207 protein-coding genes and 1 pseudogene (1 of these 208 running past the window's edge) are annotated in these 228,057 nt (G+C 73.0%); 117 read left to right on the top strand and 91 right to left on the bottom strand.

Translation table 11 applies throughout. From position 1 onward, the window contains the following. The 3 genes from ACQP00_RS35635 to ACQP00_RS35625 all read right to left on the bottom strand — a co-directional run. Positions 1-32: the 5' end (the start) of an alpha/beta fold hydrolase gene (locus ACQP00_RS35635; RefSeq protein ID WP_433204274.1), read on the bottom strand. Its footprint begins 931 nt before the window's first position; 32 of the gene's 963 nt are visible here — the first part of the coding sequence; the start codon lies at positions 30-32; its stop codon lies off the left edge, out of view. A gap of 341 nt (positions 33-373) precedes the next feature. Then, positions 374-820 carry a hypothetical protein gene (locus ACQP00_RS35630; protein WP_433204271.1) on the bottom strand — a complete coding sequence of 149 codons (447 nt, stop codon included), beginning with the start codon at positions 818-820 and terminating at the stop codon, positions 374-376. Next, entirely contained in the window at positions 817-2,130 is a 1,314-nt protein-coding gene (locus ACQP00_RS35625) for an O-antigen ligase family protein (RefSeq protein ID WP_433204268.1), read from the bottom strand. The genes ACQP00_RS35630 and ACQP00_RS35625 overlap by 4 nt, the downstream gene beginning before the upstream one ends. A 242-nt stretch (positions 2,131-2,372) precedes the next feature. On the opposite strand from ACQP00_RS35625, the gene ACQP00_RS35620 reads away from it, so the two are divergent. Beyond that, positions 2,373-4,031: a beta-1,3-glucanase family protein gene (locus ACQP00_RS35620; RefSeq protein WP_433204265.1), complete on the top strand. Its 1,659-nt coding sequence runs from the start codon at positions 2,373-2,375 to the stop codon at positions 4,029-4,031. Here the strand turns inward: ACQP00_RS35620 and ACQP00_RS35615 are convergent. Then, entirely contained in the window at positions 4,026-5,135 is a 1,110-nt protein-coding gene (locus tag ACQP00_RS35615) for a serpin family protein (protein ID WP_433204262.1), read from the bottom strand. The genes ACQP00_RS35620 and ACQP00_RS35615 overlap by 6 nt on opposite strands. A 61-nt stretch (positions 5,136-5,196) precedes the next feature. Between ACQP00_RS35615 and ACQP00_RS35610 the strand changes: the two genes are divergently transcribed. Further along, positions 5,197-5,766 (top strand): hypothetical protein, encoded by a 570-nt coding sequence (locus ACQP00_RS35610; protein ID WP_433204259.1) that lies wholly within the window; start codon positions 5,197-5,199, stop codon positions 5,764-5,766. Here the strand turns inward: ACQP00_RS35610 and ACQP00_RS35605 are convergent. Beyond that, entirely contained in the window at positions 5,738-6,838 is a 1,101-nt protein-coding gene (locus ACQP00_RS35605) for a glycoside hydrolase family 53 protein (RefSeq protein WP_433204256.1), read from the bottom strand. The genes ACQP00_RS35610 and ACQP00_RS35605 overlap by 29 nt on opposite strands. An 89-nt stretch (positions 6,839-6,927) precedes the next feature. Next, positions 6,928-7,779: a tetratricopeptide repeat protein gene (locus tag ACQP00_RS35600; RefSeq protein WP_433204253.1), complete on the bottom strand. Its 852-nt coding sequence runs from the start codon at positions 7,777-7,779 to the stop codon at positions 6,928-6,930. A 73-nt stretch (positions 7,780-7,852) separates the two neighbouring features. On the opposite strand from ACQP00_RS35600, the gene ligA reads away from it, so the two are divergent. Together ligA and ACQP00_RS35590 are read left to right on the top strand one after the other, a co-directional pair. Continuing rightward, positions 7,853-9,907, top strand: coding sequence for an NAD-dependent DNA ligase LigA (gene ligA / locus ACQP00_RS35595; RefSeq protein WP_433204250.1), 2,055 nt, complete (start codon positions 7,853-7,855; stop codon positions 9,905-9,907). Positions 9,908-12,692: 2,785 nt separating this feature from the next. Then, on the top strand, positions 12,693-13,070 hold the full coding sequence (locus ACQP00_RS35590; protein WP_433204247.1) for a VOC family protein: 378 nt from the start codon (positions 12,693-12,695) through the stop codon (positions 13,068-13,070). Between the two features lie 43 nt (positions 13,071-13,113). On the opposite strand, the gene ACQP00_RS35585 is transcribed toward ACQP00_RS35590, so the two are convergent. Continuing rightward, positions 13,114-15,084: a DUF6541 family protein gene (locus ACQP00_RS35585; RefSeq protein ID WP_433204244.1), complete on the bottom strand. Its 1,971-nt coding sequence runs from the start codon at positions 15,082-15,084 to the stop codon at positions 13,114-13,116. Between the two features lie 184 nt (positions 15,085-15,268). Between ACQP00_RS35585 and ACQP00_RS35580 the strand changes: the two genes are divergently transcribed. The 3 genes from ACQP00_RS35580 to ACQP00_RS35570 all read left to right on the top strand — a co-directional run bounded on the left by ACQP00_RS35580 (position 15,269) and on the right by ACQP00_RS35570 (position 17,418). Then, positions 15,269-15,928, top strand: a complete 660-nt coding sequence (locus ACQP00_RS35580; protein WP_433044709.1) for a methyltransferase domain-containing protein — start codon at positions 15,269-15,271, stop codon at positions 15,926-15,928. Between the two features lie 147 nt (positions 15,929-16,075). Further along, a complete protein-coding gene (locus ACQP00_RS35575) occupies positions 16,076-16,642 on the top strand; it encodes an RNA polymerase sigma factor (RefSeq protein WP_433204241.1) in 567 nt (188 codons plus the stop codon). Next, positions 16,639-17,418 carry a hypothetical protein gene (locus ACQP00_RS35570; protein ID WP_433204238.1) on the top strand — a complete coding sequence of 260 codons (780 nt, stop codon included), beginning with the start codon at positions 16,639-16,641 and terminating at the stop codon, positions 17,416-17,418. The genes ACQP00_RS35575 and ACQP00_RS35570 overlap by 4 nt, the downstream gene beginning before the upstream one ends. Position 17,419: 1 nt before the next feature. On the opposite strand, the gene ACQP00_RS35565 is transcribed toward ACQP00_RS35570, so the two are convergent. Next, positions 17,420-18,454 carry an LLM class flavin-dependent oxidoreductase gene (locus ACQP00_RS35565; RefSeq protein ID WP_433204235.1) on the bottom strand — a complete coding sequence of 345 codons (1,035 nt, stop codon included), beginning with the start codon at positions 18,452-18,454 and terminating at the stop codon, positions 17,420-17,422. A gap of 80 nt (positions 18,455-18,534) precedes the next feature. On the opposite strand from ACQP00_RS35565, the gene ACQP00_RS35560 reads away from it, so the two are divergent. From ACQP00_RS35560 to ACQP00_RS35540, 5 genes are all read left to right on the top strand, one after another. Further along, positions 18,535-18,681: a hypothetical protein gene (locus ACQP00_RS35560; RefSeq protein ID WP_433044698.1), complete on the top strand. Its 147-nt coding sequence runs from the start codon at positions 18,535-18,537 to the stop codon at positions 18,679-18,681. Positions 18,682-18,730: 49 nt separating this feature from the next. Next, positions 18,731-19,414 carry a nucleoside deaminase gene (locus ACQP00_RS35555; RefSeq protein WP_433224106.1) on the top strand — a complete coding sequence of 228 codons (684 nt, stop codon included), beginning with the start codon at positions 18,731-18,733 and terminating at the stop codon, positions 19,412-19,414. Positions 19,415-19,499: 85 nt separating this feature from the next. After that, complete coding sequence (locus ACQP00_RS35550; RefSeq protein ID WP_433204232.1) at positions 19,500-20,162, top strand: zinc ribbon domain-containing protein; 663 nt, start codon at positions 19,500-19,502, stop codon at positions 20,160-20,162. A gap of 1 nt (position 20,163) precedes the next feature. Beyond that, on the top strand, positions 20,164-21,594 hold the full coding sequence (locus ACQP00_RS35545) for a hypothetical protein (RefSeq protein WP_433204229.1): 1,431 nt from the start codon (positions 20,164-20,166) through the stop codon (positions 21,592-21,594). 87 nt (positions 21,595-21,681) lie between these two features. Next, positions 21,682-22,536 (top strand): alpha/beta hydrolase family protein, encoded by an 855-nt coding sequence (locus tag ACQP00_RS35540; protein WP_433204226.1) that lies wholly within the window; start codon positions 21,682-21,684, stop codon positions 22,534-22,536. Positions 22,537-22,569: 33 nt separating this feature from the next. Here ACQP00_RS35540 and ACQP00_RS35535 read toward each other — a convergent pair whose 3' ends face one another. Genes ACQP00_RS35535 through ACQP00_RS35525 form a run of 3 tightly spaced genes read right to left on the bottom strand, consistent with a single transcriptional unit; the run spans position 22,570 to position 23,966 of the window. Further along, the gene (locus tag ACQP00_RS35535) at positions 22,570-22,944 is read right to left on the bottom strand and encodes a DUF4240 domain-containing protein (protein WP_433204223.1); all 375 of its coding nucleotides are present in this window, start codon (positions 22,942-22,944) and stop codon (positions 22,570-22,572) included. A gap of 11 nt (positions 22,945-22,955) precedes the next feature. Further along, positions 22,956-23,561, bottom strand: coding sequence for a hypothetical protein (locus tag ACQP00_RS35530; RefSeq protein ID WP_433204220.1), 606 nt, complete (start codon positions 23,559-23,561; stop codon positions 22,956-22,958). A 3-nt stretch (positions 23,562-23,564) separates the two neighbouring features. Next, positions 23,565-23,966 carry an HIT family protein gene (locus ACQP00_RS35525; RefSeq protein WP_433204217.1) on the bottom strand — a complete coding sequence of 134 codons (402 nt, stop codon included), beginning with the start codon at positions 23,964-23,966 and terminating at the stop codon, positions 23,565-23,567. A 45-nt stretch (positions 23,967-24,011) separates the two neighbouring features. Here ACQP00_RS35525 and ACQP00_RS35520 point away from each other — a divergent pair, with 45 nt between their 5' ends. Further along, positions 24,012-25,961, top strand: a complete 1,950-nt coding sequence (locus ACQP00_RS35520; protein ID WP_433204214.1) for a GPP34 family phosphoprotein — start codon at positions 24,012-24,014, stop codon at positions 25,959-25,961. Here ACQP00_RS35520 and ACQP00_RS35515 read toward each other — a convergent pair. Next, positions 25,954-26,403: a hypothetical protein gene (locus ACQP00_RS35515; RefSeq protein ID WP_433204211.1), complete on the bottom strand. Its 450-nt coding sequence runs from the start codon at positions 26,401-26,403 to the stop codon at positions 25,954-25,956. The genes ACQP00_RS35520 and ACQP00_RS35515 overlap by 8 nt on opposite strands. A gap of 24 nt (positions 26,404-26,427) precedes the next feature. Between ACQP00_RS35515 and ACQP00_RS35510 the strand changes: the two genes are divergently transcribed. From ACQP00_RS35510 to ACQP00_RS35500, 3 genes are read left to right on the top strand one after another with little or no spacing between them, the layout of a single operon-like run. Then, entirely contained in the window at positions 26,428-27,684 is a 1,257-nt protein-coding gene (locus ACQP00_RS35510) for an alpha-hydroxy-acid oxidizing protein (protein WP_433204208.1), read from the top strand. Continuing rightward, positions 27,681-28,217: a DUF4232 domain-containing protein gene (locus ACQP00_RS35505; protein WP_433204205.1), complete on the top strand. Its 537-nt coding sequence runs from the start codon at positions 27,681-27,683 to the stop codon at positions 28,215-28,217. The genes ACQP00_RS35510 and ACQP00_RS35505 overlap by 4 nt, the downstream gene beginning before the upstream one ends. A 17-nt stretch (positions 28,218-28,234) precedes the next feature. Beyond that, the gene (locus ACQP00_RS35500) at positions 28,235-28,570 is read left to right on the top strand and encodes a hypothetical protein (RefSeq protein ID WP_433204202.1); all 336 of its coding nucleotides are present in this window, start codon (positions 28,235-28,237) and stop codon (positions 28,568-28,570) included. A 52-nt stretch (positions 28,571-28,622) separates the two neighbouring features. Here the strand turns inward: ACQP00_RS35500 and ACQP00_RS35495 are convergent, their stop codons facing one another. Beyond that, complete coding sequence (locus ACQP00_RS35495; protein WP_433204199.1) at positions 28,623-30,527, bottom strand: RICIN domain-containing protein; 1,905 nt, start codon at positions 30,525-30,527, stop codon at positions 28,623-28,625. A gap of 15 nt (positions 30,528-30,542) precedes the next feature. Beyond that, the gene (locus tag ACQP00_RS35490) at positions 30,543-32,459 is read right to left on the bottom strand and encodes a discoidin domain-containing protein (RefSeq protein ID WP_433204196.1); all 1,917 of its coding nucleotides are present in this window, start codon (positions 32,457-32,459) and stop codon (positions 30,543-30,545) included. A gap of 117 nt (positions 32,460-32,576) precedes the next feature. Between ACQP00_RS35490 and ACQP00_RS35485 the strand changes: the two genes are divergently transcribed. From ACQP00_RS35485 to ACQP00_RS35455, 7 genes are all read left to right on the top strand, one after another. Further along, the gene (locus tag ACQP00_RS35485; RefSeq protein WP_433204193.1) at positions 32,577-32,828 is read left to right on the top strand and encodes an SCO4848 family membrane protein; all 252 of its coding nucleotides are present in this window, start codon (positions 32,577-32,579) and stop codon (positions 32,826-32,828) included. A gap of 7 nt (positions 32,829-32,835) precedes the next feature. Further along, complete coding sequence (locus tag ACQP00_RS35480) at positions 32,836-33,387, top strand: SigE family RNA polymerase sigma factor (protein ID WP_433204190.1); 552 nt, start codon at positions 32,836-32,838, stop codon at positions 33,385-33,387. Beyond that, a complete protein-coding gene (locus ACQP00_RS35475) occupies positions 33,384-34,586 on the top strand; it encodes a hypothetical protein (protein ID WP_433204187.1) in 1,203 nt (400 codons plus the stop codon). Before ACQP00_RS35480 ends, ACQP00_RS35475 begins: the two co-directional genes overlap by 4 nt. A 112-nt stretch (positions 34,587-34,698) precedes the next feature. Beyond that, positions 34,699-35,883, top strand: a complete 1,185-nt coding sequence (locus ACQP00_RS35470) for a hypothetical protein (protein WP_433204184.1) — start codon at positions 34,699-34,701, stop codon at positions 35,881-35,883. Then, on the top strand, positions 35,880-36,968 hold the full coding sequence (locus ACQP00_RS35465; RefSeq protein WP_433204181.1) for an ARPP-2 domain-containing protein: 1,089 nt from the start codon (positions 35,880-35,882) through the stop codon (positions 36,966-36,968). The genes ACQP00_RS35470 and ACQP00_RS35465 overlap by 4 nt, the downstream gene beginning before the upstream one ends. Before the next feature lie 406 nt (positions 36,969-37,374). Then, a complete protein-coding gene (locus ACQP00_RS35460; RefSeq protein ID WP_395907530.1) occupies positions 37,375-37,653 on the top strand; it encodes a GlsB/YeaQ/YmgE family stress response membrane protein in 279 nt (92 codons plus the stop codon). Between the two features lie 85 nt (positions 37,654-37,738). Beyond that, positions 37,739-38,275 carry a GNAT family N-acetyltransferase gene (locus ACQP00_RS35455; RefSeq protein WP_433204177.1) on the top strand — a complete coding sequence of 179 codons (537 nt, stop codon included), beginning with the start codon at positions 37,739-37,741 and terminating at the stop codon, positions 38,273-38,275. Here the strand turns inward: ACQP00_RS35455 and ACQP00_RS35450 are convergent. Further along, positions 38,270-39,715, bottom strand: coding sequence for a DNA polymerase ligase N-terminal domain-containing protein (locus ACQP00_RS35450; RefSeq protein ID WP_433204174.1), 1,446 nt, complete (start codon positions 39,713-39,715; stop codon positions 38,270-38,272). The genes ACQP00_RS35455 and ACQP00_RS35450 overlap by 6 nt on opposite strands. A 58-nt stretch (positions 39,716-39,773) precedes the next feature. Between ACQP00_RS35450 and ACQP00_RS35445 the strand changes: the two genes are divergently transcribed. Continuing rightward, complete coding sequence (locus tag ACQP00_RS35445) at positions 39,774-40,961, top strand: PQQ-binding-like beta-propeller repeat protein (protein ID WP_433204171.1); 1,188 nt, start codon at positions 39,774-39,776, stop codon at positions 40,959-40,961. Between the two features lie 114 nt (positions 40,962-41,075). On the opposite strand, the gene ACQP00_RS35440 is transcribed toward ACQP00_RS35445, so the two are convergent. From ACQP00_RS35440 to ACQP00_RS35430, 3 genes are all read right to left on the bottom strand, one after another. Continuing rightward, positions 41,076-41,963, bottom strand: a complete 888-nt coding sequence (locus ACQP00_RS35440; protein WP_433204168.1) for a YunG family protein — start codon at positions 41,961-41,963, stop codon at positions 41,076-41,078. Between the two features lie 145 nt (positions 41,964-42,108). Next, on the bottom strand, positions 42,109-42,411 hold the full coding sequence (locus tag ACQP00_RS35435) for a hypothetical protein (protein WP_433204165.1): 303 nt from the start codon (positions 42,409-42,411) through the stop codon (positions 42,109-42,111). Positions 42,412-42,422: 11 nt separating this feature from the next. Beyond that, on the bottom strand, positions 42,423-42,635 hold the full coding sequence (locus ACQP00_RS35430) for a PspC domain-containing protein (protein ID WP_433204162.1): 213 nt from the start codon (positions 42,633-42,635) through the stop codon (positions 42,423-42,425). A 109-nt stretch (positions 42,636-42,744) separates the two neighbouring features. Between ACQP00_RS35430 and ACQP00_RS35425 the strand changes: the two genes are divergently transcribed. Next, the gene (locus tag ACQP00_RS35425) at positions 42,745-44,631 is read left to right on the top strand and encodes a SpoIIE family protein phosphatase (RefSeq protein WP_433204159.1); all 1,887 of its coding nucleotides are present in this window, start codon (positions 42,745-42,747) and stop codon (positions 44,629-44,631) included. Further along, on the top strand, positions 44,628-45,536 hold the full coding sequence (locus tag ACQP00_RS35420) for an aminoglycoside phosphotransferase family protein (protein ID WP_433204156.1): 909 nt from the start codon (positions 44,628-44,630) through the stop codon (positions 45,534-45,536). Before ACQP00_RS35425 ends, ACQP00_RS35420 begins: the two co-directional genes overlap by 4 nt. Here the strand turns inward: ACQP00_RS35420 and ACQP00_RS35415 are convergent. Next, positions 45,526-46,371, bottom strand: a complete 846-nt coding sequence (locus ACQP00_RS35415; protein WP_433224104.1) for an NADP-dependent oxidoreductase — start codon at positions 46,369-46,371, stop codon at positions 45,526-45,528. The two genes, ACQP00_RS35420 and ACQP00_RS35415, sit on opposite strands and share 11 nt — an antisense overlap. 81 nt (positions 46,372-46,452) lie before the next feature. On the opposite strand from ACQP00_RS35415, the gene ACQP00_RS35410 reads away from it, so the two are divergent. The 6 genes from ACQP00_RS35410 (at position 46,453) to ACQP00_RS35385 (ending at position 51,249) form a co-directional block, all read left to right on the top strand. After that, a complete protein-coding gene (locus ACQP00_RS35410) occupies positions 46,453-47,313 on the top strand; it encodes an AraC family transcriptional regulator (RefSeq protein WP_433204153.1) in 861 nt (286 codons plus the stop codon). A gap of 47 nt (positions 47,314-47,360) precedes the next feature. Further along, positions 47,361-47,564, top strand: a complete 204-nt coding sequence (locus ACQP00_RS35405) for a heavy-metal-associated domain-containing protein (RefSeq protein WP_433204150.1) — start codon at positions 47,361-47,363, stop codon at positions 47,562-47,564. A gap of 3 nt (positions 47,565-47,567) precedes the next feature. After that, positions 47,568-47,708, top strand: a complete 141-nt coding sequence (locus ACQP00_RS35400) for a hypothetical protein (protein WP_433204147.1) — start codon at positions 47,568-47,570, stop codon at positions 47,706-47,708. Then, on the top strand, positions 47,695-49,836 hold the full coding sequence (locus ACQP00_RS35395; RefSeq protein WP_433204144.1) for a heavy metal translocating P-type ATPase: 2,142 nt from the start codon (positions 47,695-47,697) through the stop codon (positions 49,834-49,836). Before ACQP00_RS35400 ends, ACQP00_RS35395 begins: the two co-directional genes overlap by 14 nt. A gap of 68 nt (positions 49,837-49,904) precedes the next feature. After that, positions 49,905-50,117, top strand: a complete 213-nt coding sequence (locus ACQP00_RS35390) for a hypothetical protein (RefSeq protein ID WP_433204142.1) — start codon at positions 49,905-49,907, stop codon at positions 50,115-50,117. Positions 50,118-50,145: 28 nt separating this feature from the next. Then, positions 50,146-51,249, top strand: coding sequence for a hypothetical protein (locus ACQP00_RS35385; protein ID WP_433204139.1), 1,104 nt, complete (start codon positions 50,146-50,148; stop codon positions 51,247-51,249). Here ACQP00_RS35385 and ACQP00_RS35380 read toward each other — a convergent pair. Next, positions 51,234-52,472, bottom strand: a complete 1,239-nt coding sequence (locus tag ACQP00_RS35380) for an MFS transporter (RefSeq protein WP_433204136.1) — start codon at positions 52,470-52,472, stop codon at positions 51,234-51,236. The genes ACQP00_RS35385 and ACQP00_RS35380 overlap by 16 nt on opposite strands. A gap of 44 nt (positions 52,473-52,516) precedes the next feature. Between ACQP00_RS35380 and ACQP00_RS35375 the strand changes: the two genes are divergently transcribed. Continuing rightward, entirely contained in the window at positions 52,517-53,605 is a 1,089-nt protein-coding gene (locus tag ACQP00_RS35375; protein ID WP_433204134.1) for an ROK family protein, read from the top strand. A 17-nt stretch (positions 53,606-53,622) separates the two neighbouring features. On the opposite strand, the gene ACQP00_RS35370 is transcribed toward ACQP00_RS35375, so the two are convergent. Beyond that, positions 53,623-53,946 carry an STAS domain-containing protein gene (locus ACQP00_RS35370; protein ID WP_433044600.1) on the bottom strand — a complete coding sequence of 108 codons (324 nt, stop codon included), beginning with the start codon at positions 53,944-53,946 and terminating at the stop codon, positions 53,623-53,625. 93 nt (positions 53,947-54,039) lie between these two features. Beyond that, entirely contained in the window at positions 54,040-54,495 is a 456-nt protein-coding gene (locus ACQP00_RS35365) for an ATP-binding protein (RefSeq protein ID WP_433204131.1), read from the bottom strand. A 327-nt stretch (positions 54,496-54,822) separates the two neighbouring features. Between ACQP00_RS35365 and ACQP00_RS35360 the strand changes: the two genes are divergently transcribed. Further along, positions 54,823-55,365: a DUF6939 family protein gene (locus tag ACQP00_RS35360; RefSeq protein ID WP_433204128.1), complete on the top strand. Its 543-nt coding sequence runs from the start codon at positions 54,823-54,825 to the stop codon at positions 55,363-55,365. Between the two features lie 956 nt (positions 55,366-56,321). Here ACQP00_RS35360 and ACQP00_RS35355 read toward each other — a convergent pair. Continuing rightward, on the bottom strand, positions 56,322-56,735 hold the full coding sequence (locus ACQP00_RS35355) for a hypothetical protein (RefSeq protein WP_433204126.1): 414 nt from the start codon (positions 56,733-56,735) through the stop codon (positions 56,322-56,324). A gap of 26 nt (positions 56,736-56,761) precedes the next feature. Here ACQP00_RS35355 and ACQP00_RS35350 point away from each other — a divergent pair, with 26 nt between their 5' ends. The 3 genes from ACQP00_RS35350 to ACQP00_RS35340 all read left to right on the top strand — a co-directional run bounded on the left by ACQP00_RS35350 (position 56,762) and on the right by ACQP00_RS35340 (position 59,347). Continuing rightward, positions 56,762-57,298 carry a YciI family protein gene (locus ACQP00_RS35350; RefSeq protein WP_433224102.1) on the top strand — a complete coding sequence of 179 codons (537 nt, stop codon included), beginning with the start codon at positions 56,762-56,764 and terminating at the stop codon, positions 57,296-57,298. Between the two features lie 183 nt (positions 57,299-57,481). Continuing rightward, positions 57,482-58,375, top strand: coding sequence for an SDR family oxidoreductase (locus ACQP00_RS35345; protein ID WP_433204123.1), 894 nt, complete (start codon positions 57,482-57,484; stop codon positions 58,373-58,375). Positions 58,376-58,378: 3 nt separating this feature from the next. After that, positions 58,379-59,347, top strand: coding sequence for a helix-turn-helix transcriptional regulator (locus ACQP00_RS35340; RefSeq protein ID WP_433204121.1), 969 nt, complete (start codon positions 58,379-58,381; stop codon positions 59,345-59,347). Here the strand turns inward: ACQP00_RS35340 and ACQP00_RS35335 are convergent. Both ACQP00_RS35335 and ACQP00_RS35330 read right to left on the bottom strand, forming a co-directional pair. Continuing rightward, the gene (locus ACQP00_RS35335) at positions 59,236-59,670 is read right to left on the bottom strand and encodes a hypothetical protein (RefSeq protein WP_433204118.1); all 435 of its coding nucleotides are present in this window, start codon (positions 59,668-59,670) and stop codon (positions 59,236-59,238) included. The two genes, ACQP00_RS35340 and ACQP00_RS35335, sit on opposite strands and share 112 nt — an antisense overlap. Before the next feature lie 52 nt (positions 59,671-59,722). Continuing rightward, positions 59,723-60,226, bottom strand: coding sequence for an FBP domain-containing protein (locus tag ACQP00_RS35330; protein WP_433204115.1), 504 nt, complete (start codon positions 60,224-60,226; stop codon positions 59,723-59,725). Positions 60,227-60,364: 138 nt separating this feature from the next. Here ACQP00_RS35330 and ACQP00_RS35325 point away from each other — a divergent pair, with 138 nt between their 5' ends. Then, positions 60,365-61,039 (top strand): hypothetical protein, encoded by a 675-nt coding sequence (locus ACQP00_RS35325; RefSeq protein ID WP_433204112.1) that lies wholly within the window; start codon positions 60,365-60,367, stop codon positions 61,037-61,039. Between the two features lie 41 nt (positions 61,040-61,080). On the opposite strand, the gene ACQP00_RS35320 is transcribed toward ACQP00_RS35325, so the two are convergent. After that, positions 61,081-62,976, bottom strand: a complete 1,896-nt coding sequence (locus ACQP00_RS35320; RefSeq protein WP_433204109.1) for a lytic polysaccharide monooxygenase — start codon at positions 62,974-62,976, stop codon at positions 61,081-61,083. Between the two features lie 227 nt (positions 62,977-63,203). On the opposite strand from ACQP00_RS35320, the gene ACQP00_RS35315 reads away from it, so the two are divergent. From ACQP00_RS35315 to ACQP00_RS35295, 5 genes are all read left to right on the top strand, one after another. After that, positions 63,204-64,382 carry an FAD-dependent monooxygenase gene (locus ACQP00_RS35315; protein WP_433204106.1) on the top strand — a complete coding sequence of 393 codons (1,179 nt, stop codon included), beginning with the start codon at positions 63,204-63,206 and terminating at the stop codon, positions 64,380-64,382. Positions 64,383-64,465: 83 nt separating this feature from the next. Continuing rightward, positions 64,466-65,236, top strand: coding sequence for a hypothetical protein (locus ACQP00_RS35310; protein WP_433204103.1), 771 nt, complete (start codon positions 64,466-64,468; stop codon positions 65,234-65,236). A gap of 1 nt (position 65,237) precedes the next feature. Further along, on the top strand, positions 65,238-66,158 hold the full coding sequence (locus ACQP00_RS35305) for a serine hydrolase domain-containing protein (RefSeq protein ID WP_433204100.1): 921 nt from the start codon (positions 65,238-65,240) through the stop codon (positions 66,156-66,158). 53 nt (positions 66,159-66,211) lie between these two features. Next, positions 66,212-66,892 (top strand): DUF998 domain-containing protein, encoded by a 681-nt coding sequence (locus ACQP00_RS35300; RefSeq protein ID WP_433204097.1) that lies wholly within the window; start codon positions 66,212-66,214, stop codon positions 66,890-66,892. Further along, positions 66,889-67,446, top strand: coding sequence for a hypothetical protein (locus ACQP00_RS35295; RefSeq protein WP_433204094.1), 558 nt, complete (start codon positions 66,889-66,891; stop codon positions 67,444-67,446). The genes ACQP00_RS35300 and ACQP00_RS35295 overlap by 4 nt, the downstream gene beginning before the upstream one ends. Here ACQP00_RS35295 and ACQP00_RS35290 read toward each other — a convergent pair. Both ACQP00_RS35290 and ACQP00_RS35285 read right to left on the bottom strand, forming a co-directional pair. Then, complete coding sequence (locus ACQP00_RS35290) at positions 67,436-67,960, bottom strand: N-acetyltransferase family protein (protein WP_433224100.1); 525 nt, start codon at positions 67,958-67,960, stop codon at positions 67,436-67,438. The genes ACQP00_RS35295 and ACQP00_RS35290 overlap by 11 nt on opposite strands. Continuing rightward, positions 67,960-68,520: a helix-turn-helix domain-containing protein gene (locus ACQP00_RS35285; RefSeq protein ID WP_433204091.1), complete on the bottom strand. Its 561-nt coding sequence runs from the start codon at positions 68,518-68,520 to the stop codon at positions 67,960-67,962. Before ACQP00_RS35285 ends, ACQP00_RS35290 begins: the two co-directional genes overlap by 1 nt. A gap of 56 nt (positions 68,521-68,576) precedes the next feature. On the opposite strand from ACQP00_RS35285, the gene ACQP00_RS35280 reads away from it, so the two are divergent. Next, positions 68,577-69,311, top strand: coding sequence for a dienelactone hydrolase family protein (locus ACQP00_RS35280; protein WP_433204088.1), 735 nt, complete (start codon positions 68,577-68,579; stop codon positions 69,309-69,311). Here ACQP00_RS35280 and ACQP00_RS35275 read toward each other — a convergent pair. Beyond that, positions 69,305-70,480 carry a sensor domain-containing phosphodiesterase gene (locus ACQP00_RS35275; protein WP_433204085.1) on the bottom strand — a complete coding sequence of 392 codons (1,176 nt, stop codon included), beginning with the start codon at positions 70,478-70,480 and terminating at the stop codon, positions 69,305-69,307. The two genes, ACQP00_RS35280 and ACQP00_RS35275, sit on opposite strands and share 7 nt — an antisense overlap. 136 nt (positions 70,481-70,616) lie before the next feature. On the opposite strand from ACQP00_RS35275, the gene ACQP00_RS35270 reads away from it, so the two are divergent. The 3 genes from ACQP00_RS35270 to ACQP00_RS35260 are packed head-to-tail and all read left to right on the top strand — an operon-like array spanning position 70,617 to position 72,960. Further along, complete coding sequence (locus tag ACQP00_RS35270) at positions 70,617-70,910, top strand: hypothetical protein (RefSeq protein WP_433204082.1); 294 nt, start codon at positions 70,617-70,619, stop codon at positions 70,908-70,910. Positions 70,911-70,912: 2 nt separating this feature from the next. Then, a complete protein-coding gene (locus ACQP00_RS35265) occupies positions 70,913-71,227 on the top strand; it encodes a hypothetical protein (protein ID WP_433204079.1) in 315 nt (104 codons plus the stop codon). Between the two features lie 59 nt (positions 71,228-71,286). Continuing rightward, positions 71,287-72,960, top strand: coding sequence for an AMP-binding protein (locus tag ACQP00_RS35260; protein WP_433204076.1), 1,674 nt, complete (start codon positions 71,287-71,289; stop codon positions 72,958-72,960). Here ACQP00_RS35260 and ACQP00_RS35255 read toward each other — a convergent pair. Then, complete coding sequence (locus ACQP00_RS35255; RefSeq protein ID WP_433204073.1) at positions 72,950-73,528, bottom strand: LysE family translocator; 579 nt, start codon at positions 73,526-73,528, stop codon at positions 72,950-72,952. The two genes, ACQP00_RS35260 and ACQP00_RS35255, sit on opposite strands and share 11 nt — an antisense overlap. 81 nt (positions 73,529-73,609) lie before the next feature. Here ACQP00_RS35255 and ACQP00_RS35250 point away from each other — a divergent pair, with 81 nt between their 5' ends. After that, positions 73,610-74,062 (top strand): Lrp/AsnC family transcriptional regulator, encoded by a 453-nt coding sequence (locus ACQP00_RS35250; RefSeq protein ID WP_433204070.1) that lies wholly within the window; start codon positions 73,610-73,612, stop codon positions 74,060-74,062. Then, the gene (locus ACQP00_RS35245; protein WP_433204067.1) at positions 74,059-74,835 is read left to right on the top strand and encodes an SAM-dependent methyltransferase; all 777 of its coding nucleotides are present in this window, start codon (positions 74,059-74,061) and stop codon (positions 74,833-74,835) included. Before ACQP00_RS35250 ends, ACQP00_RS35245 begins: the two co-directional genes overlap by 4 nt. Here the strand turns inward: ACQP00_RS35245 and ACQP00_RS35240 are convergent. Further along, entirely contained in the window at positions 74,832-75,407 is a 576-nt protein-coding gene (locus ACQP00_RS35240; RefSeq protein WP_433204064.1) for a GNAT family N-acetyltransferase, read from the bottom strand. The genes ACQP00_RS35245 and ACQP00_RS35240 overlap by 4 nt on opposite strands. Before the next feature lie 59 nt (positions 75,408-75,466). Here ACQP00_RS35240 and ACQP00_RS35235 point away from each other — a divergent pair, with 59 nt between their 5' ends. After that, on the top strand, positions 75,467-77,581 hold the full coding sequence (locus tag ACQP00_RS35235) for a methyl-accepting chemotaxis protein (RefSeq protein WP_433204061.1): 2,115 nt from the start codon (positions 75,467-75,469) through the stop codon (positions 77,579-77,581). On the opposite strand, the gene ACQP00_RS35230 is transcribed toward ACQP00_RS35235, so the two are convergent. Beyond that, positions 77,529-78,068, bottom strand: a complete 540-nt coding sequence (locus ACQP00_RS35230) for an AAA family ATPase (protein ID WP_433204058.1) — start codon at positions 78,066-78,068, stop codon at positions 77,529-77,531. The two genes, ACQP00_RS35235 and ACQP00_RS35230, sit on opposite strands and share 53 nt — an antisense overlap. Positions 78,069-78,101: 33 nt before the next feature. On the opposite strand from ACQP00_RS35230, the gene ACQP00_RS35225 reads away from it, so the two are divergent. Beyond that, a complete protein-coding gene (locus ACQP00_RS35225) occupies positions 78,102-78,962 on the top strand; it encodes a ketopantoate reductase family protein (protein ID WP_433204055.1) in 861 nt (286 codons plus the stop codon). A 65-nt stretch (positions 78,963-79,027) separates the two neighbouring features. Here the strand turns inward: ACQP00_RS35225 and ACQP00_RS35220 are convergent, their stop codons facing one another. Then, on the bottom strand, positions 79,028-80,047 hold the full coding sequence (locus tag ACQP00_RS35220; RefSeq protein WP_433204052.1) for a hypothetical protein: 1,020 nt from the start codon (positions 80,045-80,047) through the stop codon (positions 79,028-79,030). Between the two features lie 363 nt (positions 80,048-80,410). Continuing rightward, on the bottom strand, positions 80,411-81,676 hold the full coding sequence (locus ACQP00_RS35215; RefSeq protein ID WP_433204049.1) for an MFS transporter: 1,266 nt from the start codon (positions 81,674-81,676) through the stop codon (positions 80,411-80,413). 83 nt (positions 81,677-81,759) lie between these two features. On the opposite strand from ACQP00_RS35215, the gene ACQP00_RS35210 reads away from it, so the two are divergent. After that, a complete protein-coding gene (locus ACQP00_RS35210; protein WP_433204046.1) occupies positions 81,760-82,746 on the top strand; it encodes an ArsR/SmtB family transcription factor in 987 nt (328 codons plus the stop codon). On the opposite strand, the gene ACQP00_RS35205 is transcribed toward ACQP00_RS35210, so the two are convergent. Further along, positions 82,723-83,310: a TetR family transcriptional regulator gene (locus ACQP00_RS35205; RefSeq protein ID WP_433204043.1), complete on the bottom strand. Its 588-nt coding sequence runs from the start codon at positions 83,308-83,310 to the stop codon at positions 82,723-82,725. The two genes, ACQP00_RS35210 and ACQP00_RS35205, sit on opposite strands and share 24 nt — an antisense overlap. 63 nt (positions 83,311-83,373) lie before the next feature. Between ACQP00_RS35205 and ACQP00_RS35200 the strand changes: the two genes are divergently transcribed. Next, a complete protein-coding gene (locus ACQP00_RS35200) occupies positions 83,374-84,594 on the top strand; it encodes an MFS transporter (protein ID WP_433204040.1) in 1,221 nt (406 codons plus the stop codon). Between the two features lie 34 nt (positions 84,595-84,628). Here ACQP00_RS35200 and ACQP00_RS35195 read toward each other — a convergent pair whose 3' ends face one another. Further along, complete coding sequence (locus ACQP00_RS35195) at positions 84,629-85,612, bottom strand: magnesium transporter CorA family protein (protein ID WP_433204037.1); 984 nt, start codon at positions 85,610-85,612, stop codon at positions 84,629-84,631. A gap of 26 nt (positions 85,613-85,638) precedes the next feature. Next, positions 85,639-87,504, bottom strand: a complete 1,866-nt coding sequence (gene asnB, locus ACQP00_RS35190) for an asparagine synthase (glutamine-hydrolyzing) (RefSeq protein ID WP_433204034.1) — start codon at positions 87,502-87,504, stop codon at positions 85,639-85,641. A gap of 105 nt (positions 87,505-87,609) precedes the next feature. Here asnB and ACQP00_RS35185 point away from each other — a divergent pair, with 105 nt between their 5' ends. Both ACQP00_RS35185 and ACQP00_RS35180 read left to right on the top strand, forming a co-directional pair. Beyond that, positions 87,610-88,308: a response regulator transcription factor gene (locus ACQP00_RS35185; RefSeq protein ID WP_433204031.1), complete on the top strand. Its 699-nt coding sequence runs from the start codon at positions 87,610-87,612 to the stop codon at positions 88,306-88,308. Between the two features lie 164 nt (positions 88,309-88,472). Next, the gene (locus ACQP00_RS35180; RefSeq protein ID WP_433204028.1) at positions 88,473-90,110 is read left to right on the top strand and encodes a sensor histidine kinase; all 1,638 of its coding nucleotides are present in this window, start codon (positions 88,473-88,475) and stop codon (positions 90,108-90,110) included. Here ACQP00_RS35180 and ACQP00_RS35175 read toward each other — a convergent pair. The 3 genes from ACQP00_RS35175 to ACQP00_RS35165 form a co-directional block, all read right to left on the bottom strand. Next, positions 90,093-92,000 carry a potassium transporter Kup gene (locus ACQP00_RS35175; RefSeq protein ID WP_433204025.1) on the bottom strand — a complete coding sequence of 636 codons (1,908 nt, stop codon included), beginning with the start codon at positions 91,998-92,000 and terminating at the stop codon, positions 90,093-90,095. The genes ACQP00_RS35180 and ACQP00_RS35175 overlap by 18 nt on opposite strands. A 63-nt stretch (positions 92,001-92,063) precedes the next feature. Further along, positions 92,064-95,579 (bottom strand): LuxR C-terminal-related transcriptional regulator, encoded by a 3,516-nt coding sequence (locus ACQP00_RS35170; protein ID WP_433204022.1) that lies wholly within the window; start codon positions 95,577-95,579, stop codon positions 92,064-92,066. A gap of 48 nt (positions 95,580-95,627) precedes the next feature. Beyond that, a complete protein-coding gene (locus ACQP00_RS35165) occupies positions 95,628-95,888 on the bottom strand; it encodes an STAS domain-containing protein (RefSeq protein ID WP_433204019.1) in 261 nt (86 codons plus the stop codon). 157 nt (positions 95,889-96,045) lie between these two features. On the opposite strand from ACQP00_RS35165, the gene ACQP00_RS35160 reads away from it, so the two are divergent. Genes ACQP00_RS35160 through ACQP00_RS35150 form a run of 3 tightly spaced genes read left to right on the top strand, consistent with a single transcriptional unit; the run spans position 96,046 to position 98,623 of the window. Beyond that, on the top strand, positions 96,046-96,717 hold the full coding sequence (locus ACQP00_RS35160; protein ID WP_433204016.1) for a response regulator transcription factor: 672 nt from the start codon (positions 96,046-96,048) through the stop codon (positions 96,715-96,717). Then, entirely contained in the window at positions 96,714-98,075 is a 1,362-nt protein-coding gene (locus ACQP00_RS35155; protein WP_433204013.1) for an ATP-binding protein, read from the top strand. The genes ACQP00_RS35160 and ACQP00_RS35155 overlap by 4 nt, the downstream gene beginning before the upstream one ends. 11 nt (positions 98,076-98,086) lie before the next feature. Beyond that, the gene (locus ACQP00_RS35150; RefSeq protein ID WP_433204010.1) at positions 98,087-98,623 is read left to right on the top strand and encodes a GerMN domain-containing protein; all 537 of its coding nucleotides are present in this window, start codon (positions 98,087-98,089) and stop codon (positions 98,621-98,623) included. On the opposite strand, the gene ACQP00_RS35145 is transcribed toward ACQP00_RS35150, so the two are convergent. Next, a complete protein-coding gene (locus tag ACQP00_RS35145) occupies positions 98,610-99,041 on the bottom strand; it encodes a response regulator (protein ID WP_433204007.1) in 432 nt (143 codons plus the stop codon). The genes ACQP00_RS35150 and ACQP00_RS35145 overlap by 14 nt on opposite strands. A gap of 127 nt (positions 99,042-99,168) precedes the next feature. Here ACQP00_RS35145 and ACQP00_RS35140 point away from each other — a divergent pair, with 127 nt between their 5' ends. Beyond that, positions 99,169-99,699 (top strand): MarR family winged helix-turn-helix transcriptional regulator, encoded by a 531-nt coding sequence (locus tag ACQP00_RS35140; protein WP_433204004.1) that lies wholly within the window; start codon positions 99,169-99,171, stop codon positions 99,697-99,699. Here ACQP00_RS35140 and ACQP00_RS35135 read toward each other — a convergent pair. Then, positions 99,677-101,008, bottom strand: coding sequence for a benzoate/H(+) symporter BenE family transporter (locus ACQP00_RS35135; protein WP_433204001.1), 1,332 nt, complete (start codon positions 101,006-101,008; stop codon positions 99,677-99,679). The two genes, ACQP00_RS35140 and ACQP00_RS35135, sit on opposite strands and share 23 nt — an antisense overlap. 51 nt (positions 101,009-101,059) lie before the next feature. On the opposite strand from ACQP00_RS35135, the gene ACQP00_RS35130 reads away from it, so the two are divergent. After that, a complete protein-coding gene (locus ACQP00_RS35130; RefSeq protein ID WP_433203998.1) occupies positions 101,060-101,617 on the top strand; it encodes a helix-turn-helix domain-containing protein in 558 nt (185 codons plus the stop codon). Between the two features lie 181 nt (positions 101,618-101,798). Here ACQP00_RS35130 and ACQP00_RS35125 read toward each other — a convergent pair whose 3' ends face one another. Beyond that, a complete protein-coding gene (locus ACQP00_RS35125) occupies positions 101,799-102,311 on the bottom strand; it encodes an NUDIX domain-containing protein (protein WP_433203995.1) in 513 nt (170 codons plus the stop codon). A 40-nt stretch (positions 102,312-102,351) separates the two neighbouring features. Here ACQP00_RS35125 and ACQP00_RS35120 point away from each other — a divergent pair, with 40 nt between their 5' ends. From ACQP00_RS35120 to ACQP00_RS35085, 8 genes are all read left to right on the top strand, one after another. Next, complete coding sequence (locus ACQP00_RS35120; RefSeq protein WP_433203992.1) at positions 102,352-103,269, top strand: hypothetical protein; 918 nt, start codon at positions 102,352-102,354, stop codon at positions 103,267-103,269. A 341-nt stretch (positions 103,270-103,610) separates the two neighbouring features. Then, positions 103,611-104,030 carry a chemotaxis protein CheW gene (locus tag ACQP00_RS35115; protein WP_433203989.1) on the top strand — a complete coding sequence of 140 codons (420 nt, stop codon included), beginning with the start codon at positions 103,611-103,613 and terminating at the stop codon, positions 104,028-104,030. A gap of 55 nt (positions 104,031-104,085) precedes the next feature. Beyond that, positions 104,086-105,411 carry a CheR family methyltransferase gene (locus ACQP00_RS35110; protein ID WP_433203986.1) on the top strand — a complete coding sequence of 442 codons (1,326 nt, stop codon included), beginning with the start codon at positions 104,086-104,088 and terminating at the stop codon, positions 105,409-105,411. Further along, positions 105,408-105,995: a chemotaxis protein CheW gene (locus ACQP00_RS35105; protein ID WP_433203983.1), complete on the top strand. Its 588-nt coding sequence runs from the start codon at positions 105,408-105,410 to the stop codon at positions 105,993-105,995. The genes ACQP00_RS35110 and ACQP00_RS35105 overlap by 4 nt, the downstream gene beginning before the upstream one ends. Before the next feature lie 8 nt (positions 105,996-106,003). Further along, positions 106,004-107,479 carry a methyl-accepting chemotaxis protein gene (locus ACQP00_RS35100; RefSeq protein ID WP_433203980.1) on the top strand — a complete coding sequence of 492 codons (1,476 nt, stop codon included), beginning with the start codon at positions 106,004-106,006 and terminating at the stop codon, positions 107,477-107,479. Next, on the top strand, positions 107,476-109,497 hold the full coding sequence (locus tag ACQP00_RS35095) for a hybrid sensor histidine kinase/response regulator (protein ID WP_433203977.1): 2,022 nt from the start codon (positions 107,476-107,478) through the stop codon (positions 109,495-109,497). The genes ACQP00_RS35100 and ACQP00_RS35095 overlap by 4 nt, the downstream gene beginning before the upstream one ends. After that, positions 109,494-110,555, top strand: a complete 1,062-nt coding sequence (locus tag ACQP00_RS35090) for a chemotaxis protein CheB (protein WP_433203974.1) — start codon at positions 109,494-109,496, stop codon at positions 110,553-110,555. Before ACQP00_RS35095 ends, ACQP00_RS35090 begins: the two co-directional genes overlap by 4 nt. Continuing rightward, on the top strand, positions 110,537-112,453 hold the full coding sequence (locus ACQP00_RS35085; protein ID WP_433203971.1) for a response regulator: 1,917 nt from the start codon (positions 110,537-110,539) through the stop codon (positions 112,451-112,453). The genes ACQP00_RS35090 and ACQP00_RS35085 overlap by 19 nt, the downstream gene beginning before the upstream one ends. A 7-nt stretch (positions 112,454-112,460) precedes the next feature. Here the strand turns inward: ACQP00_RS35085 and ACQP00_RS35080 are convergent, their stop codons facing one another. From ACQP00_RS35080 to ACQP00_RS35060, 5 genes are all read right to left on the bottom strand, one after another. Then, positions 112,461-113,042 (bottom strand): suppressor of fused domain protein, encoded by a 582-nt coding sequence (locus ACQP00_RS35080; protein ID WP_433203968.1) that lies wholly within the window; start codon positions 113,040-113,042, stop codon positions 112,461-112,463. Between the two features lie 62 nt (positions 113,043-113,104). Next, positions 113,105-113,422 (bottom strand): hypothetical protein, encoded by a 318-nt coding sequence (locus ACQP00_RS35075; RefSeq protein ID WP_433203965.1) that lies wholly within the window; start codon positions 113,420-113,422, stop codon positions 113,105-113,107. A 60-nt stretch (positions 113,423-113,482) separates the two neighbouring features. Then, positions 113,483-113,839: a cyclic-phosphate processing receiver domain-containing protein gene (locus ACQP00_RS35070; protein WP_433203962.1), complete on the bottom strand. Its 357-nt coding sequence runs from the start codon at positions 113,837-113,839 to the stop codon at positions 113,483-113,485. Then, positions 113,836-114,291 (bottom strand): DUF2569 family protein, encoded by a 456-nt coding sequence (locus ACQP00_RS35065; protein ID WP_433203959.1) that lies wholly within the window; start codon positions 114,289-114,291, stop codon positions 113,836-113,838. The genes ACQP00_RS35070 and ACQP00_RS35065 overlap by 4 nt, the downstream gene beginning before the upstream one ends. Positions 114,292-114,392: 101 nt before the next feature. Continuing rightward, a complete protein-coding gene (locus ACQP00_RS35060) occupies positions 114,393-116,927 on the bottom strand; it encodes an AAA family ATPase (protein WP_433203956.1) in 2,535 nt (844 codons plus the stop codon). A gap of 79 nt (positions 116,928-117,006) precedes the next feature. Here ACQP00_RS35060 and ACQP00_RS35055 point away from each other — a divergent pair, with 79 nt between their 5' ends. Beyond that, a complete protein-coding gene (locus tag ACQP00_RS35055) occupies positions 117,007-118,368 on the top strand; it encodes an MFS transporter (RefSeq protein ID WP_433203953.1) in 1,362 nt (453 codons plus the stop codon). A 27-nt stretch (positions 118,369-118,395) separates the two neighbouring features. On the opposite strand, the gene ACQP00_RS35050 is transcribed toward ACQP00_RS35055, so the two are convergent. The 3 genes from ACQP00_RS35050 to ACQP00_RS35040 are packed head-to-tail and all read right to left on the bottom strand — an operon-like array spanning position 118,396 to position 119,844. After that, positions 118,396-118,584 (bottom strand): antitoxin, encoded by a 189-nt coding sequence (locus ACQP00_RS35050; RefSeq protein WP_433203950.1) that lies wholly within the window; start codon positions 118,582-118,584, stop codon positions 118,396-118,398. Further along, complete coding sequence (locus ACQP00_RS35045) at positions 118,581-119,210, bottom strand: pyridoxamine 5'-phosphate oxidase family protein (protein ID WP_433203947.1); 630 nt, start codon at positions 119,208-119,210, stop codon at positions 118,581-118,583. The genes ACQP00_RS35050 and ACQP00_RS35045 overlap by 4 nt, the downstream gene beginning before the upstream one ends. 25 nt (positions 119,211-119,235) lie before the next feature. Next, positions 119,236-119,844, bottom strand: coding sequence for a TetR/AcrR family transcriptional regulator (locus tag ACQP00_RS35040; RefSeq protein ID WP_433203944.1), 609 nt, complete (start codon positions 119,842-119,844; stop codon positions 119,236-119,238). Positions 119,845-119,920: 76 nt separating this feature from the next. Here ACQP00_RS35040 and ACQP00_RS35035 point away from each other — a divergent pair, with 76 nt between their 5' ends. Further along, positions 119,921-121,021, top strand: a complete 1,101-nt coding sequence (locus tag ACQP00_RS35035; protein ID WP_433203941.1) for an FAD-dependent oxidoreductase — start codon at positions 119,921-119,923, stop codon at positions 121,019-121,021. A 6-nt stretch (positions 121,022-121,027) separates the two neighbouring features. Here the strand turns inward: ACQP00_RS35035 and ACQP00_RS35030 are convergent, their stop codons facing one another. Beyond that, complete coding sequence (locus ACQP00_RS35030; RefSeq protein WP_433203938.1) at positions 121,028-122,851, bottom strand: hypothetical protein; 1,824 nt, start codon at positions 122,849-122,851, stop codon at positions 121,028-121,030. Between the two features lie 121 nt (positions 122,852-122,972). Here ACQP00_RS35030 and ACQP00_RS35025 point away from each other — a divergent pair, with 121 nt between their 5' ends. Next, positions 122,973-127,499 (top strand): NB-ARC domain-containing protein, encoded by a 4,527-nt coding sequence (locus ACQP00_RS35025; protein ID WP_433203935.1) that lies wholly within the window; start codon positions 122,973-122,975, stop codon positions 127,497-127,499. A gap of 63 nt (positions 127,500-127,562) precedes the next feature. Here the strand turns inward: ACQP00_RS35025 and ACQP00_RS35020 are convergent, their stop codons facing one another. Then, the gene (locus ACQP00_RS35020; protein WP_433203932.1) at positions 127,563-128,462 is read right to left on the bottom strand and encodes an aminoglycoside phosphotransferase family protein; all 900 of its coding nucleotides are present in this window, start codon (positions 128,460-128,462) and stop codon (positions 127,563-127,565) included. Positions 128,463-128,539: 77 nt separating this feature from the next. Between ACQP00_RS35020 and ACQP00_RS35015 the strand changes: the two genes are divergently transcribed. The 5 genes from ACQP00_RS35015 to ACQP00_RS34995 all read left to right on the top strand — a co-directional run bounded on the left by ACQP00_RS35015 (position 128,540) and on the right by ACQP00_RS34995 (position 132,909). Then, positions 128,540-129,247 carry a DUF1775 domain-containing protein gene (locus ACQP00_RS35015; RefSeq protein ID WP_433203929.1) on the top strand — a complete coding sequence of 236 codons (708 nt, stop codon included), beginning with the start codon at positions 128,540-128,542 and terminating at the stop codon, positions 129,245-129,247. Positions 129,248-129,316: 69 nt separating this feature from the next. Beyond that, the gene (locus tag ACQP00_RS35010; RefSeq protein ID WP_433203926.1) at positions 129,317-130,210 is read left to right on the top strand and encodes an ABC transporter ATP-binding protein; all 894 of its coding nucleotides are present in this window, start codon (positions 129,317-129,319) and stop codon (positions 130,208-130,210) included. A gap of 58 nt (positions 130,211-130,268) precedes the next feature. Further along, a complete protein-coding gene (locus tag ACQP00_RS35005) occupies positions 130,269-130,991 on the top strand; it encodes an ABC transporter permease (protein ID WP_433044411.1) in 723 nt (240 codons plus the stop codon). A 30-nt stretch (positions 130,992-131,021) separates the two neighbouring features. Continuing rightward, a complete protein-coding gene (locus ACQP00_RS35000; protein WP_433203923.1) occupies positions 131,022-132,161 on the top strand; it encodes a sensor histidine kinase in 1,140 nt (379 codons plus the stop codon). Between the two features lie 88 nt (positions 132,162-132,249). Beyond that, a complete protein-coding gene (locus ACQP00_RS34995; RefSeq protein WP_433203920.1) occupies positions 132,250-132,909 on the top strand; it encodes a GntR family transcriptional regulator in 660 nt (219 codons plus the stop codon). 43 nt (positions 132,910-132,952) lie between these two features. On the opposite strand, the gene ACQP00_RS34990 is transcribed toward ACQP00_RS34995, so the two are convergent. Next, positions 132,953-133,423 carry a hypothetical protein gene (locus ACQP00_RS34990; RefSeq protein WP_433203917.1) on the bottom strand — a complete coding sequence of 157 codons (471 nt, stop codon included), beginning with the start codon at positions 133,421-133,423 and terminating at the stop codon, positions 132,953-132,955. Positions 133,424-133,599: 176 nt separating this feature from the next. Between ACQP00_RS34990 and ACQP00_RS34985 the strand changes: the two genes are divergently transcribed. Both ACQP00_RS34985 and ACQP00_RS34980 read left to right on the top strand, forming a co-directional pair. After that, on the top strand, positions 133,600-134,109 hold the full coding sequence (locus ACQP00_RS34985; RefSeq protein ID WP_433203914.1) for a hypothetical protein: 510 nt from the start codon (positions 133,600-133,602) through the stop codon (positions 134,107-134,109). A gap of 380 nt (positions 134,110-134,489) precedes the next feature. After that, on the top strand, positions 134,490-136,493 hold the full coding sequence (locus ACQP00_RS34980) for a TOPRIM nucleotidyl transferase/hydrolase domain-containing protein (RefSeq protein WP_433203911.1): 2,004 nt from the start codon (positions 134,490-134,492) through the stop codon (positions 136,491-136,493). A 295-nt stretch (positions 136,494-136,788) separates the two neighbouring features. Here ACQP00_RS34980 and ACQP00_RS34975 read toward each other — a convergent pair whose 3' ends face one another. Then, the gene (locus ACQP00_RS34975) at positions 136,789-138,150 is read right to left on the bottom strand and encodes a tetratricopeptide repeat protein (protein WP_433203908.1); all 1,362 of its coding nucleotides are present in this window, start codon (positions 138,148-138,150) and stop codon (positions 136,789-136,791) included. Positions 138,151-138,354: 204 nt separating this feature from the next. Here ACQP00_RS34975 and ACQP00_RS34970 point away from each other — a divergent pair, with 204 nt between their 5' ends. From ACQP00_RS34970 to ACQP00_RS34960, 3 genes are all read left to right on the top strand, one after another. Continuing rightward, positions 138,355-138,768, top strand: coding sequence for a pyridoxamine 5'-phosphate oxidase family protein (locus tag ACQP00_RS34970; RefSeq protein WP_433203905.1), 414 nt, complete (start codon positions 138,355-138,357; stop codon positions 138,766-138,768). A 136-nt stretch (positions 138,769-138,904) separates the two neighbouring features. Beyond that, positions 138,905-139,408, top strand: coding sequence for a SigE family RNA polymerase sigma factor (locus ACQP00_RS34965; protein WP_433203902.1), 504 nt, complete (start codon positions 138,905-138,907; stop codon positions 139,406-139,408). Beyond that, the gene (locus ACQP00_RS34960) at positions 139,408-140,517 is read left to right on the top strand and encodes a hypothetical protein (RefSeq protein WP_433203899.1); all 1,110 of its coding nucleotides are present in this window, start codon (positions 139,408-139,410) and stop codon (positions 140,515-140,517) included. Before ACQP00_RS34965 ends, ACQP00_RS34960 begins: the two co-directional genes overlap by 1 nt. Before the next feature lie 6 nt (positions 140,518-140,523). Here the strand turns inward: ACQP00_RS34960 and ACQP00_RS34955 are convergent, their stop codons facing one another. After that, positions 140,524-141,726: an FAD-dependent monooxygenase gene (locus tag ACQP00_RS34955; RefSeq protein WP_433203896.1), complete on the bottom strand. Its 1,203-nt coding sequence runs from the start codon at positions 141,724-141,726 to the stop codon at positions 140,524-140,526. Between the two features lie 39 nt (positions 141,727-141,765). Continuing rightward, a complete protein-coding gene (locus ACQP00_RS34950; protein ID WP_433203893.1) occupies positions 141,766-142,677 on the bottom strand; it encodes a polysaccharide deacetylase family protein in 912 nt (303 codons plus the stop codon). Positions 142,678-142,798: 121 nt separating this feature from the next. On the opposite strand from ACQP00_RS34950, the gene ACQP00_RS34945 reads away from it, so the two are divergent. From ACQP00_RS34945 to ACQP00_RS34925, 5 genes are all read left to right on the top strand, one after another. Then, complete coding sequence (locus ACQP00_RS34945) at positions 142,799-143,227, top strand: helix-turn-helix transcriptional regulator (RefSeq protein WP_433203890.1); 429 nt, start codon at positions 142,799-142,801, stop codon at positions 143,225-143,227. A 10-nt stretch (positions 143,228-143,237) separates the two neighbouring features. Next, on the top strand, positions 143,238-143,648 hold the full coding sequence (locus ACQP00_RS34940; RefSeq protein ID WP_433203887.1) for a VOC family protein: 411 nt from the start codon (positions 143,238-143,240) through the stop codon (positions 143,646-143,648). A gap of 10 nt (positions 143,649-143,658) precedes the next feature. Further along, complete coding sequence (locus ACQP00_RS34935; protein WP_433203884.1) at positions 143,659-144,315, top strand: hypothetical protein; 657 nt, start codon at positions 143,659-143,661, stop codon at positions 144,313-144,315. A 73-nt stretch (positions 144,316-144,388) separates the two neighbouring features. Further along, on the top strand, positions 144,389-144,910 hold the full coding sequence (locus tag ACQP00_RS34930; RefSeq protein WP_433203881.1) for a GNAT family N-acetyltransferase: 522 nt from the start codon (positions 144,389-144,391) through the stop codon (positions 144,908-144,910). Positions 144,911-144,950: 40 nt separating this feature from the next. Beyond that, a complete protein-coding gene (locus ACQP00_RS34925; protein WP_433203878.1) occupies positions 144,951-145,595 on the top strand; it encodes a DUF998 domain-containing protein in 645 nt (214 codons plus the stop codon). Here the strand turns inward: ACQP00_RS34925 and ACQP00_RS34920 are convergent. Continuing rightward, complete coding sequence (locus ACQP00_RS34920) at positions 145,540-146,085, bottom strand: ArsR/SmtB family transcription factor (protein WP_433203875.1); 546 nt, start codon at positions 146,083-146,085, stop codon at positions 145,540-145,542. The two genes, ACQP00_RS34925 and ACQP00_RS34920, sit on opposite strands and share 56 nt — an antisense overlap. Before the next feature lie 24 nt (positions 146,086-146,109). Here ACQP00_RS34920 and ACQP00_RS34915 point away from each other — a divergent pair, with 24 nt between their 5' ends. Then, the gene (locus ACQP00_RS34915) at positions 146,110-147,291 is read left to right on the top strand and encodes an MFS transporter (protein ID WP_433203872.1); all 1,182 of its coding nucleotides are present in this window, start codon (positions 146,110-146,112) and stop codon (positions 147,289-147,291) included. Here the strand turns inward: ACQP00_RS34915 and ACQP00_RS34910 are convergent. Genes ACQP00_RS34910 through ACQP00_RS34900 form a run of 3 tightly spaced genes read right to left on the bottom strand, consistent with a single transcriptional unit; the run spans position 147,257 to position 148,756 of the window. Beyond that, positions 147,257-147,754, bottom strand: coding sequence for a metallophosphoesterase family protein (locus ACQP00_RS34910; protein ID WP_433203869.1), 498 nt, complete (start codon positions 147,752-147,754; stop codon positions 147,257-147,259). The two genes, ACQP00_RS34915 and ACQP00_RS34910, sit on opposite strands and share 35 nt — an antisense overlap. Positions 147,755-147,763: 9 nt before the next feature. After that, on the bottom strand, positions 147,764-148,318 hold the full coding sequence (locus ACQP00_RS34905) for a TetR/AcrR family transcriptional regulator (RefSeq protein ID WP_433203866.1): 555 nt from the start codon (positions 148,316-148,318) through the stop codon (positions 147,764-147,766). Positions 148,319-148,327: 9 nt separating this feature from the next. Further along, a complete protein-coding gene (locus ACQP00_RS34900; RefSeq protein WP_433203863.1) occupies positions 148,328-148,756 on the bottom strand; it encodes a hypothetical protein in 429 nt (142 codons plus the stop codon). Between the two features lie 81 nt (positions 148,757-148,837). Between ACQP00_RS34900 and fdh the strand changes: the two genes are divergently transcribed. From fdh to nrfD, 3 genes are read left to right on the top strand one after another with little or no spacing between them, the layout of a single operon-like run. Continuing rightward, a complete protein-coding gene (gene fdh, locus ACQP00_RS34895; RefSeq protein ID WP_433203860.1) occupies positions 148,838-152,041 on the top strand; it encodes a formate dehydrogenase in 3,204 nt (1,067 codons plus the stop codon). Positions 152,042-152,052: 11 nt separating this feature from the next. Beyond that, positions 152,053-152,805 carry a 4Fe-4S dicluster domain-containing protein gene (locus tag ACQP00_RS34890; protein WP_433224098.1) on the top strand — a complete coding sequence of 251 codons (753 nt, stop codon included), beginning with the start codon at positions 152,053-152,055 and terminating at the stop codon, positions 152,803-152,805. Continuing rightward, positions 152,802-153,800, top strand: a complete 999-nt coding sequence (gene nrfD / locus ACQP00_RS34885) for an NrfD/PsrC family molybdoenzyme membrane anchor subunit (RefSeq protein ID WP_433203857.1) — start codon at positions 152,802-152,804, stop codon at positions 153,798-153,800. Before ACQP00_RS34890 ends, nrfD begins: the two co-directional genes overlap by 4 nt. Here the strand turns inward: nrfD and selD are convergent. After that, positions 153,743-154,753: a selenide, water dikinase SelD gene (selD, locus tag ACQP00_RS34880; protein WP_433203854.1), complete on the bottom strand. Its 1,011-nt coding sequence runs from the start codon at positions 154,751-154,753 to the stop codon at positions 153,743-153,745. The two genes, nrfD and selD, sit on opposite strands and share 58 nt — an antisense overlap. 116 nt (positions 154,754-154,869) lie before the next feature. Between selD and ACQP00_RS34875 the strand changes: the two genes are divergently transcribed. From ACQP00_RS34875 to ACQP00_RS34850, 6 genes are all read left to right on the top strand, one after another. Next, positions 154,870-155,526 carry a GntR family transcriptional regulator gene (locus ACQP00_RS34875; RefSeq protein WP_433203851.1) on the top strand — a complete coding sequence of 219 codons (657 nt, stop codon included), beginning with the start codon at positions 154,870-154,872 and terminating at the stop codon, positions 155,524-155,526. Next, complete coding sequence (locus tag ACQP00_RS34870) at positions 155,523-156,281, top strand: DUF1932 domain-containing protein (protein WP_433203848.1); 759 nt, start codon at positions 155,523-155,525, stop codon at positions 156,279-156,281. Before ACQP00_RS34875 ends, ACQP00_RS34870 begins: the two co-directional genes overlap by 4 nt. Positions 156,282-156,379: 98 nt before the next feature. Then, positions 156,380-157,330: an ABC transporter substrate-binding protein gene (locus tag ACQP00_RS34865; protein ID WP_433203845.1), complete on the top strand. Its 951-nt coding sequence runs from the start codon at positions 156,380-156,382 to the stop codon at positions 157,328-157,330. Further along, on the top strand, positions 157,327-158,103 hold the full coding sequence (locus ACQP00_RS34860) for an ABC transporter permease (RefSeq protein ID WP_433203842.1): 777 nt from the start codon (positions 157,327-157,329) through the stop codon (positions 158,101-158,103). Before ACQP00_RS34865 ends, ACQP00_RS34860 begins: the two co-directional genes overlap by 4 nt. Then, positions 158,100-158,861, top strand: coding sequence for an ABC transporter permease (locus ACQP00_RS34855; RefSeq protein ID WP_433203839.1), 762 nt, complete (start codon positions 158,100-158,102; stop codon positions 158,859-158,861). Before ACQP00_RS34860 ends, ACQP00_RS34855 begins: the two co-directional genes overlap by 4 nt. Then, positions 158,848-159,660: an ABC transporter ATP-binding protein gene (locus ACQP00_RS34850; protein WP_433203836.1), complete on the top strand. Its 813-nt coding sequence runs from the start codon at positions 158,848-158,850 to the stop codon at positions 159,658-159,660. The genes ACQP00_RS34855 and ACQP00_RS34850 overlap by 14 nt, the downstream gene beginning before the upstream one ends. Here ACQP00_RS34850 and ACQP00_RS34845 read toward each other — a convergent pair. Continuing rightward, the gene (locus tag ACQP00_RS34845; protein WP_433203833.1) at positions 159,616-160,143 is read right to left on the bottom strand and encodes a helix-turn-helix domain-containing protein; all 528 of its coding nucleotides are present in this window, start codon (positions 160,141-160,143) and stop codon (positions 159,616-159,618) included. The two genes, ACQP00_RS34850 and ACQP00_RS34845, sit on opposite strands and share 45 nt — an antisense overlap. 36 nt (positions 160,144-160,179) lie before the next feature. On the opposite strand from ACQP00_RS34845, the gene ACQP00_RS34840 reads away from it, so the two are divergent. Further along, positions 160,180-161,076 carry an alpha/beta fold hydrolase gene (locus ACQP00_RS34840; RefSeq protein WP_433203830.1) on the top strand — a complete coding sequence of 299 codons (897 nt, stop codon included), beginning with the start codon at positions 160,180-160,182 and terminating at the stop codon, positions 161,074-161,076. 26 nt (positions 161,077-161,102) lie between these two features. Next, entirely contained in the window at positions 161,103-161,666 is a 564-nt protein-coding gene (locus ACQP00_RS34835; RefSeq protein WP_433203827.1) for a CGNR zinc finger domain-containing protein, read from the top strand. 1 nt (position 161,667) lies between these two features. Here the strand turns inward: ACQP00_RS34835 and ACQP00_RS34830 are convergent, their stop codons facing one another. The 3 genes from ACQP00_RS34830 to ACQP00_RS34820 are packed head-to-tail and all read right to left on the bottom strand — an operon-like array spanning position 161,668 to position 164,750. Beyond that, positions 161,668-162,867 carry a sugar efflux transporter gene (locus ACQP00_RS34830; RefSeq protein ID WP_433203824.1) on the bottom strand — a complete coding sequence of 400 codons (1,200 nt, stop codon included), beginning with the start codon at positions 162,865-162,867 and terminating at the stop codon, positions 161,668-161,670. Between the two features lie 9 nt (positions 162,868-162,876). Next, positions 162,877-163,851: a DNA polymerase domain-containing protein gene (locus tag ACQP00_RS34825; RefSeq protein WP_433203821.1), complete on the bottom strand. Its 975-nt coding sequence runs from the start codon at positions 163,849-163,851 to the stop codon at positions 162,877-162,879. Between the two features lie 2 nt (positions 163,852-163,853). Continuing rightward, complete coding sequence (locus ACQP00_RS34820; RefSeq protein WP_433203818.1) at positions 163,854-164,750, bottom strand: NAD(P)/FAD-dependent oxidoreductase; 897 nt, start codon at positions 164,748-164,750, stop codon at positions 163,854-163,856. A 66-nt stretch (positions 164,751-164,816) separates the two neighbouring features. On the opposite strand from ACQP00_RS34820, the gene ACQP00_RS34815 reads away from it, so the two are divergent. After that, positions 164,817-165,377, top strand: a complete 561-nt coding sequence (locus ACQP00_RS34815) for a helix-turn-helix domain-containing protein (protein WP_433203815.1) — start codon at positions 164,817-164,819, stop codon at positions 165,375-165,377. 65 nt (positions 165,378-165,442) lie between these two features. Beyond that, positions 165,443-167,392, top strand: coding sequence for a glycosyltransferase family 39 protein (locus tag ACQP00_RS34810; protein ID WP_433203812.1), 1,950 nt, complete (start codon positions 165,443-165,445; stop codon positions 167,390-167,392). Between the two features lie 488 nt (positions 167,393-167,880). On the opposite strand, the gene ACQP00_RS34805 is transcribed toward ACQP00_RS34810, so the two are convergent. From ACQP00_RS34805 to ACQP00_RS34795, 3 genes are read right to left on the bottom strand one after another with little or no spacing between them, the layout of a single operon-like run. Next, positions 167,881-171,462: a DUF4132 domain-containing protein gene (locus ACQP00_RS34805; protein ID WP_433203809.1), complete on the bottom strand. Its 3,582-nt coding sequence runs from the start codon at positions 171,460-171,462 to the stop codon at positions 167,881-167,883. Between the two features lie 44 nt (positions 171,463-171,506). Next, positions 171,507-173,027 (bottom strand): MDR family MFS transporter, encoded by a 1,521-nt coding sequence (locus ACQP00_RS34800; RefSeq protein WP_433203806.1) that lies wholly within the window; start codon positions 173,025-173,027, stop codon positions 171,507-171,509. Between the two features lie 44 nt (positions 173,028-173,071). After that, positions 173,072-173,791, bottom strand: a complete 720-nt coding sequence (locus tag ACQP00_RS34795; RefSeq protein ID WP_433203803.1) for an aldo/keto reductase — start codon at positions 173,789-173,791, stop codon at positions 173,072-173,074. Between the two features lie 978 nt (positions 173,792-174,769). On the opposite strand from ACQP00_RS34795, the gene ACQP00_RS34790 reads away from it, so the two are divergent. Beyond that, positions 174,770-175,642 (top strand): LysR substrate-binding domain-containing protein, encoded by an 873-nt coding sequence (locus ACQP00_RS34790; RefSeq protein ID WP_433203800.1) that lies wholly within the window; start codon positions 174,770-174,772, stop codon positions 175,640-175,642. Positions 175,643-175,996: 354 nt separating this feature from the next. On the opposite strand, the gene ACQP00_RS34785 is transcribed toward ACQP00_RS34790, so the two are convergent. Further along, positions 175,997-176,713 (bottom strand): SDR family oxidoreductase, encoded by a 717-nt coding sequence (locus ACQP00_RS34785; RefSeq protein WP_433203797.1) that lies wholly within the window; start codon positions 176,711-176,713, stop codon positions 175,997-175,999. Positions 176,714-176,791: 78 nt separating this feature from the next. On the opposite strand from ACQP00_RS34785, the gene ACQP00_RS34780 reads away from it, so the two are divergent. Continuing rightward, positions 176,792-177,625 carry a LysR family transcriptional regulator gene (locus tag ACQP00_RS34780; protein WP_433203794.1) on the top strand — a complete coding sequence of 278 codons (834 nt, stop codon included), beginning with the start codon at positions 176,792-176,794 and terminating at the stop codon, positions 177,623-177,625. A 184-nt stretch (positions 177,626-177,809) separates the two neighbouring features. Then, positions 177,810-178,589, top strand: a complete 780-nt coding sequence (gene erm / locus ACQP00_RS34775; protein ID WP_433203791.1) for an ErmE/ErmH/ErmO/ErmR family 23S rRNA (adenine(2058)-N(6))-methyltransferase — start codon at positions 177,810-177,812, stop codon at positions 178,587-178,589. Here erm and ACQP00_RS34770 read toward each other — a convergent pair. Both ACQP00_RS34770 and ACQP00_RS34765 read right to left on the bottom strand, forming a co-directional pair. Beyond that, positions 178,575-179,381 (bottom strand): annotated as a pseudogene (locus tag ACQP00_RS34770) (dolichyl-phosphate beta-glucosyltransferase); the annotation flags it as partial. The gene erm and the pseudogene ACQP00_RS34770 overlap by 15 nt on opposite strands. 239 nt (positions 179,382-179,620) lie before the next feature. After that, complete coding sequence (locus ACQP00_RS34765; protein ID WP_433203788.1) at positions 179,621-180,805, bottom strand: GAF domain-containing sensor histidine kinase; 1,185 nt, start codon at positions 180,803-180,805, stop codon at positions 179,621-179,623. A gap of 150 nt (positions 180,806-180,955) precedes the next feature. On the opposite strand from ACQP00_RS34765, the gene ACQP00_RS34760 reads away from it, so the two are divergent. The 6 genes from ACQP00_RS34760 (at position 180,956) to ACQP00_RS34735 (ending at position 189,145) form a co-directional block, all read left to right on the top strand. Beyond that, a complete protein-coding gene (locus ACQP00_RS34760; RefSeq protein WP_433203785.1) occupies positions 180,956-181,567 on the top strand; it encodes a TetR/AcrR family transcriptional regulator in 612 nt (203 codons plus the stop codon). 5 nt (positions 181,568-181,572) lie between these two features. Further along, on the top strand, positions 181,573-183,309 hold the full coding sequence (locus tag ACQP00_RS34755; RefSeq protein ID WP_433203782.1) for an ABC transporter ATP-binding protein: 1,737 nt from the start codon (positions 181,573-181,575) through the stop codon (positions 183,307-183,309). 56 nt (positions 183,310-183,365) lie between these two features. Continuing rightward, a complete protein-coding gene (locus ACQP00_RS34750; protein WP_433203779.1) occupies positions 183,366-185,291 on the top strand; it encodes an ABC transporter ATP-binding protein in 1,926 nt (641 codons plus the stop codon). Between the two features lie 87 nt (positions 185,292-185,378). After that, positions 185,379-187,013, top strand: a complete 1,635-nt coding sequence (locus ACQP00_RS34745; RefSeq protein ID WP_433203776.1) for a hypothetical protein — start codon at positions 185,379-185,381, stop codon at positions 187,011-187,013. Between the two features lie 149 nt (positions 187,014-187,162). Beyond that, the gene (locus ACQP00_RS34740) at positions 187,163-188,329 is read left to right on the top strand and encodes a lytic polysaccharide monooxygenase (RefSeq protein WP_433203773.1); all 1,167 of its coding nucleotides are present in this window, start codon (positions 187,163-187,165) and stop codon (positions 188,327-188,329) included. Between the two features lie 69 nt (positions 188,330-188,398). Beyond that, positions 188,399-189,145 carry a hypothetical protein gene (locus ACQP00_RS34735; protein ID WP_433203770.1) on the top strand — a complete coding sequence of 249 codons (747 nt, stop codon included), beginning with the start codon at positions 188,399-188,401 and terminating at the stop codon, positions 189,143-189,145. On the opposite strand, the gene ACQP00_RS34730 is transcribed toward ACQP00_RS34735, so the two are convergent. The 10 genes from ACQP00_RS34730 to ACQP00_RS34685 form a co-directional block, all read right to left on the bottom strand. Further along, the gene (locus tag ACQP00_RS34730; protein ID WP_433203767.1) at positions 189,142-189,720 is read right to left on the bottom strand and encodes a hypothetical protein; all 579 of its coding nucleotides are present in this window, start codon (positions 189,718-189,720) and stop codon (positions 189,142-189,144) included. The two genes, ACQP00_RS34735 and ACQP00_RS34730, sit on opposite strands and share 4 nt — an antisense overlap. A 484-nt stretch (positions 189,721-190,204) precedes the next feature. Continuing rightward, positions 190,205-191,839, bottom strand: a complete 1,635-nt coding sequence (pgi, locus tag ACQP00_RS34725) for a glucose-6-phosphate isomerase (protein WP_433203764.1) — start codon at positions 191,837-191,839, stop codon at positions 190,205-190,207. Positions 191,840-191,857: 18 nt separating this feature from the next. Continuing rightward, a complete protein-coding gene (locus tag ACQP00_RS34720; protein WP_433203761.1) occupies positions 191,858-192,775 on the bottom strand; it encodes a sulfite exporter TauE/SafE family protein in 918 nt (305 codons plus the stop codon). Positions 192,776-193,070: 295 nt separating this feature from the next. Further along, positions 193,071-195,560: a DNA gyrase/topoisomerase IV subunit A gene (locus ACQP00_RS34715; RefSeq protein ID WP_433203758.1), complete on the bottom strand. Its 2,490-nt coding sequence runs from the start codon at positions 195,558-195,560 to the stop codon at positions 193,071-193,073. A gap of 236 nt (positions 195,561-195,796) precedes the next feature. Then, positions 195,797-197,854, bottom strand: coding sequence for a DNA gyrase/topoisomerase IV subunit B (locus ACQP00_RS34710; protein WP_433203755.1), 2,058 nt, complete (start codon positions 197,852-197,854; stop codon positions 195,797-195,799). Between the two features lie 223 nt (positions 197,855-198,077). Beyond that, positions 198,078-198,752 carry a hypothetical protein gene (locus ACQP00_RS34705; protein ID WP_433203753.1) on the bottom strand — a complete coding sequence of 225 codons (675 nt, stop codon included), beginning with the start codon at positions 198,750-198,752 and terminating at the stop codon, positions 198,078-198,080. An 81-nt stretch (positions 198,753-198,833) separates the two neighbouring features. Next, positions 198,834-199,466: a hypothetical protein gene (locus ACQP00_RS34700; RefSeq protein WP_433203750.1), complete on the bottom strand. Its 633-nt coding sequence runs from the start codon at positions 199,464-199,466 to the stop codon at positions 198,834-198,836. 39 nt (positions 199,467-199,505) lie between these two features. Further along, a complete protein-coding gene (locus ACQP00_RS34695) occupies positions 199,506-200,645 on the bottom strand; it encodes a barstar family protein (protein ID WP_433203747.1) in 1,140 nt (379 codons plus the stop codon). 6 nt (positions 200,646-200,651) lie between these two features. Next, the gene (locus ACQP00_RS34690) at positions 200,652-202,634 is read right to left on the bottom strand and encodes an amino acid transporter (RefSeq protein WP_433203744.1); all 1,983 of its coding nucleotides are present in this window, start codon (positions 202,632-202,634) and stop codon (positions 200,652-200,654) included. A 31-nt stretch (positions 202,635-202,665) separates the two neighbouring features. Next, on the bottom strand, positions 202,666-203,787 hold the full coding sequence (locus tag ACQP00_RS34685; protein ID WP_433203741.1) for a magnesium and cobalt transport protein CorA: 1,122 nt from the start codon (positions 203,785-203,787) through the stop codon (positions 202,666-202,668). A gap of 110 nt (positions 203,788-203,897) precedes the next feature. Between ACQP00_RS34685 and ACQP00_RS34680 the strand changes: the two genes are divergently transcribed. Further along, on the top strand, positions 203,898-204,851 hold the full coding sequence (locus tag ACQP00_RS34680) for an ATP-binding cassette domain-containing protein (protein WP_433203738.1): 954 nt from the start codon (positions 203,898-203,900) through the stop codon (positions 204,849-204,851). Then, the gene (locus tag ACQP00_RS34675) at positions 204,848-205,663 is read left to right on the top strand and encodes an ABC transporter permease (protein ID WP_433203734.1); all 816 of its coding nucleotides are present in this window, start codon (positions 204,848-204,850) and stop codon (positions 205,661-205,663) included. The genes ACQP00_RS34680 and ACQP00_RS34675 overlap by 4 nt, the downstream gene beginning before the upstream one ends. Here ACQP00_RS34675 and ACQP00_RS34670 read toward each other — a convergent pair. The 7 genes from ACQP00_RS34670 to ACQP00_RS34640 form a co-directional block, all read right to left on the bottom strand. Further along, positions 205,645-208,731, bottom strand: a complete 3,087-nt coding sequence (locus ACQP00_RS34670; protein ID WP_433203731.1) for a BTAD domain-containing putative transcriptional regulator — start codon at positions 208,729-208,731, stop codon at positions 205,645-205,647. The two genes, ACQP00_RS34675 and ACQP00_RS34670, sit on opposite strands and share 19 nt — an antisense overlap. A gap of 36 nt (positions 208,732-208,767) precedes the next feature. Further along, a complete protein-coding gene (locus ACQP00_RS34665; RefSeq protein ID WP_433203729.1) occupies positions 208,768-209,157 on the bottom strand; it encodes a hypothetical protein in 390 nt (129 codons plus the stop codon). Between the two features lie 32 nt (positions 209,158-209,189). Continuing rightward, positions 209,190-210,164, bottom strand: coding sequence for a hypothetical protein (locus ACQP00_RS34660; RefSeq protein ID WP_433203727.1), 975 nt, complete (start codon positions 210,162-210,164; stop codon positions 209,190-209,192). Further along, positions 210,157-211,935, bottom strand: a complete 1,779-nt coding sequence (locus ACQP00_RS34655) for an MFS transporter (RefSeq protein ID WP_433203724.1) — start codon at positions 211,933-211,935, stop codon at positions 210,157-210,159. The genes ACQP00_RS34660 and ACQP00_RS34655 overlap by 8 nt, the downstream gene beginning before the upstream one ends. 81 nt (positions 211,936-212,016) lie before the next feature. Beyond that, positions 212,017-212,868 (bottom strand): alkaline phosphatase family protein, encoded by an 852-nt coding sequence (locus ACQP00_RS34650; RefSeq protein ID WP_433203721.1) that lies wholly within the window; start codon positions 212,866-212,868, stop codon positions 212,017-212,019. Between the two features lie 217 nt (positions 212,869-213,085). Further along, positions 213,086-214,939 carry an Hsp70 family protein gene (locus ACQP00_RS34645; protein ID WP_433203718.1) on the bottom strand — a complete coding sequence of 618 codons (1,854 nt, stop codon included), beginning with the start codon at positions 214,937-214,939 and terminating at the stop codon, positions 213,086-213,088. Positions 214,940-214,999: 60 nt separating this feature from the next. Then, entirely contained in the window at positions 215,000-215,998 is a 999-nt protein-coding gene (locus ACQP00_RS34640; protein WP_433203715.1) for a threonine aldolase family protein, read from the bottom strand. A 56-nt stretch (positions 215,999-216,054) separates the two neighbouring features. Between ACQP00_RS34640 and ACQP00_RS34635 the strand changes: the two genes are divergently transcribed. From ACQP00_RS34635 to ACQP00_RS34620, 4 genes are all read left to right on the top strand, one after another. Then, complete coding sequence (locus tag ACQP00_RS34635) at positions 216,055-217,308, top strand: DUF2314 domain-containing protein (RefSeq protein WP_433203712.1); 1,254 nt, start codon at positions 216,055-216,057, stop codon at positions 217,306-217,308. Positions 217,309-217,360: 52 nt separating this feature from the next. Beyond that, on the top strand, positions 217,361-219,412 hold the full coding sequence (locus tag ACQP00_RS34630; RefSeq protein WP_433203709.1) for a methyl-accepting chemotaxis protein: 2,052 nt from the start codon (positions 217,361-217,363) through the stop codon (positions 219,410-219,412). 95 nt (positions 219,413-219,507) lie between these two features. Continuing rightward, positions 219,508-220,551, top strand: coding sequence for a pectinesterase family protein (locus ACQP00_RS34625; RefSeq protein WP_433203706.1), 1,044 nt, complete (start codon positions 219,508-219,510; stop codon positions 220,549-220,551). A 41-nt stretch (positions 220,552-220,592) separates the two neighbouring features. Then, positions 220,593-221,480 carry an NAD(P)H-binding protein gene (locus ACQP00_RS34620; RefSeq protein ID WP_433203703.1) on the top strand — a complete coding sequence of 296 codons (888 nt, stop codon included), beginning with the start codon at positions 220,593-220,595 and terminating at the stop codon, positions 221,478-221,480. Here the strand turns inward: ACQP00_RS34620 and ACQP00_RS34615 are convergent. Together ACQP00_RS34615 and ACQP00_RS34610 are read right to left on the bottom strand one after the other, a co-directional pair. Next, positions 221,477-221,839, bottom strand: coding sequence for a VOC family protein (locus ACQP00_RS34615; protein ID WP_433203700.1), 363 nt, complete (start codon positions 221,837-221,839; stop codon positions 221,477-221,479). The genes ACQP00_RS34620 and ACQP00_RS34615 overlap by 4 nt on opposite strands. A 92-nt stretch (positions 221,840-221,931) precedes the next feature. After that, entirely contained in the window at positions 221,932-225,552 is a 3,621-nt protein-coding gene (locus ACQP00_RS34610) for a SpoIIE family protein phosphatase (protein WP_433203697.1), read from the bottom strand. A gap of 59 nt (positions 225,553-225,611) precedes the next feature. On the opposite strand from ACQP00_RS34610, the gene ACQP00_RS34605 reads away from it, so the two are divergent. Beyond that, positions 225,612-227,231, top strand: coding sequence for an AMP-binding protein (locus ACQP00_RS34605; protein WP_433203694.1), 1,620 nt, complete (start codon positions 225,612-225,614; stop codon positions 227,229-227,231). Between the two features lie 111 nt (positions 227,232-227,342). Further along, the gene (locus ACQP00_RS34600) at positions 227,343-228,008 is read left to right on the top strand and encodes a GntR family transcriptional regulator (protein ID WP_433203691.1); all 666 of its coding nucleotides are present in this window, start codon (positions 227,343-227,345) and stop codon (positions 228,006-228,008) included. Positions 228,009-228,057: the final 49 nt, after the last annotated feature.

The following is a 228,057-nucleotide window of genomic DNA, read 5'->3' as shown; positions in this document are numbered from 1 at the left end:
CCGTTGACGCGGACGAAAGTCGGTTCATGCATGCCGGCATCGTGCCGACGAAACAGGTCATCCCCTGACCGGATTGCCGTGCAAATCTTGCCGGCGTGCTTGCCGACCGGCTGACGGCCGTCCTCCTGCTGCTGCACCGGCTCGACATCGGCGGCACCACGGCCGACGGCCGCATCGAGGTCGTGATCCGCGGTGCTGCGCGTGTGCCATGCGTGGTCCGCGCGTGGTGTGGCGTGCTGCTCGCGTGCTGTGCGTGCTGCGCGCCTGGTGTGGCGTGCTCAGGGGCGTTGTCTGGGTGGTGGGGCTCGGTGGGGTGGGGGCCGGGTGGTCCGGTATGCCGGGAGCGCTCGGCATACCGGACCCTCGGCGTCGGTCAGCTCTCGACGTTGACGATGACTCGGCCGGTGGACAGCTGGATGTAGTCGAAGCCGTAGATGTTGGCGTTGCCGACGGCGTAGGCGTCGCCCTTCTTGAAGGGGGCGCCGCCGCCGCTGACGGTCACCGGGACCTTGACCTTCTGCGTGGCGCCGGTGCAGGAGGTGCGCGGGGCGTAGCCGGTGCCGGTGGTGGTCTTGTTGCCGACGGTCTGGGTGACGGAGACGTTCAGGTCGTAGTAGTCGCCGCTCGGGCAGGTGATGTTCAGCGTCACGACGGTCGCGGCGCCGTTGGCCTTCAGTTTGGCCTGCTTGACGATTTTCAGGGCGGCGGTGCCGTTGGACTCGGACTGCAGGTTGACGGCGGCGCCGGCCGGGACGGCGAAGGCGAGCACCGCGCCGAGGGCGAGCGCGCCGGCGCCGAGGTGGGACTTGCTGAGCTTCACTGTGGTTCCTCCCCGTTGATGGAAACTGCTGGTTCTTCGCTGCGGGGCTGGGCGGCCAGGCCGGTGAGCGCACCGACGAGCAGCGGTACGACCGCCAGCTCCCACAGGAAGTCAAAGGCGCTGTGCACGGCGAGCGCGGCGATGGCGGCCACCGCACCGGCCCACAGCGGATTGCCGACATCGCCACGCCGCATCAGCACGACGAGCGCGGCGATCAGGACGAGCAGACCCAGCAGGCCGACGGCGCCGAGGTCGACGAGCCACTGCAGGTACTCGTTGTGCACCCAGCGGCTCACCACCAGGTCGCCCTTGTAGTCGAACCAGAGGTAGCGCGCCTGGCCCGGGCCGCTGCCGAGCAGCGGGTGCTCGCGGGCCGTCTCCAGGGCCGAGCGCAGCGCGCCCGAGCGGCCCTGGGAGTCGAGGGTGAACCGGCGGTCCAGCACCTTGTCCAATGTGGACCGGTCGACGAGGAGGGCGCCGACGAGGGCCAGTCCCAGGGCGAACCAGGGGTGCAGGAGCGCGATCACGGCGCCCGCGGCGAGGCCGGCCAGGGCGATGAGGGGTTGCGGTGCGGCGGTTGCCGGGAACGAGGGCACCAGCGCGGCGGTGGCCACGGCGGCGCCCAGGGCGGCCGGGATCAGGTGGCGCAGGGCTTTGCGGCGGGGGCCGAAGAGCAGGAACACGGCGGTGCCGAGGGCGAAGGCGAGCGCCCCGGCGCGGCTGAGGGTGGCGCCGAGGCCGGAGATCGTGAGGTACAAGAGCAGGCTCTGGATCTTGGAAGGCCGGGCCGTGCACAGGGCGAGGGCCAGGAGCGCGCACGCCGCCAGGACGGCGGCGGCCGCGTTGGCGTAGGTGAGCGTCGATGCGCCGCGCCACAGGGTGGACTCGACGAGGACCGACCAGCGCTCGATGCGCCACGCCACGCCGGCCCAGGCGGTGATCGCGACCAGCGCGCCCAGGCCGGTGAGCCCGGCGGCCAGGTCCGTCGCGCGTGCCCCGCGGCCCACGACGACCCCGGCGATCAGGGTCAGCAGGGCGAGGCAGATGCCGGCCGCGTCGGCCAGGCCGCCCGCGGTCGCGGCCCGCAGAAGGGCCCACGCGGCGACGGCTCCCGCGATCAACCACAGTGGACGCAGCTCGAACCGTTGCCAGGCCAGGGCGAGCGCGATCAACGCGAGCGCGGTGACCAGGATGCGGCCCGGAAGGTAGAACCCGCCCTGGGCCACGACGCCGGCGGTGATGGCGGCCAGGACGGCCAGGGTTGGCGGCGCCCAACTGGGCCGAACCCGTTGCAGGACAAGCGAATCCATCAGAACCACCCTCCCCGTCAGAGTGTCTGTCGGGACCGACTATAGCGATCGGAGGCGATGCGTAGTGGTGGGCTTTCCGACAGAACCTTTCGCGCTCGCGAGGCGTTGCGGGCCGGGTGCATTGATTGACAACAATCTTTAAAGATGGCTAGGGTGAGAGCGCTCTCTACGCTCATCCCCGCCCTCGGAACCCGAGCTGAGAGAGCGCTCTCAAGCCTGCTTTCGGAACGGAGGACACCGCCATGTTCCTGCGACGAAGAATCCTCGGGCTGCTCGGCGCCGTCGCCCTGGCCGCCACCGGCGCGGCCGTCGCCGCCGCCCCGGCCGCCCACGCGATCGGCCCCGGCCTGCTGCCCGTCACCGTCTCCAACACCACCGGCCGCGGCGACGCCGTGTACCTGTACGTCATCGGCGTCCAGCTCAGCAGCGGCCGGCTCGGCTACGTCAACGCGGCCGGCACGTTCACCGCGTGGAGCGGCGGGCAGATCCCGCCCTCGCCCGCGCCGGACGTCTCGATCGGCGGGCCCGGCAACGGCGGCTCGACCACGCTGCGGTTCCCGCGCGGCTTCTCCGGGCGGGTGTACTTCTCGCTGGGGGAGAAGCTCAAGTTCTTCCTCACCCCGGACGGGCTCGTGCAGCCGGCTCCGTGGGCGGCTGGGGACGCGAACCAGAACATCCTGTTCGACTGGAGCGAGTTCACGTACAACGACGCCGGCCTCTGGATCAACAGCTCGCAGGTCGACATGTTCGCGGTGCCGCACGCCGTCACCGTCACGGGCGCCAGCGGCGCCACCCAGCGCACCGGCGACCTGGTCAACGACGGCCGCAACGCCGTCATCAACCAGCTCAAGGCCCAGTCCGGCTGGGCGAACAGCGTCTACACCCGCTCGGACGGCACGGTCCTGCGCGTCCTCGCCCCGGGCAAGGCGATCGGCGCCGGGCAGCTGCCCGCGAACGTGCTCGACTCGTACATCACGAGCGCCTGGAACGCGTACGCGAGCAAAACGCTGACCGTGGTGCCGTTCGCCGACCAGCCGAACACGAAGTACTTCGGCCGCACCTCGGGCAGCACGATGACGTTCACGAACGGCTCGGGCGCCGTGGTCGCCTCGTTCAACAGGCCCAGCAGCGCCGACGTGTTCGGCTGCGCCGGCAACCTGCCCGCCCCGAACGACCAGGTCGTCGGGCCGATCTCACGGACGCTGTGCGCGGCCCTGAACCGGGGCACCCTCGGCACCGTCGACACCCAGCCCGACCTCAACGCGGGCGGCTTCTACAAGAACAGCCCGACCAACCAGTACGCGCGGATCATCCACGCCAACATGGCCGACGGGCGCGCCTACGCGTTCCCGTTCGACGACGTCGGGCACTTCGAGTCGCTGGTGACCGACAACGACCCGCGCTCGGCGTCGATCATCCTCAGCCCGTTCGGGGCCGGCGGTGGCGGCACCGGCGGCGGTCCGATCTCGTCCACCACGTGGTACAGCACGGTGAACAAGACCAGCAGCAAGTGCGTCGACGCGCGCTCGTCGGGCACCGCGAACGGGACCGCGATCCAGCAGTACACGTGCAACAGCAGTTTCGCACAGCAGTACCAGTTCGCGCCGACCAGCAACGGTTACGTCCGGATCAACAACCGCAACAACGCGGCCCAGGTCCTCGACGTGAACGGGGTGTCGACGGCCGACGGCGCGGTGGTGCACCTGTGGGCGTACGGCGGCGGCCTCAACCAGCAGTGGCTGCCGGTCTCCGAGGGCGGCGGCTACTACCACTTCGTGAGCCGCAACAGCGGGAAGTGCCTGGACGTGCCCTCGGCGTCCACGGCCGACAGCGTGCAGCTGCAGCAGTGGACGTGCAACGGCTCGGGCGCCCAGTCCTTCCGGCTGACCGCCCAGTCATAGCTCCGGCTCGGCGAGTTCGGGTTCCTCGACCCAGCCCGCGACCAGCACCAGGCCGGTCGCTCGGTGCACGGCGAGGAACCCGAACGGCCGGTCGAAGTTCACGCTGACAAGCCGTTTCTTGTACTGGTACTGCGGCCGGAACGCGCCCGCCAGCACCATCGACATCCCGGTGACCGCGGCCGCCTTGAAGCCCGTCGCGCTGAACTCGGCCACCGCGTCCTGGCGGGCCTGGTCGACGGCGAGCGGCACCGGGCTGACGCCGGAGAAGTGGCCCTCGTCGCGGTCGGTGGCCGCGGCGAGCCCGAACACCGCGGCGTCCTTGAGCAGGTCATGCCGGCCCTCGACGCGGAACCGCACCGTGTCCACCAGCAGTTCCGGCTCGTCGTCGGCGGCCTCGATCTCCCGCACGCTGATCCCGGGGCCCTCGGTCGACGCGCGGGCCGGGGCGCTGATCGCCGCCGGCAGCACCTCGCTCGCCGGGCGGCCGGGCTCGCCCAGCGCCAGCACCACGTCGACGTCGTCGGCGCCGGTCACCGTGAGCAGCGTGACCGGGCCGCCCTCGGTGCCGGCGACCCGCAGCTCCTGCAGGCCGCGGGTCCGGCGCGAGAGCCCGTTGAGGTCCCGGCCGGCCCACGGTCCGGACTGCGGGCATCTGGGGATGCCCGTGAAGGGCGAAGACCATGTCGTTTGTACGGCCAGTGCGCTCGCCAGCACCATCAGCGTGTCCTCGCCGACCTGGATCGGCATGGCCGGAATCGCCCCGGCGGTCTGCTCGTCGGCCCAGGCGTCGAGCACCGGCTGGTCGGTCCCCGGGTCGCCGGTCAGCGGCCCGCGCCGCGCGGCCGGGACGGCGGCCACGAACGCGTCGGTGAGCGGCACGTCGGTGCGCGACCACACGGCGGTGGCCATCCGGGTGGTCGGCGAGTCCGGCAGGTCGAGCGGCTCCGGGGCGACCGCGAGCAGGTCGTCGCGCACCTGCCCGTCGGCGAACGGGGCGAGGAGGGCCAGCAGGACGTACACGCCGGGGCCGGACAGCACGGTGTTTCCCGTGTCCACTGTGGACGTCCAGCGGGCCGTGAGGGCGTTCGCATTCGCGGTCGTCATGCCCGCAGCCTACCCACGGTATGAACGGACATTTCCCCGCGATTCCCCATATGCTGGACGAATGGCAGTTGATGTGCGTCCCGCGTACGAGGCGATGCTCGCGGCCCAGGTCGCGCCGCGGCTGCGGGCGCTGGGCTTCGCGGACGATTACCGGCGCCGGGAGGCCGACGGCGGGGCGATCGCGATCGACTTCGTCGGCGAGGGCGCCACGTTCCCGGGCCAGGTGGCGTTCGCGATCGAGGTGCGGGCCGCGACCGGGCGCTGGGTCGCGTACGCGCGCGAGACCGGGGCCGACGAGCTTGCCCAGGTCTGGGGGCGGGTGGCGCCGCCCGCGGGGTACGGCTTCCATCTGGGCAGCGACGACTGGAACCTGCGCACGGCGGCGGACGCGCCCGGCTACGGCGCCGAGGTGAGCCGGCTGCTGTCCGACGTCGTCGTGCCGGGCCTGGAGCGGCACCTCGCGCTCAACGCGGCCCTGGAGCGCGCGGTCGCCGAGGGGCAGGCGGTGGCGGCCTTCGAGCCGCCGCCCGCGCTGCCCGGGATCATCAACCGGATGTCGTACCTCGGGCCGGACGACCCGTACGTGAGCTGGTTGCGCGGTGCTACGGCTTCCAGGACACGTTCGGATTGAGGTGCCCGGTCCAGTCGAACAGGGTCATGTTGTCCCACTGGTTGCCCGTACCGTTGATGTTCGCCGGGTCCCAGCCGTTGCCGGGAATGGCGTACCAGGTCGGCTCCCAGTAGAAGACCCCGACGGCGCCGGCCGAGCGGGCGGTGTTCTGCACGGCGGTGAACTCGGCGCCCTGGCCCTGCCACGTCGCCGGATAGCCGGAGCACGGGGCCGAGCCGCCGATCGCGTTGGGTTCGGAGTCCGCGTCGGCCGCCGTGAACGGGTACGCCGTCTCGGCCAGCACGACCGGCTTGCCGTACCGGGTGCGCACGTCGTTGATGACGGCGGACAGGTTCGCGAGCGTGCCGTGCCACATGCAGTAGTACGACAGGCCGGTGATGTCCCAGGCGACGCCCTTGGCCCGGATACCGTCGTAGAACCAGCGGGCGTGCGCGTCGCTGTCGGCGTCGGCGGTGTGGATGATGACGCTGGTGCCGCTGTTGCAGGCCTTGGTCGCGGTGTAGCCGGACTTGAGCAGCAGGCTCAGGTTGGTGAAGTCGTTGTTGACGACCTTTCCGTCGTTCCACAGCATGCCGACGTTGATCTCGTTGCCGATCTGCACGCTGTCGGGCGTGGTGCCCTGGGCCTTGAGCGCGTTGCACACCGACAGGGTGTAGTTGTAGACGTCGGTCTGCAGCTGGCCGATGCCGTGCGACGCCCACGCGGCCGGCTTGTACTGCTTGCCCGGGTCGGCCCAGGTGTCGGAGTAGTGGAAGTCGATCATCAGCTGGAGGCCCTTGGCCTTGGCCGCGCGGGCCTGGACGAGGACCTTGGCGAGGTTGTTGTACCCGCTCGCCGGGTTGTTCCAGACGCGCAGGCGGACGTAGTTGACGCCGGCGCCCTTGAGGATGTCGAGGGGGTCGGCGGGGGTGCCGGAGGCGTTGTAGTACCGCGCGCCGAGGTCCAGGCTGCGCTGCAGCGAGGACACGTCGGCCCCGCGCATGCTGATCGTGGCCGCGCCCGCGGGGGAGGCGTTGGTGAGCGCGACGGCGGCGCCGAGCGCGACGGCGGCCAGGTAGGCGGTTCTTCGCACTGGAACGCTCCTCTGGTCCGGAGGGTGTGAGCGCTCACAGTCTCCGAGCGGGATCGTAGTGCGTCAATGTTTTCACGGCCGTTGCAGGATTACGGGCGTTGCAGGCCGAGCTGGGCGAGCCACTCGTCAACCGGGTGGCCCATGTCCTCGGCCCGGTCCAGCCACTCGGCCGCCAGGCGCTCGTCGCGGGGCACGTCGCCGCCCATGAGGTACATGACGCCGAGCGTCGCCGCCGCCCGCGCGTTGCCCGCCTGGGCCGAGCGCTCGTAGTACGACAGGGCGAGCGCGGGGTCCAACGGGGCGCCGTTGCCGGTCGCGTGCGCGGCGCCCATGTTGTACAGCGCCCGGGGCTGGCCGAGCTCCGCCGCCGCGCGCAGCCAGCGGGCCGCCTCCCCGTCGTCGCGCTCCACGCCGGTGCCGGTGGAGAACAGCACGTACAACTCGAAGGCCGCATCGGCGTCACCCTGCCCGGCCGCGCGCAGGTGGTGCTCGATCGCGCCGCCCGGGTTGCCGAGCCACTGCTGCAGCAGCCCGTACTGGTAGCCGGACGCCGGGTCCTGCCGGGCGTGCGGGCGCAGCAGGGCGCGGGCCGCCTCCTGGGCCGGCACCGACGCCTCCCGGCAGCACTGGGCGAACAGCAGCGCGCCGTCGCGGTCGCCCAGCGCGGCGGCCTCGGCGAAGCTGCGCAGCGCCCGGCCGCGGGGGTGGTCGGCGGGGTCGTCGAAGGGCAGCTGCGGGGACCACGGCGCCGGGGGGAGGCGGTCGCCGTCGGTACCCAGATAGGCCAGGCCCAGCTCGCGCCAGGCGCGGGCGCTGCCGGCCCGGCCGGCCGTGCTCAGGCCGGCGACCAGGGTGTCGGTGGCGGAGAGGGGGAGCAGGCCGATCATCAGGTCGCCGCGGTTGATGCGCTGGGCCAGCTCGACGTAGTCATCCTCGGTCACGTTCCGATTTTGTCGTACGCGGTTGGATCTCGCCGCGCGGTTTTTTGTCGTACCCCTTTACTAGGCTGCTGGCATGGTCGATGAGCGCTTCGAGTCCCCCGCCGAGTACCACGCCGCGATCGAGCGGATCAGGGACGCCGCGGCCGCGTACTACAGCGGGCCCGACCTCGCCATGGACGACGCGGACTACGACGTGCTCATGCGGCGGGTCGCGGCCACCGAGGCGGCCCACCCGGAGTGGAAGCCCGAGGACTCCCCGACCGAGGTCGTCGCGGCCGGCGCGGGCGTGGTCGGCGACGTCGTGCACAGCGAGCCGATGCTCAGCCTCGACAACGTCTTCGACGAGGAGACGCTGCGCCGGTGGGCGGCCCGCCTCGACAAGCTGCTCGGCCGCCCGGCGGCCGGCTACACCGTGGAGCCGAAGATCGACGGGCTGGCCATCGCCGCCCGCTACGAGTCGGGCCGGCTCGTGCAGGTGGCCACCCGCGGCGACGGCCGGGCCGGCGAGGACGTCACCGGCCAGGCCCGGCGGGCGGCCGGCCTGCCCGAGAAGCTCACCGACCCGGTGACGATCGAGGTGCGCGGCGAGGTCTTCATGACGGAGGCCGACTTCGAGATCGCCAACGGCATGCGCACCGCGACCGGCGAGCCGCCGTTCGCCCACCCGCGCAGCGCCGCTGCGGGCACGCTGCGGGCGCAGGACCGCACGTACGACGCCCCGATGTCCTTCCTCGCCTACGGCGTGCGCGGGCTGGGCGACGGCCCGCACTCGGCCGCGATGGCGGAGCTCAACCGGCTCGGCGTCGCCTCCACCGCCGGGATGCCGGTGTGCGCGACGATCGAGGAGATCCTGGCCGCGGTGCGGGAGCTCAACGAGCACCGGGCCACCCTCGGCTACGGCATCGACGGCGCCGTCATCAAGGCCGACCAGCCCGCCGACCGCGACCAGGCCGGTTCGTCGAGCCGGGCACCGCGGTGGGGGATCGCGTACAAGTTCCCGCCGGACACCCGGACCACCCGGCTGAAGGCGATCGAGGTGCAGATCGGGCGTACCGGCGTCATCACCCCGGTGGCCGTCCTCGAACCGGTCCAGATCAGCGGCGTCATCGTCACCTCGGCCACCCTGCACAACTTCGACGACCTGGTCCGCCGCAACGTCCGCCCCGGCGACACCGTCTTCGTCCGCCGCGCCGGCGACGTCATCCCCGAGATCACCGGAGCCAAGCTCGACGAGCGCCCGGCCGACGCCCAGCCCTTCGAGCCCCCGGTCACCTGCCCCCGCTGCGGCGGCGAGATCGACCGCACCCAGAAGCGCTGGCGCTGCACCACCGGCCGGGCCTGCGGCGCGCGCGAGGCCCTGTCCTACTACGCCAGCCGCGACTGCATGGACATCGAGGGCCTCGGCGGCAAAATCATCGACATGCTCATCGCCGCCGGCCGCGTCACGGATCCCGCCGATCTCTACGACCTGGACGCCCCGACGCTCATGACCTTCGACCGGATGGGCGAGGTCTCGGCGGCCAAGCTCGTCAACGCCATCCAGGCCTCGAAGGCGCAGCCCCTGGGCCGCGTACTGACCGGCCTCGGCGTACGGATGACCGGCCGCTCGATGTCCCGCCGGCTGGCCGCGCACTTCGGTTCGATGGAGGCCTTGCTGGCCGCCACCCCGCTGGATCTTCAGGCGGTCGAGGCGGTCGGGCCGGAGCGGGCGGTGACCATCGCGGCGGAGCTGGCCGAGCTGCGCCCGGTGATCGACCGCCTGACCGCGCGCGGGGTCAACATGGCCGAGCCCGACTTCCGCCCGCGTGCCGCTTCCGACGATTCTTCCCCGTCCGGGTCCGGGTCCGCGTCCGGTTCTGCGGACGGGGTGCGGTTGCCGCTGCAGAAGGAGGACGGGTCGCCGATGACCGTGGTGGTGACCGGTTCGGTGCCGGGTCTCACGCGCAACGAGGGCAACGAGGCGGTGGAGCGACTGGGCGGTCGGTCATCGGGCTCGGTGTCGAAGAAGACCGACCTCGTCGTGGTGGGAGAGGGCGCCGGTTCGAAGGCGGCCAAGGCGGAGGAGCTGGGCATCGAGATCATGCCGGCCGAGACGTTCGCCGAACTGCTGTCCACGCTTGGCGCGTGACCTTCCGCGCCCTCCCGGCGGTTAGCTTCGGCACGCGTGGGGCGGTTGGCCTTCCGCGCGCGTGGGCGCCTGACCTTCCGCGCGCTTCCGGCGGTTGGCTTCGGCGTGCGTGGGCGGTTGGCCTTCCGCGCGCTTTGGGCGGTTGACCTTCCGCGCGCGTGGGCGCCTTGGCCTTCAGCGCGCGTGGGGCGCCTGACCGTCCACGCGGTTGCGGCGGGTCGGCCGGGTGTGCGCGTTAGCAGCGAACTGCTGTGCGTCTGGGCGGCGTTCGCGCTCGGGACGGCCGCGCTCGGGGTGGCCGCGCTTGGTGGCCGCGCGCTTGCGGCGGTCGTCCTTCGGCGCGCGTGCGGCGCCTGACGTTCCGCGCGCGTGGGGCGGGCCGTTGGCCTTCCACGCGCGTGGGGCGCCTGACTATCCGCGGTGGTTGCGGCGGGCCGGCTGGGTGTGCGCGTCAGGGGCTGGCTGCTGTGCGTCTGGGCGGCGTTCCGCGCTCGGGGCGGCCGCGCGCTCGGGGCGGCCGCGCGGTTGGTGGCCGCGCGGTTGGTGGCCGCGCGCTTGCGGCGGTTGTCCTTCGGCGCGCATGGGGCGCCTGACTTCCGCGCGCATTGGGCCGTCTGACCTTCCGCGCGCGTGGGGCTGGCGGTTGGCCTTTCGCGCGTGGGGGGGCGTCTGACTTTCCGCGCGGTTGCGGCGGGCTGGCTGGGTGTGCACGTGGGGGGTTGACTGCTGTACGTCTGGGGGGAGTTCGGCGCTCGTCGCGGGCGCGCGCTTGTGGCGGTTGGCCATCGGCGTGCGTGCGGCGCCTGACCTTCGCGCGTGGGGCGCCTGACGTTCCGCGCGCCGCGCGTGGGGCGCCTGACTTTCCGCGCGTGGGCGGGCGGTTGGCCTTCCGCGCACGTGGGGCGCTTGACTTTCCGCGCGGTTGCGGCGCCCGACCTTCCGCGCGGTGGTTGCGGCGGGCCGGCTAGGTGTGCGCGTTAGGGGTTGACTTCTGTGCGTCTGGGCGGCGTTCGGCGCTCGGGGCGGCCGCGCGCTTGCGGCGGTTGGCCTTCGCCGTGTGTAGGGCGCCTAACCTTCCGTGCGGCGCGCGTGGAGCGCCTGACCTCCGCGCGGCGTGCGGGGCCGCCTGACCTTCCGCGCGTGGGGCGGGCGGTTGGCCTTTCGCGCGCGTGGGGCGCCTGACTTTCCGCGCGGTTGCGGCGCCTGACCATCGCGCGCTTCCGGCGGGCTGGCTGGGTATGCGCGTGGGGGGTTGACTGCTGTGCGTCTGGGCGGCGCTCGGGGCGGCCGCGCGCTTGTGGCGGTTGGCCATCGGCGCGCGTGCGGCGCCTGACCTTCGCGCATGGGGCGCCTGGCTTTCCGCGCGCCGCGCGTGGGGCGCCTGACTTTCCGCGCGGCGTGCGTGGGGCGCCTGACTTTCCGCGCGTGGGGCGGGCGGTTGGTTTTTCGCGCGCGTGGGCGTCTGACTTTTCCGCGCGGTTGCGGCGCCTGACCTTCCGCGCGGTGGTTGCGGCGGGCTGGTTGGGTGTGTGCGTTAGGGGCTGACTGCTGTGCGTCCGGGTGGCGTTCCGCGCTCGGGGCGGCCGCGCGCTTGGTGGCCGTGCGTGTGCGGCGCCCGACCTTCGGCGCGCGTGGGGCGCCTGACTTCCGCGCGCATTGGGCCACCTGACCTTCGGCGCGCATGGGGCGGGCGGTTGCCTTCCGCGCGCGTGGGGGCGTCTGACTTTCCGCGCGTGGGGTGGGCGGTCGGCCTTCCGCGCGCGTGGGGCGCCTGACTCTCCGCGTGCCGCGCGTGGGGCGCCTGACCTACCGCGCGCCGCGTGTGCGGCGCCCTGACTTTCCGCGCGGCGTGCGTGGGGCGCCTGACTTTCCGCGCGCGGGGTGGGCGGTTGGCCTTTCGCGCGCTTGGGCGTCTGACTTTCCGCGCGGTTGCGGCGCCTGACCTTCGCGCGCTTCCGGCGGGCTGGTTGGGTGTGCGCGTTGGGGCTGACCGCTGTGCGTCTGGGTGGCGTTCGGTGCTCGGGGTGGCCGCGCGCTTGCGGCGGTTGGCCTTCGGCGCGCGTGGGGAGCCCGATCTTCCGCGCGGCGTGCGTGGGGCGCCTGACTTTCCGCGCGGCGTGCATGGGGCGCCTGACCTTCCGCGCGTGGGGCGGGCGGTTGGCCTTTCGCGCGCGTGGGCGTCTGACTTTCCGCGCGGTTGCGGCGCCTGACCTTCGCGCGCTTCCGGCGGGCTGGCTGGGTGTGCGCGTTGGGGCTGAGTGCTGTGCGTCTGGGCGGCGTCCGCGCGCTCGGGGTGGCCGCGCGCTTGGTGGCCGGGCGTTTCCGGCGGCTGACCTTCTGCGTGCCTCGGGCGGCTGGGTGTGCGCGTCGGGGCTGACTGCTGTGCGTCGGGGTAGCTGCTGCGTGCTCGGGTCGGCTGCGTGCTCGGGGTGGCTGCGTGCTCGGGGTGGCTGCGTGCTCGGGGTGGCCGCGTTCGGGGTGGGCCCCGCGCTTCGGGTGGGCCGCGCGCCGCGGGCTGGGCCGCGCGTCTCGGGGTGGGCCGCGCGTCTCGGGGTGGGCCGCGCGCTTCGGATGGCTGCGTGTTCGGGGTGGCTGTGCGCTTCGGGTGGCCGCGTGTTCGGGGTGGCCGCGCGCTTCGGGTGGGCCCCGCGCTTCGGGCGGCCGCGAGTTCGGAGTGCCTGTGCGTTCGGGGTGGTCGCGCGTTTAGGTCGTTGAGCTGCGGCGTTGGCGGGCGGGGGAAATCTCTCTACACTGTAGAAGGTTTTCTCGCCTTGGGAGGTCAGCAGTGCGGGTCAGTGCGTCGGCGGTGTCGTTGAACGTGCGGGACGTGGCCGCGTCCAGTGGGTTTTTGCAGGAGCAGTTCGGGTTTCGGGAGGAGATGGCGGCCGACGGGTTCGCGTCGCTCACCCGGGACGATGTGGGGCTGAACGTCATCTTCCTGCGGTGCGGGCTTCCCACGCTCCCCGTGGAGCAGCGGGACGTGCACGCCGCGGGGATGATTCTCGCGTTCGTGGTTGACGACCTCGAGGGGGAGCTGGCGCGGCTGGAGCGGGCCGGGGTGGCGATCACCATGCCGCTCACGACCGAGGAGTGGGGGGAGCGGGCCTTTCAGGTGCGCGATCCCAACGGTGTGATCGTTCAGCTGGTCGACTGGAACGGCTGAAAGGGGGAGCGCCCGTGCGGGGTGGCACGGGCGCTCCGGGCCGTCAGTGGGTGATTTTCCAGATCCAGACGTCGGCGACGTGCTTGCCGGGGCCGAAGAGCTGGTCGGCGGTCTGGCGCACGGCCTCGCTGTTCGCGTGCTGGTCGGGCAGGACCAGGGCGTCGGCCTGCCAGTACGCGAGGTCGGTCTTGGCCTGGGCGACCTGGTCGGGTGTGACCTGCGGGACGGTGCCGTCGCCGGCCACGGTGTTGATCAGTTCCATGGTGGGGCGGACCTTGGCGTTGAACACCGCGGACTTTTCCGGGTCGTCCTCGTTCGGGATGAGGAAGTAGCCGCCGGCGACGCGGAAGTCCAGGTCGTTCTCGGTGCTCCAGCGCATCGCGTCGAGACCCTCCCACCAGCCCAGCGGCAGGGCTACCACCACGCCGTTCTCGGGGATCTCCGCGCGCCAGGTTCCGGTGGCGAAGAACGCCGGGATGGCCGAGCGCGGGGAGGCCGGCTGCGGGGTCGGGACCAGCGGGACCAGGGCGACGATCAGCGCCACGGCCCACAGCCAGCGGGAGGCGGGCGTCGTCTCCTCGGCCTCCGGGCGGCGGATGTCCGTCTTGACGTCCACCGCGCCTTCGGACGAATCCGGCGACGCGGACTCCTCGGCGAGCAGGACTCCGGCCGGGGCCGGTTCGCGGCCGCCGATGGCGCCGCCGGGGGTGTCGGCCGTTTCGGTGGAATCGTCTGGCGTGTCGGTGGGGTGGGGGCTGCCGACGGTACCGGCGGATCCGTCCGATTCGGTGGACTTCGCCGGGTCGAGGGCCTTCGCGCCCATGACGTAGCGGTCGACGAGCAGGGCCAGCAGGACGCCGATGAGCGGGGCCAGCACCAGGCCCAGCCGGGTCGGCACCACGGAGTCGAACAGTGGCAGCTCGTGGACCCACTTCCACGGGCCGTGCCAGCTGGTCTCGCGGCCCTTGTACTTGATCGTGGTGCCGAGGGAGAGCACCGCGAACAGGGCCGCGGTGATGATCAGGGCGCGGGCCGCGCGGTGCCGCCAAAGGGCCACGGTCGCGGCCAGCATCAGGCCGATCAAGGGCCAGCCGAAGAACGTGTTCTCCTCCGTCGGGCCGCCCATTTTGTCGATCGTCGACAGATCGTCGGGCGCGAAAATCGAGCGGCGGCTGAACTCCTTGAACGACGCGAGATCGCTGCTGAAACCGTGCACGAAATCGGGCAGTCCGTGGTACGCCTGCGGGCCGAAGAACTGGTGGTACAGCGGCACGGCGAGCAGGGCCCCGGCCGCCACCCCGCCGACGAGGAGGGCGGGCAGGGCGGAGCGCACGGCCGGCAGGTACTCCCGCGGGCGCAGGTACGCGACCAGGAACACGAACAGCGCCACGGCCGTGAGGAACAGGATCTCCTCGTTGATGAAGCACTGGTACAGCACCACGGCGCCCAGGATCAGCCCGCGCCGCAGGACCGGGCCGGGCTCGCGCAGCCGCAGGACGTTCCAGACGATGAACGGGATCAGGAACTGTCCGGCGATGTTCGGGTGGGCCGTGCTCTGCGAGATCATCGACGGGGCGAAACCACAGAACAGCGCACCGACGTACGCGGCGACCCGGGATGTGACAACATGCCGGGAAAGAATGAAATACCACGCGGCCGCGGTGCCGGCGAGGGCGATGGTGTCCATGAGCACCAACGTGACGCCCGCACCGAACAGTAACGTGATCGGCGCCAACGGTAATGCGAGTCCGAGAACGGATGTGTTCGCCATGAGATTGACGCCGGCCGGCGCATTGAGTTGATCGGTGAAGAACGGGTTGTCACCGTGCGTGAAGAGGCGTGCCGCATGCGTCAGCACCCACTCGAAGAAGATCTGATCCTGACCGTTGTCGGCGAACATCCGGCCTTGTGGATCGGCCCACAGGTGCTGGAGCACCAGCACGGCGCACGCGACATAAGTGAGCAGCGCCAGCGCCGCGGCCCGGACCTCGCGGGTCTTCTCCCCGAATTTCACGGTGACACCATAGTTGCCGCTCGAAGTGCGCCGCAGGGGCTGGCGGGGGACTATCAACGCCGATACACTACGCCAGTTCTGCCAGACATGATCAGTATTCACGTAGGGGTGCAGAGTGCCGAATCCGGACGCGGCAATCCTCGGAGACCAGGCCATCCAGTCGGAGGTGCTCGAGGGTCTGGCGATGGCGAAGAACCATCGCAAGTGGTTCGTGGCGTTCGCGACGCCTTACCTCGGCGACCACCCGATCGAGGTGTCCGCCGGTCTCGGTGACTACGCCGCGGAATGGCTCGAGCACACCGAGAAGATGACGCTGACCGAGGCGGAGCACAGCCGCATCGTGGCGCTCAAGGAACGGTTCTCCGACCACGCGGGCGTCTCCGTGCGCGAGCTGCTGCTGCCGAGCGACGTGAGCGCGGACCACAGCGCCGCGATCTCGTACAACGTGCTCGAGCACATCGACGACGACATCGGCGGCCTGCGCACCATGCGCTCGCTGGTCCGCCCGGGCGGCTACGTCATCAACGTGGTGCCGGCCTTCCCGTTCGCGATGGGCCCGGCGGACATCGCCACCGGCCACGTGCGCCGCTACACGAAGAAGACGATGCGGGCGGCCATGGACGCCGCCAACCTCGAGGTCGTGAAGCTGCACTACGCGAACTCGCTGGGCCTCATCGGGTACTACGTGTCGACCTGCCTGCTCAAGCAGATGCCCGGCCCCGGCCCGATGGTCAAGTTCTACGACACCACCGTCGCGCCGCTGACCCGGTTCATGGAGCGCGGCTTCCGGCCGCCCTTCGGCCAGTCGGTCATCGCGATCGGGCGGCGGCCGCTCAACGGCTGATCGCTTTCGCGCTCGCGTCGCCCCAGGGATTCTTGCCCTGGGGCGATTTGCGTTTCCGCCGGCATTCGTGCGCCATTTCGGACATTTCCGAAATGCGACGGAAAGGCGGGCACGCAACGCGGGGAGGGGTGCCGGCCATGAACAGATGTGACCACCGAGTTGCAGCCCTCCGACCGTGAGCTCTGGGCGTCGTGCCGGGACGGCGACGGCGACGCCTTCGGGCGGCTGTTCGACCGGCATGCCCGCGCCGTGTACAACCACGCGTTCCGCCTGACCGGCTCCTGGGCCGCCGCCGAGGACGTCACCCAGGCCACGTTCCTGGTCGCCTGGCGCCGCCGCGGCGAGGTCGAGCCGGCCGGCGGGGCGGTCCTGCCCTGGCTGCTCGTCGTGGCCGGCAACACCGCCCGCGGCGAGGGCCGGGCCCTGCGCCGCCGGCTCGCCCTGCTGCACCGGGTGCCGCCCCCGCCCGACGTGGCCGACCCGGCCGACGAGGTGGCGGCCAGGCTCGACGACGAACACCGGATGCGCGCCATCCTGCGCCAGATCCGCCGCCTGCCCCGGGCCGAACGCGAGGCGGTCGCGCTCTGCCTGTGGTCCGGCCTGTCCTATGTGGACGCCGCCGCGGCCGTCGGGGTCGCCCCGGCGACGATGCGCTCCCGGGTGAGCCGCGCCCGGGCCCGGCTCGGCACCCTGCTGCAGGAGGAGGACGCATGAACCTGCCCACCGAACGCGACCTGCCCGCCGCGACCGCCACCCGCATGCGCGCCGACCTCGTGGCCGCGACCCGCCCTTCCCTCCCGGCACCGTACCGGTTGCGCTGGGCCCTGGCCGTGGCCGCCGCGGTCGTGCTCGTGCTGGTGCTCCCCGCGTTCATCTGGGGCGGCCGCGGACACGGTCCCGCGGTCATCGCGATGGGCCCGGACGAGCCGTTGCCGCAGTTGCGGAAGGCGACCGCGGCGTGCCTGGACTGGAACCGGAACCACTACCAGCCGCTGCCGGTGGACCCGCCCGACCTGGCCGTCGCCGGTTCCGACGGGCAGGTGGGGTTCCTGTTGTACATCAACCACACCGGCTACCTCGCCTGCACCATCGACCACATCGACGACCCCGGCCGGGGCGGCGGCTTCGACACCGAGGGCTGGATCGACCCGACGACCGTGCCGGGCCCGGTCCAGACCCTGCTGGGCAGCGCCTCCGAGGACTTCGGCGGCACGGTGGCCCTGGCCGGCCGGGTCTCGGACCGCGTCGTCAAGCTCGTCCTGGAGCACGGCGACGGCCACGCGACGACGGCCCGCATCGAGCACGGCGCCTTCGGCCTGATCGCCGACGGCGTCCGCGGCAACGCCGAACTGGTCGCCTACGACGCCGCCGGCGCCGAGATCTACCGCGCCCCCCGGCTCGCACCGCGCCCGGACCGCAAGGAGGAGTGCCGCCCGGTCCCGCCGGCCCCGTCGTGCGCGAAACCGGAGCCGTGGGCCGGGAGGAACTGAGCTACGCGGTGGCCGGCCGCCAGCCGAGGGCCGGGCCCAGGTGCGTGGCGATGTCGGTCAGGATCTGCACGTAGTCCTCGTGCTCGAAGGCGAACGGCAGCGCGAACGCCACCTCGTCGATCTCGCGGAAGGCGGCGTGCGCGCACAGCCGCTCGGCGATCTGCTCGGCCGGCCCCACCAGGTCCGGCGCGAACATCATCCGCGCCGGGCCCTGCGGGGTGGCGGTGCGCGGCGTGCGCTGCTCGGCGTACGCCGCGTACTTCTCCCGCTGCGCCGCCGTCGCGCTGTCGGTGGGGATGACGACGAGGCCCTGGGACACGCGGGCCCGCGCGCCGTCGGGGTGGGCGGCGCGGAATGCCCGCACGTGGGACAGCTGAATGGCCGCGAAGTCCGGCGCCGCGTCGTGCGGGTCCTCGGCCTTCACCACGCTGCTGGTGAGCAGGTTCATCCCGTGCGCGCCGGCCCACTGCGACGAGCGCAGACTGCCGCCGCCGTACCACATCCGGCCCCGCAGCCCCGGCGAGTGCGGCTCGACGCGGTCCGAGAAGACCTCGAAGCCCTCCACGCCCGAGAAGTCGCTGGCGGGCTCCCCGCCGACGAAGGACAGCAGCCGCTCCACCCGCGCGTACGTGAAGTCCTCGGCGTCGGCCGTGTCCGGGTACAGGGCGCCGCGGACGTGCTCCCACTGCATCGGCGGCCCGACGCTCAGGCCCGGGTTGAGCCGCCCGCCGGACAGCAGGTCGACGGTGCCCAGGTCCTCGGCCAGGCGCAGCGGGTTCTCCCACCCCAGCGGCGTGACCGCGGTCCCCAGCTCGATCCGCGACGTCCGCTGCGAGGCGGCGGCGATCACGGTGAGGGGCGAGCTGATCCCGTACTGCAGATGGCGATGCCGCAGCCACGCACTGTCGAACCCGAGCCGCTCCCCGAGCGCGATCACCTCCAGGGTCGACTCGTGCCCGGCCGCCGGCTCCGCGGGATCGAACAGGCCAATGGTGAGAAAGCCCAGCTTGCGCAGGGGCACTCCGGCTTCGGGCATCGCGCGCTCCTCGAGTGTTTCATGTGGACGGTGCCGGGGGTATGGATCGACCAGTCCGAACCCGCACCCCGGAGGCTGTCATGTCGGCACAGGCCGTGCTCTACCTCATCGCCATCATCCTGCTCGTGGTGGCCGCGCTGCCCGTCCCGGTGCGTGGCGTGAATCTCGCGTGTCTCGCCGCCGCGTGCGCGCTGCTCGCCTTCGCCTGGCCCACGATCACGGCCTAGCGACCGCCGGCGGGGGTAGGCTCCGGACCGTGCTGCCAAGCGTCGGTGCCTGCCCCACGCCGGACGAGCTGATGGACGCGGCGCTGGCCGTCGCGGCCGAGGGGCTAGGCCCTGTCCTGCCGATCTTGCCGGCCTGCACCGGGCCCAGATTCCGGCTGCGCACACATCGCGGAAGGCCGGTTACAACCCCGGTAACCGACCTCCCGCGCTGCGCACGCAGCCGAAATCTGGACTCCGTCTCGGCTCGACAAGATCGGCAGGACAGGGCCTAGCCGCGGGCGAGCTGCCGATCGGGGCGGTCGTCGAGGCGGGCGGGGTCGTGCTCGGGCGGGCGTACACCAGCGAGCGGGCCCTCGGGCGGCGGATCGTCCACGGTGACCTGCTCGCGCTGACGCAGGCCGACGAGGCGCTGGGGTCGCGGCGCGGCACGGCGCCGATCCGCATGGCCGTGACGCTGGAGCCGTGCCTGATGTGTCTCGGGGCGGCCATGGTGCTGGGTGTGGCGGAGGTCTACTACGCCCACGAGTCGCCCCCCGACGGCGGGGCGGGCGTGGCGGCGGCCTGGCGGACGCATCCCGAAGCGCCGTGGTTCGCGGCGCCGGTGATGACCGCCGGAGTGCGCCGCGACGAGGCCGTCGCGCTGTTCGAGACCTATGTGCGGCAGGCGCCGCCGGGTGGGATGCGCGACTGGGCGCGGGCGCTCATCGGGCGCCGATCAGGCGATGTCATATGACCGACTTGCCGATCATGCCGATGGCGGGCGACAGGTACAAAAAAGGTGGAAGACTGGTTGCTCTCGAACAAGGGGTTTGTCGCCGATGGCTGGCATGGTGCCGTTCACCAACAACTACTCGGACCACTCGACCCGCGAGGGGTACCAGTTCGAGTTCAACTGCATGCGCTGCGGCAACGGCTACAGCTCGTCCTTCCAGCACTCGGTGACCGGGTTCGGCGGGAAGCTGCTGCGCATGGGCGGCGACCTGCTCGGCGGGGAGGTCGGCAACAAGGCCTCGCAGATCGGCTGGGACGCGCAGTGGATGCGCGACGGGCTGCGCGGGTCGACGCGGGACAAGGCCCTGGCCAAGGCGGCCGAGGAGATGCAGGTCTACTTCACCCAGTGTCACCGCTGCGGGCAGTGGGTCTGCCAGCAGGTGTGCTGGAACCACGAGCGCGGGCTGTGCACGAGCTGCGCGCCGCGGCTGGACCAGGAGATCGCCGGCATGCAGGCCGCGGCCCAGGTCAACCAGCTGCACGAGCACATCAACCAGGTGGACTGGACGCGCGACGTCAACTACCGGGACCAGGCCGTCGGGCGCTGCCCCTCGTGCATGAACGAGACCGGCGGCGGCAAGTTCTGCCAGCACTGCGGGACCCCGCTCGCGGCCGCGCCGCAGCAGCAGAAGCGGTTCTGCGGCAACTGCGGCACGCCGACCCAGCCCGGCGCGATGTTCTGCGCCGAGTGCGGCACGTCGACGGCCTGACGTGCGCTACCGCCTGATCGCCGACGGCGGGGCGCTGCTCGACGAGGGCGACGGGTCGGCCGAGATGGCCGGCGGCGCGCTGGTCGTGACGCCCGAGCGGGGTGCCGTCCTGCGGGTGGCGCCCGGGGACGTCGTCGAGGTGCAGGAGCCGCAGCCGTACGTCGTGCAGCTCCTGCTCGCCGACGGCGCCCGTCTGGAACTGAGCCGGCTCGGGGTGATGCGCACCCAGCTGCTCGCGGAACTGTCGGAGGCGCGGGTCGCCGACACCGAGCAGGTGCTGCTGCTCGACGGGGTCGGCACGGCCGAGGCGTTCCCCGGCTGGGTCGACGGCACCCCGGCCGAGCTGCGGCTGTACGACGACGCGCTGGTCATCGTGCCCGCGGCGGGACTGGCCGAGAAGCTGCCGTACCCGTTCATCCAGGCGGTGACGACGGACAGCACGGGGTACACCATCGGGCTGAGCGTGCCGGGAAGACCGCCGATCGCCGTGGGCCGGCTCGCCCGCCGCACGAGCGAGTTCCTGGACCTGCTGCGGGCCCGCACGGCCGCCGCGGCCGGGCGCACCAGTCACTTCCTCGCCGCGCTGCTGCCCGGGCTGGGCCCGGTCGCGCTGCGCTCGGTCGCCGCGCTGCTGCGGGACGGGCTCGCCGCGCCGCGCGACGCCCTGGAGGCGGTCGAGCCCGGCGTGTTCCCCGCCCTGCTGGAGGCGGCGTGCCGGCCGGAGCGGGTCGCGGGTGCCCGCAAGCTGCTCGGGCTGGGGCAGGTGTGGCTCGGGTTCAAACAGACCTCGTCGGTACAGCGGGCAGGCTCCGGCGCCGGCCCGTGGCGCGACCCGGCCCGGCCGCCGGTGCTCGACCACGACGCGCACGCCGGATCGTTCGCGCCGGGGCTGCCCGGCATGTTCGCCGCCGGGATGGTGTCCGGGTTCGGTGGCCCGTTCGAAGGCCCGTTCGACACGTACGGCCCCGGCCTCGCCTTCGGCCTGCTCGGCCTGGGCGCGATGGGCGGCGGCGGCTACGAGAACGGCCCGCACCTGCCCCGCCAGGTCTTCCCGCACCAGCCCGTGACGCCCGCGCACACCGACTACGCGGCGCTGACCGACCCGGCCGACCCCGACGACCCGGCCGTGCTCGCGTTCCTGCTGTGCCTGACCCCGTCCGGGCGGCTGGTGTACGAGGTGCTCAACGCCCCCGACCACGCCACCTACGTGTTCACCTGCCGCGACACCGACCAGGCGGCCCAGCTCAACCGGGCCCTGGACCTGCTCGGCTTCCGCGTCGAGGGGATCTCGGCCGACGCCGACTCGGCCGCCTCGCAGTACCGCAAGGCGGCCCAGCGCCTCCCCGCCCTGCGGGTGCTGCGCGAGCGCTTCCAGGGCCGGGCGATCCACACCGAGGGCTGGGAAGCTCAGCTGGCCGGCCTCGTCGACTGAGACTGGCGATTTCACGGATCCGGAGCCGGTCCCGACCCGGACACACTGACGCGCATCGAAGTATCCCTCGTCGATCGGGAGACACCGGTGCGAAACACCCCCGCCATTCGGCTCGTCCTGCGGGTCGGGCTCATCCTCACCCTCATGGGTTCCGGCATCGCGGCCGTCGCGACCCCGGCGCTCGCCGACGAGGTCGGTCAGGCCCCGACCTCGTCGAACATCACCGGCAACGGCAGCTTCGCCACCACCTCGGCCAGCATCTCCAGCCTGGTCACCGGGTTCGGCGGCGGACGGGTCTACTACCCGACCGCCACCGGCCGCTACCCGGTGATCGCCGTCTCGCCCGGGTTCACCGCCACCTGGTCGAGCCTGTCCTGGATCGGGCCGCGCCTGGCCTCCTGGGGCTTCGTGGTGGTCGGCATCGAGACCAACACGCTGTACGACCAACCGGCCAGTCGCGGCAACCAGCTGCTCGCCGCGCTCAACTGGGCGGTGAACTCGTCGCCGACCGCGGTCCGGGGCAAGGTCGACGGCAGCCGCCGCGGCGTCGCCGGGCACTCCATGGGCGGCGGCGGCACCCTCGAGGCCCTCGCGGCCGACACGTCCGGGCTGGTCAAGGCGGGTGTGCCGCTGGCGCCGTGGAACTCGGACAAGACCTGGAACAACGTGAGCGAGCCGGTGCTCATCGTGGGCGGCCAGTCCGACACCATCGCCCCGGTGTCCAGCCACTCGATCCCGTTCTACAACACCCTGGGCGGCCCGAAGACGTACGTCGAGCTGACCGGGCAGAGCCACTTCTTCCCGCAGACCACGAACGCGACCGCCTCGCGCGCGCTGGTCTCCTGGTTCAAGCGGTGGGTCAGCCAGGACTCCCGGTTCACCCCGTTCACCTGCGGGTTCTCCGGGATCGCGGTGTCGGACTTCCGCAGCAACGCCTGCTGAGGTCCTGAGCCGTTCCGAACCGGCCGGTCCGATCTAGCCGGCGGCCCAATGGACGTTCCCGCGCTCGTGCACCTCGCCGATGCGCGGGAACATCCGTCCCAGCCGCGGCAGCCGGCGGGCCACCTCACGGGGGTCGTCGAAGTCCCACGGCCGGCCGGCGGGATCCTCGAACGACCGCCCGTCGACGTCGTGCTGCGGCCACTCGGAGGGGGCCCAGTCGTGGGTCTCGCGGCCGGCCAGGCGCCGGATCGCGGGCACGTCGGCGAGGGAGTCCGGGTCGGCCAGGACCCGCTCGAGGGTGTCCCGGTCGAGGGTGACGGCGAGCCAGCTCCGGAACGCGCGGAAGCCGTCGCCCGAGCAGCGCCCGTCCATGATCTGGTAGGCCGCGCCCCAGAGGTCGAACGTCACGGGCGGGGAGCCTAGGGCCGCCGGGTGTCCGGCACATCGACGGTGGTGGTGATCCGGGCCAACGACGGGTGGCGGGGCGTCGACCCGAACCCGAACCGGACCGGCGGGTCGACGTCGGTGAGCGGCCCGAGGTCGCGCCCCTCCCACGCGGCGGAGGCGGCGGTGATCGGATGCAGGTCCCGCACGCCGTACCATTCGCGGCGCCCCCGGCCCGCGCTGCCGTGCGTGCGCACGCCCGGCATCACCAGCCGCGCCGGCAGGTCCACCAGCCGCACCCAGTTCGGGTGTCGCGCGATTTTCGCCGGTACCGCACGCAGCAGCCACCCCAGCCCGCCCCGCCGGCCGACGTCGAAGCGCAGCGTCAGCGGCCCGGCCGCGACCGCCCACGACGCGCCGACGTCGACCGGCGTGATGCGGACCTCGTCGAACCCGTACGTCGCGTCGATGAACTCGGCCAGCTCCGGCGTCGGCGCGAGCAGCACCCGATGGCCGTCCGGCCGCTCCACCATGACGTCGCTGACCGGGCCGAACGGCGAGCGGGGCCAGTGCCCGAGCACGAGCCGCGTCCCGCTCGCGGTGCCGACCCCGGCGATCCAGCCGTCGAACGTGAGCCGCACGCGCTACAGGGCCTTGAGGGCCGTGCGGATCCGGTCCGCGGCCTCGTCCAGCGCCGCCGGGTCCGGGTGCTGGTCGACCCGGCCGAAGTCGAAGTCCTCCATGCCCCACGTCGGAAAGACGTGGAAGTGCAGATGTGGTACCTCGAAGCCGGCCACCACCAGGCCCACGCGGGGCGCGTCCCAGGCCAGCTGCACCGCCCGCCCGATCGTGTGGGCGACCGCCGTGCACTTGGCGAACAGGGCCGGGTCCGCCGCCGTCCACTGGTCGACCTCCTGCCGCGGCACCACGAGCGTGTGCCCGGGCCGCAGCGGCGCGATGCTCAGGAACGCGGCCACGTCGTCGTCCTGCCACACGAACCGCGCGGGAAGCTCCCCGGCGAGAATCTTCGTAAAGACGCTGCTCATGTCTTCGTACCCTACTTGGTGGCGCGGCGGTGTCACCCTGTGCGCGTGAACGGGGGAGTGCTGGTCCAACTGCGGGCGGCGCTGGCGGTGGCCATGCTCGCCGGCTTCTACGTGCTCGGCGCCGCGCTCGCGGTCGCGGTCGGGTGGCTCGCGGTCTGGCTGCTGCTGATCGCCCCCGGCTCGGCCGACGCCCAGGCGGGCGCCTTCGCCCTCGGCGCCCTCGCGGTCGCGCTGCTGGTGCCCGGGGCGGCGGCGCTGCTGAGCTCCGGCGAGCCGCCGCCGCGCGACGGGGTGGCGGTCGACGAGACCCAGGCGCCGGGGCTGTGGGCGCAGACGCGGGAGCTGGCGAAGCTGGCCGGCACCCGCCCGCCGGACGAGATCCGCCTCGTCGCGGCGGTCAACGCGGGCGTCTGGCAGGACACCGGCGCGCTGGGCCTGCGCACCGGCCGGCGGGTCCTGCTCGTCGGCGCGCCGCTGCTGCAGGTCTGGCCGGTCTCCCGGGTGCGCGCGGTGCTGGCCCACGAACTGGCCCACTACTCGCGCCGGCACACCGGCCTGGCCGCCATCACGTACCGCGGCATGCAGGCCATGACCCGCACGATCGCCGAGGCGGGCCCGGCCGGGTTCGTGCTCGAGCTGTACGTCCTGCCGTATGCCGCCGTCTCCCTCGCCGTGCGCCGCCGCACCGAGCTGGAGGCCGACGACCTGGCGGCCCGGGTCGCGGGCCCCGACGCGCTGGCGGCGGCGCTGCGGGATCTCGGCCCGCTGAGCGCGACGTGGGAGCTGCTCATCGCGAGCTATGCGGGGTGGGCCCGCACGGAGGGGTACGAGCCGGAGGACGTGCTGCTGCGCTTCGCCCGCGACCCGCACTACGCCGCGGCGCGCCCGGCTCAGCCCGGTCCCTTCGACACGCACCCGCCCCTGGACGTCCGGCTGGCGCGGCTTGCGGGAGGCCCGTCCGGTACACCCGGGGAAGAGCGACCGGCCGTCGAACTGCTCGCCGACCCGGGGCTGCTGACCGCGGCCCTGCGCACCGCGGACTTCGACGACCTGGTGGCGGCGGCCGCCCGCGCCGAGGCGAAGCTGGACGTGGCGCGGCTCAAGCGGGCCGGCGGCCTGGACCGGGCGGTGCACGTGCTCGAGGAGGGCGGGCCGGAGTCGGCGACGGCGATCGACTTCGTGGTGGCGGCCCTGGTGGCGGCCGGCCGGGCCGAGTACGTGCACGCCTGGTCCCGCCCGCTGCGGCTCGAACCCGAGGGCGTGGCGCGGACCGTGCGGGCGGCGGCCGAGGACCCGGGCAAGGTGCCGGCGCTCGTCGCGCTGCTCGTCGAGTTCGGGCTCGTCGAGCGGCGCGGCACGCCGCTGCCGATGGGGCCGCTGTCCGGGCCCGGGCGCCTCGCCGACGACCTGTTCGACGTGAGCTTCGCCCCGCGCGACCGGCGGCGCCGCACCGACCTGCGGGTGTTCCCGGCCGCGCTGGCCGCCGCGACCCTGATGGACCTGCGCCGGGCCGGGTGCGTCGACGCCTCCGGGCCCGTGCTGCGGGTGGTGGGGGAGGGCATCGGCGACCCGTTCCTCGACGCGGTGCTCGACCGCCTCGCCGCCGGGCCGCCCCGGCGCGTCGACCAGTGGCTGGCCGCGCTCGGCGCCGACGTCGTCGAGACCGTCGCCACCCGGCGGCGGCTCGTCGGGCGCTACGGGCAGCGGTCCGAGTACCACTCCGCCAACGACGCCGTCCGCCCCGAGTTCGACGCCGAGACGCGCGGGCGGGTCCTGGCCGCCCTCGACCGGGGCCCGGCGCCCGACCGGGACCTCGACCTCGGCGTGCTGCTGTGGGCGACCGAGACGGCCGGGGCGGTGCTCGGGCGGCAGGCGGTGCAGGCCCGCTTCCTCCTCGGCCGGATCGCCGCCGAGGACCCGATCGCCCGCGCCGTGCGCACGGTGTCCGGCCATGGCGTGCGCGTGCCGGTGACCACCGACCCGCAGGTCAGCTGAGTTCGGTGGCCAGGACCCGGCGCAGCGCGGTGACGACCTCGCGGTCCGGGAACCGGGTGCGGGCGGTCGCCTCCGCGCGGCGCAGGGCGGGGCCGAGCGCGGCGGCGGGTGCGGCCCGGACCACGGCGATCAGCCAGGCCTCCAGCAGCGTCGGGTCGTCCGGCAGCGCCAGGTCGGGGCCGGTCGGCGCGGGCGGCGGCGGGGCGCCGGCCGGCAGGGGAGCGCCCGCCGAGCGGTAGTGCCCCGGCGGCACGCCGACCCGGTACGGATGCACGCAGGTGGGCGTGCCGGTCGCGGCGTGCACCCGGTGGCCGGGGACGGGGGAGTACGGGATGCCGGGGTCCGGCCGCTCCGCCACGTCGAAGGCGCCCAGCGGCAGCGACTGGCCCGGGCACGCCACGCAGGTCGCGTCCCGCAGCTCGTCCTGGGTCGGCAGGGCCACCCGCCGAAGGGTACCGTGCCGTCCGTGAACATCGGCCGTGCCCGGCAGGGCGTCGTCTACCGGCAGGGTGCGCTCGGGCGCCGGCCGTCCGTGCCCACCGACGCCGCCGAGCTGGAGCGGCGGGCGCGGCGGGCGATGTCCGCGCGGGCCTGGGCGTACGTGGCCGGGGGAGCCGGCGAGGGCGCCACGATGGCGGCGAACCGGGCGGCGTTCGCGCGGCGGCGGGTCGTACCGCGGATGCTGACCGGCATCACCGAGCGTGACCTGCGCACCGAGGTGGCCGGCACGCCGCTGGCGGCGCCGCTGCTGCTCGCGCCGGTCGGGGCCGGGGCGCTCATCCGCCGCGACAGCGACGTGCTCATCGCCCGGGGCGCGGCGGCCGCGGGTGTGCCGTACGTGTTCTCGAACCAGGGCTGCAGCCCCATGGAGCGCACGGCGAAGGCGATGGGCGACACGCCGTTCTGGTATCAGCTGTACTGGTCCACGGACGAGCGGCTGGTCGACTCGCTGATCGGGCGGGCCGAGGACTGCGGGGCCCGCGCCCTCGTGGTCACCCTGGACACGACGATGCTCGGGTGGCGGCCGCAGGACCTCAACCTCGGCTCGCTGCCGTTCGCGCGGGGGCAGGGCATCGCGCAGTACACGTCGGATCCGCGGTTCATGGAGATCGTGCGGGAGCGCGCGGCGCAACCGGCGGCCAAGCCCCAGGTCACCCTCGGCGCGCTGCGCACGCTGGTGTCGATCGCGCGCGAGCACCCGGGCGGCTTCTTCGCCAACCTCACCGCGCGGGAGCCCCGGGCGGCCGTCGAGACGTTCCTGGACATCTATTCGAACCCGGGCCTGAGCTGGGCCCACCTGGAGACCCTGCGCGGCCGGACGCGGCTGCCGATCCTGCTCAAGGGCATCCTGCACCCCGACGACGCCCGCCGGGCCCTCGACGCCGGCGTGGACGGCATCGTGGTGTCCAACCACGGTGGCCGCCAGGTCGACCGGTCGGTGGCCGCGCTCGACGCGCTCGTGACGATCCGGGCCGCCGTCGGCCCCGAGCCGGCCCTGCTCCTCGACAGCGGGATCCGCACGGGCGCCGACGTGCTGGTCGCCCTGGCCCTCGGCGCCGATGCCTGCCTGCTGGGAAGGCCGCACTTGTACGGCCTGGCGCTGGACGGCGCGGACGGCGTACGCCAGGTGATCGAGAACGTGATCGCGGAGCTCGACCTGACGATGGGCCTGGCCGGCGTGGCCTCCCTGGCCGATCTGACGCCGGCGGTGCTGGAGTCATGAGGATTCGGGGACTGGCGCTGCTCACGGTGGTGCTGCTGGCCGGCTGCGCCCAGCCCGGCACCGAGCCGCAGAACACCCTGCCGACGCCGGTGGCTTCGCCCTCGGTGAAGAGCGAGGAGGAGCCGGTCGGGTGCCCGGCGGGCGGGCTCAAGATCGAGGCCGACCGGGGCGACGCGGCCATGGGCTACCGCGAGATGAGCCTGCACGTCACGAACTGCGGCGACACGGCGGTGACGGTCAGCGGCCAGCCGGAGGTCATCGTGCTGGACAAGGACAAGGACGTCCAGGACATCAAGATCGTCCCGGGCGTGCACCACAACCAGTCGGCCCACCCCGTCGCGCTCGCCCCCGGCCAGAGCACGGTCGCGGTGCTCGCCTGGCGCAACACCTACGACGACATCAGCAAGCCCCCGGTCAGCGGCGCCTACCTGTACGTCGCCCCGGCCCCGGGCGCCACCCGCCAACTGGTCAAGCCGCCCGTACCACTGGATCTCGGCTCTACGGCCCGTCTCGAAGTGAGCGTGTGGCTATAGAGTGACGCATTGTGCGGATGTCGTACACACGCTACGAGTTCATCGATGACGTGATGACGCTGACGCTGGCCGAGGGGCCCGGCGAGACCGGCACGGTGCTGCGGTTCAAGCGCGGCACGTGGGAGGCGGAGCCGCACGAGGTCTCCAGCGGCGTCGGCGAACGCGTCGAGTCGGCGGTGCGCCGGTGGCGGATGACGGGCGAGCGGCTGGAGATCGAGCTGCACGACGTACCGGCGGCGCAGTTGGGTCTCGGCCCGCATCTCGAGCTCACCGTCGACGCCGCCCCGCCCCGCGTGTCCCGGGTCCACCGCGCGCTGGCCGACATCCTCCTCGACGTGCCCGAGCGGCGCTGAGACGGGGAAGGGCCCGGCGCGCATCGTGCGCCGGGCCCCTCGGCAGGTGTGGCTACGACTGGGCGACGAGGCGGAACGTCTGGGCCGGGCCGCCCGTGCACGACCACTGCTGCATTTGCGCCCCGTCCGCCGTGGAGACGTCCTTCACGTCGAGGCACTTGCCGCTGTTGCGGGCGATGAAACGGTACGTCCCGTTCCCGTTTGAGACCGCCTGCCACTGCTGGTTCGTGGCGCCGCCGTAGGCCCACAGGTGGACCTGGGCGCCGTCACCCGTGGCGCCGGTGCCGCCGTTCACGTCCCACGACAGGCCGGTCGCGTAGCGGTTCACGACGTTGTAGTAGCCGCCGCCGACCGAGCGGAACTGCCACTGCTGGTTGGTCGCGGCCGGGTTGCTGCACGTCCACTGCTGCAGCGCCGTGCCGTTGGCGGTGCCCCAGCCGGCGTCGTCCAGGCACTTGTTCGAGTTGCTGTTGATCACCTGGTACCACGCCGTGGTGCTCGGCTGGGAACCGCCGCCGCCGCCCGTGGTGGGCGGGTTCGAGGTCGGGGTCACCGTGCCGCCGGGCCAGGTGAAGGTGGCCATCGCGCCGGCCGGGAGGTTGTAGCCGAACGAGGAGCCGCCGAAGGAGACCTGGAAGTTCTGGGCGCCGCCGGAGTTGATCGCCACGAGCACGATCGAGCCGTCGGGGTTGCGGAAGGCGACGTTCTCGATGCCGCCCTCGCCCTGGTTGGTCGAGTCGATGCGCACCGCGCCCGGCTTGACGAACTTCGAGAGGTGGCCGAGCACGTAGTACTCCGCGTTGTACGTGATGGTCCCGCCGTTCACGGTCACCACGCCCATGCAGTTGGTGCAGGAGCCGATGACCGGGCCGTGGTTCTGGTCGAGGGCCATGTTCCACGTCGTCACGGTCTTGGCCCAGTTGCGGGTCGCGCCGACGGCGAGGTTGCGGCCCTGCCACAGCAGCGAGTCGGCGAACGTGTTGCCCGACTCGGTGCCGGAGCACTCGGTGAAGAAGATGTCCTTGTTCGGGTACGCGTTGTGCACCGTCGTCTGCCCGCTGGGCGTGCCGCCGTAGCAGTGCCAGGCCGTACCGGCGACGTTGTTGCCGGCGCTGGCGAGGACCTGCTGCGGGAACGAGGTGTTGTCCCAGTTGTGGTCCCAGGCGAGGATCTTGGTGCCGGTCCCGGCCGCCGACAGCTTCGGCGCGAGGGAGTTGATGATCCGGGCCTGCTGGTCGGGCTGCATGAACATGCCGGGGTAGCCCGGCGGGGAGAACTGCGGCTCGTTCTGGATGGACAGATACTGCACCGGTACCCCGGCCGCCTGGTACGCCTGGATCGACTTCACGAGGTAGTCGCCGAACGCGCCCTCGTAGTTCGTCGACAGCGAGCCGCCGATCAGGTTGCCGTTGGTCTTCATCCAGGCCGGCGCGCTCCACGGCACGCCCATCACCTGGACCTGCGAGTTGATCGACTTGGCCTGGGTGAGCAGCGGCAGGATGTACGCCTGGTCGTGCGAGACGGAGAACCGGGACAGGCTCGGGTCGGCCGAGCCGTCGTCGTAGGTGTAGAAGTTCCGCGCGAAGTCCGACGCGCCGAACGGCTGCCGCAGCCAGTTCAGGCCGATCCCGGAGGACGGGCTGAACAGGTTGTTCATGACGGTGTTGCGGGCCGGGGAGTTGTAGATGAGGTACGCGCTGGCGTCGGTCAGCGAGGCGCCGAAGCCCACCATCGACTGGTACGTGGTGTTCGGGTTCACGCTGATGACGGCGCCGCTGCCGGCGGTACCGAAGGGAACGGCACTTTTCTGGGTGAGGAGGTTGGCGCGGTCCGGGGTCGTCAGCCAGACGTTCGCCGAGGTGGCGGCGAGCGCTTCGGCGGGCCGGGCGACCAGGTAGGCCACGCCGGCGGCGAGCACGGTGGCAGCCGTGCTCATCGCCAGCAGTCGGAGGCGCATGGCGGTGCTCCTTCGCTAGTTGTAGAAACGGATGTCGGCCAGGCTCCACCAGTTGCCGGCCGTCGCGGTCGAGGTGATCCGCACGTACCGGGCCCGGGTGGTGCGAACGTCCACATTGGTCAGCTGGCCGGAGCCGGCGCCCTGGGCGAGGGTCGTCCAGTGGGTGCCGTCCGTGCTCGCGCTCAGCTGCCAGCCGCGGGCGTAGTCGCCGACGCTCGCGCCGCTGTCGATCGCGACCCGGCGGAACGTGCGCGCCGTGCCGAGGTCGACCTGGAGGTACTGCCCCGGCTCCTGCCCCGCCCCGCTGGACCAGCGGGTGCTGCCGTCCTCGTCGACGGCCAGGGACGCATCCGGGCTCGCCGGCGACGACGACGCCGTCGCGCCCGCGATGGACAGCAGCTTGCGCCCGTCGTCGAGCACCTTGCTCTTCGGCCAGGTGAACGTGGCGAGCGAGCCGCCGGGCAGGGTGTAGTCGAACGACCTGCCGCCGACGGCGACGGTGAACGTGCGGGGCGCGTCGTTCTCGTTGTGCGCCACCAGCACCGTGGAGCCGTCCGGGTTGCGGAAGGCCACGTCGGTGACCTCGCCGTTCCAGGCCGGGTTGCCGAAGCTGGTGCTGGCGATGCGGACCGCGCCGGGCTTCACGAACTTGGACAGGTGCCCGATCGTGTAGTACTCGGCGTCGGTGGTCCAGGAACCGTCCGGCTGCACCGTGATGAGGCCGGTGCAGGTGCCGCAGCCGCCGAGGTGCGGGCCGCCGGTCGAGTCCAGGGCCAGGTTCCAGGTGACGGCCGACTTGGCCCAGTTGCGGGTCACGCCGACCGTGATGGTGCGGGCGTGCCACTTGAGGGTGTCGGTGAAGTACTGCGCCGGGGTGTCGGCGGCGCCGTGCGAGCCCGAGCACTCGGTGAACCAGATGTCCTTGTCCGGGTACGCGTTGTGCAGCGCCGTCATCGCGCTCGGGTCGCCGTAGTAGCAGTGGTACGCCGTGCCCGCGACCCAGCGGGCGGCCGGGTTCTGCAGCAGCTTGTACGGGTAGTCGGCCTCCGGGTCCTGCCCGGGCGGGGTGTTGGCGATGTCGTTGGGGTGGGTGGCCCAGTTGTGGTCGTACCCCATGATCTTCGTGCGCGGGCTGACCAGGCGCAGCAGCGGCCCGAGAATCTCGATCACCTTGCCGGCCTGGGTGGTGTTCAGGCCCATCACCGGTCCGCCGCCCGCGTCGCGGTTCTGCGGCTCGTTCTGCACGGTGATGTAGTCGACGGGCACGCCGGCGGCCGTGTAGGCGAGGACGAAGCGGGTCAGGTAGAACGCGTACGCCGCGTACACCTTCGGATCGTCCTTGAGCTCGCCGCTCGCGAGCGAGTCACTCGTCTTCATCCAGGCCGGCGGGCTCCACGGCGTCGCCATGACCTTCAGCTGCGGGTTGAGCTTCTTCGCCTCGCGCAGCAGGGGCAGGATCTGGGCCTGGTCGTGCGCGATGCTGAAGCGGGTGAGCAGATAGTCCGTCTGCCCCGGCGGCATGTCGTCGTACGTGTAGTGCTCGGGCTGGGCGGTGAAGTCCGACGCGCCGATGGGCTGGCGCAGGAAGCTCACGCCGACGCCGGAGGCCGGATCGAACAGCGCCTTCATGGCCTCGGCCCGTTTGGCCGGGGAGAGCCGGTAGAGCACGGCGGCGGACGAGTCGGTGATCGACGCGCCGAAGCCGTCCATGCTCTGGTACGTGCGGCTCGGGTCGACGGTGATCGTCGGCTGCGTGCTGGCGTTGCTCGTGAACGGGACGGCGGCCCGCTCGTGCATGAGCTCGGCCCGGTCGATCGTGGTGACCCACACCCGGGCCGAGGGGGCGGCGCTCGCCTGGGCGGCGGTGGCCCCGGTGAGCCCGGCGGCGACCGAGGCGGTGGCCGCGACCAGAGCTAAAACCCTTCGCTGCATGGCATCTCCGCAATGTAACGAATGAAACAAGAATGTAACGATGATGCGTCACAGCACAGCATCGGCCCGCACTGATGTCAAGGCGTCCGAGCCTGGGCGCAGGGGCATACTTTCGGGGTGGTTCTCTCGCGGCGCTGGTCGGTTTTTCTCGTGCTCGTCGGCATCTGGAGCTGGGTCATCTGGCCCCGGTTCGTGGTCGCCATCTGGAAGGACGACCGGGCCTTCGACGCCGCCGGCCACCCCACCGCGTTCCTCTGGGTGCACGCGGCGCTGATCGTCGTCTCGCTCACCGTCGGTACGGCCGTCGGCGTGCTCGGCGTCCGCGGCTGGCGTGCCGCCCGCGGAACCTTTCGTGGCCCTGCGCAGTAGAAGAGGCATGCGAAGAGCCATCGAGGCGCCCGAGCACGTCGACCGTGACACCCGTGACACCCAGTTCCAGGCGTTCATGGGCGGCGCGACGCAGCGGCTGTACCGCGTCGCGTACCTGCTCAGCGGGGACGCCGGGGAGGCCGAGGAGCTGACCCAGCACACGCTCGTGCGCACGTACACCGCGTGGGACCGGCTGGACGGCGGGGACCCGTACGCGTACGCGCGCAGGATCCTGGTCAACCTGCACAGCGACTGGTGGCGGCGCCGGCGCAAGCGGGAACGGCCGGTGTCCGAGGTGCCCGAACGCAGCGCGCCCGGGTCCGACCCGGCCGACGCCGTGCTCGACCGGGCCAGCCTGGCCCGCGCGATCCAGCACCTGTCCCGGCGGGAGCGGGCCGTCATCGTGTGCCGCTTCTACCTCGACCTGACCGAGCAGCAGACCGCGGCGGAGCTCGGCGTCGCCCTCGGCACGGTCAAGAGCGCCTGCTCAAGGGCGCTGCGCAAACTGCGCGTCGACCCCGATCTCAGCCCGCTCGCACACCACCAGGAGGCGCAGTGATGTACTCGACCGACGAGCTGCGCCAGGCGCTCGCCGAGGCGGCCGGGGAGCGGACCACCCGGCTCGGCTTCGCCGACGTGAAGCGGGCCGCGAACCGCCGCCGGCCCCGGACCGTCGTCGCCGGCATCGCCATCGCCACGGTTCCGATCCTCGCCACCGGCGGCGCGATCGCCCTGGCTCCCGGCGCGCCCGACCTGGCCCCGACGCCCGACGCGAACCGCTCCGCCCCCGCGCGGAGCGCCTTCGACTCCCCACCGGCCGGCGACGGCCGGGTCCAGCAGGACCCGCCGGACCCCTCGTTCCCGGTGCCGGCCAACGTCCAGCTCATCCACACCGGCGAGCACTTCGGTCCGCACGAGGAGCTCGTCATGTGGCTGCAGGACGAGGCGAACGGCGTGCAGGGCGGCCTGTTCGACGCGGCGACCGGCCGGCTGCGCACCCTCGGGTACGCGGGCCTGCCCCGCACCAACGAGTTCGGCTGGTCCGTGCAGGAGCTCGACGACCGCGAGGGCGGCATCCTCGACTTCGGCGCGTTCGGCGCCACCGGCGTCAAGGTCAAGGTCACGGCGCAGGGCCGGACCGTCGAGGCGAAGACCGCGGCGGTCCCCGGCAAGCCGGGCGTGAGCGTGTTCTGGGTGCGCCGCACCGGCGTCCTGGCCGCCCCGACGAGCGCGCTGACCGCCGCGCCGAACGACGCCGTGTTCACCGCGTACGCCGCCGGCGGGGCCGTGCTCGGCACCACCAAGGAGATCCAGCGCACCGACGACCGGATCAACTTCGAGGACCAGTCCAAGGTCGCCGGCGACCGGATGCGCACCGGCATCACGTTCCCCGACGGCGGCGAGCTGGTCTTCTACTTCGACGCCAACGCCACCACCGGCCTGCTGCAGGCCGGCAAGCTCGACGCGGCCGGCAAGGTGACGTTCCTCAGGACGCTCACCAACGTGGCCCGCCCGCCGGTCGTCGGCGGCTTCTACCGCGCCGTCTTCGACGTCGCCGAGGTCCATGTGCGGGCGGCCATCTACGTCGGTACCGCGAGCAAGGTCCAGCTGGGCGCCGAGGGCGCGACCGACCGCGGCTCGGCCGCCTGGAGCGCGCACCCGGAGCTGCGGGTGCTGTGGTGCCGGACGGACAACCAGGTCAACGCCGTCGCCTACGACGACGCCGGCAACGTGGTGGCCGCGACCGACTTCCGCTGACGCCCGGTTAACCAGGGGCGGGGGCTTGCCGGCCGGCGGTACATTGGGCCGGCCGGTCGCGGGACTGTCCGCGCGACTTCCGGAACCCGCCTCTGAAGCGATGCTGGGGCTCTTGCGGACGGCGCAGGCGGTACCGTTGCCGCAGCGGAAGCGGGAAGGGGCACTCGTCGCGGCCCGGCTCGCCCGGATGCCCCCGCAGCGGGTCTACCGCCTGATCGCCGCCCTGCGCGCGGAGGGCATCAACAACCGGCGGACCCGCGCCATCGTGCGGGACTGGGTCGCGGCCCGGCCCGACGTCGCGTTCGACGCGGTGAAGTACCGCCGCGGCCTCACCACCGCCGCCGGCCACGCCCACCTGCGCCTGCCCGCCGAGGTCGGCACCGCGCTGTTCGACTGGCGCCGCCCGGCCCGCTACGAGACCCCGATCCTGGAGAGCTGGCGCAGCGCCCACTACGACGGCCGGGCACTGTTCGACCTGCCGTACACGGTGGCCGAGGGCCTCGCCTCGACCCGCCGCCGCGACCTCGGCCGCGCCGCCTTCCTGAGCGCGATCGCCCCGCGCCTCACCGAGCTGGAGCGGCTGCGGCTGCAGCGCGCGGGCGCCGCGGCCGACGGCGTGGGCGGGATGGACCTGCGCACGGTGCCGCTGACCCGGCTGGCCCTGTACGCGCTGGCACTGCCGCGCCCCGAACGGGCCCGGCGCCGCGAGGAGCTCACCGACGCCCTGCGCGCGGCCGCCCGCCGGGCCGCCGGACGCCGGGCCGGCACCTGGGGTGACGTGGTCGGGGTGCTCGACGACAGCTACTCGGCGTCGGGCTCGGCGGTGAAGCGGCGCCGGCCCCTCGCCGTGGCGCTCGCTTCGCATTATCTGCTGGAGGCACTGGCGTCGCGGTACCGGACGATCTGGCTCAACCACGAGGGCGACCCGCTGCTCGTGCACCCGGCGGGGGCCACGCCGCTGGGGGAACGCCTCCTCGACGGGCTCGCCCTGCGCCCCGGCCGCCTCGTGATCGTCTCCGACGGCTGGGACAACGCGCCGCCCGGCCAGGCCGCCGAGGTGCTGCGCGTCTGGCGGCAGCGGCTCGACCCCGGCGCGCGGACGTCGATCGTGCACCTCAACCCGGTGTACGACGCCTTCGAGGTGCGCCGCCTCTCGCCGTTCGTGCCCACGGTCGGCGTGCGCGACGCCGAGGACGCGGTCGTGCTCGTCGAGCTGGCCCGCTTCGCCACCGGGACGGCCACGTTCGCGTCCCTCGCCCTGTTCCTTCAGGATCGCGTCGAGAGGTTCCTGCGATGATCCCGGGTCTGCGGACCGGACCCGCCCAGACGTGGGGCGCGGTCCGGCTCGTGCCGCTGCTGCGCGACGAGCCGATCACCGACCTGCGCCTGCACGCCCGCCTGACCGGCCCCGACCTGTCCATTGTGGACCTCGGCCGCCGCGCGCACTACATCGCCTACGTCCCGCACGCGTTCGTGGCCACGTGGAGCACGGACGGAACCCCGGCCGCCGCGTACGGCACCCAGCTGCTCGACCCGCGCGAGCCCGGCCTCCCGCGCGTCGCCGGCCTGCGCTTCCGCCGCCGCCTGGCCCGCCGCGAGGACCGCACCCGGCTGCGCTTCCTGCCGCTGCACCTGGCCCTGGAGGGCTACCTGGCCCTGCAGTTCGGCGGCCCGCCGATCGCCTGGCAGGAGTGGACCCACGCGGCGGTGACCCGCGGCCTGTCCCCGCGCGTCGAGGAGGCCTACCGCGGCGAGGCGGTCCGCGGCCTTGACGACGCCCTGCGCGTGTTCGAGGTCCACCCGGGCCAGTGCGGGGTCGCGGTCTACCTCGCCGACGCCCTCGCCTCGGTCTTCGTCGTCCCGCACCCGGACGACTACCTGGCCCTGCACCCGACGCTCCTGCACGACTTCTACGGCGAGCTGCTGTACCACTACACCCTGCTCTACCCGGCGGTGGCCGGCTTCGACCAGCCCCTGAACGCCGCCGCCGTGCACACGGTCGACGACCTGCGGGCCGAACTGACCCGGGTCCGCGGCGAGTGGGCGGCGTTCCACAACGAGGTCATGTTCACGGTGCACGCTTCGACGACCCTGCCGGTGTACCGCCTGGGCCGCTTCACCCTGGCCCGTTTCCTGCCGCCGTTCGACCCCGCGACCGACAACCACATCGGCGAACTGATCACGACCCCGGACGGGACGGTGGCGTACCTGAAGACGTACCGCCTCTCGGCCGCCCAGGCCAGGCGGGGACATCTGCTGTCCCGGCTCTCCGAACACGACTGGTCCCTGGACGCGACGGCGGCCTCGCTGGGAACGGACCGGGCGGGGCTGGTACTGCGGCTGGAGCGTGCCGGGTTCGGCTACCTCCTGCGCCGCTCCTAGTTCTCGCGCGCTTTTGGTGCGGGTGTTGATCACGATAAGTCGGGCGCTGGCGCGCCGCGACTTATCGGATTTTTCGCCTGACAGGGTATAAGTCGGAACCAACGTTGACGTTGATCTTGGTGGGTCTGCTGGCAGGAGGTGGGCATGACGCCGACCGCGGGCCGTGGATGCGGCCGGCGCCATACCGCCCTGTCGTGCCGTCCCCCGCGGCCACCGGGGGAGGTCACCTGGCTGCCGGTGAGCTTGTGCGATCGCATGCTTCGCTTCCGGTACCACCAGTCTCATCAGACCGCCCCCGGCGCGCCGCCCTTTTCCGGTGAACCCACCCGATCGATGTCGTGTTTGGTCCTTCCGCCGGTGGGGCATCAATAGATCGACCGGAAATCGAGCTTTTCGAGGAGGAGCAGTGACTGTCACCGGAATCATCACGGCGCTCATCGTCGGTCTGATCGTCGGTGCGCTGGGTCGGCTGGTGGTTCCCGGCCGGCAGGGCATGTCGATCCTGGTCACGATGGTCGTCGGCGTCATTGCGGCGCTGCTGGGCACCGTGCTGGCGAACGCCATCGGCATCTCCACCGACACCCCGGGTGTCGACTGGGGCGAACTGCTGGTCCAGGTCCTGCTCGCGGCGGTCGGCGTGGCCCTCGTGGCCGGCCTGAGTGGCCGCGGCCGCCGGGCCCTGTAAGGCACACCGCGACAACACAACCTCAACGTTCCCCGGTCCGAAAAGGGCCGGGGATCGTTGTGTTTTCCGCGTACAGTTCGCGCACATGGCCGATGTTCCGCCCGCCGTGGTGCCGATCGATCTCGGGGACCTGGTGCTGCGCGCACCCGTCGACGCCGATGCGCCCGCGATCGCCGCCGCCTTCGCCGATCCGGCGCTGCGGCAGTGGAGCCCACCGGTACAAGATGATGCTCTGACCTGGATCCGCGACCGCGCGGACTGGTCGGCGAGCGCCCGGGTCGGCTGGGTCGTCGCCGCCGCCGACGGTGGCCCGGTGCTCGGCTCGGTCTCGATCCGCGTCGACGCCGCGCTCGACCACGGCATGATCGGCTACTGGACCGTGCCTCAGGCGCGCGGCCGCGGGATCGCCCGGCGGTCGGTGCGGGCCGCGGCCCAATTCGGCTTCGACGTGGTCGGCCTGCACCGGATCGAGCTGTGCCACGCGGTCGGCAATCCCGGTTCGTGCCGGGTCGCCGAGGCCGCCGGGTTTGCGCTCGAGGGCGTCATGCGGGAGGCGTACACGTACGGCGACGGGCGCCGGCACGACGAGCACCTGCACGCCCGGCTCCGGACGGATTCATAGCAGCGGCGGCAGTTGCTGGCTTGTGTGCAGTACACCCGCGAAAAGGTCGCCCTTCGCGGCCAGGCGCGGGCCGATGGTCCGGATGGTGAACCCGTCCGGGCGCAGCTTCGGGTCGTCGAGCTCGTCCCAGTCGATCGGCGCCGAGACCGGGGCGCCCGGTGCCGGTCTCGGGCTGTAGGGGGCGACGAGCGTCTTGTTGACCGCGTTCTGCGTGAAGTCGAGCCGGGCCCGGCCGCCGCGCTCCGCCTTCTCCCAGGCCCAGCTGACCAGCTCGGGCACCACCGCGCCGATCGAGCGGGACAGCCCCTCGACCCACGCCCGCGTCTCGGCGAAGCCCGGCCCGCGATCGACGGGCACCCAGATCTGGATCCCGCGCCGCCCGCTGACCTTGGCCCGGGCGGCGACGCCGAGGTGCTCGAAGGCCGTACGGTGCAGCCGCGCCAGCACCAGCAGGTCCTCCCAGCTGGTGCCGTCCCCCGGGTCGAGGTCGACGAGCGCGTAGCTCGGAAGGTCCGGCCGGTTTACTGTGGACGTCCACGGGTGCCACTCGAGCCCGCCGTAGTTGGCCGCCCACACCAGGGCCGCGGGCTCGTCGGCGACCAGATACTCGGTCCCCGATTCGGGCTCCCGCCAGCGCGGCAGCCACTCCGGCGCGTGCGACGGCAGCGCCTTCTGCCAGAACCCCTTCGTGTCCGCGCCGTTCGGGAACCGGTGCAGGTTCAGGGCGCGCCCGGCCAGATAGGGTGTCACGATCGGCGCGATTTCGAAGGTGTACCGCAAGAGCTCGCGCTTCGTCACCGCCGGTTCGCCGCCGAACAGCTCCTTGCTGAGGTTGGTGACGCGCAGCCGCCGGCCGTACACCTCCCAGGTCCCGTTCTCCCCGAGCTCCCCGAGCGCGTCGAGGGTATGTTTCCCGCGCGGGACGGCGGCGCGCTCCGCGGGCAGGTCGGAGTGCCACTCCCACTCGGGGTCGGCCTTGACCTCGTCGCTGGTCCGTCCACTGAGGACCGACAGCGGGTGCTCGGCCGCGTCCCAGCCGTCGGTGGCGTGCTCGTCGCGCTTCTTGAGCAGCAGCCACTCGTCCCCGCGGGTGCGCACGATGACGAACTTGCCGCGCAACTTCTGCCCGTGCAGCTCGATGTGCAGCTCGCCCTTGTCGATGGCCTTTCGGGGATCCGCGTCCTTGTAGGGCACCCAGGCGCCGGTGTCCCACACGATCACGTCGCCGCCGCCGTACGTGCCGGCGGGGATGACGCCCTCGAACGCGACGTACTCCATCGGGTGGTCGTCGACGTGGAACGCGGCCCGGCGCACCTTGGGGTCGAGGGTGGGCCCCTTGGGCACGGCCCAGCTGACGAGCGCCCCGTCCACCTCGACCCGGAAGTCGTAATGCAGGCGCCGGGCGCGATGCAGTTGCACCACGAACCGCAATTCGGACACGCCTCCAGTATCGCGCGCGGATAATCCGTACAAACGGGACTTATGGGGGTTTTGGTCCATGCGGTTTCATCATCTTCGCCTGATCGCGCTGCCGGTGCTCGCTGGTCTGCTGGTGGCTTCGTCCCCGGCCGGCGCGGCTCCGAGTGGGCCGGCCGCGCCGCCGCCGGCCGCCGCTGACTGGCCGGACGTGCAGGGCGGCCCGGCCCACGCGGGCTACCAGCCGCGTGCGGGCCTGACCGGGGCGCCGGCTTCGGTGGAGTGGTCGCTGGGCCTGCAGCCGAGCCGGGCTCCGATCGTGGTGGACGGCGCCCTGTACGTCCCGGAGACGACCACCATGCGGAGGCTGACCCCGACCGGCGAGCGGCTGCCGTTCACCGCGGGCCCGTCGTGGTGGATCGGCCAGCCGGTGAGCGACGGCCGGGCGTTGTACGCGGTGACCTTCGCCGAATTCGGCAAGGGCGTCCTGCGCTCGTTCGCACCGTCGGGCGCGGAACGCTGGTCGGTCGCGCTGCCGGGCGCCAGCTCGGGCGACAACACCGGAACGGCCGGCGGCCTGGTGGTGACGACGAGCGGTGCGCAGTGCAGGTACACGTGCGCGGTGTCGACGATCGGCGCCTACGACACGGCCACTGGTCATCAGGTGTGGCGGCACGACATCGAGGGGGAGGCGGGGTTCGAACGCCCGACGCTGACCGCCGACCGCGTTCTCTGGCCTTCGCTGACGACCACAACTACGCGGGCCTCGGGTTGGCGTCTCACCGCGTTGGACGCGCACACTGGCGCCGAGGCCTGGCATGCCTCCGGCGCGGGCACGCTGCAGGGTGCCGCGGCTGATGACAGCACCGTGTACACGGCCGGCCACCAGCTCTGTGCTCGCGCCCTGAACGACGGCGAGGTCCGCTGGTGCCGCGGCGACCGTGGCTATGACACCGTCGCGGTCGCCCCTGGCAGCGTGTACGCCACGAGCGGCGGCCACCTCCTTGCCCTCGACCCCGCTGACGGCCGTCCGCGTTGGAACGTCGCGATCGGCAGCGACCCGGTCCATCCGCCCGCCGTCGCCGGCGGGATGGTTCTGCTGCACCACAACGCGGGCGACCAGAGTGCGCTGCTGGTCGTCGCGGCCAAGGACGGGCACCGCCTGAGCGAGACGAAGCTCGGGACCGGCCTCCCGGGCATGCTCACCGTCGCCGGCGGTCGGGTGTTCGCCGTGCATGACTACTCCGGCCTGGTCGCCCTACACCCGTGACCGCGTCTCCTGTCAATCGGATCCAGCCCGGACGCACGCCCCGGTCCTCAGCGACGGCGCCGGCCGGACGTACGCCCCGGTAGTTAGTGACGGCGCCGGGGGTGCGACACGACGTCAGGCTGAGGTTGGGCGGCGGGTCGAGGTCTCCGCGCGTACCGGGCTGGCTCGACTGCTTTTGATCAGCGCCTGCAGGCACACCGCGGCCGTCGGCGACAGGTCGGCCGCCGCCAGGTCGTCGGCCAGGATGCCTGCGTCGCCGAGGTCGTGCCGGCCCGCCAGCACGGTCAGCTCGACGTGCGGGGCGCGGCCGGTCACGTCGGGGAGGGTGCCGTGCCAGTGGTGGTGGAGGCGATCGGTGTACTCGATCCCCGCCTCCTCCGCCAAAGCCCGCCGCGCGGCCTCCTCCGCCAGGCCGCGGCGTGCGAAGGCGTTGCCCGGGTCGGTCGATGCGATGCGCGCGGCGGGCAGCGACCACTGGCCCGGTTCGAAGGACGCTGCGATGCGCGCGACCGGCAGCGACCACTGTCCGGGTTCGAAGGCGGCCGTGGGGGAGCGGCGCCGCAGCAGCACCGCGCCCGCCGGGTCGACCAGCAGCGCGAGGGCGAGCCGTAAGGGTTCCCCGGACGGGTCGGCCGCGGGCATCCGCCCCATGCCGGTGAGCACCCGGTGCCGCAGGATCGCGTGCTGGCCCCGGCAGCGTTTCGGCGGGCCCTCCGGCGGGACGACGACCTCGCCCGGGGTCACGACTTCGCCGGGGCGGAACTGGTCGCGGGTCAGGTCGAGCTCGCTGCCGTCGGGCAGGCGGTTCCAGTAGTGGTAGCCGGCCGGCCGGCCGTCCGCGGTGACCCGGCCCAGGAGCAGGTCGCCGCCGAGGACCTCGCGGACCACCAGCGCGGTCACGCCGCACTGGCCGCGGGAGGGGTTGCCGGGGTGCCAGTCGGCGAGATCGGACGGGTCACATGTCTCGGGACCCCAGGAGCGCAACAGGAGGGGGAGCAACATGGCCGCATCATGCCCGAGGGGTACGACAAAAAAGCATCGCCGCAGCTCAAACCGCCTGACCCCGCGCAGAATACGACAAAATCCCCCGTCGGGGTATAAATCCGATATGTCGCGGCGCGCCAGCGCCCGACATATCGCCCAAAACTCACCCAGCAGCGTGCCACTGCCGGAACAGCGCCAGCTTCGCGTCAGCGCGAGCGGCCACAGCCGGACCCAGGGCGTTCGTCTCGGTGAAGAACGCCAGCGCCCCCATCACGTCCCCGCACTCCTCGACGAGCCGCGCCCGCAGGTCGGTGCCGTCGTAGTACTCCGTGCGGCCCGAGGTGCCGACGAGCTTCGCGAGGACCTGCACCAGCTCGCCCGCCTCCTCGGCGAGTTTGGCCAGGCCCGGCCAGGTCGTGGAGCCGATCTCGTACGGGCCGGCCGGGCCGAAGCGCTGCTCATCCACAAGGGACGACCCTAGATCTCCGAGGGCATCAGGATCCACAGGATCGGGTACACGATCAGCTGGCTGCCGGGAATGATCAGCAGCGCCAGGACGAACAGCAGGCGCGCCATCCACGGGTCCAGGCCGAAGCGCCGGCCGAGGCCCGCGCACACGCCGCCGAGGATCCGGCCGTGTGCCGGGCGGACCAGGCCCTGCCGGCGCATCGAGCCGTACACGCTGTCCATGGTCGTCTCCATTCAACGATTGGTGTACCTCCAGCATCGGCGTCGCCGCACCCCAGCCGCATCAGGGACCGCCCTGGCCCAGCCCTGAGACCGTGACAGGATGGGGGTCATGGACGCCGACCCGCTCCGCTCCGCCGTCGAGCAGGCGCCCTTCATCCTGCTCGTGGCCGAGGGGCCCGAGCTGCGCATCGTCGACGTCAGCCGGGTCACGCGGATGCTGCTCGGGGACCGCGACGTCGCCGGGCGGCCGCTGCGGGAGGCGCTCAGCGACCTGACCGGGCAGGGCTGGGTCGACCTGTACGAACAGGTGTACCGCACCGGCACCCCCGCCACCGGCCAGCAGTGGCGGGCCCACATCACGCTGCCCGGCGGGGCCGTCCGCGAGGTGTTCGCCGACTTCAGCATCACGCCCTGGCTCGCCGCGGACGGCTCCAGGCGCGGGGTCATCGGCGGCGGCACCGACGTGACCGGCATCGTCGAGGCGCGGCTGGAGGCCGAGCGGCACGCGGAGGACCTGCAGGAGCAGTACCGGCAGGCCCGGGACGTCGTCGACGCGCTCCAGCAGGCGCTGCTGCCGCGGGGCCTGCCGCTGCTGCCCGACGCCCGGGTCGCGGCCAGCTACCTGCTCGCCGGCGCCGGGGCCGCGGCCGGCGGGGACTGGTTCGACGCGGTACCCCGCCCCGACGGCACCCTCGCGCTCGTCGTCGGCGACGTCGTCGGCCACGGGGTCACCGCGTCCGGGGTCATGGGCCAGCTGCGGGCCGTCCTGCAGGACCGGCTCGACGAGGGCGCGGGCGCGGCCGAGGCGCTCGCGGCGGCCGACCGGTTCGCCCGCCGGGTGCCCGCCGCCCGCGCCGCGACCGTGTGCGTCGCGGTGCTGCACACCGGGAACGGCACCGTCGAGTACTGCACCGCCGGCCACCCACCCCCGCTCCTCGTCACCGCGGCGGGGGAGCCGCGCTACCTCGACCCCTCGGGCGCGGCCCCACTGGGCACCGGCGGCGGCTTCCCGGTCGCGCGGGTCCGGCTCGACGAGGGCGACGTCCTGCTGTTGTACAGCGACGGCATCATCGAACGCCCCGGCCGCACGGTCGCCGCCGCCGCCGAGGAGCTCGCCCGGGTCGCGGCCGACGCCGTCGCCGGACGGGCCCTGCACGCGCCCGACATGAGCCCGGCCGAGCGCGCCTCCACGCAGACCGTCGAGCTGCTGGTGCGCGGCAGCGGGTACCGCGACGACATCACCCTCCTCGCCGCCCAGCGCACGGCGCCGATCGCCCCGATGCACACCACGATCCCGGCCGACCTGACCAGGCTCGGCGCCCTGCGCAAGACGTTCGGCGCCTGGCTGGAGGCGGTCGCGGCCACCGGCGAGGACGCGTTCGCGCTGCAGCACGCGGTCGGCGAGCTGGTCACCAACGCCGTCGAGCACTCGCCGAAGGACGGCACGGTGCGGATCGTCGCCCGCCTCACGCCGACCGGCACCGCCGAGGTCACCGTCACGGGCGAAGGCGCCTGGCGCGAGCCGCGGCGGGTCTCCGAGCGCGGCCGCGGGCTGGCCCTGTCCACGCAGCTGGTCGACGAGCTGGATCTTGTCAAATCCGCCGCCGGTACCGTCGCCACGCTCCGCCACCGCGTCTCCCGCCCGGCCGCGCTGCTGGGGGCGTCGGTCCCCGGTCCGGCCACGCGCTTCGCGGACGACGCCCCGGACATGTCCATTGTGGACAACGACGGCGACGGCGGGCTCGCGGTGGCGGGCCCGATCGACGCGACCACCGCCGACCGGCTGCGGCACGAGCTGCTGTACCGCTCCCGCGGCGGCACCGTCCCGCTCACCGTCGACCTGTCCGGGGTGACCCACCTGGCCAGCGCCGGGGTCGCCACCCTGCACGCGATCGCGGCCCGGCACCGCGCCAACGACACCGCCCTGACCCTCCTGGCCCCGCCCGGCAGCCCGGCCCGTCACGTGCTGGCCCTCGTGGCCCTGCCGTACGCATGATCACGAAGACGCTGCGCCGCAACGTGACCGGCGCCTGGGGCGAGGCCGGCGCCCGCTGGCTCGACGCGCTGCCGGCCACGATCGAGACGGTGGCGGAGGACTGGGGCCTCACCGTCGGCGAACCGTTCGACCTGACGTTCCACTACGTCGCGCCGGCCGTCACCGCCGTCGGCGACCCCGTCGTGCTCAAGCTCGGCGTCCCGGAGGCGGACTCGATCACCGAGGAGTCGCGGGCGCTGGCGGCGTTCGGCGGGCGTGGCGCGGTACACCTGCTGCGGTTGGAACCGGAGCGCGGCGCCATGCTGATCGAGCGCGCCGACCCCGGGGTGCGGGCCCGGGACCTGCCGGAGGCCGAGGCGCTCGCGGCCGTCGTGTCCGTCATGCGCGAGCTGCACGTGCCGGGCGACGCGCTGCCCGACGTCGTGGCCCAGGCGCGCGCGTTCGACGCGCACCTCGAGCGGTTCCCCGGCGACGACCCGCTGCCGCGCGCGTTCGTCGCCACCGCCGCCGGGCTGATGCGCGAGCTGTCCGCGTCGGCCCCGGCCCGTGTGCTCCTGCACGGCGACCTGCACCACGACAACGTGCTGTCGGCCCGGCGCTCCCCGTGGCTGGCGATCGACCCGCACGGCGTCAGCGGCGACCCCGGGTACGAGATCGGCTCCTGGCTCTTCAACCCGGAGCCCGACGTCCGCGACCCGGCGCTGCTGGCCCTGGTGCCCGCCCGCCTGGAGCGGTTCGCCGCCGCGCTGGACCAGCCCCTCGACCGCCTGGCCGCGTGGGGCTTCGTCAAGGCCGTCATGTCCGACGTGTGGACCGCCGAGAACTGGAACCCGGGCGACACCTGGAGCCCGGCGAGCCGCGCCCTGGACGTGGCGACGCTGCTGCACCGCCGCTTCAGATTCTGAGCACCGTCTTGCCGCGCAGCCGGCCCGCCTCGGCCTCCCGGTGCACGTCCGGCAGCTCGGCGAGGGGCCGCACGGCCGCGATGTCGAGCCGCACCGCGCCGGCGTCGACCAGCCGCACCAGCGCCGCCAGGTCCGCCGGGTCGTTGCGTACCACGAAATGCACGCCCGGCGCCGGCAGCCGGTCGGTCACCGACACGAGCGCCCCGCCGGGCCGCACGAGCGCGAGCATCCCGTCGCCGCCGCCCGGCACCAGGTGCAGCACCACATCGAAGCGCCCGGACGGCGGCCCGAGCGTGTAGTCGTGCACCGCGTCCGCCCCGTGCGCCCGCACCGCCTCGGCACTGCGCGGGCTGGCGGTCGCCGTGACGTGCGCGCCGGCGTGTTTCGCCAGTTGTACCGCGAAGCCGCCGATCCCCCCGCCGCCCCCGTTCACGAGCACCGTCTGCCCGGCCGCGACCCGGCCGTGCTCGAACACCGCCTGCCACGCCGTCACCCCGGCGACCGGCAGGGCCGCCGCGTGCGCGAGCGGCACCGTGGCCGGGGCCGGCACCAGCAGCGCCGGGTCGGCCACCGCGAATCCGGCCGCCGCGCCCCCGTCGACCCGCCCCACCACCCGCGCGCCGGTGCCCTCCACGGTCCCGGCCAGGTCCCAGCCGAGCGTGTACGGCAGCGCCGGCTCGACCACCCCGCGCAGCCGGCCGTTGCGCAGCCCGACCTCCGACGGGTTGAACGACGTCCCGGCGACCCTGACGAGGACCTCCCCGCCGGTCGGCACCGGCGCCGGGATGTCGTCGAGCCGCAGGACGGAGGCGTCCCCATAGCCGTGCATCCGCATCGCCTTCACGCAGGCCAACCTACGGCCGGCCCGGTCCGCCGCCCATGCGTGCGCGTCCCCGGGGCATACGATCGCGTCTCGATGGACGTGCTGAGCGATGCCGTGACGGCGCTGCGCACCGGGCGGCCGGTCGCCACCACGATGGCGTGGCGGGCGCCGTGGGGGCAGCGCTTCGCCACCGTGCCGGGGGCGGTCGGCATCCAGGTCGTGGTGCGCGGCGACTGCTGGCTGCTGCCCGAGGACGGCCCGCCGCTCCACCTGGACACCGGCGACGTGGTGCTGCTGACCGACGGCCGCGGCCACGCCCTCGCCGACGACCCCGCGACCCCGCTGCGCCCCTGCGCGAACGCAGTGGAGCGCGAACCCCAGGACGACGGGCCCGTGCGGGTTCTGTGCGCCGCGTACGAGCTGAACGGCCTGCGCACCCACCCGCTCCTGCGCGCCGTGCCCGACCGCGTCCACCTGGCCGGCGGCCCCACGCTGCGCACGGTCATCGAGCTGCTGGACGCCGAGCTCGCGACGGAGCACAGCCCGGCCGGGATCGGCGTCACCGCGCTGCTCGACCTGCTGTTCCTGCACACCCTGCGGGCCTGGTCGGAGCGGGACGGCGAGCCCGGCGCCCTCGCCGACCCGGCCGTGCGCGCCGCGCTGGACGCCATCCACGCCGACCCCGGGCACCCGTGGACCGTCGCCGCCCTGGCCGCGCGGGGCGGGCTGTCGCGGGCGCCGTTCGCGAAGCGGTTCGCCGCGCTGACCGGGCGACCGCCGCTGTCGTACCTCACGTGGTGGCGCCTCACGCTCGCCGCCCGCCTGCTGCGCGAGTCGGACGCGCCCCTGCGCGCGGTGGCCCGGCGCGTCGGCTACGGCTCCGAGTTCGCGTTCGCGGCCGCGTTCAAGCGGCACTTCGGCACCGCGCCCGGTTTCTTCCGCCGGGGGACGTGACCCATCTCGCTTGTCGGGTATACCCCCTGGGGGTTTACGATGAGGGCATGGAGACGATCTACAGCGTGACCGGGATGACCTGTCAGCACTGCGTGAACGCGGTGACGGAGGAGCTGCGGGGCCTCGACGGCGTCTCCGGGGTGCGGGTCGACCTGCCCACCGGCAGCGTCACCGTCACCAGTGTCCGCCCGCTCGACCCCGCCGCGGTGCGTGCCGCCGTCGACGAGGCCGGCTACGCGGTGGCGGCCTGAGGCATGCGCCGGCTCGCCGCGTACGCCGCCGTGCTGGTCGCCGTCTTCGCGCTCGCCTTCGGTGCCGGCCGCCTCGTCCGGCCGGACGCGCCGCCACCGCCGCCGGTCCAGCACGAGATGGGCTCCCACGATGCAGCGGATTGAGCTGAACATCGGCGGGATGACCTGCGCGTCCTGCGCCATGCGGGTCGAGCGGAAGCTGAACCGGATGGACGGCGTCACCGCGTCGGTGAACTACGCGACCGAGACCGCCAGCGTCCAGTACGCGGACCCCGTCACACGAGCCGACCTCGTCGCCACCGTCGAGCGGACCGGCTACACCGCCGCCGCGGTGGAAAGGCCGCCCAACGACGGCACCCGGCTGCTGGTCACCGCCGCCCTGAGCGTGCCCGTCATCCTCCTGGCCATGGTCCCGGCCTGGCAGTTCACCAACTGGCAGTGGGTCTCCCTGGCCCTCGCCACGCCCGTCGTGGCCTACGGCGGCCGGCCGTTCCACCGGGCCGCGTTCGTCAACCTCCGGCACGCCGCCGCCACCATGGACACCCTGATCTCGGTCGGCACCCTGGCCGCGTTCGGCTGGTCCGTCTGGGCCCTGTTCCTCGGTACCGCCGGCGAGCCCGGCATGACGCACCCGTTCACGTTCGCCATCGAGCGCACCGACGGCAGCGGCGACATCTACCTCGAGGCCGCCGCCGGCGTGACCCTGTTCCTGCTGGCCGGACGGTACTTCGAGGCCCGCGCCAAGCGCCGGGCCGGCTCCGCGCTGCGCATGGTCCTGGAGCTCGGGGCCAAGGACGTCACGGTGCTGCGCGACGGCCGCGAAAACCGGATAAAAATACAAGACCTCCATGTCGGGGACCGGTTCGTGGTCCGGCCCGGCGAGAAGATCGCCACCGACGGCGTCGTCGAGGAGGGCAGCTCCGCCGTCGACGCGAGCCTGCTCACCGGCGAGTCCGTCCCCGTCGAGGTCGGACCGGGCGCCACGGTGACCGGCGCGACCGTCAACGCCGGCGGGCGCCTGGTCGTGCGGGCCACCCGGGTCGGCGCCGACACCCAGCTGGCCCGGATGGCCGACCTGGTCCGGCAGGCGCAGAGCGGCAAGGCGGCCGTGCAGCGCCTCGCCGACCGGATCTCCGCCGTGTTCGTCCCGGTCGTCATCGCGCTGGCGGTGGCCACGCTGGGCTTCCGGCTCGGCTCCGGCGGCGGCACCACGGCCGCGTTCACCGCCGCCGTCGCCGTGCTCATCATCGCCTGCCCGTGCGCCCTGGGCCTGGCCACGCCGACCGCCCTGCTCGTCGGCACCGGCCGCGGCGCCCAGCTCGGCGTGCTCATCAAGGGCCCCGAGATCCTGGAGCAGACCCGGCGGGTCGACACGATCGTGCTGGACAAGACCGGCACCGTCACCACCGGCCGCCTCGCGCTGACCGCCGTCGTCCCGGCCGAGGGCGAGGACGCGGACGAGGTGCTGCGGCTGGCCGGCGCCGTGGAGCACGCCTCGGAGCACCCGGTCGCGCAGGCGGTCGCCCGGGCCGCTTTCCATGCTTCGGGTGTACTGCCCGAGCTCACCGACTTCCGCAACGTCCCCGGCCTGGGGGTGCAGGGCACGGTCGCGGGCCGGACGGTGCTCGTCGGGCGCGCCGGCCTGCTGCGCGCCCACGGCATCGACACGGACGCCGAGGGCATTCTCGTCGCGTGGGACGGCGCGGTGCGCGGTTCGCTGCGGGTCGAGGACTCGGTGAAACCGTCCAGCGCACAGGCGGTACACCTGCTGCGTGGTCTTGGTCTGCGACCCGTCCTGTTGACCGGGGACGCGCCCGGGGTGGCCCGGGCGGTGGCCGCCGAGGTGGGCATCGACGACGTCATCGCCGGCGTGCTGCCCGAGGGCAAGGTCGCAGCGGTGCGCGAGCTGCAGGCGCGGGGCCGGGTGGTGGCGATGGTCGGCGACGGCGTGAACGACGCGGCCGCGCTGGCCCAGGCCGACCTCGGGCTGGCCATGGGCACCGGCACCGACGCCGCGATCGAGGCCGCGGACCTCACCCTGGTCCGGCCCGACCTGCTCGCCGCCGTCGACGCCATCCGGCTCGCCCGCTCGACGCTCGGGACCATCCGCGGGAACCTGTTCTGGGCGTTCGCGTACAACGTGGTCGGGCTGCCGGTAGCCGCGGCCGGGCTGCTCAACCCGATGCTGGCCGGGGCCGCGATGGCGCTGTCCTCGGTGTTCGTGGTGGCCAACAGCCTGCGGCTGCGCGCGTTCCGCTCCGTCGCGCCCTGATCGAATTACACGCCTGTAGTTGTTGATCTCGTCTTTGCGCAGGTCAGGGCGCGAAGTAGCCTCGCTGGGTGAAGGTCATCGGCGCGATGCAGACGCCCGGCGGCGACTGGCGCGTCGAGGTGGTGCGGCATCCGAGCGGGTCGCGGTGGTACCGCCTGATTCATCACGACAACGCCGTCGACTTTTTGACGATCGGCCGGGTCTCGCAGCTGTTGGCGCAGGCCGGGGTCGACATGGCCGAGCTCGTGGAGGTGGACACCCCGTCCGCGCGCGCCAGCTGATGTTGGTCCCAGGCGCTATTTTGTGGTGGTGTCCGATCCTCAGCATCCGAGCTTCCTGACGCGACTGCGCGCCGGGCTGGCCGGGGAGCGGGACACCGTCTACCTCGAGGCGCTGCGCACGGCCGGCCGGGCCGCCTACGACGAGATCCTCGCCGCCGACCAGCTCCGCGAGCAGCTGCCCAACCTGTGGAGCGCGCCCCCGGCGGCCGCGAGCTACCTGCTCGCCTCCTGGAACGCGTTCGTGCTGCAGACCCTCGGCGAGACTTTCCTCGACGCCGACTACGCCGCCCGGCCAGGTACCGCCGGCTACGTGCCCGCCGTCACCTACGACCAGGCCGCGGCCTGGCTGCACGCGGTGGGGGACTGGGTGTCGCGGGCGCGGCAGGCGCGGGCCAACCCGGAGTACGACATCGCCATGCACACCGTGCTCCCGGCGCCGCTGCCGGCCTGGGCCGAGGTGTTCACCTGCCCGCCCGAGCACCTCACCGCGCTGCAGGCGGCCGTGGCGCCGGTGCGCGAGCACGTCGAGGTGGCGCTGCACGCGCTGACCCGCACGGGCGTGCCGCCGCAGTTCGAGTCGGCGGTGAACCGGCTGCACCAGGACGCCGCCGCGGCCGCGGCCGCCGTGGACTACGCGGCCGGGCTGCGCACCGGGCGGCACCACGCCGGGCTGCACGAGCTCATCGAGCAGAACCTCAAGCGGGCCCTGGAGCTGTGGTTCCGGGTCGGGCAGCTGGCCGCGATGCCGTCGCTGCTGGGCGGCCCGCGCTTCGACGTGTGGTGCATGACCGACCGGGCCACCCTGAACCGCTGGAAGCAGGACCCGCACGCCCGGCACGCCCTGGTCGAGATGTGGCGCACCGACCCCAACCCGGCCGCGACCCTGGCCATCCAGGCCCAGATCGACACCTGCCTGCAGACCGGCGAGGTCTGGTACCACGTGCCGAAGCAGGGCGACACCTGCTACTTCGAGCCGCCGTACTCGCCGCTGTACGAGGTGCGCCGGCCCGTGCGCATCTACGGCATCGCGATGCGGCCGGGCACCCAGTTCGCGGTCCGCGGCGGCGCCCACCGCGGCCTGGTCCTGGGCCCGTTCCGGCCCACCGGCCGGGTCCGCTACCGGACCGTCTGAAGCTGCCGCCCGGCCGTCTCGCGGCCGCGCTTGCGGGCCTCCAGGCCGAAGCTCGCCGCCGCCAGGACCAGGCCGAGCGCGCCCAGGCCGACGCCGACCCAGCTCGGCGCGGTGTACCCCCAGCCGGCCGCGATCACCGCCCCGCCCAGCGCCGCGCCCAGGCTGTTGGCGATGTTCATCGCCGACTGGTTCACCGCCGCGCCCATGAGCTGGGCCTGCGGCGCCACCCCGATCAGCCGGGCCTGCATCGCCGGGCCGAGGAACAGGCCGGTGGCGCCGATGATGAACGCCCCGGCGAACAGCGTGTACCGGTTGTGGGCCAGCACCGCGAACAGCGCCATGGCCACGATGAACACCACGAAGCCGCTGAGCACGCTGCGGCGCAGGTTGCGGTCGGAGGCCCAGCCGCCCAGCGCGTTGCCGACGGTCATGCCCGCGCCGACCGCGACCAGCACCCACGGCACCGCGCTCGCGCCCAGCCCGGCCACGTGCGTGGTCACCGGCGCGATGTAGCTGTCGATGGCGAAGAACCCGCCGAAGCCCACCGCGCCGGTCAGCGCGACCAGCCACACCTGCGGGCTGCGGAACGCGCGCAGCTCGGCCCGCGGCGAGCCGGTCGGGTCGGCGGGCTGGTGCGGCACGGTGAGCGCGACGAACGCGAGGGTGAGGGCGAACATGGCGGCGATCACGAGGTACGCGACGCGCCAGCCCGCCGCCTGCCCGAGCCGCGTGATGAGCGGGACGCCGATCACGTTGGCCGCGGTGAGCCCGCCGAGGACCGCGGCGAAGCCCTTGGCGTGGCTGCCGGGGCCGAGGATGGCCGCCGCGACCAGCCCGGCCGCGCCGAAATAGGCCCCGTGCGGGAGGGCGGCCACGAACCGCGCCACCAGGACGAGCCAGAAGCCAGGAGCGAGGGCGGATGCGACGGTACCGAATGTGAAGAGCGCCAGCAGCGCCACGACCAGCGTCTTGCGGGGCAGCCGGGCGGTCAGCGCGGCGATCGTGGGCGCCCCGACGACGACGCCCAGCGCGTACGCGGTGATCATCCAGCCGCCGTGCGCGACGGCCTTCGACGACGACTGCGCCCACAGGCCGGGCAGCAGGTCGCGGGAGATGTCGGGCAGCAGGCCCATGGCCACGAACTCGGTCAGGCCGATGCCGAAGCCGCCCAGCGACAGGGCGAGCAGCGCGGTCCAGCGGCGTACCGGGGTCAGGTCATGCACGGGGGACAGTTTAGCAACGCTGTTGCGTTATAGACTGTGTGGCCATGGACACGCCCGGCGCCGGCCTCGGTTACTTGCGCGGGTACAACGACGCGCTCGTCGTCGGCCTCGCCCGCACGACGCCCGACTTCGACCGGGCCGCGATCGCCGCCGCCACCGGCCTCACCCCGCAGGCGGTGTCGAAGGTGCTCGCCCGGCTGGCCGGCGCGGGGCTGATCGAGCCGGCCGGGGTACGCCGCCGGGGCGTGGGCAAACCGGCCACCATCTACCGGATCGTGGCCGCGAGCCGGTACGCGATCGGCGTGCACGTCGCCCGCACCGGCGTGCGGCTCGTCCTCACCGACCTGCTGGGCACCGTCCTGGCCGGCGCACTTGCTCCGCTGCCCGCGGACTTCACGCCCGACGACCTGCTCGCCGCGATCGCCGCCGCGCGCGCCGAACTGCTGCGGCAGGAGCCGGTGGACCCGGCGCGGATTCTCGGCCTGGGGCTCGGCATGGTGGGGCCGCTCGACCACGCCAACGGGATCGTGCGGGACGCGCACCGGCTCCGCCACTGGCACGACGTCCCGCTGCGGGCGCTGGCGGCCGATCGGCTGGGTCTGGCGGTACACCTGGACAAGGACGTCACCGCGGGTGTGACCGCCGAGGCGTGGCGACGCGGGGCCGGCTTCCGCGACGGGGTGCTCATCATGGTCGAGTCCGGCATCGGGGCCGGGCTGTGGCTGGGCGGCGCCGCATACCGGGGCGCGCACACCAACGCCGGCGAGTTCGGGCACACCGTGGTGCAGTTCGACGGCCCGCCGTGCGTGTGCGGGCGGCACGGGTGCCTGGAGGTCCTGCACGACACGGCCGTGGCCGCCGGGGACGTGCCGCGGGCGGCCCGGCTGCTCGGCGTCGGGGTGGTGAACCTGCTGCAGACCACCGATGTGGACCACGTCGTGCTCGCCGGCGCCGATCTGCTGCGGCACCGGGAGGTCTACGTCGACGCGGTTTCGGCGGCGGTACGGCGTGATGTCCCGCGCGCCGACTGGCTCACGGTGTCGGTGTCCGTGTCGGCGCTGGGCCCCGACGTGATCGCGGCCGGGGCGGCGATGCAGGTGCTGAACGCCGCCTACGGCCCGCCTTTGCTGTGACGCTGCTTCGGTGGTGTTTACGCTGCGGCGGTCAGCGAGCTGTGGATGGTGAACACCCGGTCGAGGCCGGTGATCTGGAAGATGCGCAGCAGCCGAGCGTGCGGGATCACCAGCTCGACGACGCCGCCGGCTTCGGCGAGCCGCTTGTGCACGCTGATCAGCACCCCGAGCGTCGTCGAGTCGAGAAACCCGACGTCACTGAGGTCGACGATGAGCGTGCTCGCCCCGTCGTCCACGATCTTGTGCAGGTAGGCCCGCAGCTCCGGGGCGGTGGCGACGTCCAGCTCGCCGCTCGCCGTGACCACGGCGCGCGACCCCTCCACTGTCGAGGTGACCTGCATCGGCGTCCCGCCCCTTCGTATATGTGTGTTCGATTCGTGCACAGGATGTGCATTCGGCCGTTCGTTCGGGCAAGCATACGTCCGAACGGCCGATTACTCTCGTCCAGCCGGGTCCCACGCAAGGTGTTTACTGAATCGCACCAGCGTCCCCGTGTCCTCGACCGAGACCACGTCGAGCTTCTCCACCACAGCGGCCAGAACGTGCAGGCCACGCCCGCCTTCCTGGAGCCGCCCGACCTCCTCGGCGGTCGGCGCCGTCTCCACCGCGGGCACCCGCGCCGGGTTGAATCCGCCCCCGTCGTCGGTGACCTCGATCACGCACTCACCGCCCTCGACGGTGACGTCGATGTGATAGTCACTGGCGAGATTCGCGTGCGAAACAACGTTCCCGCACGCCTCGGTCAGGGCGAGCCGGATATCGTCGCGGCACTCCTGGGTAACGCCGGCCCCGGCGAGAGCCCCGTCCAGCGTCCGCCGGGCCTCCCGCACCAGGGCGGCATCCCGCGGAAGTTCGAGCGAGAACTGCAGGCGCATATCGTGCTGCGACACATCTCCTCCTTCGTTCGCGTCCACCGGCGTACCCACCACACGCACCCCGAAAACCGCGCCGCCCCACCGTCCGTCGCGGCTGCCTTCCCACCGCCCGTCTCGCCCCTCGTTCCCGCGCCGTCCTAGCGCCCGTTTCGGCCTCGTTCTCGCGGTGTCCCAGCGCTCGTTCCGGCGCTTGTTCTCGCGGTGTCCCAGCGCCTGTTTCGGCCCTCCTTCTCGCGGCGTCCCAGCGCTCGATCCCGCGGTGTTCTGATGTCCGTTCCCCGGCGCCGTCGGGTGACCGTCGCACGGCGGGAAAATGTCGTACCTGTGGGGCAGGATCGGGGGATGGAGATTCGGGTCGTGCACCACGGAAGCCGGACGGCGGCGGCCGCGTCGGCCACCGTCGTGGACGTCACCTCACGCGGCCCACACCCCTGGGTGCGTTTCAGCCCGTTCTATCCCCACGGCGGCATCCCGGTCCCATTGACCCCAGGCGTGACGGCCACCTCGGTCGAGGCGATCTGGCAGGCCCTGAAGGTCTTCGCCACCGCCGACGTGGACCGAACCCTCCTCCAGGCAACCCGCATGACCGGCCTGAAACGCACCGTGACCCGCTACGGCCAGGTCCGCGGCCACCGAGCCGGCCTGAACTCCCCCGACCTCCTGGACTACGAAACCGCCCGGCGCCGCATCTACCTCCCGGCGTACCGGCACGTTTTGGACCACAACCTGACCCCAGAACTCGCCCAACTCCGCCGCCTCGCCGCCGCCGGCCCCCTGGCACTGCTGGACTACACCACGAACGGCGACATTTCCAACTTGTCGAAGCCGCTGTCCCACGCCGCCCTGATCCGCCTACACCTCCTGAACGAGTGGCCCACCGGGTGACCGCCTAACGACCCGCCGCCCGGGGTGACAACACACTGCCCCCGCAGCCCGCAGCCCGCAGCCCGCAGCCCGCAGCCCGCAGCCCGCAGCGCACCGCACCGCACCGCACCGCACCGCACCGAGCGCACAACAGGCCGACGTCGGTCAGCGGCGCCATCAGCGGTCGCGCACGGCGTCGACTGTTGATGTGCGTCGGTCAGCGGTGGCGGGCGGCGTCGACTGGCGGTCCGCGTCGGCGAGCGGTGGCGTGCGGCGTCGGCCGGCGGTCCGCGTCGGCCGGCGGTGGCGTGCGGCGAGCGGGCGGCGTCGGCCGGCGGTGGCGTGCGGCGAGCGGGCGGCGTCGGCTGGCGGTGCGCGTCGGTCAGCCGTGGCGTGCGGCTGGCGGTCCGCGTCGGCCGGCGATGGCGTGCGACGGCCGGGCGGCGGTGGCGGCTGGCGGTCGCGTGCGGCGAGCGGGTGGCGTCGGTTGGCGATGCGCGTCGGCGGGCGGCGAGCGTGCGGTGTGGGCCGGCGGTCCGCGTCGGCGGGCGGTGGCCGCTGGCTTTCCGCGTCGGTCAGCGCTGGATGCGGGCGGCGGCTAGCGTTCCGCGTCGGCTGGCGGTGCGCGTCGGCCGACGGTCACGTGCGGCGGGCGGTGTCGCTGGCGGTGCGCGTCGGCTGACGGTCGCGTGCGGCGGGCGGTGTCGGCTGGCGGTGCGCGTCAGTCAGTGGTCGCGTGCGGTGAGCGGCGTCGGCTTGCAGCGGCGGGTGGGGCTCTGCGGAGGCGAGTGGCAGTGGCGGATCGCGAGCGGGGTGCGCGGCGGAGGTGTTCGAGCGGGTGGAGGTCGTGGGCTTCTGTCGGGTGGTCTCGGCAGGGTCTGAGCTCGAGGCCGGCGTTCGAGGTGTGCGGCCCGTGATTTCATGCCCCGCATTCTGCCCCTGGGGTACGACAGTTTTCCGGGGTTGCAGTGTGGGGGTCAGTTGCCGTCGTTGGTGCGGGTGCCGGTGCCGTGGGGGCAGCGGCCGGAGTTGATGATGGTGCCGGTTGTGGCGTCCAGGATGATGAAGGTGTCGTTCTGGACGATGTTCAGGCGGCCGCCTGGGATTGGGGTGCCGGTGCAGTAGCTGGGCAACGGTACTGGTCGGCCTTGGCTGGCGGGGGTTGGCGGGGTGGCGCGAGGGAGCGCTACGGCCAGGGACAGGGTCAGCATGACCAGGATGCGGGCGGTGGCCGTCCGGCGGCCCATCATGGGGCGGGCCCGGTGTGCCGCTGAAGGAGCCGGGGGGTGCTGCGGCGGCAGGGAGGGATCGTCCAGGTCGATGAAGAGTTCCGCGCGGATTGGCTCGACGGCGTGGGGGTCGAGGGGGCGGTCGGCGGGGCCTTCGGTCATCAACGTTCAGCTTAGCCTTGGTGGCGATGTTCTACTTTGTGTACTGCACCGATCGGCCCGGCTCCGGCCCGCTGCGGGAGCGGCTTGTCGAGGAGCACTGGGCGTATATGGACCGGTTTGCCGCTGAGCTGTATGCCCGCGGGCCGACCTTGAGCCCTGACGGGGAGACGGCGACCGGGAGCCTGCACGTCGTTGATCTGCCGTCGGACGCGGCGGCGGAGAGTTTTGCGTTGCTTGAGCCTAATTGGCTGGCCGGGGTGTACGAGTCGGTGGTCGTGTACCGGTTCGAGGATCTGCTCGGGCGGTCGATGTGGGACTTCACCGGACCAGAGGGGGCGCGGTTCCTGGTTGTGGCGCCGGAAAAGCCGGGGACGCCGGGGACTCGTGACGTTCCGATGGCTGAGCAAGACCTGATCGTGCTCGGGCGGCTGCGGTCGCTCGGCGACGGCGCGGTCGTGGGGATCGGGGCCTGCGTGCAAGCCGTCGATGCCGCCGCCGTCGCTGAGATGTTCAGTGGGGGAGTCGTGCGGCCCTGGCGGTTCGGTGGGAGACCAGCGAACTAGCAAACAGAAGACCAGCGAACTCGCAAGCAGAAGAGCAGCGAACTCGCAAACAGAAGAGCAGCGAACTCGCAAACAGAAGAGCAGCGAATTCGCAAGCAGAAGAGCAGCGAACTCGCAAACAGAAGAGCAGCGAGCTAGAAAAGCCGACATGGGTTGTCAGGGTTTGCTGGGACGGTGGCAACCATGACACTCAACGGGAAAGTCGCGCTCGTCGCTGGGGCCACCCGCGGTGCCGGGCGGCAGATTGCGGTGCAGCTGGGAGTGCTCGGCGCCACGGTGTACTGCACCGGCCGCACCACCCGCGCGCAGCAGTCGGAGTACCAGCGGCCCGAAACCATCGAGGAGACGGCCGAGCTCGTCGACGCGGCCGGTGGGCACGGCATCGCGATCCAGGCCGATCACCTGCAGCCGGAGCAGGTCCGGAGCGTGGCCGAGCGGATCGACCGGGAGCACGGGCGGCTCGATGTGCTCGTCAACGATATCTGGGGCGCCGAGGGGATGTTCCCGTGGGACAAGGCGCTCTGGGAGGACGATCTCGACCGCGGGCTGCGGCTGTTGCGGCTGGCGGTCGAGACGCACATCGTCACCAGTCACGCGGTGCTGCCGCTGCTGATCCGGCGACCCGGGGGGCTGGTCGTCGAGATGACGGACGGGACCGAGGAGTACAACCACAGGCGGTACCGTGTCGCCTTCTTCTATGATCTTGCGAAGGCTTCGGTGCACCGGATGGCGTTCGCGCTCTCCGAGGAGCTCAAGCCGCACGGCGGGACGGCGGTTTCCGTGACGCCCGGGTTCCTGCGCTCCGAGCTGATGCTGGAGCACTTCGGCGTGACCGAGGCGACGTGGCGGGACGGGATCGACAAGGATCGGCATTTCGCGGTGTCGGAGTCGCCGGTGTACGTCGGGCGTGGGGTGGCCGCGCTCGCCGCCGATCCGGGCAAGGCGCGGTTCAACGGCGGGTCCTTCTCGAGTGCGGATCTCGCGAAGGAGTACGGGGTCACCGACCTCGACGGGACCTCGCCCGACTTCTGGCGGTACGAGGCGGACGGGTTCACGCGGCCCGAGGACTACCGTTAGCCGGTGCGGGTCTCCCGGCTCATCTCCATCGTCCTGCTGCTGCAGTCCGGCGGGTCGCGCACGGCCGCCGAGCTCGCGGCGCAGCTCGAGGTCTCCGAGCGCACGATCTACCGCGACGTCCTGGCCCTGTCGGCGGCGGGGGTGCCCGTCTACGCCGAGCAGGGCCGGGCCGGCGGGTACCGGCTCCTCGACGGGTACCGCACGCGCCTCAACGGCCTGAGTCCCGCCGAGGCCGAGGCGCTGTTCCTGTCGGGGCTGCCCGGCCCGGCCCGCGACATGGGGCTCGGCGAGGCCCTGGCGACCGCGCAGCTCAAGGTGGCCGCGGCGCTGCCCGGGCCGCTGCGGGAGGCGTCCGCGCGGGCCCGGCAGCGCTTCCACCTCGACGCGCCGGGCTGGTTCCGCGACGCCGAGCCGCCGCCGGGCCTGGCCGAGCTGGCCCGGGCGGTGTGGGAGGACCGGATCGTCACGCTCATCTATGGCGGCCGCAAGGGCGACGTGCGGCGCAGCGTCGAGCCGGTCGGGCTGGTGTTGAAGAACGCCGTCTGGTACCTCGTGGGCCGCGCCGAATCCGGCCCGCGCACCTATCGCGTCGACCGGATTCGCGACTGCGACGTCGGCGAGGAGCGCTTCGAGCGCGACGAGGCGTTCGACCTGGCCGAGTTCTGGGCGCGGCGGGCCGCGGAGTTCGAGCGGGCCATGCTGCGCGAGACGGTGACCGTGCGGCTGAGCCCGCACGGCGTGCGGATGCTGCGCTTCGCCGTCGAGGCGGTCGCGTGCCGGGCCGCGCTCGGCGACGCCGGCCCGCCCGGCGCGGACGGCTGGGTCACCGTCGCGCTGCCGGTCGAGTCGGTCCCCGTCGCCTACACCCAGCTGCTGGCCCTCGGCCCCGATGCCGAGGTCGTCGCGCCGGTCGAGCTCCGCGCGCTGCTGGCCGACGCGGCCGAGCGGACGGCGGCGCTGTACCGGCGCTGATGCGACGCGGCCGTGACCAGCAGCGCCCAGCCGTAGCCGCCGGCCGCGAGGGCCCCGGCGCTGACGGTCCCGTGCAGCAGGAGCGCGCTCGTGCCGTACACCGTGATGAGTCCGGCCGCCGCCCACACCGCCGGCAGCGGCACCGCCACCGCGGTCGGCCGGATCAGTGTGAGCAGCAGCGCCCAGGCCGCGAGGGCGGCGCCGAGCACGACGGCCGTGCCGTACCAGGGCAGCCGGAATCCGGCCACGACGAAGGGCACGAGCGCCAGGCAGCCCGCGTACGCGTACCAGCGCACGATTGTCGATGCTTCCCCGATCGCCATAGGTCTCAGGGTCCGCCTGCCCGATGTGACCAGGCTGAGGAAACCTGTGGATCTACTCAGCGGCGTCGTCGATGCGCTGCAGGAACGCGCTCAGCTTGCCGTTGAGCCGGTCGACCTGCTCCTCGACGGTGAGCGTCTCGTCGAGGCGGCCACCGGTGCTGGGCTTGCGCAGCCCGCGCACGTACAGCGAGCACCCCAGGTCCGTGCACAGGTACACGCCCACGGAGTCGCCGTTGCGCCCCGCCTTGCCGGTGCGCCGCCCGGTCATCAGCGACACGCCGTTGCCCGGGTGCACGGTGAGGCAGAGCGAGCACATGCCGCGCGCGAGGTACCGCCGCTGCTGCTGCGCCACCCGCAGCGACACGGCGACGAGCCGGCCGCCGTGCTCGGCGGCGAGGTACGAGCGGTCGAGGGTGCCGGGGTCGCGCCAGCCGAGGAAGTCGAGGTTGTCCCACGGCCGCTCGGCCAGGTCGCGCGGCACGTAGGCGCGCTGGGCCTCGCCCTTGGAGCAGTTGACGAAGGCGGCGCGCAGGTCGGGTTCGGTCACTGGTTGCACGCCGTCGACCGTACGTCTCCCTAAACCCCTTAGGCAAAGCAATTCGCAATCCGATAGATCCGCCGTCGGGGTATAAGTCCGATATGTCGGGCTAGCGAAGCGCCCGACATATCGTGGCCACGCCCGCATAATGGCCCGGTGCCGGCAGCGCCATTGATCACCGCAGCGGCCCGCGACGCCCTGCAGCCGTTGGGGTTGCGGCAGCGGGGCCGGTCCCGGCTCTGGTTCGACGATCGAGGCTGGTGGCTGATCCTGGTCGAGTTCCAGCCGTCCAGCTGGAATCAGGGCACGTACCTGAACGTCGGCGCGATGTGGTTGTGGCCCCCGAGAAACGTCTGGACCTTCGACGAGGGCGGCCGGCTCCGGTGGCAACCCGACGGTGCGTACTTCGCCGCCACCGAGCCGGGGCGGACCGGCGCCACGGAATTTCTGGCGTTCGACGGTGATGAGCAGTTCGCCCAGGACCTGCGGCTCGTGGCCGACGTCGCGCGGCGGCGCACCTTGGAACTGCGCGAACAGCTGCGGGATCTTCCCGCGGTCGTCGATCACCTGACACGCGGATCGGCCGTCTCCGGGGCCGATCCTCGCTGGCGGGCCTTGCACCGAGGGGTGGCGGCCGGGCTCAACGGCGACGAGGCAATGGCCGGCCACCACTTCAGCCAGGTCGCGGCCGGCGACCTGGACCCGCCCTACGTCATCGCGTTGGCGCGGCAGGCCGCCGAGTTGCGCGCTCTGGCCGGTGACCCGCCCGCGTTCCGGGCGAGGATCGAACAGGACGTCGAGGCGACCCGCCGGAACCTGAAGTTCCGCTGAGCGCCCGGCCCGCAAGGCAAGCGAGCCGGGCGCTCATTCGATCAGCAGCCGACGCGCGAAGCGCCCAGGGCCACGTCGTCGTACCAGAGCGTGTCCGCCCCGTCGCCGTAGGCCTCCCAGCCCAGGCGGAGGTCGGTCACCTGCGGCCGCCAGGAGCGGGCCAGCCACTGCTGGTCGATGTCCGCGGTCGGTGTGCCGTCCGCGGTCAGGCCGGGCACGGCCGCCCCGTTGAGCCACGTGGTGAGCAGCCCGCGGCCGTCGACCATGAACTCCACGCAGTTCCAGGAGTTCGTCGGCAGCGGCTTGCTCTGCGCCACGCCGTTGGGGCTCTGGGCCGGCAGCGTGGCGTCGTCGGACTCGCGGTTCCACTGCAGGGCACCGTTCTGGCCGCCCATGCGCAGGTCCTTGCCGCCGTCCGCGGTGTCCTTCAGCGCCGCGAACGCGACGTGCTGGCTGGGCAGGGCAGTGGTGTGGCGGACGTAGAACCGGCCGTACCAGACCGAGCCGAGGCCGCTGAGGTCCTTCGTCGGCTTGACCAGGACGTGGTTGCAGTAGCCGGCCTGGCCGTTGATGCGCACCGACTTGCCGCCGCTGTGGGCGACCGAGGTGTCGACCGTGGCGGTTCCGGAGCCCTGGCAATTGGCGAACGACGTGGTCCAGTCGCCGGACACGGCGCTGCCGGTCTGGTTCTCGAACCCGTCGCAGAACGCCGCGCCCGCGCAGCTCGTCGTGCCGCCCGGGCTGGTGCTGGCGCTCGGGGTGGGGCCCATCGAGCGGGACGGGGACGTCGACACGGTCGGCGACGTCTGCGGGCTGCCGCCGTTGGCGGCGCAGGACAGCGTGGGCGCGGTGCCCGCGTTGCCGTTGCCGAGGAGCCCAAAGCTGGTGCTCCCGCCCGCCGGCACGGTCCCGTTCCAGGCGACGTTCGCGGCGGTGACCGCGGTGCCGGACTGGGTGACGGTGGCGTTCCAGCCCTGGGCGACGGTCTGCCCGCCGGTGTAGTTCCAGCCGACCTTCCACGAGGAGGTCGGGGCGGAGCCGGTGTTGGTGACCTTCACGTCGGCCTGGAAACCGCCCTGCCAAGAACCCGTCACGGTGTACGTCGCCGTGCACCCGCCGCTACCGCTGTTCCCGCCCGAGGTGGGCGAGGACGTCGGGCTGGACGGACTGGACGGCGGGCGCGAGGTCGGGCCGTTCGAAGTCGGGCCGCCCGTGGAGCCGCCGGTGCCGTCGCCGACGCCGGTGACCTGGCCGTTGCCGCCGTCGAAGGTCACGTCCGAGCAGCCGTAGAAGGTCTCCTGGCTGTCCGAGCGGGCCCACACCGAGTAGATGATGTGCCGGCCGGACTTCGCCGTCGGCAGCCGGCCCGACCAGTAGTAGTGTCCGTCGGCGGTGCCCGGCGAGCCGACCTGCGGCGGGTTGGTGACCTGCAGGAACGGCGTGGATTCCAGGGACGACCAGGTGATCGGCTGGCTCGGGTCGAAGCCGTCCTTGGTGACGTACAGCGAGAACGTGCCCGGGTGGGCCGCCCAGTTGCTGTAGTCGAACTCCATCGTGGCGCCCGCGGTCAGGTGGGTCAGCGGCCAGTCGGTGCGGACCAGGTCGAAGCCCGAGAAGTCGTACACCTTGGCGTCGGCGCTGCACATCTTGTTGTCCGGGATGAAGCCGGAGGTGCGGCCCGCCCCGTCGGAACGCAGCATGGCGAACCAGTTGTACAGCGCGTTCGGGCCCATCTGGGCGACCGCCGCGGCACAGGCCGGATTCTTCGGCTGGATCGCGCCGGTCGTGCTGAGGCCGTCCTTCCAGCACAGGTACTGGCGGCTGCCCGGCTGCATCATCGCGCCGTGCGCGGACGCCGGGGTCGCGATCGCCACGACCGCGCCGGTTCCGGCCAGGGCCGCGGCGAACCACAGCGCGAACCTTCGTCGTCGGTTCATGCCCACCTTCCAATTCATCGAGGGCAGTCCATTGAGTCGGATTGAAGGCGGCTGACCAGCGGATTGACAATTTCGAAACAGGTTTCGCACGCGGGGGCTGGCAAAAGGGGTGAAAGATTCATCACCAGGCGCTGGAAACCTGCATGTGCGGATGGATAGGCTTCCGTCGCCCGATGGGCCATTTGTCCCTGTCCCATTGTCGATATCTCGTACACGTGGAGTACTCGATGAGCTCGTCACCGCTGCGCGTCGCCATCGTCGGATCGGGCATCGGCGGGCTCGCCGCCGCGATCGCCCTGCGGCACAAGGGCTTCGAGGTGGAGGTGTACGACCAGGCGAGCGAGCTCAGCGCGATCGGCGCCGGCATCGCGCTCGGCGGCAACGGCATGCGGGTCCTCGACGGCCTCGGCATCGGCCGGGCCACCCGGGACGTGGCCAGCAACCTGCAGCGCATCCAGTTCCACCACTGGCAGTCCGGCGAGATCTTCTACGAGCACCCGATGGGCGACTGGTACGACGAGCGCATGGGCGGCCCGTTCCTGGGCATCCACCGCGCCGACATGCACCAGGTGCTGCTCGACGCCTTCGACGGCACCCCGCAGCTCGGCCGGCGCGCCGCCGCCGTCTACGAGTCCCCGGACGGCGTCGAGATCGAGTTCGCCGACGGCAGCAAGGTCGAGGCCGACATCGTGGTGGGCGCCGACGGCCTGCGCTCCGCGGTGCGCCACCACGTGGCCGGGCCCGACGAGGCCGTGTTCTCGGCCATGAGCTGCTTCCGCGGCCTGGTCCCGGCGCAGAAGGTGCCGACCTCGGAGTCGATGGGCCTGACCTTCATGCTCGGCCCGGGCCGGCACCTGGTCATCTACCCGGTCCGCGGCGGCGAGCTGATCAACTTCGTGGCGTACGTGCCGGACCCCGAGTGGACCCTCGAGTCCTGGTCGTCCAAGAGCGAGCCGGCCGAGGCCCTCGCCGCGTTCGACGGCTGGAACGACACCGTCGTGTCGATGCTGTCCAACGTCGAGGAGGTCGGCCGCTGGGCCCTCTACGACCGCGAGCCGCTGCGCAAGTGGAGCACCGACCGGGTCACGCTGCTCGGCGACGCCGCCCACCCGATGCTCCCGCACGCCGGGCAGGGCAGCAACCAGGCCATCGAGGACGCGGCCGCGCTCGCCACCTACCTGTCGGCCGACGGGCTCTCGGTGGCCGAGGGGCTGCAGAAGTACGAGCACCTGCGCAAGGCCCGCACTCGCAAGATCCAGATGGGCTCGCGCGGCAACGCGGCCTGCTTCCAGCTGCCCGACGGCCCGCCGGCCGACGAGCGCAACGCCCGCCTGCAGTCGCTGCCGGACAACGTAGCCTGGATCCACGGCTACGACATCTACGCGGACCTGCGGGAGACGCTGTAAATCCGGACCTGCCCGACTGCCCGCCGGGGCTCGACCCCGGCACTATCCCCGCCCGGCTGCACCGCTGGGCGGGGTCCGGGCCCATGCGGGACCTGGTCACCGCGTTCGGCGGTGACCTCCCGCGGGACGCGGCCACCGGCGAACTGCTGGCCTGGCTGGACGACTTCTCCGACACGCACTGGAACTTCCGCGGCCGCCTCGGCGGCGCCGAGCGGGACCGCATCCGCGTCGACCTCCCGCCCCGCCTGGCCGCCGCCGCACTCGAGGCCGCGCGGGGACTGGGCCTGACCGGCAGCATCGAGCCCCCGCACGACGAGTACGCGCACCTGCTCATCCTCGGCGGCCTCGCCCGCGCCTGCCTGCAGCGCACCGAGCACGCCGCCCGGCTGGCCGCCGCCCGGCGCATCGGCGCGGTCGCCGCCCTCGGCAGCCGGCGCCCCCTGGGACCCGAGGAGCGGGCAGTGGTCGACGCGGACACGGAGGCCGACGCGCTGGCGGTGGGCGTCAAGGCCGCGTTCGGCGCCGACGTGCCCGTGCTCGTCGCGCCGCCGCGGGACCCGGGCGCGCCCCGGGCCAACACCGCCGACACCTACGAGCACTGGGCGGCGCAGGCCTGCCCGCGCGCCGACGAGCGCATCCTGATCGTCACCACGCCGATCTACGTGCCGTTCCAGCACTGTGACGCGATCCGGATCCTCGGCCTGCGGTACCGCTGCGGCATCGACACCGTCGGCTTCGACCCGGCCCGCGCGAGCACCCCGCAGCCGCCCGGGGCCCACGGCGCCGACCGCTACCTGCAGGAGATCCGCTCCGCCATCCGGGCCGCCCGCGCCCTGCACACCGCGGCCGCCTGACGTGTGGCTCGACGACCTGGCCGCGCGCGCCCCGGTGCCGGCCGTGGCGATCGCCGTCTTCGACCGGACCACCGTGCGCGCCTCGACCGTGCACGGCACCGCCGACCTCACCACCGGTCGCCCGGCCGGCCGGGACTGCTGGTGGGACCTGGCCAGCCTCACCAAGGTCCTCGTCACGCTCCCCGCCGTGCTCGCCCTCGGGCTGCCCCGGGACCGGCCGATCGGCGAGCTGTGGCCGCGGGCCGCCGGTCGCGCCGCCGGGACCGCGACCCTCGACGACCTCCTCGCGCACCGGTCGGGGCTGCCGGCCACCGCCCGCTTCCACGAGACCCTGCGCGGCCCGGCGATCGTCGACGCCGCCCTGGACACCGCGCGCGGCGAGCCGGGGCCGGTCTACAGCGACCTCGGGTACATCATCCTCGGCGCCCTCGTCGAGGACCTCACGCGACGCCCGCTCGACGGCGGCGGCCTGCGCCTCGGCGGCCCGGTGGCGCCGGCGGTCGCCACCGAGGACTGCCCGTGGCGCGGCCGGCTCATCAGCGGCGAGGTCCACGACGAGAACGCGTCCGCCCTGGGCGGCTACGGCGGCCACGCGGGCGCGTTCGGCACCCTCGACCTCGTCACCGCCGCCGCGCAGCGCGCCATGGGACCCACCCCGCCGTGCCTGGCCGAGAACGCGGCGGGGGAACGCTTCGCGGCCGGCTGGTGGCTGCACCCCGCGCGCGGCATCGGCGGGCGGGTGGCGGGCACCGACGGCTACGGCGCCTCCGGGTTCGTCGGCAACCGCCTCTGGTTCGAACCATCCCGTGGGTACGGCCTGCTGGTCCTCAGCAACCGCGTGCACCCCCGCCGCGGCGACCGCGCCCCGTTCTCGGCCTGGTGCGACGAACTTTCCGCGGCCGTGGCGGTCGAAAACGCCTGACCCACCTCGACGCGTTGGCAGCACCACACCAACGCCTCGAAGGAGTCCCCGACATGTCCCGCTACTCGCTCGCCGCCGGTGCCGTCGCCGCGCCGCTGTTCGCCGTCGTCGCCCTCGCCCAGGCCGCCACCCGGGCCGGCTACGACCTCACCCGGCACCCGGTCAGCCTGCTCAGCAACGGCGACCTCGGCTGGGTGCAGATCACCGCGTTCCTGCTCACCGGCCTGCTGTCGATCGCCGCCGCCCCCGGCACCCGGGCCGCCCTGCGCGGCGGGCGGGGGGAGCGCTGGGCCCCGCGGCTGCTCGTGCTGATCGGGGCCGGGATGCTGGTCGCCGCCGTGTTCCGGCTGGACCCGGCCGACGGCTTTCCCGTGGGTACCCCCCTTGGCACCCCGGCCACGTTCAGCTGGCACGCGATCGTGCACAACCTCGGCGGCAGCCTGTCCTTCTTCTCGATGATGGCGCTGTGCCTGGTGCTGGCCCGCCGCTTCGCCGCCGACGGGCAGCGCGCCTGGGCGTGGACCGGCCGGGCCTGTGCGGTCGCGTTCCTCGTGCTGCTCGGGTGGGCGTTCACCGGCGGCCGGGACGGCGCCCTGACCCTGTTCGTCGGCGTCCTGCTGGCCTGGGGCTGGCTCGCCGCCACCTCGGGGGTGCTGCTCCGGCGGACCTCCGGGTCGCGTCCGGGTTCTGCCCGGATGTCCGCAACCGGCAAGGCGACGACGCTCGTGGCATGACCTCCTCCTCGCTGGTGCGCACCGGCGCCGTCATGGCGCCGGTGCTGTTGTTCGGCTACGGCGCGCTGCGCCTCATCGACGGGCTCGACGGGCGCCACGACAAGGGCGCCTGGATGTGGAACGCCGGGCACGTCATGTTCTTCGCGGCGATGGCCCTGCTCGGCGCGCTCGCCGTCGGCGTGCGGCGGATGCTGCCGTTCCGCGACTTCCGCAACCGGCTCATCGGCAACCTCGCCGTGATCGGCACCCTGACCGGCATGGTCGCGTTCCTGTGGGTCATCGTCGGCGACCTGTTCCCGTCGTTCGCCGACGCCGCGCCCCTGCCGGTACCGCTGCAGATCGTCGGGCAGGCCGCGCTCGTGATCGGGCTCGTCACCCTGCTGACCCAGCTCGTACGGGCCGGGCGGAACCCGGCCTGGAGCCCGATCGCGGCGCTGTTCGCGTTCCTGATGATCCCGGTGAACCTCGACCTCATCCCGGTCGCCGCGGTCCTGCTCTTCGTGGCCCTGCTGCCGCTGACGGGCCTGCGCCGCCGGACCCCCGTCAGCGCGTGAGTTCCTTGTAGAAGAAGCTGCAGTCCTCCAGCGCTCCGGCCGGGTCGGTGGCGTAGCGGGGCACGATGCCGTAGCGGGTCCAGCCCGCCGTCGCGTACAGCCGCTCGGCCGGGCTGCCGGTCGCGGTGTCGAGCAGCAGCAGGGTCGCCCCCGCCTCGGCGGCGGCCCGCTCGGCGGCGGTCAGCAGCGCCCGGCCCAGGCCGCGGCCGCGGGCACCGCTGTGCACCATGAGCTTGAGCACCTCGGCCCGGTGCCGTCCGTTCGGCTTGGATTCGACGGAGACACTGACCGTACCGACGACGGCTTCTTGAACAAACGCGACCCAGACCTGCAGGGTGCCGTCGCGCACCGCCGCCTCCCGGGTGCGCCACCAGGCGGCGGCGTCGTCGGGCCCGAACGGGTCCCGGAAGCCGACCGAGGCGCCGTGCGCGACGACGTCGGCCAGGACCGCGGCCAGGGCACCGATACGGTCCGGGAACTCCTCCGGGGTCAGCCGGGCGAACCTCGTCGCCATCACGGCAGCACGATCAGCAGGACGTAGCGGACCGGTCCGGGGCCGGGGTTGACGAAGCGGGACGGGCCCCACAGCCGGTACCGCAGGCAGTCCCCGGCCCCGACCGCGTGCGCGGTGCCGCCGACGGTGAGCTCGAGCGCGCCGTCGAGGACCCACAGGTGGTGCTCGAGGCCGGCGACCGGCGGCTGCTCGTAGCCGATGTCGGCGCCCGGCTCCAGGACCGCCTCGACCACCTCGCCGCGCAGGCCCGGATGCGGCGGGGAGACCGAGCGGCGGGTGAAGCCGGTGGCCCGGTCCCGCCACACCGGCTGCTGCCCGGCCCGCACCAGCTGCGGCGGCTCCGGCTCGACCTGGGCGAGGAGCCGGGACATCGGGATCCCGTACGCCGCGCACAGCCGTCCCAGCAGCGCCGCCGTCGGGCTGATCTCGCCGCGCTCCAGGCGCGACAGCGTCGAGCGGCTCACCTCGGCCCTGGTCGCCAGGTCGTCGAGGGACCAGCCGTGCTCGGCCCGCAGCCCGGCGAGGCGCTCGGCGAGCCGCGCCTCCAGATCATCTCCCACATCCGGGACGCTATCCCAGATCTGGGAACAACGGAAGGCGTGGGAGGATCACAGCCGTGACCGAGGTTTCCGTCCCGAGCCGGCACGGGACGATGCCGGCGTACCTCGCCGTGCCGTCTGCGTCGTCCGGGCCCGGCCCGCACCCCGGCGTGGTCGTCATCCACGACGCGATGGGGATGGGCAACGACACCCGGGAGCAGGCCGACTGGCTGGCCGGCGAGGGGTACCTGGCCCTCGCCCCGGATCTGTTCTTCTGGGGCCGGACGACGACCTGCCTGCGCACCGTCTTCGCCGACCTCCGGCGCCGGTCCGGGCCGACGTTCGACGACATCGAGGCGAGCCGGGCGCTCCTCGAAGCCGACGAGCGCTGTACGGGACGGATCGGCGTGATCGGGTTCTGCATGGGCGGCGGGTTCGCGCTGCTGCTCGCCCCCGGCCACGGCTTCTCCGCCGTCAGCGCCAACTACGGCACCGTGCCGAAGGACGCCGCCGACGTGCTACGCGGCGCCTGCCCGGTCGTCGCCAGCTTCGGCAGGCGGGACCTGACGCTGCGCGGGGCCGCGGACCGCCTCGACGCGGCGCTGACCGTGTGCGGGGTGCCGCACGACGTCAAGGAGTACCCGGACGCCGGGCACGGCTTCCTCAACGACCACGTCACCGCCGGCGACCCGATCCCGCTCATGGTCCGCTTCAGCAAGCCGATCCTGCGCTACGGCCCGCACGCCCCGTCGGCCGCCGACGCCCGCCGCCGGATCACGGACTTCTTCGCCGAGCACCTCGGCGCTCAGTAGCGCTCGCGCAGCTCCGTCGGGTCGACGGCGTGGCCGAAGTGCCAGCCCTGCCCGTAGGTGACGCCGAGCCCGGACAGCACCGCGGCGTCCTCGGCCGTCTCCACGCCCTCGGCGACCACCGCCGCGCCGGTACCGGCGGCCAGGCCCGTCAGCGAGCGCACCAGCACCTGCAGCACCGGGTCGCCGGCCACCCCGGTCACGATGCTGCGGTCCAGCTTGATGACGTCGGGCTGGGTGAGCACGATGTGCCGCAGCGAGGAGAAGCCGGCCCCGACGTCGTCCACCGCGAGGCGCATGCCCCCGGCCCGCAGCGGCGCCAGCGCGCCCTTGAGCAGGTCGTAGTCCTCGACCTGCTGGTGCTCCGACAGTTCCAGCACGATCCGGTCCAGCGGCAGCCGGGCCAGGGTGTCCAGGCACTCGTGGGTCAGCAGGGTGCTCGGCGAGACGTTCATCGCGACGTACCCGCCGACGCCCCGCAGATGCTCGGCCGCCCGCCGCAGCGCCAGGATCTCCAGCTCGTCGCCGGAGCCGACCTCGTGGGCCTCGGCGAAGCACACGTCGGGGGCCCGCTCCCAGGCGCGCGGGAACCGGCTCAGCGCCTCCGCCCCGATCCGCCGGCCGGTGCCGAGCTCGACGATCGGCTGCAGCAGCACGGCGGGGCCGCCCGCGGCGACCACGGGGTCGATCCGGCCCTCGATCTCGGCGTGCCGGGTGTGCCGCCGGAACTCCGGTTCGACGATGACGGCGGCCGCCTGGGACAGCACCTCCATCAGGGCCCGGTCCCGCCGCGTGAGGTCCTTGTCCCGGCCGAACCCGGCGGCGCAGAACGTGCCGTAGGTGGTGCCGTCGCTGAGGATCACCGGGACCGACACGTAGCTGCGGATGCGCGGCCAGCGGGCGGCGGGCAGGCGCATCGCCTCCGGGTACTTCGTGACGTCCGGGATCACGGCCGGCAGCCGGCCCTCGGCGATCGCCTTGCAGAACGACTCGTGCCACGGCTCGGTCTTGCCGTCGCGGAACAGCAGCGGCACGGCGGACTCCACCACCTCCAGGTGCTGGACGTCGCCGTCGACGCGGCTCAGGAACGCCAGGCTCAGCCCCAGGGCCGAGCGCGCGGTCCGCAGCAGGGCCGCCACCTGCTCGTCCGCTTCGCTCCGTCGTTTCGCCACGCCCGGACATCGGCCCGGTCGCGACCGACTCAAGCAAACCGGGCCGACGTCACGCCGCTCAGGTGACGGCGGATCATGCGGGCCGCGGCGACCGTTGCCCGGTAACTGCCGACCGCAAGCACGCGAGGAGACTCCTGTGACCAGTGCGACCAGCGAACGCCAGGACTCGATGATGGACCAGCAGCAGATGGGGATGGGGATCGACCACCCGCTGCTGCTCGCCGCCATCATGTCCCGCCGCGAGGAGAGCGACAGCATCCTCGACCACCCGATCATGCTCGCGGCACTCGCCCGCCGCCGCGGCGGCGGCCGCCGGATGGGCATCGAGCACCCGCTGATGATGGCGATGCTCATGCGCCGCCGCGAGGACGAGGGCGAGAGCATGATGGACAACCCGCTGCTGCTCGCCGCCCTGCTCTCGCGGCGCTAGGCATGCCGCAGCACGACGACAACGGCAACCAGCCGGTCGACGCCCTCATCGACGACCTGATCCTCGACATCCTCAACGAGGCGAACCGCGGCCAGCCGCAGTCCGCGCCGGCCATGCCGCAGCTGCCGCGGATGGCCAAGGGCACGCCGCTGCTGGAGCGGGTCCTGATGGCCGAAGCGGTCGCCGGGGCCCTCGCCGAGGCCCTCGCCCCGGCGCTGGCCTCCGCCCTCGCCCCGCGCATCCTGCACCTCATGGAGGGAGAGGAACCCGAACCCGCCAAGCGGACCTCGGCCCGGTCCGCGAAATCCGCCAAGTAGCGCATCCGGCCTCCCGGCGGCCGACCCCGCCGGGAGGTGGCGGACGTAGGCTGGCGCCTATGTCGTACGCGTTGTTCAAAGAGGCCCGGGACCTGCTGCTCGCCACGCGGGAGGACTACGCCGCGGCCGTCGAGCGGTTCCGCTGGCCGGCGCTCGGCGAGTTCAACTGGGCCCTCGACTGGTTCGACACGGTCGCCGCCGGCAACGACGCGCCCGCCCTGTGGATCGTCGAGGAGGACGGGCGGGAACAGCGTTTCTCGTACGCCGAGATGTCCGCCCGCTCCAACCGCCTGGCCAACTGGCTGCGGGCCCAGGGTGTGGCCCGCGGCGACCGGCTCGTGCTCATGCTCGGCAACCAGGTCGAACTGTGGGACACCATCCTGGCCGCGATGAAGCTCGGCGCCATCATCATCCCGGCGACGCCGCTGCTCGGCCCGGCCGACGCCCGCGACCGGGTGCTGCGCGGCGGCGCCCGGCACGTGATCGCCGGCGCGGCCGCCGCGGGCAAGTTCGACGGCGTCGACCCGGCCGTGACCCGCATCGCCGTCGGCGGCGAGGTCGCCGGCTGGCTGCCCTACACGCTGGCCGACGACGCCACGTTCACCCCGGACGCGCCGACGAACGCGAGCGACACCCTGCTGCTGTACTTCACCTCCGGCACCACCGCCCGCCCGAAGCTGGTCGAGCACACCCACGCCTCGTACCCGGCCGGGCACCTGTCCACGATGTACTGGATCGGCCTCGAGCCCGGCGACGTGCACCTCAACATCTCCTCGCCCGGCTGGGCCAAGCACGCCTGGAGCAACGTCTTCGCCCCCTGGAACGCCCAGGCCTGCGTGTTCATCTACAACTACACCCGCTTCGACGCGCCCGCCCTCATGCGCGAGATGCAACGCTGCGGCGTGACGAGCTTCTGCGCCCCGCCGACCGTCTGGCGGATGCTCATCCAGTCCGATCTGTCCGCCCTGCCGACCCCGCCCCGGCTGGTCGTCGGGGCCGGCGAGCCGCTCAACCCGGAGGTCATCGAGCAGGTCCAGAAGGCCTGGGGGGTGACCATCCGCGACGGCTTCGGCCAGACCGAGACGACGGTCCAGATCGCCAACCCGCCCGGCCAGCCGGTCAAACCGGGCTCGATGGGCCGCCCGGTCCCCGGCTACTCGATCGCCCTGATCGACCCCACCACCGGCGAGCCGGGGCAGGAGGGCGAGATCTGCCTCGACCTCGCCGCCCGCCCGCTGGGCCTGATGACCGGCTACCACGGCGACCCCGACCGCACCGCCGAGGCGATGGCCGGCGGCTACTACCACACCGGCGACATCGGCTCCCGCGACGCCGACGGCTACATCACCTACGTGGGCCGCGCCGACGACGTCTTCAAGGCCTCCGACTACCGCATCTCCCCGTTCGAGCTCGAAAGCGTCCTGATCGAGCACGACGCGGTCGTCGAGGCCGCGGTGGTACCGTCGCCCGACCCGGTCCGCCTCGCCGTGCCTAAGGCTTACGTCGTCCTCGCCGCCGGCTGGGAACCCACCGAGGAGACGGCGCGCGCCATCTTCGCCCACTGCCGCGAGCACCTGTCGCCGTTCCAGCGCATCCGGCGCCTGGAGTTCGCCGACCTCCCGAAGACCATCTCCGGCAAGATCCGGCGGGTGGAGCTGCGCGGCCTGGAACGCGACAAGCACCCCGACCCGGCCGCCCACCCCGACGGCGAGTTCTGGGACGTCAGCCGCTGAGGCGGTCCACGAGCAGCGCCACGCCGAGCGCCGCCATCGCCAGGCCCGCGCCGCGGGTGACCCAGGTGGCGGCGCCCAGCAGGCGGGTCGCGACGGTGCCCAGGATCAGGTAGAAGGCGACGCAGCTGAGCACGAACACCAGGCCCAGGGCGGCCAGTTGCAGCCAGACCGGCCACGCGTAGGCGCGGTCGCTGAACTGGGGGAGCAGGGCCACGAACAGCAGCAGGCCCTTCGGGTTCAGGCCGCTGACGGCGACCCCAGATGCGAACAAGCGCCTTGTCTCGACCGGCTCCATCCCGTGCGGGCTTTTCAGCAGCGTGCGCACGCCCAGCCAGATCAGATACGCGCCGCCGATCACGGTCAGGGCGGTCATCGCCACGGCCGAGCGGGAGACCAGGACGCCGACGCCCGCCGCGACCAGGGCCGTCAGGGCCGAGTAGCCGACCGCCAGGCCCGCGACCGCTGGGACGACCCGGGGCGCGCCCAGCACGAAGGCCCAGTCCGGGCCGGGTACGGCGATCAGCGCCAGGGACAACAGCCAGAAGGCGAGCAGCGCGGTGGCGGGCATGGGCGCAACATATCGCCGTACACGTGGAAGGTGTTGCCAAGTTCTTCCTCGCGAAGCGCGCTGCGTGGAAGGATTTTGCGCGTGGACGCCATTGATCGGAAGATGCTTGCGCTGCTGCAGGAAGAGGGGCGGCTGACCGTCACCGAGCTCGCCGGGCGGGTGGGGCTCAGCGTGTCGCCCTGTCACCGGCGGCTGCGGGACCTGGAGGAGAAGGGCGTCATCACGGGGTACCGTGCACTCGTCGACGCGGACGCCCTCGGGCTGAAGTTCCAGGCGCTCGTGTTCGTGACCATGCGGCAGGAGGACCGCGAGACGCTGCTCGGCTTCGAGGCGGCCGTCGCGCGGATCCCCAACGTCGTGCAGGCGCAGCGGCTCTTCGGCGACCCCGACTACCTGCTGCGGATCGTGACCGCGGACCTCGCGGCGTACCAGCAGTTGGAGGACGATGTGCTCGCGGTCCTGCCGGGCATCCAGCGGCTCAACTCCACCCTGGTCATGAAACAGGTCGTCGCCGATCGGCCGCTGCCGGCATGAGCCCGTTCGAGCGGCCGCACCCGGCGCGGGTCTACGACTACCTGCTCGGCGGGCGCGAGCACTTCCCCGTCGACCGGGCCGCCGCCGAGGCCGGGCTGCTCGCCAACCCCAGCAGCCGCGTCCCGCCCCGGGAGAACCGCGGGTTTCTGCGCCGGGTCGTGCAGCACCTCGCGGCCGAGCACGGGGTGCGGCAGTTCCTCGACATCGGCACCGGCATCCCGACCTCGCCCAACGTGCACGAGGTGGCCCAGCAGATCGCCCCCGACGCGCGGACCGTGTACGTCGACAACGACCCGATCGTGCTCGCCCACGCGGGCGCGCTCCTGCGCGGGCACACCGCGTACGTCGACGCCGACCTTCGCGACGTCGACCGGCTCCTGGCCGCGCCGGGGCTGCGGGACACCATCGACCTCGGCCGGCCGGTGGCCCTCATGCTCGTCGCGATCCTGCACTTCGTGGAGGACGAGGACAAGCCGTACGACATCGTGCGCCGCCTCGTCGACGCGCTGCCCGCCGGCAGCTTCCTAGCCCTGTCCCACCTGACCGGTGACTTCGACGCGGCCGCGTGGGAGCGGGTCGCCGCCGTCTACGCCCGCGACGGGGTGGCGATGCGGGTCCGGTCGCGCGCCGAGATCGCCGGCTTCTTCGACGGGCTCGAACTGCTCGAACCGGGGCTGACCGTGGTGAGCCGCTGGCGCCCCGACGCCGAGGTCGACCGCCGCGCCACCGACGCCCAGGTATCCGTCTACGGCGGCGTGGCCCGCGTCCGCTAGAGCAGATCGCCCGGAATCAAGCTGTAGACCGCCATGTCCGCCCTGGTGCCGCGGCGGGTTGGGGTGAGATTGCGCAGTACACCTTCGAATTGGAATCCGGCGGTTTCGGCGGTGCGCAGGGACGCCGTGTTGGCCGTGTCCGCCTGCAGGTGCACGCGTTCCAGGCCGCACTCGGCGAGTGCCCAGCGGGCCACCACGCCCGCTCCCTCCGCCGCATAGCCGCGGCCCCGGCCCCACGGCGCCGTCCAGTAGTGGATCTCGGCGGTGCGGGCCTCCCAGTCGGCCCCGAACAGCAGCACGTGCCCGACCAGGCGGGTGTCGCCGCGCGGTACCAACGCGAAACCGACGCCCTTGCCGTCCAGCCGCTGCTGCTCGACCCCGCTCGTGCACCACGCCGCCGCGGTGGGCAGGTCGGCCCCGGCGTAGGGGTAGCCGATCGGCGCGCCGTCGATGAACGCGGCGTCCTGCCAGGCGGCGTGCACGTCGGGCGCGTCGGCGGCCACGAACGGGCGCACCAGGAGCCGGTCGGTGGTCAGGACGGTGCTGGGGAAGATCTCGTCGGGCCGGAGCATGCCCGAAACATAGCTCCTGTCCGGCTCAGGTCGCCCGCGCCGGTGCCGATCGGCCCGGTATGCAACTGCGTCATCGGCTGCTCGCCCTCGGCGTCGGGGGCACGGCGGTCACCGCGCTCGTGCTCTTCGGCGTCGGGGCGGTGGAGAGCGGCCGGTTCGGCGCCGACGCGCGCGACAGCGTGTCGGCCCTGACGCGCACCGACCTCGACCACGTCTCCGAGGGCGTCACCCGGCTCGCCTCGGCCGTCGGCGAGGGCGTGCAGGACAGCGTCGACCACGCCCAGCAGGCCGCGATCGCCGAGCTCGGGCGGCTCGGCGGGATGCGCCTCGCCCCGCAGACCGTGGCCTGGCCGGCGACGAACCAACTGACCCAGGCCACCAGTACCGTCGTGCTGCCCCGCGTCACCGTCGGCGGCACGTGGCTGGGGCAGAACCGCGACCTGAACACGCCCACGCCGGTCGTCGACGACATCCGGGGCGTGGTCGGCGGGACCGTCACCCTGTTCCAGCGCATGGACGCGGCCGGCGACCTGCTGCGGGTCGCCACGAACGTGCCGAACAAGGCGGGGCAGCGGGCCATCGGGACGTACATCCCGGCCGTGACCGCCGACGGCACCCCGAACGCCGTCGCCGCCGCGATCCGGGACGGCAAGCCCTACCGCGGCGTCGCGCTCGTCGTGGACACCTGGTACGTCACCGGCTACGACCCGGTCAAGGACACCGCCGGCGCGGTGATCGGCGCGATCTACTACGGCGTGCCGCAGGCCGAGGCGATCGACAGCCTGACCCGGACCATCGCCGCGACCAAGGTCGGCACCAACGGCAGCGTCGCGGTGTACTCCACCAACGCCGCCGACCGCGGCCGGGTCATCGCCTCCAGCATCCCCGCCGAGGTGAACCAGGCGCGGCTGGACGCCAAGGACGCGGCCGGCGTCGCGTACGTCGACCAGATCACCACCGAGGCCCCGAAGCTCGCCGCCGGCGCCACCTGGCACGCCTCCTACCGGCTGCCCGGGGCGACCGGCGCGGCCGCGGCCGAGAACGACGTGACCGTCACGTACTACGCGGCGTACAAGTGGGCGATCGTCACCCGCTCCTACGACCCCGACGCGGCCGCCCTGACCACCCCGCTGGACCGGGGCCGGCGCGGCATGCTGGTCACCTTCGCCGTGGCCGCGCTGCTGCTCGCGCTCGTCGTCGGGGCGATCGCCTGGTTCTGGGCGCGCCGGGTGGCCGGGCAGCTGACCGGCATCACCGGCGCCCTGGACCGGGTCGCGGAACGGGACCTGACCACCACCGTGCCGGCCGGGGACGGCGACGAGGTCGGCCGGATGGGCCGGGCCCTCAACACGGCGGTGTCGCAGCTGCGGGGGTTGCTCGCGGACATCAGCGGTACCGCCGCCGAGGTCTCCTCCTCGGCCGCCCAGGTCGCCGCGGTGGGCGACGAGCTGGGCGGGGCCGCGGCCGGTGCGGCCCGGCAGGCGGGGTCGGTCGCCGGCTCGGCCCGCGACGTGACCGGCAACGTGCAGACCGTCGCCACCGGCTCCGCCGAGATGGCCGCGTCGATCGGCGCCATCTCCCGCAACGCCGGCGAGGCGGCCCGGGTCGCCCAGGACAGCGTCGGCCTCGCCCGGGAGGCCACGGCGGTGATGGGCCGGCTCGGCGAGTCCAGCACCCAGATCGTCGACGTCGTCAAGGTCATCTCCGGGATCGCCGAGCAGACGAACCTGCTCGCCCTGAACGCCACCATCGAGGCGGCCCGGGCCGGCAAGTCCGGCAAGGGCTTCGCGGTCGTCGCCGGCGAGGTGAAGGAACTCGCCCAGCAGACCGCCCGCGCGACCGACGACGTCACCTCCCGGGTGGCCGCGATCCGCGCCGACACCGACGGCGCGGTCGCCGCCATCAACGCGATCACGGAGGCGATCGGCCGGGTGAGCGAGTTCCAGCGGGCCATCGCCGCGGCCGTGCAGGAGCAGACCGCGACGACGGACGCCATGCAGCGCAACGTCCGGCACGCCGCCGAGGCCAGCGGCGCGATCGTGGCCGACATCGACGGGGTGAGCAGCAGCGTGGCGACCGCGCAACACGCGGTGGAGACCTCCCGTTCTGCGGCCGCGCGGCTCAACGCGAGCGCCGCCGCCCTGTCGTCGCTGGTCGGCCGATTCCGGCTATGACCTGCGCGACCCTCGCCTCGAGCGGAGCGGGCGGGATGTCGACGAGCTCGTAGCCGAGCCGCTGGTAGACGTCGGCGTGGATGCGCTCGAACCGCCTCGCATCCTCCAGGCCGATGCGGCGGGCCCGGGTGGGGACGATGCAGTCCATCAGGCGGACGAAGAAGACCCTTCGCTGGTACCGGCTGTGGCGCACGGTGTTTTCGAGTTCCGGCGCCGGTTGGTGGCCCAGGTACTCGGCGAGCGCGAGGGTGCAGATCGGCGTGCGGTCGAGGACCTGGATCGCCTCGCGCCGCGCGTGCTCGCGGTCGATCTGCAGCTGCAGGATCGTGCGCAGGAAGCGCGGGGTGTCCTGCTCGATGCCGGGCACCGTGCCGATCACATGGGTGGCGGCCTCGTCGACGACGGCGTAGCCGCGGAGCTTGAGCGCCTCGGCGATGGTGGTCTTGCCGGCACCCGGTGCTCCGGTGAGCACGAATCTGCGGATCATGTGCTGGCTCCTTTTGCGGGTAGCTTCTTGGGCATGGCGAAGGTGGCGATCGTCGGCCCGGGCGGGGTCGGGGGATTGGTCGGCGCACTGCTGGCGCGGGCCGGTCACGAGGTGGTGTTCGTGGCCCGGCCGGAGACGGCGGCGCTGCTGAACGCGCGCGGCATCGAGGTGCACAGCGTGCGGTACGGGGAGTTCACCGTGCCGGCCAGGGCGGTCACGCTCCTGGAAGCGCCGGTCGACCTGTGCGTGATCGCGACGAAGGCGACGACGCTGCAGGACGCGCTGGACCGCGTGCCGGCGGGCGGTGCCTCGCTCATTCTGCCACTGCTCAACGGCGTGGACCACATGGAGGTGCTGCGCACGCGGTACCCGTCGGCGCGGGTGGTCGGCGGCTCGATCCGGGTGGAGAGCACCCGTACCGCTCCCGGCCGGATCTCCCACACCTCCGATTTCTGCCTGGTCCAACTGGCGGGCGACGGGGCTTCGTCGATCGCGGACTGGCTCTCGGGCGCGGGGCTGGATGTCACGGTGCGTGACGGGGTTGCGGAACTGCTGTGGGATAAGCTATCGCTGCTCGCTCCGCTGGCATTGATCACCACGGTTGCCCGGGCGAGCGTGGGCACGGCGCGCGAGATGCGCCGCGACGACCTGGTCGACATCGTGGCCGAGGTGACCGCGGTGGCCAGGGCGAACGGCTGCCAGGTCGACGCCGAGACGATGCTCGGTGTGATCGACCAGATTCCGGCGCCGATGAAGTCCTCGATGCTGCGCGACGCCGAGGCCGGCCGCCCCTTGGAGCTGGACGCCATCGGGGGTGCGGTGCTGCGGGCGGGGGCGTCGCTGGGGATCCCGACGCCGGCGACGGCGCGGGTGGTGGCGGAGCTCCGCTCCTAGTAGCTCGACTTTTTTTGGCACACTACGCTGGGTGATCGGGGCGAAGATCGGTTAGGTGGGCACTGTTAGGGTTGAGAAAACGGAACGCCCAACCGACCTGGCCCACCTGCGTAGTGGTGAGCGACCGCGTGAAACGCCTCCTTCTTCTTCCGCTGCGGCGTCGTGACCAGGCTGAATCCGCTCATGTCGAGGTCGAACCGCGGATCGGCGTCGTGCGTCAACAGCGGCTCGTCAAACTGCGTGACGAACGCCCCGGCGACGCGCATGCGCTCGAAGATCGCGAGGTCCTCGGCGACGCGGCGGGCTTGGAGCGCCTCGTCGCGCAGGGGGCCTTTGCTTGCCTGAGGTCGGGTGGCTTTGCCGGCTTGCGGGTGGGTGGTTTCGCTGGATTGCGGGTGGGTGGGTTCGCCGGTTTGCAGGCGGGCGGCTTTCCCGGTTTGCAGGCGGGGCCGGATGAACGGGACCCGGCGCGCGGATAGGGCAACGGTCGGCCAGCTGATCAGGCCGGTGGTGAGCAGGTCCGGATCGAGCTCGGCGCCCCGGTACGCCCGCATCCCGAACTCGGTGATCACCAGCGGCTTGCCGTGCCGGAGGTGACGCTCGAGAATGCGCTCGTAGTGCGGCTCGGAGGTGACGTACCGGTAGTGATCGACCCCGACGAAGTCGAACAGCCCCCAGTCGACCCGCTCGAACGGCAGCGACGCGTAGCTGATCGGCCCGCCGAACTCCCGCCGCGCCACCGCCGCCGCGTCGGCCAGAAACTTCGCGAGCGGCTCGACGTGCCGGCCGGCGCGGATCGCGGCGGCGGGGTTCTTGGTGCGGGCGGCGAAGGTCCGGCCGGGGAGGATGCCGCGCAGGAAGAACGAGGCCTCGGTGGCGACGCTGAGCACGACCCGTTCGCGGCGGCCGGCCATCGGCGCCGCGGCCGCACTCGCACTCGCACCGACGCCGGCCGCGGTGCGGATGGTTTCGGCGTGGCGGGCGGCTTCGGCCAGGTAGGCGAGGGTTCGCTCCGGGGTGTGGTTCCACAGCTCGGGTGACAGCCACACGTCGAGGCCCAGGTCGAGGGCGTCCTCGGCGGCCATGGTGAGGCGGTCCAGGTCGCGGCCGCAGAGCTTGACCGTGTTGGCGTGCAGGTCGTCGCGGATCGTGATCAGGTCCTGGCGGGTTTCGGCGCGGTCGAAGTGGGGGCGCCAGGCGAAGCCCAGGTGGCGGCCGGTGTCGTAGAGGACGCCTTGGATTTGCATGAGGGCAATCGTGCGCCTTTGCGTTGCTTGTCGCCAGGATGCTGTGCCGGCGTGCGGGCTACTTGCGTCAACTTAGGTCAGGGACTTGCGTCAACCTAGGTCGAGAATCGGTGGGCTGAGTCGTGGTTGGTGACGCAAGTGTTGACCGTCGTTGCTGAGAGCCGGGATTCGGGTGGCCGGGCGCGGTCGGCTTGCGGTGACCTAGGTCGTGGTTGGTGACGCAAGTTCGGCGGATGAGGAGGGAGAAGGAGAAGAGGGAGAGGAGGGGGTGCGCGGCGGGGAGAGTGCAGGTGAAAGCGGCGCGACTGGGTCCGGGCGGCGGAAGGCTCTCGCCAGGAGCAGGGACACCGTGATGGACGCGGCCGCCATCAGTGTCATCGCTCGGCCCGGCGGCATCAGCTGGGCCACGGCGCCCGCGACGGTGGCGCCCACGGCCTGCATGGTGAACATGCCCGAGCTGTGCAGGCCCAACGAGTGGCCGCGCAAACCAGGTGGCGTCAGGTCTACCAGGCGGTCCTGGAGCAGAAGGCTTCCGCAGTACCCTACCGAGGCTACCGTCACCAGCAGTACCGCTGTCCACAGTGGAAGCGTCACCGCGAACGCCAGGTAAGGCAGGGCCAGCAGCAGCTGGACCGGTGTGGTGAAGCGGCGGCGCAGGCGGGGCGGTAACCAGCGGCCCGCGAAGGCGTCGCCGGCCAGCATGCCCAGGGCGGCCGCTACGAACAGGGCGCCCGCCGCGCGTGGGGAGTACGGGACGAACAGCGCCTCGCAGCCCACGATCAGGCCGTTCGGGACCCAGAGTCCAATGTAGACAGCGCGGCGCGGGCGGGAGGAGAGCAGTTCGCGGTTGCCCTGCCAGGTTGCGCGGATCGAGGCGCGGCCCGTGGACCTCGGCGGGCGGGGGGAGAGGCCGAACCTGGCGATCGCGGCGGAGGCGACGTTGAGCAGGGCGCCCACGAGCAGTACCGACGACGGGGAGAACGTGGCCAGGAGCAGGCCGCCGCCCGCGAAGCCCGCGATCTGCATGGCGCCCACGGACATGTTGAGCAGGGAGCGGCCCAGCAGGTAGCCGTCCGCCGGGACGATCTCCGACAGCAGGCCGAAGCGGACGCCGCCGCCGATCGAGGCTGACAGGCCCTGGGCCAGCACGACCGCCAGGACGGCGCCGATCGGCAGGTCCGGCACGGCCAGCAGGGCGGTGGTCAGGGCGGCGAAGGCGGCCAGGCCGGTCAGGGCGGTCCGCGGTGGCAGGCGGTCCGCCGCCGACAGCAGCGTGGCCGCGCCGATGACCTGGGCGAACGAGGCGCCGAACATGCTCAGCGCGGACAGCAGCGGGGAGCCGGTCCGGCCGTACACGAGGGTCGCCAGCGCGATCCCGCTCACCGTCTGGGCCGCGACCTGGGCCGACACGGTGGCGAACAGGGCGGTGAACTCCCGGGCGGCGAACAACTCGCGGTACGTGCGCATGATCCGCAGTCTGCTGGCCCCCGCCACCAGTCGCGTAGAGTTTCGGACAGGAACGAAACAAAAGACAGGCGAACCAAGCAATCATGGGGTACTGGTGGATCGACGCCGACGTCCTGGCCAGCAGCCGGTTCGTCGTGTCACCCCTGGCCGAGACCGTCGGCTGCCTGGCCGCGATCAACGGCCAGCACCGCGTCTCCCCGGCCCAGCGCGACTGGCTCACCGAGGCGCTCCCCGCGTTCCGGCGGCGGTGGGGCGAAGACCCGTTCGCGCTGCCGTTCCTGCGCGACGCGATCCGGCCCGGCTGGCTCGCCGACTTCCTGGTCAAGCCGCCGCCGTCCGACGCGCCCACGTTCGCCGAGGAGCTGGCGCGGGTCGCCGACACGAGCGATGAGCGGGCCCGGCTCGACCTCGCGGAGCAGCTGGGCCGGCCGCTCGCGCCGGTGCTCAAGGGCGACGGGCTGGTCGAGCGGGCCGTCGAGCTGGTGGACTGGGTGTGGCGGCATACGGTACGACCGGCGTGGCCCCGCATCCGGCGCGTCTTCGAGGCCGACATCGTGGCCCGCACCGACCGGCTGTCGACCGGCGGCTGGGCGGCGGTGCTCGACGGCATGCGGCCCGGGATGCGCTGGCTCGGCGACGGGCGGCTGCAGATCAACACCTATGACTACCCGCCGAAGGACGTCACCGGCAGCCGGCTGCTGTTCGTGCCGACCACGGCCGCGCGCGGCTGGGTGGGCTGGGAGGAGCCCGGCAGCGTGCACGCGGTCGTCTATCCGTGCACGGGGTGGATGGCTCAAGATCCCGCTCTGGTACCCCCAGAGGCCCTCGCCCGCCTCATCGGTCCCGCCCGCGCCCGCATCCTGACGCTCCTGGCCGCACCGAAGAGCACCACCCAGCTCGTCGCCCTGACCGGGCAGACCCTCGGCTCGGCCGGCGGGCACCTGCGGGTCCTGCGCGACGCCGGGCTGGCCGCGCGCCGCCGGTCCGGCCGGTCGGTGCTCTACTACCGGACCGCGCTGGGCGACGCGCTGTGCGCGAACGGGCACTCAGCCGAGGTACCGGACGAGTAGGTTCTTGAGCTCGTCCAGCACGAACTGGTCGCCGCCGGGGTCCGTGCGGAACGCCTGGTTCAGCATGAACTCGGTCAGCCGCACCGCCAGCAGGAGCCGTCCCCGCAGCAGGCCGTCGTCGGGGAGGCCGTAGTGGGTGGTCAGCACGCCGTACAACCGGGAAGCTAATTGCTCGTCGTTCTCCGCGCTGGCGCCGGGCGTCATGCGCAGGGCCTGGGCGCCGAGGGAGACCTGGCGGTAGCCGGGTTCGGCGCGGAAGAACTCCGCGAACGCCTCGGTGATCCGCCCGGCGAACCCGGCAAGCGTCGGCGGCGGCGCGGCGACCTGCGCGTCCATCAGCTCCAGCACCTTGGCCAGCCACGACTCGGACAGCGCGTAGAAGATCGCGTCCTTGTCCGGGAAGAACCGGTACAGCGACCCGACCGACACCCCCGCCCGCTCCGCGATCGTCCGCGTGCCGATCTCGTCGAACGGCACCTCCTGCAGCAGGGCGGCGGCCGCGGCCAGCACCCGCTCCCGCTTCTCGCGGCTGCGCTGCTGCTGGGGCTCGGTCCGCATCTGCATGGCGGGACCGATTGTCGCACGACCCCTTGACTCGATCTCGAAAGCTGAACCAGACTCTGGTTCATGTTCAGGCTACTGTGGCTCGCGGCGGTCACCTCGGCCCTCGGCAACGGCATGCGCTGGGTGGCGTTGCCGCTGCTGGCCGCCGGGCAGACCGGCGACCCTTGGACCGTCTCGCTCGTCACCGCGGCCGAGCAGCTGCCGTGGCTGCTGTTCGGGCTGTTCGCAGGGGTCCTCGCCGACCGCCTCGACCGCCGCCGGCTGGCGATCGCCGGCGACCTGGGCCGGGCCGCCGTCATGGTCCTGTTCACCGCCGCCGTGGCGTGCGGGTTCGCCCCGATCGCCGTCATCGCGGCCCTCGGCTTCGTGCTGACCTGCGGCGACACGGTCGCGAGCGCGGCCCTGGCCGGATTGCTGCCCGCGGTGGTACCCGCAGATCAGCGCGCCACCGCCAACGGGCGCCTCGCCGCCGGGGTGCAGGTCACCGACACCCTCATCGGCTCGACGGCGGGCGCCGCGCTGTTCGGGGCGGCGGCCATTGCACCGTTCGCCGTCGACGCGGCCACGTTCCTCGCCTCGGCCGCCTGCCTGGCACTCCTGCGTCTCCCGGCGAATGCAAGCCCGGCGGCTGCAAGCCCGGTGGAGGCCCGCCCGGCCGCCGCCCGCGTCCGGCGGGATCTGACCGAGGGGGTGCGGCTCATGTGGGCCGAACCGGCGGTGCGCGGGCTGTGCTTGTTGCAGGCGGTCATCAGCATCGCGTACGCCGGGATCCTCGCCGTCCTCGTCCTGTTCGCCACCCGCGGGCTCGGCCTCGGACCGGCCGGGTTCGGGCTGCTCGTCGCCGTGTTCGCGGTCGGTGGCGTGGCCGGTGGCGTCGGCGCGGGGCGGCTCGCGGCCCGGTTCGGGCTGCGCCGGTGCCTGCTCGTCGCCGTCGCGGTCACCGCGCTGTGCGTCGCCGCGCTCGGGCTGGCCGGCGGGGTGGTCGTCGCGCTGGCCGCCGCCGCGCTGCTCGGGGCCGGGTCCACGGTCGCCGACGCGATCGGGGCGACCATGCGGCAGCGGCTCGTGCCCGACGCGTACCTCGGCCGCGTCACCAACGCGTTCCGCATCGTCGGGCTCGGAGCGGCACCGGCCGGGGCGCTCGGGGCCGGGGCCCTGGCTCACGCCTACGGCCTGCGCACGCCGTTCCTGGCCGGCGCCGTGCTCGTTCTGGCCGGGCTGGCCGCCTGCGCGCCGCAGCTGCGCGACACCGAAACCCGCGAGATCAACGTGGGCGAGCGGTGAGCCGGCGAGGTCAGCGCGGACGAGATCGGCGGGGTCACCACCAGCCCTGGCGTTTGGCCCAGCCCAGCAGGGTCGCCGACATGACGGCCATCAGCAGCAGGACCGCGATCAGGTGCGACGTCTGCGTGTGGTCGCTGACGATCAGGTTCATGCCGTAGACCGAGGAGAGCGCCGTGATCGGCAGCGTGATCGCCGCGATCACCGCCAGCCGCTCCGCCGCGATCGTCATTTTGGTGTCGGTGCGGGCCTTGTAGTACTCGATGACGCCCTGCAGGTATTCCCGCTCGCCGTCGGCGACGCTGCGGACGCGGCCGAACTGGTCGACGACGTCGGTGATGAGGTGCTGGGCGTCGGGGGCGATCCCGCGGGGCAGGGTCGACATGCGGCCGTAGATGGCGCCGGACAGCGTGGCCATCGTGCGGACCGCCAGCAGGCCGTGCCGGGCCTGGAACAGCTCCTCCAGGAACTGCTCCGGGTTGCCCAGGTGGCCCGCCGTCACCCGCTGCTCGAGGCGCCACACCTCGGCCGTCACGTCCTCGACCATGGTCTCCTGCAGGCGGCTGATGGCCGAGACGACCGCGTAGGACAGCTCGAACGCGGAGGCGGGGGAGAAGCGGCCCGCCTCGATGCGGCGCAGCACGTCGCGGGTCTGGCGCAGCGGCACGTCCGGCGGGACCGCGGGGTTGACCGGGCCGTGGACCGTCACGAGGTACCGCGCTCCGATGAACTGGTCGAGCTCGACGTAGTGGACGTGGCCGCGGGCGCCGAAGTGCGGGGCGTGGATGATGACGAAGACGTGGTCGGCGTACGGGTGGATCTTCGGGACCCGGTTGCGCACGGCCGCGTCGCGCAGGGCGAGCGGATGGAAGCCGAACGCCTCCTTGAGCACCGCGGCGGCGGCCGGGTCGCAGGTGGCGATGTCGACCCAGACGATGCCGTCCTCGCGGGCCAGCAGCGCCGGCAGCTCGTCCTCGGTGTGCGTGGTGACCCCGCCGGGCAGGATCAACCGGACCTCCATGCGGCGAAGCATGCCAGCCCGCCTGGTCACCCGCCAGTGGCCGCGAGTGAACTTCGGGTCGCGGGCGCGGCCTGCTGGCGGTACCAGAGACAGAACATCAGCACCGTCCAGACCTTGCGCGAATGGTCGGGCCCGCCCCGGCGGTGCGCGGCCAGCAGGCGCTGCACGTGCCCGATGTCGATGAGGTGGTCGACGTCGGCCGTGGCCAGCACGTCGCCCGCCCACTCGCCGATCCGCCCGCGCAGCCACACCCGGGTCGGGGTCGGGAAGCCGAGCTTGCGCCGGGTCACCACCGCCGCCGGGAGCAGGCCGCGCACCGCCTCGCGCAGCGCCGCCTTCGTCGCGTCCGGGCTCAGCTTCAGCTCCGGGCCGAGGGTCGCCGCGACCTGCCAGACCGCCCGGTCCAGGAACGGCACGCGCAGTTCGAGGGAGTGCGCCATCGACATCCGGTCGGCCTTGGTCAGGATGTCGCCGGGCAGCCAGGTGTGCAGGTCGACGTACTGCATCGCGCTGACGTCGTCGAGCCCGGCCGCCGCGCGGTACAGCGGGTCCGTCACCGCCGTGTGCGGCTCGGCCGGCCCGCGCAGCAGCAGCGCCTTCTCCGCTGGGCCGAAGATACGGGCGTTGCCGTAGTACCGTTCGCCGATCGGGGTCGTCGCCCGCTCCAGGAAGCTCTTGCCGCGCACCCCCTCCGGCAGCACCCCGGCGACCGCGCGCAGCCCGCGGCGCACCGGGTCGGGCAGGCCCGCGACCCGGGCCAGGGCGTGCGGCTCGCGATAGATCTCGTAGCCGCCGAACAGCTCGTCGGCCCCCTCGCCGGACAGCACCACGGTGACGTCGCGGGCGGCGGCGCGGCACAGGAAGTACAACGGGACGATCGCGGGATCGGCGACCGGATCGTCGAGGTGCCACACGATGCGGGGCAGCGCCTCGATCACGTCGTCGTCGCGGACGAGCGTGGCGGTGAGCGGTACGTCGAGGGCGGCGGCGGTCTCGGCGGCGTGTTCGATCTCGCTGTACCGCGGGTCGTCGAACCCCGCCGTGTACGCGCGCAACCGCGGGTGGCGTTCCCGGGCGAGCGCGACGACGGCGCTGGAGTCCACGCCGCTGGACAGGAACGCCCCGACCGGCACCTCGGCCTGCAGGTGCGCGTGCACGCTGTCGCGCAGCGCGTCCCGGATGGCCGCGGCGGCCTCGGCGGCGGGGCGCGGGGCGGGGCGCAGGGCCGGCTCGAAGTACCGGCGGATCACCGGCGCCTCGCCCGCCCGGCACGTCAGCGTGTGGCCCGCCGGGAGCCGGTGGATGGCCGGGTGCAGGGTCGCGGGCTCCGGGACGTACTGCAGCGTCAGGTAGTGCGACAGCGCCGCCGTGCCGATCCGGGCCGCCCCGCCGGCGAAGGGCAGCAGCGCCTTCTTCTCGCTGGCCAGGTACAGCCCCTCGGGTGCGCGCAGCCAGTAGAGGGGCTTGATGCCGAACGGGTCGCGCAGGGCGTGCAGGGTGGAGGTGGCGGCGTCGTACAGTACCGCCGCGAACATCCCCCGCAGCCGATGGACCGCCTCCGGGCCCCAGTAGTGGAAGGCCGCCGCCAGGACCTCCGCCTCCCCCTCGGTGGCGAAGACCGCGCCGTGCCCGGCGATGAGCGCGGCCCGCAGCTGCCGGAAGTTGTAGAGCTCGCCGTTGAACACGACCGTCCAGCGTCCCTGGTACCGCAAGGGCTGATGGCTGTGCGCCCGGTCGACGATGGCCAGGCGGGTGAAGCCGAACCACGCACCGCCCACGTGCAGCATCGCCGTCTCGTCCGGGCCGCGGTGCCGGAGGCGGTCGAGCGCGGCGGCGAGGTCGGCCGGGTCGGCGGTACCGTCGCCGCTCAGAAAGACCAGAAGACCACACATGCCGGTGGACGCTAGGAACGCGGCTGTTGGGAACCGATGAAGAACCGGTTGCCGGATCGAAACCCGAATGCGATTTCGCAGGTTCCTCACATTTGCCGGGTCACAATGGCCGGGATGAGCGCACGAATCCTGGTCGCCGACGACGACCCGAAACAGGCCGAACTGATCCGGCTGTACCTCGAGCGCGACGGGCACAGCGTGCTCACCGTCCACAACGGCCGGGCGGCGCTGGAGCAGTGCCGCTCCCGCAAGCCGGACCTGCTCGTCCTCGACGTGATGATGCCGCAGGTCGACGGCCTCGACGTGTGCCGCATCCTGCGAGCCGAGTCCGGCGTGGCGATCCTGCTCGTCACCGCCCGCTCCACCGAGGACGACCTGCTGCTCGGCCTGGACCTCGGCGCCGACGACTACATGACCAAGCCGGTCAGCCCGCGCGAGCTCGCCGCCCGGGTCCGCGCCCTGCTGCGCCGGGCCGGCATCGGCAGCCCCGGCCACCAGCGCGTGCTCACCGTCGGTGACCTCGTCGTCGACGCCGGTCGCTTCGAGGTCCGGGTGGCCGGCGAGACCGTGGTGCTCACCGCCAAGGAGTTCGGCATCCTGGAGCTGCTCGCGGGCGACCCGGGCCGCGTCTTCACCCGCGGCGAGATCATCAACCGGGTGTTCGGCTTCGAGCGCGACGTGTCCGAGCGCACCGTGGACGCGCACGTCGTCAACCTGCGCCGCAAGCTCGAGGCCGAGCCGATTTCGCCACGGTACGTCCAGACGGTCTACGGCCGCGGCTACCGCCTCGCCGAGCAGGCATGAGCTTCCGGCTGCGGGTCTTTCTGCTGACGCTCGTCGTCGCCGGGGCGGCGGCGTGAGCTTCCGGCTGCGGGTTTTTCTGCTGACGCTGGTCGTTGCCGGGGCGGCGGCGTGAGCTTCCGGCTGCGGGTTTTTCTGCTGACGCTGGTCGTTGCCGGGGCGGCGGCATGAGCTTCCGGCTGCGGGTCTTTCTGCTGACGCTCGTCGTCGCCGTGGTGGCGACCGGGGCTACGGCGTGGCTCAGCCTGCGGCTCACGGCCCAGGAGATCGCGCACACGCAGCAGGAGGCGACCCGGCACGTCGCCGACATCGCCGAGACCGTCCGCTCCTACGCCCGCCGGCACGGCACCTGGGCCGGCGTCTCCGACCGGGTGGCCCTGCTCGCCGCCGACAACAAGCAGCGCATCCGCCTGGTCAACCTGTACGGCCAGGTCACCGTCGACACCGACACCCTCGCCAACCGCGCCGCCCGCCCGGTCGTCAGCCCGCCCACCCTCATCAACCCGCGCCCCGCCCTGGCCCTGGACGCGGCGACGGCCGAGCGCGCCGGCGGCAAGATCGACGTGGTGGTGCTGGACGAGCTGACGCGGTACCGCCGGACCGTCGTCTACTCCGGCTGCCTCACCGAGAACGGCCGCGAACCGCCGCCGGTCAGCCCCGACGCCTACGGGGTGCCGTTCCCCGCCCTGAACACCGAACAGGACCCGGACTGCGCGCGCCGGGCCGACGACACCCAGCAGTACGCGGGCGACGCCGACCTCGCCGCCGTCACCGGCTGCCGCGCCGCGTCCAACCACGTCTCCTGCCTCATCCAGGCCTTCGGCGACCGCGTCGACACGTTCGCCCCCGAGCCGCTGCAGCTCTTCCTCGGCGCCGTCGACGACGACCCGGTGACCCTGCTCGGCCGCCCCCTGGCCGCGTCGATCGGGGCGGTGCTGGTGCTGGCGGTGATCGGTACCGCCCTCGTGGCCCGGCACATGGCCCGCCCGCTGCGCTCCCTGACCGCCGCCTCCCGCCGCCTGGCCGCCGGCCACCTGGACACCCGGGTGCGCACCACGGGCCGCGATGAGGTGGGGGAGCTGTCCCGCTCGTTCAACCGGATGGCCGCCGCGCTGGAGGGTTCGGAGACCGCCCAGCGCCGCCTCCTCGCCGGCGTGGCCCACGAACTGCGCACGCCGATGTCCAACGTCCTGGGCTACCTCGAAGCCCTGCAGGACGGTGTGGTACCCCCGTCGCGGGAGCTGTTCGGCTCGCTGCACGAGGAGGTCCTGCTGCAGCGGCGCATCCTCGACGACCTGCAGGACCTGACCCTGGCCGAGTCGGGCCACCTGGCGTACCGGCGCACGGACTTCGACCTGGCCGACCTGGTCGAGGCGGGCCGGGTCGCACACCTGGCCGTGGCCGAGGCGGGCGGCGTCCGGCTGACCGCCGAGGCGACCGGCCCGCTGCCGGTGCACGGCGACCAGGACCGCCTGCGCCAGGTGCTCGGCAACCTGGTCACCAACGCGCTGCGCTACACGGACCCGGGCGGGGCGGTGCTGCTGCGCGCCTTCCCCGCGGGCGACCGCGCGATCCTCGAGGTGCGGGACACGGGGTGCGGGATCGCGGCGGAGGACCTGCCGTTCGTGTTCCAGCGCTTCTGGCGCGCCGATCCGGCCCGCGACCGAGAGACGGGCGGGAGCGGGCTGGGGCTGACCATCGCCCGCCAGATCGTCCTGGACCACGCCGGCACCGTCGACGTGACCAGCACCCCGGGCCGCGGCTCCACGTTCCGCGTGACGTTCCCGCTACACGTCGATGTGTGAGCCCATGATGACGGTGCGGTCGCGGGGGAGGCCGAAGTGTTCGGCGGCGTCGGCGGTGATGTACGAGGTGGCGATGAACAGCCGTTTGCGCCAGCCGGCCATGCTCGGGTTGTCGCCGCGGCGCAGCTCGATCTTCGACAGGAAGTAGGAGGCCTGGCCCAGTTCCAGTTCGCCCTCGGTGCGGGCCGGGTCGAGCAGGCGCAGGGCGGCCGGGAGGTTCTGCGGGTCCATGTAGCCGAAGCGGACGGTCACGTGGACGATGCCGTCGTCGGCGTACCCGAGTTCGTCGACGGAGATGCGCTCCTCGTCGGGGACGCGGGGTACCGGCTGGGTCTCGATGGACAGGATGAGCACGTGCACGTGGCGGACGTGGTTGTGCTCGACGTTGGCCCGCATCGCCAGGGGCGTCGTCTCCTTGCCGCGGTTGAGGAACACCGACGTGCCGGGGACCATCCGGGTCAGGCTGGGGTCGGTGCGCAGCCGGTCGACGAACTCGCGCAGCGAGCCCTCCTCGCGCTTGCGCTGGGCGGTGACGATCGCCCGGCCCTTCTGCCAGGTGGTCATGACCGTGAACGCGGTCAGGGCGATGAGCAGCGGGAGCCAGGCGCCGTGGATGAGCTTGGTGAGGTTCGCCGCCACGAAGAGCAGGTCGAAGGCGAGCAGGAGGCCGCCGCCGCAGTACAGGAGCCAGACCGGGGTCTTCGGCCAGATCCGGTGGGCGACGTAGAAGAACATCAGGGTCGCGATCGTGATGGTGCCCGTGACCGCCATGCCGTAGGCGTAGGCCAGCGCGGCCGAGCCGCGGAACGCGAACACCAGGGTGAGCACCGAGACCATGAGCAGCCAGTTGATCCAGGGCACGTAGATCTGCCCGATCTGCTCGGCCGAGGTGTGCGCGACCCGCAGCCGCGGCAGGTAGCCGAGCTGGGCGGCCTGGGACGCGACCGAATAGGCGCCGGTGATGACGGCCTGGGCGGCGATCACCGTGGCCGCGGTGGCCAGCAGTACCAGCGGCAGGCGCAGCCAGGACGGCACGAGCAGGAAGAACGGGCCGGCGACGTTGGCCGGGTCGTCGAGGACCAGCGCGGCCTGGCCGAGGTAGCTCAGCGTGCAGGCGGGCAGGACCAGCCACAGCCAGCCGAACGCGATGGCCCGGCGGCCGAAGTGGCCCATGTCGGCGTACAGCGCCTCGGCCCCCGTCACCGACAGCACGATCGCGGCCAGGGAGAAGAACGCGATGCCGAAGTGGCCGGCCAGGAACTCCACCGCATAGGTGGGCGAGAGGGCCTTGAGGATCGCCGCGTGCCGGGTGATGCCGGCGATGCCGAACCCGCCGATGGTCACGAACCAGAGGATCATGATCGGCCCGAAGATCCGCCCGACCGCCGCCGTGCCGCGCCGCTGCACGAGGAACAGCACGATGATGATGACCGCGGTGATCGGGACGACGAACTCGCCCAGCGACGGCTGGACGAGCTTGAGGCCCTCGACCGCGCTCAGCACGGAGATGGCCGGGGTGATCATGCTGTCGCCGAAGAACAGCGAGGCCCCGAAGATGCCCAGCGCGGCCAGGAACATCGCGGTCTTGCGGCCCTCCCGGCCGGCCCGGCGGCGCAGCAGCGTGATGAGGGCCATGATGCCGCCCTCGCCGTCGTTGTCGGCCCGCATCGCGAGCAGGATGTACGTGACGGTCACGATGATCATCACGGACCAGAAGATCGTGGAGACCACGCCGTAGACGTTGGCGTCGCTGACCGGCACCGGATGCGGGTCGTCGGGGTTGAACACGGTCTGCAGCGTGTAGATCGGGCTCGTGCCGATGTCGCCGAAGACGACCCCGAGCGCACCGACGACCAGCCCCGCGCTGAGTCCCTGCTGACGTCCGCTCACGCCGTGGAAACCCCCTCGCGACCCAGTATGGGCGACAAGGGGGCATCCCGGGCGCGTTTCGTCTCAGATGATCACGCGGGCCAGTTCGGTGCGGGACCGTACGCCGAGCCGGACGAAGATGTTGCGCAGGTGGTGATCGACGGTCCGCGGGCTGACGAACAGCGCCGCGGCGATCTCCCGGTTGGTCTTGCCGCCCGCGACGAGCCGGGCGATCCGGGCCTGCTGCGCCGTGAGCGCCTGATCGTTCGCGGTGCCGTCCGGCTCGACATGATCCCCGGCCGCCCGCAGCTCGGCCGCCGCGCGCCGCACCCACGGCCCGGCGTCGTACTGCTCGAACGTGGCCAGCGCACTGCGCAGATGCTCCCGCGCCGCGGCCGGCCGGCGCCGCCGTCGCAGCTCCTCCCCGTAGAGCAGCTCGGTCCGCGCCCCCGGGAACGCGGAATCCCCGGCCAGGTGCAGCCGCAGCGCCTCCCGGAAGTGCGAGTCGGCCTCGTCGTCCCCGGCCGCGAGCAGCCCGTGACACCGCCGCGACAGCGCCAGCCAGGTCGGGTTCCCGGTGCTGCCGGCCCACACATCATAGGCCGCGAGCACCTGCCGAGCGGCCCCGTGATCGCCGTCGCCGGACCGCACGACCGCCTCCACCAGAGTCGGAATAGCCGGCACTTGTACTCCCAGATGTCCCCGCCCCACCGCCGTGCGCATGACCCCCCACAGCCGCCCGGCCGCGTCCCCGTGCCGCTGTTCGGCCACATCGACCAGCCCGGCCGCCCACACACACATCGCGCGGGCCTGACTGTCGACGTCCCCACCGGCCCGGGCCCGGCACCGCCGAACCCACTGCCGGCAGCCCGCGGCATCACCGAGCATCCCGGCAATGACGGCGAGCAGCCCACAACACTTGTCGGCCACGGCATCCTGCCCGGTAGCCCCGGCAAGCCGAACCCCCTCACCAGCCGTCGCGGCGGCCAGATCGAGATCCCCGAGCGCGAGCGCGGCAGTGGCGGCAACTTCGTGCGCGAGCGGCTCGGTGGCCCGATCCCCGACCCCGCGCGCGAGCCGGGCCGCCCGGACCGCGAGCCGATGCGCATCCTCGTCCCGCCCGGCCACAATCCCGGCCCAGGCCGCACGCACCAACGCGGTCGAATCGGCCGAGTCATCCTGGGTGGCGAGCGCGATGACCCGCCGCAGAGGCCCAGCCGCGCGGGCGGGTTCCCCGGCATACCCGGCCGCCATCGCCGCGAAGTGCTCGAACAGCATCTCCTCGTCCCCGCCCCCACCCGGCGTGACGTTCGGCCCCGCGATGTCAGCGGGCGCTTCGGTCGCCCGCTGCGCGTCGATGCCGCCGCCAGCCGCCTCGTCAGCGTGCGTGGCGGCGCGGCCCGGCGGGTTGGAGGTCGTGTAGGCGTCGCTGGCGGGCGGCGTGTTGCGGCGGGGTGTGCTGGCGGTGTGGGTAGACGCGTTGGTCTGCTGCGTCGTGTCGGTGGCGTCGCTGGCGTGTTCGTCGGTGTGCGTGGCGGCGCCCAGGGCCAAGGCGCGTTCGGCCACTTCGGCGTAGCGGTCGTGGCGGCCCGACGCTCCAAGTGCCTCGCCGGCCAGCCACAGGGCGCGCAGGGCCCTTCGGACGGGGAGTCGGGTTGCCGCCGTCAGCAGGGTTTGGACTGCGTCGCCGGGGGCGCCGGTTCGGAGCTCCATTTCGCCCAGGAGGAGCTCGCGTTCGGCGTGCAGTGCTGGAGGGACCGCCGGCGAGAAGACGGTCCGCAGCAGGAGCCTTGCCCGGTACGGCTCCCCACCTCGCCAGGCCAGGCTGGCCGCTCCCAGTGTCCACGCTGCCGCTCGCGTGGGGTTGCTGGTGAGTGAGGCTGCCCGTTCCAGCGCTGTCACTGTCTCCGGTCCACCATAATGCGAGCCCGGTGTCATCCAGGTGTCATCCACGCCCCGATCGAGAGCCACCATGCCTCGATCAGGAGCCACCAAGCCCTGATCAAGAGTCGGAGTGCCTTGCGCGATCGGTTCGGCCGCGGCAGGTAGTTCGGGAGGTTCGGTGGCGTGTGCGGTGAGCGTGTCGCCTGGGGCCAGGGCCGTCGCCGCGAGCTGCGCCGCCGGCGCGTCGTCAGGGCTCGTGGCCGTCGCCGCCAGCTCTGCCGCCAAGGCGTCGTCTGGCCCGGTGGCCGTCGCCGCGCGGTGTAAGGCGGCCGTGCGGCGGTCGGGGACCAGCGTTGCCAGGCGGTGGTGGGCGGCGTGACGGTCTGCCAAGCCGGCCTCGGCGTACACGGTCTCGGCGAACAGCGGTGGCACGAAACGCACCCGGCCGCCCTCGACGCAGACCAGCTCCGCGCGCTCCGCCGGGGCTAGGTCGGCCGCCGGGTGGCCCGCGGCGAGTAGTAGCGCCGCCGGGCACGTGGTTCCGTTGGCCGTTTCTCGGGCGGCTGCGGCGGCCAGGACGAGCACGCGCCGTGTGTCGGGTGGCATGGTGCGCAGCAGCACGCGGTACTCCCGTCGCAGGGCGCTGTCCCGGGGCGGGGTCGACGGTGGCGCCGCCTCGCCCCGGCGCTGTTCTACCGTGAGGGCCGATGCCAGCTCGGCCAGGGCGCGGGGGTTGCCGGCCGCGCGGGTCGCGAGGACGCCGGCCACGTCGCCGGCTAGGCCGGGGGCTAGGTCGCACAGGACGTACCGGCTGTCGCGTGGGTCCAGGGGCAGCAGTTGCCGGCGGGGCAGGCCGGACAGGGTGGTCTCGGCGGCGGTGCAGCCGGGGGTGTCCCGCAGGGCGAACACCACCGATACCCGCGTGCCCGCGGCCCGGCGGGCGGCCATGGCCAGGGCGTCCAGCGAGGCCTGGTCGAGGGCGTGGGCGTCGTCGACCAGCGCGATCACTGGGCCCGAGTGGGCCAGATCCCGGAGCACGCCCAGCACGGCCAGGCCGGCAGCCAGGCGGTCCGAGCGATCCGAGCGATCCGAGCGATCCGAGCGGTCGTGGCGGTCGTGGCGATGCGGTGGGTACGCCAGGCCAGCGGCCAAGGGGTCGGAGCGGTCGGAATGGTCGGGCTGGTCGGGCTGGTCGGGCTGGTCGGGCTGGTCGGAGTGGCGCGGCGGGTACGCCTGGTCGGCGGCCAGCGGGTTGTGGCGGTCGGAGCGGTCGGAGCGGCGCAACGGGTTCGCCACGCCGGCGGCCAGGTACGCGAGGCCGGCGCCCAGGAGGTCGTGGCGGTTGGAACGGTCGGAGTGGTCGTGACGGTCGGAGTGGTCGGAGTGGTCGGAGCGGCGCAACGGGTACGCCACGCCGGCGAAAGGTGAGTCGTGGCGGTCGGGGCCGTGTGGCGGGCACGGCACCCCGGCGAACAACCGGTGCACCCCGGCCAGCGGCAGTGCCGATTCCGCGAGGCAGCCCGTGACGCCCAGTACCAGAGCGTCGTCCGGCACCAAGGGCGACACCAGCGCCGACACCAGCGCGGTGCGGCCGATGCCCGGTGGGCCGGTCAGAACCAGGGCGCCGCCAGGGCCGGAGGCCAGTGCGTGCAGCGCGGCCAGGTCGTCGTCGCGGCCCCGGAGGCGAACTTTCTGCACGGTCGATGCAACAACCATGCCGCTCAGTGTTACGCGCGAGTAACGCCCAGCGGAAGGGTGGGTGCGTTATTGCACGTGGAGGACCTTCTCCACGCGGGCCAGGCGGAGGGTCCGGGTGACCCTGGGGCCGGGGGCGCGCAGAGTGAGGCGGCCACCGGCGGCGAACATCCGGCGGTGTACGTCCAGCAGCATCCCGATCGCCGCCGCGTCCACGAACGGGCATTCGCGCAGGTCGATCACGAGATCGGTGGGGTTCAGGTCGGCGGCTTCGTGCAGGAGTGCGGCGACTCTCGGTACCGATGCCGCGTCCAGTTCTTCTTCGATCACGATTTCGATGGTCGGAGCAGTCACCATTTCAGCGTTCGTTTTCGATGTGGCGAAACCTTCCCCGCTGCGTGACGGTTGTGTGACTTCGGTGGAACGGGCCCTCACCAGGGCGGGATCAATTGGTCGGAAGGGCCGGTCGGGCGGCATGATGCCTGGTATGGCAGGCGTGCTGGTGATCGAGGACGACGACCGGATCCGGCTGGCGCTGGCGCTGGCGCTGGAGGACGAGGGGTACAGCGTCCGCGGTGCGGCAAGCGCGGAGGAGGGACTGGTCGCGCAGCGGGAGGACCCCGCCGACACCGTGCTGGTCGACCTGATGCTGCCGGGCGTCGACGGGTTCGAGTGCATCCGGCAGCTGCGCCGGGGCGACGACGTGCCCATCGTGGTGATCAGTGCGCGCGACGACACCCACGACATCGTGGCCGCGCTCGAGGCGGGAGCGGACGACTACCTGGTCAAGCCGGTGGCGGTGAAGGAGCTGTCGGCCCGGCTGCGGGCGCTGCGCCGGCGCGGGCGCACCGTGCACGCGATGTCCAGCATGGTCTTCGGCGACATGGAGATCCTCCCGGAGGCGGGCGAGGTGCGCATCGGCGGCGAGGCGGTGGCGGTCACCCGCACCGAGTTCCGCCTGCTGTGCGAGCTGGCCGAGCACGCGGGGCAGGTGCTGAGCCGCCAGCAGCTGCTGCAGCGCGTGTGGGAGTACGAGATCGGCGACGAGCGGCTGGTCGACGTGCACGTCGGGCGGCTGCGGCAGAAGATCGAAGAGGATTCCAAGCAGCCGCGGTACCTCGTGACGGTCCGCGGTATGGGCTACAAGTTGCAGCGATGAGGCGGATCAGGGGAAGGCTGGGGCTGCGCACCCGGGTGGCGGCCGGGTTCGCCGCCGGGGCGCTGACCCTGTCGGCGTCGATGGCCCTGGTGTCCTACGAGGTGACCCGGGGCGAGCTGATCAGCGGGCGGGAGCGGCAGGCGGTACGGTCTGCGACGTTCGACGCGCGGGTCGTGGCGGCCGGGCTGAACACCGAGCACCCCGACTTCTCCGGCATGCTGCGCAGCCTCGACACCGGCGGCAACCGGCGGGTGCTCGTGTTCCATCTGGGCCACTGGTACGCGCGTACCGCCGACAACGGCGCGTCGGCCGCGATCCCGCAGAGCCTGCAGCGCCTCGTCGCCGACCACGGCCAGGGTATCCAGCGGGTCCGGGTGGACGGGGCCCCGGTCGTGATCGTGGGCATCCTGCTGACGCCGGCGACAGCGGTGTACGAGATCGATTATCTGCGCGAGCTCGATCAGACGCTGCGCACCATCGGATGGGTCCTGATCCTGGTCGCGTCGGCGGTCGCGGCGGCGGGGGCGGTCCTGGGCTGGTACGCCACCCGCTACGTCCTGCGCCCCCTGCGCTCGGTCGCGGCCGCCGCCCAGGGCATCAGCGCCGGCGACCTCGACGCCCGCCTGGACCCGGCCACCGACCCGGACCTCGAACCGCTCTCGACGTCGTTCAACGGGATGGTCGACCAGCTGTCCCGGCGCATCGAGAAGGACCGCCGCTTCGCCGCCGACGTCAGCCACGAGCTGCGCTCCCCGCTGCAGACCCTGGCCGCCTCGGCGAGCGTGCTGGAGCGGCGCCGGGACTCCCTCGACGAGCGCACCGCGATGGCGGCCGGGCTGGTCGTGGCCGAGCTGGCGCGGTTCCAGCAGCTCGTCGACGACCTGCTCGAACTGTCCCGCGGCGACCTGCCGGCCCAGATCGGCCCGGTCGACGTCGGCGAGCTGGCCCGCCGCGCGGTGCAGGGCCGCGGCCTCGACCCGGCGATCATTCAAGGCGGCGGCCAGGAGCTGCGCTGGACCGTCGACCGGCGCCGCCTGGAGCAGGTGCTGGTCAACCTGCTCGACAACGCGGTCACGCACGGCGGCGGCCCGGTCGCGCTGCGGCTGGCGACCGACGGGGCCGACGGGATCATCGAGGTCGACGACGACGGCCCGGGCGTGAACCCCGCCGACCGCGCGACGATCTTCGACCGGTTCGTGCGGGGGCGCTCGGCCGGCGCCCGCGGCAACGACACCGGCACGGGGCTGGGCCTGTCCCTCGTCGCGCAGCACGTCACCGCGCACGGCGGCCGGGTGCACGTGCTGGACCGGCCGGGAGGCGGCGCGCGGTTCCGGATCGAGCTTCCGGGGGTACGGTGAAAAGGCCCGGCTTGTGGCTCTTGCCCATCGTGCTGGCCGCCGGTGGCTGCGGGGTGCCCACCGACCGGGACCCGCGCCCGATCGAGCCGTCGGTGACGATCGGCTCCTATGAGGGCCCGATGGCCAACCCCTCGCCGGGCGCGTTCGTCGAGCGGCTGTACCTGGTGCGCGACAACCAGCTCGTCCCGGTCGACCGGCGGGTCTCCGCCCTGCCCTCGCCCCAGCGGCATGTCGAGGACCTGGTCACCGGCCCGACCCCGCAGGAGCGCGCGGCGGACCTGGACAGCGCGCTCGCCGGCACGTCGTACATCACCGGCGTGCAGCTGCGCAACGGCACCGCGGTCGTCGGGCTGGCGGTGGACAACCCGATCCGCAACGACGAGACCCTCGCGTACGGCCAGATCGTGTGCACCCTCGCCGCCCGCGCCGACATCGTCGGGGTGCGCTTCGCCAAGGACGGCCGCACGATCGAGGTGCCGCGCGGCGACGGGGCGCTGACCAGCGACCTGCTCACCGACGCCGACTACCAGAGCCTCATCGCGCCCTGACGTCCCGGTCCACCACGATGCTGAACCGGTCGATGCTCCGGATCAGCTCGGCCAGCTGCGCGAAGTCGACGGGCTTGCGGAAATAGAACTCCGCCGGTACTCCGAAGTCGCGCAGCATCCGCTCCTCCAGCGGCGAACTCGTCAGCACCGCGACCGTCATCCCCGCCAGGTCCGGATTGCCGTGCACCCGGTCGAGCACCACCCGGCCGTCGACCCCGGGCAGGTTCAGGTCGAGCAGCAGGATGTCCGGCCGCGGGGCGCCCGCGTGCGCGCCGCGCCGCTCCAGATACGCGAGCGCCTCGAGCCCGTCGCCGAGCACGGTGAGCGGATTGCGCAGCCGGTGCTCGCGAAACTCGTCGATGGTGTACGCCACGTCGCCGGGATCGTCCTCGACGAGCAGGATGTGCGCGAGGTCCATGAACTCCTCTTTATTGCAATAGTGCAATAATCGCGACCACCATAGTCCACGTTCGCTTCCCGGATCCAGCCCGCGCGCCGTGTATGACCGGTCCCCACCAGCGCGCCGCTCATGCAACGATTGCGCCGTGACAACGACCGACCCGATCGTCGAGGCGCTGCTCTCGGTGAGCCGCGCCATGGTCGCGCTCGCCGCCCGCAACCTCGCGACGCTCGGGGCGGATGTGACGCTGCCGCAGTACCGCACGCTGGTCCTGCTCGCCGGCGCCGGCCCGCAGCGCAGCGCCGTGCTGGCCCGCGAGCTGGGCGTGGCCCCGTCGACGCTGACCCGCATGTGCGACCGGCTCGTGCGCAAGTCGCTCGTGCACCGCTTCCACCGGCACAACGACCGCCGCTCGATCTGGCTCGGCCTCACCCCGGCCGGCCGCGACCTGGTCGGCGTGGTCATGGAGGCGCGCCGGCGCGAACTGGAGACGATCGTGCACGCCGCGGGCCTCTCGGCGGACGCGCACGACCTGGCGGTGCTGCACGACTTCGTCCGGGCCTCGGGCGAGCTGCCGGACCGCGAGTGGTGGACCAGGTGGGAGGTCTCGGCCGACCCGGTCGACGGCGCCCAGGCCATGCGCGGCGACCGGATCAGCCCCGGCGCCCTGGCCTGATCCCGCCGTCGCGTCCGGCCGGCTCCGGTTCTTGCTCCGGTCGCGGTTCTTGCTTCGTCTCCGGCTCGGTCTCCGGCTCGGTCTCCGGCTCGGTCTCCGGCTCGGGTTTCGGCTCCGCGGCAGAGGCGGGTGCGGGGGCTGGGGCGGGCGGTGCCGGCGTGCGGCGGTGCAGCAGCAGGTACGTCAGCCCGCCCGCGACCAGGCCCCAGAATGCCGAGCCGATCCCGAGGATGGTCGCGCCGGAGGCGGTGACCACGAACGTGACGACCGCCGCCTCGCGCCCCTCCGCCTCGGTCACGGCGGAGGCGAGCGACGACCCGAGCGCCGGCAGCAGCGCCAGCCCGGCCACCGCCACGACCAGGATCGGCGGCGACAGCAGGACGAGCGCCATGGCGAGCGCGGCGCCGAGGCCGAGCGCGAGCTGCCCGCTGCCCAGGGCCACCGTCGCGATCCAGCGCCGGCGCGGGTCCGGGTGGGTGTCGGGCCCGGCGGTGAGGGCGGCGGTGATCGCGGCCAGGTTGACCGCGTGCCCGCCGAACGGTGCGGCGAGCGCACTGGCGACCCCGGTGGCGACGAGGATCGGGCGGAGCGGCGGCGTGTACCCGTACGTGGCCATCACCGCCATCCCGGGCACGTTCTGCGCGGCCATGGTGACCAGGAACAACGGGATCGCGATGCTCACGACGACGGACAGGTTCAGGGTGGGCACGGTCAGCACCGGATCGGGCCGCAGCCCGGCGCCGGCGAGCGAGCCGCCCGCCCCGTGCACCGCGATCGCCGCCACGGCCGCGACGAGCGCGCCCGGCACCGCCCACTGCCGCGCGAAGCGGAACAGCACCGCCCACGTGAGCACGACCGGGGTGGCGAGCAGGGGGAGATCGACCATCGCGCGTACCGGCGCGGTGCACAGGCTGAGAATGACGCCGGCGAGCATGGCCCCCGCGATCGGCCGCGGAATGGCGGCGATGGCCCGGCCGAGCCACGGCAGCAGCCCCGCGAGGACCATGAGCGCCGCACTGACCAGGAACGCCCCGACCGCCGCCGGCCAGCCCCCGGGCACCGTGCCGGTCGCCGCGAGCAGCGCCGCGCCGGGCGTCGACCAGGCGATCGAGATCGGCATCTTGTACCGCACGCCGAGCGCGATCGCCGTGACGCCGATCGCCACGCAGACCGCGAGCAGCCCCGACGCGGCCTGAGCCGGACTCGCCCCGACGGCCCGGAGCCCGGCCAGCACGACGGTGAACGAACTGGCGTAGCCGACGAGCGCACTCACCAGCCCGGCCAGCACCGCCGGCAGCGCCTGCCGCATGGTCGCCCCCTCGACTGGATCGTTCCGTAAACGGAACGCAACAATAGCCACATGAGCGTGCGCGGGACAAGCCGGGCCTCGGGGGACGGGGCGGTGGGGGAGCGGCTGCGGCTGATGCGCGAGGCGCGGGGGCTCTCGCTGTCGGCGCTCGCGCGGGCGGCCGGGATCGGCAAGGCGACCCTGTCGGGGCTGGAGCACGGGACGCGCAACCCGACCCTGGAGACGTTGTACGCGGTGGCGGGGGCTCTGGGGGTACCGTTGACGGCTCTGGTCCTGAAACCCGGCGACCCCCCGGCGCTGGCGGCGGACGTGCGCGGGGCGGCCGTGACCGCGACGCTGCTGGAGGTCTTCGAGGAGCCGGGCGCCACGTTCGAGCTGTTCTGGATGCGCGTGCGGCCGGGGGTGATCCAGCATTCACCGGCCCACGCGAGGGGCGTCAGCGAGCACATCACGGTGTACGGCGGGCTCCTCCGCGCTGGCCCCGAAGACGCTCCCCTCTCGGCGGGGGCGGGCGAGCACGTGACGTTCCGGGCCGACGTCCCGCATCTCTACGAGGCGACCGGCCCGGACGAGGTGGTGGCGAACCTGCTGATCCGCTCGCCCCGCTGACGTCTTCTGCTTTCGCGCGCCGTCCGTGTGGTGCGCCGTTTGTGTCGTGCGCCCGTTTGTGCCGCGCGCCGTTTGTGTCGTGCGCCGTTTGTGCCGCGCGCCGTTTGTGTCGTGCGGCGTTTGTGTCGTGCGGCGTTTGTGTCGTGCGGCGTTTGTGTCGTGCGGTCGGGTGGGTGCGGGGTCAGGCGGCAGGCAGCGTCCAGGGGCCGGGCCCGTCGGGGTCGGTGAGCGCGGCGAGCACCGAGCGCAGCTCCGGCGGCTCGAACCGGTCCGGCCGCCGCAGCCCGGCGGCGAGCGCGTCGAGGGCGGCCGGGTCGTGCCACGCGTGGCCGTGCAGGTTGTCCTGCTCGTCCGGCATCAGGCCGGTGCGCACCAGCTCCGGGCGCTCCTCGGCGAAGCGTGCCAGGAAGAACTGCTCCGGCCCGACGATGCGCCGGCCGTTCCACGTCATGTCCCGCTCGACCTGCACGAACCGGTCGGCCACCACCGCGTCGCCGGACAGTCCGGTCTCCTCGCCGAGCTCCCGCCGCGCCGTCTGCAGCGGCGTCTCACCCGGGTCGATGCCCCCGCCGGGCGGCTCCCACACCGAGGAGCCGTCGAAGGGATCCTTCCAATGCAGCAACAGTACCCGTTGTGCCCCATCCAGACACACAATGCGCACCGCAGGCCGGCGGCGAGGCTCTTCGCTATCCACGCAGAGGACTCTATCGTTCGATCGCGTAGGCTTCCGGCAAGTGACACTGCTGCTGAAACTGTCGCTCGCGCCGCTGCTGGTCGTCGCCTCCTCGCTGGCCGGAAGGCGGTGGGGCGCCCAGGTTTCCGGCGTACTCGTCGCCCTGCCCATCGTCGCCGGCCCGATCCTGCTCATCACCTGCCTCGACCACGGCCCCACCTTCGGCACCCGCGCGGCCGGGGCATCACTGCTCGGGCTGATCTCGCTCGCCCTGTTCGTCGCCGTCTTCGGCCGCGCGGCCCAGCGGCTGCGCTGGCCGGCCGCCCTCGCGCTGGCCTGGGCGGCATGCCTGGCCGCGGACGTGGTGCTGGCCCGCCTCACCGTCCCGCCACTGCTGGCCGCACCACTTGTGCTCGCCTCGGCCTGGCTCGCCGCTCGCGCGCTGCCCCTGCCCGAGCCAGCTGAATTCGAACCGGTTGAGTCCGAGCCCGCCGAGTTCGAGCCTGCGCTGGTGAACGAGGCCCCGACAGCATCGATGGCAGCTGCGATGGAGGGGACGTCCCCCGAGTCCGCGGTGGCACGTGGACCGGTGGCCGAGTCAGGCGGTGCGGTGGTGCGGCAACCGCCGTGGTGGGATCTGCCGGCGCGGGCCGTCGCGACCGCCGTGCTTGTGCTGACCGTGACCGGGGCGGCGGAGGCGATCGGGCCGGCCGCGACCGGGGTGCTGGCGCCGTTCCCGATCGCGACGAGTGTTGTGGCCGCGTTCGCGCTCGCCCGGGACGGTGCCGGCGGGGCGGTGCGGATGCTGCGCGGCGTGCCCGGTGGACTCGTGGGGTTCACGGTGTTCTGCCTCGCGGTGGCGCTCTTGGTCGAGCGCGCCGGGACCTACGCGGCGTTCGGGCTGGCGCTCGTCATCACGCTCGCGGTGCAGGCGGCGGCACTGGTGTTCGCGGCGAGGCGGCGCCCGGCAACCGCGTGACGCTGTGACGCTGTGACGCCGGCTGTCGCGGCGAGAAGACACCCGGCGACCGCATGACGCTGTGACGCCGGCTTTCGCGGTGAGAAGGCGCCCGGCGATCGGGGACGCTGCGGCGCTGGTGGTCGCGGCGAGGCGGCGACCAGTGAGGCGGCGCGTGGCGTCCGGCGACCGTGTGACGCTGTGGCGCCTGTGGCGGTGGTCTTCGCGGTGAGCAAGGCGTGCGGCGGCCGGGTGACTGTGTTGGCAGGCATGGGGTGGGCCGGGTTGCCGCAAACCGAGCATTTGCCGCGTTTGCCGTCATATTCTGTGGCCAGCGCGGGTGATCAAGGGCGGGTGATCGGATGCAGGATCAGCTCATCTTCGGCGTGGGAAGGCTGTTGTGCGCGGTGCCGCTCGAGGCGGTGCTGGAGACGGTGCGGCCGTTGCCGGTGCAGCCGGTGGCCGGGAGCGGTGGGGGGCTGCTCGGGGTCGCCGTGATCCGTGGGGCCGCGGTGCCCGTTGTCGACACCGCCGCGCTCGTCGGGGATCCGGGGGCTGAGCCCAGCCGGTTCGTGACCGTGGACACGCCCGGGGGTACCGTCGCGCTCGCCACCGGACCGGTGTTGGGGGTTCGGTCGATTCATCGGTCCGCGGCGCAGCCGTCGCCCGTGGCCGGGTCGCTGGTCGAGGCGGTCGGGGTGCTCGTCGGGCAGCCGCTGCTGTTTCTGAGTCCGGAGACGGCGCTGTTGCATGCCGGGGCGGTGCAGCATGCCGCCGCGTGAGACGGGTGGCCGGCGGGAGCCGGGGGCGCACCGGGACGGCGGCGGGTTAGGGCCGGTGCTGCGGCTTCGGCAGCTGCTCGGGGAGCGGCTCGGGATGGCGTTCGACGAGAAGAAGGACGGGCTGCTCGGGGAGATCCTGCAGCAGCGGGCCACCCAGCACGGGCTCACCGATCGCGGGTACCTCGATCGGCTCACCACGGCCTGGAGTGCGGAGCTGGCCGCGCTGGCCGAGGCGTTGACGGTCAACGAGACGTACTTCTTCCGCAACGTCGAGCAGTTCCGGGCCCTCGCCGACGTGGCGCTGCCGGCTCGGATGCGGGCCAACCAGGAGCGGCGGCGGCTCGACATGCTGTCCGTCGGGTGCTCGACCGGCGAGGAGGCCTACAGCCTGGCCGTCGTCGCGGCCGGGCGGGTGCCCGAGGCCTGGGCGACCTCGATCGTCGGGCTGGACGTGAACCGGGGGGCGCTGCGCAAGGCGATGGCGGGGCGGTACTCGCTGTGGTCGCTGCGGGAGACGCCCGAAACGGTGCGGCAGAAGTGGTTCCGGCCGGCCGGGGACGGGGTCGAGATCGATGCGCGGCTGCGGGGGCGGGTGCGGTTCGTGGAGCACAACGTGGCGCGGGACGATGCGGTGCTGTTCGCGCCCGGGCAGTACGACATCGTGTTCTGCCGCAATCTGCTCATGTATCTGACGCCCGACACGGCGCACACCGTGGTGGAGCGGATCACCAGAAGCCTGGCGCCGGGCGGGTTCCTGTTCCTCGGGCACACCGACTCGCTCGGGTTGCGGCCGCCGGGGCTCGCCGTGCACCACTCGCACGGGACGTTCTACTACGAGCGGGAGGAGCGGGCCCGGTCCGCGCCCGAGCCCGCGCCGGCGGTCCGTGCGCGGCCGCGTGAACAGGCCATGGCGCTGCTGGGTCAGGAGCGCTTCGGCGACGCGCTGGAGGTGCTCGACGCCGTCACCGGGGCCGAGGCGGACCGGCCGGAGACGTGGCTGATGCGCGGGTGCCTGCTCGCGGCGCTCGGGGACACCGGGCGGGCGGCGGACCTGTGCCGGCGGATGCTGGAGCGCGACGCGCTGTTCGCCGACGCGCACCAGCTGCTCGGCGACTGTCACGAGGGCGACGAGCGGCACGAGGAGGCGCAGCGCGAGCATCGCCTCGCCGCGCAGCTCGACCCGGGGTTCGCGATCCCGCGGCTGCGGCTGGGGTTGCTCGCCCGGCGCTTCGGGGACCGGCGCACGGCGGAGCAGGAGCTGGATCAGGCGGTACACCTGCTGCGGTCGGAAACCGAGGAACGCATCGCGCTGTTCGGCGGCGGCTTCGGGCGCGGGGCGCTGATCGCGCTGTGCCGGGCCGAGCTGGCGGCCGTGTCGTGACCGCGCCGGCGACCACGGCCCCTGAGCGCAAAGGCCGGGGGCGCCTGGAGACGCGGCTCGCCGAGCTGCGGGACGAGTTCGACAAGTCGTTCGCCGACCCGCCCCGCAGCGCCGTCGCCGGGCACGACGACCTCCTCGCGATCCGGGCCGGTGGCGTCCGGTACGCCCTGCGCCTCACCCAGGCCGCCGGTCTCTTCCCCGACCGGCCGGTGACCCGGCTCCCCGGCCCGCTCGGCGCGCTGCTCGGGGTGGCCGGCTTCCGCGGCGCCATCGTGCCGGTGTACGACCTGGCGGCGGTGCTCGGTGCCGCCGCGATGAGCGCCGGGGAGGAGGACGGCGCGCGGTGGCTGGTGCTCGCGGCCGGCCAGCCCGCCGTCGCGCTCGCGTTCGCCGGGCTCGACGGGCACCTGCGCGTCCCCAGCGACGCGCTCATCGAGGAGGCCGACGGCCACGGGCCGCACGGGTGCCTGCGCGGGATCGTCCCGCTGCCGGACGGCGCCCGGCCCATCGTCGACGTGCCGTCGGTGCGCGCCGCGGTGCGGGCGTCGGTGGAGGCCGTGACGGGATTCGGGGCAGAACGATAGGGCGGGACATGGCACGAGAGTGGACGTACGGGCAGCGGCTCGGGCTGGGATTCGCCGTCACCGCGGCACTGACGCTGATCACCGGCGCGGTGACGGTGTGGGCGCTCAGCACCGTGGCGTCGGCCAAGGACGAGGTCATCGACGTCGGCGTCAAGGGGCTCGCGGCCGCGCAGGAGCTGCGGGTCGCCGTGGAGGCCAAGAGCAGCGCCGGGCGGGCGTACCTGCTGACCGGCGACTCGCAGTACGCCCAGCAGATCACCGCCAGCCGCGCCCAGTTCTCGGCCGCGGCCGGGCGGGTCCGCGACGTGCTCACCACCGCCGAGGAGCGCGACCTGCTCGACCAGGCGGTGGCCGGCGAGCAGCGCCACCAGGAGGTGCTGCAGGACGTCATCGGCCGCCGCGACCAGCCCGGGGAGAACCTGGAGCAGATCTCGGCCGCGTTCGAGACCACGGTGGTACCGCAGCGCGACAACCTCGACCGCCAGATCACCGCGCTCACCACCCTGCTCGACCGCGACCTGCGCACGGCCCAGGACGCCGCCTCGAACCGGGCCACCGTCTCGATCAGCGTGGTGATCGCGCTCGCCGGGCTCTCCGTGGCGTTCGGCGTCGTCTCCGGCCTGCTGCTGGCCCGCGCCCTCAAGCGCCACGTGGCCGGCACCGTCGGGCACATCCGCAGCTCCTCGGCCCAGCTGGAGGCCTCGGCCGGGCAGCAGGCGACCGGGGCCCGGGAGCAGGCGACCGCGATGAGCGAGATCACCACGACGATCGAGGAGCTGCTCATCACCTCGCGGCAGATCTCCGAGGGGGCGCAGCGGGTGGCGAAGATCGCCGAGGACACCGCGACCGCGGCCGGGTCCGGCGACTCCACGATCGAGGAGGCGCGCGCGTCGATCGCCGCCATCCGCCGCCAGGTCGACCTGATCGTGCAGCACATGCTGGAGCTCGGGCAGCGCTCGCAGCAGATCGGCGGGGTCGTCGACCTGGTGTCGGAGCTGGCCGAGCAGACGAACATCCTGGCCATCAACGCGACCATCGAGGCGTCGGGGGCGGGGGAGTGGGGCCGCCGGTTCGCCGTGGTGGCGGACGAGATCCGCAAGCTGGCCGACCGTACCGCCGGATCCGCCAAGGAGATCCGCGCGCTCATCGACGACGTGCGCGGCGCGGTCAACACCACGGTGATGGCGACCGAGACCGGGGCCAAGGCGGTCGACGCCGGGGCCCGCCAGTTCGACGCCGTGACGGCCTCGTTCCAGCAGATCGCCGACCTGGTGGCGACCACCACCGAGTCGGCCCGGGAGATCGAGCTGTCGACGAAGCAGCAGACGACCGCGGTGGAGCAGGTCAACGTGGCGGTCACCGACACCGCGCGGGTGACGCAGGAGAGCGAGTCGAGCGCGGTGCAGACACGGCAGACCGCCGAGCACCTGACCGGCCTGTCGACCACGCTGCTGCGCCTGGTGTCGGCGGACAGCGGCACATGACCGACGAGAAGGATCCGCTGCGGTACTTCCGGATCGAGGCCCGCGAGCTCGTCGACCACCTGGGCCAGGGGGTGCTGGACCTGCAGGGCGGGGCCGGGACGGAGCCGGTGGCGCGGCTGCTGCGGCACGCGCACACGCTCAAGGGCGCGGCCCGGGTGGTGCGGCAGTCCGGCCTCGCCGACCTGGCCCACGCCCTCGAAGAACTGCTCATGCCGTATCGCGAAGCGGAGCCGCCCGCCGCTATCACGGGCGATCTGCTGCGCATCACGGACGCCATGGACGCGCAGGTCGTCGCGCTCGACAAACCCGCCATATCTGAAAAAACCGACATATCCGAAAAATCGGAAGTCGTGGAGCGTGAGGCCACCGCCGACGTCGACGATCTCCTCGAGGCCGTCGACGAGGCCCACGCCCGCTTCGCCCCGCTGCGCACCCACACCGAGTCCCTCGACAAGGCCAGACGAGCCGCCGAGACCCTCGCCGAGCAGCTGCGCGGCGAGCGCGCCGCCCCCGCCGCGAGCGCCCTGTCGGCCGAGCTGACCACCCTCGGCCGCCGCCTCACCGAGACCGTCGAACAGGTCGCCCGCGAGCTCGACGACATCCGCGGCCGGGCCGAGCGGCTGCGGCTGGTCCCGGCGGCCACGGTGCTCTCGACGCTGCACCGGGCCGTGTACGACGTGGCCAGTACCGAGGGAAAGCAGGTGCAGTTCGACAGCCAGGGCGGCGACCTGCGCCTCGACCCGCACGTGCTGGCCCAGGCCGGCAACGCGCTGCTGCACGTCGTGCGCAACGCGGTCAGCCACGGCGTGGAGCCCGAGGCCGAGCGGGTCGCGGCCGGCAAGGCGGCCCAGGGCCGGGTCAGCGTCGACGTGCGCCGCCGGGGCCGGTTCGCCGCGTTCCGCTGCCGCGACGACGGGCGGGGGTTCGATCTCGACGCGGTACGCCGCCAGGCCGAACGCCGCGGGCTCGTCCCGGCCGGCGCCGAGGCCGACGTGCGGGAGCTGATGCGGCTGCTCATGCAGGGCGGCATCTCCACGTCCGAGCGGGTCACTGGCGTCTCCGGGCGGGGCATCGGGCTCGACGCGGTGCGCGACGTCGCCGAGCGGCTCGGCGGGGACGTGTCGGTGAGCACCGAGCCCGGCCGCGGTACCACCGTCGAGCTCGTCGTCCCGCTCGCCCTCGTCTCGCTCTCCGGCCTCGTCGTGCAGGCCGGCGGGGTGCTCGCCGCGCTGCCCCTGGACGCCGTGCGCACCTGCGTGCTGCTGCCCGCCGTCGAGAACGCGGCCGCGGCGATGGCGGGCGCCCTCGCCCACGACGGCAAGGTGCTCACCTTCCTGCCCCTTTCGCGGGTACTGCCGGCAGACGCCCCGAACGGCAACCCCAACGGCGGCGCGGTCGCGGTCGTGCTCGCGGCCGGCGACGAGGTCTTCGCGGTCGGCGCCGACCGGCTGCTGGGCACCAGCACGCTCGTCGTGCGGCCGCTGCCCGAGCTGGCCCCGGCCGCGCCCGTCGTCGGCGGCGTCTCCATCGACGCGGAGGGCAACCCGCGGATCGTCCTGGACCCGGCGGGGCTGGCCGCGGCGGCCGCCACGGCGGGTGGTGCGCACGTGCCCGTCGAGCCCGAGGAAGCCGCGAAGAGCGAGCTTCCCCCGATCCTGGTCGTCGACGACTCGCTCACCACCCGGATGCTGGAGCGGTCGATCCTGGAGTCCGCCGGGTACCGCGTCGAGCTCGCCGCCTCCGCCGAGGAGGGCCTGGAGCGGGCCCGACAGCGGCCCTACGCGCTGTTCCTGGTCGACATCGACATGCCGGGCCTGGACGGGTTCGCGTTCGTCGAGCTGACCCGGGCCGACCCGCAGACCGCCGCCACCCCCGCCATCCTCGTCAGCTCGCGCGCCTCGGCCGAGGACCGCCGCCGCGGTGCCGACGCCGGCGCCGCCGCCTACATGGTCAAGAGCGCGTTCGACCAGGAGGAGCTGCTCGCGCGCATCCGTGAGCTGGCGGGAGCCCCGGCATGATCAGAGTGCTCATCGTCGAGGATTCGGCGACGGTACGGGGCTGCCTGCGCGAGGCCCTCACGCCCGCCGAGGGATTCGAGATCGTGGGCGAGGCGACCGACGGCGGGCAGGCGGTCGAACTGTGCCGGCGGCTGCGGCCCGACGTCATCACGATGGACGTCATGCTCCCGGTGATGACCGGCCTGGTCGCCACCGAGCAGATCATGGCCGTCGCGCCCACGCCGATCCTGGTCGTCTGCTCGGCCGACCGCCGCGAGCTGTTCACCACCTACGACGCGCTCGCCGCGGGCGCGGTGGACGTGCTGGAGAAGCCGCGCGGCGACGCGGGCGACGCGAGCTGGGGCCGCCGGCTGCGCACCGCGGTCAAGGTGGTCTCCCGCATCCGCGTGGTCACCAAACGGCGCCCCGGCCCGACGCCCCCGCCGGTCCGCGCCGCCCGGCCCGCCGCGGCCGCCACCACCCGGGCCATCGCCATCGGCGCCTCGACCGGCGGCCCGGGCGCGATCGTGCGGCTGCTGCGGGCGCTGCCGGCCGGGTTCGCGATCCCCGTCCTGTACGTGCAGCACCTCTCGGCCAACGAGTCCTTCGCGCAGGCGTACACCGGCTGGCTGGCCGAGCAGACCGGGCACGTCGTGGGGTACGCCCGCGGCGGGGAGGCGCTCGGCGCGCTCGGCGGGCGGGTCACGATGGCCCCGCCGGACCTGCACCTGCTCGTGAAGGACGGGCACCTGCACCTGAGCTCGGCCCCGCCCCGGCACTCGTGCCGCCCGTCGGTCGACACGCTCTTCGAGTCGCTCGCCGCCGGCCTGGGCGGGTCGGCGGCCGGGTGCCTGCTCACCGGGATGGGCCGCGACGGCGCCGGCGGGCTGCTCGCGCTGCGCCGGGCCGGGGCGCTGACGTTCGCGCAGGACGCGGCCAGCAGCGTGGTGTACGGCATGCCGAAGGAGGCGGTCGCGCTCGGCGCCGCGGCCGAGAGCCTCCCGCCGGAGCAGATCGGCGCGCGGCTGGCCGCGCTGGCCTCCTTCGAAAGGGGGCCCGCGTGGCGAACAACGTCCTGATCGTCGACGACAGCCTCACCGTGCGGATGGACCTGCACGAGGCGTTCGAGGACGGCGGCTTCCGCACCGTGCTGTGCGCCGGGTGCGGCGAGGCCGACGCGGCGATCGCACACGAGCGGTTCGACGTGGCCGTGCTCGACGTCCGGCTGCCCGACGGCGACGGCGTGGACCTCCTGCGACGGCTGCGCGCCGACCCCCGCCACGGCGACGCGGTCGTGCTGCTGCTGTCGACCGAGGCCGAGGTGCACGAGCGGCTGCGCGGCCTGCGCACCGGCGCCGACGACTACGTGGGCAAGCCGTACGACGCCGCGGTGGTCGTGGCCCGCGCCCGCGACCTGCTCCGCTCGGGCCCGGAGGCGCAGGGCCGCAGCCTGGTCCTCGTCATCGACGACAGCCGCACGTTCCGCGAGGTCCTGCGCCAGCGGCTCGACGACGCCGGCTACGACGTCGCGGTCGCGGTCAGCGGCGAGGAGGGCCTGCGGGTCGCCGGGGTCCGCCCGCCCGACGCGATCATCGTCGACGGCGTCCTGCCCGGCATCGACGGCGCCACCGTCATCCGCCGCGTCCGCCTCGACGCCGCCCTGCGCAACGTGCCCTGCCTGCTGCTGACCGCCTCCGACGACTACAGCACCGAACTGCAGATCCTGGAGGCGGGCGCGGACGGGTTCGTGCGCAAACAGGAGGATCTCGCGGTCGTCATCGCCAAGCTCGCGGCGGTACTGCGAAAAAGCGCCGCCGCCCTCCCGCTCCCCGACGCCGGCGCCGCCCGCCCGCCGCGCGTCCTGCTCGTCGACGCGGACTCCGCCTACCTGGAGACGATGACCGGCCTGCTGCACGAGGACGGCTTCGAGGCGGTGCTGGCCCGCTGCGCCGACGACGCCCTGGCCATGCTCGCCGTGCAGCCGGCCGACTGTACCGTCATCGACCTGCACCTGCCCGGCATCGACGGCCGCGACCTGTGCGACCGCATCCGCGCCGTGCCCGGCCTGCGCGACATGCCGGTCATCATCGCCGGCGAGGACGACGTGCTGCTGGAATGCCTGGCCGCCGGCGCCGACGACTATGTCCACCGCGCGGACGGCCTGGGCACGCTGTGCGCCCACATCCGCGCCCACCTGCGCCGCCAGAACCTCCACGAGCAGAACCGCCGCATCCGCGACGAACTCGTCCGCCGCGAGATGGAGGCCGCGGAGGAACGCGCGGCGCGCCGCTTCGCCGAGGCTAGGGCTGAACTCGTCGAGGAGCTGGAATGGCGCAACCGCGAACTCGAGGCGTTCAGCGGGTCGGTCTCGCACGATCTGCGGTCGCCGCTGCAGACGATCCTGAGCTACAGCGAGCTGCTGGCCGAGGACGCCCCGCCGGAAACGGCCGAACACCTGACCCGCATCCACGGCGCCGCGACCCGGATGAACGCGCTCATCGAGTCGCTGCTGCAACTGGCACGGGCGAACCGGGGGCAGATCGAGCGGCGTACCGTGGATCTGTCGGCGCTGGCCGAGGACGTCATCGACGAGCTGCGGCTGCGCGACCCCGACCGCAAGGTGCGCGTGACCATCACCGCCGGGATGACCGCCGCCTGCGACGGCGATCTGGTGCGGGCGGTGTACACGAACCTCGTCGGCAACGCCTGGAAGTTCACCTCCCGTACGCTCGACCCGGCCATCGACATCGGCCACGACGACGGCGCCTTTTTCGTGCGCGACAACGGGGCGGGGTTTCCTGCGGAGCGGGCGGAGGAGCTGTTCCGGCCGTTCGGGCGGTTGCACGACGCCTCCGAGTACCCGGGCACGGGTATCGGCCTGACCACGGTCCAACGCATCGTCGACCGCCACGGCGGCCGGGTCTGGGCCACCAGCGAACCCGGCCGGGGCGCGACCTTCTCCTTCACCTTGAACTGAGCGTCGGCTACCGCTGGCGTCCGGCGAAGACGTCGGTCCGGTCCAGGAGCCACTGCGCGAACTCGACGGGCGGGAGCGTCCGGCCGTGTTCCCGTTCCGCGTCGGTGATCGGGACGACGTTGATGATGCGGACGGGGCCCTCGCCGGTGTCGACGTAGTCCAGGCCGTCGGCGGAGAGCGGCCCCGCGAGGAACACCGCCCGGCAGCCGGGGAACGCCGGGAAGTCCTCGCCGAGGCCGATCATGTGGCCCCAGTTGAGCTGCGTGCCGGTCGCGAACGGGTGTACCGCCAGGTTGGCCAGCCGCACCGCGATGGCGCCCTCGTCGGCGCGCGTGAGCTGCCCGCGGCGGCGGAGCTGGAGTTCGGCGCGGCCGCCGTCGCCGGGGCCCGGGGCGGACGGCATCGCGGCGGCCGCCATGCCGATGGTCCTGAAGGTGGTCAGGTCGGTGGCCGGGGTGGGCCGGTAGACGAGCACGTCGAGCCGCTGGAGCGGGCCGTGTTCGTCGGAGAAGACCATGCCGTCGTGCTCCTCGCCGTGGAGGTGGCGGTAGGCGTTGAAGACGTCGCGCAGGACGGGAGGGGCGGCCACGACGGCAGACTCTACGTCACAGCGGCCGTCCACCGCGGAGGGAAGCTCCACGAGGGCGCCGTTCAGAGGGTGTCGTCGACCGCGAGACCGAGGAACCAGCCCGAGCTGAAGCCCAGGATCACGACGATCGCGAAGGCGGTCGCGATGTTCGACCAGAGCTTCGCGCGCTCCGGCCGGCGCTGGAACAAGGTGTACGCCGCGGTCGCCGTCGCCAAGCCCGCGGCCGTGTACGTCGCCACGACCAGCGCGAGCACCCAGCCGGTGCGCGACACCACCACGCGGCCCGACGTGTCCACCGCATGGATCTGGAACAGTGCGGAGCCGCACACGAGCACAGCGACCAGCGCGCGCATGCGGTGCACCAGCAGCGGGTTGTCCACGCGTCGACCGTACCGACAGACGTCAATCCGCGATGACCGCCGCCGGCCGGCGCCGCACGGTCACGTGTCCAGGTAGGCCACAGCCGACGATCCCGTCGCGACGCGGACGTGGTAGCCCCAGCGCAGCAGGGCCTGCACCATGGTCGCGGCGCCGGCCGGGTTGGCGGAGTGGACGTGGATGATGCCGATGTCGAACGGAGTTTCCTCGAAGGCGGCGCGTTCGAGGAGTTCGACGACCGGCCAGATGGTGTCGTCCCCGCCGAGGTCGTGGTCGAGCCACAGCTCGTCGATGCGGCGGTCGCGGTAGCGGTGCAGCAGCGCGACGCCGGCCGTGCTCGTTCGGGCCACGTCGGCCTCGCGGCCGTCGACGAACGAGCGCAGGTCGTCGATCAGCACGACGTGATGGTGACCGGTCATGAAGAACTGGACGCTGCCGTTGTACGAGCAGGTTGCCGGGTCGGGTCAGGGGTGAAGGTCTGGCGCACCCGGCGGGACGTGAGGACGTAGCCGATGCCGACCAGGCTCGGCACGCTGTCGACCACCGTGCCCAGGGTGGACTTCATGCCGAGGAAGTGCCAGCACACGAGGAACACGATCGCCAGGGCGTTGACGATGTGGTTGTTGACGACGGCCGATCTGCGGCGGCGGAACATCAGGACGTACAGCACGACCGTGTACAGCACCAGCACCAGATTGCTCGCCACGTAGAAGACGAGCGACGGGAGCGGCACGAACGAGTCCAGCCCCGCCAGTGACGGGCGGGCGCTGATGATGACGGCGGCGACGGTCAGCATCAGGTCATGCGCCGCCTGCACGCCCAGGGCGATCACGTACAGCAGCAGCCATCCTCGAATCCCCGTCGATGCCATGGGCCCGACGCTAGGGAGCCGGCCGCCACGGTTCCATGGTGCTGGCCCCCCGATCCACGGTCCGGCCAGCCCTACGCCGCACCCGAGACCGCCCGCGAAGGTCAGAGGGGCAGGGCGGCCAGGTCGGTGCGGGCCGTGACGCCGAGTTTCGGGTAGGCCTTGTACAAGTGGTATGCGACGGTCTTGGGGCTCAGGAACAACTGTGCCGCGATGTCGCGGTTCGACAGGCCCTGCGCGGCCAGGCGGGCGATCTGCAACTCCTGCGGGGTCAGCCGGGCCGCTGCCGGCTCCGGTGCCGACGGTGAGGACGGCAGGCCGGTGGCCGCCAGCTCGGTGCGCGCCCGCGCCGACCACGGGTGCGCGGCCAGCCGGTCGAACGTCTCCAGGGCCTGTTGCAGGGCCCGGCGGGCGTCGGACTTGCGGCGGGCGCGACGGAGCCACTCGCCGTACAAGAGCGACGTTCTGGCTCTTTCGAACGGGCGGGCCGGCAACTTCAACGACAGCACGAACTCGTGCTCGTCGCCGGTGAGCAGGGCGCGGCAGCGGTGCAGGAGGGCCTGCGCCCACGGCTGGCCGGTGCGGTCGGCGAAGACCGTCAGCCGGGTCAGTGCGCCGTCCACAGTGGACGATGAACCGGCGCGGACCGCCGCTTCGATCAGGTCGGGGATTGCGCGGTGGGCCACGACGTGGTGCGCGTAGGGGTCGGACTGCAAGGGCGACAGGCGGGGCATCGCCGCCTCGGGGCGGCCCTGGCCCAGGTCCAGCAGGGCGAGTGCCCACTGGGCCCAGGCGAAACCGGCCGGTGGGCAACCGGGCGCGGCGGCCGCGAGCGCGTCGGCCACCGCGGCCCGGGCCGCAGGTTCGTCGCCGGAGAGCGCGGCCAGCACCGCGGCGACCGCGGACAGCTGGCTGATCCACAGCGGCTGCCCGCCGTCACGGGCCAGCGCCAGACCCTCGGCCGTGCTGACCGCCGCGTCCCGGTGCCGCCCCGCGAACAGCTCGGCCTCGGCCTGGAAGAACAGCAGGGTCGGCAGCAGGCCGGCCAGCCCCTCGCCGCGGCACCGGCCGACCAGCGCGGCGGCCAGCTCGTGGGCGGCGGCGTCCTGGCCGGCGACGAACCCGAACCCGCACAACTCGACAAGATCCCGCGCCGGTACCGCCGGGTCGAGGACCGTGCGCCGGTCCGCGATCCCGGCCAGGGGACCGGGGCGGCCCCGGGCGGCGGAGACGAGCCATTCGGAGACCGGGTCGGCGCCGAGGGCGTCCAGGCAGGTGCCGAGGGTGGGCTCGCCGAGGTACCACGCCGGGTGCAGCGCCCGCCGGTAGGCGCCGCCGTAGGCGATGAGGTCGTAGGCGGTGCGGAAGTCGCCCTGCCAGAACCAGGCCTGCCCCTCGATCCAGCCGACCCGGGCCAGGAACGCCGGGTCGGTGTCGAGCCCGCCCGCCCGCTCCGCCAGGCGCACGGCGGTCTGCGGCGCACCGGCGAAGAGCCCGTTCTCGGCGGCGAGCAGCAGCCGCCGCGCCTGCGCGCCCGGGGAGTCGCTGAGCTCGGCCGCGCGCTCCAGGGCGGCCGCGGCGGCCCCGTAGCCACCCCGGGCCCGCGCCCCGTCGGCGGTCGCCTCCAGCGCCGCGGCCACGTCCTCGTCGGGGCCGGTGGCGGCCGCGGCCAGGTGCCAGGCCCGCCGGTCCCCGTCGAGCGCGGCGGCCAGCGCGCGGTGCACGGCGACCCGTTCGGCGAGGCTGGCCCCGTGGTAGGCGGCCGCCCGGACGAGGGGATGCCGGAACCGCACGGACCCGTCGGCGACCTCGACGAGCCGCGCCTCCTCGGCCGGGCGCAGGTCCTCGGCCGTGGCCACCCGCAGCACCACGGCCAGGTCCCCGGAGTCCGAGGCGGCGACGGCGAGCAGGGCGGCCCGCGCCGGCGGCGGCAGGGCGGCGACCTGGTCGTGGAACGCCGCCCGCAACCGCTCGGACACCGCACCGGCGCCGTCGCCCGGGGTGCGGGGCAGTTCGAGCAGCGCGAGGGGATTGCCCTCCGCCTCGGAAAGGAGCCGCTCTCGTACCGCCTGATCGAGCCCCTCCCCGAGCAGCAGTTCGGCGTCGGCGCGGGCCAGCCCGTCGAGATCGAGGACCGGCACGCCGGGCACCGCGCCGGGCGGCCGGGTGGCCAGGACGAGCGCCACCTCCTCCGCGCCGAGGCGGCGGGCGGCGAAGCGGAGCGCGTCGGCGGAGACGGAGTCGAGCCACTGGGCGTCGTCGACCAGGCACAGCACCGGCCCGGCCTCGGCCAGCAGCGACAGCACCGCGAACCCCACGAGCAGCCGGTCGGCCTCAGCGGCCGGCCCGAGCCCGAACGCCCCGGCGAGGGCGTCCCGCTGCGGATCGGGGAGCAGGTCGAGGCGGTTCAGGACGGGGCGCAGCAGCTGGCTCAACCCGGCGAACGGCAGGTCGGCCTCGAACTCGGCCCCGGAGGCGCGCAGCACCGGAATCGGCGACGCGGCCGCCAGCCAGTCCAGCAGGGCGGTCTTGCCGATGCCGGGGCCGCCGCGCAGCACCAGGGCGCCGCCGGTCCCGTCGCGGGCCGCCTCGGCGAGGGCGCGCAGCCGCTCCTGCTCGCGGGACCGGCCGATCAGCACGGTTCCGACCCTACCGCCGGTACGGCATACCTAAGCGATGCCGATTCCGGCGAGCGTGCCAATCCCTAGCGTTCCCGGCATGACGATCACCGCGACGCCGGCGCAGGCCGTCGGCACGCCCCGGGCCGTGCTGCCGGCCCTGCTCACCGTGACGTTCCTGACGGCCCTCGACTTCTTCATCGTCAACGTGGCGATGCCCGCGATCCAGGTCGACCTGCGGGCCGGGCCGGCCGCGCTGCAGTGGGTGGTGGCCGGGTTCGGGCTGGCGCTGGCGGCCGGGCTGATCACCGGCGGGCGGCTCGGCGACCTGTACGGGCGGCGCCGCGTCCTGGCCATCGGCCTGGCGGTCTTCACGGCCGCGTCCGGGCTGTGCGGGCTGGCACCGAACGCGGGGGCGCTGATCGCCGGGCGGGTGCTGCAGGGCGTGGGCGCGGCGCTGCTCATGCCGCAGACCCTGGCCATCCTGCGCACCGCCGTGGCGCCGGCCGAGCAGCCGCGGGCGTTCTCGCGGTACGCGCTCACGCTCGGGCTGGGGGCCGTGCTCGGGCAGGTGGTCGGCGGGGTGCTGATCCGGGCCGACCTGTTCGGGCTGGACTGGCGGGCCTGCTTCCTGATCAACCTGCCGGTCGGGGCGGTGGCCCTGTGGCTGCTGCGGCGGGTGCCGGAGTCGCGGGGGACCGGCGCGCGGCTCGACCTGCCCGGGGCCGCGCTCGTCACGGCGGCGCTGGTCGCGCTGGTGCTGCCGCTCATCCAGGGGCGCGCGCAGGGCTGGCCGGCCTGGACGTGGGTGAGCCTCGCGCTCGCCGCCGTGCTGTTCGCCGGGTTCATCCTGCTGCAGCGGTACCGCCCGGAGCCCCTCGTCCACCCCGCCCTGTTCAAGGTCCGCGCGTTCGCCGCGGGGCTGGTCGCCGTGCAGGCGTTCTGGATGGGGCAGGCGTCGTTCTTTCTCGTGCTCGCGCTGTACCTGCAGTCGGGGCGCGGGCTGTCGGCGCTGCAGAGCGGCGCGGTGTTCACCGCCGTCGGCGCCGGGTACCTGCTGACCTCCCGCCGGGCCCACCGGGTCGCGGCGCGGCTCGGGCGGGCGACCGTGGCGGTGGGCGGGCTGGTCATGGCGGCCGGGCTCGGGGCGCTGGCGCTCACCGCCGACCGCCCGCTGCCCTGGGTGCTGCCCGGCCTGGCGCTGGAGGGGCTGGGGATGGGGCTCGCCCTCGGGCCGCTGACGACCCTGGCCCTGTCGGCGGTACCGGCGAACCACACGGGATCGGCGTCCGGCGTGCTCGCCACCGTGAACCAGACCGGCAACGCGCTCGGCGTCGCGCTCATCGGGATCGTGTTCTACCAGGCCGCCACGATCGCCGAGGGGTTCCGGGCGAGCGTGGCGGCGCTGGTGGTGCTGGAGCTGGCCCTGGTGTTGCTGGCCCGGCTGCTGCCGCGGGCCTGAACCCGGCGGGGGGATCAGGCCGGGGGATCAGGCCGGCCGGGTGCTGTCGCCCTCGCCGGTGTGCTCCTGGGCGAAGTCGACGCCCTTGTCGATGTGGTCGCTGTACTTGTTGCCGGTCTTGTCGTCGACCACGTCGCCGATCTTGTCCAGCGCCTGGTCGACCTTCTCGTCGTGCTGGTCCGCGAGGTCCTTGACCTTGTCGAAGAAGCTGTTCATCGGCCCACGGTACCCAACTGGGCGGCCGCCGCGCCGAAGAAGTCACCCCCCTTGCGCCGCACGTCGTCGGTGCCCCACGCGCGGTCCTCGGCGGTGACCTTGCGCAGCCGCGGGATGTGCTTGGCGCAGTGGATGTACGCCTCCTCCACGAACACGTTCACCCAGCGCTCCGGGCGCCGGCCGGGCACCTGGTCGTACGGCAGCTGCGGGTGGTCGCGGCGCATCTCGGCGTCGCCGGCGACCGTGGCGTGGCCGTTGACGTGCAGGCCGATCACGTCGCGGAAGAAGTCCACGAACAGCAGCCCCACGTTCGGGTTCTCGACGAGGTTGCCGACGCTGGCCATGACGCCGTTGCCGCGGTACTCCGGCCAGGCCAGCCGCCCCGGCGCCAGCACCGACACGAAGCCCGGCGGCCCGGCCCGGAACGTGTTGTCGCAGTGGCCGAGCGCGTCGGCGGTGGCCACGAACATCATCTCCTGCCGCCCGACGAACTCGATCATCTGCTCGTTGAGCGCGGGCAGGACCTGCTGGCGGTAGAAGCGCTCGGCCCGCTCCACCGTCCCCGCCCGCTCCTGCATGAGCCGCTCGCCCGCCGATCCCGCGTGTACTGCCTGATCGCCTCCCATCAGGGCAGAGTCACACATTCGTGGGCTAAACATGTCGCACATCGTGTGCGATCCATGGACGCAGCGCTACCTTTGTGGCACGTTCGACGGCCCGCTGGATGGCCTGCGGATCGCGCTCGTCCTGGTTCAGCAGCGCGTGCAGTGCGCCGGTGACCGCCCCGACGAACGCGCCGACGAGCGCGGCCGCCGCCACCACGTCCAGCTCGTCCGGGAAGGCCCCGGCGAGCTGGCGGGCGATCTCCTGCTGGACGTCCATCTGGATCTGCAGCGCCCGGCCGCGCACCGCCGGCACCTCGGCGATGAACCGCATCCGCAGCGCGGCCAGCCGCCCGGTCAGGTCGTCGCCGTCCTCGCCCACGATCGACAGGGCCCGCAGCAGCACCTCGGCCGGCGTGTCGGCCGGCCCGCGCGCGGCGATCGCGTCCCGCGCGGCCCGCACCCGCTCGTCGGTCTCGGGGAAGAGCAGATCCTCCTTGGTCGCGAAGTACCCGAAGAAGGTCCGCGTCCCGATCTCCGCGGCGGCGGCGATGTCGGCGACCGTCGTCTGCTCGTAGCCGTCGCGCTCGAACAGGTCGGTGGCCGCGGCGACCAGCGCCCGCCGGGTCCGCGCACGCTTCAGCTCCCGCAACGACATGCCGGCGAGCATATCGCATCGAATGTTAGTTGGCACTCATTGCAAACTTGCACTCAGTGCGGATATCGTTCGGGGCATGACGCCTTCGGTTCTCGTCTCCGGCGCCGGCGTGGCCGGCACCACCGCCGCCTACTGGCTCGCCCGGCACGGCTTCCGGGTCACCGTCGTGGAGCGCTCGGCCGGCCAGCGCTCCAGCGGCAACCCCGTCGACGTGCGCGGCCCCGCCCTGCCCGTCGCCCGCGCGATGGGAGTGCTCCCGGCCCTGCGCGAGCGCGCGACCCATGCGGACGGGATGCGGGTGGTGGACGGCACCGGCCGTACCATCGCGGCCCTGCCCATGCAGACCGAGGACGGCGCCCTGGAGATCCCGCGCGCCGACCTCGCCGCCACCCTGTTCGAGGCGGCCGCCACGGCCGCGGACTTCCGCTTCGACGACTCGATCACGGCGCTGCACGCCGACCCGTCCGGCGTCGACGTCACCTTCGACCGCGGCGCGCCCGCGCGCTTCGACCTCGTGGTCGGCGCCGACGGGCTGCACTCGGCGGTGCGCCGGCTCGCCTTCCCGGACGCCCGGGTCGAGCACCTCGGCGTGTGGGTCGCCACCATGCCCCTCGGCGAGCCGGCCGACGACCCGCGGCACGTCCTGCTCTACAACGAGCCCGGCCGCGTCGTGTCGATCCACCCCTCACGCGGGGAGGCCCTCGTCGCGTTCATCTTCCGCGGCCCCGACCGCCCCGGCCTCGACCACCGCGACACCTCCCTGCACCGCCGGCTCGTCGCCGCGGCCTACGCGGGCGCCGGCTGGCGGGTGCCGGCGCTGCTGGAAAAGCTGCCCACCGCCGACGTGTACTTCGACAGCGTCAGCCGCGTCCACCTGCCCGCCTGGACCCGGGGCCGGACCACCCTGGTCGGCGACGCCGCGTCCTGCGTCTCGCTGTTCGGCGACGGCTCCAGCCTCGCGATGGCCGGTGCTCGCTCGCTGGCCGCGGCCCTCGCGGGCGCGGGCGGGGACCTCGCCCTCGGGCTGCGCCGCTACGAGGCCGAGCACCGCGTGCGCACCGACGCGAAGGTGCGCGGGGCGGGGCGGGCGGCGGCACTGGTGGTACCGAAGACGCGCCTCGGTCTTGCCGCCCGCAACGCCGGCGCCCGGGTGATGACCCTCGTGTCATCACACTGAGGCGGGTCAGCCCTGACGCTCCCGCTGGGCGTCGAGGTGCGGGGTCTGCTCCGGGACCATCGGGGTGGTGTCGCCGAGCAGGGCGTGGCGCACCGCGAGGGCGCGCAGCAGGTGCGCGATCTCGGTCTCCGGCACGCCCGCGCGGATGCAGGCGCGGCGCAGCGGGTCGTCGAGGGTGTACCGGCCCGGGAGGACGGGTTCGAGGCGCCGTCCGGCCAGGTTCAGGACGCCTGCCAGGACGTTCTCGCGGCGTACCGGGGCCGGGGTCTCGCCCGCGCCCGGCAGCGCCGAGTGCCACTGCCGCAGCCGGCGGGCCAGCACCGCGCCCGCCACGGCCAGCCCGGCCAGCACCGCGAGCGTGGCCGCGGCCGGCGTCACGTGATCGGCGCCGAGCCGCCCCAGCGCGAGCACGACCAGCGCGGCCGCGATCGCCCCGGCGGCCGCGCCCGGCAGCGCCACCAGGGTGATCGGCGCCTCGGTGGCCGGCGGCCGGACCCGCTCCAGGCCGGCCAGCAGCGGCGCGGTGTGCGGCGGCCAGGTCCACGGGCGGGTGAGGACGTCGTCGAGTAGCCGGCCGTACGCCGTGCCCCGGGTCGTCCGGAACGCGAGCCACCGCCCGGCCAGGGTCGTCGTGTCGTGGTCCCGCCCGGCCAGCAGCGCCGTGGCCACGCCCCGGTCGAGCTGGGCCCGGTGCACCAGCGCGGTCGGCCACGCCGGGTCGTCGGCGCAGCGGGCCAGGATCGCGTGCAGCACCGGCGGCTCGTCCGCGGCCCGGGCCACGGCCTCCAAGTCGAGGGGGTCGCCGGTCGCCTCGGCCGCGGCCACCGCCGCCTCGGCGTCCCGGCGGGCCAGCAGGGTCAGCGGGGCCGAGCCGGGGCCGCCGGTGGCCGCCATCCGGCGCAGCACGTCGTCGGCGGCCGGGATCGGCCGCTCCGGGTCCTCGGAGTGCCCGCCCGCGTCGAGCAGCGGCAGGAGGGTCAGCAGCCGGGACAGCCAGCGGGCGTCCCGGGCGGCCGGGGCCGTGCCGGCGAGGGCCTCGATCTCGATCCGGGCGGCCCGGCGCACGCCGTCGTCGTCGCACGCCCCCGCCGCGAGGGCGGCCCGGAACAGCAGCCGCCGGTCGGGCAGCGCCGACAGGTCGTCGATGATCCGCCAGCGCTGCTCCTCGGTGGCCGTCCGGGCCGCGTCGACGGCCTCGCTGAGCAGTCCCGCGGGCCACGGGCGCTGGCTCTTCAGCCGGTCGGCCAGGGTGTCCCAGCCGCCCTTGCCGGCGGCGGTGGGGTCGGGGGCGGCGGGGAGTACCACCGCGGGAATGTGGAATCCGGGCACGGGCTCGGCGTGCGAGAGGGTGATGACGGTCGAGGCGGGCGCCGCGCGCTCCAGCGGGCCGGGCAGCCCGGCCACGGCCGCCCGGACGGCACCGCCCGCGTCGTCGAGCCCGTCGAGCAGCACCAGGTAGCCGTGCTCGGTCGCCGCGTGCTCGGTGATCGCCGCCAGCACCACGTCGGACGTGACCGGCCCCTCGGCCGCGAGCTTGGCCAGGTCGACGTGGACCGGCCACTGAGCGGCGGCCGGATCGGCGGCGGCCCGGCGCCACGCGGCCCGCAGCAGCCACGGCAGCGGCCGCGGCCCGGCCGGCCCGGGCGCGGTGAGCAGCCACAGCCGCTCCCCCCGGCGGTCCAGCAGCCCGGCCGGGTCGACCCGCTCGCCGGCCGTGCCGAGCAGCGCGGGCGCCTCGGCCCGGTCGCCGGACCCGGCCTCGAGGTGGTGGTTGGCGTGCCGGCGCAGCGCGCGTTGCGCCGCGTGCCGCTGCATCCGGTTCGCGGGCATCGACGTCGAGGCTCCCGACGGTAAGGGACGGTGACCTTCACCATCGTGCGGTCGTCGATCACTGCGCGTAGCCGAACCCACGCGACGTCCATCGAAAGGGGTACACGTTACTGTGGCGTTCGTGGCCGACCGGGTCGACGTGCTGATCGTCGTGGCGCTGCCCGAGGAGTTCGCGGCCGCCCAGGAGGCGCTGGCCGGCGCCGGGCCGTTGTCGGTGCGACTGGTCCGGGCCACCGGCCCCGGCGGCCGTGAGCTGGCGCCGCTGCTGGCCACCCTGACCGAGACGCTGCGGCCGGCCGTCGTGGCCATGTGCGGGGTGTGCGCGGGCAACCCGGCGAACACCGCGCTCGGGGACGTGGTCGTCGCCGAGCCGGTGTACCAGTGGGACGAGGGCCGGCTGGCCGCCGGCGGTTTCGAGGGTGACCACCGGCAGTTCCGGCTGGACACCGCGTGGGTCCGGGCCGCGCAGGACTTCGACCCGTCCGGGCTGCCCTGCCACGGCCCGGCGGACGCCGCGGCGGCCCGGCACTGGCTGCTGGACCGACTGCTGCTCGGCGAGGACCCGCGCACGCATCCGGCCCGGGCGCGGTACTTCACACCCGGCACCTGGCCGTCCGCCCTGGCCGCGCTGGAGACCGAGGGCCTGATCGACCGCGCCCCCGACGGCGCCGCACGGCTGACCCCGGCCGGGGAAGCCCTCGCCCGGCGGCGCGGCTACGACGACGTGGACGGGCCGCAGCGCCTGCCGTTCGCGGTCCACGTGGCGCCGATGGCCTCCGGCAACGCGGTGCCGGCGGACGGCTCGATCTGGGCCCGGCTGCAGCGCCTGGGCATGGGCGGGATCACCGCCGCGGAGACCGGAGCCGCCACGGTCGGCACCGTCGCGCACCAGGGGCGGGTCCCGCGCTGGCTGGTCGTCAAGGGCGTGGCGGACCACGGGGACGCCACCGCCGACGACGACCGGTACCGCGCGTTCGCCGCCCGGGCCTCCGCGCAGGTGCTGGTCGCGCTGCTGCACCGGCTCGTGCCCGCCCTGCGTACCGAGGCGGCCGGCGGGCGCCGGCCGGTGTTCTCCATCCCGCCGCCCGAGCCGGGCGACATCGCCCGCGCCGGGATCGCCCGGGACCTGCTCGCCCGGCTCACCTCGGCCGACGCGAGCCTGGTGGCGATGACCACCGCCCTGGCCGGGGCGGGCGGGTTCGGCAAGACCACGATGGCCCGGATGCTCGTGCACGATCCGCGGGTCCGGGATCGGTTCCCGGACGGGATCGTCTGGGTGACCGTCGGCGAGGACCTGGCGGGCCCGGCGCTCGCCGACGCCATCGACAACGCCTGCGCGGCGATCACCGGCGTCAAGCCGCCCTTCACCGACCCGACGGCGGCCGGCGCCGCGCTGGGTGACGCCCTGGGCGCCGGGCGGTTCCTGCTCGTCGTCGACGACGTCTGGTCGCCCGAGCAGCTCCGGCCGCTGCTCAGCGGCGGCCCGAACACCGTCCGGCTGGTCACCACCCGCCGGCGCAGTGTGCTGCCGTCCGGCGCGGCGACGGTCGACGTCGACGCGATGACCGCGATGGAGGCCCGCGGGCTGCTGACCGCGGGCCTGGGGGAGGTACCCGAATCCGCCCAGGCCGACCTGCTCGGCCTGACCGGCCGCTGGCCCGTGCTGCTCGGCCTGGTCAACGGCGCGGCCCGGGTCGACGTCCGGGACGGGGCCGAGCCGTCCGCGGCGCTGCTCGGCATCCGCGACAGCCTCCGCGACGGCGGCCTCACCGCCCTCGACCCGCGCAGCCCGCACAGCCGGGCCGGCGCGGTCGCGGCGACCGTCGGGGTCAGCCTGGACCGGCTCCAGCCGCAGGAGCGCCGCCGCTTCCACGAGCTCGCCATCTTCCCGGAGGACGTCGAGGTGCCGGTGCCGGTGGTCACCCGCTACTGGGCCCACACCGCCGGCCTGACCGGCGCCGGGACCGAGGCCCTGCTGCGCACCCTCGCCGACCTGTCGCTGCTGACCTCGTCCCGGCGCGACGGCGCGCACCGCATCCGGCTGCACGACGTCCTCCGCTCCTACCTGCGCGACGCGGTCGCCGGGCGGCTGCCGCAGCTGCACGGCCGGTTCCTCGACGCCCACCGCGACCTGCTGCCCGGCGGCGAGTGGTGGCAGGCGCCGTCTGGCGAGGCGTACCTGTGGACCTGGCTCGCCGTCCACCTGGCCGACGCGGGACGGCAGGACGAGCTGCGCCGGACCGTGCTGCATCCCCGGTGGCTGACCGCCAAGTTGGATCACCCGGGCGCCGCCGCCGTCGCGGCCGACCTCGTCCTGTGCCGGAGCAACACCGCCGCCCACCTGGAGGGCGTCATCCGGCAGAACGCCCACCTGCTCGGCCGACTGGACCCGCCCGGCGCGGCCGCGGCGACGCTGGCGTCGCGCATCCGGCCCGGCCACCCGGCCTCGGCGATCGCCGGTGACCTCGTCGCCGCCTTCGACACGCCGCAGCTGGTCGCGACCGCCCCGCCGCCCGACCTGCCGCAGCCGGCCCTGATCCGAGTGCTCACCAGCGACGGCCGGCGGCCCGGCCCGCTCGCGGTGACCCCGGACGGTGCGCTGCTCATCTCGGGATCGGGTGACGGCCGCGTCGACCTGTGGGACGGCGACACCGGTGCCGCGGTGCGGACCTGGCGGCACGGCGGCACCGTCATCGCCCTGGAGGTGGCGGCCGACGGCTCCTGGGTGGCCGCCGCCGGGCGGGGCGTGCGGGTCTGGGACCTGGCGATGAAGGTCGAGCGGCACGTGCTCGCCGGCCCGGCGACCGGTACCGACGTCACCTGCCTGGCCTCCACCCCGGACGGCGGGCTGCTCATTGGCGGCGACACCGACGGGGACGTGTGGGTCTGGGACACCGCCTCGGGCGACCTGCGGTTCCGCCTCGCCGGACACCGGGCGGCCGTCATGGTGCTCGCCGTCTCGCCGGACGGCCGGCACCTCGCCTCGGCGGGCGGCTCCCCGCTGCCCGAGCGGGACACCGCCGTCCGGCTGTGGGACCTGCGCACCGGCGACCTGGAGCGGGTGCTGCCCGAGCACCCGGGACCCGTCCGGGCGCTGCGCTTCGCGCCCGACGGCACCTGGCTCGCCGCGGCCGGGATGAGCGACGTCATCCGGCTGTGGGACGCCCGCTCCGGCGACCTGCGCGGCGAGATCTCCAGCGGCGCCAAGACGGTCGACGCCCTGATCGGCGGGGCCGGCTGGCTGGCCGCGTCGGGCGGCTCCCTGATGGACGACGCATCCGGCTTCGTCGCGGTCTGGGATTTCGGCGCGACCGGGCCGCGGCAACGGTGGCGCCGAGACGGCCTGGCCGAGCAGCACGCCCTCGCCCTCGCACCCGGCGGCGAGCTGCTGCTGTCCGGCGGCGGGACGCTGCTCGGCCAGGGCGCCGACAACTTCGTCCGGGTCTGGTACGCCGAGTCGGGCGAGCTCTACGCGACGCTCGTCGGGCACGGCAACGGGGTGAGCGGCATCGTCACCCCCGGCCACCGCCGCTGGACGGCCACCACCTCGAACGACGGGACCGTCCGCGTCTGGCGGTACGAGTCCGCCGGCGCCCCCACGGCGGACTCGGCCGTGGCGCTGCTCGCCGGCGACCCGGGCGGCCGGTGGCTGGCCACCGCCGGCGCCCCCGCGGTGGACTCGGCCGTGGCGCTGCTCGCCGGCGACCCGGGCGGCCGGTGGCTGGCCACCGCCGGCGAGGAGCGGCTGCACGTCCGGGACACCCGCACCGGCGCCGTCGAGCGGGTGCTCGACGGCGGCGACCGCAGGATCGAGACGATGGCCGTCGCGCCGGACGGCTCGTGGCTCGCGACCGGCGGGCAGGACCGGCTGGTCAGGATCTGGGACACGGCGAGCTGGGAGCCGGTCCGCGAACTTGGGCGGCACGCGTTCTGGGTGACCTCCCTGGCCCCGGGCCCGCACGGCGCGCTGCTGGCGTGCGACGGCGCCGTACGGCGCTGGGACGTTCCCTCCGGCGCGGAGGTGGGCGAGCCCGAGTTCGCCGGCCTCGAGGAGCCGTTGAAGGTCGTCGCGGTGGCACACGACGGCTCCTGGTTCGCCGCTGGCGGCGGGGAGGCGGGCACCCGGGCCGAGAACCCGGTCGTCATCGGTGTCCGGGCCACCGGCGCCCGGCACGTCCTGCCCGCCCACCGCCGGGACATCGCGGCGCTCGCCGTGGCGCCGGACGGCTCCTGGCTCGCCTCGACCGGCGACGACCGGGTGCTGGTCTGGGAGCCGCTCGACGGACGGCTGCGGCACGAGCTCGGCGCCGGCGGCGCGCCGCAGCGGCTGCTCGCCGCCGGTCCGGACGGGCGCTGGCTGGCCGCCGCGGGGCAGGACGGCCGGGTCCGGGTCTGGGATCCCGGAACCGGCGACCTGCGCCACGTCCTGCCCGGGCACACCGGTGCGGTCCGGGCGCTCGCCGCCGTGGACGCGCGCCGGCTCGCCACCGCCGGCGACGACCGCAGCATCCGCGTCTGGGACGTGACCACCGGCGCCGCCGTGGGCGCGATCCGGGTCGACGGCGGGCTGACCGCGCTGGCCGCGCACGGCCGGCTGATCCGGGCCGGCGGCGCCCGCGGCTGCTACTGCCTGCGGATCACCGGCTGATCACGCGCTGCTTGCGGACCACCGGCCGATCACGCGCTGCTTGCGGACCACCGGCTGATCACGTCACGCGAAGTCGGCCGCGATGCGGTTCGCGGCAGCCAGCATGTCGGTCGCGACCGGTTCGAGGCCGATCTCGGTCAGCAGCAGCCCCGTCGAGACCCGCTCCGCGTTGCCCCACTCCCAGATCGCCCGCTCGTCCCGCCCCGTCCGCGCGGCCAGCCAGCGGGACCGGGCCCGCGGGTCGGGCGCCGCCAGCAGGTCCTCGGGGTCCTCGCGCATGAGCACGCCCAGGTCGTACTCCGCGTCGGCGAGCAGCCCGTCCGGGTCGACCAGCCGGAACCCGCCGTCCGGCGCGCGCAGCGCGTTCCACTGGTGGACGTCGCCGTGCACCAGCACCGCCCGCTCGTCGTCGTGGGCCGCGCCCCGCCGCGCGCAGCAGTTCAGGGCGTGCGCCACGGTCCGCTCCGGGCACGGCCGGCCGGTGCGCTCCCAGGCCGCGGCGATGAAGCCGGCGAGCCATGCCGCCTTCCACCGCCCGGTCGGCAGCCCCGCGTCCGGAGCGGGCCGCCAGATGCGCGCGGCCAGATCCGTCAAAAGCTCCAAACGCCCCGTCAACGGTACGTCCAGTGCCGACAACGACACCCCCAGCCGCTCCAGCAGCAGAGCCGAGCGCGACGCGTCCTCCCGCAGCAGCCGCGCGCACCCGTCGCCGTCCGCCAGCCGCAGCACCGTCGCCTCGTGCCGCGCGTGGTCGCCGGGGCGGGGCACGAGCACCTTGAGCACCGCCTCGGTGCCGTCGGCGAGGTCGGCCGCCACGACGAGCGCCTCCGTGCCGTCCTCGTACACCGGCCCGAGCGTCAGCCCCCAGTCCCGCTCCAGGCCCGCCAGCAGGTCGGGCAGGGACGCCAGCCAGTCGTGCGCGCCGGCCGCGAGGGCCTTGCGCCGGACCACGTCGGAGATCATGCGGGCAAGGATAGGAACTACATTGGTCCGCGCGCCGCCTATCACTTTCGATGCCGTCTGGGGAAGGATCCGGTCTCGTGCAGATTCGTCGTCTCGTGGGCACGCTCACGGCCACCGTCGCCGTGAGCGCCGCCGTGCTCGCCCTCACCGCCGCCCCGGCGTCCGCCCACGTCGCCGTCAAGGCCGACAAGGCACAGGCCGGCGCCACCGACGTGACCATCACGTTCAGCGCCGAGGCCGAGAGCTCCAAGGCCGGCATCGCCTCGGTCAAGGTCGCCCTCCCGGCCGGCATCGCGCCCGCCGACGTCAGCCTCGCCTCCGGCCCGTCCGGATGGGCCCTGGCCGCCGACGCCGACGGCTTCACGGTCAGCGGCCCGGCCCTGGCGGCCAAGAAGGACGCCGAATACGCGGTGAAGGTGGCCAAGCTCCCGGCCGACGCCACCGAGCTGGCGTTCAAGACGCTGGTCACCTACACCGACGGCAAGGTCGACCGGTGGATCGACGCGGCCGGCACCGACAACCCGGCCCCGGTGCTCAAGCTCGCCGCGGCCGCGCCCGGCGCCCAGGCCCCCACCTCGGCGGTCTCGTCCGTCGCCCCGACGTCGGAGGCGGCCACCCCGACCACGGCGGCCGCCGCGCCGATCACCACCGCCGCCGACGCCGCCAACGACGAGGCCGACAGCTCCGCCACCCCGTGGATCGTGCTCGCCGTCGTCGTGGTCGTCGGCCTGCTCGCGGTGCTGTTCTTCCGGTGGCGCCGGGGGAGGAACCAGGGCGGCGCATGACATCCGTCATGGGGTCGCGCGTGACGCGATGCAGCCGCACCGGGGTCGATCCCCGGCCATGCTGAGGGCATGACGAACGAAGCAGTCCAGCTGGCCGGCCTGACCAAGCGGTTCGGGCCGGTCACCGCCGTCGACGGCCTGGATCTGACGATCCGCCGCGGCGAGGTCGTCGCGCTGCTCGGCCCGAACGGGGCCGGCAAGTCCACCACCATCGACATGCTGCTCGGGCTGGCCCGCCCGGACGCCGGCCACGTCAGCCTCTACGGCGAGCCGCCGGCCAAGGCGATCGCCCGCGGGTCCGTCGGCGCGCTCATGCAGTCCGGCGGGCTGCTGCCCGACCTGACCGCCGGCGAGACCGTACGCCTCGCCGCCGCCCTGCAGCGCAACCCCCGCGACGTCGGCGAGGTCATCGAGCGGGCCGGCGTCGCCGAGTTCGCCGGGCAGCGCGTCGGCGGGCTCTCCGGCGGCCAGCAGCAGCGCATCCGCTTCGCGATGGCCCTCGTCAGCAACCCCGACCTGCTGGTCCTGGACGAGCCCACGACCGGCATGGACGTGGAGACCCGCCGCGCGTTCTGGGCCTCGATGCGCGAGGAGACCGCGCAGGGCCGCACGGTGCTGTTCGCCACCCACTACCTCGAAGAGGCCGACGACTACGCCGACCGGATCGTGCTGCTGCGCGCCGGGCGTGTCATCGCCGACGGTACCGCCGCGCAGATCAAAACCGCGGTGTCCGGGCGCACCATCCGCGCCACCATCCCCGGCGCCGACCTGGCCGGCCTGGCCGGGCTGCCCGGCGTCGAACGGGTCGAGACCCGCGGCGACTCGGTGCTGCTGCACTGCGACGACTCCGACGCCGCCCTGCGCGCCCTGCTCACCGCCACCGCCGCGCACGACATCGAGGTCACCAGCCGCAACCTCGAGGACGCCTTCATCGCTTTGACCGTCGCCGGGAGCACGGCGTGATCCCCATGAGCCGCAACCTCGCGCACACCTTCGTCGCCCTGACCGCCAGGAGCTCGCTGTGAATCTGACCTATCTCCGCCTCGAAGCCGTCCGCCTGGTGCGCAACAAGCGCGCCGTCGTCTTCTCCACCCTGCTGCCGGCCCTGCTCGTGGTCATCATCGGCGGCGTGTCGGTCGGCAACGACCCCGACGCCAAGAAGTACGTCATGGTCAGCATGGCCCTGTTCGGCGCCATGACCGCGGCCATGTTCAGCGGCGGCACCATCGCCGTCGAGCGCGGCCTCGGCTGGAACCGGACCCTGCGGCTGACCCCGCTCTCGCCCGGCGCGTACGTGCTCAACAAGGTCCTCCTGTCGCTGCTCATGGGCATCCCGCCGGTGATCGTGACGTTCGCGATCGGCGCGCTGGGCCTGCACGTGCGGCTCACCGCGGCCGAGTGGGTGCTGTGCTTCGCCGGGGCCTGGCTGTCGTCGCTGCCGTTCGCCGCGCTCGGGGTCGTCGTCGGGTACCTCGCCAAGCCCGACAGCGTCCAGCAGGTCTCCGCCCTGCTCAACCTGGTGCTGGCGGCCTTCGGCGGCCTGTGGGTGCCGGTGACCCTGATGCCGCACGCCCTGCAGGTTATCGCCAAGTTCACGCCGTCGTACTGGACCGGGCAGGTCGCCCGCAGCCCGCTCGACGGCGGCCACATCGACACCCAGGCCATCGTGGTGCTGCTGGGCTGGACCGTCGTGCTGGGCGTGATCGCCCTGCGCCGGTTCCGCGTGGACACCGCCAGGGCCTGACACAGCGTAGGAGCGGCTACCGTGTTCGCCATGCCGAAAGCGCAGCCCGACCTTCGCCCGGGGCCAGGAGCCGGAAGGTTCTTCTGGCTCTGGGCGGCGGTCTGGCTGTTCTACATGGCCGGCCCGATCATCGACGCCTGGCACCGCCCCGAGATCTGGGAACGGCTCCTCGGGATGGCCGCCGCGCTGGGCTTCTGCGCCATCTACCTCAGCGGGTTCATCGTCGTCCGCCGGCACTACCGGTCCACCGGGGCGGAACCCTCCCGGACCGCGTCCGCCGTGCGCCTCGGCGGCCTGGTGGCCACCGCCGCCGTGCTGACCCTGGTCGTCGGCGAGTCCGGGCTCACCACCCTCGTGTACATCGGCGTCACCGCGGTCTTCACGTATCCCCCACGGGCCGCGTGGAGCATCGTGTTCGCCTCGGCCCTGACCGCCGGCTTCCTGCCCCGGATCGTGCCCGGCTGGGACGGCACCATCGACCTGCTCTTCGCGGTCATGGTCGCCGCCCTCGCCGTGTGGGGCGTGACCCGCGTCGTGCAGCGCAACGCCCAGCTCGCCGAGGCCCGCGGCGAGATCACGAGGCTGGCCATCGCGGCCGAGCGCAACCGGTTCGCCCGCGACATGCACGACCTGCTCGGCCACTCCCTCACCGTGGTCTCGGTCAAGAGCGAGCTGGCGGCCCGGCTCGTGCAGCTCGCCCCCGAGCGCGCCGAGGCCGAGCTGGCCGACATCCAGCGCCTGGTCCGCGAGGCCTTGGCGGACGTGCGGGCGGCCGTCGCCGGGTACCGCGAGATGTCCCTGGCCACCGAGCTCGCCTCGGCCCGCAGCGCCCTGGACGCGGCCGGCATCGAGGCCGACGTCCCGGTCACCGGCGAGGCGGTCGACCCCGAACGCCAGGAACTGTTCGCCTGGGTCGTCCGCGAGGGCGTCACCAACGTGGTGCGCCACAGCGAGGCCAAACACTGCTGGATCCGCCTGGACCGCGGCACGGTGGAGATCAGCGACGACGGCCGCGGCCCGCAATCCGCACCCGAGGAGCCGCCCACCTCGGAGGGCACCGCCGGCCACGGCCTGGGCGGCCTGCGCGAGCGCCTCGACGCCGCCGGCTGCGCCCTGACCATCGGCCGCCGCGACGGCGGCGGCTTCCTCCTGCGCGCCTCCTCGGTGTGACGCACTTCCTCGGTGTGACGCGCGCCGATCCGGTCCATGACGTGCTGCGCGCCTCGCCGGTCTAGCGCGAGACGATAGGGTCCATGACGTGGCCACGCGCGGAGAGGACCGAGCCGGATCGGCGCACGCCCGCGACGCCCTGCGCGAGGCGATCCTCGCCGGTCAGTACCTGCCGGGCGAGCGCCTGGTCGAGGCCCAGCTGAGCGACCGCCTGGGTGCGAGCCGCTTCAACGTGCGCATCGCCCTGCAGGACCTGGCCGCCGAGGGCCTGGTCGAGATCCAGCGCAACCGCGGCGCCCACGTCCGCAAGGTCTCCCTGGACGAGGCCATCGAGATCACCGAGGTCCGCATGGTCCTCGAAGGCCTGGTAGCCGCCCGCGCCGCGGAGCGCGTGACCCCGGACCAGGCAAGCGAACTGGACGAGATCGGCCTGCTCATGCGCCGAGCGGTGACGGCCGGCGAGCACCGGCGGTACAGCGACCTGAACCACCGCCTGCACGCCCTGATCCGCACCATCGCCGCCCACCACACCGCGGACGGCATCATCGAAACGCTGCGCGGCCAGCTGGTCCGGCACCAGTTCATGCTCTCCCTGCTGCCGGGCCGCCCGCAGACGTCACTACCCCAGCACGAGGCAGTGATCGCCGCGATCCGCGCCCACGACGCCAAGGCCGCCGAGTCCGCCATGCGCGAACACATCGCCTCGGTGATCGAGGCCCTGCGCTCGATCGACACCCTCGGCGCTTAGCCCTCTCGTCGCGCAGCTCACCGCCAGGGCCGGTGCGGTCGGCTCAGCACTGCCAGAACTGGAAGTAGTCACGGAAGCCGTCGCCGGTGAAGACCAGCGCCCGGCCGTCGGACAGGATGTTGACCCAGCCGCCCGCCCACCGCGACCCGTTCGTGTGCGACCTGGTCGACCACACCGGGACGCCCTGCGGCGTGTAGACGGCGAAGAACCCGTTCGGCGACATCCAGGCCCGGGAGCCGGGATGCGCCGTGGTGTGCGAGGCGGCGCACGCGTACTGGCCGGGTCGGGCGAAGTCGCGGTACAGCACCAGATTCCCGTCCCGCTGCATGAACAACCGGTACCGCCCCGCCACCAGATACTGCCCCGGCGTGAGCGTCTCCCCGGGCAGCAGCGACGCGGTCCCGTGCCCGGCCTGCGCGGCGCCCGGCTCGAGCGGAACCGCCACGGCCACCCCGAGCAGCGCGAACACGGCCAGGCGCAGCGCCCGAGCACCCCAACGGTTCATCAGCTTCATAGATCGATAATAGTCGACACTGCCGCCATCATGATCGAGGCACCAGGCACACACCATTAGCGGCATGAGAGGAAACCTGATCATGTGTTGGTCGGCGGCCCGAGTCGCCCAAATAGAAGCGGCGAGTTGCACATTTGCAAGGTGATGTCACGATGGGCACCCAAGGAGGTGCTCCAGTGACGACCGCGCTCGCGGTACTCGGGGTTCTTGTCGCCGCAGGCTCACTGCTCTTTTCGGGATGGCAGGCGCGCATCCTGTCGCGCCAAACTGCGGTGCAGAACGGAACCGCTGGCGCGGCAACGATGCAACAACTCTTCAGCTGGTTGCATGAAGTCCAAGGCCGCCTCCTCGATGAGCCGCGGCTTCTGCCGTTCTTCCAGGTAGGAGAGGTCGTCCCGCAGGATCTCAGCCCTCAAGAGAACGTTCGGCTCCGGACCTTTGCCTCGATGTACTCCGATGTGCTCACCATCGGCCTCTTCTTTCACAAGTCTGTTCCGCAGACTGATTCAATCAAAGAGTGGCACGCCTTCTGTATTCGTATGCTCAAACACTCCGAGCCGATCAGGATCGAGGTTGCGGCCAAGCCGTTCGGATACCCCGATCTTTGGCCACTCCTGCGCGATCACTTCCCTGAGGCACTTCAGCCGACCCTGCAGCAGCCCCAACCCGCTCGATCGAATGAATGAACTTCGCTGAGTACTTGGCGGCGTCCGGCTGCACAGGGTCCTCGCCGCTTTGGGCCCGGGCGGCGCATGACGCGTGGCCGTCACGAGCTCGGGGGTTGGCCGGCCTGGCGCGCTGCGGGTGGATCGTCTCCTGCTGGGCCAGCATCGCCAAGAACCCGGCGATCTTCTGAGTGCGCGTCCCGGCCCGCTTGACGGCGTACGTGCGTAAACCAAGATCAGTACTCCGGCCTGTCGATGTTCACTCCACCTCGCTGCTGCGCCCGTGCCGCCAAGCGGCCGTGCCGGGTAGACGGGATGCACGCGACCGCTCGGCATGCGGCTTCGGGTGCTGACGCATCGGCTGGTTTGCTGGACGCATGCGTTTGTCCTCGGTTGCCGCAGTGGAGCTGCTGTCCTTCGCAAATCTTGATCTTGAGTTGCGGGAAGGGTTGTCGGTCATCGTCGGACCGAACGGCAGTGGCAAGACGAACCTCGGACGCGTGGTGCGGATGACGGTAGAGGCCGTACGCGCCGCGGCCAACGGCGACTTCGCCACATTCGACCAGGATTGGTCGCTCGCTGGGCGGTACGGCAGCCCGCGGTTCGAGGCACGGCTGGGACTGGTGCTGGATCACGATGACGAGGGCGCCGTCATCGAGGACTGGGCGCATGCGGCGGTTCTATCGGCGTTTCAGGTCCAGAACACGCAAATGCTGGACGAGCTCGACGCGTTGGTGCCTGCTCACCTGCATGCCCGGGAGATACTGACCCGCGGACAGCTGATTGTCCGGCGCGACGAACGGCATAGCGATCCGTGGTTCGTGTACTGGCAGACCACCGACCCGGTCGCGTGTATCGATCTGCGGCACAACACGTTCGCTGCCGGCCCGGTCGACGAACACCCTGCACGGGCATCATCACGGTCGAGGCCGCAGGACGTCCTCGGTACGCCGGACGGCCCGCTACCGGACGTCAACCAGCACACCCTGCCGCACTGGACCGATTCATATTCGCGGGCGCTGACGTCGTTCACGCTCGCCGATCTGATGCGAGCCCCTGCTCCGGTCGACCTCATCGCGCGCCGTACCGGACGCGATCCCGAGCTTCCGTCGCTGCGCCGTCTGGTAGCGCGATTCTCCCGGCTCCGAGGCTTCGCTGCCGACACACTCACGTTTGCCCATGTCCTGGACGAACTGCTGTTGGCCATCCTGGTTACGGACAACCGGCGGCTACCCGTCAGGACTCTGATTGAACCAGCCGAACTCAACACTCGACCGCAGTTGGCGGATGGCAGCGGTCTGGCCGTCGAACTGTCGCAGCGCAAGAACGGCGACGCCGCGGGCCGGATGCGGTTCCGGGCCTCGCAGGAGTTGTTCGAGGAGGTCACGGGGCGACGGCTCGAGGTGTGGCAGCAGGCTGGTGCGACCGAGGCAGAGGGACTGCGTGTCACCCCGGTCGTCGTTGACACCCCTGCCGGCCGGCACGTGGACGTCGCCCTCCAGTTCGCCGGCGCGGGCGTCGAGGAGAGCGCGTGGCTGGCGACGCTGCTGACCAGCGATAAGGACACGCTGATCCTGGACGAACCGGCTACCAATGTCAGTGCAGTTGCGCAGCGTCGCCTGCTCGCGGCCGTGCAGACTAGTCGCTCTGACCGGCAGACAATCGTGATCACCCACAGTGCTGATCTCGTGCCGGTCCACGAAGCGGCCGACCTGGCCGTTGTCACCAGGCTCACTCGTCATGCTGATACGACGGCGGTCCACCGGCCGCAGCTCGACCAACGCGACTACGAAGACCTCAAAGAGCTGCTCCGGCAATCGCAGCTACGGGCGCTGCTGTTTGCGGCGGGCGTCGTGCTGGTGGAAGGCCCGACCGAAGTCGACGCCTTCGAGACGTGGCTGTCCCGCATCAGCGCCCCGGACCTGCCTACCCCCGAAGGCTCATACGTGGTGTTCGTCAACGTGGGCGGCGACGAACGGTTCGCCAAGTACGCGAGGCTCATGGAGACCATGGGCATTCCGTACGCGATCGTCGCTGACGGCCCGGCGTTTGCGCCCGGCAAGGCACTATCGAAGTTGCCCCGGCCGGCGCCAGCCGCCGACGACCCGGACAACGAGCTTTTCGGCGACGCCGTACGACGGTGGCAACCGTACCGGGTCCGGACACTTGCCACGGAATACGGCATCGGCGAACGCAAAGGACTTGGCGAGATCGAGGCTTTCTTCGAGTCAGTCGACCCCGCAGGCTGGGCCACCCTCGCCCGGGAACCCGGGCGTAAGGACAAAGCGCTCCTCGGGTTCCGTTTCGCCAGTCGCACGCCCGTACCCGAGGCGGTTGTTGACCTGTGGCGACTCCTGCGCCAGGATCTCGGCCTGACGCACCCGACCAGCCAACCGACTGGATAGGTACAACTATCAGACGCTTCAGGACCGGGCGCATTCAGCGCAAGCGAGCGCCGCTCCTCCGGATCGAAAGGCCGAAGCGCCAGCCCCGGCAGCGCCCAACTCGCGGCAGATCCGGTGACCACAGTCGAACTCGCCGGTCGTCCCGTGCATGGCTGCACATCACGTTTCGCGAGTTCGGCGGGCCGGATGGCCACGGTGACGTGTCGTCGGCGGGGGCAGATTGTGGGAGGTGGGTTTCGCTGGCCGGCGGTGCGTCCGACGTTCCGGAGGTGGGCGCCACCGATGACGGCAGTCGCTAGAGCGGCGGACCGTCGGCCGCGTCGCTGGGTTGAGGCGGTCCCCAGGGCGACGGCTCGTCGCGTTGCATGACGGTGATGGCGTCGGTGACCCGGCCGAGGTCCAGCAGGTAGGTCGACAGGTCATACGTGTGGGTGTGCTCGTCGTGGGTGAGCAGTTCGACGGCCTCCTCGGTGCGTCCCGCGCCGGCCAGCAACCCGGCGAGCGTCAACACCCCGTACCAGGTGTCGCCTTCCGGGTGCGCCCGTGCGAGCTCGATCGCTTCCTCGTGCCGGTCGAGCTCCGCGAGCAGCGGCAGCCGCATCCCGAAGAACTCCCAGCCCTCCTCGCCGCGGTCGGCCTTGAGCTCGTCGAGGAAGGTCAGGCCGTCGGCGGCGCGTCCCTGCTCGGCAAACTCGGTGCACAGCCACTGGGTGAGGCAGTCGTCGTGTCCGGTGCCGCTCACGATCAGCGGTCGTAGCACCTCGACCGCCTCGTCGATACGACCGTGCCGCATCAGCAGCTCCGCCAGCGGCGCCGCCCGGCAGATCCATGGCACGACGGCGTCGTCGAGGCGCCGGTAGACCTCGATCCCGCCGGCAACGTCGCCGCGCTGCTCCAGCAGCTCCGCGAGACGCTTGGCGGCGTGGCCGTGGGAGTCCGCCGCCGCATAGGCCCGCAGTTCCTCGACCCGGTCGTGCCGGGCGAGGAGGTCGGCGAGCTGGTCGCCGCCGTTGACCGAGGTGCCGTGGCGGGTGTGCAGCAGCGCGATCGCCTCGTCGACGCGGCCCTGCCGCTCCCGGATGCCGGCGAGCAGGCCGATGGCGTTGAACGGCCTGACCTCCCTCGACTGGCACGCCGGATCTTCGCAGACACGCACGGCGACGTCGATGCGGGCCTGCAGCAGCGCGACGGCGTCCGCGTCGCGGCCGCACGCCTCCGCCACATCGACCAGGGCGGCCGCGATCGACCAGTTCTCGACGTGCGGGCGGAGCAGCTCGAACGCCTCCGCGGCGCGCCCGTGGCGGGCCAGCAGCCGGCCGAGGAACTCCAGCGCGGACCGGTCACCAGCCGCCACATGGGGACGCACCAGCGCGATCGCCTCCTCGCCCTGCCCCCACCGCTCCAGCAGCCGCGCCAGCGCCTCTGCCGCCTTCCACCAGCCCGTGGCGACGAACGGCGCGAGCACCGCACGGGCCCGCTGCGGCGTGGCGTCCTCGGCGACCGCCAGGGCACAGAACCACTCGCCGCGGGCGGCCTGCCGCTCCACCTCGTCGGCGTGGCCGAGCTCGAGCAGCCGGGTGACCGCATACGGCGGGATACAGCCGGTCAGCATCCGGGTGCGGTAGTCGAGATCCTCCGCGTCCAGGGTGTCGAACACGCCAGGCAATGTATCCGCCGGGTACGACAATTCTCCGCGATCCACCGCGCCAGCAGCATCCACAACCGCGAGGCGATCGCCGACCGAGCCGTTCGCCGAGCCGCGCAGCAGCCGCGCCGAACAGGACTCCGCGCTCACTCGAATCGTGACCGCGTAGCGCCCGGGGGTCTGGATCCTGTCGGTGGTGGGTAGGAGCCTTGGTTCATGTCGCTTTCGATTCCAGAGCGCGAGGAGTTTCTCGCCCAGCCGCATGTTGCCGCCCTGTCTGTGAGCGCGGGCCCGGGCCGTGGGCCGTTGGTCGTCCCGATCTGGTACCACTACGTCCCGGGCGGTCCGCTCTGGGTCTCGACCCATCGGGATTCGCGTAAGGGAAAGCTGATTGCCGAGGCCGGTCGGTTCTCACTGATGGTCGATCGGGTGGCGCCCACGACGCGCTATGTCTCGGTCGAGGGGCGAGCCAGCGTGATCGGGCCTTCGAGCGATGATGATCTCCGTGTGATTGCTGGCCGGTATCTCGTGCCGGAGAAGGTCGAGCCGTACGTGAGGTTCGCGCGGGGCGAGTACCGGATCGAGCTTGAGCCGGAGCACTGGCTCTCCTCGGATCTCGGCGAGCCGTGATCGACCGGTAGCGGCAGGCGCACGCCGGCAGCGCCGGCACGGCCGCGTAGGGCGGGAGGGGTTCGGCGCGCAGCGGATGGGGGTGTTCTCGCATCTATCCAGGTGAGACCGAGACCGCTGCCCCCGGGGAGGCTGCATGGAGTTCGAGGAGTTCGCGCAAGCGCGGTTGCCGGCGCTCCTGCGGTACGCCGCGCTGTTGAGCGGGGATCGCGAGCTGGCCCGGGACCTGGTGCAGGAGGTCCTCACCAGGGCGCTCGTGCGGTGGCGGCGCATCGGTGCGGTGGCTGAGCCGTACGCGTACGTGCGGACCATGGTGACCAATGAGTTCCTGTCCATGCGCCGCCGGCGGGTGCTGCCGACGATCGCGTTGAGCGGTACGACGACCGTCGCGCAGGCGGATCGGACGGGGGAGCTCGGCGAGCGTGAGGATCTGTGGCACCGGCTCGCGCAGTTGCCGCGGCAGCAGCGGGCGGTGCTCGTGCTGCGCTACTACGAGGACCTGACCGACCAGGAGATCGCCGACGTGCTGGCGTGCCGGCCGGCCACGGTCCGGGCGTACGCCGCCCGCGCCCTGGCCACGCTGCGGATTTCGCTGGCCGCCGAGGAGTCGATGTCGACCCGCAACCTAGGAGCGAGATGATGAGCGACATCCAGCAGCTGCGACGCACGCTCGTCGAGCACGAGGATCTGGCGCCGTACGGGGCCGGCCTGATCGAGGCGGCGCAGGCCGGGGCGGCCCGGGTCCGGCGGCGCCGGCGGGTCGGGTACACCGCCGCGGTGGCGCTGGCGACCGCGGCCGTGCTCGGCGGGGCGCCCACCCTGATCGGCGGCCCGAGTGCGCCCGTCGGCGCGAGCGCGGCGCCGCACTACCGCGACGCGATGCAGGCCACGCTCGGGATCGCCGACGGGTCGGGGTACAAGGCGTTCTTCCACGGCGTGGTGGGCAGCACGCAGTACGCCGTGGCCCGGCCGGTGGCGGACCCGAACCAGTTCGGGGGCACCGTGCTGGTGCACGACCCGGGTACCTACGACGGCCGCCGGCTGCTGGCCGGTGCGCGCGTCACGGTGCACGGCCATCCGGCCTACTTCGTTGCCGACCTGGGCCTGGCGACCGGGGCATCGGATGCGGGCCCGCCGGTTTCGTGGCCCAAGACCACGCCGCAGCCGGTACCGGCGGTCGGCTGGCAGGACGCGTCCGGGGTATGGGTCGTCGTGTATGCCGATGGCCCGCTGTCCGATCCCCGGTCCACGCTGCTGCGGGTCGCCGCCGCCGTGACGCTCGGCCCGCCGGCGGACGTGCGGGTGCCCTTCCAGCTCGGCTACGTGCCGGCCGGACTGCGGCCGACGCTGGCCGAACTCGATCACTATGACACCCAGGCGGCCCTCGTCGGCCTCGGTGGCCGGCCGAGCTGGGACAGTCTCTGGCCGCCGTCGGGAGTCAACACCAAGTTCCCGGTCGGCATCCAGGTCCTGCCCCGCAGCGACTACGTGGATTACCCCGAGGCAGGCCGGCCACCCACCACGCAGATCGCCGGCCACGACGTCTGGTACTACACCGACCCGCGGACGGCGGGCCGGGTCTTCCTGGCGCAGGGCAGCAACATGGTCGTCCACTTCGGCCAGTGCTACATGTCGATCTTCGTGGCGGACCGGGCCCAGGTTCCGTACCCGGAGCTGACCAGGATGGTGACGGACATGCGGTTCGCGGACTGCCACGATCCGGCCACGTGGCTGCCGCCGGTCGGATAGGGCGGCCTACGCGTACTCGGGCAGCTCCACGCCGTTGATCGCGCGCACGAGCAGTTCGCCGAACCAGTCGCCGGTGAAGTCGGGGAGTGGTTCGGCGTCCGGGTGCGGGACGTCGCGGGTGCGGGCGTTGAGCCGGCCGATCTCCTGGTTCGCCTCGACGTACGAGCGCATCAGCTGCTCGTAGCGCGCGAACCCGGCGTCGGGGTCCCAGCCGGCGGCGGCGAGTTCGCCGGCCAGCAGGTAGGCGCCGACCAGGGCCAGCCCGGTGCCCTGCCCGGACAGCGGGGACGAGCTGAACGCCGCGTCGCCGAGCAGGGCCACGCGGCCGTGCGACCAGCGGTCCATGACGACCTGGGCGACCTGGTCCAGGTAGAAGTCCGGGGTGTCGTCCAGGTGCGCGAGGAGCTGCGGGGTCAGCCAGCCCAGGCCGGCCATGCGCTCGCGCAGCAGCGCCTTCTGGGCGGGGATGTCGCGGTAGTCGACGGTGAAGTCGGGGGAGGGGAAGGAGAACATCGCCATCGCGCGGGTGGCGTCCTGGATCGGGCGCAGCAGGGCGGAGCGGCCGGACGCCTGGTCCTGGTGCTCCAGCAGCCAGCGGTCCAGGCCGAAGTCGTTCGGCACGCTGTAGAAGGCCAGCACGTGCCCGAGGTGGCGGACGAAGCGCTCGTGCGGGCCGAAGACCGTCGCGCGCAGGGCCGAGTGCAGGCCGTCGGCGCCGATCACCAGGTCGAAGCGGCGGCGGTCGCCGGCCGCGAAGGTGACGTCGACGCCCTCCGCGTCCTGGGTGAGCTCGGCGATCCGGTCGCCGAAGCGGTACTCGACGCTGTCGCGGGTGTCGTCGTACAGCACCCGGGACAGGTCGCCGCGCAGGATCTCGATGTCCGCGATGTAGCCGTCGCCGCCGTCGTCCTCGGCGCTGAAGGTCGCCAGGACCTGGCCGGCCGCGTCCACGGTGTGCGCGCCGGCGGTGTCGGTGCAGGCCGCGCGTACCGATGCGGCAAGACCCATGCGGTCGATGACGTCCTTGGCCACGCCGCGCGCGTCCACCGCCTGGCCGCCGGGGCGCAACTCGGGGGCCCGCTCCAGCACGGTGACCCGGGCTCCGCGCCGGTGCAGCCAGTGGGCCAGCGCGGGGCCCGCGATGCTCGCCCCGACCACCAACACCCGTGGATCGCCCACCCGCGTCCCCCGCCCGCTCAGCTCGTCCATCGGCGTCACGATAGCGCAGGTGAGGCGCCCGGCCCGCGGTTAGACCGGCAGGCGCTCCAGGGCGTAGTAGCGCTTCATCCAGGGGATGAGCTGGCGGTACGCCACGATCGTGTCCGGCTGGGCGTTGTCGTGGGACAGGATGATCGAGCCCTGGCGGACGTGGGACTTGATCTGGGAGATGACGCGCTGGATGTGGGCCTGGTCGTTGGCGTCGGGCTTGTGGTTCCAGTCCTGCGGGTCGACGTCCCAGTAGATCGAGGACATGCCCAGCGACTTGGCCTTGGCGACCAGGTCCGGGGTGAAGTTGCCGCCCGGGGCGCGGAAGTACTTGATCGGGGCGTCGGCGCCGACCGCGGCGTGGATCGCCTCGTTGGTCTTGCGCAGGTCCCAGTCGATGTACGACGGGTCGCGCTTGGCCAGGTCGATCAGGTGCTGCCAGGAGTGGTTGCACAGGGTGTGGCCGTCGGCGTAGATCTGGCGCACGAGTTCCGGATGGTCGCGGACCCGGAAGCCGACCATGCAGAACGTGGCCTTGACCCCGTTCTCGCGCAGCACCTGCAGGATCGCGGGCGTGTTGACCGGGTCGGGGCCGTCGTCGAAGGTCAGCGCGACCGTGGTGCCGCCGGTCCGCGACGCCGAGCTGGCCGGGCCGTGGCCGGTGCCGGGCGGGCGGATCGCATAGCCGCCCTCGGCGGTCTTCGCGGGCGACTTGCTCGGCGTGGGCCTGGCCTTCGTCGGGCTGGGCGTGGGGGAGGCGGGCTCGGTCGGTACCACGGGAGGCTCGACGGACAGCGTCGGCTCGACGCTGCTGTGGCCGCCCGCCGCCGCACCGGGCTGGGCGCTGTTGCCGGTCTTGTGCGGGCCGCACGCGACGGTGCCGACCAGCACTCCCAGCAGCACCACCGCGGCCGCGGCCGGGAAGACGTATCGAGATCTCTGGTTGCCGAGCACCCGGCCACGCTAGCGGAGAAGCGGCGGCGCGCGCATCCCCCGGCTCCTCCCGAAAACGGCCGATCCGGGGTCCCCCCGCAGGTCACCCCGGCTGTCGGGCGTGTCGCGTACTGTGACGGGCGTGACCGTGCCGGCGGACCTGCTGCCCCACCTGCGCCGCGCGCGGGATCACCTCGACCGGCACTACCCGGAGCCGCTGGACCTCGACGGCGTGGCGGCCGTCGCGGGCGTGTCGAAGTACCACTTCATCAGGTGTTTCGAGGGCGCCTACGGCGAGACGCCGATGCGGTATCTGACCCGCCGGCGCATCGAGCGGGCCCAGGACCTGCTGCGCTCCGCGAACCTGACGGTCACCGAGGTGTGCATGGCGGTCGGGTTCACCAGCCTGGGCTCGTTCTCCGCCAAGTTCACGAGACTGGTCGGGGAGAGCCCGGCCGTGTACCGCGGCCGCTGGGCCGTCGCCGGCGCGCCGCACGTGCCCGGCTGCTGGCTGTTCATGGCCGGCGTCGTCCGCAATTTTCGAGAAGGCGCCCCCGGTGACGGCCGGTAACGTCGCCGGCATGATTACGAACGTTTCCCTCGTCACCGTGTACGTGCTCGACCAGGACAAGGCCCGCGACTTCTACGTCGGCGTGCTCGGCTTCGAGGCCAGCATGGACGTCACCATGGGTGAGTTCCGCTGGGTCACCGTCAAGCACCCCGACCACCCCGAGCCGGAGATCACGCTCATGGTCCCGGGCCCGCCGCTGGACGACGAGGCGGCCGCGTTCGTGCGCCGCCAGCTGGAGAAGGGCGGCATGGGCGGGCTCGGCCTGCGGGTCGACGACTGCCGCAAGACCGCCGCCGAGTTCAAGGCCAAGGGCGTCGAGTTCGTGCAGGAACCCGAGGACCGCCCGTACGGCGTCGAGGCCGTCTTCCGCGACAACAGCGGCAACTGGCTGGTGATGGTCGAGCCGAAGATGTACGGCTAGGGTTTGGCCCATGGGGCGTCGGCAGGAGTACGCGGCGGCGCTGCGTGCCCTCGACGACTGGGCCCCCTACCTGCGCGAACACGGCGGGCTGCCCGGGCCGCGGGCCAACCTGGAGCTCGCCCAGGCGGTCGCGGACGTGGCCGGCCCGCAGCGGGCGGCGGCGCTGATCGGCAGCGGCGAGGAGTACCTGGCGCTGTGCGGGGTCGTCGCCCTCACCGACCCCGTGCTCCTGCGCGGGCACGCGACGGACCCGCGCTGGCGGGTGCGGGAGGGCGTGGCCATGGCCCTGCAGCGGCGGGCCGACACCGACCTGCCGTGGCTGCTCGACCTCGCCGACGACTGGGCCGGCGACCCGCACCCGCTCGTGCAGCGGGCGGCGGTCGCCGGCCTGTGCGAGCCCCGGCTGCTCAAGACCCCGGCGGCCGCGGCCCGGGCGGTCGCGGTCTGCGCGGCGGTGACGGCGTCCCTCGCCGCCCGGCCCGCGGCGGAGCGCCGCCGCGAGGACGTGCGGACGCTGCGCAAGGCCCTCGGCTACACGTGGAGCGTGGCGGTCGCGGCGGACAGACCGCATGGCCTCCAGGTGTTCGAGCGCCTCGCGGCATCGACCGACCCGGACGTGGCTTGGATCGTGCGCGAGAACCGCGGCAAGGCGAGGATGCAGCGATGAGGGTTGTGCACACCGCCGACCCGGACGTGGCCTGGATCGTGCGCGAGAACCGCGGCAAGGCGAGGATGCAGCGATGAGGGTTGTGCACACCGCTGACCTGGGCGCGGGGGAGCGGGCGCAGCTGCGGGCGATGCTCGACACCGCGTTCGCGGGCCGGTTCGACGACCACGACTGGTCGCACGCGCTCGGCGGGCTGCACGTGCTGGCCGAGGCGGGCGGCCGGATCGTCGCCCACGCCGCGGTCGTGCAGCGCTCGCTGCTCGCCGACGGGCTGCCGCTGCGGGCCGGGTACCTCGAGGCGGTCGCCGTCCACCCCGATCACCAGCGCCTCGGCTACGCCGCCGCCGTGCTCGACGAGTCCGAACGCATCATACGAGCCGGGTACGACATCGGTGCCCTCTCGGCCGCCGAGGGCGCCGCCGGGTTGTACGTGCGGCGGGGGTGGCGGCGCTGGAGCGGTACAACCGGGGTGGTCGGCTTGAAGGGTTTTGTCGCGACCCCGGACGATGACGGCAGCACCTATGTCCTGCCCGTCGCCGCCCTGCCGCCGGGCGGGGTCCTGGCGTGCGACTATCGCGCCGGAGATTTCTGGTAGGGCGATGTCGGATCCGGGGCCGGCCGTTCGAGGCATGGGTATGACGACGATTTCCGCTGACATCCGCGCCAACCGCGTGACCCGCTCGCTGCTCGGCTACGGGGTGCTCGCCGGCCCGTTCTACGTGGTGGTGAGCCTCGCCCAGGCGCTGACCCGGGACGGCTTCGAGCTGACCCGGCACTCGTGGAGCCTGCTGAGCAACGGCTCGCTCGGCTGGATCCAGATCGCGAACTTCATCCTGAGCGGCCTCATGGTGCTGGCCGCGGCCGCCGGCCTGGGCCGGGCGGTGCCGGCGAGCCCGTGGACGGCCCGGCTGGTCGGCGTGTTCGGGGCGTCGATGATCGCGGCCGGCCTGCTGCGCGCCGACCCGGCCCTGGGCTTCCCGGCCGGCACCCCGGACGGGATCGGCACCGTCAGCTGGCACGGGATCGGGCACCTCGTGGCGGGCGCGATCGGCTTCCTGTGCGTGGCCGCGGCGGCCTGGGTGCTGGCCCGGCACCAGTCGCCGGGCCTCGCCCGCTACTCGCGCGTCTCCGGCACGGTCTTCCTGCTGGCGTTCGTCGGGATCGCCACCGGCAGCGGCGCGCCCGGCTTCACCATCGGCTTCATCGCGGGCGTGCTCGTCATCTTCACGTGGCTCGCGGTGGTGTCCCTTCGCCTGTACCGCTCGCTGCCCTGCCGCTAGCGCCGGTCCGGAACGCGTGGACCGTCACCGCGACGGGAACGGTTCCCGGGGTGTGCGCCGGCCGGGCCGCGGCGTGCAGCGCGTCCCCGAGCGACTGGATCCCCTCCCGGTACCGCTCCCAGGCCTCCGGCGCCACCCACAACTCGCCGTCCGTCGTGACCCCGGGGTGCTCCGGGTCGCGGCGGGCGGCCCGTTCCCGCAGCCCGTGGGCGAGGGTCCCGGCCAGGAACGCGGTGCCGTCGCGCTGGTCGGAGAGCGGGGAGCCCTGCACGGTGCGGTACCGCCGCTCGTGCCCGCCCCGCAGGGTCCGCTCCTCGGCCAGCTCGACCAGCCCGGCCGCGGCGAGCTTGCGCAGGTGCTGGCTGGCGAGGGCGTGCGAGACCGCCAGCTCCCGGGCCAGCTCGGCGGCGGACATCGGCCCGGGCCACATCAGGTTGAGCATCCGCAGCCGCAGCGGGTGGGCGAGCGCGCGCAGGACATCGTCGGACATACCCCCAAGTATATGCTTGGGGGTATGCTGACGACCGCGCGGGTGCTGTCCGATCGCAACGCCCGGCTGTATCTGGGCGGCGTCTTCGTCTCGGGCTTCGGCGACTCGGCGATGGCCCTGGCCGCCGGCGTGTGGGTGAAGACCCGGACCGGCTCCGACGCCCTGGCCGGCATCGTGAACGTGGGGATGTGGCTGGCCCTGCTGCTCGGCCCGTGGCTCGGCGGGGTGGCCGACCGGGTCGACCGCCGCCGCCTGCTCGTGCTGGTCAACCTGGCCCTGGGCGCGGTCCTGGCCACGGTGTCCACGGGCCACGTCTGGCTGCTGTTCGCGGCCCTGACCCTGGTCGGCGTGGGCGGGGTGCTGATCGACGCGGCCGAGGCGGCGCTGCTGCCCTCGGTGGTGCCGGTCGAGCTGCGCGGCGATTTCAACGGCCTCGTCCGTACCGTCATCGAGGGCATGAAGCTCATCGCGCCCGCCGCCGGCGCGGGCCTGTTCACCTGGCTGGGCGGGCCGGCGGTGGCCTGGCTGAACGCGCTGACCTTCGCGGCGGCGGGCGCGGCCTTCCTGCTGCTGCGGGTGCCGCCCGCGCCGGCCGCGCCGGCCGCGCCGCCCGCGCCGGCCGCGCCGGCCGCGCCGGCCGGGGCGGTTGCCGTGCAGGAGCCCGTCCCGGTGCTGCGCGACCGCACCCTGCGCGCCCTGATCCTGGCCGCGGCGGCGGCGATGGTGGCGTCGAGCTGGTCGAGCAGCGCGACGTACGCGCTGCTGGACGCCCTGCACCGGCCGCCCGCGTGCGCCGGGGTGCTGACGCCCGCCCAGGGCCTCGGCTCGGTGGTGTGCGGCCTGCTCGCGGGCCCGCTGATGCGGCGCCTCGGCGAGGGCGGCTTCGCCTCGCTCGGCCTGGCCCTGGTCGCGGCCGGCGCACTGGCCCGGGCCACGCCGTGGACGGGGCTGGTGCTGGCCGGCTGCGTGCTGATGGGGCTGGGGCTGCCGGCCCCGCTGGTCGCGGCGATCACGGCGGTGCAGCGGATCGTCCCGCAGGAGCGCCTGGGCCGGGCCGCCGCGACCGCGAACTCGCTGATGTTCGTCCCGGCCGGCCCGGCGCTGCTCGTCGGCGGGCTCGCGGTGGCGGTCCTGGACTACCGCGTGCAGACGGTGGCCGCCGCCGCCCTCGCTATCGGCGCAGCCGGTGCACTTGCACGTCGCTGACCGCGCCGGCGTCCAGGGTCGCCGTCATGTAGGTGCAGAACGGCTCGCGCCGCCGGTCCGTCGGCGAGCCGGGGTTGAGCAGCCGCAGCCCGCCCGGGGCGACGGTGTCCCACGGGATGTGGGAGTGGCCGAAGACGAGGAGGTCGCGGCCGGAGTACCGGGCGGCGCAGCGGTCCTCGCGCCCCTTGGCCGCGCCGGTCTCGTGGACCACGGCGAGGCGCACGCCGGCCAGCTCGGCCTCGGCCACCTCCGGCAGGCGGGCGCGCAGGTCGGGGCCGTCGTTGTTGCCGTACACGCCGATCAGCCGCGCCGCCCGCTCCTCCAGCGCGTCGAGCAGCGCCACGTCGACCCAGTCCCCGGCGTGGATCACCACGTCGGCGGCGTCGACCGCGGCCCACAGCGGCGGCGGCAGGGTCCGGGCGCGCAGGGGCACGTGGGTGTCGGCGATCAGCAGCACCTGCATGACCCGATGCTACGAGGAGAACCCGCGGACCAGCGCGCTCAGGCCGGCCTCGAACCAGGCGTCGTAGTACGGGCCGGTCGCGGGGTCCGGGGGCTCCCCGCCGACCTGGGCGAGCGCGTGGCCCAGGGTGAACACCGCGACCGACTGCACGATCGTCACGGCCCGCTCGTCGTCGATGCCGTCCGCGGCGAACGCCGTCAGCAGCGGGGCGATCAGGGCCCGGCCGCGCTCGGCGTCGACCGGGTGGGTGGCCAGCAGGGCGACCGCGCGGGGGTGGCGCAGGAGCATCGCGCGGTAGCCCTCGGCGAAGCCGCGCAGCATCCCCGGCCAGTCCGGCGCGGGCGCGACGTCGACGGTCAGGGCGAGGGCGTCCACCACCCCGGCGAGGACGGCGTCGCGGCTGTCGAAGTGGCGGTACAGCGACATCGCCGTCACCCCCAGCGCCGCCCCCAGCCGCCGCATGGTCAGCGCGTCGAGGCCCTCGGCGTCGATCACCGACACCGCGGCGGCCAGGATGTCCTCGGGATGCAGCTGGCGGGGCCGGCCGGGACGGCGAGCAGTCACCCACCAACCCTAGAGAAACGCCGCGAGGGCCGTGGTAGCGGCCATGGCCAGGGTCAGGACGCCGACGACAATGTGCTGCACGTCGATGACGACGGCGTGCCCATCCGTCGGGAGGATCTTCAGGGTGCGGGCGTACTCCCGCCGGTACTGCTCGGCCTGGCCCGCGCTGGCCCGCCCGAAGTACGGCAGCCACCACGCCCGCACATGGCCCAGGACGCACAGCCCGCACAGCACCAGCGCCACCGCCAGCGACCACGGCCGGTGCAGGGCCACCCCGGCCGCGATGGCCAGCGGGAAGGGGTAGTTCACGCAGGCGGCCAGGACCCGGTCCCGCAGGTTGCCGGGCCGCAGGTCGTTGAGCGGGTACATCGGCACCCACTCGGTCAGGACGAGCCAGAGCAGCCAGGCCAGGGGCACGGCGACAGCGATCGGCGTCATGGTCCACCTCCGGTATACGTTGTAAACATACGGCGTACACAAACTATGCGTCATGCCGGGGGAGGTGCGCAAGGGGCGGGGATGTGGCATAGAGTCGGGGGCGTGGAATGGCTGCGGCGATGGCCGGTCTACCGGCAGCTCACCGGGCCCGATCCGACGGGCCGCGCCGAGGCCGTGCGCTCCGCCAAGACCGAGGCGATCACCGCCCGCACCACCCAGGCCGACTCGGTGGCGAAGTCCGTCTGCCCCTACTGCGCCGTCGGCTGCGGCCAGCAGGTGTTCGTCAAGGACGGCAAGGTCATCCAGATCGAGGGCGACCCCGACAGCCCCATCTCGCGCGGGCGGCTGTGCCCGAAGGGTTCGGCCAGCAAGAGCCTGGTGACCAGCCCGCTGCGGGCGACCAAGGTGAAGTACCGGCGGCCCTACGGCACGCAGTGGGAGGAGCTCGACCTCGCCACGGCGCTGGAGATGATCGCCGACCGGGTGGTGGCCGCGCGCGAGGAGACCTGGCAGGACGCCGACGAGCAGGGCCGTCCGCTCAACCGCACGCTCGGCATCGCCAGCCTCGGCGGGGCGACGCTGGACAACGAAGAGAACTACCTGATCAAGAAGCTGTTCACCGCGGTCGGGGCGCTGCAGATCGAGAACCAGGCCCGCATTTGACACTCCGCCACCGTCCCCGGTCTGGGGACCAGTTTCGGTCGCGGCGGTGCCACGGGCTTCCAGCAGGACCTGGCCAACGCTGACTGCATCGTGATCCAGGGCTCGAACATGGCCGAGGCCCACCCGGTCGGCTTCCAGTGGGTGATGGAGGCCAAGGCCCGCGGGGCGAAGGTCATCCACATCGACCCCCGGTTCACGCGCACCAGCGCCGTCGCCGACCGCTTCGTGCCGATCCGCGCCGGGTCGGACATCGCGCTGCTCGGGGGCGTGGTCAACCACATCCTCAGCAACGAGCTGGACTTCCGGGAATACGTCGTGGCGTACACGAACGCCGCCACGATCATCGGCGAGGACTTCCGCGACACCGAGGACCTCGAGGGGCTGTTCTCCGGCTTCGACGCGGACAAGCAGGCCTACGACCCCGCGTCCTGGCAGTACGAGGGCCACCAGGAGAGCCCGGAGCACGGGCAGGACACCCGGGAGACCGCGGGCGGGATGCAGCACGAGTCGCACGGGCCGCCGATCCCGGCGCACACCCGGCGCGACGAGACGCTGCAGCACCCGCGCTGCGTCTACCAGATCCTGAAGCGGCACTTCGCGCGGTACACCCCGGAGGTCGTGCGGGACGTGTGCGGGATCGCGCCCGAGGACTTCGCGGCCATCTGCGAGGCGTGGACGCAGAACTCCGGCCGCGAGCGCACGACCGCGCTGGTGTACTCGGTGGGCTGGACGCAGCACTCGGTGGGGGTGCAGTACATCCGCACCGGCGCGATCATCCAGCTCCTGCTGGGCAACATGGGCCGGCCCGGCGGCGGCATCATGGCCCTGCGCGGGCACGCCAGCATCCAGGGCTCGACCGACATCCCGACCCTGTTCAACCTGCTGCCGGGATACCTGCCGATGCCGACCGCCGGCAAGCACGACACGTTCGACGAGTGGGTCGACGCGATCCGCCACCCCGGGCAGAAGGGCTTCTGGGGCAACGCGCGCGCGTTCGCGGTGAGCCTGCTCAAGGCGTACTTCGGCGACGCGGCGACGGCGGAGAACGACTACGGCTACGGCTACCTGCCCCGGATGACCGGCGACCACGGCACGTACCAGCAGGTCCTGAACATGCTCGACGGGAAGATCAAGGGGTACTTCCTGCTCGGCCAGAACCCCGCCGTCGGCTCCGCGCACGGCCGCGCCCAGCGCCTCGGCATGGCCCAGCTGGACTGGCTCGTGGTCCGCGACCTGTACGAGATCGAGAGCGCCACGTTCTGGCGGGACGCCCCCGAGATCGAGACCGGCGAGATCGTCACCGAGGAGTGCAAGACCGAGGTGTTCCTGCTGCCCGCCGCCTCCCACGTGGAGAAGGAGGGCACGTTCACCCAGACCCAGCGGCTGCTGCAGTGGCGGCACAAGGCCGTCGACCCGCCGGGCGACTGCCGCTCCGAGCTGTGGTTCTTCTACCACCTCGGGCGGCTGATCAAGGCCCGGCTGGCCGGGTCCACCCTGGAGCGCGACCGGGCCGTGCGCGACCTGGCCTGGGACTATCCCACGCACGGTCCGCACGACGAGCCCTCGGCCGAGTCGGTCCTGCGGGAGATCAACGGCTACGACACGTCCACCGGCGACGTGGTGTCCGGCTTCATGGACCTCAAGGACGACGGGTCCACCGCGTGCGGGTGCTGGATCTACTCCGGCGTCTTCGCGGGCGGCGTGAACGGGGCGGCGCGGCGTACCCCCGCCTCGAAGGACGACCCGATCGGCCTGGAGTGGGGCTGGGCCTGGCCGATGAACCGCCGGATGCTCTACAACCGCGCCTCCGCCGACCCGCAGGGACGCCCCTGGAGCGCGCGCAAGGCCTACATCTCCTGGGACGAGTCCAGGGGCGAGTGGACCGGCCCGGACGTGCCCGACTTCGAGAAGACCAAGCCGCCGTCGTACCGTCCTGAGCCCGGCACCGCCGGCCCGGCCGGGATCGCCGGGGACGACCCGTTCGTCATGCAGGGCGACGGCAAGGGCTGGCTCTTCGTGCCGAGCGGCCTCGTCGACGGGCCGCTGCCCACGCACTACGAGCCGGGCGAGTCGCCGGTGGAGAACCCGCTGTACAAGCAGCAGGCCAACCCGACCCGCAAGCGCTACCAGCGCTCCGAGAACCCGATGAACCCGGTGCGCAGCGAGGTCTTCCCGTTCGTGTTCACCACCAGCCGGCTCACCGAGCACCACACCGCCGGCGGGATGAGCCGCACCCTGGACTACCTCGCCGAGCTGCAGCCCGCGATGTTCGTCGAGGTGTCGCCGGCCCTGGCCGCCGAGCGCGGCCTGGAGCACATGGGCTGGGCGCACGTCATCACCAGCCGCTCCGCGGTCGAGGCCCGGGTGATGGTGACCCCGCGGCTGCGGCCGCTGCGCATCGACGGGCGGCCGGTGCACCAGGTGTGGCTGCCGTACCACTGGGGCGGTTCCGGTCTGACCACCGGCGACTCCGCCAACGACCTGATCGGGATCGTGCTGGACCCGAACGTGCTGATCCAGGAGAGCAAGGTCGGCACCTGCGACGTGCGGCCCGGCCGCCGCCCGCGCGGGGCCGCGCTGCGCGCCCTGGTCGAGGACTACAACCGGAGGGCGGGCCTGTGACCGTCGAGCGCATGGGCTTCTTCACCGACACCAGCGTCTGCATCGGCTGCAAGGCGTGCGAGGTGGCGTGCAAGGAGTGGAACGCGGTACCCGCCGACGGCCTCGACCTGCTCGGCCAGTCCTTCGACAACACCGGCCAGCTGGACGCGAACTCGTGGCGGCACGTGGCCTTCATCGAGCAGCCGGCCCCTGATGATTCCGGCGACATGCGCTGGCTGATGATGTCGGACGTGTGCAAGCACTGCACGCACGCCGCCTGCCTGGACGTCTGCCCGACCGGCGCGCTCATGCACACCGAGTTCGAGACGGTCATCGTGCAGTCCGACATCTGCAACGGCTGCGGGTACTGCGTGTCGGCCTGCCCGTACGGCGTGATCGACCGCCGCGAGGGTGACGGCCGCGCCTGGAAGTGCACCCTGTGCTACGACCGCATCGGCGACGGCCTGATGCCGGCCTGCGCGACCGCCTGCCCCACCCAGTCCATCCAGTACGGCCCCCTCGACGAGCTCCGCGAGCGCGCCGAGGCCCGGCTCGAGGCCCTCGACAAGCCGGAGGCCCGGCTCTACGGCCACGACCCGGCCGACGGCGTGGGCGGCCAGGGCGCGTTCTTCCTGCTGCTGGACGAGCCCGAGGTGTACGGCCTGCCGCCCGCCCCCGTCGCCACCACGCGTAACCTCCCAGGCATGTGGAAGCGAGCGGGTTTCGCCGCGCTGACCATGGCGGCGGCGGTCGTCGCCGTGTCGTTCCTGGGCCGCCGCCCGTGACCTCCCCGCGCGACCGTGACCGGCGGCCGAAGCGTGAGCACGGCGGCGAGGACGTCCAGGTTCCGAAGGCCGACTTCCGCTCGTACTACGGCCGGCAGATCGTCAAGACCCCCGTCTGGCGCCACGACGTCCCCGCGTACCTGTTCACGGGTGGCCTGGCCGCCGGCAGTTCGCTGCTCGCCGCCGGCGCCGACCTGACCGGCCGCCCGAAGACCCGCCGGGCGGCCCGCCTGGCCGCGCTGGGGGCCCTCGGCGTGAGCACCTACTTCCTGATCAACGACCTGGGCCGCCCCGAGCGCTTCCACCACATGCTGCGGGTGGCCAAGCCGACCTCGCCGATGTCGATGGGCACCTGGATCCTCAGCGCCATCGGCGGCGCCGCCGGCCTGGCCGCCGTCACGGAGGCCCGCCCGCGCGGAATAATCGGCGCCGCCGGACGGGCGGCCGGTCTTGGCGCGGCGGCCCTCGCCCCGGCGCTGGCCACGTACACGGCCGTGCTGATCGCCGACACCGCCGCCCCGTCCTGGCACGCCGCCCGCGACGACCTGCCGTTCGCCTTCGCCGGCAGCGCCCTGGCCTCCGGCGCCGCCGTCGGCCTCATCGCCGCCCCACCGTCCGAGGGCGGACCGGCCCGCGCCCTGGCCGTCGGCGGCGTCGCCCTGGAACTGGCCGCAACCCACCGCATCGAGCACGGCCTGGGCCTGCTCAGCGAGCCGTACCGCACGGGCAAGGCGGGCCGCCTCCTGCGCGCCGCCCGCCGGCTCAACCTCGCGGGCGCGGCCGGTGCCCTGCTGGGCCGCCGCAGCCGCGTCCTGTCCGCCCTGTCCGGTGCAGCCCTGCTGGCCGGTTCGCTGGCCACCCGGTTCGGCATCTTCGAGGCCGGCGTGGCGTCCACCCGCGACCCGAAGTACGTCGTCGAACCGCAGAAGGCCGCCGGTCAGCGCACGCGGAGCGTCGGACCGGCCGCGGGAACCAGCTCGCCGACGACCGGGTAGCCCGGGATCTCCCCGGCCACCAGCAGCCCGCCCGACGTCTGCGCGTCCGCGAGCAGCAGCAGCTCGTCCTCGGCAACGGAATCCGCGTCGAGGTACGGGCGGACCCAGTCGAGGTTGCGCCGCGTACCGCCGCTCACGAACCCGTCGGCCAGGGCCTTGCGGGCGCCGTCGAGGTACGGCACCGCACCCGAGTCGATCACCGCCGTCACACCCGAAGCGCGGGCCAGCTTGTGCAGGTGGCCCAGCAGCCCGAACCCGGTCACGTCGGTGGCGCAGGTCGCGCCCGCCGCGAGCGCCGCCTCCGACGCGTCCCGGTTCAGCGTGGTCATCGCGGCCACCGCGTGCGGGAACGGCTCGCCCGTGGCCTTGTGCCGGCTGTTCAGCACGCCGATCCCCAACGGCTTGGTCAGCGTCAGCGGCACGCCCGCGCGGCCGGCGTCGTTGCGCAGCAGGCGCGCGGGGTCGGCGAGGCCGGTGACCGCCATCCCGTACTTCGGCTCCGGATCGTCCACCGAGTGCCCGCCCGCGACGTGGCAGGCGGCCTCCCGGGCCACGTCGAGCCCGCCGCGCAGCACCTCGGCCGCGAGCTCCATCGGCAGCAGGTCGCGCGGCCAGGCCAGGAGGTTGACGGCGACGACGGGGCGCCCGCCCATCGCGTACACGTCGGACAGCGCGTTCGCGGCGGCGATGCGGCCCCAGTCGTAGGCGTCGTCGACCACCGGCGTGAAGAAGTCGGCGGTGGCCACGATCGCCGTGCCGTTCGCGATCGTCACGACCGCCGCGTCGTCGCCGTCGTCGAGGCCGACCAGCAGCTCGCCGGGGCCCTGCGGGGCGCCGCCGCCCATGAGGCCGGCGACCACCGCCTCCAGCTCGCCGGGCGGGATCTTGCACGCACAGCCGCCCCCGTGGGCATAGCCGGTGAGCCGCGTCGTCGTCTGCGTCACGCCCACCACTCTATGCCCAACCGCAGGCGGGAATTGTCAACGATCCGTGGCCTTTCCCAACAGCGATTCCGCCATGGTACGGCACATTGTTGACAATCCCCGCCCGCCGTTGCGACACTTCCGCCGTGCCCGAGCAGCCCCCGCCGCCCCCTGCGGCGCTCGCCCGCGAGGCGTTGCGGGCGGCGATCCTGCGCGGCGAGTACCTGCCCGGCGAGCGCCTCGTCGAGGCCCAGCTGAGCGAGCGGTTCGCGGCCAGCCGGTTCACCGTCCGCGCCGCCCTGCAGGAGCTCGCCGGCGACGGCCTGGTCGAGATGCGCCGCAACAAGGGCGCCCACGTGCGCAAGGTCTCCATCGAGGAGGCGATCGAGATCAGCGAGGTCCGGATGGTCCTCGAGGGCCTGGTCGCCGCCCGCGCCGCCGTCCGGGTCAGCGACGGGCAGGCCAGCGAGCTCGACGAGGTGGCGCTGCTGATGCGCCGGGCGGTCGGGGCGGGGGAGTTCCACCGGTACAGCGACCTGAACCACCGCCTGCACGCGCTCATCCGCGACATCGCCGGGCACCGCACCGCCGACGGCATCATCGAGACGCTGCGCGGGCAGCTGGTCCGCCACCAGTTCATGCTGTCGCTGCACCCGGGCCGGCCCGCCGTGTCGCTGCCCCAGCACGAGCGGATCGTCGAGGCCATCCGCCGCCGCGATCCCGAGGCGGCCGAGTCCGCGATGCGCGAGCACATCGCGTCCGTGATCGACCACCTGCGAACCCTGGACAAGGTGCTGACATGACGGTGATCGCGGTGCTCGGACTGGGCGAGGCCGGCGGACGGTTCGCGACCGATCTCGTCGCGGCCGGGGCGACGGTGCGCGGGTACGACCCGCGGGTCGCCGCGCCACACGGGGTACACCCGGCGGAACACGCGGCCGAAGCCTGCACCGGCGCCGAGCTCGTGCTCAGCGTCAACAGCGCCGCCGACGCCCTCGACGCCCTGGCCCAGGGGCTGCCGGGCTGCGCGCCGGGGACGGTCTGGGCCGAGCTCAACACCGCCGCCCCGGCGCTCAAGCAGCGGGTCCAGGCGATCGCGGGGGACCGGGCCGTCGTCGCCGACGTGGCCATCATGGCGCCGGTGCCGCCGCGCGGCCTGGCCACCCCGATGTCCGCCAGCGGCCCGGGCGCGGCGCGGTTCGCGGCCCTGCTCGGCCCGCTCGGCACGCCGGTCGAGGTGCTCGCCGGCCCGGTCGGGCTGGCCGCCACCCGCAAGCTGCTGCGCTCGGTGTTCTACAAGGGCCTGGCGGCCGCCGTCATCGAGGCCCTCACCGCGGCCGAGGCGGCCGGCCTGCACGACTGGCTGGCCGGGAACATCGCCGAGGAACTCACCCGGGCCGACGCCGCGACCCTCGACCGGCTCGTCACCGGCTCGCGCACCCACGCCGTGCGCCGCGGCCACGAGATGCAGGCCGCCGCCGACCTCCTCGACGGGCTCGGCGTCCCGGCCCGCATCGCCCGAGCCGGCCGCGACTGGCTCAAGGACCTCGAACCCTGACGGTTCCCGCTGGCCGGAAGCTTTCCCGGCCATCCATCGAGGATCCGGCCGACGAGATTACCGTTCCGCCCAGGTTCGCCTCCGAAAGGCGGAAGTCCATGCGGAGCAAGGTTCTCGTCCCCGTCCTCGCCGCGCTCGCCGTCCTGACCGCCTGCGGCTCGGACGCCACCCCCGCCACGAGTCAGCCCGGGACCCCCGACAAGGTCAAGGTCGGCGTCATCCCGATCGTCGACGTCGCCCCGATCTACCTCGGCAAGGCCCAGGGCTTCTTCAGCAAGCGCAACATCGACCTCACCATGGAGCAGGCCCAGGGCGGCGCCGCGATCGTGCCCGGCGTCATCTCCGGGCAGTACCAGTTCGGCTTCAGCAACATCGTCTCGCTGCTCGTCGCCGGCCAGCAGAAGGTCCCGATCAAGGTCGTCGCCAACGGGGTCAACTCCACCGGCGACCCGGCCAAGGACTTCGGCCAGCTCCTCGTCAAGGACCCGGCCATCAAAACGGCCAAGGACCTCGAAGGCAAGACGGTCGCCACGAACACCGTGAAGAACATCGTCGACACCTCCGTCAAGGAGATCGTGCGCAAGGCGGGCGGCGACCCGGCGAAGGTGAACTTCGTCGAGCTCGCGTTCCCCGACATGGGCGCGGCCCTGGACGCCGGGCGGGTGCAGGCGATGTTCGTCGTCGAGCCGTTCCTCGCCCCGGCCCTGGCCAAGGGCGGCCGCTCGCTCGGCGGCTACGCGGACGTCGACCCGAAGCTGTGCGTCGCCGCGTACTTCACCTCGACCCAGCTCACCGCCCAGAACCCGGACCTCGTCAAGCGGTTCACCGAGGCCATGCAGGAGTCGCTCGCCTACGCCGACGCGCACGCGGACGCGGTGCGGCAGACCGTCCCGACGTACACCCAGATCAAGGCCGACGCGGCGGGCGCCATGACGCTGCCGAAGTGGGCCGCCACCGTCGACACGGCGTCGGTGGGCAAGATGAACCAGCTGCTCGTCACCAACGGCGTGCTGAGCGCCCCGGTCGACACGACGAAGCTGCTGCCGTGATCAAGGGCGCGCTGGGTGCGGCGGGTCTCGCGGGATTCGCCGTCCTCCTGGAGGTGCTGCCGCGGCTCGGACTGCTGCCGCGGCAGCACTTCCCGCCGTTCAGCGCCATGTGTACCGCCCTCGCCCAGCAGGCCGCCCGCCGCTCCTTCTGGACCGCGGTCGCCGGCACCCTCGAGATCTGGTTCCTGGGGCTGGCCATCGCCGTGGTGGCCGGGATCGCGCTCGGCATCGTCATCGGCTCGGTCCCGGTCCTGCGCGCCGCGACCGCCTCCACCATCGAGTTCCTGCGGCCGATCCCGTCGGTGGCGCTGCTGCCCCTGGCGGTCGTGCTGTTCAGCGCCCCGCTGCGCTCGATCCTGCTGCTCGTGGTCTACGCGAGCTTCTGGCAGGTGCTCATCCAGGTCCTGCACGGCGTGGCCGACGTCGACCCGGTGGCCCGCGAGACCGCCGACTCGTACCGGCTGAACCGCTGGCAGCGGTCGAGGCACCTGGTGTGGCCGACCGCGCTGCCGTACGCGCTGACCGGCATCCGGCTGGCCACGGCCGTCGCGCTGGTCCTCACCGTCACCGGCGAGCTGTTCATCGGCGGCACCGACGGGCTCGGCGAGCAGCTGTCCCTGGCCCGCAACAGCGGCGACGACGGGGTGGCGGTCATGTACGCGCTCGTCATCGTGGCCGGGCTGCTCGGCGTGGCGGCGAACCTGATCACCCGGCGCGCGGAGCGGGCGGTGCTGGCGTGGCATCCGTCGGTACGCCGGGAGGTCGCCCTGTGAGGCGGCTCCTGCTCGCCGTGGCGCTGCCGGTGGTGCTGCTGGCCGCCTGGTGGTTCGCGAGCGCGGGCAGCACCGACTTCTACCAGCCGCCCCTGGAGACGATCGTGCGCGCGTTCCCGGACACGTGGACGCCGCACCGCCTGCGCGCCGACGTGCTGCCGAGCGTGCTGCGCCTGGTCGCCGGCTACGGCCTCGCGGTCGTCCTCGGCGTCGCGCTCGGGCTGGCGATCGGCGGCAGCCGGACCATGCGCGCGGTGTGCGAGCCGGTGCTGGAGTTCCTGCGGGCGGTACCGCCGCCGATGCTCGTGCCCGTGCTCATCCTGCTGGCCGGGTTCACCGACCGCACCAAGATCCTGGTGATCGTCTTCGGCGCGATCTGGCCGGTGCTGCTCAACACCGTCGAGGGCGTGCGCGGCGCCGACGAGGTGCTCGCCGACACCTGCCGCACCTACCGCATCCGGGGCGGGCTGCGGCTGCGCGCGTTCGTGCTGCGCGCGGCCAGCCCGCAGATCGTCGTCGGGGCCCGCCAGGCGCTGTCGATCGCGATCATCATGATGGTCATCGGCGAGCTGCTCGGCACCACGAACGGGCTCGGGTACGTCATCATCGACTTCCAGCGGACGTACCAGATCCCGCAGATGTGGAGCGGCGTGTTCGTCCTCGGCCTGCTCGGGGTGGCCCTGTCGGCGCTGTTCGCCCTGGCCGAGCGGCGCATCCTGCACTGGTACCACGGGAGGAACGCCGTTGCTCGACGTTGAGGCCCTCGCCAAGACCTACGACGGGCACGGCCGGCGGGTCGAGGCCCTGGCCGACATCACGCTGCACGTCGGCGCGGGCGAGTTCGTGTGCGTCGTCGGCCCGTCCGGCTGCGGCAAGACGACCCTGCTGCGCTGCCTCGGCGGCCTGCTGGCGCCCACGTCCGGCGCGGTCCGGGTCGGCGGCGCCGCGGTCACCGGCCCGCCCGACGGCCTGGCCATCGTCTTCCAGGAGTACGGCCGCAGCCTCATGCCGTGGCTGCGCGTCGCCGACAACGTCGAGCTGCCGTTGAAGGCCAAGCGGCTGCCGAAGGCCGAGCGGCGCCGGCTCGTCGCCGAGGCCCTGGCCGCGGTCGGCCTGGCCGATGCCGGGCGCGCGTACCCGTGGCAGCTCTCCGGCGGCATGCAGCAGCGGGTGGCGATCGCCCGGGCCATCGCGTTCCAGCCGCGGGTGCTGCTCATGGACGAGCCGTTCGCCGCCGTCGACGCCCAGACCCGCGCCGACCTCGAGGACCTGGTCCGCTCGGTCTGGCGGGCGACCGGCGTGACGCTGCTGTTCGTCACCCACGACATCGACGAGTCGGTCTACCTGGGCCAGCGGGTGGTGATCCTCTCGGCGTCGCCGACCCGGGTCCTGGAGGACCTCCCGGTGGGCCTGCCGGCGGAGCGCGACCAGCTCACCACCCGCGCCGACCCGCGCTTCGTGGAGCTGCGCACGCACATCTACGGGCGGATCCGGTCAATCGCGCAGGGGAAATCAATCGCGCAGGGGAAACAGGATCGGGCTCAGCAGGTACTGTGACCGCCCCGGACCGGGCCCGTTCGCAATCTGCGGCACGATCCCGGCCCGCATGCCCTCGATCAGCGCCGCCCGCTCGTCGTCGGTGAGCCAGACCGCGTGCTGGCGGTAGCCGACCTGGTCGCGCGCCGGGTCGGCGGCCGGATCGTCGAGATACGCCTGGTACTCGGCCAGCAGCGCCGCCATCGACGCCGCGAACGCCCGCCGGTGCTCGTCCACGGTCGCCGTGGCCGCGCGCTCGGCGGTGACCGCCGCGCGGGCCGGCTGCAGGCGGTAGTGCCGCTCGACGAAGCCGCGCACCCGCTGCTGCCCCGACTCCTCCAGGATGCCGGCGTCGGCGAGCAGGGCCACGTGGCGGTACACGGTGGCCTTGGAGGCGTCGGCGATCCGCTCGCACAACTGCTGCGTGGTCAGGCTGCGCCCGCCCGAGAGCGCGTGCACGATCCGCAGCCGCACCGGGTGGAGCAGGAGCTCGACGGGGTCCATTGGCTAATGTTCGCACACCTGATAATGTTCGCATCCATGAGAACAATGCCACGGGGAGCGCTCGTCGAGGCGGGCGGGCGGAAGATCGCGGTGTACCGGGCCGGGACGGGCGCGCCGCCGGTCGTGCTGCTGCCGGGCGCGGGGCTGGTCGGGCTCGAGTACGACAACCTGCTCCAGGCGTTCGGCGAGCTGACCACGGCGATCGCCTACGACCGGGCCGGCACCGGCTGGAGCGACGACATCGCGCTGCCCCGCACTGCCGCCGCCGTGGCCGGCGAGCTGCGCGAGGTGCTGCGGGCCGCCGACGTCGCCGGGCCCTACGTGCTCGCCGGGCACTCGATGGGTGCGGTGTACGCCCGCCGGTTCGCCCAGCTGTTCCCGTCCGACGTGGCCGGGCTGCTGTTCCTCGACCCCGGCCACGAGGACATCCTGCGCTTCATGCCGCCCGAGGTGGTCGCGCTCAACGAGCGGATGAAGCCCACCTGGGACGCGCTGCCGGAGCTGACCCCCGAGCAGATCCAGGCTTCCCGCACCGCCCTGCGGCAGTTGTACGCCCAGTGGCCCGACGACGTCCGCGACCCCCTCGTCGAGCACCGCCTGACGCACTGGCGCACCGGCCTGGCCGAGGGGCGCAACCTGGAGGACGAGGTCTACGCCGAGCTGGCCGCCGGCGGGCCGCTGCCGGACGTGCCGCTGATCGTGCTGACGGCGGCCGACGAGAACCCGTTCTGGGTCCAGCACATGCCGCCGGAGCTGCTCGAACGGGCCCATGCCGGGGTGCGTGACCTGCACGCGGCAATCGCGGCCTCGGTCCCCCGCGGTGAGCGGCGCTTCGTGCCGGGGGCCTCGCATCAGTACCTCCACGTGCAGCAGCCCGGGCCGGTCCTCGCCGCGCTGCGCGACATGCTGGAGGCGGTGCGGGGTACCGGTTAAACCGGTGTTCGGGTTAGGGTGTCCGGATGGCAGAACCCTTCCGCCTGGGTACCGGCCGCCTCTGTCTCGACTTCACCCGCACGCTGCGCCATCGCGGCACCGGGCACGCCGTCGAGGAGCTGCCCGACGGGCCGTCGCTGGCCGCGTGGGTCGGCCTGTGCGGACCCGTCCGGCCGGCGCCGGGCAGCGTCGTCCCCGCCCCGATCGTGCGTGACGCCCAGCAGCTGCGCGAGGCCGTGTTCGCGCTCATCGCCGCCGCGCGCACCCCGGGCGGCGCGGCGGCCGCGGGCGAGGAACCGCGCGAGCGGGTCAACCAGGCCGCGTCGCGCTCGGTGCCGGTCCCGGCCCTGCAGGAGGGGGGCGAGCTGCGGTGGTACGCCAACGACGCCGTCACCGGCACCCTCGCCCTCATCGCCCGCGACGCCCTCGACCTGGTCACGTCGCCGGCGGTGGAGCGCATCCGGGAGTGCGCCGACCCGGCGTGCAACACGCTGTTCCTGGACCTGTCGCGGCCCGGGAGCCGGCGCTGGTGCTCGATGGAGAGCTGCGGCAACCGGGCCAAGAAGCAGCGCCGCCGGGTCGCCGTCTGAGTTACGGCGCGGGCGTGGCCGGATGGCGGCGTGAGGTCGCGACCAGCATGACGAAGCCGAGGCCGCACAGCACCGCCGCGGAGATGTAGGCGTAGCGGTAGCCGAGGTCGGCCGAGACCCCGAGCAGCGGCCCGGCCAGCAGCGCGGCGACCGGGAACGCGTTGCCCGCCAGGGTGGCCGCACGGCCGGGCTCGCCGGGCAGGAGCTCCTGGACGTACGAGATGCCAAGCCCTTGCACGGCGGCGATGAAGGACGCGTTGAGGATCTGCAGCGCCGCGATCTGCCAGCTGTGGGTGACCATCGCGACGAGCGCGTAGTACACGACGCCGACCCCGGCCCCGAGGATGATCAGGCGGCGCAGGGGATAGCGGGTCGACAGCGCGCCGAAGCCGAGCATCAGCGGGATCTCCAGCGCCGCGCACAGCCCCAGGATCAGGCCCGCGTCGCGCACCTCGGCGTGCAGGACATGGCTCAGGTACAGCGACATCGCCTGCACGTTGAGCACGCCCGCGGCCTGCATGACGGCGAACGCGGCCACCGTCGCCCAGACGATCAGGCCGGCCCGGCGCGCCGGGGGCCGCTCGGCGTGGGCGGGCGGCGAGACCTCACCGAGGCGCAGGTACACGACGGCGGCCGCGATCAGGTACATGGCCGCCGCGGTGAGGTACAACACCCGGAACCCGCCGGCCTGCAGCAGCAGCGCGGCCACCGGCGGCCCGGCCACCCACGCGACCGAGAACACCATGCGCAGCGTGCTGATCGCCATCGCCGCGCGGGTCGAGCCGCGCTGGGAGAGCACCTCGCGGGCGTACGCGAACGACTGCGGGAACAGCGCGCCGCTCAGGGCCGTGAGCGTCATGGTGAGGGCGAGCAGCAGCCAGTACTCCCGGACGAACGCGGTCGCCGTCGCACCCGCGAACCCGGCCAGGGCGGCGGTGAGCAGCAGCCGGCGGCGGATCGGGCGCCGGTCGGAGAGCCGGCCCAGCAGCGACGACGACACCATCGAGGCGACCGGCCCGGCGACCAGGAACGCGCTGACCATGACCGGCCGGGCGTGCACCTCGGTGGTCAGGAACAGCGCCAGGAACGGCCCGACGACCGCCACCGACATGCCGACGAAGAAGAAGATGACGCCGAGCGGAATCAGCGCGCGCTGGGTGCCGCTGCTGGCCGGTGCCTCGGTACTAACGCCTGAAACCACGTTCGCACCTTACTCGATCTCCGGTTCGACCTCCGCCTTGCGCTTGGCCCGGGCCCGCCGCTTGCCCTCGTGCATGGCCTGGACGCGGGCCACCGGGATGGTGTGGCCCTCGGCGATCAGGTCCTCCGGGATCGCCTGCGGCGGCGGCATCTGCGCGGCCCACGGGTCGGCGTCGCCGAGCAGCCCCGGCGCCGTGTGGACGGTGAAGTCGCGCGGGCTGACCCCGTCGAGGTCGTCCCAGCCCAGCGGGAACGAGACCGGGCAGCCGGGGCGCAGGCGCGGGCTGTACGCGCACACGACCGTCGTCGCCCCGCCCACCCGGGTCGCGTCGAGGAACACCTTGCCGTGCCGGTCCTCGCGGATGAACGCGGTCGTGGCCAGCACCGGGTCGAGCTGTTCGGCGCGGGCGGCGATGGCCCGGGTCGCGGCGGCCACGTCCTCCATCGGCGCCGGCCGGATCGGCACGAAGATGTGCAGCCCCTTCGCGCCGCTGGTCTTCACCGCCCCGGCCAGCCCGGCCGCGTCGAGCGTCGCCCGGATCAGCATCGCGGCCCGCACGACCAGCCCGAAGTCGCCGCCCTCGGGCGGGTCGAGGTCGAGCACCAGGTGCGTCATGTGCGCGCCGCCGGCCGCGGTCACGAGCGTCGGGTGGTATTCCACGGCCCGCTGGTTGGCGAACCACAGCAGCGTGCGGCGGTCCTCGCACAGCGCGTAGGCCACGTCCCGCTTCGACGTCTCGGCCCACATGTGCACCGTCTTCACCCAGTCCGGCGTGTACTTGGGCACGTTCTTCTGCATGAACGACTCCTGCCCGCGCATGATCCGCACGACGGACAGGGGGCGATCGTGCAGTACCGGAAGGATGCGCTCCCGCACGGCGTCGAGGTAGTCGACGAGGTCGCGCTTGGTCGCCCCGGCCCCCTCGAAGATCGGCTGGTCGAGGTTGGTCAGCGCGACCCCGTCGCGTTCCTCGGCGGTGCTCACCGTCACACCGTAGCGGCTCCGGCGTCCAGCAGCAGGTCCATGTTGAGCGCGGCCCCGGCCTTCATCCCGCTCGCGGCCGCCCCGATGACCTGGCCCATGGGGTCGGCGAGGTTCCCGGCCACCCACACCCCCGGCACCGCGGTCTTGCCCATCGGGTCGGCCGCGATGTAGGTCGCCACCGGCAGCCCCTGCATCTCGAAGACGCTCGTCTCCAGGCCCAGATCTTGTACCGCCTCCATCCGGGCCGCGAGGGTCGTCTGCACCACCAGGGCGTTCCTGGGGACGAATTCGCCGGTCCGCAGGTGCACGCCGTGTTCCTCGACCCTCGCGACCAGCCCCTCGACGACCTTGACCTTCGCGGGCACGCCGGGGACGTCCTGCCCGTTGGTGAACAGGACCAGGTCGTCGGTCCACTGCGTCCACAGCAGCGCCGGGTGCGCGGCGAGCGGGCTGGTGGCGATGATGCCGACGGGCTGGTCCTGGACTTCCCAGCCGTGGCAGTACGGGCAGTGCAGCACCCAGTGCCCCCAGCCCTCCGCCAGCCCCGGGATGTCGGGCAGCGCGTCGACGACCCCGGTGGTCACCAGCAGCCGGCGCGCCCGGTAGCGCTCGTTCGCCGTTTCGACCTGGAAGTCGTCGCCGTCGCGGTACGCCCGGAAGACCTCCCCGTCGGCGAACTCCGCGCCGTACCCGCCGGCCTCCGCCCGCCCGATCCGCACCAGCTCGCGGGGCGCCACGTTCTCCCGCCCCAGGTAGTTGTGCACCCCCTCGGCGGGCGCGTTGCGGGGCTGCCCGCCGTCGATGACCAGGACCTTCCGCCGGGCCCGGGCCAGGGTCAGCGCCCCGCTCAGCCCGGCCGCGCCGCCGCCGATGACAATCACGTCGTACCGCTCACTCATGCCCCCGACGATGCCCCGCCGGTACCGTTCTGGCAAAGACCTTTGCTGAAATGGCAAACTGGGAGCATGGACGACCACGTCGGCCCGCGCCTGCGCCACCTCCGCGAGCAGCGCGGCGTCACCCTGACCGCGCTCTCCGCCGACACCGGCATCTCCGTGAGCACCCTGTCCCGCCTGGAGTCCGGCGGCCGCCGCCCGACCCTGGAGCTGCTGCTGCCCCTGGCCCGCGCGCACGGCGTGACCCTGGACTACCTGGCCGGCGCCGAACCCACGGCCGACCCGCGCGTGCACGCCAAGCCCCTGATCCGCCACGGCGTGACGCACATCCCGCTCACCCAGCGCCCGGGTGCCCCGATGGCCTTCAAGCTCATCTTCCCGCCGCGTACCCCGACCGAGCCCGCCCCCGAGCCGCAGACGCACGAGGGGTACGAGTGGCTGTACGTCCTCTCCGGCCGCCTGCGCTTCATCCTCGGCGAACACGACATGATGCTGCAGACCGGCGAGGCGGTCGAGTTCGACACCCGGGTCCCGCACTGGTTCGGCAACCCGACCGACTACGCCGTGGAGGTCCTGAGCCTCTTCGGCCCCCAGGGCGAACGCGTCCACGTCCGGGCTCGCTCCCGGTAGCGCTCACAGCTCGTTCGCAGCGTGCTTTGCAGGTCGCGACAGCCCAGGCCCGCAGAGTCGCCACCATGACCACCACGACGCTGCCCAGACCGCCCCGGACCGAGCCCGCGCCACCGGCCAGACCCGTGTCCGCCGGCCCCCGCCCGGTGTGGCAGCGCCCGGCCCTGGCCGCGCTGCTGGCGCTCACCGCGTTGCTGTACCTCTGGCGCCTCGGCGACTCCGGCTACGCCAACAGCTTCTACGCCGCCGCCGTCCAGGCCGGCACCCAGAGCTGGAAGGCCCTGCTGTTCGGCTCCCTGGACGCCGGCAACGTCATCACCGTCGACAAGCCCCCCGCCGCCCTATGGATCATGGGCCTGTCCGGCCGCATCTTCGGCTTCAACAGCTGGAGCCTCCTCGCCCCCCAGGCCCTGGAGGGCGTGGCCGCGGTGGCCCTGCTGTACGCCACGGTCAAACGCCACTTCGGCGCCGCCGCGGGCCTCCTGGCCGGAGCCGCCCTGGCCGTGACCCCGGTGGCCGTGCTCATGTTCCGCTTCGACAACCCGGACGCCCTGCTGGTGCTGCTCCTGGTGGCGGGCGCCTACTGCACCACCCGAGCCGTGGAGAAGGCCGCTCCCGGTTGGCTGGCCCTGGCCGCGACGGCGCTGGGCTTCGCGTTCCTGACCAAAATGCTGCAGGGCCTGCTGGTACTCCCCGGCTTCGCCCTGGCCTACCTCGTCGCCGCCCCGACCACGCTGTCGCGCCGCCTGCTCCACCTCCTGACCGCCGGCGCCATGCTGGTCGTGTCGGCGGGCTGGTTCGTCGCGTTGGTAGCCCTGTGGCCGGCGTCGTCCCGCCCGTACATCGGCGGCTCCACGAACAACAGCCTCCTGGAACTGGCCCTGGGCTACAACGGCCTGGGCCGCATCCTGGGCGGCAACGGCAACCGCGGCGGCGGTGGTGGTGGCGGTGGCTTTGGCGGTGGCGGGAATGTCGGGTTCGGCGGCTCGATGGGGCTCACCCGGCTGTTCGGCGACAGCATGGGGACCGAGATCAGCTGGCTTCTTCCGGCCGCGCTGATCGCTCTGGTGGCCGGCCTCTGGTTCACTCGCCGAGCGCCCCGGACGGACCTCACCCGGGCAGCCTTGATCGTCTGGGGCGGCTGGCTTCTGGTCACCGGGATCGTCTTCAGCTACATGTCCGGCACCATCCACCCGTACTACACGGTTGCTCTGGCTCCGTCGATCGCTGCCCTGGTGGCCATCGCGTCGCGCGAGCTGTGGCGCGCCCGTTCAGCCCTGGCGACGCGTCTGGTGCTGGCCGCGATGGTCTTCGCCACCGCGGCGTGGGACTTCGTCCTGCTGTCCCGCGACACGTCCTGGACCCCGTGGCTGCGCTGGACGGTTCTGGTGGTCGGCGGCGCGGCGGCCGTGGCGATCGCTACCCTGGCCGGCCATCGCGCTGAGTCCACCGCCACCACGACCTCGCGCGGTGGCCTGTCATTCGCCCGCCGCGCGACAGTGGTGGTAGTACTGGCGGCCGTCCTGGCCGGTTTCGGCGGCACCACAGCCTGGGGCTTGGCCACCGCGAACCAGCCCCACTCCGGCTCCATCCCCACGTCCGGCCCAACGTCCTCAGGCATGGGCGGCTTCGGCGGTGCCATGGGCGGCGGCAACGGCGGCGGAGGCATGGGCGTTTCAAGCAGCAGCATCGAGCTCACCACCCTCCTGAAGTCCACAACGACCAAGTGGGCAGCGGCAACGACCGGCGACCAGACGGCGGCCGAACTGGAACTCGCCACCGGCAAGTCCGTCATCGCCATCGGCGGCTGGGACGGCAGCGACCCCGCCCCCACCCTGGCCCAGTTCCAGGACATGGTCGCCAAGGGCCAGGTCGCCTACTACGTAGCAGGCGGCCGAGGCGGCGGCATGGGCGGCGGCATGGGCGGCGGCAACAGCGAGATCGCCACCTGGGTCGCCGCGAACTACACCGCCCAGACCGTCGGCAGCACCACGGTGTACAAGCTCACTTCCTGACCATCGCCCCGCGGCCCGTGCTCACCGCGGAGCATGTCGAACCGGCAACCAACCGCACATCCCTTCCCACGGCGCGCGCCCGGCCTGCACCACCAGCCCGGGCGCGCGCCGCCGCTCCCCACGCACACCGCCAAGCCCAGCCACACCAACTCCGGGCGCGCCACCGTGTCCGGGCACGGTGCCGAGTCCCGCGCTCCCCACGGGCGGAGCCAAGCTCAGCCGCACCAAAGTCCGGGCGCGCCACCGTGTCCGAGGCACGGTGCCGAGTCCCGCAACACGGCCCGCAGCAACATCCCGGGCGATCCGAGCTGTGCCCCGCGTTGACGTCGGCGATGCGCTGCTCCGCCTCCTCGCACGCCGCGCGCGCTTCCGTTCTCCGCGCGCTTCCGTTCTCCGTGCGCTTCCGTTCTCCGCGCGATGCCGCCGTTCTCCGCGCGATGCCGCCGTTCTCCGTGCGATGGCGCCGTTCTCCGTGCGATGGCGCCGTTCTACATGCAGGACTCTAAGTCCAACAAAACCTCCGAGGCCGAGGCGGCATCGAGCGCGGAGAACGGCACCGTGCGCCGCTCGGTCCATTCGCTGTCGCCGGCGGGCAGAATCCACACGTCGTGCAGGCGCTGCTCAGGGTGGTCGCTGGGCACGCCAAGGGTGATGCCCGGGTCGAGCTCGACGATCAGCCGCCGCCCGTCCGGCAGATCCCGTTCCATCCGGCCCTGATATCCGCCGTCGATGCCCGAGCGCCGCCAGCCTCGCCGTTCGAGCCCGAGCAACTTCACCGTCATCGCCCGCCGATCATCGAACCGCTCGAGGCGGACCGCGGCGGCCTCGTCAGGTTCCAGCCGAAGCACCTTGCGCTGCAACTGCTTGAACGGCTGCAGGATCCCGTAGTCGCCGAACATTTCCGCCCAGGCAGCAACGTCCAGCTCGACCGGGTGCGCCACGCCCACCACAGCGTCGTCCGGCAGCTCGAACGGCTCGTCCGCCCCATCCGCCAGCGTGCGGTCCTCAGCGATCCGGAACGCGGTGCCCGGCGCCTTGTCAGCGTTGTCGGTCTGGCTGTGGTCGTCGGCTGTCCGGTCCGCGGTGCCCGGCGTCTTGCCGGCGTTGTCGGGCAAGCCGTGGCCTCCCGGGTGGCGGTCCGCGAGATTGGGATCGCTGGAGGAAGCGTTCGAGGGCGGCGTCGGTCCTGGTCGCTCGTCGGTGATCCAGACCAGGCGGCGGGCCAGTTGCCACAGGAGTGGGTGCTGCAGGAAGACCAGGCGGAACTCGGCCGCGCTCCAGCGGCGGCCGGTGGCCATGGCCCATTCGAGGCGGCGTACCTGCTCCGTCGCGACCTTCCGCACGCCCTTCTTCGTCGCCGTGAAGCGGGCCTGGGCCTCGGCTGCGAGGTCGGCGTCGTCGCGGGCGGCCGGGGGCGGGAGGTCCTTGCGCCGGACGCCGTCCTCGTCGGCGACGTACGGCCGGAGCTGCTCGTCGAACCCGCCCACGAACCGCCGCGGGCCGTAGTCCAGGACCATCGTCGCGTCGGGGGCCAGATGGAAGTCGGGCACCAGCCGGTCGGCGAGCGCGTCGGCGGTGAGGCCCAGGTGCTCGGCGATCTCGGTCAGGTTGGCCTCGGCGCGGGACCGGACCGCCTTGGCCTTGAACTTGGACGCGATGTCGTGCAACTGGCGCAGGGCCGCCTCGGTGCCCATGTGCATGAGGGTGTCCAGGCCGATCGCGGCCCGCCGGTGCGCCCCCTCGTACGGCCACCGCTTCACCGCCTCCGCCAGGTCCTCGGCGGTCCGGTCGTCGCCCAGGAACGCCTGCGCGTCCATGGCCCAACTGTCCGGCGGCGGGGCGTCGGCCCCCTCCCAGCGGCACAGCAACTCCCAGCCGAACCGGGCCAGATCGTGCGGCTCGCACGCCTCCCGCACGAGGGCAATCCCCGCGTACGGGTCGCCCGGCTTCGACAACATCAGCATCGTCACCAGGTGCCCGGCCGCATCGACCGGCAGGGTTCCGGCGCCGCCGCGCAGCCGGACCGGGGGCAGCGAGGGCGGGTCGACCCACTCCGGCACCACCGGGATCCGGGCCGGGAGCGCCAGCAGCGGGTCGGCGTCGAGCAGGTCGCCGACCGCCGTTTCCGCCGTCGGACCGTATCCGGCCGCGGCCGCGAGCACCGTCTCCCGATGCCCGGCCCCGGCGAGGGTGACGAGCGCGGCCCCGGCCTGCCGGCGCGGCACGCCCGACTTTCCCAGCGCGACCGGGATCAGCGCCCGCGCCGCCTCCGCCGGATGGGCCCGCAGCCAGGCGAGGGCGATGCGCCGGGCCGCCTTGAGCCGGGCCAGCCAGTCCGCCATCATCAGCGCGATCTCGGGGCTGGTGAACGGCATCAGCGCCGCGCCGTCCGCCGGATACATCCGGGTGACGGTCATGACCAGCGGGTACGCGTCGACCCCGAACCGCGCCGCCGCCCGATCCAGCCAGGGGGCGTTGTAGCGCCCGCCGTTCGGCCGGTACGCGCCCAGCAGCGGCCGGGCCAGCTCCTCGTCCGCGGACAGGAAGAACCACTCGGCCTCCCAGTCGCGGACCCGCCCCTCACCGGTCCGCAGCCGCCGGGCGGTGTCCTCGTCGTCGCGGTACCGGTTGGGACCCGCCAGCCCGGCGACGATCCGTTCCCGTTCCCCGGGCGGCCATGCGGCGGCGGGCTCGTCGGGGCAGTGCAGGTCGAGCACGACCGGCCTGGCGGCCTTGCGACGCCGAAGCCACGGCGGGTCCACGAGCACCGCCGGCAACCCGCCGACCGGCACCCCTCCGACCGGCACCCCTCCGACCGGCACCCCTCCGACCGGCACCCGTCCGACGCCGCCGCTGTGAGCGAGGCCTGCGCCCGAGTCCGCCGCGGTCCCCGCCGACGTGTCCGCGTCCGCGCCTGTCCCCGTCATGGCATGCGTCCTAGCGCCTGCTCCGGCAACGGAGCCCACGCGCTTGCCGCCCGCGGAACTGGCCCGTTTGCTGGCTGCGGAGCTCGCGCGTTTGGCGGAGGCGGGGCTCGCGACTTTGACAGGAGCGGAACCCGCGCCGGCACCCGACCCCGCGCCGGCACCCGACCCTGCGCCGGCACCCGACCCTGCGCCGGCAACGGAGCCCGCACCAGAAGGGGAGCCGGAGCCGCCGGCCGGGCGCAGCCCGGGCGGCGCCAGCTCCGGATGCTTGGCCGCATGCCGCCGCAGCAGGTCCGCGACCTTCGGCTTGGCCGCCGAGGCCCGCAGCAGCCGCATCGCCCGAACCGGGAACCGGTCGGCCGCCGCCATGATCGCCGCCGCGACGCCACGCTGGGAGGCCTCGTCGACGAGGGTCTGGAACGCCCGATCGGTCGGGATGAAAGGCAGCACCGCGGCCATGTCCCGCACGTACTCCTCGACGCCCGCCATCGTGTACGCCACCGAGCGTCCGGTCCAGTGCTGCGCGTACACGTCCAGGACGCCGTCGCCGAGGCCCTCCGCGAGGGTGTGCAGCGTCTCCGGCTCCGCCATCAGCTCCTGGGCCTGGGTGGGGGCAAGCTTCGCCAGCACCGTCCGGGCCTGGTCCACAGTGGACACCGAGGACATCAGGAGCGGCGCGAGCGGGTGTTTGGCCGGCACCTTGTCGATGTCCTGCGCGACCCAGTCCGCCCCGGCCGGCGCCAGGAACGACACCGCGAGGCGGTGCTCGAGGGAGGCTTCGCGCTCGTGGCGCAGCGTCTGCACGGCCTCGGCGTACGCGTCGTCCGGGGCGATCGCCAGCGCCTCCCGCACCCGGGCGAGCAGGCGGCGCACCGCCGGGCCGGTGGGGTGTTGCGCGGCGAGGGTGAGGCAGGCGCGGAGGGCGAAGATCAGACCGTACCGGAGAAGAAAATGCTCGGCGAGGGACCGTCCGTCGACGTGTCGGGCGGGCGGCCATGCCCCGGCCGCGTCCTGCGGTGCGGCGACCGTGGGCTCGTGTGGCAGGGGGTCCTTGAGCGGTTCGCCGGCGACCGGTGAGCCGCCGCGACGGGGATGGATGCTGTGCCGCCACGACGCCGGGGCGGCGAAGAGGTCCTCGTTCACGGCCGTCACCCTAGCGACGACCTACGACATTTTTCGGCCGCACATCACGGGAGCTGCTCAATCTTCCGCGGGATGAGCATGATCGCGGCGAGCGCGCACACGCCGACGACCGCGAGGCCGACAAAGACGTTGTGGGTGGCCGCGTACAGGCTGGCGCGCACGTACTCGGCGACCTGTGCGGGCACGTCGCCGCCGCCGGGTTTGAGCACGATGCTCGTCGCGTCGGCGCCGGCTCCGAGGGAAGGCTTGACGTCCGGCGGAGCGGCCGCGAAGTGCCGGTCGAGGGTGGTGTTCGCGATCGCGCCGAACACCGCACCGCCGATCGCGCTGCCGATGGAGCGCGAGAACATGTTGGTGCCGGTCACCACGCCGCGGCGGTCCCAGCCCACGACGGACTGCACGGCGACCAGCGCTGGCGCCGAGGACAGACCGAGACCGACACCGATGACGAAGCAGGCGATCGACGTCATGGCGACCGTGGTGCGTTCGGAGAGTAGCGCGCACATGACGGTACCGACAATGATGATCGCGCCCCCGATCAGCGCGGTGTTGCGGAAGCCGATGCGCAGGTAGATGCGGCCGGAGAAGGTCGCCGCGATCGGCCAGCCGAGGGTCATCGCCGCGACCACGAACCCGGCGACCAGGGCACTTGTGCCGAGCACGCCCTGCGAGAAGTTCGGCACGTACGAGCTCAGGCCGATCACCATCGCACCGACGGTCAGCGCGGCGAGGTTGCCGCCGACGAGAGTACGGTGGCGGAAGACCCACAGCGGCAGCACGGGCTCCTCCGCGCGCCGCTCGACGAACACGAACGCGGTCACCATCGCCGCACCCAGCACGAAGATGACGATGCTCGGCGCGCTCACCCAGGCCCAGGTGATGCCGCCCTCGAGCGTGCCCAGGATCAGCAGCGTGCAGCCGCCGATGAGCAGCGCCGCGCCGAGGTAGTCGATGCGGTGCTGGCGACGCTCGACGTTCTCCTTCAAATGCCGCGCGAACATCCAGATCGCCCACAGGCCCAGCGGGAGGTTGACGAAGAAGATCCAGCGCCACGAGAGGAAGTCCGCGAACACGCCGCCGAGCGTGGGGCCGATGACGCTGGCCACGCCCCATACGCCGGCGACGTACCCTTGCACGCGCGCGCGTTCCTCGACCGAGTACAGGTCGCCGATGATCGTCATGCTGATCGGCTGGATCGCGCCCGCGCCGATGCCCTGCACCGCCCGGAAGATGATCAACGTCAGCATGCTCCACGCGAAGCCGCACAGCACCGAGCCGACCAGAAACACCGCGATGCCGAAGAACATGACGGGCTTGCGGCCGAGGACGTCGGCGAGCTTGCCGTACAGCGGCGTGGTGACGGCGGCGGTCAGCAGGTAGATCGAGAACAGCCACGGAAAGTGCGCGAAGCCGCCGAGGTCACGCACGACCGACGGTACCGCGGTGGCGATGATCGTGCTGTCCAGCGCGACCAGCCCGGTCGTCAGCATGACCGAGCCGAGCACCGGCCCGCGCTCCGAGCGCAGCCCCACGCCGGCGCGCTTGGTGAAAGTGGCCTCTTGCATTGCCACACCTTACGACGGCGCAGGTGACGTACGACTGTGGGATATCAGACCGTGGTCCGATGTGCGGCGAGCGCGGACATGTTTTCCTCTAGGTGCCGCATCGACGACGTACCCGGGATCGGCAGCATCACCGGCGACCGGCGCAGCAGCCAGGCGAGCGCTGCGACCTTGTCCGCCGTGGGTGCCACCGGGCGCCACGGGACGAAGGCGATGCCGCGGCGTTCGCAGTAGTTCAGCACGTCCTCGGAGGCTCGGTCTTCCATGTTGTACCTGTTCTGCACGCTCGCGATCTCGACGATCTCTTCCGCTTCACGCAATTGGGCGACGGTGACCTCCGACAGCCCGACCCGCTGGACCTTGCCCTCGTCCTTGAGCCGCCGCAGCGCCCCGACCTGGTCCGCGAGCGGGACGGTCTTGTCGATCCGATGCAACTGGTACAGGTCGATGCTCTCCACCCGCAGCCGGCGCAACGACAGTTCGGCCTGCTGCCGGAGGTATTCCGGCCGCCCTAGGTCGAACCATTCGCCGCCAACGCAGATCCGCCCGCCTTTGGTCGCGACGATGACGCCCTCGGGATACGGGTAGAGCGCGTCGGCGAGCAGCTCCTCGTTGCGCCCCATGTCGTAGGCGTCGGCGGTGTCGAAGAACTGCACCCCCAGGTCAACGGCGCGCCGCGCGATGGCGACGGCCTCGTCGTGCGCCAGGTGCGCGGGCGGCCCGGTGAGTCGCATGGCCCCGAAACCGATCCGGTTCACGTCAAGCATGGTCAAGAGGTTCCTTTCCGCTTTGGTACTGCCCACGCTCCCGCACGCAACCATGAAGCACAATCGACACCTTGTGAGACCAACCGCGTAGCATCACTACGCAATGACGCTCGGCGCCCCTCGACTCCCCGGCCCGTCCTCGACCGCGCCGGCACCTACGACCGCCGCGCTCCGGCCGCGACCCTGCCCGCTCTCGTCCCACACGCGCGCCTGGGCTTGGGACGTGCGCGCCCAGGTCTGGTCGGGTCGGTTCGAGGGCGGTGGTGATGGTGAGGGTGCCGTCCGCAGGTGCCGACGCGGCGGACCGGGTCAGCACGCGCCCCGTTCCGCCTGTGCGTGGCCGTTCGTGGTTGCGCGCGTGTTCGGGGTCTGGGTTGTGCGCGGCCGGTTTTAGTTGCGCGTGTTCGGGTCTGGGTTGCGTGCGCCGGGTTCTGCCTGTGCGCGCCAGGTTCTGCCTGCGGGCCGCCGGTTGTGGTTGCGCGTGCTCGGGTCTGCCTATGCGCGTCCGTGTCTGGGTTGCGCGCCCGGGTCTGCTTGTGCGCGTCGGGGTCTGGGTTGCGTCGGCCTTGGTTTGCGTTGTCTGGGCTCGTGCCGATCGTGTCTGCGGTCCGAGCGCCCGTGGCGTTGGTCGAGTGCGTATCGACCGTGTCCGCGAGAGGTGCGTCCGCGAGAGGTGTTCCCGCGTGGCTCGGGCAGATCGCGGCTCGGGCAGGTCACGGCTCGGGCAGGTCACGGCTCGGGCAGGTCACGGCTCGGGCAGGTCACGGCTCGCGCCGGTCGCGCCTCGGAGCGTCGCGGCGGTCGCGGGTGGCGGGCCGGGCCGTCGAGGTCGGCGTGGTGTCGTTGGCATCCGCGGTGCGGCGGGTTGGCGGGGTCGGGAGTCGTGGTGATTGACGGGCGGGCGAAGGTGAAGGACGTCGGGGACCGGGGGTGGGCGCTGTGGGGCTGAACTTAGAGCGGTTGCGGGTGTTGCATGCGGTGGCGAGTACTGGGTCGGTGGTCGGGGCGGCGGCCGTCCTGCACGTGACGACGTCGGCGGTGTCGCAGCAGCTGGCGCGGCTTGAGCGGGAGACGGGGCAGGAGCTGTCCGAGCGGCAGGGGCGCGGGCTGCGGCTCACGCCGGCTGGGGTGTTGCTTGCCGGGCATGCGGCCGAGTTGCTTGCGCACGCCGAACGGGTGGAGGCGGCCCTCGCTGAGCATCGGGGTGTTGTTGCCGGGCCGCTGCGGGTGGCGGCGTTTGCGACCGCGGCTCGGGGGTTGCTGCCGCAGGTGCTGCGGGATCTGCGTGCGCGGCATGCGGGGCTCGTTGTGGGGCTGGCTGAGCTCGAACCGCATGAGGCGCTGCCCCTGCTGCGGCGGGGGGAGTTGGACGTGGTGGTCGTGCAGGACTGGGTGGCCGATCCGCTGGCGGTGGGGGAGGGGCTTGGGCGGCGGGAGTTGCTGGAGGATCGGTTCGATGTCGCGGTACCCGTCGGGCATTGGGCGGCCGGCCGCTCCTCGGTCGAGGTCGGGGAGCTGGGCGGGGAGGAGTGGATCAGCTGGAGTCGCGGGCAGATCTGTCATGACTGGTTGCTGGGGACCTTCCGCGGCCTTGGCGTGGAGCCCCGGGTTGCGCACACCGCTTCCGAGCACTCGACGCAGTTCGCGCTTGTGGGGGCTGGGCTGGGGATTGCGGTCGTACCGCGGCTCGGACGGGAGGCGGTGCCGGACGGCGTGCGGATGGTCGCGATCACCCCGGTCGCGGTCCGGCGGGTCTTTGCGGTCTGGCGGCTGACCACCTCGCCCCGTCCGGCGATCGGGGCCGCGCTGACCGCGTTGGATCAGGCCGCCGCCGAACTTGGGGCGAGGTAGATCAGGACCCGCTGACCGCTCCGGATCAACTCCGTCGAACCGGGCTTTAGATCCTAGTTTCCTAGGACACAGAACGCCGCGAGACGGAGGACGCCGCGAGACGGAGGACGCCGCGAGACGGAGGACGCCGCGAGACGGAGGACGCCGCGAGACGGAGGACGCCGCGAGACGGAGGACGCCGCGAGACGGAGAACGCCGCGAGACGGAGAACGCCGCGAGACGGAGGACGCCGCGAGACGGAGAACGCCGCGAGACGGAGAACGCCGCGAGACGGAGAACGCCGCGAGACGGAGAACGCCGCGAGACGCAGAACGCCGGTGTCCTCAAGCGGTCGGCATGAGGACACCAGCTGCGTCAGGCGAGCAGCGCGCCGCCGTCGACCGGGATGATGGTGCCGGTGGCGAAGGGCTGGGTCATGCAGTAGACGAACGCGCGGGCCACGTCGTTGACCTCGCCGACTCGGCGCAGGGGTACGGTGGCCGCGTTCTGCTCGTAGAAGGCCTCCGGCGCCGACCACATCGGGCTTCGAATCACCCCGGGCTTCACCGCGTTCACGCGTAGGCGCGGTGCCAGCTCCACGGCGAGGGCGCGGGTCAGGGCGTCCATCGCGCCGCACAGGCTGGCGCCGAGGGTCCAGCCTGGCGCGGGGCGGTCGGTGGCGGTACCGGTGGTCAGTGTGACCGAGCCTCCGTCGCGCAGGTGGGGAGCGGCGGCGCGGACGGTGGCCAGGGCGCCGAAGTACCGCAGGGCGAAGAAGCTGGCGGCGGTGGCGCGGTCCAGGTCGGGGAGCGGCACGAGGGTGAGGGGTTCGCCCGCCGTGTAGGCGAGGTGGTCGATCGTGCCGATCGTGTCGATGACGGCGCCGATCGTGGGTTCGTCGGTCAGGTCGGCGGCGTGGCCGGTGGCCGTGGTGGGCAGGGTCGTCAGGGCCTTGTCGACGGTTTCCCGGCGGCTGCCGACGATGACGACCTCGGCGCCGAGGGAGGCGGCCGTCTGGGCGGTGGCCAGGCCGATGCCGGAGGTGCCGCCGAGGATGGCGACCCGGCGGCCGGTGAGGGCGAGTGGTTCCATGCGGTCAACGGTTGCGCACCGAGGGGGCGGCCGGCCAAGACCTAAAGCGGACCCCGTGATACCGGTACGATCTGACGGGTGGATCTGGACCTGCGAAAGCTGCGGTACTTCGTGGCGGTCGCGGAGCAGTTGCACTTCGGGCGGGCGGCGCAGGCGTTGCACGTGGCGCAGCCGATGCTGTCGCGGCAGATCCGGGTGTTCGAGCGGGAGCTGCACGCGCAGTTGTTCGTGCGGGATCGGCACGGGGTGGCGCTCACGCCGGCCGGGGTCGAGCTGCTGGAGAGCGGGCGGCCGCTGCTCGCCGAGGCGGCGAGGGTGCAGCGGCGGGTGCGGGCCGACGCGTTCGCGGTCGCGTTCATGCCGGGGCTGGTGGTGACCGGGGCGGTGCGGGCGCTGGAACGGAACCATCCGGGGCTTGTGGTCGAGGTGGTGCGCACGTACTGGGACGAGCAGACCGCGGTCCTGCGTGACGGCCGGGCCGACGTCAGCTATGTGCGGCTTCCCGTTGAAGAAGGGCCGAACGTCCTGGCCTTGGGTAAGGAGCCGCGCGTGGTTGCGCTGCCGGCCGGGCATCCGTTGGCCGGCAAGGAGTCCGTGCGGCTGGTCGACCTGGACGGGGAGACGTTGCTGCAGCCGGTGGGGGCGGTGCCGGAGTGGCGGTACGCGACGGCGGCGGGAGCGCCGGCCCGCAGTGTCGAGGAGAAGCTGGAGCTGGTGGCCCGCGAGCATGGGATCGTCGTGCTGCCGCGGTCGGTGTCGGCGTACTACCGGCGGCCCGACGTCGCCGTGGTGCTCGTCGAGGATCTGCCGCCGGGGGAGATCGGGCTCGCCTGGGAGCGTGAGCATCGGCTGCTGGGGGAGTTCGTGGCGGCGGCGAAAGCATTCGCGCCGTGTGATACGTTGCTGGCATGACCACCACGACGCATGCCCTGCTCGCGTCGGCCGTGATGCCGGCCGCGCGCCTGCGCCTCCGGCGTCGTGCCCTGGTCTGCCAGGCCTGACGTCGTTCTTCCGCACGTAGAGGCCAAATCTTCCTGAGCAGTTCCGGGGCCCTTCCGCGTCCGCATTCGTTGCGAGCGAACAGGGAACCTGGTCAATGTCGCGTGTTCGTGCTGCCCATCCGCGTGCCCGGCGGGTGTACGGGCAGAATTTTCTGGCTGATCCGGTCGCGGTGCGGCGGGTCGCCGAGGCTACCAGCATCAACAGATCTGATCTCGTGGTTGAGGTCGGGGCGGGGCGGGGGCGGCTCACCGAGGAGTTGCTGCGGCGGGCCGGTCATGTGATTGCGTACGAGGTCGATCCGGACATGGCCCGCGCGTTGCCGCGCCGCGCCGGGCTGACCGTGCGCACCGCCGACTTCCTGGGTGCGCAGCCGCCGGGGGAGGCGTTCGCGGTGGTGGGCAACATCCCGTACGCGCTGACGTCGGCGGTCGTCGGCTGGTGCCTCGCGGCGCCGCGGCTGACGTCGGCGACGTTGTTGACGCAGCTGGAGTATGCGCGCAAGCGGACCGGGGACTACGGGCGCTGGTCGCGGCTGACGATCGAGACGTGGCCGGAGTTCGACTGGCACCTCGCCGGGCGGGTGCCGCGGGCCGCGTTCCGTCCGGTGCCGCGGGTCGACGGGGGGATTCTGCGCCTCACCCGGCGGCCGGAGAGCTTGATCCAGTCGAGTCAGCTCATGCGGTACAAGATGATGGTCCGTCTGGGTTTCTCCGGTGTCGGCGGCTCACTGCTGGCGTCGCTGGTGACCCGGCACCCGCCGGCCCGGGTGACCGCGGCGTTCCGGGCGCTGCGCCTCGATCCCCGCACACCCGTCGGGCTGGTGTGGCCGGAGCAGTGGCTGACCTTGCACCGCTTGCTAAACGCCAAGCGGTGACAGGGCAAGGTCGGGCGCCAGCGCACCGCGGCCCAGGCGGGCGCGCAGCTCGGCGATCGGCACCGTCCCGTCGCGCAGCGTGCGGCGCATCCGGGCGACCCCGCGCAGGTCGTCCAGGGCGGTCCGGACGATGTCGACGCGGCTGTCGGGGTCGTCCACCCAGTCGACCGGCACCTCGTGGATGCGCAGGCCGGCGCGTTCGGCGATGACGAGCAGTTCGGTGTCGAAGAACCAGGTGGTGTCGCGCACCTGCGGCAGCACCAGCTGGGCCACGTCGCGGCGGATGGCCTTGAAGCCGCACTGCGCGTCGGAGAAGCGGACGCCGAGCGACGTGCGCAGGATCCGGTTGTACGAGCGGGAGATGAACTCCCGTTTCGGCCCGCGCACGACCCGGGAGCCGCGGGCGAGCCGGGAGCCCATGGCGACGTCGGAGTGGTTGGAGATGAGCGGGGCGACGAGCGGCAGCAGCCCGCCGAGGTCGGTGGACAGGTCGACGTCCATGTAGGCGAGCACCTGCGCGTCGGAGCGCTGCCACACCGTGGACAGGGCGCGCCCGCGGCCCTTCTGGTCGAGGTGGTGGACGGTCACGTGCTCGAAGCGGCCCGCGAGCGCCGTGGCGACGGCGAGTGTGTCGTCGGTGGAGGCGTTGTCGGCGACCGTGATCCGGAAGGTGTACGGCACGTAGGCGCCCAGAAACGCATGCAGCGTCTGGATGCAGCGTTCCAGGGTGTGCTGCTCGTTGTACACGGGGATGACGATGTCGAGGACGGGGGCGTTCGCGGTGATCTCCATGCCTCCAAGCGTCGGGGCGGATCTTGTGAGCGGGTCGCGGAGAAGCTGGAAGCGGGCTGGCAACCCGGGTGCTGGCTAGGCCCTGTCCTGCCGATCTTGCCGGCCTGCACCGGGCCCAGATTCCGGCTGCGCACACATCGCGAAAGGCCGGTTACAACCCCGGTAACCGACCTCCCGCGCTGCGCACGCAGCCGAAATCTGGACTCCGTCTCGGCTCGACAAGCTCGGCAGGACAGGGCCTAGGGCAGCGTGAGCCGCGCGGTGGTGCCGGCGCCGGCGGAGGACAGCGTGATCCGCCCGCCGTGGGCCGCGGCGATCTCCTGGGCGATGTGCAGGCCGAGGCCGACGCCGGGGACGGCCTGGCGGCGGGCGTGGCGGCCGCGGAAGAAGCGCTGGAAGACGTACGGCAGCTCGTCCGGCGGGATCCCGGCGCCGGTGTCGCTGACCTCGATGGCGGGGGCGGGGGCGTAGAGGGCGCGGACGGTGACCTTGCCGCCGGCCGGGGTGAACAGGATCGCGTTGCGCACGAGCTGCTGCACGGCCTGGGTCAGCCGGGCGATGTCGGCGGAGACGACGGAGGCCTCGGTCGGCGTTTCGACGACGACCTCGACGCCGCGCGGCTCGGCCAGGGCGGTGCAGGCCTGCACGGCGGCGGACAGGACCATGTGCAGCTCGACGGGGCTGCGGTGCAGCAGGAGCGGCGCGTCGGCGGGGCGGGTGCCGGTGAGCAGGTGGTCGACCATGCCGACGAGGCGCTGCCCGTTGCGGTAGATGGGTTCGACGAGGCGGCCGTAGCCCTGCAGGCGTTCGTCCTCGGCGAGCAGTTCGAGGTACCCCTGGATGGCGGTGACCGGGGTGCGCAGCTCGTGCGAGATGGTGGCGACGAGGTCCTCCTCGCGCTGCGTGGCGCGGGCCAGTTCGTCGCCGAGCTCGGCGAGCATGAGGCGGCTGCGCATGAGCGAGAGGTGGCCGGTGGCCTGCCGGGAGAGGGTTTCGAGGGCCTCCTGCTGGCGGGGGCCGAGGTCGCCGGGCCGGTCGTCCTTGACGCAGAAGGCGCCGAGGACGTGGCCGTCGTCGTCGATGAGGGGGGCGCCGGCGTAGAAGCGGATGTGGGGTTCGCCGGTGACGTTGGGGTAGTCGCGGAACTGGGCGTCGGCGCGGGCGTCGGTGACGACGAGGGTGCGGCGGGTGGGGATGGTCTCGGCGCAGAAGGAGATGGCGCGCGGGGTCTCGTCCTGGACGACGCCGGTCTTGCCGGCGAAGAACTGCCGTTCGCGGTCGACGAGGGTCACGGTCGACATGGTGGTGTCGAAGACCGACGAGCCGAGCTGGGTGAGCTCGTCCAGCGCCCTGGGCCGGGGCGCGTCGAGCGCGCCGTAGCTGTACAGGGCCGACAGCCGGGCTTCCTCGTCGACGTCGCGCATGGCGTCCTTCTCTCCGGTGGATGGTCCGATCCGCTCATCGTTGCTGTACCCGGGAGTCGCCGCTGATCACGCTGCGTTGCCACGTGGTTGCAACTACGCCGTTGGTGAAAACCGGTGGACGAGTGAGTGCTCGCTCATTACAGTGGCCCCGTGAATGCTGAGACCCGGCGCCGCCGGGTGCCCGCCATGGCTCCCGATGAGCGCCGCGCGGCGCTCATCGCCGCCACGTTGCCGCTGCTGCTGACCCATGGCGCCGCGGTCACCACCCGGCAGATCGCGGAGGCGGCGGGCGTCGCCGAGGGCACCATCTTCGGCGTCTTCCCGGACAAGGCGTCGCTGCTGGCCGCGACCATGAAGCAGGCGTTCGACCCGGGGCCGGTGCTGCGGGCCCTGTCGGCGATCGACCCGCAGGCGACCCTGCGTGAGCGGCTCACCGACGCCGCGGCGATTCTGATCCGCCGGATCGAGAGCTCGATCCCGCTGATGATGCTCGCCCGCACCATGCCGTTCCCGTCCGACGAGTCGCCGATGGCGGCGATGCTGGAGGGCCGGGCCCGGCTCACCGAGGCGGTCGCGCGGATCGTCGAACCGGACCGCCACCTGCTGCGCCGCAGCCCGGAGACGACCGCCGGGCTGCTGTTCGCGCTGGTCGGGATCTCGACGCGGGGCCTGCTGCCGCACGACGAGTTCTCGCCCGAGGAGATCGTGGCCGTCCTGCTGGACGGTCTGCACAAGCCCCCATCCGACTCTGGAGAAGCCTGAGAGACATGCTGATCCGTCTGCTGCGAACGTACCTCGGCCGCTACCGCGGGCCGATCACCCTGGTGGTGCTGCTGCAGCTGGTGCAGACGCTCGCCACCCTCTACCTGCCGACCCTCAACGCCGACATCATCGACCGCGGCGTCATCACCGGCGACACCGGCTACATCCTGCGCATCGGCGGGTTCATGCTCGGCGTGTCGCTGGTGCAGATCGTGTGCTCGGCCGCGGCGGTGTTCTTCGGGGCCCGCACCGCGATGGCGCTCGGCCGGGACGTGCGGGCCGGGCTGTTCGCGAAGGTCCAGACCCTGTCGGCCCGCGAGGTCGGCGAGCTCGGCGCGCCGTCGCTGATCACCCGCACCACCAACGACATCCAGCAGGTCCAGATGCTGGTCCTGCTGACCTTCACGCTCATGGTGTCGGCGCCGATCATGTGCGTCGGCGGCATCATCCTGGCCCTGAAGCAGGACGTGCCGCTGTCCGGGCTGCTGCTCGTCGTCGTGCCGATCCTGGTCATCATCATCGCGCTGATCGTGGTGCGGATGCGGCCGCTGTTCCGGCTCATGCAGGTGCGCATCGATCTGGTCAACCGGGTCATCCGCGAGCAGATCACCGGCATCCGGGTGATCCGCGCGTTCGTGCGCGACGAGCGGGAGCAGCAGCGCTTCGCCCGGACCAACGGCGAGCTGCGCGACGTGTCCCTCGCGGCGGGCCGGCTGATGTCGCTGATGTTCCCGACGGTCATGCTGGTCGTCAACGCCTCCAGCATTCTCGTGCTGTGGTTCGGGGCCAAGCGCATCGACACCGGCGGCATGGAGGTCGGGGCGCTGACCGCGTTCCTGTCCTACCTCATGCAGATCCTCATGTCGGTGATGATGGCGACGTTCATGTTCGTCATGATCCCGCGGGCCGAGGTGAGCGCCGAGCGCATCCAGGAGGTCCTGGGCACCGAGTCCAGCGTGCACGCCCCGGACGAGCCGGTCACGGTGCTGGGCGAGCACGGCGAGCTCGAACTGCGCGGGGTGTCGTTCCACTATCCGGGCGCGGAGGCGGCGGTGCTGTCCGACGTGAACGTCGTCGCGCATCCCGGGCAGACGACGGCCATCATCGGCAGTACCGGCGCGGGCAAGACGACCCTGCTCAACCTGGTGCCGCGGCTGTTCGACGCCACCGGCGGGACGGTGCTCGTCGACGGCGTGGACGTGCGGCGCATCGACCCGGCGCTGCTCGCCCGCACGGTCAGCATGGTTCCCCAGAAGCCATACCTCTTCTCCGGTACCGTCGCCACGAACCTGCGCTACGGCCGCCCCGACGCCACCGACGAGGAACTGTGGCGGGCCCTGGAGGTCGCGCAGGCGGCCGACTTCGTGCGGGCCATGCCCGAGCAGCTCGCCGCGCCGATCGCGCAGGGCGGCACGAACGTCTCCGGCGGGCAGCGCCAGCGCCTCGCGATCGCCCGGACCCTGGTCGCGCGGCCCGAGGTGTACCTGTTCGACGACTCGTTCTCGGCCCTGGACTACGCCACCGACGCGGCGCTGCGCGAGGCGCTCAAGCGCGAGATCGAGGGCGCCACGGTCGTGATCGTCGCCCAGCGGGTCAGCACCATCCGCGACGCCGACCGCATCGTCGTGCTCGACGAGGGCCGGGTCGTCGGGACCGGCTCGCACCAGCAGCTCATGGACGACAACGAGACGTACCGCGAAATCGTTCTTTCGCAGTTGACCGAGCAGGAGGCCGCAGCATGACCGGACCAGGACGTCCAGGCGGCGCGGGCGGAGGCGCGCGGCCCGGCGGACCTCCGATGGGCGGACCCGGCCGGATGATGATGGCCGGCGGCCCGCCCGCGAAGATCGACGACTTCAAGGGCTCGGCCAAGCGGCTGCTGAAGATGCTCGCCCCCGACCGCCTCATCGTGATCGCGGTGCTGGTCTTCGGCATCGCCAGCGTCGTGCTGTCCACGCTCGGCCCGCGGCTGCTCGGCCACGCCACCGACGTGATCTTCGAGGGGATCATCAGCAAGCGGATCCCGGCCGGCACCACCAAGGAACAGGCGATCGAGGCGCTGCGGGCGCGCGGCGACAACGCGTTCGCCGACCTGCTGTCGGGCATGACCAACCTGGTGCCGGGCCAGGGCATCGACTTCGGCCGGCTCGAGCGGGTCCTGCTCGGGGTGGCCGTGGTGTACATCTTCGCCTGGATCCTCGGGCTGCTACAGGCCCGGCTGACCACGGTCATCGTCCAGCGCACCGTGTACCGGCTGCGGGAGCAGGTGCAGGCGAAACTGTCCCGGCTGCCGCTGTCGTACTTCGACCAGCAGGCCCGCGGCGAGGTCCTCAGCCGCGCCACGAACGACACCGACAACATCGCGATGACCCTGCAGCAGTCGATGTCCATGCTCCTCACGTCGGTGCTGACGATCATCGCGGTGCTCGGCATGATGTTCTGGATCTCGTGGCTGCTGGCGATCATCGCGCTGGTCACGGTGCCGCTGTCGGTGTTCATCACGGCCCGGGTCGGCAAGCGCGCCCAGCCGGAGTTCGTGAAGCAGTGGGCGACCACCGGCCGGCTCAACGGCCACATCGAGGAGATGTTCACCGGCCACTCGGTGGTGAAGATCTTCGGCCGGCAGCACGAGGCGGCCGAGACGTTCCAGGAGCACAACGAGGCCCTGTACACCTCGGCGTTCCGGGCCCAGTTCATCTCGGGCCTGATCCAGCCGGCGATGATGTTCATCGGCAACATCAACTATGTGCTGGTGGCGGTCGTGGGCGGGCTGCGGGTCGCCTCGGGGACGATGACGCTGGGCGATGTGCAGGCCTTCATCCAGTACAGCCGGCAGTTCTCCCAGCCGCTGACCCAGGTCGCGGCCATGTCGAACCTGGTCCAGTCCGGCATCGCCTCCGCCGAGCGGGTCTTCCAGCTGCTCGACGCGCCCGAGCAGAGCCCCGACCCGGCCCTGCCGGCGCGGCCCGAGCAGGTCCGCGGCAAGGTCACCTTCGAGCACGTCTCGTTCCGGTACAAGGACGACGAGCCGCTGATCGAGGACCTGTCGCTCAGCGTCGAGCCGGGCCAGACCGTGGCGATCGTCGGCCCGACCGGGGCCGGCAAGACCACGCTGGTGAACCTGATCATGCGGTTCTACGACCTGACCGGCGGGCGGATCCTGCTCGACGACGTCGACATCGCCACGATGTCCCGCGACGAGCTGCGCGAACAGATCGGGATGGTGCTGCAGGACACCTGGCTGTTCCAGGGCACCATCGCCGAGAACCTCGCCTACGGCGCCGACCACTCCACCCCGGAGTCGATCGCGGCCGCGGCCGAGGCGGCGCACGCCGACCGGTTCGTGCGGACCCTGCCCGAGGGCTACGACACGGTCATCGACGAGGAGGGCGCCGGCGTCTCGGCGGGGGAGAAGCAGCTCATCACCATCGCCCGGGCGTTCCTGGCCGAGCCGACGATCCTCATCCTCGACGAGGCCACCAGCTCCGTCGACACCCGGACCGAGGTGCTGATCCAGCGCGCGATGAGCACCCTGCGCTCCGGCCGGACGAGCTTCGTCATCGCCCACCGCCTGTCCACGATCCGCGACGCCGACCTGATCCTCGTCATGGAGCACGGTTCGATCGTCGAGCAGGGCACCCACGACTCCCTGCTGGCCTCCGGCGGCGCGTACGCGCGGCTGTACTCGGCCCAGTTCGCCGCGGCGGCCGTCGAGGTCGACTGAGCCGTTCGGGAGCAACCTGCCCGCCCCCGGGTGCGACTCGCCCGGGGGTGGGCGTTTGCCCGGCCGCGCCTGGGTAGTGGGCCGCCCGTGCTGACGAACCTGGCCCACCTGGACTCGCTGCGGGTCCGCATCGCGCCGCCGGCCACGGCCGGGCACACCACGTACCGCCTCGCCGAGGAGCCCGCCGTCGAGGTCGTCTGGACCTACGCCGAGCACGGCCCGGACGGCTACCGCAACGTCGGCGGCGGCCTCGTGACCGGCGAGGAGTGGGGCCAGGGCGCGTTCAACGCCGACGACATCGCCCGCGCCGCTGTGGTCTACACCCGGCACTGGCGGGCCACCGGCGCCGACACCAGCCGCAGCGCGGCCCGGCAGCTGCTGCGCGGCCTCGCCTACCTGCAGACCGTGCCCGCCGACGACACCGACCCGCGGGCCGGCAACGTGGTGCTGTGGCAGCAGCCCGACGGGCGGCTCAACCCCAGCGCCGACCCGGTCGAGCATCCCGACCCGTCCGACGGCGGCGAGTCGGCCTGGCTGGCCCGCACGATCTGGGCGCTCGGCGAGGGCTACGCGGCCTTCGTCACCGAGGAGCCCCCGTTCGCGGCGTTCCTGCGCACCCGGTTGCGCCTCGCGATGGGTGCCGTGCGCCGGCAGGTGTTGCGCCGGTACGGCCAGTGGCGCCTCGTCGACGAGACGCCCACACCGGCCTGGCTCATCGCCGACGGGGCCGACCTGACCGGCGAGGCGCTGCTGGGGCTGTGCGCGTACGCCGGCGAATCGGGCGACGAGGACGCCCGGAAGGTGACCGAGCAGCTCGCCGAGGCCGTCACCGCCATGCGCACCGGCACCCCGTGGACGTGGCCGTTCGGGGCCGTGCTGCCCTTCGGCCTGTCCCGCACCGAGTGGCACGGCTGGGCCGGGCTCGCCCCCGGCGCCCTGGCCCGGGTGTACGAGGTGTGCGGGGACCTCGCCGCCCGTGACGCCGCGCTCGCCGACGCCTCGTCGTTCACCCCGCACCTGCTCGTCGCCGGCGGCCCGGTGAACCTGCGGGTCGCGCTGCCCGGGGCCCGCGAGGCGCTGACCCTCGACGGGGTGCAGCTCGCCTACGGCGCCCACTCCCGCCTCGAGTCGCTGCTGGCCACCGCCCGCGCCACCGGCCGGCCCGCGCTGCGCACCCTGGCCGGGATCGCCGGGTCGTGGTTCTTCGGCAACAACCCGGCGGGTGCCCCGATGTACGACCCGGACACCGGCGTCACCTACGACGGCATCGACCTGCCCGACAGCCCCGGCGCGGTGCGCCGCGAACTGGCCGAGGGCCGCGGCGCCGTGCAGCGCGACCTGCCGCCCGGCCGGGGCATCGTGCACCGCGACGCCGGCGCCGAGTCGACCATCCACGGCCTGCTCGCCATGCTGGCCCTCGACGGCGACCCGCAGGCGGCCGCGATCGCCCGGATCGCCGAGCCCGCGGTGCGCATCGAGGGCGCCGAAATGCACTCGATGGCCCTGGCCGACCCGGCCACCGGCGCCCACCTGACCCTGCTGCGCAGCCTCGCCACGTCCACCCGCGCCGCCGACGTCGTCGTGCCCGGCGACGCCCCGGCCACCGTCAGCGTCAACGACCCGGCGGGGGAGGAGCTCGAGCACTACACGACGACCGCCGGGCGGATCCGGGTCCTCGTCGCTGCCGGCGGCTTCACCACCGTGGTACAACCCGGCGAGTAGGTCCGGCGAGTAAGTTTCACGGCTCACAACTGCATATCCACGGTCGTCACCGTGTGGGGTTTGCCACCCCGTGGTGACCCCGGCCACACTGCGCCTACCTCGTGGGAGCCGAGCAATTCTGCCGCGCCCCGAACCCGAGGAGGTACCCCTTGGCAAGGATCGCCAGAGGCGCGCTGTGGCCGGCCGTGGTCGCCGCCGCCTCGCTCGTCGCGGCCGTCCTGGTCGCCCCCGGCACCGCGCAAGCGCACGGTGTCGCGATGGCCCCAGGCAGCCGCACCTACCTGTGTTACGTCGACGGACTGCAGTCCACCGGCCAGATCTCCCCGACCAACCCGGCGTGCGCCGCCGCCGTGGCCCAGGGCGGCCAGCAGCCGCTCTACGACTGGTTCGGCGTCCTGCGCTCCGACGCCGGCGGGCGCACCACCGGCTTCATCAACGACGGCGAGATCTGCGGCGGCGGGACCACCAAGTACGCCGCCTACAACGCCGCCCGCACCGACTGGCCGACCACCCACCTCACCGCCGGGTCGACGATCCAGCTGCGGTACAGCAACTGGGCCGCGCACCCCGGCACGTTCCACATGTACATCACCAAGGACGGCTTCGACCCGACCAGCCCGCTGAAGTGGTCGGACCTGCAGTCGTTCTGGAGCACCACCGACCCGCCGCAGTCCGGCGGCCCCGGCGCGCTCAACTACTACTACTGGAACACCACGCTGCCGACGGGCAAGACCGGACGGCACATTTTGTACATCCAGTGGGTCCGCTCGGACAGCCAGGAGAACTTCTTCAGCTGCTCCGACGTGGTCTTCGACGGCGGCAACGGCGAGGTCACCGGGGTCAAGGGCAGTGGCGGCGGGCCCAGCGGCTCCGCGTCCCCGTCCCCGTCCCGGTCGGCATCGGCGTCGGCGTCTCCTTCGGCGTCGCGTTCACCGTCCCGGTCCGCGTCCGCGTCGGCGTCGGCGTCGCCTTCGCGTTCCGTGTCGTCCTCGCCCAACCCGGGTGGCTCCGGGTGTACCGCGACGTGGGCCCTGCAGCCCAGCTCGTGGGCCGGGCACTTCCAGGTGAACGTGACCGTGAAGAACAACGGGGCGTCCACGCTCAACGGGTGGACGGTCCGGTGGACGTACACCGGCGGGCAGGGCTTCGAGGGATCCCCCTGGAACGGCACCCTGACCGGGCAACCGCCCAACGTGGCCGTGGCCAACGTCGACTGGAACAAGGTCCTCGGACCGGGCGCCACGACGTCGTTCGGCTTCAACGCGACCGGCACCGCCCCGTCGAGCGCGCCGGCGCTCACCTGCTCCAGTCCCTGATCGCGTGTTCTTTCGATTCGCGGCGTCCGCATCCCCCTGCGGGCGCCGCCCCGAACCTCCGAGGCATCCGTGACCCGACCCCTGGCCCTGGCCCCCTGGCTCCGCTACGTCATCGGCTTCGCGGCGATCGCCGTCGTGCTCGGCGCGATCGTGCTCGTCACCCAGCGCGGCGACTCCGCCCCGCCGCCGAAGGAGACCGTGCACAGCGTCGAGGGCGCCCTGGGCAACCGCCAGCAGGCCAGCCTCGAGGTGGTCAGCGGCGCCGAATCCGTGATCATCCACGCCGAGCCGCTCGACGGCCTGCTGTACCGGGCCTCGACCCTGCCCGGCAGCAAGGTCGAACCGGTCGCGGCCGAGAACGGCGACACGGTGAACCTGAGCCTCAACGGCACCGAGATCGCCGGCCAGGCCACGATCCACGTGTACCTCAACGACAAGGTCAAGTGGACCCTGAACCTCGCCGGCGGCGGCCTGCGCCAGGTCGTCGACTTCGGCGGCGGCCGCCTGGCCGGCATCGAGGTCAAGGCCGGCGTCCAGGAGCTCGACGTGACCGTCCCGAAGCCGGAGGGCACCATGCCGATCCGGGTCGGCGGCGTCGGCAAGCTCTCGGTGCACGCCCCCGGCGGCGTCCCGGCCCAGGTGACCCTGGCCGACAAGGGCACCATCGGCGAGGTCCGCCTGGACGACAAGGTGTCGAAGAACGTGGCCGGCGGCACGGTCCTGGCCACCGGTACGGACTACGGCTCCGCCGCCGACAAGTACGACCTGCAGGTCGGCACGGCTGCCGCGGCCGTCTCGGTCGACCGCCGGCCTTAGGCTGCCTGCCGCTCCCGGGACGGCACTCCGAGCGCGGGCAGCCTGGCCAGGGAGATGTCGGGCGACTGCCCGGACAGCACCATGAGCCGGCGCATGCTGAGCCGCACCAGGTGATGCGACACGAAGAACAGCCACCCGGCCAGCGGCAGCTCGACCACGAACGCGGTGGCGAGGCTGACCCACCGGTCGGGCCCCGACGCCGTCATGATGTCGAACCAGGCGTCACAGGCCAGCAGCGTGCCGCTCACCAGCGCGGCGAGCACCACGACCTGCCGCCGGCGCAGCGCCGCCCAGGCCGTGAACGCGAGCGCGAACATGAGCGCCACGTCGAACCCGACCCAGGTCAGCGGCCAGTGGCTGGCGAGGTACCGGGGCGGGAGCCTTATGGCCAGCAGCACGATCCACGGAATCATGAGCACGCTCGCGACCCCGAGGATGACGACGAACCGCCGCCTGGCCCGCTCGGTGGCCGCCAGCGACCGCCGCGCGAGGCGGGGCTGGAGCTCGGCCAGGCGGCGCGCGAGGTCGGCGCGCTCCTCGGCGCTCATCGCGCGCAGCTCAGCGTCCTCGATCACGTCACCGAGCGTACGTCGCGATCTCACCCGCGCCCCTCGCCCGCGCGTGGCTCCCAGCACACTCTGACGTGCCTCGAACGCGGCCCGATATGTCCGACACTTCGTGATCGGACATATCGCATTTATACCCCGACAGGCGATAAGTCGGTTGACGCGAAGCGATAAGTCGGGTTTGCGCTTAAATGCCACACCCGTGCCTGCAAGATCGCGGAAAGGGGGTCTCGCACTAGGCGGGCCCCTTGCCGTGCGGTGCTTGTGTGCGGTGCCTGCGCGTGCGTGCGGTGCGGTGCCTGTGCGTGCGGTGCGGTGCCTGCGCGTGCGTGCGGTGCGGTGCCTGTGCGTGCGGTGCGGTGCCTGTGCGTGCGGTGCGGTGCGGTGCCTGTGCGTGCGGTGCGGTGCCTGTGCCTGCCGTGCGTGCGGTGCTTGTGTCGGGCGGGGTGGCGCGCGACCGGAGCCCCGGTCGCGCGCCACCGACGGCGAGCGGTCAGCGCCCGCGCAGCGCCCGGTATCGGCCCACGAGTCCGGCCGTCGAGGAGTCCAGCGCCGACAGGTCCGCGTTCTCCGAGGTCAGCGCCGGTTCGATCCGCTTTGCGAGGACCTTGCCGAGTTCCACGCCCCACTGGTCGAACGAGTCGATGTCCCAGATCGCGCCCTGGACGAAGACCTTGTGCTCGTACAGGGCGATCAGCTGCCCCAGAACCTGCGGCGTCAGCTCGTCGGCCAGGATCGTCGTGGTCGGGCGGTTGCCGTGGAAGGTGCGGTGCGGCACCTCGGCCTCCGCCACCCCCTCGGCCGCCACCTGCTCCGAGGTCTTGCCGAACGCCAGCGCCTGGCCCTGCGCGAACAGGTTCGCCATGAGCAGGTCGTGCTGGCCGCCGAGGGGGCCCAGCTCGGCGACCGGCTGGGCGAACCCGATCAGGTCGGCCGGGATGAGCGCCGTGCCCTGGTGGATGAGCTGGTAGTACGCGTGCTGGCCGTTGGTGCCCGGGGTGCCCCACACGATCGGGCCGGTCGCCCACTCCACCGGGTGGCCCTCGTGGTCGACGGACTTGCCGTTGGACTCCATGTCCAGCTGCTGCAGGTACGCCGTGAACCGCGACAGGTAGTGGCTGTACGGCAGCACGGCATGCGTCTGCGCGTCGTGGAAGTCGCGGTACCAGATGCCCAGCAGGCCCAGCAGCAGCGGCGCGTTGGCCTCCGGCGGCGCGGTGCGGAAGTGCTCGTCCATCTGGTGGAAGCCGGCCAGCATCGCGCGGAACCCGTCGGGGCCGAGCGCGATCATGAGCGAGAGGCCGATGGCGGAGTCGTAGGAGTACCGGCCGCCTACCCAGTCCCAGAATTCGAACATGTTCGTCGTGTCGATGCCGAACTTGGCCACCTCGGTGGCGTTGGTCGACACGGCGACGAAGTGCTTGGCCACCGCCGCGTCGTCGCCGAGCGCGTCGAGCAGCCACTTGCGCGCGGCGGTCGCGTTGGTGATGGTCTCGATCGTCGTGAACGTCTTGGACGACACGATGAACAGGGTCTTGGCCGGGTCGGCGTCGCGGACCGCCTCGTGCAGGTCGGCGCCGTCGACGTTGGAGACGAACTTGAAGGCGAGCGACCGGTCGGTGTACGCCCGCAGCGCCTCGTACGCCATCGCCGGGCCCAGATCCGAGCCGCCGATGCCGATGTTGACGACGGTCGTGATGCGCTCGCCGGTGTACCCCTTCCACTCACCCGAGCGGATGCGGTCCGCGAACGCCGCCATCCGGTCGAGCACCGCGTGCACCTTGGGCACCACGTTCTCGCCGTCGACGAGGATCTCCGCGTCGCGCGGTGCTCGTAGTGCGGTGTGCAGTACCGCGCGATGCTCGGTGAAGTTGATCTTTTCACCGCTGAACATGGCGTCGCGCAGGGCGAACACCCCGCGGGCGGCCGCGAGCTCGTGCAGCAGGCGCAGCGTCTCGTCGGTGACCAGATGCTTGCCGTAGTCGAGGTAGAGGTCGCCGGCCTGCAGCGAGTACCGGGTGCCCCGGTCGGAATCGCCGGCGAACAGGTCGCGCAGGTGGACCTCTCCGAGCTCCGCGCGGTGCTTGGCCAGCGCGGCCCACTCGGGCAGGTGGTTGAGCCGAGGCATCAGGAAACTCCTAGCGAGTCAGCGTGGTGACACTCCACTCGCTGATTCTGCCCCTTTCGCGGTCGTCTCGTCGTGGGTGCCCGGATCTTGTGAGCGTCCTCGCCGTGTCACGCCGACCGCGACCGCGCCGGCCGTCGCCAGCCCGACAAGCAGAAGAACAGCCGCCGTCGGTACCGCGAACAGCTTCAACGCACTCGCCAGCAACACGATGATCAGGGCGGCCCGCACCACCCCGGCCGGCGCCCGCGAGGACAACCGCGCCCCGATCAGCACCCCCGGCACCGACCCGATCAGCACCGCCGCGGCCAGGTCGAGCTTGAGGTCCCCGAAGAACGCGTGCCCGAGCGCCGCGGCGAGCACGAGCGGGATCGCCTGCACCAGATCCGTGCCGACCAGGTCGCGGGGCCGCAGCGCCGGGTACAACGCCAGCAGGATGACGATGATCAGCGACCCGGACCCGACCGAGGTCATCCCGACCACGAGCCCGCCGACCGCTCCCAGCAGCACCGTCGGCACCGGCCGCACCGCGATCGCGGCCGCCGGCCCGTCCCCGTGCCGGTCCTTGCGCATCGCCTTCACGACGAGCCCGGCCACGGCCAGCAGCAGCGCCACCCCGAGCGCGATCCGCACCACGTCCTGCACCCGCTCGCCGTCGCCGATGGCGCGCATGAGCAGTACACCGAGGAAGGCACTTGGCACACTGCCGAGGCACAGCCATCGCACGAGCGCCCAGTTCACCGAGCCGCGCCGGGCGTGCACCCAGCCGCCGAAGGGCTTCATGACCGCGGAGGCGGCGAGGTCGCTGGAGACGGCGGCGAGCGGCGGCACCCCGAAGAACAGCACCAGGATCGGCGTCATGAGCGCCCCGCCGCCCATGCCCGTCAGCCCGACGATGACCCCAACCCCAAGCCCGGCCAGCGCCAGCAACGGATCCATGCGACGAAGTCTCGCGCCTAATCTTGATTTTGTCCACTAAGTAGGTCGACAAAGGTGAGAAGTCCACCGAGCGAGCGACCACCCATCGTGACCGGCGACACCCTGCGCCGGCCATGCACAAGCGTGCCAATGCGCCCTGAAATGTCCTGATCATCGCCCGCTTGAAAGGCTTGAAACCCGACTTAAGCCCCGTCGGGCGAAAAATCCGATAAGTCGTGGCGCGCCAGCGCCCGACTTATCGCCCAAAGGCCCACACCGGCGCGCCTCAGAAACCGGAGGCGCGCCGGCGAGAGATTCAGCCCCGCTCGACCAGATGCCCGATCAGCTCAGGAGCCCGCAACTGCGCCCCGGAGCCGTCGCGCCGGGAGTCGGCCGCCGGCAGGTCGCGCGGGTCGCCCTTGGTGTTCGAGGCGACCGGCCGCGGCCCGATCCAGGCCAGCACCAGGTGCGTCTCGCCCTTGAGGAACCGCTGCGCGCGGACCCCGCCGGTGGCGCGCCCCTTGGCCGGGTACAGGCGGAACGGCGTCATCTTCGCATTGCCCATGGTCGCCGTGACCACCATCGGCTCGCCGTGCTCCGGGTCCTTCGTGACCACGGCCCCGAAGAAGATGGCCGACGTGTCCGCGGCGAGGCTGATGCCCGCCATCCCGCCGCCCTTGAGCCCCTGCGGCCGCACCAGCGAGGCCGGGAAGCGCAGCAGCGAAGCGTCCGAGCTGACGAAGGCCAGGGTCTCGGAGCCGTCGGTCAGCCAGGTCGCCCCGATCACCTCGTCGCCGTCGCGCAGGCCGATGACCTCGAACTCGTCGGAGCGCACCGGCCACTCCGGCGCGCAGATCTTCACCTGGCCGTTGCGGGTGCCCAGGGCCAGGCCGGGGGAGCCGGACTCGCGGTCGGCCAGCGGGGCCAGGCCCACCACGGTCTCGCCCTTCTCCAGCGGCACCAGCTCCGCGGTCGACATGCCGCCGCGCAGCGAGACCGTGCCGGACTGCTCGGGCAGCGTCGGCAGCGGCAGGACGTCGACCTTGAAGGCGCGCCCGCGGCTGGTGACGAGCAGGATCTGGCCGCGGGCGGTGGTGTGGACGACGGCGCGTACGGCGTCGTGCTTGTCCCGGCCGGCCTTGGTCTTGGCCTCCGGGGCCTCCTCCGACTCGGCCGCGGTCCGGGCGACCAGGCCCGTCGCCGACAGCAGCACCTGGCACGGGTCGTCGGTGACCTCGAGCGGGCCGGCCGGCACCGAGGCGGCGAGGACCTCCTTGAGGTCGCCGTCGATGAGGGTGGTGCGGCGGGGCGCGCCGTGGTCCTTGACGACGGCGGCGAGCTCGTCGGAGACGACCTTCTTCAGGACCTTCTCGTCGTCGAGGATCTCGCTCAGCGCGGCGATCTCCTCGTTGAGGCGCTGCTGCTCGGCCTCCAGCTCGATGCGGTCGTAGCGGGTGAGCCGGCGCAGCGGGGTGTCGAGGATGTAGGTGGCCTGGATGTCGGTGAGCCCGAACCGCTCCATCAGGCCGGTCTTGGCCGCCGCCGCGTTCTCGCTCTCCCGGATCAGGGCGATCACCTGGTCGATGTCCAGCAGCGCGATGAGCAGGCCGTCGACGAGGTGCAGCCGGTCCTGGCGCTTCTTGCGGCGGAACTCGGTGCGCCGGGTCACCACCTCGTAGCGGTGGGCCAGGAACACCTCCAGCAGCGCCTTGAGCCCGAGCGTCTGCGGCTGGCCGTCGACGAGCACGAGGTTGTTGACGCCGAAGGACTGCTCCAGCGGGGTGAGCCGGTAGAGGTCGGCCAGCAGGGCCTGCGGGTTGACGCCGACCTTGCACTCGATGACCAGGCGGGTGCCGTTCTCCCGGTCGGTGAGGTCCTTGACGTCGGCGATGCCCTGCAGGCGCTTGGTCTTGTTGACCTCGTCGGTGATCTTCTCGATGACCTTTTCGGCGCCGATACCGTACGGCAGCTCCGTCACCGTGATCGCCTGCCGCCCGCGGCTGCCCTCGAGCAGCCCGATCTCGACCCGGCCGCGCATGCGCACCACGCCGCGGCCGGTCTCGTAGGCCTTGCGGACCTCGTCGAGGCCGAGCAGCAGCCCGCCGGTGGGCAGATCGGGCCCCGGGACGAACTCCATGAGCTTGTCGAGGGTCGCGTTCGGGTGGTTGATCAGCCAGCGGGTCGCGGCCACGATCTCGGCCAGGTTGTGCGGGATCATGTTGGTCGCCATGCCCACGGCGATCCCGGACGAGCCGTTGACCAGCAGGTTGGGGAACGCGGCGGGCAGCACCGAGGGCTCGTCGAGGGAGCCGTCGTAGTTGGGCCGGAAGTCGACCGTGCCCTCGTCGAGCTCGCCGACGAGCAGCATCGCCTCGCGGGACATGCGCGCCTCGGTGTACCGCGAGGCCGCCGGCCCGTCGTCCGGGGAACCGAAGTTGCCGTGGCCGTCGATGAGCGGCACGTTGAGCGAAAAGTCCTGGGCCATGCGCACCATGGCGTCGTAGATCGCGCTGTCGCCGTGCGGGTGGTACTTGCCCATGACGTCACCGACGACGCGGGAGGACTTCACGTGCCCCCGGTCGGGGCGGTGCCCCTGCTCGCTCATCGAGAACAGGATCCGCCGGTGTACCGGCTTGAGCCCGTCCCGCGCGTCCGGCAGGGCCCGGGAGTGGATGACCGAGTAGGCGTACTCCAGGTAGGAGTCCTCCACCTCGGTGGTGAGCGGGTTGTTCAGCACCCGCGCGCCGGCCTGGTCGAACGCGGACAGGTCGGCCTTGACCGCGGCCTTGCTCTTGCGTGCTGCCATCGTGTGCTGTCGGCCTTTCCGTCTTTACGCGTCGTTCGTCTGATGCCGGACCCGCGCCCGCGAGCGCGATGAGCCAAAAACTTCCGGGCGCGATGAGCCAAAAACCCCCGGGCGCGATGAGCAAGAAACCCGTGGGCGCGACGTGCCGAAAACCTGGGGGCGCGATGTGCCGGAAGCCTGCGGGCGCGACGTGCCGGAAGCCTGCGGGCGCGACGAGTCGGCAAGCATGAGGGTGCTCACGCGTCGATCGTCTGCTGGTCGACCCGGGGCGCCGCGTCGATGAGCCAGTTGCGGCGGGGCTCGACCCGCTCGCCCATGAGCAGCTCGAGCACCTCCTCGGCCCGGTCGACGTCGTCGAGGGTGATGCGCCGCACCGCGCGGGTGGCCGGGTTCATCGTGGTGTCCCACAGCTCGTCGGCGTCCATCTCGCCCAGGCCCTTGAACCGGGGGATCGGGGTGACGACCTGCTTGCCGGCCTTCTCCAGCCGGGCCACGGTGGTCTCCATCTCCTGCTGCGTGTACGTGTAGATCGTCTCCGAGTTCCGCCCCTTCGTGACGATCTTGTGCAGCGGGGGGACGGCCGCGTAGAGCCGCCCGTCGGCGATGGCGGGCCGCATGTACTTCGCGAACAGCGTGATGAGCAGGGTGCGGATGTGCGAGCCGTCGACGTCGGCGTCGGCCATGATGAGGATGCGGCCGTAGCGCATCGACTCCAGGTCGAACGTGCGCCCCGAGCCGGCCCCCAGCACCTGCACGATCGCCGAGCACTCGGCGTTGTCGAGCACCTGCTGGATGTTGGCCTTCTGCACGTTGAGGATCTTGCCGCGGATCGGCAGCAGGGCCTGGTACTCCGAGGAGCGGGCCATCCGGGCCGTGCCCAGGGCGCTGTCGCCCTCGACGATGAACAGCTCGCTGCGCTGCACCCCGGTGGAGCGGCAGTCGACGAGCTTGGCCGGCATCGACGCGCCCTCCAGCGCCGTCTTGCGCCGGGCCGCGTCCTTCTGCTGCTTCTGGGTGAGCCGGACCCGGGCCGCGTCGACGATCTTCTGCAGGACGGTGCGGGCCTCGACCTTGGTCTTGCGGGCCTCGATCCAGGCCTTGATGTGCGCCTCGACGACCTGCTGCACGACCCGGGTGACCGGCGCGGTGGACAGCTCGTCCTTGGTCTGCGAGGTGAACTGCGGCTCCGGGATCCGCACGTGGATGACGGCCGTCATGCCCTCGAGCACGTCGTCGAGGGTCGGCAGGTCCTCCTTGGGCCGCAGCAGGCCGCGGGTGTTGCGGATCGCCTCGGTCAGCGCCCGGGTCGCGCCGCGCTCGAAGCCGCGCCGGTGGGTGCCGCCGTGCACGTTGCGGATGGTGTTGGAGAACGACTCCACGACCCGGTCGTAGCCGGTGCCCCAGCGCAGCGCGATCTCGACCTCGGCCCGCCGCTCGACGTTGGCCTTCATGACGCCGTTCTCGTCGGCGGCGTTCTCCTTGTAGGTGCCCTCGCCGTTGATGAGCAGCGTGCCGCAGACCGGCTTGTCGCCGCTGGGGGCGAGGAACTCCACCATGTCGGCCAGGCCGTTGGGGTAGTGGTACGTCTCGGTCTCGATCGAGCCCTGCGTGGCGTCGCGCAGCACGTAGGTGACGCCCGGCACGAGGAACGCGGTGTTGCGCAGCTTCGCCCGGACCTGCTCGGGGTCGAGGGTGGCGCCGGTCTCGAAGTAGCGCGGGTCGTGCCAGTAGCGGGTCGAGGTGCCGGTGCCCGAGCCGCGCTTCATCCGGCCCTGCACGACCAGCCCGCCGCCCCGGCGGAACTTGGAGTTGGGGTTGGGCCCGTCGAACTCGCCCGGCACGCCGTGCTGGAACGACATGTGGTGGATCTTGCCCTCGCGGCGGACGGTCACGTCGTAGCGGGTCGACAGCGCGTTGACCGCGGAGGCGCCGACACCGTGCAGGCCGCCGGAGGTCTTGTACCCCGACCCGCCGAACTTGCCGCCGGCGTGCAGCCGGGTCAGCACCAGCTCGACGCCGGACATGCCGGTCTTGGCGTGCACGTCCACCGGGATGCCGCGGCCGTCGTCGTCGACCTGCACCGAGCCGTCGGCGTGCAGCGTCACCTCGATGCGGGTGGCGTGCCCGGCGATGCCCTCGTCGGTCGAGTTGTCCACGATCTCGTTGAACAGGTGGGCGACGCCGCGGCTGTCGGTCGAACCGATGTACATGCCCGGGCGCTTGCGGACGGCGTCGAGCCCTTCGAGGAGCGTAAGGTTGTCTGCCCCGTACAAGGACTCGGGTTGTGCGGTCAACTCGGCTCTCTCCAATGGTCCTGGTCCCCTGTGCTGCCCGCGAGCGTAGACCTAGGGTCTGACACTTTTTCGGCACCCTGGCGACATGTGGCCCCTGACGCCCCGGATTTCCGGATCGAGGCCGACCGAAACGCGGCGCTACCGAGAAGCGCGCTACCAGGGCGCGACCAGGAATGATACTGCGCGCCGGCCGGAGAGCGCGGACGGCGCGCACGTGGACGGGTCAGATGTTGACGGGGGTACGGCCGTTGCTGAACTGCCGCACCGCCGCCAGGATCTCGTCCTCGGAGCGGTCGGCGAAGTTGAGCGTCGCGGTGAAGCCCGAGCCGTAGAACAGCTTCAGCATGGCCGAGTCGACCTGGGTGAACGCGCCCAGGCTGCCCTCCAGCCGCGGGTCGCGCGGCTTGACCACGAGCATCTTCTCCAAGCCCCAGCGCCGCCGCGAGATCCGCTCGATGCCCTCCCAGGGCAGCCAGATCGCCTGCCCGCGGGTCGGCCGGGTCTTGATCCACATCCCGGTGGGGGCCAGCGCGAGCACCGGGCCGCCGGAGGCGATCAGGAAGATCTGCAGCCCGAACGCGGCCGCGATGACCACCGCCAGGCACCCGACGATCCCGACCAGGGCCACGATGTCGCCGCTGGTCGAGTTGGGGTCGTTGTCGGCGGTCAGGGCCAGCCCGAGCGGGCAGGCGAAGATCAGCAGCGTCACGATCCCGATCGGGGCGAGCACCAGGATGCGCTTGAGCACGCTCGGCTTGGCCACGAACGGCAGGTTGTCCGGGATCCGCTTGGTGACCGGCGCCGGCGGCACCTGATACCCGCCCCGCGGCGGCCCGGCGAAGCCGCCGGCGGGACCGGCGGGACCGGCGGGAGGCAGAAGCTCACCGGAGATGGGCACATTCGCAGGCCGGTTCCACGCGGGCGGCCGGGGCCCCGAGGCCGGCCCGGAGGGAGAGGTGGGCTCCGTCACGGCGACACCTTAACCCCGCGGCTCAACCCCGTCATCGCGAGAGCGTTCACCGGACGTGCCGCGGGCCTCGTCGCGGGTGACGTCGGCCGCCGCGCCGCCGGTGCGGTCGACCCACGAGGTGTAGCCGCGGGTCTCGGTACCGCCGGCGTTCACGTAGGCCTCCCGCAGGTCCGAGCGGGTCAGGAAGACGGCGCCGAAGATCAGCAGCGCGGCCGCGAGGACGCCGGTGACCCCGTGCGACCAGGTGTACCAGTCGGGGACGACCTGCGCGTACTCGGCCTGTAGCTCGGCCGGCTCCTCGCCGGTCGGGGCGACCGCGTACTCCGGCCCGCCGACCAGGAAGCACAGCGTGGTCAGGGCGATGATCGGCGCCACCACCCACACGGCGGCCCGGGCCTGGCTCGACGGTTTGCGCAGCGCGACCGCGATGACGGCCAGCACGAGCGCGGAGCCGCCGGCGCTGTAGAAGCTGTTGAGGATGTCGACGTGGGCGCGCTCGATCTGGTTCTCGGAGACCAGCTTCAGGTGCAGCGAGGCGAGGTTCTCCAGGGCGGCCCAGGACAGGGCGGACGCGATCGCCAGCAGCAGCGCCGAGGCGATGATCGACCAGTGCACCAGGCGGACCTGTGCGGGAATGGACATGCGCATACGGTTGCCTCCCCCGAAGTCGGGTCCAACCTATCAGCGAAGCTCGACGTCCACGTCGTGGTTTTCCAGGACATCGACGAGCGTGTCGAGGGTGATGCCCGGCGCCCACCGCAGCCGGTCGTAGCCGCCGGCCAGGTGTTCCCGGGCGACCCCGGCCGCGTGCCAGACCAGGCGGAACGGCGCGGCCAGGCCGAAACCGCCGCGCAGGCAGTCCTCGAGCGCGTCGAGGTGGGCGCCGAAGTACCCGCCGGGGCCGTTGACCGCCTCGCCGAGCGCGCAGTAGAAGCCCTCGGCGTCGGTGACGTGCCGGCCGTCGAGGTGCACGGTCGCGCCCGGCGGCCGGTCCGGGCCGCTCTGCCGGTGGTGGCTGAGCGCGGCCTGGCACCAGGCGTCGCGCAGCTCCCGGTCGTAGCCGGCCCACCGGTTCGCCTCGCCCGGCCCGCCCGCCTGCCACAGCGCCCAGATCGCCGCCGCCCCGGCCGGCAGCGGGTCGGTGAGCGCGTCGACCAGCGTGACGTCGACCAGGCCGTCGGCCGCGAGGACGCTGCGCGCCACCCGGCCGTCGAGCTCGGTGTGGGTGCTGGCGGGGCCGAGCGGGCCCGTGGAGTACACGGTGGCCTGGAATCCGGTGTCCCGGAAGCGCCCCTCGGCCTGCGCCCGCGCCGCGAGGGCCAGCACCGGTCCGGGCCGGCAGCCGCGCAGCACCACGTCGTGCGCGGGCGGCGCCGGGCGTTCCCGGAACACCCCGCCGACGTCGATGCAGCGGCCGAGCCGGGCCAGGCCGCCGGGGCCGCCGCTGAGCCGGAAGCCGCCGGGGCCCGGGCGCCGGTCGGCGATGGCGCGGTCGGCCGGGTGGAGCCGGCCCTCGAGGTCGATGTCGAGCAGGCCGGGCGCCAGGTTCGACGGCAGCACCCCGAGCACCGTCAGGTCGACCAGCAGCGGCGCGGTCGCCGGGTTCTCGGTGGCGTCCTCGACGTGCACGTTGCCGAGCCAGGTGCCGAGCGTGACGGCGGCCAGGGGTCCGGCCGGGACCACGCCCAGCAGGGTGTACCGCTCGATCTCCGGCGGCGGCGGCGCGCCCGCGAAGAGCCCGTCGACGGCCCGGCACGCGGCCGGCGCGGACTCCTCCTCGTCCCAGGTCAGCAACTGCCAGCGCGCCCCCGTGTCCGGCATGGCGGTCTACCCCCCGACGTGGATGCCCGGGCGCTTGGCCGGATCCGGCTCGGACGAGCGGATGATCTCCCGCACGACCGGTGCCGTGTCGCCGCGGCCCAGGAAGAGGTACCGGAAGAGATGGGTGAGCGGGCTGCCCTCCGCCCACTCGAAGTATGCGTGCGGACGGACCCCGGTCGCGTCGCGCAGGGCGAGCAGCACCGCGGCGATCGCGTTGGGCGCGGCCGGGCTTTCGGTGCGCAGCACCCGGTATTCGCCGATCTCGACCCCACGCACCCGCAGGGTTCCGGAGAACTGTGACGGGTCGACAACCTCGATCTCCAGGAACAGGATGTCGGCCCGGCCCGGCACCGGGTTGATGCCCCGCTGCTCCGATTCCTTCCCCTGGTACTCCGCGCTGTCCCCGGCCTGCCGCCGGTTCGCCACGATGTTGAGCTCCCCGTCGTGCACGATCGACTCGGTGACGAACCGGCGGGCGGCGTCGTCGAACTCGATCGCGTCGGTGCGCAGCTCGGTGGTGCGGCTGACCCGCGACACCAGTGACACGACGATGATCCCGGCGATGAAGATGGCGGAGATGAGGATGCCGTCGGGCTTCTCCACCACGTTGGCGCCCAGCGCGTACAAGAGAATCAGGGTCAGGACCGTGAACGCGCTGCCCGCGACCCGCTGGCCGGCCCGGAACGCCGAGATCGTCACGGCCACGGCCCCGGAGACCATCATCGCCAGGATGCCCGTGGCGTAGGCGCCGGCCTGGGCGTTGACGTCGGCCCCGAAGGCGATCGTGATGATGATGCTGATCGCGGTGTAGACCAGCACGATCGGGCGCACCGCGCGGCCCCACTCCGGCGCCATGCCGTAGGAGGGCAGGTAGCGCGGGATGATGTTGATCAGGCCGGCCATCGCCGACGCGCCCGCGAACCACAGGATGAGCACGCTGCTGATGTCGTAGACGGTGCCGAACGCCTCGCCGAGCTTCTCGTGGGCCAGGTAGGCCAGCGCCCGGCCGGCCGCCGCCCCGCCCTCCTCGAACTCCTGCTCCGGGATGAGCACGGTGGTGATGAAGCTGGTCGCGATGAGGTACACCGACATGATCGCGGCCGCGACGGTGAGCAGCTTCTTGGTGTTGGCCAGGCGCGAGGCGCGGCGCTCCTCGGCGGTCCGGCCGTCCGCGGCGACCAGCGGCATCATGCTGACCCCGGTCTCGAAGCCGGAGAGGCCCAGCACCAGCGACGGGAACGCGACCAGGGCCGGCAGCAGCAGCCCGAACCCGCCGCCGTGCTCGGTCGTCAGCGCGTGCGTCCAGTCCGACAGCGCCCCGGCGGTGGTGAACACCTCGACCAGCCCGACGACCACGATGATGGCGTTGAGCAGCAGGAACACCGCGACGAGGGGGATCGCCACGGCGACCGCCTCGCTGAAGCCGAGCAGGAACACGAAGCCCAGGATCAGCAGCAGCACGATGGTCATGACGACCTCGTGGCCGTGCAGGAAGCCGGGGAACATCGGGTTCTCGTTGACGTGCACGGAGGCGTCCGCGGCCGACAGCGTGATCGTGATGATCCATGAGGTGGCGACGAACCCGAGCAGGACCAGCACGAAGATCTTGCCCCGCCAGAACGGCAGGAGGTGCTCCAGCATCGCCACGGAGCCCTGGCCGTGCGGGCTCTCCCGGGCCACCCGCCGGTACATCGGCAGCATCCCCAGCAGTGTCAGCCCGACGATGAGCAGGGTGGCGAGCGGGGACAGCGCGCCGGCGGCCAGGGCGGCGATGGCGGGCAGGTAGGACAGCGTGGAGAAGTAGTCCACGCCGGTCAGCGTCATGACCTTCCACCAGGCCTGCGGCTTGGCGTGGTGCTCGTCGCTCTCCGGGCCGACCGGGGCGACGCGGTGCTGCAGCAGCCAGCGCCCGATCGAGCCGCCGGGGCGCTCCTGCGGCTCGGGGCTCTCGACGCGGGCCGGCAGAAGGTACTCGGGCGTGGTCGTCATGACCCCTCAGTCAATCCGTGACAGCCATCGGTCAAAGCCATTTGGACTTGCGGAACAGGCGGTACAACACCAGCATTCCGGCGGTCATCACCAGCACCACCGCGCCGAACCCCCAGCGCCACGACAGCCCCGGCATGTGCTCGAAGTTCATGCCGTAGACCCCGGCGATCGCCGTCGGCACCGCGGCCAGGCCGGCCCAGGCGGCAATCTTGCGCATGTCATTGTTCTGGTCCAGGCCGACCTGCGCCAGCCTCGCCTGCAGGATCGAGTCGAGCAGCTCGTTGTACGTGCCGACGCGGTCCACCACCTGGTTGAGCCTGGCCAGGACGTCGCCGAAGGGCTGGCGCAGCCCCGGCGGAAGCTCGGAGGTGATCTCCGTCATGAGCCGCATCGGCGCCTGCAGCGGCAGCACGGCCCGCTTGAACTCGACCAGCTCCCGCTTGAGCTGGTAGATCTGCTGCACGTCGCAGCCGCCCTGGCGCAGGAACGCGGTCTCCTCCAGCTTCTCCACGTCCTGCTCCACCCGGGTCGCCACGTCGTGGTAGACCTCGACCATCCGCTCGATCACCGCGAAGCCGACCGACCACGGGCCCAGGCCCAGCAGGCTCGGCCGGCGCTGCAGCCCCTCGCGGACGTCGGCCAGGGCGCCGGCCCCGCCGTGGCGGACCGACACCACGAAGTGCGCGCCGATGAGCAGGGTGACCGCCCCGGTGTCGACCACCTCGCTGGTCGCCGTCAGCTCGGCGTGCTCGACGTAGCGGGCCGTGCGCAGGGTGAGCACCGTCACGTCGCCGCGCCGCTCGATGGCCGGGCGCCGCTCCACGTCCAGGGTCTTGTCGACCACGGCCTCGTCCGCCCCGACCGCCTCGGCGACCGCGGTGAACTGCGACCAGCTCGGCTCGTACAGGCCCAGCCAGACGAAGCCGTTGCGGCGGCGGCGGGCCAGCGCATAGGCGTCGGCGAACGCGGGGCGGCCCGGCTGGCGGCTGCCGCGCACGTACAGTGCGCAGTCCATGATCGCCGCGTCGTCCTCCGGCCGCGGCAGCAGGGCCGGCAGCCGCTCGGGTGGCTGGATGCCGGTCAGCACCCGGCCCAGCAGCCGCCCGACCCGGCGGCCGACCCGGCGGCCCCGACTGACCTGCGTGTCGCTCATGAGCGGTCACGGTACCGTCGCCGCGCTCGTCGGTTCTTCGTCGGTCGCATGTCGGGCCGTGTCGGTCGCGTGTCGGGGCCGTGTCGGCGGGCCGGCGCAGAGTTCCTGGCATGACGAACGACGTGATGGTCGAGGCGACGGGCCTCGTCAAGCACTTCGGCCAGACGAAGGCCCTGCAGGGCGTCGACCTGGTCATTCCGCGCGGGACCGTGCACGGCGTGCTCGGCCCCAACGGCGCCGGCAAGACCACTGCCGTGCGCATCCTGTCCACGCTGATCCGCCCCGACGGCGGCAGCGCCCGCATCGCCGGGTTCGACGTGGTCCACCAGGCCGAGAAGGTGCGGGCCTCGATCGGGCTGACCGGGCAGTACGCCTCGGTCGACGAGGACCTCACCGGCCGGCAGAACCTGGTGCTCTTCGGCACCCTGCTCGACCTGGGCCGCAAGGGCGCCCGGGCCCGGGCCGCCGAGCTGCTGGCCTGGTTCGACCTGACCGAGGCGGCCGACCGCCCGGCCAAGACCTACTCCGGGGGCATGCGCCGCCGCCTCGACCTGGCCGCGAGCCTGGTCGGCCGGCCGGACGTGATCTTCCTGGACGAGCCGACCACCGGCCTCGACCCGGCCAAGCGCGAGGGCATGTGGGACGTGGTCCGCACGCTGGTCCGGGACGGCTCGACGGTGCTGCTGACCACGCAGTACCTGGAGGAGGCCGAGGCCCTGGCCGACGAGATCACGGTCATCGACCACGGCCGGGTCATCGCCAACGACACCCCGGAGCGGCTCAAGCGGATCGTCGGCGGCCAGACCCTCGAGGTCCGCCCGTCCGACGAGCGCGACCTGCCCCGCGCCGCCGAGATCCTCAGCATGGTCTCCTCCGGCGCGGCGGCCGACCAGATCCGCGCCGGCGTCCTGGCCGTGCCCGTCAGCGGCGACGCCGCGATGGCCGAGGCCGTCGCCAAGCTCACCGCCGAGGGCATCGCCGTCACCGAACTCTCCCTGCACCTGCCCTCGCTCGACGAGGTCTTCTTCTCGCTCACGTCCAAGCCCGTGGAGGTCCCGGCATGACCACGCTCACCAGCACCGGCACGCTCACCGTCGCCCGCCCCGCCCCGAAGCCGTTCAAGCTGATCCGGCACTCCCTGGAACTCACCAAGCGCAGCCTCATCAAGACCATGCGCACGCCCGAGCAGCTGATCGACGTCACCATCCAGCCCGCCCTGTTCATGATCATCTTCGTGTACATCTTCGGCGGCGCGATCTCCGGCTCCACCCACGACTACCTGCAGTACGTGATGCCGGGCATCCTCGCCCAGACGATCGCGATGGGCGCCATCTCGATCGGGGTGAACCTCAACACCGACATTGAGAAGGGCATCTTCGACCGGTTCCGGTCGCTGCCCATCCCCAGGGCCGCACCCCTGATCGGGGCGGTGCTCGGCGACGTGGTGCGCTACGTCCTGGTGACGATCTCGACCTTCACGTTCGCCTACATCCTGGGCTTCCGGATCGGCTCCGACCCGCTGCACGCGGTCGCCGGCGCGCTGCTCGCGGTGGTGTTCGGCCTGTCGCTGTCCTGGGCGCCGGTGCTCATCGGCATGCTCGCCCGCACCTCCGGCGCCGTGCAGGGCATCTGCTTCCTCATCGTGCTGCCGCTGACCTTCGCCTCCAACGTGTTCGTCGGCACCGCGACGCTGCCGAGCTGGATGCAGGGCTTCGTGCGCAACAACCCGCTCACCCACCTGGTCGAGGCGATGCGCGGGCTGTTCCTGGGCACCCCCGGCTACGGGGTGCACGTGTGGTGGACGCTGGGCTGGTCGGCGGCGCTCGTCGCGATCTTCATGCCGCTGGCGCTGCGGGCCTACCGCCGCAAGGTCTGAAGATGCCCGCCGGACAGTGCGCGGATGCGGTCGTTGACCTCGGTCATCGGCCGCTTCCGCCATTCGCCGGGTTCCGGTCCCAAGGGCGCTTCGGGTGTACGGCCCAGTGCCCGGTCCAGCACCGCATCCCCGCCGACCTCGAACAGCTGGGCCGGGTACGCCGAGCACCGCAGGCCCAGCGCCCACAGCTCCCGCGCCCCGTCCGCGTCGCCCAGGTGCGCCGCGAGGGCGGCGGCCCCCAGCGCCCACACGCCCATCGACGGCACGTCCTGGTTGTTGAGGGCGTCGGCGTGGGTGCCGTCGAGGTAGCGCGCGGCGTGCGCGGCCCCGGCCCGGCCCCGCGCCCGCAGCGTGAACGCGGCGGCGGCGACGTTGAACGCCACCCGGGCCTGCGGCACCGGAAGGTCGATGGCGTCGGCGAGCGCGGCCGCCCGCTCGGCGTAGCCGACCGCGTCCTCGGCCCGGCCGCGCATCCAGGCGTACTGAGCGAGCCCGAGGTTGGCCTGGGCGGGGTCCATGACCTGCATCCCGGTGCCGGGGGTCGGCGGCTGCGCGCGGGCCACCTCGGCCAGCCGCTCGGCCGCCGCGTCGTCGCCGCCCTGGGCCAGCTGGGCGTCGAGGAGCACCCGGATCGAGCCCGCGTCGTCGGCCGCGCCGAGCAGCTCCATGTGCCCGGCCCCGCGGCGCAGCCACTCGGCGCTGTCCGGGCCGCCCTGGGAACCGATCATCTGGGCCGCCATGCCCATGCCCCAGTGGTCCCCGGCCGCCTCGAAGGCCCGGTGCGCCCGCTCGGCGTCGGCGGTGCGCTCGTCCGGCATCAGGATCTCGCCCCGGTTCTCCTTGATCACGCCGCGCAGGAACAGGCCGAAGCCCTGCGCGTACGGGTCCGGCTCGGCGATGAGCGCCTCGGCCGCGGCCAGGGTCGCGTCCATGTCGTCCCGGCCCAGCGTGGGCAGCATGATCGCCAGCGCCGCCGCGCGCGGTGAGACCCGGCCGCCCAGCCCGGCCGCGCCGATGCGGGCGAGGGTCCGCTTGGCCACGACGAACACCCGGTGCGCGTCGACCGCGAACGCGTTGATCCCGGCCAGCAGGCACAGCCAGGTGAGCCGGTCGGGGTCGGCCGCGTGCACCAGCCGGCCCTCCCGCCGGGCCACCGGGTCGTCGGCGTGCAGCAGCGCCGCCGTCCACGGGGTCGCCTCGGCGTGCAGGCCGCGCACGGTCCACAGGTGGAACAGCGGCACCGCGATGTCGACCGCCGCCGCGTCGTCCCGCCCGGTCGCCCGGCGCAGCGCCGCCACCAGGTTGTCCTGCTCGGCGCCGCAGCGCGCGAACGCGGCCAGCTGCCCGGGTCCGATGAACGCGCCGTGCAGCCGCACCGCCTCGTCCCGGGCCCAGGCCACGAGCCCGTCCATCGCCGCGTCCCGCCCGCCGGAGGCCGCCAGCCGCGCCTCGCCGTACTCGCGGACCGTCTCCAGCATCCGGTACCGGTGGCCGTCCTCCAGCACCAGCAGCGACTGCTCGACCAGCGCGGCCAGGCGCACCGCGAGCCCGGCCGCGGCCTGCCCGGACACCGCTGCGGCGACGTCCCGGGTGAACGGGGCCGGGATCACCGCGAGGCGTTCGAGCAGCTCGCGCTCCCGCGGCCCGAGCAGCTCGCGGGACCAGTCGACCATCGCCCACAGGCTGGCGTGCCGGTCGGGCAGGCCGCGCAGGGCGTCGTCGAGCAGCCCGAACCGGTCGTCCAGGCCGGCCAGGACGTCCTCGATCGGCATGTGCCGCAGCCGGGCCGCGGCCAGCTCCAGCGCGAGCGGCAGGTTGTCGAGCCGTCCGCAGAGCTCGCGCAGGATCGCCGGCTCGCCGCTGAGCACCGCACCGCCGGCCTGGGTACGCGTGGTGAGCAGGTCGACCGCGGCGTCGTCGTCGAGCGTGGGGAGGCGGTGGACGAGCTCGCCGTACACGCCGAGCGGGGCGCGGCTGGTGGCCAGCACGGCGACGTCGGGCGCGGCCTCGAGCACTTCGGCGACGGCCTGCGCGGCCCCGGCGAGGACGTGCTCGCAGTTGTCGAGCACCAGCAGCCCGGACAGCTCGGCCAGGCGCTCGGCCGTCGTCGGCAGCTCGGCGCCGAGCGCCGGGTCGGTCACGGCGAGGACGGCGGGGAGCACCTCGGCGTCGGTGCGCACCCCGGCCAGCTCGACGACGTGCACCGAGGTGCCGGTGTCGGCGGCCCGCCGGGCGACCTCGGCCGCGATCCGGGTCTTGCCGGCCCCGCCGACGGCCACCACGGTGACCAGCGGTCCCTCGGCGAGGGCCCGCTGGATGGTGGCCAGGTCGCGGTCCCGGCCGAGCATCGCGGTGGTGGCCCGCCGCCACGCCGCCGGCAGCGGCTTCCTGCGCCTCGGCTTGCTCGGCTCCGGTGTCAGCTCGCCGCGCAGGACCGCCAGGTGCGCATCGGCGACGACCGGGGAGGGATCCGTGCCGTACTGCTCGGCCAGCGTCTCCCGCAGCCGCTCGGCCACCGCGAGGGCCTCCGCCGGCCGTCCGCCCGCGGCGAGCAGCCGCATCAGCAGCGCGGCGGAGGGCTCGTGCGGCGGGACGCGCTCGACCAGGGCCCGCAGGTCGGCTTCGAGGTCCTCGATGCCGGCGCCGGTCTCGGCCCGCGCGGCGGTGACGTCGGCGAACAGCGTGGCGGTGGCGTCGTCGCCGAGGTCGGGGGACTTGGGGAACAGCTCGCGGGCCTCGGCGGCGGCCGCGGGGTCGCGGTCGCGGCGGGCGGCTTCGAGGCGGGCGCGGGCCAGTACCGTATCCGGCTCCACGTCCCCGGCGGCCACCTTGTAGCCGCCCGGCACCGCGGCCACCGGCAGGCCGAGCTTGCGGGCGCGGGCGATCAGCGCGTGGACGGCGCCGGCCGCGTCCTCCGGGGGAGCGCCGCCCCACACCGCCTCGGCCAGCGCGGCCGGGGTGACGGTGCGGCCGCGGGCGTCGACGAGGGCCAGCACGACGGCGGCGAGCCGCTCACCGCGCACCGGACGGCCGTCGAGGGCCAGCTCGCCCAGGGTGGTGATCCGCACCGGGCAAGCATGCCACCTGCCCGGCGGCCCCGGTCGTCAGCGGGTAGCGGTCTGCTGGGTGTCGTCCAGGAGCGCGTACATCAGGGTCCCCAGCACCAGCAGGGTGCCCGCGAACACGGCCCAGCCCAGCGCCAGTCCGGCGATCACGACGACCAGGCACTGGAAGACCATGGCGATGAAGGCCATCCGCCGGGCGTGGCGGTCGCGGGCGGCCGCCGCAGCGAGACCGGCGGCGAGGACGACCAGGAGCACGGCGAGTACCACACCGAGGATCTTGAGAGCGACCTGCGCCATGGACGGATCGGCGCCGCCCAGCGACATCGAATAGGCGTCGATCACCCCGCCGAGCGCGAACAGCGTCACCCCGATGAAGAGCCCCTCGAACAGGATCCCCACGGCCGCGATGAGCAGCGCCAGCGTTCGCATCCGGTCAAGTTACTCTCTGGTAGGTCGGTTTGTCACCGGATCGCGGCGGGCGATTCGGCGTCCGCCACGAGCACACTCGTCGATCCGCTCCCGTCCGCGTTCGCCCGCCACACGTCGGCGTGGTCCTTGTCCCGCGGCAGCGCGTACATGACGGTCCGGTCGTCGAGCCAGGCGATCTGGTCGTCGACGGACCGCGTCTCGGCCAGCACCGTCGGGCGCAGCGTGGCCAGGTCGAGCACGGCCGGCCGCCAGCCCTTCACCGGGTCGCCGTCCACCGCCTGCTTGAACGCGATCCGCGTCCCGTCCGGCGACAGCGACGGGCACTCGACGTTCTCCGCGAGGGTGCGCACCGTGCGGGCGGTGAAGTCGCCCTGCACGAGGTACCGGTGCCCGGCGGTCGACATGGTGGCGTAGAACGTGCGGTCGTCCGCGGCCACGGTGACGCCCCAGTAGTTGACGTCGGCCGCCTGGTACGGCTTACCGTCCCGGGTGAGCGCATACGTCTCCAGCGTGTCGGCGAGCACGTCCCCCGAGGCGGCGTCGAGCACCCCGACGCGCGTGGAGAACTGCCCGCCGTTGTACGAGTCCCCGGTCACGAACGCCGTCCACGTCACGACCCGCCCGTCGGCGGAGACGCGCGCCCGGTTCGGCACCCCGACCATCGGATAGGCGTCGCGCTCGTTGAGATTCCGGTCCAAAATCGCGATCTGGTACGTGCTGAGCGGCCCGTCCGGCCGCAGGCAGATCGCCGTCCCGGCGGCGGCGTACACCCGGTTGCAGCTGACCGCGGACACTTTGCGCTGCCCGGTGCCGGGGTCCACGAGCGCGACCTGGCCCATCGACCCGTCGGCCGTGCTACGCACCAGGATCTGCCCCGGAGTACTGATGTCAACCCGCTCAGCCGCCGCCGCCTCGGCATCGTTGCGATGGGCGGCCTCGTAGATGTAGACGCCGGCCCCGACGGCGAGCACGACGGCAAAGATCGACGTGGACAAGATTTTACGCATGTTTTGTCGTACCCCTGAGGAGAATGGAGGCAACGAGAAGGAGGGCGGCGACGGCAACGACGGCGGCGGCGAGGAGCGCCGGCCCGGGCCCCCAGAGTTGCCAGGCCAGCCCGAAGAGCACCGAGGAGCCGAGGTATGCCAGCGATTGCCCACTCTGCACCAGCGCGATCCCGGTGGTCTTCAACGCCGCGGGCAGCAACGGCCCGGCAACGGCCATCAACACCCCGTCGGTCGCCGCATAGAACGTCCCGTACAGCCCCACCGTGACCCACAACGCGGCCGCCCCACCGAGCCCGGCGCCGAGCAGCAGGTAAACGGCAACCAGGGCCGAGAACCCGCCGAGATACACCTTCGCCCGCCCGACCCGATCCGCGAGGTGCCCCAACGGCACGGCAAGGAGGAGATAGGCCAGATTCGTCCCGACCGCGAGCAACGGAAACCACCCGGCGGCGAGGTCATGCTGGCGCTGCAGCACCAGGTACACGAACCCGTCGCCGATCGTGGCCAGTCCCATGACCGTCGCGGCCAGCACAACGAGCCGGAAGTCCTTGCGCCGTAACAAGGCCGCCGCGGCCCGCACGGACACGCCCTTCGCGCCCTTGCCCGCCGCGCCCTTGCCCGCCGCGTCTTTGCCCGCCGCGCGGTTGTCTGTTGCGCGGTTGTCTGTCGCGCCGTTGCTCGTCGCGCCGCCGAGGTTTTTCTCGCCGTCCGGTGTGCGCCCGCCTTCGGCGACAGCCCGCGGCGGGCCGCCGTCGCGCGGTCCCACGACGGCGTCGGACGGCGGCGGTGACGGCGGTGACGGCGGAGCGGCGAACAGGCAGGCGCCCGCGTGCTCGGCGTGACCGGCGGCGTGCGACCCCGCGGCGCACGTCGGCGACCCGTCGAAGGGCGCGTGTCCGGCGGCAGCGGTCGACGGCGGCGCGGTGACCGTGGCCCGGCGGCTCGCGGCGGCTGCCACGTGCTGTCCCGTGGCGGTAGCTGCGGTTCGGCTCGTGGTGGCTGCCTCGTGCCGGTCCGCGGCGGTGGCCGTGGCTCGGTTCGCGCTGGTTGCTGCGTGCGCGGTGGCCGGGATGGGCTTGTGCGTCTGATCGTTGGAGGTGGAGGCGGCGGGTGGGTCGGGGGGAGAGAGCAAGGCGGGCGAAGGAGCGAGCCACGCCGGGCCGCGGTGGTCGGGGACGAACGTGGCCAGGACGAAGACGCCCAGGGCGGCCACGCAGAAGCTCGTGACGAAGACCGCGTCGAAGGACTGGGCCGACGCGCCCAGCACCGCCACCGCGACCAGCGGGCCCAGGAACGCGCCGACGCTGTCCATCGCGCGGTGGACGCCGAAGGCGCGGCCCAGGCGGTCCGGTGGGGTGGACAGGGTGATGAGCGCGTCGCGCGGGGCGGTGCGCAGGCCCTTGCCCGCGCGGTCGGCGACGATCACGGCGCTGAGCAGCGGGACCGAGGAGCCCGCGGCGAGCAGGCCCAGCTTGGCCACGGCCGAGATGCCGTAGCCGGCCAGGGCGACGACCTTGCGGCGGCGGATGCGGTCGGCGAGGTAGCCGCCGGCCACGCGCAGCAGGGCGGTCGCGCCGGTGTACAGGCCGTCGACCACGCCGTAGCCGAGCGGGCCGAGGTGCAGGCCCAGCATGAGGTACAGCGGGAGGATCGCGGTCACCATCTCCGAGGAGACGTCGGTGATCAGGCTCACCGTGCCGAGGGCGAGCACCGTGACGGCGATGCGGGACCTCCGGGAACCCGCCGCCGGGGTGGTCGCCGGTTTGTCCACTGTGGACAAGTACACGCTGGCCTCACATGGAGAAGAAGTGCGGGTGCGGGCGCCCCGAGGGAGCGGGGCGCCCGCGGTGGGTCAGTTCCAGACGTCCGTGATCGGGGAGAGGGAGGCCGCACCGTTGATGCCGGGGAGGCCGTACGCGCCTTCGATCGTGCGCAGGACGTTGTAGTGGTTGATCTTCTCGCTGTACGAGCCGGTCTTGACGTGCGCGCCGACGAAGACCGTGAAGATCTGGTTCAGGGCGAGGCGGTTGTCCTCGTCGAACGTGACGATCAGCAGGCTGTTGTGCGTCTTGGCCCACTGCGCGTACGCGTCGAGCTTGCTCTTGAGCCAGGTGTCGCCGGTGCCCACCGAGCAGTCGTGCATGTCGTTGCACATGTTCGGCGTGACGAAGGCGACCGTCGGCAGCGAGGCGTAGTTCGACGACGACGGGAAGCTCGCGTACGTCAGGTTCGACGCCGCGGGCACGCTGGAGAAGTCCACCCAGCTGTTGTGCTTGCGCTGGTAGGTGCCGCTCGAGCAGCCGGTGTACCCGTTGGACGGCATCGACTCCGAGTAGCCCTTGAACGACAGTCCGGCGCCCGACAGCTGGGACTGCAGGTTGGTGCCGGTGAAGTTCTTCGGGCAGTCGTCGTTGCTCACGCCCTGGGTGGAGCCCGAGAACAGCGCGATGTAGTTCGGCTGGCTCGGGTGCGTGATCGCGTACGACTTGGTGAACTTCGCACCCTGGCCGGCCAGGGAGTTGAAGTACGGGGCGGAGCTGGAGCCGCTGATCTGGGAGTACGCCTTGTTCTCGAACATCACCAGGACGATGTGGTCGAAGCGCGGGACGCTCGTGGCGGCCTCGGCCTGCGACGCCGCGGCGGTGACGCCGGTGGCGACGAGGGCGGTGGTCGCCAGCGCGAGCACCACCCGACGGATCGACATGTGCGGATTCCCCCTTCATGGGCAGGGATGACGCCACATCGTGTATATCGACAAATACAAGATCATGGTTGTTTTCCGGCCGGCAGACGTGCGCGCGGTGAACTTCCGGGGCGGCGGGCCGGAAAGAACCCACCGACGGACACGGGCGGGCGGTGGGGTCAGGCTGGCGGACGCCGTCGGACGTGACTGCGGGCGGGCGTGGGCGCGGGAGTCGGTGTCACGGGCGGACGGCGAGGTTCCAGAGCCGGACCGCCCCGTCCGCGCCCGCCGAGGTGAGGATTCCGCCGTCCGGGGTGAAGGCGAGCGCGTGCACCGCCCCGTCGTGGCCGTCCAGGGTGTGCAGGTGCGCGCCGATCGCCGCGTCCCAGAGCCGGATCGTCGAGTCAAGCCCCGCGCTGGCCAGCAGCGTGCCCGCGGGGTCGAAGGTCACCGAGGTGACCGGCTCGGTGTGGCCCGCGAGGACGAGGCCGGCGGCGCCGTCCCAGAGCCGGACGGTACCGTCGGCGCCCGCACTTGCCAGAAGCGTGCCCGTGAACGCGACGCCGAGGACCGCGCCCCGGTGGCCGCGCAGGGGTGTGACGGACTGGTGCTGCAGCATGACCCGGCCGCCGTCGTCGCCGGTGGCCAGGGCGGCGCCGTCGCGGCTGAAGGCGACCGCGTGCAGCGCCGGGCCCTCGCCGACCAGGGAGACGCGGCCGTCGATGAGGTCGAAGAGGCGCAGCACGCCGTCGAGGCCGGCGGCGGCCAGGACGCGGCCGGCCGGGTGGAAGGCGAGCGCGGACGGGCCGCCCGCGTCGGCGTCGAAGACGTTGCGGCGGCGGCCCTCGTTGGTGTGCCAGACCCGCACCGCGCGGGCGGGCTTGCGGGGGTGGGCGCCGCCCGAGGCGAGCAGGGTGCCGTCGGGGGAGAAGGCGACCGCGCGGACCGGGCCGTCGTGGTCGGTCAGGGTGTGCCGGACCTGGCCGGTGCTGAGGTCCCAGACCCGGACCTTGCGGTCGTCGCTGCCCGCGGCGAGCAGCCGGCCGTCGGGGCTCACGGCGATCGCGTTGACCGGGGAGGCGCCGCGCACGATGCCGCCGGGGGAGAACGTGCGCAGCAGCGCGGGCTTGAGCCGCGGGCGGGCGGCGGTCGGCGGGGCGAGGGCCGGGCCGGGGCGGGTCACCGGGCGCACGGCGCCGCACGCGACGGCGACGTCGGGGTGCTCGGCGGTGAGCGGTTCGAGGCGCAGCGCCCGATACAGCATCCCGGCCACGAGCGGCATGCGGGTCACGCCGCCGGCCAGGAACACCCCGGCCACCTCCTGCGGGGACACGAAGGCCTCACGCAGCACCGCCAAGGTGCATTCGACGGTACGGTCGACAAGCGGCGCCGCGGCCACCTCGAACTCGTCGCGGTGCAGCGTGACGGGGCCGGCGAACGGGATGTACAACTCGGCCGTCGGCGAGTCGCTGAGCAGTTCGCGGGCCACCCGGGCCTCGTGCCACAGCCGCAGCCGGGCCGCCGCCTCCTCCGGGATGCGTGGGCGGTCCAGCCGCTCCCAGGCCTCGACCGGGCCGGTGCGGGTGCGGGCCAGCCGGACCACGGCCGCGTCGAGGTCGAGGCCGCCCGCGTCGAGCAGCCCGCCCGCGGCGGCGACGGTGAACCCGTCGGCGGCCTGGCGGACCACGGTGACGTCGAACGTGCCGGCGCCGAGGTCGTAGACGACGAGACAGCCGCCGTCGGGGACGCGGTGGCCGAGGATCGCGGTGCAGTACCGGGCGGCGGCGATCGGCTCCGGCACGAGCTCGGGCTCGCCGAGGCCGGCCAGGCGCGCCCCGTCGGCCAGGACCCGGCGGCGGCTGGGGCGCCACGCGCCCGGGTGGGTCAGGGTCAGCGGGCCGTCGTAGCCGGGGGAGACCGACCCGACGACCCGGGTCAGCAGCGCGGCGACCGGCTCGGGCTCGACCGGGCCGGCCGCGGGCAGGTCGGAGTCGAGCCGGAACGTGCGGACGTTGCCGTCGGGCCCGGCCAGGGCCGCGACGGTCGTGGCGGTCCCGATGTCGATGCCGAGCCGGTGCCCCGCGGAGGTCACCGGCTCAATGTATGGAGGCAGTTCGCCGCCGGGCATCGGCCGCACGTCCGAGTCGGACGATCAACGGATGAACGCCGCGGAAAGGGCGGCGGAGAATGCCGCGATATCCGCTTCGGTCGTGTCAAAGGCCGACATGTAGCGCCTTGGCGGCGATCCGGCCCCGAATCGGGCGAGCCGCGGGTCGTCGTGCGGCGGCAGCGTGGCGAACACCGCGTTCGTCTGCACCGGCAGGGCGATCCCGGCGCCGGGCACCGCCTCGATCGCGCCGGCGATCCGGTTCGCCATCGCGTTCGCATGGGCCGCATTGGTACGCCACAAATCCCCGTCCAGCAGCGCCACGAACTGCGCCGCCGTGAACCGGCCCTTGCTCAGCAGCTGCATGGCCTGCTTCTGCAGCAGCTTGCGCGGCCCGGCGAGGTCCGGATCGAGGAAGACCACCGCGTCGGCGGCCAGCGCCCCGTTCTTGGTGCCGCCGAAGGAGATCACGTCGGCGTCCCCGGCCGCCTCGGCCAGGCCGGTGCCGAGCGCGGCGGCCGCGTTGGCCAGCCGGGCCCCGTCGACGTGCAGCCGCAGCCCGTGCGCGTGCGCGGCGTCGGCCAGCGCGCGGATCTCGGCCACCGAGTACAGGGTGCCGAGCTCGGTGGGCTGGGCGACGGACACCGCCCGGGGCAGCGGGGAGTGCGGCGGGTCGCCGAACGCCGCGAACGCCGCCACCTGCTCCGGCGTGAGCTTGCCGTCCGGGGTGGGCACGGTGGTGAGCCGCCCGCCGAGGAACCGCTCCGGGGCGGCGCACTCGTCGGACACGATGTGGGCGGTGGCGGCGGCGAGCACCGTCTCGTACGGGCGGACCAGCGCGGCCAGCGCGATCACGTTCGCCGCGGTGCCGGTGACCGCCAGGACCGTCGCCGCCCGCTCGCCGAAGTGCTCGCGGAACAGCGCCTCGGCCCACGCGGTGACCGGGTCGAGCCCGTAGGACGGCACGTGCCCGGCGTTGGCCTCGGCGATCGCGGCGAGCACGTCGGGGTGCACGCCGGCCGTGTTGTCACTGATCAGGAACACGACGCGACGGTACGCCACGGCGAGCCCGATCGACGGCCCGCCCGCGGTGCGTCAGGATGACGCCCGTGGAGATGGTGCTCAGCGTGCCCGAGACCGTGGTGGCCACCTACGTCGTGGCGACCGACCGGCCGCCCGCCGACCCGGCCGCGGCGGCGAGCGCGGCCGCCGCCCGGATCGAGGGCCCGCTCGGCGAGGCCGTCCGCCGGATGCTCGACGGCCCGCTGATGCAGGTGAGCGTCGTGCCGGTGGCCGCGGCGCCGCCGCTGCCGGTCGAGCACCTGCGCATGTTCGGCGGGCCGCCGGAAGCGCTGCGGGCCGTGGTCGCCGCCACCCACCTCGTCCTCGTCCAGGCCGCGTTCGGGCCCGGCTGGCCGCCCGCCCACGAGTGGCACGCCCGCGCGGTCGCGGCCGGGATCGCCGCCGACACCGGCGGCACGCTCGTCGACCTGTACACCCCGCAGATCCTGGACCCGGCCGCCGCCCTCGCCGGGCTGCCGGGCCCCGACGGCACGTCCGCGCTGAGCGCCTGGGTCCTCGTGCCGCAGTTCGAGGGCGACCAGGGCCTGACGATGATCACGCGCGGGCTGGGCCGGTTCGGGCTGCCGGAGCTGCAGCTGCTCGACGTGCCGCCCGCCCTCGGCCGGGCCTGGACGAGTGCGCTCACCGGGATCGCCCGCGCGCTGGTGGTGCGCTGGGCGCAGGCGGTCGACCGGGCGGCCGGGGCGGCGTTCGTGCGTGTCCCGGACGAGCTGACCGTCACCGCCGCCGACGCCACCCTCGCCTACGGCAACGCGCCCGGCCCCGGCGCGCAGGCCCGCGCCGCCGTCGTGCGGCTGCGGCTCGACCGTGACGACCCCGGGTCGCCCGAGCAGGACGTGCTGCTCACCGTCGTGCCGCCGGAGGGGTTCGCCTACTCGGTCACGGAGTTCCTGGCCCGGGTGCCGGCCGAGGTGTTCGGGGTGCAGCCGGGCACGGAGGGGGACGAGGCGGTGGCCACCGCCCGGGCCGGCCTGCCCGCGGCCCGCGAGCGGTTCCTGGCCGGCGAGTTCGGCGTGGAGCGGCACCTCGTGGTCAAGCACCGGCTGACCCGCGGCGAGGCCACCGAGCTGATCTGGTCCACGGTCACCACCTGGCCCGACCCGCGCCGGCTGCACGGGGTGAGCATGTCCGATGCCGAGATCGATCCGGCGGTACGCACGGGACGCCCGACCATGGTCCGCGAGCCGGAGATCGTGGACTGGGGCGTGTGGAGCGACGGCGCCGGGATCGTGGAGGGCGGCTGGACGAACGCGGTGCCGGCCGGCGAGTGATCTCAGGTCGGGCTGATCTCAGGTCCGGCTATGCGGTGCCGAACAGCACTGCGTGGGTCTCGACGGACGGCGGCTGACGACACGCCGCCTGCTGCCGGTCGCCGGCGCGCTCGCCGGGTTGATCGGGGCGTTCCTGGTGATGCAGCTGATCACCACCGGGGCGTTCGAGCGGCTCGAGGCCCGGCAGGTGGCCCAGGACGCGGACCGGATCCGGATCGCCCTGGACAGCCAGGCCCAGCTGCTGCGCGCCTTCGGCGTCACCAACGCGAGCTGGGACAACCTGTTCCACGACGTGCAGGTCGCCGACGCCGACGGCTGGGTCATCGACCTGCCGCCCGGGGCCCAGCAGCAGGTCAACGACCTGGACGGGCTGCTCGGCATCGGCACCGACGGCTCGCTGCGGGCGGGCGGGATGACCAGCGGCGCCGACGCGTACGGCGAGCCGCCGGCCCAGCTGCGCGACGCCTCCGTGCTCAAGCGGCTGTTCGACCCGGCCGGCAAGGCGGGCGACGCGACGTGCGGGATCGTGTCGGCCGATGCGCCGTACCTGTTCTGCGGGGTCGGGATCTACCCCAACACCGGCGAGGGGCTTCCGGCCGGCGGCATGATCATGCTCAAGCGCCTGGACGCGGACCGGGTCGCCCGCCTGGCCACCGCGATCGACCTGCCGCTGGCGCTGGCGAGCGGGGCGCGCGAGGGCGCCGAGGCCCAGCCGCAGCGGGAGAGTCAGCTCGGTACCGTCGCGATCGCCACCGCCGTCACCGGAGCCCGGCACATCGCGATGGACGCCACGATCGCCACCGTCAACGGCGGCCAGGTCGTGCTCGAGGTGGTCGCCGCCCGGCCGATCCACGCCGCGGCCAGCAGCACCGCGGTGAAGCTGTTCGCGTTCGTGGCCGTGTGCACCCTGGTGCTCGTGGTGGTCGTGTTGTGGCTGCTGCGGGTCTCGCTGCGGCGCCGGGTCGGGCCGCTGCGGCGTACCACAGAAGAGATCATCAGCTCGGGCGACCGGGCGCTGCGGGTGCGGCCCGCCGGCCACGACGACATCGCCGAGCTGGGCCGGGCCATCGACGCCATGCTCGACGCGATGCACGAGCAGGAGATCAGGCTGCAGCACGAGCGGACCGCGAAGGAGGCCCAGCTGATGACCACGAACGTGCGGCAGCAGCTGGCCGAGCAGACGGTCCGGCGGCGGGCCGGGGAGGTCATCGACGACACCTCCGGGGCCGTGCTGAGCGAGCTGCGCAACGTCATGCTCCAGGCCGACGAGGTGATGGGCGCGGCCGACGCGATCGAGCGCCAGGCGGCCGCGGCCGACCGGGTCACCCGCGGCGTGGTCGAGCGCGCGGCCGACGCCGGCGGGGTCATCGACGCGGTCACGACCAGCCTCGGCCGGGTCGACGGGATCGCCAACCTGATCGCCGGGGTGGCCGGGCAGACGAACCTGCTCGCGCTGAACGCCACGATCGAGGCGGCGCGGGCCGGGGAGGCCGGGCGCGGGTTCAGCGTCGTGGCCGGCGAGGTGAAGAACCTGGCCTCGAAGACCAAGGACTCCACCACCGAGATCACCGAGACCGTCTCCGCGCTCGGGGCCAACACCAACGCCATGTCCGGCGTGATCACGGACATGAGCCAGGGTGTCAACGCGGTCGGGGACGTCACCGCGACGCTCAGCGATGTGGCGGTACGGCAACGCGCCTCCGTCGAGGCGCTCGTCGGCAGCGTCCGCGAGGCGATCGCCCGCATCGAGACCCTGGCCCAGGTCACCGACCGGCTCGAACGGCGCGGGCACAGCCGGGCGGCGGTGGAGGGCAAGCTCGCGGTGGAGTACCTCGGCCGGCGGATCGAGGGCGACCTGCTCGACCTGTCCGTGAGCGGGCTGCGCTGCGGCTTCCAGGACGGCCTGCGCCCGCCGGTCGGCGCCGAGCTGGGGCTGAGCCTGCACCTCGGCCCGGACGACGTGCGGCTGCGCGGCCGGGCGGTCCGGCACATCGAGGCCGAGGAGGGCGACGAGCTCGGCGTGCAGTTCGTCGACCCGGACCCGGCGGCCGTGGCGCGGATCGGCGCGTACATCGAGACGCTGATCGGCCCCGGCGCCGCCTGAAATCCTGCACACGGCCTGCAACTCGATTCCATTGACCGAGCTCGCTGACCGGTCCTACCGTGTCCCTGAGGAAAGCGCATTCCTGGGGAGGTCTCATGCGCCGCAGATCCGTCCTGTTCGCCTGCGCGCTGGCCGGCGTGGCGAGCGCCACCGCACGGCCGGCGAGCGCCTGGCCCGGCCCTTACCTGACCGTCGCCGCCGACGGCAGCGGCGACGTGTCGAGCCTGCAGGCCGCCGTCGACCTGGTGCCCTCCGGCAACGCGGGCCCGTTCACGCTGAAGATCCAGCCCGGGGAGTACAAGGGACAGGTTGTGATCCCTTCCGACAAGCCCTTCATCGTCTTCCGCGGCCAGGGCCCGGACCCGTCGGCCGTGGTCATCAGCGACGACCGCGCCAACGGCACCCTGAAGCCGGACGGCACCCCCTGGGGCACCTCGGGCAGCGCGTCGGTCACCATCTCCGGCAGCGACTTCAGCGCCCGCAACCTGACCTTCGCCAACACCTTCGACGAGGCGGCGCACCCGGAGATCACCAACCGCCAGGCCGTCGCCGTGCTGACCCGCGCCGACCGGATCGTCTTCGACAACTGCCGCTTCCTCGGCAACCAGGACACGCTGTACCTCAACAGCCCCGACGCCACCACCATCAGCCGCGTGTACCTGCGCAAGTGCCACATCGAGGGCGACGTCGACTTCATCTTCGGCCGCGCCACCGCCGTGCTCGACCGCTGCACCATCCACTCCCTGACCCGCGGCTCGACCACGAACAACGGCTACGTGACGGCGGCGAGCACGTCGCTGTCCAACCCGTACGGCTTCCTGCTCAGCGAGTGCCGCCTGACCTCCGACGCCCCGCCCGGCACGGTCTTCCTGGGCCGCCCCTGGCACCCGAGCAACGACCCGGCCGCGGTCGCCGAGGTCACCATCCGCGACTCGGTCCTCGGCGCCCACATCGGGCCCACCCCGTGGTCGGACTTCGGCACCTGGCCGTGGCGCGAGGCCCGCTACGCCGAGTTCCACAACCGCGGCCCCGGCGCCGCCGTGACGGCCGACCGCCCGCAGCTGACCGCCTCGCAAGCCGCCACCCGGACGATCGCCGCATACCTGTCCGGCCCGGACGGCTGGGACCCGGCGCGCTGACCCCCTGGTTTGTTGCCGTTCCGCGCGGGTAGCGCCGCAGTGTGGTGCTGGTTCTGGTCGCCGGCCTGGGCGACGTCGGGCGCGCGGTGCTGCACGACTTGCGCGCCGCGGACGTGCCGGTGCGCGGCATGCTGCACCGCCCCGACCCGGACTTCGACGCCGCGGGCGCCGAACTGGTCGTCGGCGACCTGACCCGCCCGGAAACGGTGGCGGCCGCCCTGGACGGCGTCGACACCATGCTCTTCACGATGCCCGTCTCACCCGACCACCTCCTGGCCGCGGCGGTCGTGGCGGACGTGGCCCGCAGCCGCGGTGGTTTGGACGCCCTGGTCGACCTGTCCCAGATGACCGTCTCCCAGATGACCCCGACCAGCGTCGGCGAGTCGGACCAGCAGCGCCTGCACTACCTGGCCGAGCGCGTCTTCGACTGGTCGGGCCTGCCGGCGGTACACCTGCGGCCCACGGCGTTTCTGGACAACCCGCTGTTCACCACCTTGGCCGCGGCCTCGATCCGGGCGCGGGGCACCTTGGAGCTTCCGTTCGGCGCCGGCCACACGTCGCCGATCGCGGTCACGGATGTGGCCCGCGTGGCCGCGACGATCCTGCGCGACCCCGCGCCGCACGTGGGCCACACCTACGAACTGACCGGCCCGCACAGCGTCGACATGCACAAGGCCGCGGCGGAGTACTCGCTCGCCCTGGGCCGCGAGGTGTCCTATGTGGACGTACCGCTGGACCGGTGGGTGCGGGAGGTGCTGCCGAAGGCGGGCCTGCCGCCGCACACGGAGCAGCACGTGGCGACGATGGCGCGGTTGCACCGGGAGAACCGCTACGACCGCCTGACCCACGACGTGGAGAAGGTCACCGGCACACCCGCGATGTCGATCGAGTCGTTCGTCACCGCCCGCCGCGCGTTCTACCTCGGCTAGCGCGCCTGCTCGCGGTGCGCCACCACGTTGAGGACGTTGCCGTCGGGGGCGCGGACGAAGAACCGGCGCACGCCCCACTCCTCGGTGGTCAGCGGGTGCACGATGTCGTACCCACGCGCCACCGCCTCGGCATACGCGGCGTCGACGTCGTCCACGTGCACGGAGACCACCGGAAAATGCCGCGCGGTCGCGTCCTGGGCGACCAGCTGCACGTGCGCCCCGTTCTCCGGCGACGTGTAGCGGGCCACCCAGCCCAGGTTGAACTCCTCATCGGCCAGGCCCATGAAGTCGGTGTAGAAGCCCTTGGCCGCCTCGACGTCGGCGACCGGAAGATTGGGCGTGATCCGCCTGACCCGCATGCCTCGTCCCTGCCTTTCAGCTCAGAACCTCGACGGTACCGCCTGCGCGCGCAAGACCCCCGCCGCGCCGGTTGAGGTCGGCTGAGCTCGGCTCAGATCGAGCACATGCACCAGACGGCCTTGCCATCCGCGGTCGGCCGGGTGCCCCAGCGGTCGCACAGCGAGGCCACCAGCTGCAGCCCGCGCCCGTGCTCGTCGTCCGGGGTCGGGCGTTGCTTGCGTGGCAGGTACGGTGCCGTGTCGTGCAGTTCCAGCACCACGTGGGTCTGGGTCCGGCGCAGCCGGAGCTGGATCGGTGGCCGCCCGTGCAGGACCGCGTTCGCGGCCAGTTCGCTCACGATCAGGACCAGGTCGTCGACGACGCGGGTGGGGGCGTTCCAGCGGCGCAGGGTCGTGTCGACGAAACGTCTCGCGTCGCGGACGGCGCGTTCGTGGGCCGGGATGTGGCGGATCACCGACTGCTCCTCGCCCGGCTCGCCCACCACGCGCGTCATGAGCAGGGTGATGTCGTCGTCGGGGCCGTCCGGGAGCAGTTGCGCGACCAGGCGGTCCGGGGCGTCCGCCAGTGGGCCGGTCAGGTCGCCGACCAGGGCGGCCAGGGCGAAGATGCCGCTGTCCAGGTCGCGGTCGCGGTGTTCGACCAGGCCGTCGGTGTACAGCGTGAGCAGCGCACCCACCGGCAGTTCGACGCGCTGCTCGGTGAGGGTCAGCGGGCCGGTGCCCAGCGGCGGGCCGGAGGACGTCAGGGGGCGGGGTGCGGCGCCGGGCAGGAGCAGCAGGGGCGGCAGGTGGCCGGCGTTGGCGTAGGTAAGGCTGCGCTCGCCCGGGTCGTAGACGGCGTAGACGCAGGTGACGATCTGGTCCTCGCTCAGGTCGCGCACCACGCCGTCGAGGTACTCCAGCACGTCGGCCGGGGGCAGGTCGAGGCGGGCGTAGGCGCGGACGGCCGCGCGGAGCTGGCCCATCACCGCGGCGGCCGGGACGCCGCGGCCCATCACGTCGCCCATGACGAGGGCGGTGCGGTCGGCGCCGAGTTCGATCACGTCGTACCAGTCGCCGCCGACCTGGGTGCCGGCCACGCCGGGGCGGTAGTAGGCGGCCACCTCCAGGTGCTCGGGGTTCAGGGTGACCGGCGGGAGAAGGCTGCGCTGGAGCTGGTCGGCGATGCTGTGCTCGCGGGCGGCGGCCTCCTGGGCGGCGGCCGCGGCGGCCACGGCCTGTTCGGCGCGGCGCTGCTCGGTGATGTCCTGGTTGGCGCCGCGCAGGCGGAGCGGGTCGCCGGTGGCGTCGCGCTCCAGCTCGCCGAGGGTGCGGAAGACGCGGACGCTGCCGTCGGCCATCTGGACGCGGGACTCGTAGTCCAGCGGCGCGCCCTCGACGGCGGCGTCGATGGCCTCGTCGACGCGGCGGCGGTCGTCGGGGTGGACGCGGCTGTTGATGAGCTGGCGGCCGTGCTCGTCGAGCAGCTGCTCGGGGGTGACCGCGAACTGGCGCAGGAACTCGTCGGAGCCGCGGATGTCGCCGGTGGCCAGGTCCAGTTCCCAGGAGCCGACCGAGGCGAGGCGCTGGGCCTGGTCCAGCAGTTCGCGGTTGCGTTGGAGTTCGTCTCTGGTACGCCGAATCCGGTCGTACTCCAGGTTCGCCCGCACCCGGGCGCGCAGCTCCCGCGGGCTGAACGGCTTCACGAGGTAGTCGTCGGCGCCGGCGTCCAGGCCCTCGACGGTCGCCTCGTCGCCGGCCCGGGCCGACAGGACGATGACCGGCAGGTGTCTCGGGCCGCCGGCGCGCACAGCGCCGATGAGCCCGAAGCCGTCGAGGTTGGGCATCATGACGTCGGTCAGCACCAGGTCGGGCGGGTCGGTGCGCAGCAGCCGCAGGGCCTGCACGCCGTCGGCCGCCTCGAGGACCTGGTAGTCGGCGGCCAGGATGCGGCGGATGTAGGCGCGCATGTCCTCGTTGTCGTCGACCACGAGGACGCGCGGCGCGGCCGGGTCGGGTCCCGGGGCCGGCGTGGTGGCGGGGGCGCCGACCCAGCGTTCGACTTCCGCGATGTAGGGACGCACGTGCGGTACCGGCGAAACCTGAGGAGGCAGCAGAGGGCCGGCGCCGTTGGGGATGCGCACCGTGAAGGTGGATCCCTCGCCGGGGGCGCTGCGCACGCCGACGGCCCCGTCGTGCAGGCCCGCGAGGTCGGCCACCATGGCCAGGCCGATCCCGGACCCCTCGTGGCTGCGGGCCTTGGCGCCCTGGACGCGGTGGAAGCGGTCGAAGAGCCGGGCCTGGTCGGCGGGGTCGATGCCGGTGCCGGTGTCGGCCACGGTCAGCTCGACGCCGTCGTCGCCGGACGGGGCCAGGCGGACGGTGATCGCGCCGGTGAACGTGAACTTCAGCGCGTTGGAGAGCAGGTTGACCACGATCTTGGCCCACATGTCGCGGTCGGCCCAGACCGGGTGGGGCAGCGGCGGGCAGTCGATCTCCAGGCGCAGCCCGGCCCGCTCGGCCGCCGGGGCGAACATGCCGGCCAGCTCGGCGGTGAGCCGGGGCAGGTCGAGCGGCTCGCGGTGCGGCTCCAGGCGGCCGGACTCCAGCTGGGAGAAGTCCAGCAGCGCGTTGACCAGCTTCAGCATCCGCTCGGCGTTGCGCCGGACCACCTCGACGCGGCCGCGCTGGGCGGTCGGCAGCGGCTCGGCCTGGTCGGCCAGCGCGTCCTCGGCCGGGCCGAGCAGCAGGGTCAGCGGGGTGCGGAACTCGTGGCTGACGTTGGTGAAGAACGCCGTCTTGGCCCGGTCGAGCTCGGCGAGGCCGTCGGCGCGGTCGCGCTCGGCCGTGAACGCGCGGGCGGTGCCGAGCCGGGCCGCGATCTGCCCGGCGACGAGGTCGACGAAGCCGGCGTACGCGGCGTCGAACGGCCGGTACCGGTTGAGGCCCGCGACCAGGAACCCGAACGGCAGCGGGACGATCCGGGCCTCGGTCGGCGGCTCGTCCCACGCGCCGCTGGGCAGCCCGCCGAGCCCGCCGACGGTCAGCGGGCCCGCCTCGGGCACGGGCCAGAAGGCCGGGTCGGCGCACGGGTGACCGGCGGGCACGCCCGTGGAGGCGGCCAGGCGGGTCGGGTCGTCGTGGAGGTACAGCAGCGTGAAGGGAAGATCGTCGGGGCGTCCGGCAAGGCTCGTCTCGACCGCCGCCAGCAGCCCGGGTTCGTCCGCCGCGGCGTCCAGCCCGGCCCCGAGGTCACGCAGCGTGGCCATCCGCCGCTCGGCGATGATCCGGTCGGTCTCCTCGGCGACCACGCACAGCATGCCGGCGACGGTCCCGTCGTCGTCGGTGAGCGGGCTGTAGGAGAAGGTGTGGTACGTCTCCTCGGTGAACCCGCTGCGCCCGAGGAACAGCCGCAGCCCCTGGTCCCAGGTGGCCTGGCCGGTCTGCATGACCTGGCGGATGCGCGGCCCGGCCTCGTCCCACACCTCGGCCCACACCTCGCCGGCGGGGCGGCCCAGCGCCCACGGGTATTTCTTGCCCAGCGTGTCGCGGCGGTAGGCGTCGTTGCACAGGAAGGTGAGCTCCGGCCCCCACGCCATCCACATGGCGAAGCGGGAGTCGAGCATGATGCGCACGGCCGAGCGCAGGCTCTGCGACCACGACTCGGGCGGGCCGAGCGGGGTCGCCGCCCAGTCGACCGCCGCCAGGTCGCGGCTGACCTCCGTGTCGCCCATCCGCTCCAGCTTATTCCGGCCGGTGCTTTTTCCGCACCGCGGTGGCATCGTTGCTGGACATGACAGTGTTGTCGTACGCCGTCGGAGCCGCCGCCGGTCCGATGCTGGGCGAGACCATCGGCGCCAACCTCGACCGCACCGCCGCCCGGGTGCCCGACGCCGACGCGCTCGTGGACGTGCCGACCGGCCGGCGCTGGACGTACCGCGAGTTCCTGGCCGAGGTCGAAGGTGTGGCCCGGGGACTGCTGGCCCGCGGGATCGCCAAGGGGGACCGGGTCGGGATCTGGGCCCCGAACTGTCCCGAGTGGACGATCCTGCAATACGCCACGGCCAAGATCGGCGCGATCCTGGTGAACATCAACCCGGCGTACCGGACGCATGAACTGGCCTTTGTTCTTGAGCAGTCCGGGGTGGGCCTGCTGGTGGCGGCCGAGCGGCTCAAGACCTCCGACTACCGCGCGATGGTCGCCTCGGTCCGCCCCGACCTGGCCGACGTGATCTTCATCGGCACGCCCTCGTGGGATGCGCTCGGCCGTGACCGGGCTCCGGAGGCCGCGTTGCGGGAGCGTGAGGCCACGCTCGCGTTCGACGACCCGATCAACATCCAGTACACGTCCGGGACGACGGGCTTCCCCAAGGGCGCCACGCTCAGTCACCACAACATCCTGAACAACGGCTACTTCGTGGCGGAGACGCAGGGCTGGACCGAGGCCGACCGGGTCTGCCTGCCGGTGCCCTTCTACCACTGCTTCGGCATGGTCATGGGCAACCTGGGCGCGACCACCCACGGTGCGTGCATGGTCATCCCGGCGCGTGCCTTCGATCCTTCCGAAACCCTGGCCGCGGTACAGCATGAGCGCTGCACGGTCCTCTACGGCGTGCCCACGATGTTCATCGCCGAGCTCGCCCTGCCCGACTTCGCCTCGTACGACGTGTCGACGTTGCGCACCGGGGTGATGGCCGGGTCGCCGTGCCCGGTGCACGTGATGAAGCGGGTCATCGCCGACATGGGCATGACCGAGGTGACGATCTGCTACGGCATGACCGAGACGTCGCCGGTGTCGACCCAGACCGCCCGCGACGACGACCTCGAGCGCCGGGTCTCGACCGTCGGCCGGGTCGGGCCGCACCTCGAAGTCAAGATCATCGACCCGCAGACCGGGCTGCTGGTGCCGCGGGGCGCGGCGGGGGAGCTGTGCACGCGGGGGTACAGCGTGATGCTCGGCTACTGGCGCCAGCCCGACGCCACCGCCGAGGCCGTCGACGCCGCTCGCTGGATGCATACGGGCGACCTGGCCACCATGGACGACGACGGGTACGTCAACATCGTCGGGCGGATCAAGGACCTGGTGATCCGCGGCGGCGAGAACGTGTACCCGCGCGAGGTCGAGGAGTTCCTCTACACCCACCCGGACATCGTCGACGTGCAGGTGATCGGGGTGCCGGACGAGCGCTACGGCGAGGAGCTGATGGCCTGGGTGCGGCTGCGCGACGGGGTGGAGGCGCTGTCCGCCGAGGCCGTCCGCGAGTTCTGCGCCGGGCGGCTCGCGCACTACAAGATCCCGCGGTACGTCAAGGTCGTCGACGCGTTCCCGATGACCGTGACCGGCAAGGTGCGCAAGGTCGAGATGCGCGAGGTGTCGGCCCGGGAGCTCGGCCTTACGATGACTGACTCGTGACGCGCGCCGCTGGTGGTGCGGCCGCCCCCGTCTCGCATCAGCCGCACCACCAACGGCAGAACGTATATGATTTTTGGCCGCAGCGGCCCCTGTCAAGGGTGGGATGTGCACGTGCAAGCAGTTCCGTCCAAGCACGAGCTGGCGTACCGCGAGATCCGTGAGCGGATCATCGACGGCCGGTTGGGGCCGGGGAGGCGGCTGGTGCTCAGCAGCCTGGCGCGGGAGCTGGACGTGTCGCCGGTGCCGGTGCGGGAGGCGATCCGCCGGCTGGAGGCCGAGGGCCTGGTGCACTTCGAGCGCAACGTCGGCGCCCGGGTCGCGACGCTGCAGGACGACGAGTGGGAGCAGCTCGTCGAGATGCTCGCCCTGCTGGACGGGTTCGCGTTCGCGGCGGCGGCGACCCGGGTGTCGGCGGACGACATCGCGGAGGCGCGCGGGTTCAACGCGCGGCTGCGCACCGCCGCGGCGGCCGAGCAGATCGACCACGCGCTGGTGATGTCGCTGCATCGGCAGTTCCATCGGGCGGTGTACCGCACGTGCGGCAACCGGTACGTGATCGAGTCCCTGGACGGCATCTGGGACCGCATCGACGCGTCGCGGGTGCTGGCGACGCTGTATCCGTCGCTGCGCCTGGTGACCGCGGTGGACGAGCACGACGCGCTGCTGGACCGGCTTGTGCGGGGTACCGACGATGCGGTTGTCCTGGAATCGTGCGCGCGCGAGCACAACCTCAACGCGATCCGCACGATCCGGGCCGGGAAACGCGCCGGGAAATAAGAAGACCGGCATCCACGGGGGAAGATGCCGGTCTCGCGTTCAACTATAC

It is taken from the genome of Dactylosporangium sp. CS-047395 (genome assembly GCF_050942185.1).
Taxonomy (GTDB): domain Bacteria; phylum Actinomycetota; class Actinomycetes; order Mycobacteriales; family Micromonosporaceae; genus Dactylosporangium.
Note: the sequence above shows the minus strand (reverse complement) of the source record. Positions and strands in the feature narration are given on the sequence as shown.

Coding starts and splice junctions, on each gene's coding strand:
- ACQP00_RS35550 (WP_433204232.1), top strand. CDS start 19,500: ATGGCTGGCATGGTGCCGTTCACCAACAACTACTCGGACCACTCGACC.
- ACQP00_RS35010 (WP_433203926.1), top strand. CDS start 129,317: ATGACGAACGAAGCAGTCCAGCTGGCCGGCCTGACCAAGCGGTTCGGG.
- ACQP00_RS35020 (WP_433203932.1), bottom strand. CDS start 128,462: ATGATCTCCGACGTGGTCCGGCGCAAGGCCCTCGCGGCCGGCGCGCAC.
- ACQP00_RS35295 (WP_433204094.1), top strand. CDS start 66,889: ATGACCTCCTCCTCGCTGGTGCGCACCGGCGCCGTCATGGCGCCGGTG.
- ACQP00_RS35070 (WP_433203962.1), bottom strand. CDS start 113,839: ATGACCGGTCACCATCACGTCGTGCTGATCGACGACCTGCGCTCGTTC.
- ACQP00_RS34930 (WP_433203881.1), top strand. CDS start 144,389: ATGAGGGTTGTGCACACCGCTGACCTGGGCGCGGGGGAGCGGGCGCAG.
- ACQP00_RS35185 (WP_433204031.1), top strand. CDS start 87,610: ATGGCCGGGATGAGCGCACGAATCCTGGTCGCCGACGACGACCCGAAA.
- ACQP00_RS34685 (WP_433203741.1), bottom strand. CDS start 203,787: ATGAGCGACACGCAGGTCAGTCGGGGCCGCCGGGTCGGCCGCCGGGTC.
- ACQP00_RS34715 (WP_433203758.1), bottom strand. CDS start 195,560: ATGGCAGCACGCAAGAGCAAGGCCGCGGTCAAGGCCGACCTGTCCGCG.
- ACQP00_RS35615 (WP_433204262.1), bottom strand. CDS start 5,135: ATGACGACCGCGAATGCGAACGCCCTCACGGCCCGCTGGACGTCCACA.
- ACQP00_RS35160 (WP_433204016.1), top strand. CDS start 96,046: ATGGCAGGCGTGCTGGTGATCGAGGACGACGACCGGATCCGGCTGGCG.
- ACQP00_RS34660 (WP_433203727.1), bottom strand. CDS start 210,164: ATGCGTAAAATCTTGTCCACGTCGATCTTTGCCGTCGTGCTCGCCGTC.
- ACQP00_RS35090 (WP_433203974.1), top strand. CDS start 109,494: ATGATCAGAGTGCTCATCGTCGAGGATTCGGCGACGGTACGGGGCTGC.
- ACQP00_RS35220 (WP_433204052.1), bottom strand. CDS start 80,047: ATGGCCGCCGAGGACGCCCTCGACCTGGGCCTCGACGTGTGGCTGTCA.
- ACQP00_RS35570 (WP_433204238.1), top strand. CDS start 16,639: ATGAACCTGCCCACCGAACGCGACCTGCCCGCCGCGACCGCCACCCGC.
- ACQP00_RS34935 (WP_433203884.1), top strand. CDS start 143,659: ATGGGGCGTCGGCAGGAGTACGCGGCGGCGCTGCGTGCCCTCGACGAC.
- ACQP00_RS34800 (WP_433203806.1), bottom strand. CDS start 173,027: ATGCAAGAGGCCACTTTCACCAAGCGCGCCGGCGTGGGGCTGCGCTCG.
- ACQP00_RS34870 (WP_433203848.1), top strand. CDS start 155,523: ATGACGGTGATCGCGGTGCTCGGACTGGGCGAGGCCGGCGGACGGTTC.
- ACQP00_RS35210 (WP_433204046.1), top strand. CDS start 81,760: ATGGGGTACTGGTGGATCGACGCCGACGTCCTGGCCAGCAGCCGGTTC.
- ACQP00_RS35255 (WP_433204073.1), bottom strand. CDS start 73,528: ATGCCCGCCACCGCGCTGCTCGCCTTCTGGCTGTTGTCCCTGGCGCTG.
- ACQP00_RS34635 (WP_433203712.1), top strand. CDS start 216,055: ATGACGCCCGTGGAGATGGTGCTCAGCGTGCCCGAGACCGTGGTGGCC.
- ACQP00_RS34925 (WP_433203878.1), top strand. CDS start 144,951: ATGACGACGATTTCCGCTGACATCCGCGCCAACCGCGTGACCCGCTCG.
- ACQP00_RS34690 (WP_433203744.1), bottom strand. CDS start 202,634: ATGACGACCACGCCCGAGTACCTTCTGCCGGCCCGCGTCGAGAGCCCC.
- erm (WP_433203791.1), top strand. CDS start 177,810: ATGTCGCGTGTTCGTGCTGCCCATCCGCGTGCCCGGCGGGTGTACGGG.
- ACQP00_RS34960 (WP_433203899.1), top strand. CDS start 139,408: ATGAGCGACATCCAGCAGCTGCGACGCACGCTCGTCGAGCACGAGGAT.
- ACQP00_RS34605 (WP_433203694.1), top strand. CDS start 225,612: ATGACAGTGTTGTCGTACGCCGTCGGAGCCGCCGCCGGTCCGATGCTG.
- ACQP00_RS35225 (WP_433204055.1), top strand. CDS start 78,102: ATGGCGAAGGTGGCGATCGTCGGCCCGGGCGGGGTCGGGGGATTGGTC.
- ACQP00_RS34840 (WP_433203830.1), top strand. CDS start 160,180: ATGAGAACAATGCCACGGGGAGCGCTCGTCGAGGCGGGCGGGCGGAAG.
- ACQP00_RS35245 (WP_433204067.1), top strand. CDS start 74,059: ATGAGCCCGTTCGAGCGGCCGCACCCGGCGCGGGTCTACGACTACCTG.
- ACQP00_RS35180 (WP_433204028.1), top strand. CDS start 88,473: ATGAGCTTCCGGCTGCGGGTCTTTCTGCTGACGCTCGTCGTCGCCGTG.
- ACQP00_RS34700 (WP_433203750.1), bottom strand. CDS start 199,466: ATGTCCATTCCCGCACAGGTCCGCCTGGTGCACTGGTCGATCATCGCC.
- ACQP00_RS34845 (WP_433203833.1), bottom strand. CDS start 160,143: ATGGACCCCGTCGAGCTCCTGCTCCACCCGGTGCGGCTGCGGATCGTG.
- ACQP00_RS34920 (WP_433203875.1), bottom strand. CDS start 146,085: ATGTCCGACGATGTCCTGCGCGCGCTCGCCCACCCGCTGCGGCTGCGG.
- ACQP00_RS35410 (WP_433204153.1), top strand. CDS start 46,453: ATGGACGTGCTGAGCGATGCCGTGACGGCGCTGCGCACCGGGCGGCCG.
- ACQP00_RS34965 (WP_433203902.1), top strand. CDS start 138,905: ATGGAGTTCGAGGAGTTCGCGCAAGCGCGGTTGCCGGCGCTCCTGCGG.
- ACQP00_RS34900 (WP_433203863.1), bottom strand. CDS start 148,756: ATGACGCCGATCGCTGTCGCCGTGCCCCTGGCCTGGCTGCTCTGGCTC.
- ACQP00_RS34625 (WP_433203706.1), top strand. CDS start 219,508: ATGCGCCGCAGATCCGTCCTGTTCGCCTGCGCGCTGGCCGGCGTGGCG.
- ACQP00_RS35370 (WP_433044600.1), bottom strand. CDS start 53,946: ATGCAGGTCACCTCGACAGTGGAGGGGTCGCGCGCCGTGGTCACGGCG.
- ACQP00_RS34910 (WP_433203869.1), bottom strand. CDS start 147,754: ATGCAGGTGCTGCTGATCGCCGACACCCACGTGCCCCTGCGCGCCCGG.
- ACQP00_RS35195 (WP_433204037.1), bottom strand. CDS start 85,612: ATGGAGGTCCGGTTGATCCTGCCCGGCGGGGTCACCACGCACACCGAG.
- ACQP00_RS34955 (WP_433203896.1), bottom strand. CDS start 141,726: ATGGACGAGCTGAGCGGGCGGGGGACGCGGGTGGGCGATCCACGGGTG.
- ACQP00_RS34970 (WP_433203905.1), top strand. CDS start 138,355: ATGTCGCTTTCGATTCCAGAGCGCGAGGAGTTTCTCGCCCAGCCGCAT.
- ACQP00_RS34815 (WP_433203815.1), top strand. CDS start 164,817: ATGGACGACCACGTCGGCCCGCGCCTGCGCCACCTCCGCGAGCAGCGC.
- ACQP00_RS34785 (WP_433203797.1), bottom strand. CDS start 176,713: ATGGAACCACTCGCCCTCACCGGCCGCCGGGTCGCCATCCTCGGCGGC.
- ACQP00_RS35350 (WP_433224102.1), top strand. CDS start 56,762: ATGTTCTACTTTGTGTACTGCACCGATCGGCCCGGCTCCGGCCCGCTG.
- ACQP00_RS35115 (WP_433203989.1), top strand. CDS start 103,611: ATGCAGGATCAGCTCATCTTCGGCGTGGGAAGGCTGTTGTGCGCGGTG.
- ACQP00_RS35135 (WP_433204001.1), bottom strand. CDS start 101,008: ATGCGGCAGGCGCTGCCGGCGGTGCTGGCCGGGCTGGTGAGTGCGCTC.
- ACQP00_RS34755 (WP_433203782.1), top strand. CDS start 181,573: ATGCTGATCCGTCTGCTGCGAACGTACCTCGGCCGCTACCGCGGGCCG.
- ACQP00_RS35445 (WP_433204171.1), top strand. CDS start 39,774: ATGCGGTTTCATCATCTTCGCCTGATCGCGCTGCCGGTGCTCGCTGGT.
- ACQP00_RS35155 (WP_433204013.1), top strand. CDS start 96,714: ATGAGGCGGATCAGGGGAAGGCTGGGGCTGCGCACCCGGGTGGCGGCC.
- ACQP00_RS35580 (WP_433044709.1), top strand. CDS start 15,269: ATGGCGAAGAACCATCGCAAGTGGTTCGTGGCGTTCGCGACGCCTTAC.
- ACQP00_RS35610 (WP_433204259.1), top strand. CDS start 5,197: ATGGCAGTTGATGTGCGTCCCGCGTACGAGGCGATGCTCGCGGCCCAG.
- ACQP00_RS35405 (WP_433204150.1), top strand. CDS start 47,361: ATGGAGACGATCTACAGCGTGACCGGGATGACCTGTCAGCACTGCGTG.
- ACQP00_RS35095 (WP_433203977.1), top strand. CDS start 107,476: ATGACCGACGAGAAGGATCCGCTGCGGTACTTCCGGATCGAGGCCCGC.
- ACQP00_RS34835 (WP_433203827.1), top strand. CDS start 161,103: ATGGCAGAACCCTTCCGCCTGGGTACCGGCCGCCTCTGTCTCGACTTC.
- ACQP00_RS35265 (WP_433204079.1), top strand. CDS start 70,913: ATGCCGCAGCACGACGACAACGGCAACCAGCCGGTCGACGCCCTCATC.
- ACQP00_RS35045 (WP_433203947.1), bottom strand. CDS start 119,210: ATGGGAGGCGATCAGGCAGTACACGCGGGATCGGCGGGCGAGCGGCTC.
- ACQP00_RS35400 (WP_433204147.1), top strand. CDS start 47,568: ATGCGCCGGCTCGCCGCGTACGCCGCCGTGCTGGTCGCCGTCTTCGCG.
- ACQP00_RS35200 (WP_433204040.1), top strand. CDS start 83,374: ATGTTCAGGCTACTGTGGCTCGCGGCGGTCACCTCGGCCCTCGGCAAC.
- ACQP00_RS35130 (WP_433203998.1), top strand. CDS start 101,060: ATGAGCGTGCGCGGGACAAGCCGGGCCTCGGGGGACGGGGCGGTGGGG.
- ACQP00_RS34890 (WP_433224098.1), top strand. CDS start 152,053: ATGGGCTTCTTCACCGACACCAGCGTCTGCATCGGCTGCAAGGCGTGC.
- ACQP00_RS34795 (WP_433203803.1), bottom strand. CDS start 173,791: ATGCTTGACGTGAACCGGATCGGTTTCGGGGCCATGCGACTCACCGGG.
- ACQP00_RS35310 (WP_433204103.1), top strand. CDS start 64,466: ATGCGGGACCTGGTCACCGCGTTCGGCGGTGACCTCCCGCGGGACGCG.
- ACQP00_RS35320 (WP_433204109.1), bottom strand. CDS start 62,976: ATGAACCGACGACGAAGGTTCGCGCTGTGGTTCGCCGCGGCCCTGGCC.
- ACQP00_RS35355 (WP_433204126.1), bottom strand. CDS start 56,735: ATGACCGAAGGCCCCGCCGACCGCCCCCTCGACCCCCACGCCGTCGAG.
- ACQP00_RS35425 (WP_433204159.1), top strand. CDS start 42,745: ATGGACGCCGACCCGCTCCGCTCCGCCGTCGAGCAGGCGCCCTTCATC.
- ACQP00_RS35360 (WP_433204128.1), top strand. CDS start 54,823: ATGGAGATTCGGGTCGTGCACCACGGAAGCCGGACGGCGGCGGCCGCG.
- ACQP00_RS35420 (WP_433204156.1), top strand. CDS start 44,628: ATGATCACGAAGACGCTGCGCCGCAACGTGACCGGCGCCTGGGGCGAG.
- ACQP00_RS35345 (WP_433204123.1), top strand. CDS start 57,482: ATGACACTCAACGGGAAAGTCGCGCTCGTCGCTGGGGCCACCCGCGGT.
- ACQP00_RS35100 (WP_433203980.1), top strand. CDS start 106,004: ATGGCACGAGAGTGGACGTACGGGCAGCGGCTCGGGCTGGGATTCGCC.
- ACQP00_RS34915 (WP_433203872.1), top strand. CDS start 146,110: ATGCTGACGACCGCGCGGGTGCTGTCCGATCGCAACGCCCGGCTGTAT.
- ACQP00_RS35465 (WP_433204181.1), top strand. CDS start 35,880: ATGATCCCGGGTCTGCGGACCGGACCCGCCCAGACGTGGGGCGCGGTC.
- ACQP00_RS34615 (WP_433203700.1), bottom strand. CDS start 221,839: ATGCGGGTCAGGCGGATCACGCCCAATCTTCCGGTCGCCGACGTCGAG.
- ACQP00_RS35495 (WP_433204199.1), bottom strand. CDS start 30,527: ATGCGCCTCCGACTGCTGGCGATGAGCACGGCTGCCACCGTGCTCGCC.
- ligA (WP_433204250.1), top strand. CDS start 7,853: ATGGTCGATGAGCGCTTCGAGTCCCCCGCCGAGTACCACGCCGCGATC.
- ACQP00_RS35500 (WP_433204202.1), top strand. CDS start 28,235: ATGTCGTACACACGCTACGAGTTCATCGATGACGTGATGACGCTGACG.
- ACQP00_RS35300 (WP_433204097.1), top strand. CDS start 66,212: ATGTCCCGCTACTCGCTCGCCGCCGGTGCCGTCGCCGCGCCGCTGTTC.
- ACQP00_RS35235 (WP_433204061.1), top strand. CDS start 75,467: ATGCAACTGCGTCATCGGCTGCTCGCCCTCGGCGTCGGGGGCACGGCG.
- pgi (WP_433203764.1), bottom strand. CDS start 191,839: ATGCCTCGGCTCAACCACCTGCCCGAGTGGGCCGCGCTGGCCAAGCAC.
- ACQP00_RS34940 (WP_433203887.1), top strand. CDS start 143,238: ATGATTACGAACGTTTCCCTCGTCACCGTGTACGTGCTCGACCAGGAC.
- ACQP00_RS34665 (WP_433203729.1), bottom strand. CDS start 209,157: ATGCGAACGCTGGCGCTGCTCATCGCGGCCGTGGGGATCCTGTTCGAG.
- ACQP00_RS35315 (WP_433204106.1), top strand. CDS start 63,204: ATGAGCTCGTCACCGCTGCGCGTCGCCATCGTCGGATCGGGCATCGGC.
- ACQP00_RS35240 (WP_433204064.1), bottom strand. CDS start 75,407: ATGCTCCGGCCCGACGAGATCTTCCCCAGCACCGTCCTGACCACCGAC.
- ACQP00_RS35525 (WP_433204217.1), bottom strand. CDS start 23,966: ATGAGCAGCGTCTTTACGAAGATTCTCGCCGGGGAGCTTCCCGCGCGG.
- ACQP00_RS35415 (WP_433224104.1), bottom strand. CDS start 46,371: ATGCGGATGCACGGCTATGGGGACGCCTCCGTCCTGCGGCTCGACGAC.
- ACQP00_RS35000 (WP_433203923.1), top strand. CDS start 131,022: ATGCCGAAAGCGCAGCCCGACCTTCGCCCGGGGCCAGGAGCCGGAAGG.
- ACQP00_RS34680 (WP_433203738.1), top strand. CDS start 203,898: ATGACGAACGACGTGATGGTCGAGGCGACGGGCCTCGTCAAGCACTTC.
- ACQP00_RS34650 (WP_433203721.1), bottom strand. CDS start 212,868: ATGTCGATCCGTCGGGTGGTGCTCGCGCTGGCGACCACCGCCCTCGTC.
- ACQP00_RS35505 (WP_433204205.1), top strand. CDS start 27,681: ATGAGGATTCGGGGACTGGCGCTGCTCACGGTGGTGCTGCTGGCCGGC.
- ACQP00_RS35565 (WP_433204235.1), bottom strand. CDS start 18,454: ATGCCCGAAGCCGGAGTGCCCCTGCGCAAGCTGGGCTTTCTCACCATT.
- ACQP00_RS35040 (WP_433203944.1), bottom strand. CDS start 119,844: ATGTCGTTGCGGGAGCTGAAGCGTGCGCGGACCCGGCGGGCGCTGGTC.
- ACQP00_RS35030 (WP_433203938.1), bottom strand. CDS start 122,851: ATGCCCGCGAACCGGATGCAGCGGCACGCGGCGCAACGCGCGCTGCGC.
- ACQP00_RS35205 (WP_433204043.1), bottom strand. CDS start 83,310: ATGCAGATGCGGACCGAGCCCCAGCAGCAGCGCAGCCGCGAGAAGCGG.
- ACQP00_RS35625 (WP_433204268.1), bottom strand. CDS start 2,130: ATGGATTCGCTTGTCCTGCAACGGGTTCGGCCCAGTTGGGCGCCGCCA.
- ACQP00_RS35035 (WP_433203941.1), top strand. CDS start 119,921: ATGACGCCTTCGGTTCTCGTCTCCGGCGCCGGCGTGGCCGGCACCACC.
- ACQP00_RS35290 (WP_433224100.1), bottom strand. CDS start 67,960: ATGGCGACGAGGTTCGCCCGGCTGACCCCGGAGGAGTTCCCGGACCGT.
- ACQP00_RS34720 (WP_433203761.1), bottom strand. CDS start 192,775: ATGGATCCGTTGCTGGCGCTGGCCGGGCTTGGGGTTGGGGTCATCGTC.
- ACQP00_RS34765 (WP_433203788.1), bottom strand. CDS start 180,805: ATGCGCGACGTCGACGAGGAAGCCCGGCTGTCGGCCCTGTACAGCTAC.
- ACQP00_RS35260 (WP_433204076.1), top strand. CDS start 71,287: ATGTCGTACGCGTTGTTCAAAGAGGCCCGGGACCTGCTGCTCGCCACG.
- ACQP00_RS35440 (WP_433204168.1), bottom strand. CDS start 41,963: ATGTTGCTCCCCCTCCTGTTGCGCTCCTGGGGTCCCGAGACATGTGAC.
- ACQP00_RS35455 (WP_433204177.1), top strand. CDS start 37,739: ATGGCCGATGTTCCGCCCGCCGTGGTGCCGATCGATCTCGGGGACCTG.
- ACQP00_RS34990 (WP_433203917.1), bottom strand. CDS start 133,423: ATGAAGCTGATGAACCGTTGGGGTGCTCGGGCGCTGCGCCTGGCCGTG.
- ACQP00_RS35395 (WP_433204144.1), top strand. CDS start 47,695: ATGCAGCGGATTGAGCTGAACATCGGCGGGATGACCTGCGCGTCCTGC.
- ACQP00_RS35490 (WP_433204196.1), bottom strand. CDS start 32,459: ATGCAGCGAAGGGTTTTAGCTCTGGTCGCGGCCACCGCCTCGGTCGCC.
- ACQP00_RS34610 (WP_433203697.1), bottom strand. CDS start 225,552: ATGGGCGACACGGAGGTCAGCCGCGACCTGGCGGCGGTCGACTGGGCG.
- ACQP00_RS34675 (WP_433203734.1), top strand. CDS start 204,848: ATGACCACGCTCACCAGCACCGGCACGCTCACCGTCGCCCGCCCCGCC.
- ACQP00_RS35230 (WP_433204058.1), bottom strand. CDS start 78,068: ATGATCCGCAGATTCGTGCTCACCGGAGCACCGGGTGCCGGCAAGACC.
- ACQP00_RS35215 (WP_433204049.1), bottom strand. CDS start 81,676: ATGCGCACGTACCGCGAGTTGTTCGCCGCCCGGGAGTTCACCGCCCTG.
- ACQP00_RS35430 (WP_433204162.1), bottom strand. CDS start 42,635: ATGGACAGCGTGTACGGCTCGATGCGCCGGCAGGGCCTGGTCCGCCCG.
- ACQP00_RS34810 (WP_433203812.1), top strand. CDS start 165,443: ATGACCACCACGACGCTGCCCAGACCGCCCCGGACCGAGCCCGCGCCA.
- ACQP00_RS35065 (WP_433203959.1), bottom strand. CDS start 114,291: ATGGCATCGACGGGGATTCGAGGATGGCTGCTGCTGTACGTGATCGCC.
- ACQP00_RS35375 (WP_433204134.1), top strand. CDS start 52,517: ATGGACACGCCCGGCGCCGGCCTCGGTTACTTGCGCGGGTACAACGAC.
- ACQP00_RS35620 (WP_433204265.1), top strand. CDS start 2,373: ATGTTCCTGCGACGAAGAATCCTCGGGCTGCTCGGCGCCGTCGCCCTG.
- ACQP00_RS35560 (WP_433044698.1), top strand. CDS start 18,535: ATGTCGGCACAGGCCGTGCTCTACCTCATCGCCATCATCCTGCTCGTG.
- ACQP00_RS34750 (WP_433203779.1), top strand. CDS start 183,366: ATGGGCGGACCCGGCCGGATGATGATGGCCGGCGGCCCGCCCGCGAAG.
- ACQP00_RS35145 (WP_433204007.1), bottom strand. CDS start 99,041: ATGGACCTCGCGCACATCCTGCTCGTCGAGGACGATCCCGGCGACGTG.
- ACQP00_RS34865 (WP_433203845.1), top strand. CDS start 156,380: ATGCGGAGCAAGGTTCTCGTCCCCGTCCTCGCCGCGCTCGCCGTCCTG.
- asnB (WP_433204034.1), bottom strand. CDS start 87,504: ATGTGTGGTCTTCTGGTCTTTCTGAGCGGCGACGGTACCGCCGACCCG.
- ACQP00_RS35170 (WP_433204022.1), bottom strand. CDS start 95,579: ATGGTTGTTGCATCGACCGTGCAGAAAGTTCGCCTCCGGGGCCGCGAC.
- ACQP00_RS35055 (WP_433203953.1), top strand. CDS start 117,007: ATGACGATCACCGCGACGCCGGCGCAGGCCGTCGGCACGCCCCGGGCC.
- ACQP00_RS34695 (WP_433203747.1), bottom strand. CDS start 200,645: ATGCCGGACACGGGGGCGCGCTGGCAGTTGCTGACCTGGGACGAGGAG.
- ACQP00_RS34820 (WP_433203818.1), bottom strand. CDS start 164,750: ATGAGTGAGCGGTACGACGTGATTGTCATCGGCGGCGGCGCGGCCGGG.
- ACQP00_RS35050 (WP_433203950.1), bottom strand. CDS start 118,584: ATGAACAGCTTCTTCGACAAGGTCAAGGACCTCGCGGACCAGCACGAC.
- ACQP00_RS35480 (WP_433204190.1), top strand. CDS start 32,836: ATGCGAAGAGCCATCGAGGCGCCCGAGCACGTCGACCGTGACACCCGT.
- ACQP00_RS35335 (WP_433204118.1), bottom strand. CDS start 59,670: ATGGCGATCGGGGAAGCATCGACAATCGTGCGCTGGTACGCGTACGCG.